Source organism: Pseudomonas sp. WPR_5_2 (genome assembly GCF_003634475.1).
In the GTDB taxonomy this organism is placed as follows: Bacteria; Pseudomonadota; Gammaproteobacteria; order Pseudomonadales; family Pseudomonadaceae; genus Aquipseudomonas; species Aquipseudomonas izuensis.
Genome location: NZ_RBLA01000003.1, coordinates 1 through 228,934 on the forward strand (window position 1 = coordinate 1; position 228,934 = coordinate 228,934).

At 59.4% G+C, this 228,934-nt stretch carries 209 protein-coding genes, 2 tRNA genes and 2 pseudogenes (1 of these 213 cut by a window edge); 111 read left to right on the top strand and 102 right to left on the bottom strand.

Translation table 11 applies throughout. The features are described 5' to 3' along the window. Positions 1-167: 167 nt before the first annotated feature. The 5 genes and pseudogenes from BJ917_RS12500 to BJ917_RS12520 all read right to left on the bottom strand — a co-directional run. Positions 168-413: pseudogene (locus BJ917_RS12500) on the bottom strand (S16 family serine protease); the annotation flags it as partial. Between the two features lie 33 nt (positions 414-446). Continuing rightward, positions 447-944 (bottom strand): hypothetical protein, encoded by a 498-nt coding sequence (locus tag BJ917_RS12505; RefSeq protein WP_121103524.1) that lies wholly within the window; start codon positions 942-944, stop codon positions 447-449. 239 nt (positions 945-1,183) lie between these two features. Further along, the gene (lon, locus tag BJ917_RS12510; protein WP_096513274.1) at positions 1,184-3,601 is read right to left on the bottom strand and encodes an endopeptidase La; all 2,418 of its coding nucleotides are present in this window, start codon (positions 3,599-3,601) and stop codon (positions 1,184-1,186) included. 303 nt (positions 3,602-3,904) lie between these two features. Beyond that, entirely contained in the window at positions 3,905-6,313 is a 2,409-nt protein-coding gene (locus BJ917_RS12515; protein ID WP_121103525.1) for a glucose/quinate/shikimate family membrane-bound PQQ-dependent dehydrogenase, read from the bottom strand. 212 nt (positions 6,314-6,525) lie between these two features. Then, a complete protein-coding gene (locus BJ917_RS12520) occupies positions 6,526-7,908 on the bottom strand; it encodes a carbohydrate porin (RefSeq protein WP_121103526.1) in 1,383 nt (460 codons plus the stop codon). A 343-nt stretch (positions 7,909-8,251) separates the two neighbouring features. Between BJ917_RS12520 and BJ917_RS12530 the strand changes: the two genes are divergently transcribed. Both BJ917_RS12530 and BJ917_RS12535 read left to right on the top strand, forming a co-directional pair. Beyond that, positions 8,252-8,482: a VF530 family DNA-binding protein gene (locus BJ917_RS12530; protein ID WP_095193720.1), complete on the top strand. Its 231-nt coding sequence runs from the start codon at positions 8,252-8,254 to the stop codon at positions 8,480-8,482. Between the two features lie 2 nt (positions 8,483-8,484). After that, positions 8,485-9,129: a Pr6Pr family membrane protein gene (locus BJ917_RS12535; RefSeq protein ID WP_121103528.1), complete on the top strand. Its 645-nt coding sequence runs from the start codon at positions 8,485-8,487 to the stop codon at positions 9,127-9,129. A gap of 108 nt (positions 9,130-9,237) precedes the next feature. On the opposite strand, the gene BJ917_RS12540 is transcribed toward BJ917_RS12535, so the two are convergent. Both BJ917_RS12540 and BJ917_RS12545 read right to left on the bottom strand, forming a co-directional pair. Further along, complete coding sequence (locus tag BJ917_RS12540; RefSeq protein WP_121103529.1) at positions 9,238-10,029, bottom strand: siderophore-interacting protein; 792 nt, start codon at positions 10,027-10,029, stop codon at positions 9,238-9,240. Beyond that, positions 10,026-10,601: a PadR family transcriptional regulator gene (locus tag BJ917_RS12545; protein WP_096513269.1), complete on the bottom strand. Its 576-nt coding sequence runs from the start codon at positions 10,599-10,601 to the stop codon at positions 10,026-10,028. The genes BJ917_RS12540 and BJ917_RS12545 overlap by 4 nt, the downstream gene beginning before the upstream one ends. A gap of 505 nt (positions 10,602-11,106) precedes the next feature. Between BJ917_RS12545 and BJ917_RS12550 the strand changes: the two genes are divergently transcribed. The 6 genes from BJ917_RS12550 to BJ917_RS12575 all read left to right on the top strand — a co-directional run bounded on the left by BJ917_RS12550 (position 11,107) and on the right by BJ917_RS12575 (position 18,179). Continuing rightward, positions 11,107-11,610, top strand: a complete 504-nt coding sequence (locus BJ917_RS12550; protein WP_121103530.1) for a CS1 type fimbrial major subunit — start codon at positions 11,107-11,109, stop codon at positions 11,608-11,610. A 121-nt stretch (positions 11,611-11,731) separates the two neighbouring features. Then, positions 11,732-14,254, top strand: coding sequence for a TcfC E-set like domain-containing protein (locus BJ917_RS12555; RefSeq protein WP_121103531.1), 2,523 nt, complete (start codon positions 11,732-11,734; stop codon positions 14,252-14,254). Between the two features lie 27 nt (positions 14,255-14,281). Then, positions 14,282-15,529: a hypothetical protein gene (locus BJ917_RS12560; RefSeq protein WP_121103532.1), complete on the top strand. Its 1,248-nt coding sequence runs from the start codon at positions 14,282-14,284 to the stop codon at positions 15,527-15,529. 58 nt (positions 15,530-15,587) lie between these two features. After that, positions 15,588-16,328, top strand: a complete 741-nt coding sequence (locus BJ917_RS12565; RefSeq protein WP_121103533.1) for a molecular chaperone — start codon at positions 15,588-15,590, stop codon at positions 16,326-16,328. A 58-nt stretch (positions 16,329-16,386) separates the two neighbouring features. Then, complete coding sequence (locus BJ917_RS12570; protein WP_096513264.1) at positions 16,387-16,875, top strand: CS1 type fimbrial major subunit; 489 nt, start codon at positions 16,387-16,389, stop codon at positions 16,873-16,875. 47 nt (positions 16,876-16,922) lie between these two features. After that, on the top strand, positions 16,923-18,179 hold the full coding sequence (locus BJ917_RS12575; RefSeq protein WP_121103534.1) for a hypothetical protein: 1,257 nt from the start codon (positions 16,923-16,925) through the stop codon (positions 18,177-18,179). Between the two features lie 27 nt (positions 18,180-18,206). Here the strand turns inward: BJ917_RS12575 and BJ917_RS12580 are convergent, their stop codons facing one another. Next, positions 18,207-21,320, bottom strand: a complete 3,114-nt coding sequence (locus BJ917_RS12580; protein ID WP_096513262.1) for a transglycosylase domain-containing protein — start codon at positions 21,318-21,320, stop codon at positions 18,207-18,209. Positions 21,321-21,643: 323 nt separating this feature from the next. Continuing rightward, positions 21,644-22,102: a transposase gene (locus BJ917_RS12585; RefSeq protein WP_096513261.1), complete on the bottom strand. Its 459-nt coding sequence runs from the start codon at positions 22,100-22,102 to the stop codon at positions 21,644-21,646. Positions 22,103-22,757: 655 nt separating this feature from the next. Between BJ917_RS12585 and BJ917_RS12595 the strand changes: the two genes are divergently transcribed. Next, positions 22,758-24,179: an amino acid permease gene (locus tag BJ917_RS12595; RefSeq protein ID WP_096513260.1), complete on the top strand. Its 1,422-nt coding sequence runs from the start codon at positions 22,758-22,760 to the stop codon at positions 24,177-24,179. Positions 24,180-24,242: 63 nt separating this feature from the next. Here the strand turns inward: BJ917_RS12595 and BJ917_RS12600 are convergent, their stop codons facing one another. Continuing rightward, on the bottom strand, positions 24,243-25,367 hold the full coding sequence (locus tag BJ917_RS12600) for an OpgC family protein (protein ID WP_121103535.1): 1,125 nt from the start codon (positions 25,365-25,367) through the stop codon (positions 24,243-24,245). A 241-nt stretch (positions 25,368-25,608) separates the two neighbouring features. Between BJ917_RS12600 and BJ917_RS12605 the strand changes: the two genes are divergently transcribed. From BJ917_RS12605 to BJ917_RS12615, 3 genes are read left to right on the top strand one after another with little or no spacing between them, the layout of a single operon-like run. Beyond that, complete coding sequence (locus BJ917_RS12605) at positions 25,609-25,983, top strand: GtrA family protein (protein WP_121103536.1); 375 nt, start codon at positions 25,609-25,611, stop codon at positions 25,981-25,983. Further along, positions 25,980-26,921, top strand: a complete 942-nt coding sequence (locus BJ917_RS12610; RefSeq protein ID WP_096513257.1) for a glycosyltransferase family 2 protein — start codon at positions 25,980-25,982, stop codon at positions 26,919-26,921. Before BJ917_RS12605 ends, BJ917_RS12610 begins: the two co-directional genes overlap by 4 nt. A 1-nt stretch (position 26,922) precedes the next feature. Then, positions 26,923-28,431 (top strand): glucosyltransferase domain-containing protein, encoded by a 1,509-nt coding sequence (locus BJ917_RS12615; protein ID WP_121103537.1) that lies wholly within the window; start codon positions 26,923-26,925, stop codon positions 28,429-28,431. 24 nt (positions 28,432-28,455) lie between these two features. Here BJ917_RS12615 and BJ917_RS12620 read toward each other — a convergent pair whose 3' ends face one another. Both BJ917_RS12620 and BJ917_RS12625 read right to left on the bottom strand, forming a co-directional pair. Next, positions 28,456-30,075, bottom strand: a complete 1,620-nt coding sequence (locus BJ917_RS12620) for an FMN-binding glutamate synthase family protein (RefSeq protein ID WP_121103538.1) — start codon at positions 30,073-30,075, stop codon at positions 28,456-28,458. A 158-nt stretch (positions 30,076-30,233) separates the two neighbouring features. Continuing rightward, the gene (locus BJ917_RS12625; protein WP_121103539.1) at positions 30,234-31,034 is read right to left on the bottom strand and encodes a LuxR C-terminal-related transcriptional regulator; all 801 of its coding nucleotides are present in this window, start codon (positions 31,032-31,034) and stop codon (positions 30,234-30,236) included. Positions 31,035-31,153: 119 nt separating this feature from the next. On the opposite strand from BJ917_RS12625, the gene BJ917_RS12630 reads away from it, so the two are divergent. The 5 genes from BJ917_RS12630 to BJ917_RS12655 all read left to right on the top strand — a co-directional run bounded on the left by BJ917_RS12630 (position 31,154) and on the right by BJ917_RS12655 (position 35,347). Continuing rightward, positions 31,154-31,975, top strand: a complete 822-nt coding sequence (locus BJ917_RS12630) for a carbon-nitrogen hydrolase family protein (RefSeq protein ID WP_121103540.1) — start codon at positions 31,154-31,156, stop codon at positions 31,973-31,975. A gap of 222 nt (positions 31,976-32,197) precedes the next feature. Continuing rightward, positions 32,198-33,523: an APC family permease gene (locus BJ917_RS12635; protein ID WP_096513252.1), complete on the top strand. Its 1,326-nt coding sequence runs from the start codon at positions 32,198-32,200 to the stop codon at positions 33,521-33,523. 214 nt (positions 33,524-33,737) lie between these two features. Beyond that, on the top strand, positions 33,738-34,172 hold the full coding sequence (locus tag BJ917_RS12645; protein ID WP_096513251.1) for an NUDIX domain-containing protein: 435 nt from the start codon (positions 33,738-33,740) through the stop codon (positions 34,170-34,172). A gap of 36 nt (positions 34,173-34,208) precedes the next feature. Then, a complete protein-coding gene (locus BJ917_RS12650) occupies positions 34,209-34,847 on the top strand; it encodes a LysE family translocator (RefSeq protein ID WP_121103541.1) in 639 nt (212 codons plus the stop codon). 2 nt (positions 34,848-34,849) lie between these two features. Continuing rightward, on the top strand, positions 34,850-35,347 hold the full coding sequence (locus tag BJ917_RS12655; protein ID WP_096513249.1) for a GNAT family N-acetyltransferase: 498 nt from the start codon (positions 34,850-34,852) through the stop codon (positions 35,345-35,347). A 119-nt stretch (positions 35,348-35,466) separates the two neighbouring features. On the opposite strand, the gene metR is transcribed toward BJ917_RS12655, so the two are convergent. Then, the gene (metR, locus tag BJ917_RS12665) at positions 35,467-36,384 is read right to left on the bottom strand and encodes a transcriptional regulator MetR (RefSeq protein ID WP_096513248.1); all 918 of its coding nucleotides are present in this window, start codon (positions 36,382-36,384) and stop codon (positions 35,467-35,469) included. A gap of 109 nt (positions 36,385-36,493) precedes the next feature. Between metR and metE the strand changes: the two genes are divergently transcribed. Beyond that, the gene (metE, locus tag BJ917_RS12670) at positions 36,494-38,806 is read left to right on the top strand and encodes a 5-methyltetrahydropteroyltriglutamate--homocysteine S-methyltransferase (protein WP_121103543.1); all 2,313 of its coding nucleotides are present in this window, start codon (positions 36,494-36,496) and stop codon (positions 38,804-38,806) included. A gap of 117 nt (positions 38,807-38,923) precedes the next feature. Here metE and BJ917_RS12675 read toward each other — a convergent pair whose 3' ends face one another. Continuing rightward, on the bottom strand, positions 38,924-44,494 hold the full coding sequence (locus BJ917_RS12675; protein WP_256658545.1) for a dermonecrotic toxin domain-containing protein: 5,571 nt from the start codon (positions 44,492-44,494) through the stop codon (positions 38,924-38,926). Between the two features lie 207 nt (positions 44,495-44,701). On the opposite strand from BJ917_RS12675, the gene BJ917_RS12680 reads away from it, so the two are divergent. Beyond that, positions 44,702-45,733, top strand: coding sequence for an alpha/beta fold hydrolase (locus BJ917_RS12680; RefSeq protein WP_096513245.1), 1,032 nt, complete (start codon positions 44,702-44,704; stop codon positions 45,731-45,733). A gap of 179 nt (positions 45,734-45,912) precedes the next feature. Then, on the top strand, positions 45,913-46,581 hold the full coding sequence (locus BJ917_RS12685; protein ID WP_121103790.1) for a DsbA family oxidoreductase: 669 nt from the start codon (positions 45,913-45,915) through the stop codon (positions 46,579-46,581). Between the two features lie 138 nt (positions 46,582-46,719). On the opposite strand, the gene BJ917_RS12690 is transcribed toward BJ917_RS12685, so the two are convergent. The 6 genes from BJ917_RS12690 to BJ917_RS12715 all read right to left on the bottom strand — a co-directional run bounded on the left by BJ917_RS12690 (position 46,720) and on the right by BJ917_RS12715 (position 54,158). Further along, complete coding sequence (locus tag BJ917_RS12690; RefSeq protein WP_121103544.1) at positions 46,720-48,111, bottom strand: sigma-54 dependent transcriptional regulator; 1,392 nt, start codon at positions 48,109-48,111, stop codon at positions 46,720-46,722. Beyond that, complete coding sequence (locus tag BJ917_RS12695; RefSeq protein WP_121103545.1) at positions 48,101-49,876, bottom strand: ATP-binding protein; 1,776 nt, start codon at positions 49,874-49,876, stop codon at positions 48,101-48,103. The genes BJ917_RS12690 and BJ917_RS12695 overlap by 11 nt, the downstream gene beginning before the upstream one ends. A gap of 7 nt (positions 49,877-49,883) precedes the next feature. Continuing rightward, the gene (locus BJ917_RS12700) at positions 49,884-51,011 is read right to left on the bottom strand and encodes a GNAT family N-acetyltransferase (protein ID WP_121103546.1); all 1,128 of its coding nucleotides are present in this window, start codon (positions 51,009-51,011) and stop codon (positions 49,884-49,886) included. Between the two features lie 174 nt (positions 51,012-51,185). Next, positions 51,186-52,076, bottom strand: coding sequence for a carboxylesterase (locus BJ917_RS12705; RefSeq protein WP_096513240.1), 891 nt, complete (start codon positions 52,074-52,076; stop codon positions 51,186-51,188). Next, positions 52,073-53,467 carry an aspartate aminotransferase family protein gene (locus tag BJ917_RS12710; protein WP_096513239.1) on the bottom strand — a complete coding sequence of 465 codons (1,395 nt, stop codon included), beginning with the start codon at positions 53,465-53,467 and terminating at the stop codon, positions 52,073-52,075. The genes BJ917_RS12705 and BJ917_RS12710 overlap by 4 nt, the downstream gene beginning before the upstream one ends. Then, entirely contained in the window at positions 53,460-54,158 is a 699-nt protein-coding gene (locus BJ917_RS12715) for an HAD-IB family phosphatase (protein WP_096513238.1), read from the bottom strand. Before BJ917_RS12715 ends, BJ917_RS12710 begins: the two co-directional genes overlap by 8 nt. Positions 54,159-54,375: 217 nt before the next feature. On the opposite strand from BJ917_RS12715, the gene BJ917_RS12720 reads away from it, so the two are divergent. Further along, positions 54,376-55,137, top strand: a complete 762-nt coding sequence (locus tag BJ917_RS12720) for a MipA/OmpV family protein (RefSeq protein ID WP_096513237.1) — start codon at positions 54,376-54,378, stop codon at positions 55,135-55,137. Positions 55,138-55,204: 67 nt separating this feature from the next. Beyond that, positions 55,205-56,071, top strand: coding sequence for a fatty acid desaturase (locus BJ917_RS12725; protein ID WP_121103547.1), 867 nt, complete (start codon positions 55,205-55,207; stop codon positions 56,069-56,071). A gap of 45 nt (positions 56,072-56,116) precedes the next feature. On the opposite strand, the gene BJ917_RS12730 is transcribed toward BJ917_RS12725, so the two are convergent. The 11 genes from BJ917_RS12730 to BJ917_RS12780 all read right to left on the bottom strand — a co-directional run bounded on the left by BJ917_RS12730 (position 56,117) and on the right by BJ917_RS12780 (position 66,915). Continuing rightward, positions 56,117-56,500, bottom strand: coding sequence for an EamA family transporter (locus BJ917_RS12730; protein WP_372237720.1), 384 nt, complete (start codon positions 56,498-56,500; stop codon positions 56,117-56,119). Positions 56,501-56,531: 31 nt separating this feature from the next. Continuing rightward, on the bottom strand, positions 56,532-56,906 hold the full coding sequence (locus tag BJ917_RS12735; protein WP_096513234.1) for an EamA family transporter: 375 nt from the start codon (positions 56,904-56,906) through the stop codon (positions 56,532-56,534). After that, a complete protein-coding gene (locus BJ917_RS12740; RefSeq protein WP_121103548.1) occupies positions 56,903-57,823 on the bottom strand; it encodes an arginase in 921 nt (306 codons plus the stop codon). Before BJ917_RS12740 ends, BJ917_RS12735 begins: the two co-directional genes overlap by 4 nt. Positions 57,824-58,048: 225 nt before the next feature. Continuing rightward, positions 58,049-58,378 carry a GlpM family protein gene (locus tag BJ917_RS12745; RefSeq protein WP_172901689.1) on the bottom strand — a complete coding sequence of 110 codons (330 nt, stop codon included), beginning with the start codon at positions 58,376-58,378 and terminating at the stop codon, positions 58,049-58,051. A gap of 8 nt (positions 58,379-58,386) precedes the next feature. Continuing rightward, positions 58,387-59,715: a sigma-54 dependent transcriptional regulator gene (locus tag BJ917_RS12750; RefSeq protein ID WP_096513230.1), complete on the bottom strand. Its 1,329-nt coding sequence runs from the start codon at positions 59,713-59,715 to the stop codon at positions 58,387-58,389. Then, entirely contained in the window at positions 59,712-61,613 is a 1,902-nt protein-coding gene (locus BJ917_RS12755) for a sensor histidine kinase (RefSeq protein WP_121103549.1), read from the bottom strand. Before BJ917_RS12755 ends, BJ917_RS12750 begins: the two co-directional genes overlap by 4 nt. Positions 61,614-61,758: 145 nt before the next feature. Continuing rightward, positions 61,759-62,493 (bottom strand): amino acid ABC transporter ATP-binding protein, encoded by a 735-nt coding sequence (locus BJ917_RS12760; RefSeq protein WP_096513228.1) that lies wholly within the window; start codon positions 62,491-62,493, stop codon positions 61,759-61,761. Then, positions 62,490-63,161, bottom strand: a complete 672-nt coding sequence (locus BJ917_RS12765) for an amino acid ABC transporter permease (protein ID WP_096513227.1) — start codon at positions 63,159-63,161, stop codon at positions 62,490-62,492. The genes BJ917_RS12760 and BJ917_RS12765 overlap by 4 nt, the downstream gene beginning before the upstream one ends. After that, positions 63,161-63,907: an amino acid ABC transporter permease gene (locus BJ917_RS12770; protein ID WP_096513226.1), complete on the bottom strand. Its 747-nt coding sequence runs from the start codon at positions 63,905-63,907 to the stop codon at positions 63,161-63,163. The genes BJ917_RS12765 and BJ917_RS12770 overlap by 1 nt, the downstream gene beginning before the upstream one ends. Positions 63,908-64,097: 190 nt before the next feature. Next, positions 64,098-65,012 carry a glutamate/aspartate ABC transporter substrate-binding protein gene (locus BJ917_RS12775; protein WP_096515557.1) on the bottom strand — a complete coding sequence of 305 codons (915 nt, stop codon included), beginning with the start codon at positions 65,010-65,012 and terminating at the stop codon, positions 64,098-64,100. A 277-nt stretch (positions 65,013-65,289) separates the two neighbouring features. After that, the gene (locus BJ917_RS12780) at positions 65,290-66,915 is read right to left on the bottom strand and encodes a glucan biosynthesis protein D (protein ID WP_096513225.1); all 1,626 of its coding nucleotides are present in this window, start codon (positions 66,913-66,915) and stop codon (positions 65,290-65,292) included. Between the two features lie 414 nt (positions 66,916-67,329). On the opposite strand from BJ917_RS12780, the gene BJ917_RS12785 reads away from it, so the two are divergent. Then, complete coding sequence (locus tag BJ917_RS12785) at positions 67,330-67,515, top strand: hypothetical protein (RefSeq protein WP_096513224.1); 186 nt, start codon at positions 67,330-67,332, stop codon at positions 67,513-67,515. A gap of 52 nt (positions 67,516-67,567) precedes the next feature. On the opposite strand, the gene BJ917_RS12790 is transcribed toward BJ917_RS12785, so the two are convergent. The 10 genes from BJ917_RS12790 to BJ917_RS12835 all read right to left on the bottom strand — a co-directional run bounded on the left by BJ917_RS12790 (position 67,568) and on the right by BJ917_RS12835 (position 78,386). Next, positions 67,568-67,858, bottom strand: a complete 291-nt coding sequence (locus BJ917_RS12790) for a type II toxin-antitoxin system RelE/ParE family toxin (RefSeq protein WP_121103550.1) — start codon at positions 67,856-67,858, stop codon at positions 67,568-67,570. Continuing rightward, positions 67,836-68,084: a CopG family ribbon-helix-helix protein gene (locus BJ917_RS12795; RefSeq protein ID WP_121103551.1), complete on the bottom strand. Its 249-nt coding sequence runs from the start codon at positions 68,082-68,084 to the stop codon at positions 67,836-67,838. The genes BJ917_RS12790 and BJ917_RS12795 overlap by 23 nt, the downstream gene beginning before the upstream one ends. Before the next feature lie 202 nt (positions 68,085-68,286). Next, on the bottom strand, positions 68,287-69,771 hold the full coding sequence (locus BJ917_RS12800) for an APC family permease (RefSeq protein WP_096513219.1): 1,485 nt from the start codon (positions 69,769-69,771) through the stop codon (positions 68,287-68,289). Positions 69,772-70,022: 251 nt separating this feature from the next. Then, entirely contained in the window at positions 70,023-71,447 is a 1,425-nt protein-coding gene (locus tag BJ917_RS12805; protein ID WP_096513218.1) for a gamma-aminobutyraldehyde dehydrogenase, read from the bottom strand. Between the two features lie 181 nt (positions 71,448-71,628). Then, entirely contained in the window at positions 71,629-72,438 is an 810-nt protein-coding gene (locus BJ917_RS12810) for an ABC transporter permease (RefSeq protein ID WP_096513217.1), read from the bottom strand. Beyond that, on the bottom strand, positions 72,428-73,375 hold the full coding sequence (locus tag BJ917_RS12815) for an ABC transporter permease (protein WP_096513216.1): 948 nt from the start codon (positions 73,373-73,375) through the stop codon (positions 72,428-72,430). Before BJ917_RS12815 ends, BJ917_RS12810 begins: the two co-directional genes overlap by 11 nt. Position 73,376: 1 nt before the next feature. After that, positions 73,377-74,414, bottom strand: coding sequence for an ABC transporter ATP-binding protein (locus BJ917_RS12820; RefSeq protein WP_096513215.1), 1,038 nt, complete (start codon positions 74,412-74,414; stop codon positions 73,377-73,379). Positions 74,415-74,628: 214 nt separating this feature from the next. Next, positions 74,629-75,798 (bottom strand): putative ABC transporter substrate-binding protein YdcS, encoded by a 1,170-nt coding sequence (ydcS, locus tag BJ917_RS12825; RefSeq protein WP_121103552.1) that lies wholly within the window; start codon positions 75,796-75,798, stop codon positions 74,629-74,631. An 83-nt stretch (positions 75,799-75,881) separates the two neighbouring features. Then, positions 75,882-77,369, bottom strand: a complete 1,488-nt coding sequence (locus BJ917_RS12830; protein WP_121103553.1) for a gamma-aminobutyraldehyde dehydrogenase — start codon at positions 77,367-77,369, stop codon at positions 75,882-75,884. Between the two features lie 102 nt (positions 77,370-77,471). Continuing rightward, positions 77,472-78,386: a LysR family transcriptional regulator gene (locus tag BJ917_RS12835; RefSeq protein WP_096513212.1), complete on the bottom strand. Its 915-nt coding sequence runs from the start codon at positions 78,384-78,386 to the stop codon at positions 77,472-77,474. 260 nt (positions 78,387-78,646) lie between these two features. Between BJ917_RS12835 and BJ917_RS12840 the strand changes: the two genes are divergently transcribed. The 15 genes from BJ917_RS12840 to BJ917_RS12910 all read left to right on the top strand — a co-directional run bounded on the left by BJ917_RS12840 (position 78,647) and on the right by BJ917_RS12910 (position 94,929). Beyond that, positions 78,647-79,084, top strand: coding sequence for a thioesterase family protein (locus BJ917_RS12840; RefSeq protein WP_121103554.1), 438 nt, complete (start codon positions 78,647-78,649; stop codon positions 79,082-79,084). 204 nt (positions 79,085-79,288) lie between these two features. Beyond that, positions 79,289-80,911: a methyl-accepting chemotaxis protein gene (locus BJ917_RS12845; protein ID WP_096513210.1), complete on the top strand. Its 1,623-nt coding sequence runs from the start codon at positions 79,289-79,291 to the stop codon at positions 80,909-80,911. Then, a complete protein-coding gene (locus BJ917_RS12850; RefSeq protein ID WP_121103555.1) occupies positions 80,911-81,447 on the top strand; it encodes a chemotaxis protein CheW in 537 nt (178 codons plus the stop codon). The genes BJ917_RS12845 and BJ917_RS12850 overlap by 1 nt, the downstream gene beginning before the upstream one ends. Continuing rightward, positions 81,444-82,739: a protein-glutamate O-methyltransferase CheR gene (locus BJ917_RS12855; RefSeq protein ID WP_121103556.1), complete on the top strand. Its 1,296-nt coding sequence runs from the start codon at positions 81,444-81,446 to the stop codon at positions 82,737-82,739. The genes BJ917_RS12850 and BJ917_RS12855 overlap by 4 nt, the downstream gene beginning before the upstream one ends. After that, the gene (locus tag BJ917_RS12860) at positions 82,736-83,419 is read left to right on the top strand and encodes a chemotaxis protein CheW (protein ID WP_096513207.1); all 684 of its coding nucleotides are present in this window, start codon (positions 82,736-82,738) and stop codon (positions 83,417-83,419) included. The genes BJ917_RS12855 and BJ917_RS12860 overlap by 4 nt, the downstream gene beginning before the upstream one ends. Then, the gene (locus tag BJ917_RS12865; protein WP_121103557.1) at positions 83,416-85,710 is read left to right on the top strand and encodes a hybrid sensor histidine kinase/response regulator; all 2,295 of its coding nucleotides are present in this window, start codon (positions 83,416-83,418) and stop codon (positions 85,708-85,710) included. Before BJ917_RS12860 ends, BJ917_RS12865 begins: the two co-directional genes overlap by 4 nt. Then, positions 85,707-86,717, top strand: a complete 1,011-nt coding sequence (locus BJ917_RS12870; protein WP_121103558.1) for a chemotaxis response regulator protein-glutamate methylesterase — start codon at positions 85,707-85,709, stop codon at positions 86,715-86,717. Before BJ917_RS12865 ends, BJ917_RS12870 begins: the two co-directional genes overlap by 4 nt. 48 nt (positions 86,718-86,765) lie before the next feature. Then, entirely contained in the window at positions 86,766-87,767 is a 1,002-nt protein-coding gene (locus BJ917_RS12875) for a PleD family two-component system response regulator (RefSeq protein WP_121103559.1), read from the top strand. A gap of 230 nt (positions 87,768-87,997) precedes the next feature. Next, positions 87,998-89,093 (top strand): peptide chain release factor 2 gene (gene prfB / locus BJ917_RS12880; RefSeq protein ID WP_121103560.1). Its coding sequence is split into 2 segments (ribosomal slippage): positions 87,998-88,069 and positions 88,071-89,093, totalling 1,095 coding nucleotides; the frame shifts between segments, so codons are not numbered across the junction. A gap of 109 nt (positions 89,094-89,202) precedes the next feature. Beyond that, positions 89,203-90,705 carry a lysine--tRNA ligase gene (lysS, locus tag BJ917_RS12885; protein ID WP_096513202.1) on the top strand — a complete coding sequence of 501 codons (1,503 nt, stop codon included), beginning with the start codon at positions 89,203-89,205 and terminating at the stop codon, positions 90,703-90,705. A 115-nt stretch (positions 90,706-90,820) separates the two neighbouring features. Beyond that, the gene (locus BJ917_RS12890) at positions 90,821-91,525 is read left to right on the top strand and encodes a TetR/AcrR family transcriptional regulator (protein ID WP_096515555.1); all 705 of its coding nucleotides are present in this window, start codon (positions 90,821-90,823) and stop codon (positions 91,523-91,525) included. Positions 91,526-91,685: 160 nt separating this feature from the next. Continuing rightward, complete coding sequence (locus tag BJ917_RS12895; RefSeq protein ID WP_121103561.1) at positions 91,686-92,240, top strand: hypothetical protein; 555 nt, start codon at positions 91,686-91,688, stop codon at positions 92,238-92,240. A gap of 25 nt (positions 92,241-92,265) precedes the next feature. Further along, complete coding sequence (locus BJ917_RS12900) at positions 92,266-93,543, top strand: flavohemoglobin expression-modulating QEGLA motif protein (RefSeq protein WP_121103562.1); 1,278 nt, start codon at positions 92,266-92,268, stop codon at positions 93,541-93,543. Between the two features lie 145 nt (positions 93,544-93,688). Further along, positions 93,689-94,603 (top strand): alpha/beta hydrolase, encoded by a 915-nt coding sequence (locus tag BJ917_RS12905; RefSeq protein WP_121103563.1) that lies wholly within the window; start codon positions 93,689-93,691, stop codon positions 94,601-94,603. Continuing rightward, positions 94,600-94,929 (top strand): hypothetical protein, encoded by a 330-nt coding sequence (locus tag BJ917_RS12910; RefSeq protein ID WP_096513198.1) that lies wholly within the window; start codon positions 94,600-94,602, stop codon positions 94,927-94,929. Before BJ917_RS12905 ends, BJ917_RS12910 begins: the two co-directional genes overlap by 4 nt. 120 nt (positions 94,930-95,049) lie before the next feature. Here BJ917_RS12910 and BJ917_RS12915 read toward each other — a convergent pair whose 3' ends face one another. The 3 genes from BJ917_RS12915 to BJ917_RS12925 all read right to left on the bottom strand — a co-directional run bounded on the left by BJ917_RS12915 (position 95,050) and on the right by BJ917_RS12925 (position 96,895). Further along, on the bottom strand, positions 95,050-95,847 hold the full coding sequence (locus tag BJ917_RS12915; protein WP_121103564.1) for an OmpA family protein: 798 nt from the start codon (positions 95,845-95,847) through the stop codon (positions 95,050-95,052). Between the two features lie 48 nt (positions 95,848-95,895). Then, complete coding sequence (locus BJ917_RS12920) at positions 95,896-96,309, bottom strand: DUF4398 domain-containing protein (protein ID WP_096513196.1); 414 nt, start codon at positions 96,307-96,309, stop codon at positions 95,896-95,898. Between the two features lie 241 nt (positions 96,310-96,550). Beyond that, on the bottom strand, positions 96,551-96,895 hold the full coding sequence (locus tag BJ917_RS12925; protein WP_096513195.1) for a pilin assembly protein: 345 nt from the start codon (positions 96,893-96,895) through the stop codon (positions 96,551-96,553). Between the two features lie 199 nt (positions 96,896-97,094). Here BJ917_RS12925 and ppc point away from each other — a divergent pair, with 199 nt between their 5' ends. The 6 genes from ppc to BJ917_RS12955 all read left to right on the top strand — a co-directional run bounded on the left by ppc (position 97,095) and on the right by BJ917_RS12955 (position 103,696). Continuing rightward, the gene (ppc, locus tag BJ917_RS12930; protein ID WP_121103565.1) at positions 97,095-99,725 is read left to right on the top strand and encodes a phosphoenolpyruvate carboxylase; all 2,631 of its coding nucleotides are present in this window, start codon (positions 97,095-97,097) and stop codon (positions 99,723-99,725) included. Positions 99,726-100,014: 289 nt separating this feature from the next. Beyond that, positions 100,015-100,662 carry an adenylate kinase gene (gene adk, locus BJ917_RS12935; protein ID WP_096513194.1) on the top strand — a complete coding sequence of 216 codons (648 nt, stop codon included), beginning with the start codon at positions 100,015-100,017 and terminating at the stop codon, positions 100,660-100,662. 108 nt (positions 100,663-100,770) lie between these two features. Next, the gene (gene tsaB / locus BJ917_RS12940; RefSeq protein WP_121103566.1) at positions 100,771-101,445 is read left to right on the top strand and encodes a tRNA (adenosine(37)-N6)-threonylcarbamoyltransferase complex dimerization subunit type 1 TsaB; all 675 of its coding nucleotides are present in this window, start codon (positions 100,771-100,773) and stop codon (positions 101,443-101,445) included. A gap of 232 nt (positions 101,446-101,677) precedes the next feature. Next, a complete protein-coding gene (locus BJ917_RS12945) occupies positions 101,678-101,980 on the top strand; it encodes a hypothetical protein (protein WP_096513192.1) in 303 nt (100 codons plus the stop codon). Next, on the top strand, positions 101,980-102,840 hold the full coding sequence (locus BJ917_RS12950; protein WP_096513191.1) for a DUF72 domain-containing protein: 861 nt from the start codon (positions 101,980-101,982) through the stop codon (positions 102,838-102,840). Before BJ917_RS12945 ends, BJ917_RS12950 begins: the two co-directional genes overlap by 1 nt. A 34-nt stretch (positions 102,841-102,874) precedes the next feature. After that, positions 102,875-103,696, top strand: coding sequence for an oxaloacetate decarboxylase (locus tag BJ917_RS12955; RefSeq protein ID WP_096513190.1), 822 nt, complete (start codon positions 102,875-102,877; stop codon positions 103,694-103,696). Positions 103,697-103,699: 3 nt separating this feature from the next. On the opposite strand, the gene BJ917_RS12960 is transcribed toward BJ917_RS12955, so the two are convergent. Beyond that, entirely contained in the window at positions 103,700-104,323 is a 624-nt protein-coding gene (locus BJ917_RS12960) for an energy transducer TonB (protein ID WP_096513189.1), read from the bottom strand. A 93-nt stretch (positions 104,324-104,416) separates the two neighbouring features. Between BJ917_RS12960 and BJ917_RS12965 the strand changes: the two genes are divergently transcribed. After that, a complete protein-coding gene (locus BJ917_RS12965; RefSeq protein WP_121103567.1) occupies positions 104,417-105,199 on the top strand; it encodes a class I SAM-dependent methyltransferase in 783 nt (260 codons plus the stop codon). Between the two features lie 148 nt (positions 105,200-105,347). Here the strand turns inward: BJ917_RS12965 and BJ917_RS12970 are convergent, their stop codons facing one another. Then, positions 105,348-105,992: a TetR/AcrR family transcriptional regulator gene (locus BJ917_RS12970; RefSeq protein WP_096513187.1), complete on the bottom strand. Its 645-nt coding sequence runs from the start codon at positions 105,990-105,992 to the stop codon at positions 105,348-105,350. Positions 105,993-106,085: 93 nt separating this feature from the next. Here BJ917_RS12970 and BJ917_RS12975 point away from each other — a divergent pair, with 93 nt between their 5' ends. The 3 genes from BJ917_RS12975 (at position 106,086) to BJ917_RS12985 (ending at position 110,997) form a co-directional block, all read left to right on the top strand. Beyond that, positions 106,086-107,186 carry an efflux RND transporter periplasmic adaptor subunit gene (locus tag BJ917_RS12975; RefSeq protein WP_096513186.1) on the top strand — a complete coding sequence of 367 codons (1,101 nt, stop codon included), beginning with the start codon at positions 106,086-106,088 and terminating at the stop codon, positions 107,184-107,186. A gap of 6 nt (positions 107,187-107,192) precedes the next feature. After that, a complete protein-coding gene (locus BJ917_RS12980) occupies positions 107,193-110,258 on the top strand; it encodes an efflux RND transporter permease subunit (RefSeq protein ID WP_121103568.1) in 3,066 nt (1,021 codons plus the stop codon). Positions 110,259-110,715: 457 nt separating this feature from the next. Continuing rightward, positions 110,716-110,997 carry a DUF6124 family protein gene (locus BJ917_RS12985; RefSeq protein ID WP_121103569.1) on the top strand — a complete coding sequence of 94 codons (282 nt, stop codon included), beginning with the start codon at positions 110,716-110,718 and terminating at the stop codon, positions 110,995-110,997. 129 nt (positions 110,998-111,126) lie between these two features. Here the strand turns inward: BJ917_RS12985 and BJ917_RS12990 are convergent, their stop codons facing one another. The 3 genes from BJ917_RS12990 to plsB are packed head-to-tail and all read right to left on the bottom strand — an operon-like array spanning position 111,127 to position 114,789. Further along, complete coding sequence (locus BJ917_RS12990; RefSeq protein ID WP_121103570.1) at positions 111,127-111,816, bottom strand: DUF4197 domain-containing protein; 690 nt, start codon at positions 111,814-111,816, stop codon at positions 111,127-111,129. A 26-nt stretch (positions 111,817-111,842) separates the two neighbouring features. Then, positions 111,843-112,241, bottom strand: coding sequence for a YbaY family lipoprotein (locus BJ917_RS12995; protein ID WP_121103571.1), 399 nt, complete (start codon positions 112,239-112,241; stop codon positions 111,843-111,845). Between the two features lie 52 nt (positions 112,242-112,293). Next, entirely contained in the window at positions 112,294-114,789 is a 2,496-nt protein-coding gene (gene plsB, locus BJ917_RS13000) for a glycerol-3-phosphate 1-O-acyltransferase PlsB (protein WP_121103572.1), read from the bottom strand. A gap of 237 nt (positions 114,790-115,026) precedes the next feature. On the opposite strand from plsB, the gene BJ917_RS13005 reads away from it, so the two are divergent. Then, positions 115,027-115,236 (top strand): cold-shock protein, encoded by a 210-nt coding sequence (locus BJ917_RS13005; RefSeq protein ID WP_096513181.1) that lies wholly within the window; start codon positions 115,027-115,029, stop codon positions 115,234-115,236. Between the two features lie 135 nt (positions 115,237-115,371). Here the strand turns inward: BJ917_RS13005 and BJ917_RS13010 are convergent, their stop codons facing one another. The 4 genes from BJ917_RS13010 to BJ917_RS13025 all read right to left on the bottom strand — a co-directional run bounded on the left by BJ917_RS13010 (position 115,372) and on the right by BJ917_RS13025 (position 120,612). After that, entirely contained in the window at positions 115,372-115,749 is a 378-nt protein-coding gene (locus BJ917_RS13010; protein ID WP_096513180.1) for a hypothetical protein, read from the bottom strand. 81 nt (positions 115,750-115,830) lie between these two features. After that, entirely contained in the window at positions 115,831-116,640 is an 810-nt protein-coding gene (locus tag BJ917_RS13015) for a putative RNA methyltransferase (RefSeq protein WP_096513179.1), read from the bottom strand. After that, entirely contained in the window at positions 116,640-117,791 is a 1,152-nt protein-coding gene (gene dapE, locus BJ917_RS13020) for a succinyl-diaminopimelate desuccinylase (protein WP_121103573.1), read from the bottom strand. Before dapE ends, BJ917_RS13015 begins: the two co-directional genes overlap by 1 nt. 229 nt (positions 117,792-118,020) lie before the next feature. Further along, on the bottom strand, positions 118,021-120,612 hold the full coding sequence (locus BJ917_RS13025) for a glycosyltransferase (RefSeq protein WP_096513177.1): 2,592 nt from the start codon (positions 120,610-120,612) through the stop codon (positions 118,021-118,023). Positions 120,613-120,830: 218 nt separating this feature from the next. On the opposite strand from BJ917_RS13025, the gene tcdA reads away from it, so the two are divergent. Beyond that, complete coding sequence (tcdA, locus tag BJ917_RS13030; protein ID WP_372237721.1) at positions 120,831-121,643, top strand: tRNA cyclic N6-threonylcarbamoyladenosine(37) synthase TcdA; 813 nt, start codon at positions 120,831-120,833, stop codon at positions 121,641-121,643. An 85-nt stretch (positions 121,644-121,728) separates the two neighbouring features. Here tcdA and BJ917_RS13035 read toward each other — a convergent pair whose 3' ends face one another. From BJ917_RS13035 to BJ917_RS13050, 4 genes are all read right to left on the bottom strand, one after another. Further along, positions 121,729-122,133 (bottom strand): SufE family protein, encoded by a 405-nt coding sequence (locus BJ917_RS13035; RefSeq protein WP_096513176.1) that lies wholly within the window; start codon positions 122,131-122,133, stop codon positions 121,729-121,731. Further along, a complete protein-coding gene (locus tag BJ917_RS13040) occupies positions 122,130-123,335 on the bottom strand; it encodes an aminotransferase class V-fold PLP-dependent enzyme (protein WP_096513175.1) in 1,206 nt (401 codons plus the stop codon). Before BJ917_RS13040 ends, BJ917_RS13035 begins: the two co-directional genes overlap by 4 nt. A 138-nt stretch (positions 123,336-123,473) precedes the next feature. After that, positions 123,474-124,508, bottom strand: coding sequence for a 2,3,4,5-tetrahydropyridine-2,6-dicarboxylate N-succinyltransferase (dapD, locus tag BJ917_RS13045; protein WP_096513174.1), 1,035 nt, complete (start codon positions 124,506-124,508; stop codon positions 123,474-123,476). Positions 124,509-124,540: 32 nt separating this feature from the next. After that, positions 124,541-124,903, bottom strand: coding sequence for an ArsC family reductase (locus BJ917_RS13050; RefSeq protein ID WP_096513173.1), 363 nt, complete (start codon positions 124,901-124,903; stop codon positions 124,541-124,543). A gap of 295 nt (positions 124,904-125,198) precedes the next feature. On the opposite strand from BJ917_RS13050, the gene BJ917_RS13055 reads away from it, so the two are divergent. Then, on the top strand, positions 125,199-126,830 hold the full coding sequence (locus BJ917_RS13055) for a Na+/H+ antiporter (RefSeq protein ID WP_096513172.1): 1,632 nt from the start codon (positions 125,199-125,201) through the stop codon (positions 126,828-126,830). A gap of 96 nt (positions 126,831-126,926) precedes the next feature. Here BJ917_RS13055 and dapC read toward each other — a convergent pair whose 3' ends face one another. The 3 genes from dapC to map form a co-directional block, all read right to left on the bottom strand. After that, a complete protein-coding gene (gene dapC, locus BJ917_RS13060) occupies positions 126,927-128,126 on the bottom strand; it encodes a succinyldiaminopimelate transaminase (RefSeq protein ID WP_096513171.1) in 1,200 nt (399 codons plus the stop codon). 122 nt (positions 128,127-128,248) lie between these two features. Then, a complete protein-coding gene (locus BJ917_RS13065) occupies positions 128,249-130,951 on the bottom strand; it encodes a [protein-PII] uridylyltransferase (protein WP_096513170.1) in 2,703 nt (900 codons plus the stop codon). Positions 130,952-130,993: 42 nt separating this feature from the next. Continuing rightward, positions 130,994-131,776, bottom strand: coding sequence for a type I methionyl aminopeptidase (gene map / locus BJ917_RS13070; protein WP_096513169.1), 783 nt, complete (start codon positions 131,774-131,776; stop codon positions 130,994-130,996). 371 nt (positions 131,777-132,147) lie between these two features. Between map and rpsB the strand changes: the two genes are divergently transcribed. The 23 genes from rpsB (at position 132,148) to ispD (ending at position 158,243) form a co-directional block, all read left to right on the top strand. Beyond that, on the top strand, positions 132,148-132,885 hold the full coding sequence (rpsB, locus tag BJ917_RS13075) for a 30S ribosomal protein S2 (RefSeq protein WP_003222119.1): 738 nt from the start codon (positions 132,148-132,150) through the stop codon (positions 132,883-132,885). 190 nt (positions 132,886-133,075) lie between these two features. After that, the gene (tsf, locus tag BJ917_RS13080) at positions 133,076-133,939 is read left to right on the top strand and encodes a translation elongation factor Ts (RefSeq protein ID WP_008019553.1); all 864 of its coding nucleotides are present in this window, start codon (positions 133,076-133,078) and stop codon (positions 133,937-133,939) included. Between the two features lie 209 nt (positions 133,940-134,148). After that, positions 134,149-134,892 (top strand): UMP kinase, encoded by a 744-nt coding sequence (gene pyrH, locus BJ917_RS13085; RefSeq protein WP_003222124.1) that lies wholly within the window; start codon positions 134,149-134,151, stop codon positions 134,890-134,892. Beyond that, positions 134,889-135,446 (top strand): ribosome recycling factor, encoded by a 558-nt coding sequence (gene frr, locus BJ917_RS13090; RefSeq protein WP_096513168.1) that lies wholly within the window; start codon positions 134,889-134,891, stop codon positions 135,444-135,446. The genes pyrH and frr overlap by 4 nt, the downstream gene beginning before the upstream one ends. Positions 135,447-135,459: 13 nt before the next feature. Continuing rightward, on the top strand, positions 135,460-136,215 hold the full coding sequence (gene uppS / locus BJ917_RS13095; RefSeq protein ID WP_096513167.1) for a polyprenyl diphosphate synthase: 756 nt from the start codon (positions 135,460-135,462) through the stop codon (positions 136,213-136,215). Beyond that, positions 136,215-137,021, top strand: coding sequence for a phosphatidate cytidylyltransferase (locus BJ917_RS13100; RefSeq protein ID WP_096513166.1), 807 nt, complete (start codon positions 136,215-136,217; stop codon positions 137,019-137,021). The genes uppS and BJ917_RS13100 overlap by 1 nt, the downstream gene beginning before the upstream one ends. Continuing rightward, positions 137,018-138,208, top strand: a complete 1,191-nt coding sequence (gene ispC / locus BJ917_RS13105) for a 1-deoxy-D-xylulose-5-phosphate reductoisomerase (protein ID WP_121103574.1) — start codon at positions 137,018-137,020, stop codon at positions 138,206-138,208. The genes BJ917_RS13100 and ispC overlap by 4 nt, the downstream gene beginning before the upstream one ends. Positions 138,209-138,261: 53 nt before the next feature. Continuing rightward, complete coding sequence (rseP, locus tag BJ917_RS13110) at positions 138,262-139,614, top strand: RIP metalloprotease RseP (protein WP_096513164.1); 1,353 nt, start codon at positions 138,262-138,264, stop codon at positions 139,612-139,614. 72 nt (positions 139,615-139,686) lie between these two features. Then, a complete protein-coding gene (bamA, locus tag BJ917_RS13115) occupies positions 139,687-142,065 on the top strand; it encodes an outer membrane protein assembly factor BamA (protein ID WP_096513163.1) in 2,379 nt (792 codons plus the stop codon). 45 nt (positions 142,066-142,110) lie between these two features. After that, entirely contained in the window at positions 142,111-142,614 is a 504-nt protein-coding gene (locus BJ917_RS13120; protein WP_096513162.1) for an OmpH family outer membrane protein, read from the top strand. A gap of 3 nt (positions 142,615-142,617) precedes the next feature. Next, positions 142,618-143,673: a UDP-3-O-(3-hydroxymyristoyl)glucosamine N-acyltransferase gene (gene lpxD / locus BJ917_RS13125; protein ID WP_121103575.1), complete on the top strand. Its 1,056-nt coding sequence runs from the start codon at positions 142,618-142,620 to the stop codon at positions 143,671-143,673. A gap of 108 nt (positions 143,674-143,781) precedes the next feature. Further along, positions 143,782-144,222 (top strand): 3-hydroxyacyl-ACP dehydratase FabZ, encoded by a 441-nt coding sequence (fabZ, locus tag BJ917_RS13130; RefSeq protein WP_007940511.1) that lies wholly within the window; start codon positions 143,782-143,784, stop codon positions 144,220-144,222. Then, positions 144,219-144,995 (top strand): acyl-ACP--UDP-N-acetylglucosamine O-acyltransferase, encoded by a 777-nt coding sequence (lpxA, locus tag BJ917_RS13135; protein ID WP_096513160.1) that lies wholly within the window; start codon positions 144,219-144,221, stop codon positions 144,993-144,995. Before fabZ ends, lpxA begins: the two co-directional genes overlap by 4 nt. A 2-nt stretch (positions 144,996-144,997) precedes the next feature. Beyond that, entirely contained in the window at positions 144,998-146,128 is a 1,131-nt protein-coding gene (gene lpxB / locus BJ917_RS13140) for a lipid-A-disaccharide synthase (RefSeq protein ID WP_096513159.1), read from the top strand. Between the two features lie 11 nt (positions 146,129-146,139). Further along, entirely contained in the window at positions 146,140-146,766 is a 627-nt protein-coding gene (gene rnhB, locus BJ917_RS13145) for a ribonuclease HII (RefSeq protein ID WP_096513158.1), read from the top strand. A 77-nt stretch (positions 146,767-146,843) separates the two neighbouring features. Next, positions 146,844-150,365 (top strand): DNA polymerase III subunit alpha, encoded by a 3,522-nt coding sequence (gene dnaE / locus BJ917_RS13150; protein WP_121103576.1) that lies wholly within the window; start codon positions 146,844-146,846, stop codon positions 150,363-150,365. Positions 150,366-150,505: 140 nt separating this feature from the next. Then, complete coding sequence (locus tag BJ917_RS13155) at positions 150,506-151,453, top strand: acetyl-CoA carboxylase carboxyltransferase subunit alpha (RefSeq protein ID WP_095197080.1); 948 nt, start codon at positions 150,506-150,508, stop codon at positions 151,451-151,453. A 118-nt stretch (positions 151,454-151,571) separates the two neighbouring features. After that, positions 151,572-152,885: a tRNA lysidine(34) synthetase TilS gene (tilS, locus tag BJ917_RS13160; RefSeq protein ID WP_121103577.1), complete on the top strand. Its 1,314-nt coding sequence runs from the start codon at positions 151,572-151,574 to the stop codon at positions 152,883-152,885. Between the two features lie 274 nt (positions 152,886-153,159). Then, positions 153,160-154,791, top strand: a complete 1,632-nt coding sequence (locus BJ917_RS13165) for a CTP synthase (RefSeq protein ID WP_121103578.1) — start codon at positions 153,160-153,162, stop codon at positions 154,789-154,791. Between the two features lie 5 nt (positions 154,792-154,796). After that, on the top strand, positions 154,797-155,642 hold the full coding sequence (kdsA, locus tag BJ917_RS13170; protein WP_008019782.1) for a 3-deoxy-8-phosphooctulonate synthase: 846 nt from the start codon (positions 154,797-154,799) through the stop codon (positions 155,640-155,642). A 157-nt stretch (positions 155,643-155,799) separates the two neighbouring features. Further along, the gene (gene eno, locus BJ917_RS13175; RefSeq protein ID WP_096513154.1) at positions 155,800-157,089 is read left to right on the top strand and encodes a phosphopyruvate hydratase; all 1,290 of its coding nucleotides are present in this window, start codon (positions 155,800-155,802) and stop codon (positions 157,087-157,089) included. A gap of 171 nt (positions 157,090-157,260) precedes the next feature. Further along, on the top strand, positions 157,261-157,539 hold the full coding sequence (gene ftsB / locus BJ917_RS13180) for a cell division protein FtsB (protein ID WP_007996937.1): 279 nt from the start codon (positions 157,261-157,263) through the stop codon (positions 157,537-157,539). Continuing rightward, positions 157,536-158,243: a 2-C-methyl-D-erythritol 4-phosphate cytidylyltransferase gene (ispD, locus tag BJ917_RS13185; RefSeq protein ID WP_096513153.1), complete on the top strand. Its 708-nt coding sequence runs from the start codon at positions 157,536-157,538 to the stop codon at positions 158,241-158,243. Before ftsB ends, ispD begins: the two co-directional genes overlap by 4 nt. A gap of 136 nt (positions 158,244-158,379) precedes the next feature. On the opposite strand, the gene BJ917_RS13190 is transcribed toward ispD, so the two are convergent. Continuing rightward, positions 158,380-159,276, bottom strand: coding sequence for a LysR substrate-binding domain-containing protein (locus BJ917_RS13190; protein WP_121103579.1), 897 nt, complete (start codon positions 159,274-159,276; stop codon positions 158,380-158,382). Positions 159,277-159,382: 106 nt separating this feature from the next. On the opposite strand from BJ917_RS13190, the gene BJ917_RS13195 reads away from it, so the two are divergent. From BJ917_RS13195 to rpoS, 8 genes are all read left to right on the top strand, one after another. Then, on the top strand, positions 159,383-160,495 hold the full coding sequence (locus BJ917_RS13195) for an S-(hydroxymethyl)glutathione dehydrogenase/class III alcohol dehydrogenase (RefSeq protein WP_096513151.1): 1,113 nt from the start codon (positions 159,383-159,385) through the stop codon (positions 160,493-160,495). An 8-nt stretch (positions 160,496-160,503) separates the two neighbouring features. Next, a complete protein-coding gene (gene fghA, locus BJ917_RS13200) occupies positions 160,504-161,349 on the top strand; it encodes an S-formylglutathione hydrolase (RefSeq protein WP_096513150.1) in 846 nt (281 codons plus the stop codon). 53 nt (positions 161,350-161,402) lie between these two features. Continuing rightward, positions 161,403-161,876: a 2-C-methyl-D-erythritol 2,4-cyclodiphosphate synthase gene (gene ispF / locus BJ917_RS13205; RefSeq protein ID WP_121103580.1), complete on the top strand. Its 474-nt coding sequence runs from the start codon at positions 161,403-161,405 to the stop codon at positions 161,874-161,876. Next, entirely contained in the window at positions 161,873-162,931 is a 1,059-nt protein-coding gene (gene truD / locus BJ917_RS13210) for a tRNA pseudouridine(13) synthase TruD (protein ID WP_096513148.1), read from the top strand. Before ispF ends, truD begins: the two co-directional genes overlap by 4 nt. Beyond that, complete coding sequence (gene surE / locus BJ917_RS13215; protein ID WP_096513147.1) at positions 162,919-163,668, top strand: 5'/3'-nucleotidase SurE; 750 nt, start codon at positions 162,919-162,921, stop codon at positions 163,666-163,668. The genes truD and surE overlap by 13 nt, the downstream gene beginning before the upstream one ends. A gap of 41 nt (positions 163,669-163,709) precedes the next feature. Further along, entirely contained in the window at positions 163,710-164,345 is a 636-nt protein-coding gene (locus BJ917_RS13220) for a protein-L-isoaspartate(D-aspartate) O-methyltransferase (RefSeq protein ID WP_172901687.1), read from the top strand. A 211-nt stretch (positions 164,346-164,556) separates the two neighbouring features. Beyond that, positions 164,557-165,414: a peptidoglycan DD-metalloendopeptidase family protein gene (locus tag BJ917_RS13225; protein ID WP_096513145.1), complete on the top strand. Its 858-nt coding sequence runs from the start codon at positions 164,557-164,559 to the stop codon at positions 165,412-165,414. Positions 165,415-165,518: 104 nt separating this feature from the next. After that, on the top strand, positions 165,519-166,526 hold the full coding sequence (gene rpoS / locus BJ917_RS13230; protein ID WP_096513144.1) for an RNA polymerase sigma factor RpoS: 1,008 nt from the start codon (positions 165,519-165,521) through the stop codon (positions 166,524-166,526). Positions 166,527-167,011: 485 nt separating this feature from the next. On the opposite strand, the gene fdxA is transcribed toward rpoS, so the two are convergent. Both fdxA and mutS read right to left on the bottom strand, forming a co-directional pair. Then, positions 167,012-167,335 (bottom strand): ferredoxin FdxA, encoded by a 324-nt coding sequence (fdxA, locus tag BJ917_RS13235; protein ID WP_095197066.1) that lies wholly within the window; start codon positions 167,333-167,335, stop codon positions 167,012-167,014. Positions 167,336-167,477: 142 nt separating this feature from the next. After that, entirely contained in the window at positions 167,478-170,045 is a 2,568-nt protein-coding gene (mutS, locus tag BJ917_RS13240) for a DNA mismatch repair protein MutS (RefSeq protein ID WP_177435592.1), read from the bottom strand. Positions 170,046-170,240: 195 nt separating this feature from the next. Here mutS and BJ917_RS13245 point away from each other — a divergent pair, with 195 nt between their 5' ends. Beyond that, complete coding sequence (locus BJ917_RS13245) at positions 170,241-171,611, top strand: PIN-like domain-containing protein (protein WP_121103582.1); 1,371 nt, start codon at positions 170,241-170,243, stop codon at positions 171,609-171,611. 3 nt (positions 171,612-171,614) lie between these two features. Here BJ917_RS13245 and BJ917_RS13250 read toward each other — a convergent pair whose 3' ends face one another. From BJ917_RS13250 to BJ917_RS13305, 11 genes are all read right to left on the bottom strand, one after another. Continuing rightward, complete coding sequence (locus tag BJ917_RS13250) at positions 171,615-172,865, bottom strand: site-specific integrase (RefSeq protein ID WP_121103583.1); 1,251 nt, start codon at positions 172,863-172,865, stop codon at positions 171,615-171,617. Then, complete coding sequence (locus BJ917_RS13255) at positions 172,832-173,029, bottom strand: hypothetical protein (protein WP_056856218.1); 198 nt, start codon at positions 173,027-173,029, stop codon at positions 172,832-172,834. The genes BJ917_RS13250 and BJ917_RS13255 overlap by 34 nt, the downstream gene beginning before the upstream one ends. Before the next feature lie 389 nt (positions 173,030-173,418). Further along, positions 173,419-174,069, bottom strand: coding sequence for a hypothetical protein (locus tag BJ917_RS13265; protein WP_121103585.1), 651 nt, complete (start codon positions 174,067-174,069; stop codon positions 173,419-173,421). A gap of 70 nt (positions 174,070-174,139) precedes the next feature. After that, on the bottom strand, positions 174,140-174,961 hold the full coding sequence (locus BJ917_RS13270; protein WP_121103586.1) for a DUF2303 family protein: 822 nt from the start codon (positions 174,959-174,961) through the stop codon (positions 174,140-174,142). 27 nt (positions 174,962-174,988) lie between these two features. Beyond that, positions 174,989-175,330, bottom strand: coding sequence for a hypothetical protein (locus BJ917_RS13275; protein ID WP_121103587.1), 342 nt, complete (start codon positions 175,328-175,330; stop codon positions 174,989-174,991). A 59-nt stretch (positions 175,331-175,389) separates the two neighbouring features. Next, complete coding sequence (locus BJ917_RS13280) at positions 175,390-175,632, bottom strand: pyocin activator PrtN family protein (RefSeq protein ID WP_121103588.1); 243 nt, start codon at positions 175,630-175,632, stop codon at positions 175,390-175,392. Continuing rightward, positions 175,629-176,012: a hypothetical protein gene (locus BJ917_RS13285; protein ID WP_121103589.1), complete on the bottom strand. Its 384-nt coding sequence runs from the start codon at positions 176,010-176,012 to the stop codon at positions 175,629-175,631. Before BJ917_RS13285 ends, BJ917_RS13280 begins: the two co-directional genes overlap by 4 nt. After that, a complete protein-coding gene (locus tag BJ917_RS13290) occupies positions 176,009-176,284 on the bottom strand; it encodes a hypothetical protein (protein WP_121103590.1) in 276 nt (91 codons plus the stop codon). The genes BJ917_RS13285 and BJ917_RS13290 overlap by 4 nt, the downstream gene beginning before the upstream one ends. A gap of 10 nt (positions 176,285-176,294) precedes the next feature. Next, positions 176,295-176,855 (bottom strand): deoxynucleotide monophosphate kinase, encoded by a 561-nt coding sequence (locus tag BJ917_RS13295; protein WP_256658546.1) that lies wholly within the window; start codon positions 176,853-176,855, stop codon positions 176,295-176,297. 8 nt (positions 176,856-176,863) lie between these two features. Then, complete coding sequence (locus BJ917_RS13300) at positions 176,864-177,055, bottom strand: hypothetical protein (protein WP_121103592.1); 192 nt, start codon at positions 177,053-177,055, stop codon at positions 176,864-176,866. Between the two features lie 138 nt (positions 177,056-177,193). Continuing rightward, a complete protein-coding gene (locus BJ917_RS13305) occupies positions 177,194-177,874 on the bottom strand; it encodes a LexA family transcriptional regulator (RefSeq protein ID WP_121103593.1) in 681 nt (226 codons plus the stop codon). A gap of 438 nt (positions 177,875-178,312) precedes the next feature. Here BJ917_RS13305 and BJ917_RS13315 point away from each other — a divergent pair, with 438 nt between their 5' ends. The 8 genes and pseudogenes from BJ917_RS13315 (at position 178,313) to BJ917_RS13350 (ending at position 186,376) form a co-directional block, all read left to right on the top strand. Continuing rightward, the gene (locus tag BJ917_RS13315) at positions 178,313-178,801 is read left to right on the top strand and encodes a phage regulatory CII family protein (RefSeq protein ID WP_121103595.1); all 489 of its coding nucleotides are present in this window, start codon (positions 178,313-178,315) and stop codon (positions 178,799-178,801) included. Further along, complete coding sequence (locus BJ917_RS13320) at positions 178,794-179,000, top strand: TraR/DksA C4-type zinc finger protein (protein WP_121103596.1); 207 nt, start codon at positions 178,794-178,796, stop codon at positions 178,998-179,000. Before BJ917_RS13315 ends, BJ917_RS13320 begins: the two co-directional genes overlap by 8 nt. Next, the gene (locus tag BJ917_RS13325; protein WP_121103597.1) at positions 178,997-181,696 is read left to right on the top strand and encodes a DUF5906 domain-containing protein; all 2,700 of its coding nucleotides are present in this window, start codon (positions 178,997-178,999) and stop codon (positions 181,694-181,696) included. Before BJ917_RS13320 ends, BJ917_RS13325 begins: the two co-directional genes overlap by 4 nt. Positions 181,697-182,024: 328 nt before the next feature. After that, complete coding sequence (locus BJ917_RS13330) at positions 182,025-182,513, top strand: hypothetical protein (RefSeq protein ID WP_121103598.1); 489 nt, start codon at positions 182,025-182,027, stop codon at positions 182,511-182,513. A 258-nt stretch (positions 182,514-182,771) separates the two neighbouring features. After that, positions 182,772-182,909 (top strand): annotated as a pseudogene (locus tag BJ917_RS13335) (phage holin family protein); the annotation flags it as partial. Between the two features lie 29 nt (positions 182,910-182,938). Then, positions 182,939-185,617, top strand: a complete 2,679-nt coding sequence (locus BJ917_RS13340) for a hypothetical protein (RefSeq protein WP_121103599.1) — start codon at positions 182,939-182,941, stop codon at positions 185,615-185,617. A gap of 53 nt (positions 185,618-185,670) precedes the next feature. Beyond that, positions 185,671-186,096 carry a cell wall hydrolase gene (locus BJ917_RS13345; protein ID WP_121103600.1) on the top strand — a complete coding sequence of 142 codons (426 nt, stop codon included), beginning with the start codon at positions 185,671-185,673 and terminating at the stop codon, positions 186,094-186,096. Between the two features lie 85 nt (positions 186,097-186,181). Then, positions 186,182-186,376 carry a hypothetical protein gene (locus tag BJ917_RS13350; protein WP_121103601.1) on the top strand — a complete coding sequence of 65 codons (195 nt, stop codon included), beginning with the start codon at positions 186,182-186,184 and terminating at the stop codon, positions 186,374-186,376. A 109-nt stretch (positions 186,377-186,485) separates the two neighbouring features. On the opposite strand, the gene BJ917_RS13355 is transcribed toward BJ917_RS13350, so the two are convergent. Then, entirely contained in the window at positions 186,486-186,857 is a 372-nt protein-coding gene (locus BJ917_RS13355; protein WP_256658547.1) for a hypothetical protein, read from the bottom strand. 266 nt (positions 186,858-187,123) lie between these two features. On the opposite strand from BJ917_RS13355, the gene BJ917_RS13360 reads away from it, so the two are divergent. After that, entirely contained in the window at positions 187,124-187,918 is a 795-nt protein-coding gene (locus tag BJ917_RS13360; protein WP_121103603.1) for a DNA adenine methylase, read from the top strand. Between the two features lie 254 nt (positions 187,919-188,172). Here the strand turns inward: BJ917_RS13360 and BJ917_RS13365 are convergent, their stop codons facing one another. Genes BJ917_RS13365 through BJ917_RS13375 form a run of 3 tightly spaced genes read right to left on the bottom strand, consistent with a single transcriptional unit; the run spans position 188,173 to position 188,938 of the window. Then, positions 188,173-188,442 carry a hypothetical protein gene (locus tag BJ917_RS13365; protein WP_121103604.1) on the bottom strand — a complete coding sequence of 90 codons (270 nt, stop codon included), beginning with the start codon at positions 188,440-188,442 and terminating at the stop codon, positions 188,173-188,175. Positions 188,443-188,445: 3 nt separating this feature from the next. Next, positions 188,446-188,709 carry a hypothetical protein gene (locus BJ917_RS13370; protein WP_121103605.1) on the bottom strand — a complete coding sequence of 88 codons (264 nt, stop codon included), beginning with the start codon at positions 188,707-188,709 and terminating at the stop codon, positions 188,446-188,448. A gap of 1 nt (position 188,710) precedes the next feature. Then, on the bottom strand, positions 188,711-188,938 hold the full coding sequence (locus BJ917_RS13375) for a ribbon-helix-helix protein, CopG family (protein ID WP_121103606.1): 228 nt from the start codon (positions 188,936-188,938) through the stop codon (positions 188,711-188,713). Between the two features lie 95 nt (positions 188,939-189,033). On the opposite strand from BJ917_RS13375, the gene BJ917_RS13380 reads away from it, so the two are divergent. Continuing rightward, entirely contained in the window at positions 189,034-190,413 is a 1,380-nt protein-coding gene (locus tag BJ917_RS13380; protein WP_147432569.1) for an ATP-dependent Clp protease proteolytic subunit, read from the top strand. A gap of 87 nt (positions 190,414-190,500) precedes the next feature. Here BJ917_RS13380 and BJ917_RS13385 read toward each other — a convergent pair whose 3' ends face one another. Then, positions 190,501-190,710: a hypothetical protein gene (locus BJ917_RS13385; RefSeq protein ID WP_121103608.1), complete on the bottom strand. Its 210-nt coding sequence runs from the start codon at positions 190,708-190,710 to the stop codon at positions 190,501-190,503. An 843-nt stretch (positions 190,711-191,553) separates the two neighbouring features. On the opposite strand from BJ917_RS13385, the gene BJ917_RS13390 reads away from it, so the two are divergent. The 8 genes from BJ917_RS13390 (at position 191,554) to recX (ending at position 197,251) form a co-directional block, all read left to right on the top strand. Continuing rightward, entirely contained in the window at positions 191,554-192,288 is a 735-nt protein-coding gene (locus BJ917_RS13390) for an XRE family transcriptional regulator (RefSeq protein ID WP_096515549.1), read from the top strand. A 473-nt stretch (positions 192,289-192,761) separates the two neighbouring features. Beyond that, on the top strand, positions 192,762-192,947 hold the full coding sequence (locus tag BJ917_RS13395; RefSeq protein ID WP_096513142.1) for a Com family DNA-binding transcriptional regulator: 186 nt from the start codon (positions 192,762-192,764) through the stop codon (positions 192,945-192,947). A 9-nt stretch (positions 192,948-192,956) separates the two neighbouring features. Beyond that, complete coding sequence (locus BJ917_RS13400) at positions 192,957-193,787, top strand: putidacin L1 family lectin-like bacteriocin (protein ID WP_121103609.1); 831 nt, start codon at positions 192,957-192,959, stop codon at positions 193,785-193,787. Positions 193,788-193,954: 167 nt separating this feature from the next. Beyond that, positions 193,955-194,302 carry a phage holin family protein gene (locus tag BJ917_RS13405; protein ID WP_121103610.1) on the top strand — a complete coding sequence of 116 codons (348 nt, stop codon included), beginning with the start codon at positions 193,955-193,957 and terminating at the stop codon, positions 194,300-194,302. A 180-nt stretch (positions 194,303-194,482) separates the two neighbouring features. Next, complete coding sequence (locus BJ917_RS13410; RefSeq protein ID WP_096513139.1) at positions 194,483-195,052, top strand: glycoside hydrolase family 19 protein; 570 nt, start codon at positions 194,483-194,485, stop codon at positions 195,050-195,052. An 80-nt stretch (positions 195,053-195,132) separates the two neighbouring features. Then, positions 195,133-195,633: a CinA family protein gene (locus BJ917_RS13415; RefSeq protein ID WP_096515546.1), complete on the top strand. Its 501-nt coding sequence runs from the start codon at positions 195,133-195,135 to the stop codon at positions 195,631-195,633. An 83-nt stretch (positions 195,634-195,716) separates the two neighbouring features. Beyond that, positions 195,717-196,775 carry a recombinase RecA gene (gene recA / locus BJ917_RS13420; protein WP_096513138.1) on the top strand — a complete coding sequence of 353 codons (1,059 nt, stop codon included), beginning with the start codon at positions 195,717-195,719 and terminating at the stop codon, positions 196,773-196,775. A gap of 8 nt (positions 196,776-196,783) precedes the next feature. Continuing rightward, complete coding sequence (gene recX / locus BJ917_RS13425; RefSeq protein ID WP_096513137.1) at positions 196,784-197,251, top strand: recombination regulator RecX; 468 nt, start codon at positions 196,784-196,786, stop codon at positions 197,249-197,251. A gap of 42 nt (positions 197,252-197,293) precedes the next feature. Here recX and BJ917_RS13430 read toward each other — a convergent pair whose 3' ends face one another. After that, positions 197,294-198,412: a TIGR00730 family Rossman fold protein gene (locus BJ917_RS13430; protein ID WP_121103611.1), complete on the bottom strand. Its 1,119-nt coding sequence runs from the start codon at positions 198,410-198,412 to the stop codon at positions 197,294-197,296. A 489-nt stretch (positions 198,413-198,901) separates the two neighbouring features. Here BJ917_RS13430 and BJ917_RS13435 point away from each other — a divergent pair, with 489 nt between their 5' ends. Next, a complete protein-coding gene (locus tag BJ917_RS13435) occupies positions 198,902-199,102 on the top strand; it encodes a hypothetical protein (protein WP_096513135.1) in 201 nt (66 codons plus the stop codon). Here BJ917_RS13435 and BJ917_RS13440 read toward each other — a convergent pair whose 3' ends face one another. Then, positions 199,103-199,528 carry a PA3611 family quorum-sensing-regulated virulence factor gene (locus BJ917_RS13440; RefSeq protein ID WP_096513134.1) on the bottom strand — a complete coding sequence of 142 codons (426 nt, stop codon included), beginning with the start codon at positions 199,526-199,528 and terminating at the stop codon, positions 199,103-199,105. 186 nt (positions 199,529-199,714) lie between these two features. On the opposite strand from BJ917_RS13440, the gene BJ917_RS13445 reads away from it, so the two are divergent. The 3 genes from BJ917_RS13445 to BJ917_RS13455 all read left to right on the top strand — a co-directional run bounded on the left by BJ917_RS13445 (position 199,715) and on the right by BJ917_RS13455 (position 201,736). Continuing rightward, positions 199,715-200,458, top strand: a complete 744-nt coding sequence (locus tag BJ917_RS13445) for a tRNA-uridine aminocarboxypropyltransferase (protein WP_096515544.1) — start codon at positions 199,715-199,717, stop codon at positions 200,456-200,458. Positions 200,459-200,648: 190 nt separating this feature from the next. Beyond that, the gene (gene erdR, locus BJ917_RS13450; protein ID WP_096513133.1) at positions 200,649-201,299 is read left to right on the top strand and encodes a response regulator transcription factor ErdR; all 651 of its coding nucleotides are present in this window, start codon (positions 200,649-200,651) and stop codon (positions 201,297-201,299) included. 74 nt (positions 201,300-201,373) lie between these two features. Next, entirely contained in the window at positions 201,374-201,736 is a 363-nt protein-coding gene (locus BJ917_RS13455) for a diacylglycerol kinase (protein WP_095197038.1), read from the top strand. Here BJ917_RS13455 and BJ917_RS13460 read toward each other — a convergent pair. Beyond that, a complete protein-coding gene (locus BJ917_RS13460; RefSeq protein WP_096513132.1) occupies positions 201,733-202,659 on the bottom strand; it encodes a LysR family transcriptional regulator in 927 nt (308 codons plus the stop codon). The two genes, BJ917_RS13455 and BJ917_RS13460, sit on opposite strands and share 4 nt — an antisense overlap. Positions 202,660-202,792: 133 nt before the next feature. Between BJ917_RS13460 and fpr the strand changes: the two genes are divergently transcribed. After that, a complete protein-coding gene (gene fpr, locus BJ917_RS13465; protein WP_003443014.1) occupies positions 202,793-203,572 on the top strand; it encodes a ferredoxin-NADP reductase in 780 nt (259 codons plus the stop codon). Positions 203,573-203,703: 131 nt separating this feature from the next. Here the strand turns inward: fpr and tsaA are convergent, their stop codons facing one another. The 6 genes from tsaA to rimO all read right to left on the bottom strand — a co-directional run bounded on the left by tsaA (position 203,704) and on the right by rimO (position 208,916). Next, the gene (gene tsaA / locus BJ917_RS13470) at positions 203,704-204,402 is read right to left on the bottom strand and encodes a tRNA (N6-threonylcarbamoyladenosine(37)-N6)-methyltransferase TrmO (RefSeq protein ID WP_121103612.1); all 699 of its coding nucleotides are present in this window, start codon (positions 204,400-204,402) and stop codon (positions 203,704-203,706) included. A 185-nt stretch (positions 204,403-204,587) separates the two neighbouring features. Beyond that, on the bottom strand, positions 204,588-205,358 hold the full coding sequence (locus tag BJ917_RS13475) for an SDR family oxidoreductase (protein WP_121103613.1): 771 nt from the start codon (positions 205,356-205,358) through the stop codon (positions 204,588-204,590). Positions 205,359-205,535: 177 nt separating this feature from the next. Further along, positions 205,536-206,006, bottom strand: coding sequence for a DUF1456 family protein (locus tag BJ917_RS13480; protein ID WP_121103614.1), 471 nt, complete (start codon positions 206,004-206,006; stop codon positions 205,536-205,538). Between the two features lie 75 nt (positions 206,007-206,081). After that, positions 206,082-206,792, bottom strand: coding sequence for an rRNA pseudouridine synthase (locus BJ917_RS13485; RefSeq protein WP_121103615.1), 711 nt, complete (start codon positions 206,790-206,792; stop codon positions 206,082-206,084). 185 nt (positions 206,793-206,977) lie between these two features. Next, positions 206,978-207,451 (bottom strand): GNAT family N-acetyltransferase, encoded by a 474-nt coding sequence (locus tag BJ917_RS13490; RefSeq protein ID WP_096515541.1) that lies wholly within the window; start codon positions 207,449-207,451, stop codon positions 206,978-206,980. 127 nt (positions 207,452-207,578) lie between these two features. Next, positions 207,579-208,916 (bottom strand): 30S ribosomal protein S12 methylthiotransferase RimO, encoded by a 1,338-nt coding sequence (gene rimO, locus BJ917_RS13495; RefSeq protein WP_008052161.1) that lies wholly within the window; start codon positions 208,914-208,916, stop codon positions 207,579-207,581. A 289-nt stretch (positions 208,917-209,205) separates the two neighbouring features. Between rimO and BJ917_RS13505 the strand changes: the two genes are divergently transcribed. Beyond that, positions 209,206-211,107 carry a potassium transporter Kup gene (locus BJ917_RS13505; protein ID WP_096513125.1) on the top strand — a complete coding sequence of 634 codons (1,902 nt, stop codon included), beginning with the start codon at positions 209,206-209,208 and terminating at the stop codon, positions 211,105-211,107. Between the two features lie 253 nt (positions 211,108-211,360). Here the strand turns inward: BJ917_RS13505 and BJ917_RS13515 are convergent, their stop codons facing one another. The 4 genes from BJ917_RS13515 to BJ917_RS13530 form a co-directional block, all read right to left on the bottom strand. Beyond that, positions 211,361-212,656 carry a virulence factor family protein gene (locus tag BJ917_RS13515; RefSeq protein WP_096513124.1) on the bottom strand — a complete coding sequence of 432 codons (1,296 nt, stop codon included), beginning with the start codon at positions 212,654-212,656 and terminating at the stop codon, positions 211,361-211,363. After that, positions 212,656-215,298, bottom strand: a complete 2,643-nt coding sequence (gene mprF, locus BJ917_RS13520; RefSeq protein WP_096513123.1) for a bifunctional lysylphosphatidylglycerol flippase/synthetase MprF — start codon at positions 215,296-215,298, stop codon at positions 212,656-212,658. The genes BJ917_RS13515 and mprF overlap by 1 nt, the downstream gene beginning before the upstream one ends. 278 nt (positions 215,299-215,576) lie before the next feature. Beyond that, positions 215,577-215,653: transfer RNA gene (locus BJ917_RS13525), tRNA-Met, on the bottom strand. A gap of 219 nt (positions 215,654-215,872) precedes the next feature. After that, positions 215,873-215,949: transfer RNA gene (locus BJ917_RS13530), tRNA-Met, on the bottom strand. A 301-nt stretch (positions 215,950-216,250) separates the two neighbouring features. Here BJ917_RS13530 and dinB point away from each other — a divergent pair. Beyond that, entirely contained in the window at positions 216,251-217,315 is a 1,065-nt protein-coding gene (gene dinB, locus BJ917_RS13535; RefSeq protein ID WP_121103617.1) for a DNA polymerase IV, read from the top strand. 84 nt (positions 217,316-217,399) lie between these two features. Here dinB and BJ917_RS13540 read toward each other — a convergent pair whose 3' ends face one another. The 4 genes from BJ917_RS13540 to BJ917_RS13555 all read right to left on the bottom strand — a co-directional run bounded on the left by BJ917_RS13540 (position 217,400) and on the right by BJ917_RS13555 (position 222,187). Beyond that, the gene (locus BJ917_RS13540; RefSeq protein ID WP_096513121.1) at positions 217,400-218,353 is read right to left on the bottom strand and encodes a hypothetical protein; all 954 of its coding nucleotides are present in this window, start codon (positions 218,351-218,353) and stop codon (positions 217,400-217,402) included. Between the two features lie 17 nt (positions 218,354-218,370). Next, complete coding sequence (locus BJ917_RS13545) at positions 218,371-220,086, bottom strand: proline--tRNA ligase (RefSeq protein WP_096513120.1); 1,716 nt, start codon at positions 220,084-220,086, stop codon at positions 218,371-218,373. Positions 220,087-220,229: 143 nt separating this feature from the next. Next, the gene (locus tag BJ917_RS13550; RefSeq protein WP_096513119.1) at positions 220,230-221,789 is read right to left on the bottom strand and encodes an AmpG family muropeptide MFS transporter; all 1,560 of its coding nucleotides are present in this window, start codon (positions 221,787-221,789) and stop codon (positions 220,230-220,232) included. A 44-nt stretch (positions 221,790-221,833) separates the two neighbouring features. After that, positions 221,834-222,187 (bottom strand): MGMT family protein, encoded by a 354-nt coding sequence (locus BJ917_RS13555; protein WP_096513118.1) that lies wholly within the window; start codon positions 222,185-222,187, stop codon positions 221,834-221,836. A gap of 189 nt (positions 222,188-222,376) precedes the next feature. Here BJ917_RS13555 and BJ917_RS13560 point away from each other — a divergent pair, with 189 nt between their 5' ends. After that, positions 222,377-223,384 (top strand): DUF481 domain-containing protein, encoded by a 1,008-nt coding sequence (locus BJ917_RS13560; protein WP_096513117.1) that lies wholly within the window; start codon positions 222,377-222,379, stop codon positions 223,382-223,384. Positions 223,385-223,571: 187 nt separating this feature from the next. Here BJ917_RS13560 and BJ917_RS13565 read toward each other — a convergent pair whose 3' ends face one another. Beyond that, a complete protein-coding gene (locus BJ917_RS13565; RefSeq protein ID WP_002554837.1) occupies positions 223,572-223,781 on the bottom strand; it encodes a cold-shock protein in 210 nt (69 codons plus the stop codon). A gap of 352 nt (positions 223,782-224,133) precedes the next feature. Between BJ917_RS13565 and dcd the strand changes: the two genes are divergently transcribed. Together dcd and BJ917_RS13575 are read left to right on the top strand one after the other, a co-directional pair. Further along, the gene (gene dcd / locus BJ917_RS13570) at positions 224,134-224,700 is read left to right on the top strand and encodes a dCTP deaminase (protein ID WP_007940589.1); all 567 of its coding nucleotides are present in this window, start codon (positions 224,134-224,136) and stop codon (positions 224,698-224,700) included. A gap of 108 nt (positions 224,701-224,808) precedes the next feature. Further along, on the top strand, positions 224,809-225,018 hold the full coding sequence (locus tag BJ917_RS13575; protein WP_095197445.1) for a hypothetical protein: 210 nt from the start codon (positions 224,809-224,811) through the stop codon (positions 225,016-225,018). A 115-nt stretch (positions 225,019-225,133) separates the two neighbouring features. Here BJ917_RS13575 and BJ917_RS13580 read toward each other — a convergent pair whose 3' ends face one another. The 5 genes in view from BJ917_RS13580 to BJ917_RS13600 are tightly spaced (at most 56 nt apart) and all read right to left on the bottom strand, a layout consistent with a single transcriptional unit that may run on beyond the window. Next, entirely contained in the window at positions 225,134-225,898 is a 765-nt protein-coding gene (locus BJ917_RS13580; RefSeq protein WP_096513116.1) for an ABC transporter ATP-binding protein, read from the bottom strand. 13 nt (positions 225,899-225,911) lie between these two features. After that, on the bottom strand, positions 225,912-227,048 hold the full coding sequence (locus BJ917_RS13585) for a succinylglutamate desuccinylase/aspartoacylase family protein (RefSeq protein ID WP_121103618.1): 1,137 nt from the start codon (positions 227,046-227,048) through the stop codon (positions 225,912-225,914). 27 nt (positions 227,049-227,075) lie between these two features. Then, positions 227,076-227,786, bottom strand: coding sequence for an ABC transporter permease (locus BJ917_RS13590; RefSeq protein WP_096513114.1), 711 nt, complete (start codon positions 227,784-227,786; stop codon positions 227,076-227,078). Beyond that, positions 227,783-228,511 (bottom strand): ABC transporter permease, encoded by a 729-nt coding sequence (locus BJ917_RS13595; protein ID WP_096513113.1) that lies wholly within the window; start codon positions 228,509-228,511, stop codon positions 227,783-227,785. The genes BJ917_RS13590 and BJ917_RS13595 overlap by 4 nt, the downstream gene beginning before the upstream one ends. A gap of 56 nt (positions 228,512-228,567) precedes the next feature. After that, positions 228,568-228,934: the 3' portion of a transporter substrate-binding domain-containing protein gene (locus BJ917_RS13600; RefSeq protein WP_096513112.1), read on the bottom strand. It continues 416 nt past the right edge of the window; the window shows 367 of its 783 coding nt (coding positions 417-783); its start codon lies beyond the right edge, outside the window; it ends in the stop codon at positions 228,568-228,570.

Sequence of the window (228,934 nt, forward strand, 5' to 3'; positions counted from 1 at the left end):
AGACAAATTGTGACAGTTGCCGGAAGTGGGCGTTGTGAGTGCCGACGCCTTCGCGAGCAGGCTCGCTCCCACAGGGATTTGCAGTGAACACACATTTTGTGAACACCCCCCACCACTGTGGGAGCGAGCCTGCTCGCGAAAGCGATCGTAAAGACGCTACATGAGGGTCAGAACAGAACTTTCGCCACATCCGCAAACCGCTTGGCGAAGTGCACCGTAATGCCTTCCTTCAGATACTCCGGCAATTCCTCGAAATTCCCCCGGTTCGGCTCCGGCAGGACCAGTTCGAAAATCTTCTGCCGCCGCGCCGCAATGACCTTCTCGCGCACCCTGCCAATCGACAGCATGTGCCCGGTCAAACTCAGTTCGCCGGTCATCGCCACGCCTTTTTTCGGCGGCTGGTTGCGAGCGAGCTTCCCGTTACAACGCACGCTCGGGAGTGACCACTAAATTTCAAGAGTCAGTTCAGGTGAGTGGCGAGAAATTTTGCTCTGAATTTTAGCTGGGTCGGTAAGACCAGTGAGTTCGAACTTGCCGCTGACGGTTCGTCTGTTATCGTTCTTGGTGTTTACGTTGTTAGTGTAAGGATAGAAGACGATGTCTTCAAAGTGGCCTTTATATATATTGTTGTCGTAGTCTAAAGTATCTAAGTACAATCTTCCGTACTCCCCTGGGTAGAAAAGGCCGCCCTCGTCCTCAAAGTACATAAGGAGGCGTTTGTTGCCCATCTCAATTATGGCTCCACTTTGGAATCCCGTAGAAAAGCGAATCGTTAAGAATTTGTAGGTTGGGTCGCCATTGACAGCCTGATCACAGTAAATGTGTATGGATTGTTGAGAATCGACAACGTGTACCTCCGTCGCATCGTAAGGTTTACCATCTACAACGCCTCTGTGTTTACCTATGGTCCCCGGAAATTTGTTAGATGCTTTTGAATTAGTCATATGAGAGGTCCTTTCGCAAGTAGGGTCAAGTGTATGTTGTAATGTGGGTGTGCCATTACAATGGTATGGAAATGACCCTCGTATTGACTACTGTCATTTATAACAGGTGCCTAGACTTGTTTTTTTGGTTGGTTGTATTTGTTATAACTGCGTGTTCTGTAATGTGCGGGGTTTTTCAAGTGAATGCCCGTATTGCGCGGGCATTCCTATGGGTAGCTAGTAATCGATTATTGTTAATGTCAGAACAACACCTTCGCCACATCCGCAAACCGCTTGGCGAAGTGCACCGTAATGCCTTCCTTCAGATACTCCGGCAATTCCTCGAAATTCCCCCGGTTCGGCTCCGGCAGGATCAGTTCGAAAATCTTCTGCCGCCGCGCCGCAATGACCTTTTCCCGTACGCCGCCAATCGGCAGCACGTGCCCGGTCAACGTCAGTTCGCCGGTCATCGCCACGCCTTTTTTCGGCGGCTGGTTGCGTGCCAGCGAAAGCAGGGCGCTGGCCATGGTCACACCGGCGCTCGGACCGTCTTTCGGCGTCGCGCCTTCCGGCACATGCAGATGCACGAAGGCTTCGTCGAAGAACTTCGGATCGCCGCCAAACGACTTCAGATTTGAGCTGACGTAGCTGTAGGCGATTTCCGCGGATTCCTTCATCACATCGCCCAGTTGCCCGGTGAGTTTGAAGCCACGGTTCAACGTATGAATCCGCGTGGCTTCGATCGGCAAGGTCGCGCCGCCCATGCTGGTCCAGGCCAACCCGGTGATCACGCCGGTGCCGGACAGCACTTGCTCGTTACGGAACACCGGTTTGCCCAGCGAGGTTTCGAGGTCTTTCGGGCCGAGCTTGATCACCGCGTTCGGTTCGTCGAGCAGTTTCATCACCGCCTTGCGTACCAGTTTCCCAAGGTTTTTTTCCAGCTGGCGCACACCCGCTTCACGGGCATAACCGTCGATTAAAGCCTTGAGAGCATTGTCGCTGATGCTCAAGCTGCCTTTCGACACCCCGGCTTTCTCGAGCTGCTTCGGCCACAGGTGGCGCTTGGCGATGGCGACTTTTTCTTCGGTGATATAACCCGACAGGCGAATCACTTCCATGCGGTCGAGCAGCGGGCCCGGGATCGAATCCAGGGTGTTGGCAGTGCAGACGAACAGCACTTTCGACAGGTCCATCCGCAGATCCAGATAGTGGTCGAGGAACTCGACGTTCTGCTCCGGATCCAGGGTTTCCAGCAGCGCCGAGGCCGGGTCACCCTGGTAGCTTTGGCCCATCTTGTCGATTTCATCGAGCATGATCACGGGGTTCATCACTTCGACGTCTTTCAACGCCTGCACCAGCTTGCCCGGCTGCGCGCCAATGTACGTGCGGCGGTGGCCCTTGATCTCGGCTTCGTCGCGCATGCCGCCAACGCTGAAGCGGTAGAACGGCCGGCCCAGGGATTCGGCGATGGATTTGCCGACGCTGGTCTTGCCCACGCCCGGTGGCCCCACCAACAGCACGATGGAACCGCTGATCTCGCCTTTGTAGGCGCCGACCGCGAGGAATTCGAGAATGCGGTCCTTGATGTCATCAAGGCCGGCGTGGTGTTTATCCAGTACCTTGCGCGCGTGCTTGAGGTCCAGTTTGTCCTCGCCGTACACGCCCCACGGCACCGAGGTAGCCCAGTCGATGTAATTGCGGGTCACCGCATATTCTGGCGAACCGGTTTCGAGAATCGACAGCTTGTTCATTTCTTCTTCAAGGCGTTTCTGCACCTGCGCCGGCAGGACTTTGCCCATCAGCCGCTGCTCGAACTGTTCGAGGTCGGCGCTGCGGTCGTCCTTGGTCAGCCCCAGCTCCTGCTGGATGACCTTGAGTTGTTCCTTGAGGAAGAATTCGCGCTGGTGCTCGCCGATCTTGCGGTTCACTTCGGCGGAAATTTCTTTTTGCAGGCGCGCGACTTCGACTTCCTTGCGCAGCATCGGCAGGACTTTTTCCATGCGCTTGAGCATCGGCACGCAGTCGAGCACTTCCTGCAGTTCACTGCCGGTGGCGGAGGTGAGCGCGGCGGCGAAGTCGGTCAGCGGCGACGGGTCGTTGGGGCTGAAGCGGTTGAGGTAATTCTTCAGCTCTTCGCTGTATAGCGGGTTGAGCGGCAGCAGCTCCTTGATCGCATTGATCAGCGCCATGCCATAGGCCTTGACCTCGTCGGTCGGCTCGGTGGGCTGATGCGGGTATTCGACTTCCACCAGGTACGGCGGGCGATGGTGCTTGAGCCAGGTCTTGAGGCGTACGCGGGTCAGGCCCTGGGCGACGAATTGCAACTTGCCGTTTTCGCGGCTGGCGTGGTGCACCTTGACCAGCGTGCCGTACAGCGGCAGGGCCGAAGTGTCGAAGTGGCGCGGATTGTCCTGGGGCGTGTCCATGTAGAACAGGGCCAGGGAATGGTGTTCGGATTTGGCCACCAGGTCGAGGGTTTCGGCCCAGGGTTCTTCATTGACGATGACCGGCAGCACCTGGGCCGGGAAGAACGGTCGGTTGTGAATCGGGATGATATAGACCTTGTCCGGCAGGTTCTGGCCGGGCAGGGCGAGGCCTTTGCCGGTGGAGTGGTGCGGGGCGTTTTCCGGATCGGCGTACTCGCTGGGGTCTTCGGGGAATTCTTGCTGGTCGCTCATGGGGGCACCTGCGCAATGGGTATGGGTCTTAGATGGGGCAGGTTGGCGGTGGTTTCAACGGTCATTTTCTGTGAGGCGGTGTTTCGAAGGCGTGTTCAGCAGAGATACAGGTTAGCTGGACTTTGGCACGACGCTGTCCCCTGTGGGAGCGAGCCTGCTCGCGAAAGCGGTCTGGCAGTCACTTCCGGAGTGCCTGTCATTCCCTCTTCGCGAGCAGGCTCGCTCCTACAGGGGGACGGTGGTGTGCAAAGAAAAAGGCGACTCCCGTTGGGGAGCCGCCTTTGATTTTACTGCCGCTGAAAACTATTCGGACAGTTTGTACGCAATCACATAGTCACCCTGCTTGGTGCCCAGCGAACCGTGTCCGCCGGCGACGACGAGCACGTATTGCTTGCCATCCTTGCCGGCGTAGGTCATTGGCGTGGTTTGCGCGCCGGCCGGCAGGCGTCCTTCCCACAATTGCTTGCCGTTCTTCACGTCGTAGGCACGCAGGTACTGGTCGAGGGTACCGCTCAGGAAAGCCACGCCACCGGCGGTGGTGAAGGTGCCGCCCAGGCTTGGTACGCCCATGCTCAGTGGAATCGGAACCGGCGAGCTGTCGCGCACGGTGCCGTTCTTGTGCATCCAGATTTTCTCATGGGTGGTCAGGTCGACGGCGGCCACGTAGCCCCAGGCAGGTGCCTGGCACGGCAGGCCCATGGGCGACAGCAGAGGTTCGAGCACCACGCCGTATGGCGCACCCTTGTTCGGCTGCACGCCTTCGGTTTCGCTTTTGCGCGGGCCTTGGGCGGCGATTTCCGCGGCCGGGATCAGTTTGGATTTGAAGGCCATCCAGTCCGGGTTCACGAAAGCGATCTGGCGCACCGGATCAACCGAGATACCGCCCCAGTCGAACACACCGAAGTTGCCTGGATAAACAATCGAACCTTGCAGCGATGGCGGCGTGAACGGGCCGTCGTAGCGCATGGATTTGAAGGTGATCCGGCACACCAGCTGGTCGAACGGGGTGACGCCCCACATGTCGCGCTCTTTCAACGGAGGCGGCATGAAATTGAGGTCGGATTTCGGTTGGGTCGGCGACGTGTGGTCGCCTTCCACCGCGCCTTGCGGCACTGGCACTTCATTGATCGGCACGATGGCCTGGCCGGTGCTGCGGTCCAGTACGTAGATGCTGCCTTGCTTGGTAGAGGCCAATACCGCCGGCTTCACGCCACCCGCGGTTTTCAGGTCCATCAGGGTTGGCTGGCCGCCGACGTCCATGTCCCACAGGTCATGGTGGGTGAACTGGAAGTGCCAGCGCACTTTACCGGTGGCGATGTCCAGGGCGGTCAGGCCGGCGGCGTGCAGTTCCGATTCGGGCGTGCGTGCGCCACCGAACTGGTCCGGGGTCTGGTTACCCATCGGCAAGTAGAGCATGCCGAGTTTTTCATCGACCGCGAACATGGACCACATGTTCGGCGAGTTGCGGGTGTAGGTCTTGCCCTCGGCAATCGGCGTCGTATCGTCCGGTTTGCCGCTGTCCCAGTTCCACACCAGTTTGCCGGTGTGCACGTCGAAGGCACGGATCACGCCGCTTGGCTCGTCGGTGGAGACGTTGTCGGTGACGTGACCGCCAATCACCACCAGGTCCTTGGTGACCGCTGGCGGCGAGGTGGAGTAGTAACCACCGGCGGTGAAGCCGCCGATGTTGGCACGCAGGTCGACCTGGCCTTTGTCGCCGAAGTCTTCGCACATCTTGCCGGTGTCGGCGTTGAGGGCGATCAGGCGGGTGTCGGCGGTGGGCAGGAAGATCCGGCGCGGGCAGGCGCTGGTCACCGCTGCGCTGGCGCTGCCGGTCGGGCTTTTTTCCGAGGCGTACACGGCGTCATCGTGATAGGTCACGCCACGGCAAGTCATGTGCGCCCAACCCTTGAAGTTCGCCGCGTTCTGCGTGGAGAGCTTCGGATCGAAACGCCAGATTTCCTTGCCGGTGTCCGGGTCCAGGGCGATCACCTGGCTGTGCGGCGTGCAGACGTAAAGCATGCCGTTGACTTTCAGCGGAGTGTTTTCGGCGGTGGTTTCACCCGGGTCGTTCGGTCCTGGCAGATCGCCGGTGCGATAGGTCCAGGCCGGCACCAGTTTGTGCGCGTTCTGCGGGGTGATCTGCGCCAATGGCGAGTAACGGTCGCCGTGGGCGCTGCGGCCGTAGGAGTTCCAGTCGCCGTCCGGCATGGCCGGTGCGGTGTTGGCCATGCCAGGCACGCTGTCGCGGTCCAGTTGACCTTTGATTTCACCGGGATTGGTGAACTGGCTGGCCAGCGCGGCAACACCGGCGATGACCACGGCCACGCTCAGCGCGCCGGTGCCCATGGGGGCGGCGCCTTCGCGCAGCAGCGGACGACGGAACCACGGCAGCAACAAGACCATGCCCAGTGCAAACAACATCGCCAGGCGCGGCACCAGTTGCCACCAGTCGAGGCCGACTTCCCACAGCGCCCACAGGGTGCTGGCGAACAGCACGAGTGCGTACAGGCCCAGCGCAGCGCGACGGGCGGCGATCAGCAGGACGCCGGTTAGTGCCAGGCCGATACCGGCCAACAGGTAATACAGCGAGCCGCCCAGCATGCTCAGCTTGATTCCCCCGGCCAGCATGGCCAGGCCCATCAGCAGAAGCAGGATACCGAGCAGGCTCGGCAGCAGACGGCTTCGACTCAAAGCACCATCAGTGCTCATAGTGTGGTTCTCCGTGACGTTTGATTAGTCCCGCGCAAGTTCACTGTAGATGATGATCCTGTGCGGGCAGGGTTCAGATAAAAGGTGTTCAGTCGATACGATTCGTTGTGGGAGCGAGCTTGCTCGCGAAAGCGGTGTGTCATCCGACGCTAATGTTGGATGTGATGGCCTCTTCGCGAGCAGGCTCGCTCCCACAGGTTTTTGCGTGATTCTTAGAACGAAGACTGGATCTTGATCCCGCCAATCAGCGCGTCGTCGACCTGGTCCACGCCACCGGGGTGGCGGATGTATTGCAGGTTGGGGCGCACGGTCAGCCAATTCGTGACGTGCACGCCGTAATAGAGCTCGGCGCTGTATTCGGTGTCCTGGGGCGGCAGGAACGCCGGGTCGTCGAAGTCGAAAACCCCGTGGGCCTGATTGGTCGCCTCGGCGTTTTTGCGAAACGCGGGGTTGACGTGGACGCGGGCCAGGGCGAAGCCGATGTCGTCCTTGGCGCGGGCGTCGAACAGGCCTTTGTAGACGACACCGGCCTGGACATAGTTGTCGATGGCGTTGGTTTTCTTGTCGTGCATCGTCCCGTTGGCGAACACACTCAAACCCCGGCTGTTATCGCTGGCAACGCGGGTGATTTGCTGTTGGATGCCGAGCCACACACCGTGTTTGCTCGAGGCGCTGCGATAAGCCTCGCCACTCAGGGCGGCGGGCTGGCCATTGCTGTCCTTGTAGACATCGGTGGCATTGGCGCTGCTGTAGTAGTAACCGGCGCGGTATTCGCCCGGCAGGCCGTTGAGCTTCGGCGTCCACACCAGCTCCACCGGCAGAATCGCGCCCTGGGTGCCGCTGCCGCTGAGCTTGAAGCCGTTGTTGCGATCCAGGTTCGACGGGTTCTGCTCGTAGGCGCCGACCTGCGCGTACAGCTCAGGCGTCAGGTGATATTTGACCCGCAGCGCCCATTGGCTGACCGGCCAGTTGTACCAGATGTCGCCGACCCAGTTGCCGACCTGGGAGCCGCAGAACGCCAGGTTCTGGAAGTCGCAGGGGAAGCTGTTGAAGTCTTCGCCCTCACCGAAGCGGCCGACCTTGATGTCGAGCTTCTGGTCGAAGAATTTCTGCTGGTACCACATCTGCGTCAACCGCCAGGTCTGCCCGCGCCCCCAGACTTCCTGGGCCGAGGTGAAGCCGCCGACCCGCGGATCATTGATGCGGTCGTTGCTGATGTTGTTGCCGTTGCGCTCGGTGATGGTCAGCTGAAATTCCGCGTCGTCCCAGCCGAGGATCTTCTGCAAATTCAGATGCGTGCCGAAGCCGAACTGGTCGCTGTAGCGTGCCGTCCGGTCATGGTCGTAACCACCGTGCAGATTGCTGCCCATTTCGCCGGTGTAATCGACCTTGAAGTCATAGCCTTTTTCCGCAAGCTCAGTGCGCGTACCGTTCCAGTCGCCGAGCATCCACGGTGAGCCGCTATCAAAGGCCGGGGCGGCCTGGACACAGGTGGCGAGGCTGAATGCGGTGAATCCGCCGATCAGGTTCAGGGATTTGTGGCCAATGGCAGGCATAAAGACAGCGCTGTCTTTTGAGGTTTGTAAATCAGGCATTCTTGATCTTTTTCTGGGAAATGAACGGAAGCAGCAAAACTGAAGGGGGTTGCGGAAGCGTTTCAGCAGAGGCGTGCGCAAGGATAATGTTCTGTTACAAATAGAGAAAGGGCTTTTGCTGACATGCATTCTTTCGTAATCGGTAATAGTGAGTCGTACACCTGTGGGAGCTGGCTTGCCAGCGAAAGCGGTGTATCAGTCAATATCGTTGTTGGGCATGAAATTGCTTTCGCTGGCAAGCCAGCTCCTACAGTTGCGCCTACATTAAACAGACCGCTTCCCCCCGACGTAGCCCTCGGCTAAGGTGCGCGGCTTCCCATTCCTACATCACTGAAGGCCCTGCATGACCGAACAGACCCACGACCCGCTGCACGGCGTGACCCTGGAGCAAATCCTCAACGCCCTGGTTGAACACTACGAATGGTCGGGGTTGGCCGAGCGCATTGACATTCGCTGCTTCAAGAGTGACCCGAGCATCAAGTCGAGCCTGACGTTCCTGCGCAAAACCCCGTGGGCGCGGGAGAAGGTCGAGCGTTTGTACGTGAAGTTGATGCGCACCAAGCGTCCGCTCTGAGCATGGCTATCCAGTCAGTCGCGCGGCGTCGTTTTGTCGCCGTGGCCGCCATTCTTGGCTGGGCCGGATTGAGCATTCAGATGTACCTGATTTTCCATTCACGCTGGACACTGGCGGCCAGCCTGTTGGGCGGGCTGGTGAGCTTCTTCAGCTATTTCACCGTGCTCAGCAATACGCTGGTGGCGACTGTCCTGACCTGTGAACTGACGGCCCGCGAATCGGCCGCGCGGCGCTGGTTTTTACAACCGTGGGTCAGCAGTGGCATCGCCGTGAGCATCGCGGTGGTCGGCCTGGTCTACAGCCTGTTGCTGCGCCATCTATGGCATCCCGAAGGCTGGCAGTGGCTGACGGATGAGCTTCTGCACGACGTCATGCCGTTGCTGTTTCTGGTCTATTGGTGGTGCTGGGTGCGAAAAGGCACGCTGCGACTGCGGCACATCGCGCTGTGGATGATTTATCCGCTGGTGTATTTCGCATACTCGATGCTGCGCGGGCATTTACTCGCGACTTATCCCTACCCGTTCATTGATGTCGGGAAGCTGGGTTATCCACAGGTGTTCGTGAATGCGGCGGGGTTGTTGGCGGGGTTTGTGCTGATTGGCTTGATAGCGGTTGGACTGGATCGTCACCGCTCACGCGACCTGTAGGAGCGGCCGGGCGGCGTTCCGTTTGCCAGCGAAGGCGGTGGGTCAGTCAACCTCTTGATTGGCTGAAAGGCCGTCTTCGCTGGCAAGCCAGCTCCTACAGGGGGGCGTTTATTCTTCGCTGGTGTCATCCAGTCGCCAATAGCCGACGGCTTTCACGAATTGATCGTTCAAGCCATGTTCATCCAACAGTACCCGGCGAATCTGCCGCGACACTTTGCTCTCGGTCGCGACCCAGGCATACAGGCTGCCGGCAGGGACCTTGACCTGGCGTACGGTGGTCAGTAAATGGTCCTTGCCCCCTTCGCGCAATACCCAGATCACATTGACCTGGGCGGCACTCTCCAGCACCTGCTGCTCCTTGCCGTTTTCCACTTCGATTATCACCAACGCACGGCGGTTGGCCGCCAGGCCTTCCAGGCGCCGGGCGATGGCGGGCAGGGCGGTTTCGTCGCCGATTAACAGGTAGCTGTCGAAGATGTCCGGCACGATCATCGAACCCCGTGGCCCGCCGATGTGCAGGAACTGGCCCGGTCTGGCCTGTTCGGCCCAGGTTGATGCCGGGCCGTCGCCGTGGAGCACGAAGTCGATGTCCAGCTCCAGCGTGTTCAGGTCATAGCGACGAGGTGTGTAGTCGCGCATCGCGGGCGTTGGTCCATCGTTTTTACCGGCACCGAGCACCAGGGATTCCAGCGCCGCTTGTTCCTCTGCATTCTGCGGGAACAGCAGTTTGACGTGATCATCCGTGCCAAGGCTGACAAAGCCCGCAAGTTCCGGTCCGCCCAAGGTAATCCGGCGCATGCGCGGCGTCAGATCGACCACCCGCAGCACTTGCAGGCGGCGACGTTTGATTTCATGCATGACGCGGTGAATGGTTTGCGATGGATCGATGACATCGGTCATTCGGCGGTCTCCCGGGCAGGCGCAACGGCAGGGCCGTCGACAATGGCTTTGGCGGTGTTATTGAGCAGGTCGCGCACCCGCAGGATTTCTTCCGGGCTCCAGCGCCCGTGGTGCATTTGCAAGGCATGACGCAGGTTATGCACCGCTTCATGAATCTCGGGCGGGCGGTCATGGCCGCGCAACGATCGTTTGCTGACCTCGATGCGCATGCGCACGCCATCCAGTGCAATCGCCTGCTCGCTCAGGGAAAGACGTCCGGCGTCGGTCACGCTGTAACGTTTTTTTCCGCCTTCGGCATCGCCCGCAATCATTTCGCTTTCTTCCAGAAACGTCAGGGTCGGGTAGATCACGCCGGGGCTGGGGCTGTAGGCGCCGTCGAACATGCTTTCGATCTGGCGAATCAAGTCATAGCCGTGGCATGGCTGCTCGGCGATCAATGCCAGCAGCAACAATTTCAGGTCACCGGGGGCGAATACACGGGGGCCGCGACCGCCGCGTTCACGACCGGGGCGTTTTTCGAAGCCGTCGCGGCCGTCACTGTGTTCGCGGTGGGGGGAATGATGGTCTCTCATTGGGATGCGTTCTCTTGTCGTGTTAGATACAACTTAAGATATATCTTGCGACGAGGCAAGGCGTTTTCCCGGACCACGGCTGTCGACGACCAGCGGTAGGTGGTGCGGAAAAATGCTGTGGAGAAAACCTGCCAATGACATTTGTTTTCCCTGTCCGAAAGTAACTTTAAAGTTAGAGTGAGCGCTCTATTGTACTTGGGCGTATTTTGAAAGCAGTCTTATCCCCGTATTTGCTAGTTGAAGTCGCTGTAATCTTTTTCATTGAAAACTGTATGTAGTCTAAAGATTACAGTTGACACTTCTAGTTGCGTGTTTTTCTCGTTTTTGCTTTCTTGATATGCACCTGACTGACTACAGGAACAGCAGAAACGTCCTACTTACTTTCCAGAGGCGTTGGCAGATCATGCTCGGCGTTGAAAGTTGATGGTCCTATGCCAAGTGCGAATAGCCATAAATGGTTTTTACTTTCAATAAGCCACTTTCTTTTAAAAACAGGTATTAAGTAATGTTCAAGAAAATCGCAATCGCTGCTCCAATGGCCATCCTGGCACTGAGTTCCTCCATGGCCTTTGCTGAAGGTGAGGCGCGTCATTCCATTAATCTGGTGGCATCGATTCCAACCAACGTTTTCCACGTATTGCCGGTAGACCCGGATTTGATCGTCAAGGATCAACGCTTGAGCTACGACCCGATTGCCGATCAGTTGAGCACTTTGCGTGCGCAGTTCGACACCAAAAATACCAACGGCTCGATTCACGCGATGCTTGAAGACGAAGCCTACCTGTCCAACGGTGTCGTCGCCGACAAGATTCCTTTGGTCGTGACGTTCAACGGCAAGGCGCTGAACAATTCCACAGCGGTGGAAGTGGTCGGTGAGGCCGAGTCCACCCCGGGCAAGCGTGTTGAACTGGTGGTCGCTCCTACCAAGCCTGCGACTGGTGGCTATAAGGCAGGTGAGTACAGCGGCGTCGTCGCCATGCGCTTCGACGCAGTTCTTCCTACACCTTGATGCTGCTTGAAGCCTGATGAGAGCAAGTCTCATCGGGTATGGTTTGCCGGTCGGCGGGTCATAGCACCTGTCGACCGGGATTTTTACTGGATCGATCGTTCAAACACAGAGTATCCCGTTCATGTTCCCGATGACTCCCATCGCGGCAGCGCTCGCACTTTTTTTCTGCGCAGGTGCATTAGCAGCGCCCACTAACAACGGCACGACCCCCCGAAGTTTGCTCGCTCAGGCAAAAGGTTTGCCGGCGGACTTCGAAGAGCACTTCTTCGATGTGCCATTGGCTGTTCGGGTGGAACTTGACCAACAACTTTTAGGTGAGGCGATGATCGTGTTATCCCGCGATGATCGAATCACCCTGCTTGAATTTTCGGATGTTGGCGACAGTAATATTTCTGCCAGCGAACGTGAAACCTGGGCCACTTATTTAAAAAAGGGCGTGGCTTTAGGCGCCTGCCAGGGCAGTTGCCCGGAACAGATGCTGGCCGTGCATTACAACTTGCAGAATTCCCTGGTATCGATTGCCACCGAAAACGCCGAACGCAACACCGATGCCAAGCGGTATTACGACCTGCCCGAGGGCGGCAGCAGCGGCTTGATCGTACGCAACCAGTTGAACCTCAACGGTGGCCAGGAGCAGGACCTCGGTGGCCGTTACGGCCTGGAAGCCAGCAGCAGCCTGGGCAACTGGACCCAGAGCGCGAATATGCAATTGGCCCGTTTGGGCGGCCCTGACGACAAGCTCTACCACGCGGTGCACGAGCTTTACACCCAGCGCGAACTCGAAGGCAGCTTCCTGCGCCTGGGCTATTTCACCCCCAACTCCGAAGGCTTGAGCCGTCAGCCGCGCTCGTTCGGCGCCAGCCCCGACACGGCGGCGGGCCTGATGTACGGCAGTTCCGACAGCCTCGCCATCAACAGCCCCAAACCCAGCGTTTACCCGATCTACGTCACCGCCAACCGTCAGGCGTCGGTGGAGATCTTTCGCAACGGCTTGCTGATCAATACCCAACCGGTGGATGCCGGCCTGCAAACGCTCGATACACGCCCCTTGCCGGGCGGGATCTACGAAGTGGAAGTGCGCCTGATCGAAGACGGTCAGATCACCTCCACCACCCAGGAGCTGGTGTACAAACCCACCAACTGGCGCAACCAGGACAGCCGCTGGCGCTACAACCTCTTCGCCGGGCAGGAAAGCAAGCTGCTCAGCAACTGGGACGAGCAAGCCTACGGCGACATCACCGCGGGCGCTGCCGTCAACTTCCTGCTGCACCCTCGGGTGATTCTCGGCGTATCGGGGCGCCAGGTGCGGGACAAGATGCAATACGGCACGTCGGTCGACTGGACCCTGGCCAACAACACCAGCCTGTTCGCCAACGTCTATGAGACCGAAGATCACGGCACCGGCATGGACCTGCAAGCGATGTACAACTATGGCGCCGGCAGCGTGTTTGCCACCCATAGCCGCAGTTGGCTGGACACCACCAACACCTATGAAACCCTGCCCGATGGCACGCGGGTGCGTCAGCGCAACGTCTTCATCGGTCAGACCAGCACTTCTTCGTTGTCGGTCAATCATCGGGTCAGCAGCAGAAGCTCGATCAATGGGCGGGTGTCCCACAGCGATGGCAATACTGAAGGCGTAGGTGTCGACCTGGGCTGGACCCAGCGCGGCAATCTGTTCGGCAGCGATGCCAACTGGCGTTTTTCGGTGTTCGACCGGCCCGGTAGTTTCAGCAGCGGCGACCAGCGCAATCGCGGCGTCGATCTGAGCGTCAGCCTGGCACTCGGCGGGCCGGGTGAGCAGTGGTCCGGCAGCATCGGTACACGCACCTCCCGAGACGGTGGCCGCGACAACAATGCCTCGCTGACTTACCGCAAGGATTTGCAGGACCATGTACTGCAAAACGTATCGGCCACGGCGATTACCGATACGTACGGCGTCGGCCTGTCCGGAACCGCGAATTTCCGCAACGACGCCATCAATGGCGATGCCTTCGTCCAGCGTTCCTCATTCAATGACAACCTCACCGGTGGTTTGAACTTCGACAGCACCGTAGCCGTGGGCGGCGAGCGAATCGTCATGACCAGCCAGCATCACGGGTCTGGCGCCGGAATGATTGTCGATGTCGAGTCCGACATCGATGACATCGCCCTGCGCGCCGACGACCTCAGCGGCGGTAGCGCCAGCCTGCGGCCGGGACGCAACTTCATTCCAATCACCGCCTACAAGAACAGCTCGGTGAGCTTCGACTTCGAAGGCAACCACCCACCGGCCGCCAGCATCCAGCCGCCACGCACCCGTTATCACCTGAACAAGGGCGGCGTGGACTACCGCAAGATCACCGTCAGCAAAACCCTGACCGTTCTTGGCCGCTTGGTCGACCCCCAGGGCAAGCCACTCAAGGGCCACCACGTCATCAATCACGCCAGCCGAGGCGTGAGCGAAGTCGACGGGTTCTTCTCGATGGAAATGAAGGCCAGCTCACCCACTTTGGAAGTGCGTCAGGGTAATCAGCTGTTGTGCCAATTCCGACTTGATACCGCCAATGCGCGTAGTGAAAACAATGTGCTGATGATTGGGGATTTGCGCTGCACGCCGGATACGTTGGCGGGTGCAAATTACACGGATGAAAGTGCGGGTTGATGTGCTCTTATAGTGAGTTGATGTGAGATGAAAAAGACATTCTTGTTCATTGCATTTGGGCGTTTAACGCTGGCTGCGATAGTGAGTGCGGTTGGTAGCGTGTCGGCATGGGGTGCTAGCAAGACAGTGACTGCGGAGTTCAATCCGGATCCTGCAAACCCCATGAGAAATGAGTTTAAAAATACAACGCCTAGTAGTGGGTATTGCGTCCCTTTTCCTGGTGTTTGCGCCTCTAACGGGTTTTTCAGTCTCGCTATGGGCATTAATGCCAATGCGAATGCCACTATTCAGGCGAATCACACTGACCCGCGTAAGGGCGCTATGTTCAAGATTCCAACGGACTGGCGCACTGTAGAGGTTACCCACACCGCTACGGGAGAAAAGGAATCGCTTGATGTCAGAATCTCCGGACTCTCCGTTTACCATCGATTCCCTGTGCCCGCGGGAGATATTAGTGGGCCAGGCGGGCATGAAACGATGTGGACGAACCGCTCCTGGCGGTATTCGCCGCCGCCATGCACGGGCAACTATACCCAGCAAAACTGGGCTAATAGATACCAATCCTATTGGCACTTTCCCGAGAATGTCGGTGTCTGTGCGAAACAGGCCGCCTTTAATATTCCTGATTTCGAGTACATAGAACAAAGTTTTACCTATGAGCTCCGAACACCTAAACCTTTAAGTATGGCTACCGGCGATTATACCGGGGCTATCACTTACACCGTGGGCCCAGGCGCCGATTTTGACTGGGGCGATATCATGATGCCCACGGATACGTTGTTCACGATTAACTTTAATTTGAAAGTGCAGCATCAACTGAAAGTAGAAATACCTCCCGGTGGCAATAAAATCGAACTGCTTCCCCTGGGTGGCTGGCAGGCCTGGCTGAATCAGGGGCGTAAACCGACTCGGTTATTTCGCGACCAAATCTTCAATATTTCGTCATCGGGTCGCTTCAAGATGGAGCTTGGATGCCAAAACCCGAACGGTAATACCTGCGCGCTGCGGGAGCCAACGTCGGGCCATGAAGTGCCGTTGAATATCAGTGTCACATTACCCAATGGCCTGACGAATGCCGCGGGTCAGCCGGTCATTCGTCTTCCGTTGCTGCAGGACGGTATCGGTACCGAACTGTTCAAGCCCGGGTTTTATGTGGATCGAAAATCCGGAGCCTTGCACTTCGAAATCACCCGGGAGCATGTCGAAAACATGCTGACAGGGGACGAAAAGACCTATTCGGGTAATGTCACGGTGATCTGGAACTCTGAAGTATAAGCCGCCATGTTGGTGTGATGGCCGGGTGCGGTTGTATTTAATTATTGAGGTTTTTTTCATGAAACGATTACTGATTTTTTTGTGTTTTGCTGTGTTCTCTCACACCAGCCTGAGTGGGCCGCAAATTAATGTCGGTGTGGTTTACGACTATCTGGATGGAGACAAAAGTACTTTTTTGAAACGGGTATTCAATGGCGGTGACAGTACGGCTTTTGTGAAGGTCAACATTCTTGAAATTGTCTACGACGCCGACGGGACGTCCCGGGAAATCCCGCTCTCCACTCAGGCTGACGCCAACGCCCGTGACGGCCTGATGGCCAGCCCGGCCCGGTTGATCGTACCGGCCAACGGCATGCAGGGCACACGCCTGTTGTACATGGGCGAGAGGGAAAGAGAGCGGTATTTTCGCGTGCGTTTCGTACCGGTGGTTCCAGAGAAAGAAGATGAATTCGCGGTGTCCGCAGAGGAGCGGGAAGACTACAAAAAGGGCCTGTCTGCCGGGGTCAACGTATTGGCCGGGTACGGTACGGTGTTTTTCGTGCGGCCTAAAGAAACGCGTTACGACAGCGTGATCAATGACGTCCCGGGCCAGTATGCGATTCGCAACAACGGCAATAGCGTGGTGGTGATTGACGAGTTCAAGGACTGTTCGGTGAAAAACGAAGCCGAGTGCCAACCCACCACGAAGCATCACATCCTGGCAGGTCGCACCTTCAAGTTCGATAAACAGGCTGGACGCGAATACCGATTCACCCTGATTGAAGGTTCCGCCACCAAGAAATTCGAGATAAAGGGATGAAGAGTGTTTTACGTACTCTTCGAGGCGGACTTCGATCTGCACGCGACAGGTGAATAACATGTTTAAAACGATATCGACTGTAACTTCAATGATGATGCTGACGCTGGCCAGTCCCAGCGTATATGCAATCAGGGTGAGCGAGACCTTCGATGTTTCGGTCACCATTCCCACCGCCGCGTTTCATGTAATACCGACTGATCCCGACTGGATTCACCTGGAACAACGCCTGAACTGGAATCCTGTCACGTCCGAATTAAGCCCCTTGCGTAAACAGTTTGATGTCAAAAATGAAAATGGTGCCATTTCTGCACGCCTGTTTTTTGAACCGTACCTGAGCAACGGCCGGGACACTGACAATATTCCATTGATTGTCAAATTCAACAACAAAAGACTCACTCTCGATCCTGACGAAGTCATCTCCGAAATGGATGGCCGGACGGGGAAGCGCGTAGGACTGGAGATCGCTGCTGTAAAACCCGGGGATGGTTATAAGTCCGGCGATTACTACGGCAGCGTGCACATGATTTTTGAAGCCATTGCGCCTTGATGATTTTGGTCAACGTCGTTGGGCGCATATAGGTTTAATGAAAGTACATGGATACTTCAAAAAGCTTCACACATCGGTTGTTCCATTTGTTCAGTGCCTCCGCTCTGTTGTTGCTATCGACAAGTGCTAGTGCTCTCGTGCAGGACATTACCGCGAAGTTCACTCCGGACCCGGCTAATCCGCTGAATAACGAGTTCGTTAATACAACCCCAGAAACCGGAATCTGCGCTTGGCATGCGCCTGCGACACCCACTTGCAAGGCCTTGGGTATTTTCACGATTCGTGCTCCATTCATTGCAAACTCCAACGGACCTATTCTGGCTAACCATGAAGATCCCCGACAGGGTGCGATGTGGAAGATGCCCTCCGAGTGGCGGGAGGTGGACGTCATTCACCGCGAGACCGGGGAAGTAGAGACGGTGCAAGTGCGCATTGCCGGCGTCGGGCACCGATGGGGCCTGGATCGGCCACCTGGCGTTAGCGCCTGGGAAAGGCCAGGCATCATTTCCTGGTCCAATCAGTGGCGCCAGGCGCCTAGTCCTTGTGCAGGCATTAATTACCTCGCGGCGAGCACTAGCTTTGCCTTGTTCTTTTGGATCGTTCCTGAAAATGCGGGAGTCTGTAGCCGGCAACCGGGAATGGACATTCCAAGATTTTGGTATGACACCCTTGAATACGCCTATGCAATCAAAACTCCAAAACCCTTGACGATGTCCACCGGGCAATACACCGGCAGTATCAACTACACCATGGGACCTGGAGGAGATTTTGATTTCGGCGACGTCATGATCCCGACAGACAATCTCTTCACGTTCAACTTCACGCTGGACGTGCAACATGCACTCAAAGTTGAAATTCCACCCGGAGGCAATCGAGTGGAATTGTTGCCTCAGGGTGGCTGGCAAGCTTGGCTGAACCAGGGGCGCAAACCCACACGGCTGTTTCGCGATCAGACGTTTAATATTTCATCTTCGAGTCGGTTCAAGATGGGCCTTGAATGTGAGATCGCGGGCGGCGGCAATACGTGTTTGGTGCGTGACACGACGTCAGGTCATGAGGTCCCACTGAACGTCAGTGTCAGTCTACCCAATGGTCTTACGGACGCCGCCGGACAAGCGGTCAATCGCCGACCTTTGTTGCGTGACGGCAGTGGAACCGAACTGTTCCAGCCCGGTTTTTACGTCGACCGAAAACCCGGAACCCTGCATTTCGATATCGACCGGGAACATGTGGAACAGATGCTGACCGGTGGCGCAAAGACCTATTCGGGCAACGTCACGGTGGCCTGGGATTCGGAGGTCTAGAGCCCAAGCCCTGAAAGGCGGCGCCGGTCAGCGCCGCACCATTTCAACCGGCAGACACTGCGTATGGCTACCCGGTTGCAGATAAGGGTTGAGGATCGGCGCCATCCCCTTGAGCACCTGCACAGGCAATGCCGAGGTAAAGGTGAAGCTCTCGGCGCTACGCCCCGGCACGAACGCGGTGAGGGTGCCGAAGTGGGTGTCGCCGATGTAGAACACAAAGGTGGCCGTGCGGTTGATCGATTTCGAGCTCAGGATGCGTCCGCCCGAGCCGAACGCTTCAATCCGGTTATCGCCCGTACCGGTCTTGCCGCCCATGGCGAGCGGGGTGCCATCGGGCAGTTTGAATGTGCCGGCCACCCGTTTCGCGGTACCGGCATCCACCACGTGTGACAGGGCTTCGCGCATCGCCGCCGCGACTTCGGAAGGCATGACCCGTTTGCCGACATCCGGGTCATTGATGAGTTTGGTTTCATACGGCGTATTCGCCGCGAAGTGCAGGCTGTCGATGCGCAGCGTCGGCATGCGCACGCCGTCGTTGAGAATGGTGCCGATCAGCTCGGCGAGGGCGGCGGGGCGGTCGCCGGAGCTGCCGATGGCGGTCGCCAGCGACGGCACCAGGTGGTCGAACGGGTAGCCGACTTTCTGCCAGCGTTGGTGAATGTCGAGGAACGCCTCGATTTCCAGCATGGTGCGGATACGGTTGTCGCGGGCGCCCTTGTGCCGGCTCTTGAACAGCCAGCTGTAGACTTCCTGGCGTTCGAACTGGCTGGCTTTGACGATGTCCTTGAACGTGGCATCCGGGTGGGTCAGCAAGTAGCCCATCATCCACAGGTCCAGCGGGTGCACCTTGGCGATGAAACCCTGGTCCGGCAAGTCGTAGGTGCCGGGGCCGTAGGACTCATAAAGGCGCTGCAGGCGCTCGTCGGTGAGTTTTTCGGTGAGCTTGGTCTCCGCGAGGTGCGAGCGCACGAAGTTGTTGAAGCTTTGCTGACTGGCCTGGGGCAGCAGGTAACGGTGCACGGCGGCCAAGCGGATCGGCGTCGGGTGCATGGCGTCGAGGAAGGTCTCGAGCCGTGCCTGGGTGTCCTTGTTCTTGTACTTCTTCCAGAATTTCAGCAGGAACGACGTGCCCTCGCGATCGGCGAACTCGGCCAGGTACTCCTGACGCCGGGGATCGCGGTCGTCCTTGAGCAGTTCGGCGCTGCTGTTGGGGCCGGAATAAGTGGTGTAGCGCACCAGGTCGCGCATCAGGCGGATGAACGGCAGGTTGATCGACTCCCGAATGGCATCGCGCAGGGTCGGCATGCGGCCGTTGTCTTCCTTGCGGAAGTTGTGGAACACATGCAACCCGCCACCGGTGAAAAACGCCTCGCCGGGGCTGGCCGAGTATTTGCGGTCCAGTGCGGCACTGAGCATGGGCGACAGGCTGCGGTCCTTGTTCTGAATCAGGTAATCGACCACCCAGCGGCTCAGGTGATCCTGCTCCGGCACCTCGACTTTTTTCAGTTCCGGCACGGTCATCCCGGCATATTTGTCGTGCAGCTCGGAGATGATTTGCAGGTAGGTGGTGAGCACGCGCATTTTCGCGGTGGAGCCCAACTCCAGTTTGCTGCCTTCGTTGATGTCGAATGGCTGATCGGTGCTGTCGGTCTGCACCCGCACCCGTGAGCCGTCCGGGGTCAACTCGAACAAGGTGAAGCTGTAGCGCACCTGGGTGGTGCTGGTGGGGGTCAGAAGGCGTTCGCCCATCAGGCCGATTTCTTTCGCATATTCCGGATCGGCGAGTCTTTTCAGGTACGCGGTTGCCTGGGTTTGCAGATCGCCTTGCAGGGTGCTGGTGGCCGAGAGGTCCAGGCGGTCGAGGTCATACAGCGGACGGTTGAGCAACCCGGCCAGCCGGCTGCGCGCCACGCTGATGCCCTTGTTGGTTTCGATCGGTTGAATGGTCGGCTGGGTCGCCCAGTCGCGGTACGTGACCTTGCTGGCCAATGCCGCGGCGGCGAAAGGTGCATCGATCACATTGTTCTGCGCCAGCAAGCGAATGTGGCTGTCGGTAAGGTCGGCCAGTTCATCACGGCCCTTGGTCAAATAGTGGGAAGGGCGGCGCTGGGCAATCATCAATGAAAGCATTTCGCGCAGTGCCAGGCCTTTTTCCGCCAGGCTTTGCGGATCCTTCGCGTCGCTGGCCAGGATTTCGTTGGCCTTGGCGAAATCGGCGCCGTACCACACGCGCAACCCTTCGGCCATGCCATGTACTTCACCGTGGCCGGGTACCGCCGACAGGGGCACGCTATTGAGGTAATCGCGCACCACGTTCTGCCGGACCTTGAGCGTTTCCGGCCCATCCTGATAGGCGCGTACGCTGGCGGAAATCATCTGGCGGATTTTCTCCCCGCCCGACACGGTCAAGCCATCGGGCGAGTGCCGGTACTTCTCCAATTGCGTCGCCAGGGTACTGCCGCCCGCCGACTGGCCGGGCAAGTGCAGCATCTTGGCGACCTGGGTATAGGCCGCCATGCCGAACCGCGGCCAGTCCACCGCCGGGTTGGCCAGGGGCTGGCGCGGGTCGAGCAGGAAACGGTTTTCGATAAACAGCAAGCTGTTGACCACCACCGGCGGAATCGATTCGAAGCTGGAATAGAGCTGTTGCGGATAGTTGAACTGGTACAGCGGTGCCGCCTTGCAATCGGTGATCGACAAACCGGCCTGGATTTTTTCCGAATAGGGCACGAACAAGCCCTTGTCGCTGTAGTTCATCAGCGCCGGAGAAAAGCGGGTCTGGGCGGTAATGACGTAATCACGCTTGAGCAGGCGCGGCAGGAACTCGCCCAGGGAGCTATAGCCCAGGCGCAGATCGAACGGGCCGGCCCCCGGATAATGAATCGCATCGCTGGGACCGGGTTTGAGCTCATAACTCAGGGTTTTGGCAAATTTGCTGACCTCCCGGGCCTGAAACCTCGAGGTGCGCATCTCCTTGGACGCCGCCAGGCCTACCACGATTGCAATAATCAGCATCAACAACCAGAAAGCCTTCCAGCCGTGCCGGGAACGGCGGGGTTTTTCAGGTAAAGGCGCTTCGTCATCCACTCGTTCAGTCGGGACCACAGTTTTACTCGAATCGGTTTGCCATAACGCGCCCATAGTCGACTGATCCATTCACGCAGATTGATCGGACTTGTCTGAAGCTTAGACGGTGGATGGCAATGGTGAAAAAATTGTGACCCTCCAAATATCGTGGATCCACTTTGAGCTTGTGGCAGAAGATTTGCTGTGGGGGGCGTGTTGTGGCCAGGGAGCTTGCTCCCGTTCGACTGCGCAGCAGTCGCAATACCAGACAACCGGTTCTTTCAGGCAATCCACGATCGCCGTATTTGGGGCCGCTTCGCAGCCCAGCGGGAGCAAGCTCCCTCGCCACAAGCAAGCTCTTTTACCCTACAGGTAATGTATACAAGAGTAGGTCGGAGCTAGAGCCAACAGGCATCCCAGAGCGGGTAATCACCGATTTTTTCTACAAGCCCTGCGCGTAAAGGGTTGGCAACGATGTAGCGAGCGAACGGCAGGAGATCTTCGCCATCCCGAATGGCCCTGTCGTGATAGCCGGTTTGCCAGAAGGCCCCTTCACGGTTCAGTTTTCGGTTGATGGTCAGCGTGCTGCGAGACTTGATGGATTGCATGAGTCGCGCCAAGGTGCATTGTTCCAGTTGTACCAGCCAATGAAAGTGGTCTGGCATGATCACCCAGGCAATCGAATTCACCCAGCCATGCTCATGGGCGCGCTTGAGTTCCGCAACAAGCAAACGTCCTACCTTCCAATCGTTGAATATCGGTTGTCTCTGATGCACGACCGCTGTGATGAGATAGGCCCGACCTGTTTGCGAGAAACGCCCATGGCGCAGTAAGTGTGAGTTTGGTTGTGGCTGCATTCCTTGCGACCCTTTGCAGTTGGTTCCCTTTAACCCTAGCCACCCACCTGCCTACACGTAGCTGCAATTTCTGAGTGAAAAATCCGAGAGCCATGAAGGACCTCTGGACCGGGATGTTTCAACTTCCAGGTGCATTTGTGGCGAGTGAGTTTGCTGTGGTGAGGGAGATTGTTGTGGCGAGGGAGCTTGCTCCCGTTCGACTGCGCAGCAGTCGCAATACCATACAACCAGTTCTTTCAGGCAATCCACGATCGCCGTATTTGGGGCCGCTTCGCAGCCCAGCGGGAGCAAGCTCCCTCGCCACAGGGGCCGCGCAAGCTGTAAGGCTTGTGCTAGACACTTCGGTTGGAAATGACGCTGCACCCATACCGTGCAATACTCGGCGGCGCTTTAATAGCGAAAAATCCTACAAAATTCAGTCAATTTATCTCTGTAAATCGCAGTTTTATCGTGATGTACGCCTGATTTTTGTGATTTATAGAGTGAAAATCTCTGCTTCCAGCTTTTTATACTGCATACCCCGCTGATCTCGCAGGTTTCGTCCTGTCAGACGGTTCTGCCCACGAAGCAGCGCCGGTTACGGGAAGCACTGGCTTATCAGCCGGTACTTCAACACTCGGTGGTCATATCCAATAACAAGACGAGGTTGCACCCTATGCCCGTTGGCAATCACCTGCCCCATGGCGAGACCGCTCAGGGCGGTCCGCTCAAACGTGAACTCGGCGAGCGGCATATCCGCCTGATGGCGCTCGGTGCCTGTATCGGCGTCGGTCTGTTTCTGGGGTCTGCCAAGGCCATTGAAATGGCTGGCCCGGCCATCATGCTGTCCTACATCATCGGCGGTCTGGCGATCCTGGTGATCATGCGCGCCCTCGGCGAGATGGCCGTGCACAACCCGGTTGCCGGTTCGTTCAGCCGTTATGCCCAGGACTATCTCGGCCCGCTGGCGGGCTTCCTCACCGGCTGGAATTACTGGTTCCTGTGGCTGGTGACCTGTGTCGCGGAGATCACCGCCGTGGCGGTGTACATGGGCGTCTGGTTTCCCGATGTACCGCGCTGGATCTGGGCGTTGTCGGCCTTGATCAGCATGGGCACGATCAACCTGATTGCGGTCAAGGCCTTCGGTGAATTCGAATTCTGGTTCGCCCTGATCAAGATCGTCACCATCATTGCCATGGTGTTCGGTGGTATCGGCATCATTGCCTTTGGCTTGGGCAACGACGGTGTGGCGTTGGGCATTTCCAATCTCTGGACCCATGGCGGCTTCATGCCCAATGGTGTGCAAGGCGTGCTGATGTCCCTGCAAATGGTCATGTTCGCCTACCTCGGAGTCGAGATGATCGGCCTGACCGCCGGCGAAGCGAAGAATCCGCAGAAGACCATTCCCGATGCCATCGGCTCGGTGTTTTGGCGGATTCTGCTGTTTTACGTCGGCGCGCTGTTCGTGATTCTCTCGATCTATCCGTGGAACGAAATCGGCACCCAGGGCAGTCCGTTCGTGATGACCTTCGAGCGCCTGGGCATCAAGACCGCCGCCGGCATCATCAACTTCGTGGTGATCACCGCCGCGCTGTCGTCGTGCAACGGCGGCATCTTCAGTACCGGGCGCATGCTCTACAGCCTGGCTCAGAATGGCCAGGCCCCGGCAGGTTTCGCCAAGACCTCGAATAACGGCGTGCCGCGTCGCGCACTGTTGCTGTCGATCGGTGCCTTGTTGCTGGGCGTGCTGCTCAACTACCTGGTGCCCGAGAAAGTCTTTGTCTGGGTGACGGCGATTGCCACCTTCGGCGCGATCTGGACCTGGGTGATGATCCTGCTGGCCCAGCTCAAGTTCCGCAAAGGCCTAAGCGCCAGCGAGCGTGCCGGCCTGAAATACCGCATGTGGCTATACCCGGTCAGCTCGTATCTGGCGCTGGCATTTCTGGTGCTGGTGGTCGGCTTGATGGCGTACTTCCCGGATACCCGCGTGGCGCTATATGTAGGCCCGGCGTTCCTGATTCTGCTGACGGTGCTGTTCTATGTGTTCAAGCTGCAACCGACGAATGCCTCGCAGGGTGCAGTACGTTCGGTCCCGTAGGCTGAAAAAGCTGTTGTGGCGAGCGAGCTTGCTCGCCACAAGACTTCATAAGGTTTACTTCTATCAAGCGGGTGCGGCTTGAAGTGGTCGATTCAAGCGCTTGTTGAATTCCAGCCACGCCCCCAGCAACGCCATCAACCCGGCGCCCACCAGCGCCGTGAAGATCTGCATGGCAAAAGCATCGTCGGTCATGGCGTTGACCATGTCCGCCAAGGGCGCCAGCAGCACGCCAAGGCAGAAAATCTCCAATGAGAAACGCCCCATGCGACAGCTTTGCTGCGCCAGCCAGTTCTGTGTCCAGCCGGTGTCGGGCAGCACTTTCGCCGTGACGTAGGCCAGGGCCAGGAAGTGCAGCAGGCGCGCGGGCGACAGGTTGGTCTTGCTGATCGGGTACAACAGATTGCCCAAACTGGCCGGCATCAACGCGTCGTGAATGTGTGGCCAGCGCCATGCGAGGGTCAGCACCCCGGCAACGGCCACGTACAGCGCCGCGGACATGAACAGCGGCTGGCGCAGCAATGGCCGGGTGTCCGGCACGCGTGGGCGCTGTGCATGAATCGCCGCGGCGCCGCCCAGCACGAACAACAGTTGCCAGGCGACGGGGTTGAAGTACCACACGCCGTCCTTGATCGCAGCCAGGTTCCAGCCAAACAACGGCACCGTCAGGTACACCGCCAGCGACATGGCCACCACCACCCAGGCCTTGCGCACCAGCATCGGCAGCACCAGCGGCAACCCGGCCAGCAGCACGATGTACAGCGGCAGCGGGTCCATCAGGTTCGGTTTGAAGCGCAGCAACAGTTCATCGATCAGCGCCTGCTGAGGGTCGCTGATGAAGTGGTGCATGCCCATTTCCTCCACCAGGTCGCGGGTTTCCACGTGGCTGTTGGCGAAGAACACGATGCCCATCAGCATCGCCAACAGGAAGATGTGCACCACATAGAGCACCCACGCACGCCGCAGGATCTTCACGCAGGCGATCAGGTAGCCATCGCGGGCGAGGATCTTGCCGTAGGCCAGCACGGCTGCGAAACCTGCCAGGAACACGAAGACTTCGGCGGCATCGCTGAAGCCGAAGTTGCGCAGGGTGATCTGGCCCAAAGGGTTGTGGGGCACGTGATCCCAAAAGATGAAGATCAGTGCCAGGCCACGAAAAAAGTCGATCCGGTGATCGCGTGCTAGCGTCATGACGGCAGGCTCGTAAACGGGTGTTGAACAAAGGAGTCGCCAACGCGCGAAAGCTTGCGTGCCGCACATTGGCGGCGCGCAGGGTGGACCGATTCACCGGCAATTGCAAAGTCGGGGTATTTCGGGATGTTGAAGCGGTGTTTAACCGCTGGTCTGAAAGCTGGCTTTACCTGTGATTTCTGACAGTAGACGAGCTCAAATACTTATGGGTGAGCACCGAGTCCTGTCCGGGAGCGTCAGCATGAGACGGTTGTGGAAAGGCTTTTCCAGCTACACGGTGATCGGGGTCGCCAACACCCTCATTCATTGGCAGATCTTCTTCCTGCTGAGCGTGGCAGCGGGTCTGCGTCAGGCTATCAGCAACCTGGCGGCCTTCTGCTTTGCCGCTTCGTTTTCCTTCTACATGAATGCGCTTTATACCTTCGACAGAAAGGTATCGGTCGGCGGCTATCTGTTGTTCATGGCCGCGATGGGGGCGTTGAGTTATGGCGTCGGCCATGCCGGTGACCTGTGGCGGTTGCACGGTTTGCTGACCGTGGCGCTGTTTTCGGCGTTGAGTCTGGTGTTGGGCTTCCTGTTTTCCAAGTACGTGGTGTTTCGCGGGCGCAATGCATGAAGATCTCGCTCATCGTTCCGGTGTTCAACGAAGAACAGGCGATCGAGCTGTTCTATGGAGCCGTGCGACGCGAGTTGAAGCTTGACGATGCCGAGGTGGAAATCGTCTTCATCAATGACGGCAGCACGGATGGCACGGCCGAACGTGCCACAGCGCTGGCGCAGGCGGACGATCAGGTCATGTTGGTCAATTTCTCCCGCAACTTCGGCAAGGAGCCGGCGCTGTTCGCCGGGCTGGAATACGCCACCGGCGACGCGGTGATCCCGATGGATGTCGACCTGCAGGACCCGATCAACGTGATCCCGTTGCTGATCGAGCAATGGCTCAAAGGCGCAGACGTAGTGCTGGCGAAACGCCGGGACCGCAATTCCGACAGCTATCTGAAACGGCGCAGTGCGTCGTTGTTCTACCATCTGTTGAATCGGATTTCGTACACCCCGATCGAAGAGAACGTCGGGGATTTCCGCCTCATGGACCGCAAGGTGGTCAACGTGATCCGCACCCTGCCGGAGCATCAATTGTTCATGAAAGGCGTGCTGTCCTGGGCCGGGTTCAACACCGTGGTGGTGGAGTACGAGCGAGCGCCGCGCGTGGCGGGGAACAGCAAGTTCAACGGCTGGAAACTGTGGAACCTGGCGCTGGAGGGCGTGACGTCGTTCAGCACCGTGCCCTTGCGCTTGTGGACGTATATCGGTGGCGGGATCTCGATCTTCGCCGTGCTGTATGCGGTGTACATGGTGCTGGACAAGATTTTCAACGGCAACAACGTGCCCGGCTATCCCTCGTTGATGACCGCCATTCTCTTTCTCGGTGGCGTGCAATTGATCGGTATCGGCATCCTGGGCGAGTACATCGGACGGATCTACATCGAGGCCAAGCATCGGCCCCGGTATGTGGTCAAAGACATCGTCGGCGGCAAAGCGCAGCGCGGGCCGTAGCATGGGCAGGTTCAGCGATTTTTTCGTCAAGGAACTCGGCAGACGCCAGGTCTGGCTGTTTTTTCTGCTCGCGACCTTTGTGTATGTTCTGCCGCTGATCCTCGCGGACTATCCCTACATCGATGATAACTGGCGCTCGCTCTCGGCCGGCATGGCCTGGACAGAGCAGGGGCGAGTGTTTGCCGAGCTGTTCTATAACGCTCTGACCTTCAGCAATGGCGCGCCGAATATCTTTCCATTGCCGTTGTTGATCGCCACCCTGGCCCTGTCCTCGGCATTGACCAGCCTGACGTTTCATTACTATCGCCAGCCGACCGTCGCGTGCTGCCTGGTGCTGTTGCCACTCTGGTACAACCCGTTCTTCCTGCAAAACCTGTCCTATCAATATGACGGCGCGCCCATGGCCTTGAGCCTGGTGGCGGTGATCTACGCCATCACCTTTCGCCACCCTTCGCGCAACGTGCAATGGCTGGTGCCTTCGTTGCTGATTGCGCTGGCGCTGGGGCTGTATCAGATCAGTCTGAACGTGTTTCTCGGGCTTTGTTGTCTTGAGCTGCTCAGGGCTGTGGACGACAAAATGCCTTGGCCGCAGTGGGGCGCCCTGATTGGCTGGAAGTTTGCCCAGTTGGCGCTGGGCTGGCTGATTTATGGCGTTACGGCCTATCCGTTCATGGGGAACAACCGCACCTTGTTGCTCAACCTGTCGGCCCGGCCCTTGCTGCAAATCGACGTCAACATTGGCCGGGTGCTGGAAAAAGTCGTGCTGCTGTTCCACGGCGGATTTGCCTGGGTATTCGCCGGGCTATTGCTGTGTGCCATTGTGGGGGCGGTACACCTGGGGAGGAACGTCGCCCGACGCCAGGAGAGCGGGCCGAAGCGAGTGTTGATCGGCTTGCTGTGTGTGCTGACAGTGCCGATGGTGATGCTGCTGGTATCGGGTGTGGCACTGATCTTTCGAGACTTCAACGAAGGTGCCAGAACCCTGATGGGGTTTGCGGTGTTGCTGGTGCTGCTGTTCTACCTGAGCCATCTGGCGCTGGCGTCCTTGCATGAGCGATTGCCGCTAATGTTGCTGGTGCCGCTGCTGGCAATGCTCTCGCTGTCGTTTGCCTATGGCCGGGTGCTGACGATGCAGAAGACCTTCGCCACCAGCGCGCTGTACAGCCTTGAGCGCGATATCAGCAGCCATCCTGCCTTGCGCGAGGCCAAGCGCATTTACATGTCGGTGACCTATTCAGATCACTGGTTACTGGGGGCCGCCGGCTCATTCAAGCAGATGCCGGTGTTGCACTATCTGCTGAACATCGACTTTTACATGCTGGCGGAAAACCTGCCCAAGGTGGGCATTTCCAACGTGGTCGCGGAGCGGGAGCGGCGCAATGCGACGCGGGTGGGGTATCAGCATTTCTCGCCGCTGGTGGAGAGCCCGTATTACCGGATTTACCTCCTGGGCGATTACGGTTTTATCGTCATGAAAGAACCGGCCCCGATCAAATCGCTTTCCTGGTAAAGCGTTATGCCGGGGCCGTCAGCGTCAGGCAGCCGCTACTTCGTTAGGCTCGAAACTGTCCGCACGTGCCATCTGCCACATCCGCGAATAGAACTCGCCGTTCACTTCCCCGGTCAGCAGTTCTCCCGGTTTCAGGAACACGTGCAGCTGCGAGAACAGTTTGATCTCGGTGGCCGACATGCGCCGTACCAGGTGCTTGGCCGACAATTGCGACGGATGTTCAAGGCCGGCAGCAGCGAGCATTTCGGCCAGGCCCTTGAGGGTGTTGCGGTGGAAGTTGTAGACACGCTGGGCCTTGTCCGGCACCACCAGCGCCCGCTGGCGCAGGGTGTCCTGGGTGGCGACACCGGTCGGGCATTTGTTGGTGTGGCAGCTCTGCGACTGGATGCAGCCGATGGCGAACATGAAGCCCCGCGCCGAGTTGGCCCAGTCGGCACCGATGGCCAGGACGCTGGCGATGTCGAAGGCACTGACGATTTTGCCGCTGGCGCCGAGTTTGATTTTGTCCCGCAGGTTCAGGCCCACCAGGGTGTTGTGCACGAACAGCAAACCTTCGCGCATCGGCACGCCGATGTGGTCGGTGAACTCCACGGGCGCAGCACCGGTGCCGCCTTCCTTGCCATCGACCACGATAAAGTCCGGGAGGATGCCGGTTTCCAGCATGGCCTTGGCGATACCCATGAATTCCCATGGATGACCGAGGCAGAATTTGAAGCCCACCGGTTTGCCACCGGACAGCTCACGCAGCTGCTGGATGAAATGCATCATCTCGATCGGCGTGGAAAACGCGGTATGGCGTGACGGCGAGATACAGTCCTCGCCCATGCTGATGCCACGGGTATCGGCGATTTCCTGGGTGACCTTGTGTTTGGGCAGGATGCCGCCATGGCCAGGTTTGGCGCCCTGGCTCATCTTGATTTCGATCATTCGCACTTGCGGCGTTCGGGCCTGCGCGGCGAAGCGTTCCGGGTCGAAGCGACCGTCGGCGGTACGGCAGCCGAAATAGCCGCTGCCCAATTCCCAGGTCAGGTCGCCACCGTGTTCCCGGTGATAGGGGCTGATGCTGCCTTCGCCGGTGTCGTGGGCGAAGTTGCCGAGCTTGGCGCCCTGGTTCAACGCGCGGATGGCGTTGGCGCTGAGCGAACCGAAACTCATGGCGGAGATGTTGAACACCGACGCGGAATACGGCTGGGTGCATTGCGGGCCACCGACCGTGACCCGGAAGCCACTGGGGTCACTCAATGGCGCCGGGCGCATCGAATGGCCGATGAATTCGAAACCTGACTGATACACGTCGATCAAGGTGCCGAACGGCTTGTCGGCGCTTTCATTCTTGGCTCGGGAGTAGACCAGCGAACGCTGGGCCCGGGAGAAGGGCAGGGCATCGCTGTCGGATTCGAGCAGGTACTGACGGATTTCCGGGCGAATGGCTTCGACCAGATAGCGAATGTTGCCCAGGATCGGGTAGTTGCGCCGCACCGCGTGGGGGCTTTGCAGCAGGTCGCCAATGCCGATCAGGCTGAGGACGCCGGTGACGGCGGTGATCGGCCACAGCCAGTCGTGTTCGAGGAAGGGCAGGCTGGCGAGGGTGAATATTACGCAGACGGCAAAGAAGGCGTAGCGGCTCAGGAGTGACAGGCTCATACGGTTTCCTTGGGTTCGGACTCAAATTTTGGCGAAACGCAAATCACTGTGGGAGCGAGCCTGCTCGCGAAGGCGTCGGTTCAGTCGACATCGATGTTGAGTGAAATACCGCATTCGCGAGCAGGCTCGCTCCCACAGAAAAGCGCATCAGCGCTATATCAGGCATTTTGTGCCTGGAGAAAAATCGAAAACAGCTCGGACTGGGACTTGATCCCCAGCTTGCTGTACATGTGTTTCTTATGGACTTTCACGGTTTCGATGGAGATTTCCAGCTTGCGGGCGATTTCCTTGCTCGAGCAGCCGCTGAGCATCAAACGCCCGACATCCAGCTCCCGGGCGGTCAACTGCGCGCCTTTGAGTTGTTGCACCGACGCTTCCAGTTGCACCCGCCAATCCCCTCGCACCGGGGCGGGCGCCAGGGCCACCACTTCATTGATCTCGTAGGGCAAACGCTGGCGCAACAAGCCCAGCACCCACGGCGCAATCAGCGACAGCAAGGCAATCTGCCCGGCACTGAAGCGCTGTTTGCTGCCCAATGACAGGCACAGCGTGCGGTCGCCTTCGAGCTGACAATTAAACTGGATTTCATCGGCCACGACATTCACACGAAAGTATCGTTGATAGTATTCCGTGAGTTCGAAATGTTCCGGGGCCACTTCCGATAAACGGTACAGACCGGTGCGCGATTGCTCGCGGCAGGCGATGTAGAAGGGGTCGAGCAGGTACAACCCGCGCAGGTAGTCCTGGAACAACGGGTCGGGGCCACCGTCAACGCCGGGGCATTCGGCGAACACTTGCGGGTGCTGGTCGGCGCTGAACAGCAGCGCCACCCAGCTGTCGCAGGGCACGTACTGGTCCAGCAGGCGCACCAGCTGCGTCCAGAAATTGGGCTTGTCCAGGGCATCGATCAATTGCCCGACCGAACGGTGCCAGGCGATGTCGTCCAACGAGAGTGTCATGCATCTACCCCTATCGTGTTACCCCAGCGGCGTGATTTCCCGGCCGCTGGCTTGCTGCGCATACTGGCGCACAGACAGCGACCGGGCAATCTTTCCGGCGTTCAGAACAAGGACTCCCCATGAAAGTCGAACTCGCCCAATTGGCGGGCCGTGACAACGACACGGCTTACAACCTCGAACGCGCCCTGGCAGCGATCAACGCCTGTGCTGCCGATACGCAGCTGATCATGTTCCCCGAAAGCCACTTGATGGGTTTCCCGTCGGCCGAGTCCGTGGCCGACGTCGCCGAACCACTGGACGGCCCGACCGTCAGCGCGATTGTCGCCGCCGCCCGTGAGCGCGGGATTGCCGTGGTCATCGGCACCGCCGAGAACGACAACGGCCGTTTCTACAACACCACGCTGCTGATCACCCCCGAAGGCATTGCGCTCAAGTACCGCAAAACGCATTTGTGGGCCTCGGATCGCGGCGTCTATGAAGCCGGCGATCGCTATGCCACTTGCCTGTGGAACGGTGTACGCGTCGGCCTGCTGATTTGCTACGACATCGAATTCCCCGAGACCGCCCGCGCCCTGGCGCAATTGGGCGCCGAGTTGCTGCTGGTGACCAACGGCAACATGGACCCCTACGGCCCGACCCACCGCACCGCAATCATGGCCCGTGCCCAGGAAAACCAGGCGTTTGCGCTGATGGTCAACCGGGTGGAAGAGGGTGACGGCGGGCTGCTGTTCGCTGGCGGCAGTGCGCTGGTCGATCCGCTGGGCGCGCTGTTGTTCGAAGCCGGTCGCTATGAAGGGCAGTTTGAGGTGGAGCTGGACCTGAACCGGCTGACGGCGGCGCGCCAGGATTATCGGTATCTGGATGATCAGCGGCTGAAGTTGCCCGGTGAATTGATTGAGCATGCTTGTGGATTGCGGGAGCTGATGATTCCTGTGCGCTGATCCTGATTCTGTGTTGGCCGGGCTGACGCTATCGCTGGCAAGCCAGCTCCCACAGGGATCTCAGGCCTTCACAAAACCAATGTGGGAGCTGGCAAGCCAGCGATGAGGCCCTGACAGGCAACACACCTGTTTGATCTACCCAAGAACAACAAAGCAACACCCGAAAACCCTGCGCCGAACTCGGCTCTGCCATAAATCCAATAACAACCGGAGTAGTCGCTCATGGCTCGTTTGCAACGCACCCTGTCATTAGGGTCGGTGGTGCTGTTCGGCATCGCCTATATGACGCCGATCATTGTGCTCGGCACCTTTGGCATCCTCGCCCAATCCACTGCCGGCATGGTGCCCGCCGCTTACCTGGCGGCGCTGGTGGCGATGTTCTTCACGGCCATGAGCTACGGGCGCATGGCCTCGGCCTTCCCGGTCGCCGGTTCCGCCTACAGCTACGTGCGCAAGGCCATCAGCCCGAAACTCGGCTTCATCGCCGGCTGGGCGGTGCTGCTCGATTACCTGTTCCTGCCGATGGCGATCTGGCTGATCGGCGCGGCCTACCTCAACTCGGCGTTCCCGGCAGTACCGCAGTGGGTCTGGGTGCTGGCGTTCATTGGCATCACCAGCGCCATCAACATCGTCGGCCTGAAACTGGCCAATGGCATCAACGCCCTGCTGATGCTGGTGCAGTTCCTGGTGTTGATCGCCTTCGTGGCGCTGTGCGTGCACTACGTTGCCGGCGATGCGAGTACGCCGCTGTGGTCGGTCAAACCGTTCTTCAACGGCGACATGCAAATGCCGTTGATCATGAGCGGCGCGGCCATCGCCTGTTACTCGTTCCTGGGTTTTGACGCGGTCAGCACCCTGACCGAAGAAACCCGCGACCCACGCCGCACCATTCCACGGGCAATCATGCTGATCACCCTGATCGGCGGGCTGATTTTCGTTGGCGTGTCGTACTTCGTGCAGATCGCTCATCCGTCGTTCCAGTTCGACAATGTTGACTCGGCGGCCTATGAAATTGCCCGCAACATCGGCGGCGACCTGTTCGTCTCGATCTTCCTGATCGGTCTGATCGTCGGTCAGTTCGCCTCGGGCCTGTCGGCCCAGGCCAGCGGTTCGCGCCTGCTGTATGCCATGGGTCGCGACGGTGTATTGCCGAAGTCGTTTTTCGGTACTTTGCACGAACGCTTCGGCACGCCGATCAACAGCATCCTGCTGTGCGCCGTGGTGGCCTTGCTGGCACTGAAACTCGATGTCACCACCTCGACCTCGTTCATCAACTTCGGCGCGTTCCTGGCCTTCAGCCTGGTGAACCTGTCGGTGATCTTTCATTACTGGATCGGCGGCAAAAAGAAAGGACTGCGCGAGCTGGTGCTGTTCCTGGTTTTCCCGTTCATCGGATTGGTGGCGGACCTGTGGCTGATGGTCAGCCTCGATCACCTGGCGATCTACCTCGGCCTGAGCTGGCTGACGATTGGCGTGGTGTACCTGGCGGTGCTGACCAGCGGTTTCCGTCGCCAGCCGCCGGAGATGGATTTCCAGGAAGCGGCATAATCGAGCGAGGCTGCGATCTACTTGTGGGAGCGAGCCTGCTCGCGAAAGCGGTGTATCAGGCGACATCATCATTGACTGACTGGGCCCCTTCGCGAGCAGGCTCGCTCCCACAGGGGATCAGCGGCATCTGCAAAAGTCGGGTCAGCTGTCAGGCCTTTGATCGAGAGCGGTGGACATGTGATCCTTGCCGCTTTTGAGTCAAAGGCCTTTGTTCATGTCGACGTTTGCTGCCCAACCCACCGGACTTATCCACATTGCCGCCGCCCTGCTGATCGGTCCTGACGGCCGAACCCTGCTGGTGCGCAAACGCGGCACCCAGGCATTCATGCAACCGGGGGGCAAGATCGAAGCCCATGAACAACCGGTCAATGCGTTGGCCCGGGAGCTGGAGGAAGAGCTGGGGCTGGTCATCGATCCGGCACACGCCACCTTCCTTGGTCAATTCTCGGCGCCCGCCGCCAACGAGCCGGGGTTTGTCGTAAAGGCCGAGATTTTTCTGCTGAACATCGATGTGGATGTCACCCCGGCAGCCGAGATCGAAGAGGTGATCTGGATCGACCCGGCCACCAACGGTGATCTCACGCTGGCGCCATTGACACGAGACCTGATCCTGCCGTTTTATCGGGATTCGCTGACCGCGACCGCCTGATCATTTACGCCCGATCATCCATAGCAAGGACTCGCCATGATCCCGCTTCAAGACTTGTTGATATTCGCTGCCGCCGCGTTGCTGATGGTCCTGACACCGGGGCCGAACATGATCTACCTGATCTCCCGTTCGATCTGCCAGGGCCGCAAGGCCGGCGTCACCTCGTTGCTGGGGGTGGTCGCCGGGTTTTTCGTCCATCTGTTCGCCGCCGCTGCCGGTTTGACCGCGGTGTTCCTGGCGGTGCCGATGGCCTATGAAGTGCTGAAGTGGGTTGGCGCGCTGTACCTGTTGTGGCTGGCCTGGCAGGCGGTCAAGCCCGGTGCGCGTTCGCCGTTCGAGGCCCAGCAATTGCCGCCGGACTCGTCGCGCAAGCTGATCACCATGGGGTTTCTCACCAGCGCCCTGAACCCCAAGATTGCGGTGTTCTATTTGTCAGTATTTCCGCAGTTCATCACGCCCGAGCACGGTTCGGTGTTCACCCAAAGCATCGTGCTGGGCCTGACCCAGATCAGCGTCAGTTTCAGCGTCAATCTGCTGATCGCGCTATTTGCCGCGGGCATTGCCTCGTGGTTCGTCAATAACCCGACCTGGCTGGCGCTGCAGCGCTATTTCATGGGCTTCGTGCTGTCGGCGCTGGCGCTGCGGCTGATGCTTGAACAACGCCGGATGGTCTGAACATGTGGATCGAGCGGCTGGACGCCAGCCATGCCCTGGACTACCGGGCGCTGATGCTCGAGGCCTATGACCGGCATCCGCAGGCGTTCACCTCCAGCGTACGCGAGCGCGCGTCCATGCCGCTCCACTGGTGGGAGTCGCGCCTGACCGGCAAGCTCGATGTGGTGTTCGGCGCGTTCGAGGAAGGCCGGTTGGCGGGCATTGCCGGGCTCGCCTTCGAGCCCCGGGAAAAGGCCCGGCACAAGGCGACGCTGTTTGGCATGTACGTGTCCGCCCACGTGCGCCAGCGGGGCCTCGGTCATCAACTGGTGCAGGCGGTGCTGGCCGAGGCGCGGACGCATACGGAATTGCGGCTGATCAAATTGACCGTCACTGCCGGCAACGATGCCGCGTTCAATCTGTACCGGCGCTGCGGCTTCATCCAGTTCGGCCTGGAGCCGATGGCAGTGCGGGTGGGCGAGGACTACTTCGACAAGATTCACATGTGGCGCGAGATTTAAGGGGCGTCCCAGTCCCCTGTGGGAGCAAGGCTTGCCCGCGATGAACGATAACGCGGTCTGTCTGATTGACTGCGGTGTGCCCATCGCGAGCAAGCTTTGCTCCCACAGGGGATGTGTGTCTATCGAACGGCGCTGACGCCATCCAAAGTAGAAAACGACGTGTCCTTCGCTGTCAGCAGAAAATCGCGCATGTACGGCGCATCCAGCATGTCGGCCCGGATCGCCGCGTACAGCGTCGCGAACAACCCTTTCTCGCCCAGGCGCTTGGCCTTCACATAGCCACGTGAGCTGTACTCATGCAGCGCCCAATGGGGCATGCCGCACACGCCGCGGCCGCTGGCCACCAGTTGCATCATCATCACCGTCAGTTCCGAGGTGCGCACCTGGGCCGGTTCGACGTCGGCGGGCTCCAGGAAGCGGGTGAAGATGTCCAGTCGATCGCGCTCCACGGGGTAGGTAATCAGCGTCTCTGTGAGCAAGTCTTCCGGCACGATGTAGGCCTTGCCCGCCAAGCGGTGCTGGTTGGCCACGGCGAGCATCGCTTCATAGGTAAACAGCGGCACATAGGTGATACCCACCAGATCCACCGGGTCGGAGGTCACCACCAGGTCCAGATCACCACGGGCCAGGGCCGGCAACGGCGCGAAAGAGAAACCCGAGGCCAGGTCCAGCTCGACTTCCGGCCAGGCATCGCGGAACTGGTCGATGGTCGGCATCAGCCACTGGAAGCAACTGTGGCACTCGATGGCCATGTGCAGACGTCCGGCAGTGCCACCAGCCAGGCGACCGATGTCGCGTTCGGCGGCGCGCAACAGCGGCAGGGTGGCGTCGGCCAGTTGCAGCAGGCGCAACCCGGCGCTGGTGAAACGCACCGGTTTGGTCTTGCGCACAAACAACGGCATCCCCATCCGTTCCTCAAGCTCCTTGAACTGATGGGACAGCGCCGATTGGGTCAGATGCAGGCGGTCGGCCGCATCCACCAGGCTGTCGGCTTCGCGCAAGGCGTGCAGGGTCTTCAAGTGACGGATTTCAAGCACCGTGGGCTCCATGAGGAAAACTTGTGATCAACACGAAAAGGTTGAGTTTGTCTCATGTTGGGTTGGCTGTCGACAATAGCGCCATCTTTTACACAGGAGCACATTCGACATGGCCGTGGCCCACACCTTAGGTTTCCCGCGCATCGGCGCCGACCGCGAACTGAAAAAAGCCCTCGAAGCCTACTGGAAAGGCGACCTCGACCAGAGCGCATTGAAAAGCGTCGGCCGCCAGTTGCGCGCCACCCACTGGCAATTGCAGAAAGACGCCGGCATCGACCTGCTGCCGGTCGGCGATTTCGCCTGGTACGACCAGGTGCTGACCCATTCCCTGACGTTCGGTGTAATCCCCGAGCGTTTCGACAACACCAAGGACGCACGCGGCCTGCCGACTCTCGATACCTTGTTCGCCATGGCCCGTGGCGCCACTGCGAGCTGCTGCGGCGGCGAACATGGCCAGGCGCAATATGCCCAGGAATTGACCAAGTGGTTCGACACCAACTACCACTACCTGGTCCCGGAATTCACTGCGGATCAGCCGTTCAAACTGAGCTGGGAACAGCTGTTCGATGAAGTCGAAGAAGCCAAGGCCCTCGGTCACACCATCAAACCGGTGATCATCGGTCCACTGACGTACCTGTGGCTGGGCAAGGCAAAAGGCAACGACTTCGACAAGCTCGACTTGCTGGAGCGCCTGCTGCCGGTCTACGGCGAAATCCTCGGGCGCCTCGCTGCCCAAGGCGTGGAATGGGTGCAGATCGATGAACCGATCCTGACGCTCGACCTGCCTCAGGAATGGAAAAACGCCTTCGAACGCGCTTACCACATCCTGCAATATTCACCGTTGAAAAAGTTGGTGGCGACCTACTTCAGCGGCCTGCAGGACAACCTCGGCCTGGCCGTCGGCTTGCCGGTGCAAGGCCTGCACATCGACGCGGTGCGCGCGCCGGACCAACTGCTGCACGTGCTCGATCGCCTGCCGATCTACAAGATTCTCTCGGTGGGGCTGGTCAATGGTCGCAACGTCTGGCGCTGTGAGCTGGAACCGGTGCTGGAACAGCTGCGATTTGCCCAGGAGCGTTTTGGCGACAACCTGTGGGTCAGCAGTTCCTGCTCGCTGCTGCACAGTCCGGTGGACCTGGAGCGCGAAGACAAGCTCGATCCGGAATTGAAAAGCTGGCTGGCGTTTGCCGTGCAAAAGTGTGGCGAAATCGCCGTGCTGCGCGATGCACTCAACGATCCGCAAGCGCCGAAAGTGCAAGCCGCGCTGGCCGAAAGCCGCGCCATCGCCGTCAGCCGCGTCGAGTCGCCGCGTATTCATAAGGCCGAGGTGCAGGCACGTATCAATGCCATCGACGCAACCGACAGCCAGCGCCGTTCGCCGTTTGCCAAACGCATCGAGCAACAGCGTGCACGCTTGAAACTGCCTGCGTTCCCGACCACCACCATCGGCTCGTTCCCGCAAACCGGATCTATTCGTCTGGCGCGGCAGGCTTACAAACAAGGCAAGCTGTCGGCCAACGATTACACCGACGCCATGCACCACGAAATCCGCCATGCGGTGCAGGTACAGGAACGCCTGGGGCTGGACGTGCTGGTGCACGGTGAAGCCGAGCGCAACGACATGGTCGAATACTTCGCCGAGCAGCTCGATGGTTATGCCTTCACCCGTTTCGGCTGGGTGCAGAGCTACGGCTCGCGCTGCGTGAAGCCGGCGATCATCTACGGCGACCTGAGCCGTCCGAAGGCCATGACGGTGGACTGGATCAGCTACGCACAGAGCCAGACCGACAAGGTCATGAAAGGCATGCTCACCGGTCCCGTGACCATGCTGATGTGGTCGTTCCCCCGTGAAGACGTGTCGCGCAAAGTCCAGGCGCAGCAATTGGCATTGGCCCTGCGCGACGAAGTGGTGGACCTGGAGGCCGCCGGCATCAAGATCGTGCAGATCGACGAAGCCGCGTTCCGCGAAGGCCTGCCGCTGCGTCGCGAACAATGGAAGGAATACCTGGACTGGGCCGTGGACGCGTTCCGCCTGAGCGCCAGCGGTGTGCGCGACGAAACCCAGATCCACACCCACATGTGCTACAGCGAATTCAACGACGTGATCGAGGCCATCGCGGCGATGGACGCCGACGTGATCACCATTGAAACCTCGCGTTCGGACATGGAATTGCTCGACGCCTTCGAAGCGTTCGATTACCCGAATGACATCGGTCCGGGTGTCTACGACATCCACTCGCCACGGGTGCCGGACACGGCCGAGATGGTCAAGTTGATGAGCAAGGCTGTGCAGCGCATTCCGGCTGAACGGCTGTGGGTCAACCCCGATTGTGGTTTGAAAACCCGGGCGTGGCCGGAGACCGAGGCGGCGCTGGTCAACATGGTGGCGGCGGCGCGGCAGTTGCGCAGTCAGTTGGCGTAATACAAAACCCTTGTAGGTGCGAGCCTGCTCGCGATGGCCTCACACGCGCCGCGTTGAAACAGACATTACGCGTTTTCGTTAACGTCCATCGTGAGCAGGCTCGCTCCTACAGACCTGTCACAGGTTTTCGAAATGCGGTAACGCCGCCGATCGCTTGCCAATATCGGCATAGGGTAGCTCGGCGTTGTCCGCGTGGGTCATGAACCGGTGTTCCGGTAACTTGAGATGAGCTTTCTCAAAACCGCTGAATTCGGGCTTCGCTTTGGCGTAATGAAAGTGCGCGTACCACAGCACCTTAGGTGGTGTTTGCGTCACATCCCAGACTTCATATTCCTGCATATAGTCCATGCGACCATCCCGACGCTTGCCCAGGTTTTTGATCGGGCTGGTTTTGCGGATTTCCACTGCGTTGTGACTGACCAGATCGTCGAGCATGCCGTCGGTTGGTTTTTTGCTCAGCAGCGACTGGCGGGTACGCAGTGTGCGGCCGGTGCCAATCAGTTCGTTGGCCTTGTCGCGCAGTTGCTGGACAAGAGCATTGCGTGGGGCAATTTCCTCGATGCCGAGGGCGCGGCGAGTGAGTTCGTTCGCCTCGCTGAGCATCAGGTGCTCCAGGTCCACCGGGAGCATGTCTTGATCGGCATAGGCCTGCACTCTGGCCTGATAGGTGTCCAGGGATTGCAACCGGCGGCGAGCATCTGCCAGCAACGAGTCGAGGTCTTTGTGAGCGCTGTGAGACGGCGGCGACGGCGGATTCAATAGACGAAATTTGCCGTTACTTCCCTGTTCCCAAATTTCCTCGTACCCACCTTGCCCGGTCAGGGTGTATTGGCGCTTTTGCGTGGTGGGTTCCCAATGCTCCACGCCGATCAGCAATTGATCGGATTCGGTGGTGAAGACCTTTTTGCTGATTTGCCCCGCCGGGACCGCAGGGGCGGGTAGATCAATCGCCTTGCGTGCCCTCTCGGTCATCTTCTCGATACCGTCCATCAACAGCGGTACGGTTTCCAGATGGAAGTGCTGCGGATAGCTGGCGGTCCAGGCATTCATGTCGCGACGGAACTGGGTGTAATCCTCGATGCACGCTTGAAGGATCTGATTGCGCTGAGTCTTGGTCGCACTGACTTCCGGCAGACTATGTTGCGTGAACAGACTGCGATCGACCCGGTCCCTGATGGCTCGGGCCTGGTTTTGCAGGAAGAACCAGGATAAGTCATTGCTCGTGTCATAACGGGTGACCATCTCCAGCAAATTGCCCGTCCTCAAATAAAGGATGTTGGCCTCGTTCAGACGTGCGTTCAGCAGGGTGACTTCCTGAGTCAATTGGGCCTTTTGTGCGCTGACCGTGATGCGTTGATACCAGTGGTTGAGGTCTCGCAGATGGGCATTGACCCTGTCGAACTCCTTCACCATCTCGAGTCGCAGTTTCCTGATGTCCTCCAGCGTCTTCAGTCGGTGCGAAAGTTCCGTTGCAGGAGTCGAATCAAGCCTTTGGATGCTCGCATCGATGCTGTCCATCATGGGAATGGTGCGGTGGTTGGCAACGAACAGCCGATGCTTGTAACGGTCTGCCAGTAGGAGGGCGGCGTTGCTTCGGAAGTCCACCAGCGTGCGCCTTTTGTTGCCATGCGTGAGTGGGAGCAGATCTGTCAGCGTCTGGAAATACCTTTCGGCCAGTTCGATATCGCTGATGCAGGCTGTCTCGACTTGCTGGAGCAGCGCCGCAGAGCGATTCGCTGGAGGGGTGGTGTTGTAGGTGTTCAGTACCTGGTCCGTGTGCTTGACCCGTTGCGCGATTTGATCGGCGAGGTTATCGGCACCTTCGGTCAAGGCATGCTGGCGACGGAAGGCTTCGTCGACCCACCAGCGCGGCAACCGCTCGCGGATGGCTCGCGGCCAAATCGGGTCCAGGGTATCGGCCAGATGCCCCAGCAGGTTGCCGCCACCGAGTCCTCCCCCTTCGAACGCCACACCATGCACGCCGAAGTATGTGTCCCAGTGTCCGGTCTCATCCAGTGCGATGGGCTGTTTGTAGGTTTTTTGCGCCGTACCTTTCAAACGCCAGTTGCGCGAATCCGTGCTCAGCTCCACCTGGAATATGCGTCCCTGGCGTTCGATGAAGTCACCGTCGGCATGGCGATAAATGCCTCGATAAAGGCCGTGAGTGGCTGGCTGCAGGTCGTACAAGGCGATCGGTTTTTCGTATTCGTAGCCGGCGAAGCGTTGCACCAGATGGCGAGCCTGGCGCTGTGAGGCTTGATGCAGGGTGGCGACGTTACTGGTCAGGTCGTGAAGCTGGCGGGTGCGCGTCAGGGTGCGGGCCGTTCGGGACAGCGCAGATGTGCTGGCTTCCCCGGGGATCAGATCCATTGCCGCGTCGATCAACGACATCAACACCGATTGGAGTTCCGTCAGGCCGTCTCCAGCGTCGCCGCGTAAAAAAGCTGCCACCGCACGGTTTGCAGCGGTCCAGGCATCGTAGAGAGCAATCGCCGTACCGACAAAAGGTACCACCCCCAGTGCCATCTTCATGTAGCTGAAGGCGCGGGGACCTTCAAGTGCATGACGCTCCAGGTACAGCGCATCATTGGAGCGGGAAGTGTTGCGATGGGCTTCGATCAGGCGTCCCATATGGACGTTGAGCAGATGAGTGGCCAGTGAAGTGGTTGCCGGCCATTGCACGCCAACACCGATCAGCGCATCGAAGTGCTTGACCAAGGCTTGTTTAATGCGGTTCTCATGGCTCCGCACGTTGCCCTCCAGGGCCCTGCCGGCCAAGTAGCTCACCCACTTGTCGTTCATGCACAGGTTGTAGAGGGCCGTGCGCGCTGATTCCAGACTGTCGTATCGGCGCAGGAATTGCCCGTCCGGGCTGTCGGGAAGGTACAGCAGTGTGATCCCGCTGATTTGCTCCTGGATGAAGGACACACCGGCCAGGTCGACGGGGCCCTCGTTGGGGGTGTCCTTGCCCCCCACGGTCAGCTTGGCCGGCAGCAAGACAACGCGTTTGCCATCGGCACGCCAGGCTTCAGGCGTGTCGGCGTTGATCGCGATGTTCAGTATTTTCAGTTCGTCGTTGCTGATCTGTGTTTGCAGGCGCGAGCATTCTCCCTGCAACTTGAGCATCAGGCGCCATGGCTCGATCAGGCTTTCACGGCGATGTTCCTTGACGAAAACCGGCTCATCGGGCGTTCCCAAAAAAGCGTCGAGGATCAGTTTTTCGTAGGCTTTGGGCAGGTCGAGTTCCGGGAGTGTTTTGCGCAGATAGGGCAGCTTGACTCCGTTCAATAGACGGATACGTTCTGCCGCATCCGTAGCGGTGACTTCCAGCTGCATGAACACCAGACGCTGCGACAGCGAATCCTGTTGGATCGATTGAACGTTGTCGATGTTGAGCTGTGCCAGTTCTACCAGTGACATTGTGCTGCGCTTGGCGCCGGGCACCATGACCGATGTTTCCACTTTCCCGGCGGGTGTTGCGGAGTAGCGCTTTTCCCACGTGACAGAGTCAGGCAGGTTCAGTCGCACTTCGAAATGACCCTTGAGTGAAAAATCCTTTCTCAGGCGTGCATGCAAATGTTTGCGGGTGAAATCGTCTCGCGGTTCCAAGGCGTTTGTCATGAGTCTGTGGCTTTGGCGCATCGCCAGGATGTAGGCCTCGATCAGTTTTTTGAGTCGGGTACGATCGGACTGTTTCAGCGTGCGCAACCAGTCAGGCAAACTGGACGCTAGCGTGCCGCTGCGGTGTTGCTCGAGCATTTGTGCAGACGCCAGGCTTCTGGCAGCGTTCACCGGAACCTGCAGGGTGGCGAGGGCGCGCTTGCGCAAGATGTCCAGTTTCTCGGTGACCTGCGCGGCTTGTTCAGGCTCGGGGAGAGATTGGCGAACGGTGTCGGCTTGGGTTTCAAAGTCCTGGGTCAACTGATTCAAGCTGTACTGCAGCGCATCGTCGTTGATTTTGTTCAGTTGCAGCCTCATTCCGTTTTTTCGGTCCTGAATCTTCAATAGCTGGCGTTCCAGTTCGCGAAGATTGTCGAATCGTTGCAAGCCACCGCCATTGCCCATCCAGTAGAGCAGCACACTGTGCGGGAGGTCAGCGTCGGTCAGCACGGGGGCTTGCGTCACAATGAATGCACCGTTGACTGCAGTGGCGGTGACCGTGGATTTGTCGCCATCCGTTTCGGTCATCGATAGCGTCAGGCTGGCCGCTACCGAGGTGCCCGGATCGTCGGGCGTATCCAGCAGCGCCTTGATCGAGCTGCCTTCATCATCACTCAGTTGTCCAAGGGCCAGTTGCAAAGCGACCTCGGCGTGCAGCCCTGCTTTATGAGCGCTGTGCAGGGCTGTGAGCTCATTCTGGAAGCGGGTCGAGTCCTCGCTTCGCGACAGATTCAACAGCACAGTGGCCGCGGTGTCGGCAGTTTGTTCGGCAGTTTCCAACGTGTTGATCAAGGTCTGGAAAGATTGCAGATCCTGGTTTTCATCCAGCGATTGCACCCAGGTTTCGAGCGCATCGCGCTGTTTGCTCAGGGCAGCCTGGCGCCGGGACCAGGGGATGTCGGCATACAGGCTGCCGAACAATGACGATTCATCTGTATCGCCAGTGGCACTGGCGCCTTCCAGTTTGGGCGGTGAGGCAAAAAAGAACGCCGTTTTCTGACGATCAACCATGTCGGCCTGGGCGAGAGATTGTGCGCCGTGTTGCGCCAGTCCGGTCTTGCCGCGGGTGCCGGCGCGTAACAGGGTGATCTGGGACTGATGGTGAGCCGCAAACAGATCGCTTGCACCTACCGTCAACGGGTCGGTTTTGGCGGTGTACTCAAAGTTCAAGTTGTCCGGGGGCAAACCGGCCGGGACGAGAGACTGCCGGGACAGCCAGTCTTCCATGTCGCTGCGCTGATTGAATCGCTGGATGGCGAGGGGGCGGCTGGGCAAATACAACCATTGGCCGCTTTTGACCGCATCGCCCGTGGAAATGACCCACGCCCCGGTCAGTTTGACTTTGCTCTGGTTTTTCAACACAAGGGCCAATTGCTCGGTGTTGACGGGCTGGTCGTCCAGGGTCAGCGCCCCGGCGGGTGGGTCGAGGAGCAACAATAGGGGCTTGAGTTGGTCGGCGGTGAGGATTTTCTGAGCGTATGCCATGTGGGCAGCCGCTTCGAAATGATCACGGTAAAGCTGTATGACGCGTTGTTGTCGCGACACCGCCATATCGGGCGCTCGCGAATTCCAGAAAGATATCCAGCGCTCACCGTGTGATTGTTCCGGTTCCAGCGTCTTGAGGCGAGCAAGCAGTTGCAAGGGTGTCAGGGACGAGAGGGCGTGTGCCTGATCCAGGCCATCCACCCGACAGCGCTGATCGAGGGTTGTTTCCAGTACCGGGTGCTGCAGGACAAAGGCGCAGGCATCGGTGAGGCTGACGAAGTGTTCAGGCTGTGCATCGGTTGCGGCGAAGTGCAAACCGACCCGTTTGCCGTCCAGATCCATTTTTTGTCTCAGCAATTGGTCAATCGAATCGCGCACCGATGGCGACGCGGCAAGCAGCTCGCGCAGGCCTTCTCGGCTTTCGCACCAGCGAGCCGAAGCGCGCAAAAACAGGCTTTCGTCGAGGGGTAATGGCAATGGCGTCCGGGCGGGTAGCGCCAGCGATGAAAGAGTGTCCAGGTCGGAAAAGAATCGTGTGGTCATGACGATAGAGGCTCGATGGGAAGGTGCGGTGTCTCCGCCCCTTGAACGAGCCATTTAAGGGAAGTGCCGCGGTAGATTGGCACTACATAGTTATCGCGATGACCGCTCGGCACTCTTCATCAAACTGTCACAGAACTGTGGCAGCGCGCTTGAACAAACTTCATCAGACTCGCGCTCTACTGGGGTTCTGCGTTTTGGTGTTTTTTCATGCGTGCTTTGTTTTTTTCGGCGGCCATTTTCCTGGCCTCATTGTTCAGCCTGCCGTCCCTGGCAGCGTCTCGTTGTGATGTGAATGTTCCAACCGAACACGTCGATCTGGCGCAGGTGAGCCTGGCGTACCAGAGCATCGGCCGTGCTTCGGACCCGGCGTTATTGCTGGTGATGGGGTTGGGCGGGCAGTTGATTCACTGGCCGGACGAGGTGGTAGTCGCATTGTGTCAGCAGGGTTTCCGGGTCATTCGTTATGACAATCGCGATGTCGGCCTGTCGACCTGGCGGCAGCCGCCTGTCGAGGCCAACCTGACTTTCGAGGTGTTGCGCTACAAGCTGGGTTTGCCGGTGTCAGCCCCGTACTCGCTGACCGACATGGCGGACGACGGCCTGGGCCTGATGGATGCGTTGCACATCGAGCAGTTCCACGTACTGGGCGCCAGTATGGGCGGGATGATCGCCCAGCACATGGCGGCGATGGCGCCACAGCGGGTCGAGAGCCTGACGTTGATCATGACCACTTCCGGTGCCGAAGGCCTGCCTGCGCCGAGCGCCGCACTGGTGCAGTTGCTCGCCCGTCGTGGCGCGCCGAATCGCGAGGTGGCGCTGGAGCAACAAGCCGATCTGCTCGCCGCGCTGGGCAGCCCGACGGTGAGCGATGATCGCCAGGCGTTGCTGCATCAGGCGGCGTTGTCCTATGACCGGGCATTCAACCCCGAAGGCGTGAAACGCCAGATCATGGCGATCCTGGCCGAGCCAAGCCGGGTGGCGCTGCTCAATCAATTGCGGGTGCCAGCGCTGGTGGTGCATGGCACCGCGGACCCGTTGCTGCCGGTGATGCATGGCGTGCACCTGGCGGCGCATTTGCGCGGCAGCCAGTTGAAGCTGATTCCAGGCCTGGCCCATCGATTCCAGGAAGCGTTCAAGGCGCCGTTGCTGGCAGCGGTGTTGCCGTACCTGCGGGCTCATCGTGAGGACACCTCGCACTGGGCGCAGATCGAACCGGTGGCCGAACCCAACCTCCTCTAACACTGGGTTCCCCTGTGGGAGCGAGCCTGCTCGCGAAGGCGTCGTGTCAGTCGACATCAATGTTGAATGATCATCTGCTTTCGCGAGCAGGCTCGCTCCCACAAGGGATCTGCTGCGCATTCAAGTCTGGCGGGTGTATCGTTCGAGCTTTAAGGCGCGTTCAGCCAGCGAGGTGAATGATGAGTGCTCCATTGAAAATCGATTTCGTCAGCGACGTATCCTGCCCCTGGTGCGTCGTCGGTCTGTACGGCCTGACCAAAGCCCTGGACATCCTGCGCGACGAGGTCCGCGCCGAGATCCGTTTCCAGCCGTTCGAATTGAACCCGAAGATGGGCCCCGAAGGGCAGAACATCACCGAGCACATCACCGAGAAATACGGCTCGACGCCGGAGCAGTCGCAAAAAAATCGCGAGATGATCCGCGCGCGTGGCGCCGAAGTCGGGTTTGCCTTTCGTACCGATGGCAACAGCCGCATCTACAACACCTTCGATGCTCATCGCTTGCTGCACTGGGCGGGGCTCGAAGGGCTGCAACTGCAACTGAAGGAAGCATTGTTCAAGGCGTATTTCACTGACGGCGGCAACCCCTCCGACACCACTCAACTGGCGCGGATTGCCGAAAGCGTCGGGCTGGATCGCCAGCGTGCCGAGGCGATTCTGGCGTCGGATGAATTCGCCACAGAGGTTCGCCAGGAAGAACAGTTGTGGCTGTCGCGCGGGGTCAGTTCGGTGCCGACTGTGGTGTTCAACGGCCAATACGCCGTCACGGGAGGACAACCAGTGGAAAGCTTCGTGGGGGCGATTCGCCAGATCATGAGTGAGGCGAAGGGCGGAACCGTCAACGGCTAAAACCCAACTCCTGTAGGAGCGAGCCTGCTCGCGATGGACGTCAACGATAACGCGCCCTGTCTGGATGATCGCGTTGTTCGGGCGTTCTTCGCGAGCAGGCTCGCTCCCACAGTTGAAAGTAGTCCGTCTGTGGGGGTTTCAGCGGATTATTTTGTCCACATGAATCCCCAGTTTTTTCAGCCGGTACCAGAAGCTGCGCTCGGAGATTCCGATCAACTGCGCAGCGGCGGCCTGCACGCCATTGCTCTGGGCCAGGGCGGCGAGAATGTAGGCCTTTTCGACTTCAGCCAGCGCGGCTTCCAGGTCCGGTGGCACGCGGGTGCCTTCGCTGAGAATGGCATTGCCGGCGGCCGGCGCTGAAGCAAACAGGTACGCCGGCAAATCATGGTCTTCAATCACCGCCCCTGACGCGACGATGGTCGCGCGTTCCACGCAGTTCTGCAGTTCGCGGATGTTGCCCGGCCACGAATAACGGGCCATGGCCTGCAACGCCTCCGGGCTGAATCCCGTGATTCGTTTGCCTGCGGTGGCGCCCAGGGTGTGGGCGAAATGGCGGGCCAGCGGCGCGATGTCCTCGATCCGCTCGCGCAGGGCGGGCAAGGGGATCGGAAACACATTGAGGCGGTAGTAGAGGTCTTCGCGAAACTCCTTGTTGGCCACGGCCTCCAGCAGGTTTTTGTTGGTGGCGGCGATGACCCGCACATCAACCTTGCGTTCGCGGGGATCGCCCACCGGTTCGATGATGCGTTCTTGCAGGGCGCGAAGGATTTTCGCCTGCAACGGCAGCGGCATTTCACCGATTTCATCGAGAAACAGCGTGCCCTTGTCGGCCTGCATGAACCGTCCGACCCGGTCGGCCACGGCCCCGGTGAACGCGCCCTTGCGATGGCCGAACATTTCGCTTTCCAGCAATCCTTCAGGGATGGCCGCACAGTTCACCGCGACGAAGGGTTTGTCGGCGCGATTGCCATGCTTGTGGATCGCCCGGGCGACCATTTCCTTGCCGGTGCCGCTCTCGCCGGTCAGCAGGATCGTCGCGTTGCTTTCGCGCACCGAGTCGATGGCGTGCAGCACCCGCCGGAAACTCGGGCTGTCACCGATCAGGCTGTCGATCTGCCGGTGTTCGTCGAGTTCGGCGCGCATGCGCTGGTTGTCTTTGAGGATGTCGCGAAATTGCAGGGCCTTGCTGACGGTGATGTCCAGTTCATCAATGTCGAACGGTTTGGCGATGTAGTCGAAGGCGCCGTTGCGCATCGACTGCACGGCGTTTTTCACCGTGCTGTAGGCGGTCATGACGATGACCGGCAACTGCGGGAAACGGCTTTTTATTTCCGCCAGCAATTGCGGGCCGTCCATGCCGGGCATGCGCCAGTCGGTGATCACCAGGTCGATGTCTTCGACCTCCAGCACCTTGAGGGCATGCAGGCCATTGCCGGCGGTGAACACGGTAATGCCGTTCTGACTCAAGGCCGAGGCCAGCAGGTCGCAGAGTTTTGGCTCGTCATCGACCACCAGTACGTTATGTGTCATCACTGCCCTCGTCGAAGTCTTCGCCATTGGCCAGAATGTACAGGCTGAACGTGGCCCCGGCATCTTTTTCACTGGTGCATTCGATGCGTCCGTCATGACTTTCCATGATCGAGAACACCTTCGCCAGACCCAGGCCGGTGCCGGAGGCCTTGGTGGTGACGAACGGCGTGAAGATGCGTTCGAGCATGTCCGGTTCGATGCCCTGGCCGGTGTCGCCGATGCTGATCACGGTGTACGGCCCATCGCTGCTGATGCCCAGGGTCAGGCGGCCCCCGCCGGGCATGGCGTCGATGGCGTTGACGATCAGGTTCAGCCCGGCCTGCTTGAGTTGCCGGGCGTCGGCGTAAAGCGTGGCGTCAGGAGCCTGATCGTCGATTTGCACATCGATGTTGTGGCTGGCCAGTTCCGGGGCGCAAAAACCCGCCAGTTCATCCACCAATGGCCGCGCCGGTTGGGTCGAGCGCATCGGTGTGCTGGGCTTGGCGAAGTCGAGGAATTCGGTGATCAGGTCGTTGATGCGGCTGACTTCGCTGACCACGTATTCCAGATGTCGTTTGTCGCTCTCGGGCAGATCGGCGCGCCGATGCAACAGCTGCGTGGCGGTTTTGATGATACCCAGCGGGTTGCGGATTTCATGGGCCAGGCCCATGGCGACTTCCCCCAGCGCATGCAAACGGTCGCGGCGACGCAGTTGCGACTCCAGATGCTGCAACTCACCCAGGCGTTCGCTCATGTGGTTGAACGTGCTGCTCAGTTCGGCCAGCTCATCACCGCCGGTCACCGGCAAGCGTTGGCGATAGTCCCCGGCAATCACCGCTTGAACGCCCTGGGAGAGACCGCGCAAGGGCTTGGTCAGCCGCTGGGAAACCAGCCAGCCGACCGTCAGGGATGCCGCCGAGCTGAGCAGGAAAATCAGGATGAACAGGTTGCTCTGGTTGACCAGCCCCAACAGGCTGCTGTGACGCAGCAGGCCGCTGAAGATCACGCCTTGCAGTTCACCGCTTTCGTTGAGAATCGGCCGGTAGATGCCGCTGTAGCGGTTGGTGAATTGCTCGATCGGCTGCTTGGTGTTGCGCAGGAGCTGTTCGATGTCTTCCGGCACCGCCGCGGGATGATCTTCAAAACGTTGGGTGGCAAAAATCTCCGAGAAGTCATCGGCCTTGGCCAGGTACAGCCGCAGATCAAGGGAGTGCACATCGGCCACGCTGGTGAGGAAGCTGCTGTCCAGGTAAGTGGCGATCACCAGCTTGTAGCCGACACCCTCCTGCTCGGTCTCGAAGGTCGAGACTACCGTGCCGGTCGCCACGCCACCGACTTGCAGGGTTTGCAGCACGGCCTTGGGGGCGATGCTGATCTGCCGGACGATGTCATCGGCGACCGTGCTGAACATCACCTTGTTATCACTGTTGCGCACCAGTGCCACCACGTCGATGCCCATGGACTCGGCAATGTCGCTGGTCAGCTTGTCGTTTCGGGTTGACTGTCGATCGGTGGGCGGGCGCGTATAGCGCAGGAACAATTGCGCGGCCCGGGCATTGTCCCGCAGGATTTCGGTGATCTCGTCTTCGACAATCTTGGTCGATTCCTGCAGCCAGATGCGTACGTTGCTGTCGAAAATCTGCGACAGCGTGGTCGCCGCCAGTTCGGCGGCAATCATGGTCGGGATCACGCTGACCAGCCAGAACGCCAGCACCAGTTTGCGTTGCAGGCTCCAGCCGGAGAGGGCGAAAGGTCGGGGGGCGGGGTGTCGGTTTTTGATCATCATGCTTCGCTTATTGCAGCTCGCTTATCGCAGCCGCCATGGCAGGGTCGGACCGGTCCGGACGGATAAACATTTTCACCAACCGCAACAGGCTGTCGAGCAGGCGGTTGCGATGGCGGAAAAACACGGTGTTGCCGGTAAACGAGCAACCCAGGCGCCGCTTGTTGGCATAGCCGGCCTGGCCACACGCATAGATCGTAACGCCGTGCTCAATACAGTAGTCGACATTGGCCAGCCAGCTGCGCACGTACAGGTTGTGCTCACGGGTTTGGCTCAGATCGTGGGCAAAGAACTTGTCCACCAGGCGCTGTTCGTCCAGCAGCACCAGATTGAACGCCACCAGCTCCTCGCCGAGCCAATAGAGCACACAAGCGGCACGATTATCGAGGTGTTCCAGCACTTGACGGAAATAGCCCGGTGGCAGGCGTTCGAAGGTCAGGTCGCTGCGCTCGAGCGTGGCTTCGTAAAGCTGCATCATTCGCGGGAGCTGGTCATCCACCGAACGCCGCCATTCGATGCGCGGGCCTTGGCCACGCAGGGTGCGGCGCAAATCCTTGCGGGTGGACTTACCGAGCGTACCGAGGTAAGCGTCGACGGATCCGAAGGTAATCGGCAGTTCGGCACTGGGCAGACCGGGCATGCTGTGCAGACCTGCGTCATGGCAGGCCTGCAACCATTGAGGGTCGCGGTGCGAGGCGTCCTTGACCGCCAATAGACCGATGCCGGACTGATCGGCATCCTTGCGCGCCAGATTCAATAGGTGTTCGAGCAAGGCCGGGCGTCGGCTCACGGCAATATGCCGGGCCGTGCCGACATGGCACTGCTCGGCCACCGGCGAGCCAAGGGCGTAGAGGCGCACATCGAACAGCCCCGGCCAGCATCGCCGCAATCCTTGGCTGATGCGTTTACCCAGGCCCTGAACCGTAGTGTCCAGCGAGTAAGCGGTGGTGAACGCCACCGCAGCCGCAATCAATACATCGTCTTCGAACAGCGCCAGATAGCGCCACTGAAAATCGGCGATGTCCGAGCGTTCAACGGCCCGGTAGTAATCCCAATCCTCCAGTTCGTCGGGGAAACAGTCATTCCAGGCACCGCGTTCAATGGCTTCGATCGTTGAAAAGGCGAGGGCAGTAATCACTTGGTTTCCTTAACATTTACCCACGTTGGGCCTCACCCGATCCCTTGTAGGAGCGAGCCTGCTCGCGATGGAATCCAGAGCGCCGCGTTTATCCTGTTACCCCGCGTTATCGTTAACGACTTTCGCGAGCAGGCTCGCTCCTACAGGGGGGCGTGCATAGGTTCGTCGATGTGTTCAGGCCAGCTGCCGATAGTCCTGGCGCGGGGGGTGAGCAGTGGTTCCTTGTTGCGTGAAACGGTGCTGGATAAAGTCCGCGCTCAGCTCCACCACGCGACGGTATTGCAGATCGACAGTGATCATGTGGTAGCAGTCGTCCAGCAGGATTTTCACCACGGGCCCACCGAGCTTGCGTTCCACATAGTCGGCGTTCCAGCGACTGGTGATGTCGTCTTCCCGCGAGTGCAGGACCAACGCCTGGGTGGTGATCCGTGGCATGCGTTTTTTTACCGCCGCCACCAGCCGGTGCAGCTCTCGAACACTGACCCCGGACATGGTCAGCAGCCCGGCATTGCCGCTTTCGCCGGCCTTCATCTGTCGCTCGACGATCGCTCGCAGGCGTTCGTCCTTGATTCCGTACGGTGGTTTTTCGTTGAACCGGCACAGGTGCACGCCAAACGGAATCGACATTGCCAGACTGCTCAACTTAGCGATCCAGGGCATGTTCCAGCCGTCGTATCGCAGTGTTGTCGAGTACAGCAACAGCCCTTCGATCTGCCCCGGATGCTCGGCCGCCAGATACATCGACAGCACCGCACCCATGGACAAACCGCCGACGAACACGTGCTCGTGTTTGCGCCGTACACCGACGAAGGTGTTGCGCGCGCTCTCGTACCAGTCGCGCCAACCCGTGGCTTGCAGGTCGGCGTTATCACCGCAATGGCCGGCCAGGGTCGGCACGTAGACCGTATACCCGGCCTTGGCCAGCCCCATGGCGACCCGGCGCAGTTCCGTCGGGGTGCCGGTGAGGCCGTGGATCAACAGCACCGCGACCTCCCCGCTGCCGAGAACGAAGCCGGCGCTGCCTTCACCCATGTCTATCGCATCCGGTGAAAACGCGGCGTTCATCGTTGCATCGCCCGGTGCAGCAGACGATCGAGCAGGGCGATGCCGAGGTCGATTTCCGGGTAGCTGATCTCCAGCGATGGCGCCAGGGTGATCACGTTCTTGTAGTAACCGCCGACATCGAGGATCAGGCCCAGGCGCTGGCCGTCGATTTCGATGTCGCCCTTCATGCCTTCTTCGACCATGAAATCCAGGGTCGCCTTGTCCGGCGTGAACCCGTCCGGAGCACAGATTTCGCAGCGCAGGGCCAGGCCCAGACCGTCGACATCGCCGATGATCGGGTAGCGCTTCTGCAAGTCCTTGAGGCCTTCAAGGAAGTATTTGCCCTTGTTCATGACCATTGCGCCGTAATCGACTTCGCTGGTCATCTTGAACATTTCCAGGCCCACCGCCGTGCCCAGCGGGTTGGAGGCGAAGGTCGAGTGGGTCGAGCCTGGCGGGAAGACGGTGGGGTTGATCAGCTCTTCCCGGGCCCAGATGCCGCCCAGTGGATTGAGGCCGTTGGTCAAGGCTTTGCCGAAGACAATCACGTCCGGCTTGACGTCGAAGTGCTCGATCGACCACAGCTTGCCGGTGCGATAGAAGCCCATCTGGATTTCGTCGACCACCATCAGGATGCCGTGCTGGTCCAGCACATGCTTGAGTTCGCTGTAGAAGTTCATCGGCGGAATCACGTAGCCGCCGGTGCCCTGGATCGGCTCGACGTAGAACGCGGCGTATTCGCTCTGGCCGACTTTCGGGTCCCAGACGCCGTTGTATTCGGTCTCGAACAAGCGGGCGAACTGCTGCACGCAATGGCTGCCGTACTCTTCCTTGGTCATGCCTTTGGGGCCACGGAAGTGGTACGGGAACGGGATGAAGTTGGCGCGCTCGCCGAAGTGGCCGTAGCGGCGGCGATAGCGGTAGCTGGAGGTGATCGACGACGCGCCCAGGGTGCGCCCGTGGTAGCCCCCCTCGAAGGCGAACATCAGGCTCTTGCCGTTGCTGGCGTTACGCACCACTTTCAACGAGTCCTCGATCGACTGCGAACCACCGACGTTGAAATGCACGCGACCGTCGAGACCGAATTTATTCTTCGCGTCCACGGCGATCATTTCCGAGAGCTCGATCTTGCCCTTGTGCAGGTACTGGCTGGCGATTTGCGGCAGGGTGTCGATCTGCTGTTTCAGCGCGTTGTTCAGGCGCGGGTTGGCGTAGCCGAAGTTGACGGCCGAGTACCACATTTGCAAATCGAGGTAGGCCTGGTCTTCGGTGTCCCAGACGTAGGAGCCTTCGCAGCGGCTGAAGATACGCGGCGGCTCGATGTAGTGAACGGTGTCGCCGTAGGAGCAGTACTTGGCTTCTTTTTCCAGAAGGATCCGGTCTTCCAGGGTAGCGATTCGAATATCAGACATGGTGGAAGAGTTCCTGTGTTTCTACATTGAAAGAGGTGGCGTTGGCGGCGCTGGCTTTTGGCAGCAGGGCCAGCAAAGCCGGGAGTTCGGCGAAGCTGTCGAAGCGGGCGTGAGGGATCGCGTTGCGTTCGCAGTATTCGGCGAGGCGCCCCTTGGCGAAGACGAAGTCGGCGGTGGACGACACGCACATGTCGGACTGGCCGTCGCCGATCACCAGCACCCGTTTGTTGCCGGGCGTGGATTTGCATTTGCAGTTGCCGGATGCCGCGCGGCAGGCGTCGCTGGAATGCGGAAAGTCGATGCGCCAGCTTTCGTGATCCCGCTGTCGCAGGCGGTTGGCGAGGATCGGCAACAGGGTCACGTAGTTGCGCGCCAGAATTCGCGCGATGCCTTGTTCGATGCCGTCGCTGACCACTTCGAACGAAGCGCCCAGGCCGATGGCGTGGTCGACGAAGTCGGGGAAGTCCGGATCGATCTCGATGCTGTCGAAGAACGCCAGCAATTGGCCGGGCGTGGCCTTGACCAGCGAGAGCTGGCGGCTGAGGCATTCACGGGAACCGATATCACCGGCCAGCCACTGGTTTTCGATCACTTCCCAACTCGGGTCGGCGAAGCGTTCGAGGATGCTGTCGATCACGTCGGTGCGGGTGATGGTCCCGTCGAAATCACACACGATATGCCAGTCAATCATCTGCATTACCTATTGGTCAGAGCGCGCTGTGTGCGCTTGCCGAGGGGTAGAGCAGGGACTGTGCCAAGTGCCGGGAGCCCTGTTTTGCCGGGCTGGTAAGGGCTTTTTATAAACTGAAGCTACAATTTTTGTAGCTTGCTACAAACAACATGAGTGCTTGCGCGGTGGGTGCCATCCGGGGATTGATGCGCGCATATTCGGAACAAGGAACGGCCTCATGAATAGGAAGACATTGCTTTTACTGGCGGCGTTGGCGGGCTTTTCGGCGAACGCTATGGCGAACGGCATCACCGGGGAGGCGGGGGTGGGCCTGGGTTATCAGCCTCACGATCCCAGCGGCAGCCGTTATGAAACCCAACCGTTGCCGTATCTCGATCTGGACTGGGGCGATGTCAGCCTCAGTACCGACGACGGACTGACCTGGAGCGCCTTGAAAACCAACGGTTTCAGCGCCGGGCCCTATGTGAATTACCTGCCGGGCCGCACCTCGAACGGTGAGTTGCGCGGGTTGCGCGATGTGCCTGACATGGCGGAGGCCGGTGGTTTCGTGCAGTACGCTCCGGCCGATTTCTGGCGGGTGTTCGCGTCCGTCGGCCAAGCCATCGGCGGTGGCGGCGGACAGGGCGGCGTGCTCGGCCGGGTCGGTGGCGAGATCGGTTATCCACTGGGCGGGGGCGTGATCGGCAGCAGCAATCTGACCGCGCATTTCGCCAATGCCCGACAGAACAACACCTTCTTCGGTGTCAGCGACAAGGAAGCCCAGGCGTCCGGTTTCCGTGCATACAACGCCGGCGGCGGTTTGCAGAACATTGAGCTGACCCAGAGTTTCGAGTTCCCGCTTGGGCCGCAGTGGTCGCTGGTGACCAGCGCCAGCTGGATTCACCTGACAGGCTCGGCGGCCGACAGCAGCATTGTCAAAAGCGTCGGCGATACCAATCAGGGCGAGGTGCAGATGGCGATCGCCTATAAATTCAAGTGAGCCTGGCGGGAACTGGTCTGGCCTTTGCAAACAGTCGTGTCGAACCCATTGTTTCAGGATGTTCTTCATGGCTCGCCCTGTTTATCGTCTGCTGGCCCATTCGCTGTGGGACCTGATTCCCATCGCCCTCGGCCTGGCCCATTTCGCATTTGTCGTGTGGCTGGTCACAGCCTTTCATGCGCTGTCCTGGTGGGCGTTGGTGCCTTTGGCGCTGGGCTATGCGGTGAGCCTGTCGTGGAGCATCAACAGCATTTCCCACAACCAGATCCATAACGCCTACTTCACGCCGGCGTGGCTCAACCGCGCCTTTGACCTGCTGCTGTCGCTCACTATCGGTTTCTCCCAGACCCTCTACCGCGACATCCACAACCGGCATCACCGGGGCAACTCGGACCGGCCGGGGGCGGATGGCAAGACCATTGATCCGCTGTCGATTTACCAGCGGGGCAAGGACGGGCAGCCCGAGAACCCCTGGGCTTACACCTTCCTGAGTTTCTTTCGCGACGACCCCAAGCCGATCTACGACGAGATGCGTCGCAAGCGTCCCGACGATGCGCGCTGGGTCAAAGTGGAGATCGGCGTGACGCTGGCGTTCTACCTGGGGCTGGCAGCCTATGATTGGCGGGCGGTGCTGGTGTTGTTGCCGTTCTGGTATCTGGGCCAGGCTCTGTCATCGCTCAACGGCTACTACGAGCATTTTGGCGGTAATCCGGATTCGCCGATTGCCTGGGGCGTCAGCGCCTACAGCCCGCTCTACAACCTGCTGTGGATGAACAACGGCTACCATGCCGAACACCACTATCGGCCGAAAATGCACTGGACCCGGGTCAAGGCATTTCACCGGGAGATCGCCGGGCAGCAGCGGGAGGCGGGCGTGAAGGACATTCCGGTGGCCCATGGCCTCGGGTTTCTGGTGGCTCATCGCAAGGATTGAACCGTATAAAACGTGGGAGCCAGCAGGCTCCCACAGTCGATTTCCTCAGGTTTCCTCGCCCTCGGCCAGCAGCGCAATGCCGCCCATGATCACGGCCACGCCCACCCAGTGCAGCACGCTGATCTGCTCTCCCAGCCCCAGCCACGACCCCAGCAGCACACCGACGAACACCAGCGAACTGAGCGGGAACGCGAGGGACAGGCTGCTGCGCCGCAGAATCAGCATCCAGACAAAGAACGCGCCGATGTAGCAGGCAATCGCGATCAACACGCCCGGCGCCTGGGCGACGTTGAGCAGCCATTGCAGGCTGAAGTCCATTTGCCCCAGTTGATTGCCGCCGACCTTGGTCGCGATCTGCCCGCCACTTTCCAGAATAATCAGCAACGCCCAGAGCACCACGGTGCCCAGGCGGCCGTGAAGCCAATCCATCGAGCCATTCCTTTTGAGTATCAGTTGAGAATCAGGCATGGCCGACACACACGAGCATCACGCCCGCCGTAATCACCAGTGTGCCCAGCCAGCGACGGCGGCTGACGGTTTCGCCGAGGAACAGCTTGCCGGCCAGCACCACGCCGCAATACGCCAGCGCGGCGGCGGGAAACAACAGGCTCAGCGGCGCCCGGGACAGGGCTTCGAGCCAGACGAAAAACTCGATCACATAAGCGCCGATCCCGCACCACAACAGCGGCGCATTGAACACCTGGCCCCAGAACGCATTCAGGCGAAACCCGCCTTCCAGTTCCGGCAAGCGGTCCAGGCCGAGCTTGAAACAGAGCTGGCCGATGACGTCGAGCACAATGGAAAACGCCACCAGGAGAATCACGGTCAAGGTCATGGGAACAGTTCCTCGAACAACTCGATCAGGGCCTGATTGGTCGTGGCGTTGCGCAGCAGATCGGCTTCGCTCCAGCGCTCTGCCGGAGGCTGGTCGGAGCGGGCTTCCCAGCGTTTGAAGGCGTTGCTGAACGCCGGGCGGGCGTACTCGCCGCAGATGTCGATGCCGAGGATGCGTTTACCGGCCGCCAGCACGCGAATCGCCTGCAACAGGTGACTCAAGCGCATGCCGCCCTGATCCCAATTGGTCGAGGCGTCTTCGCTGGCCAGCACATCCTTGTCGATAGTGATCCACACCGCTTCGGTGGGCAGGCTGGCGACCAGTTGCCGGAGAAATTGCGACCAGTCCAGGCCGGACAGGTTGCGCCAGTGCAGCAGGTTTTCCTGTTGCCGGTGCCCGGCCCCGTCACCGATCATGCCCCAGATTTTCGAGGGCGGACGCTCCCAGGGGTACATCTCCAGGACACCGCGTTTGAGCGCGCGCAGATTGCCGCCCTTGAACTGCGGATTTTGCAGGTCGTCGCTGCACGGGCCGAGGGTGACGATGCGCCGGATGTTCGGCAGTTTCAGCGCCTGATTGACCCACGAGCCGCAATGTCGACGAGGAGCGAATCGGACCCAGTCGGGATGATTGTCGAAGTGGATCAGGCTGGTCGGCTCCGGCAAGTCAGCGAGAAAGGCCGGGGTCAAATGGTGATAGTCGCCGGAACCGACGAAGAAGATTTCCGGCTGCGGGCCCGTGTGTCGGGGCCGTTGTTGCAGGCGTTCGGTAAAGCGACGCCAGGTGCGTTCGCTGGACCACAGCCGCAGTTTCGGCCCGAGATCGAGCAGGTCAAGGCGTTTGGCGCGGCCGCTGTCGAGTAACTGCGCGATGGGGGCCTGGGCAGTCAGGCTGTGGTCGAGATCTAAAATGTTCAAGGTCAGGATTCACCCTTGGCAGACCCGCCCAGACACCGGCTTCATCGATCATGAAGGCCAGCCGGGGGGCTTTTGGGGGTAAATGCAAGGGATGGGCCAGTAGGCCAGTAGAGCACCTTTGTGGGAGCGAGCCTGCTCGCGAAGGCGTCGTGTCGGCCGACATCAATGCTGAATGTACCGACCTCTTCGCGAGCAGGCTCGCTCCCACAAGGGGGGATGGGGTGTTCAGGTGTGGAGGCGCACCCAAATGCTGACGAGTACGGTCGCCGCCATCAACCACGCCACCGCCGCCACGGCGAGGGAGGCTTCCAGGCGCATCTTGTCGACCATCACGTACAAAGTCGCCAGGTAGACGAAATACGGAATGATCGACCACATGCCAAACACGATGGTGGTCTTAAGGTCATCGATCGAACGCCCCTTGCCGACGATGTAATGGGCAATCAGCGCAAAGGTGGGAAACAGTGGCACGAGGCCGGCGATGTAATAGTTTCGGGTCTTGGCCAGGGCGGCGAGGATCACCACCACCGCCGCGCCCAGGGTTGCCTTCAGAATCAGGTCCATCAGTGGTTCAGCCCGTACTTCTTCACTTTGTCGAACAGGGTGGTTTTGGCCATGCCCAGTTCCTGGCTGGCCTGGGTCAGGTTGCCGCCGCTGCGTTGCAGGGCATCGCGCAGCAGATTGCGTTCGAAGGCTTCCACCGCTTCGGCGAAGGCCAGGCCCTGGGTGCTGCCGCCCGCGCCGGGTTTCTTGAACGCCGGAAGACCAAGGGCGAAGCGTTCGGCGACGTTGCGCAATTCGCGCACGTTGCCCGGCCAGTCGTGGCTCATCAGGTGCGACACCGTCTGGTTATCCAGTTCCGGCGCGGCGCGGTCGAAGCGCAGGGAGGACTGCTGCAGGAAGTATTCGAACAGTTGCAGGATGTCTTCGCGGCGTTCGCGCAGCGGCGGCAGTTCCAGGGTCACCACGTTGAGGCGGTAATACAGGTCACTGCGGAACTCGCCGGCCTTGCTCGATTCGTCGAGGTCGGACTTGGTCGCGGCGATCACCCGGCAATCCACCGCCACGCTCTGGTTCGAGCCGAGGCGTTCAAGGGTGCGCTCCTGCAACACTCGTAGCAGTTTGATTTGCAGGGGCAGGGGCATGCTTTCCACTTCGTCGAGAAACAGCGTGCCGCCATCAGCATGCTCGATCTTGCCGATCCGCCGTTTGCCGGCACCGGTGAAGGCGTTGGCTTCGTGGCCGAAGATTTCGCTTTCGAACAGGTTCTCCGGCAGGCCACCGCAGTTCAGCGCCACGAATTGTTTGGTGTGTCGGCGACTGAAGTCATGCAGGCAGCGCGCGACCAGTTCCTTGCCGGTGCCGGTTTCGCCTTCGATCAGCACGTTGGCCGAGGTATCGGCGACGTTGGCAATCAGTTCGCGTAATTTCTGCATGGCCGGCGATCGGCCGATGATCCGGCCCTCGAGGGAATCCCGCTCCGCCAGTTGCCGGCGCAACGACGAGACTTCCCGCGCCAGGCTGCGTTGCTCCAGGGCACGCCGGGCCACGTCCACCAGGCGTTCGGGGGAGAAGGGTTTCTCCATGAAGTCATAGGCGCCTTTCTGCATCGCGCCCACGGCCATGGAAATGTCGCCGTGACCGGTAATCAGCACCACCGGCAAGCTGCGGTCACGGGCCTTGAGCCGGGTCAGCAGTTCCAGGCCATCGATACCCGGCAGGCGAATGTCGCTGATGACGATGCCGGCATAGTTGTCGCCGACACGCTCCAGGGCTTCTTCGGCACTGCCAACGCCGATGCAGGGAATGTCTTCCAGGGTCAGCGCCTGCTGGCAGCCGAGCAGCACATGGGGGTCATCTTCGACGATCAATACACTAAGGTCGTTGTTCATATTGGCTCGGCGGGAGTGGGGCTTACCAACGGTAAACTGAGGACGAATGCGGTACCACCGCTGGCCGGGTGCTCGACACCCAGGTGACCGCCGGTGGCGGCGGCCAGGCTCGCGGAAAGGGTCAGGCCAAGGCCCAGGCCCTGTTCGCCGGGTTTGGTGGTGAAAAAGGGTTCGAACAGGTGTTTGCGCGCTTCGGCGTCGATGCCATGGCCGTTGTCCCGAACCCGCAGGCGGTACTTGCCATCGATCACATCGCCTTCGAGCCACAATGCTGGCTGCGGTTGCGCCTGCATGGCGTCGAGGGCGTTACCGATGAGGTTGACCAGGATCTGCTCCAGGCGAGTCTGGTCGATCTGCACCTGCACCGATTCGAAATGGCGGTGCAGTTGCAAATGGGCGTTTTCCACCCGTGCGCCGAGCAACTGCAAGGCCGCGTCCACGGCTTTGCCGAGACAGGCCTGGCCCTTGTCGTCACCGCGCCGGGCGAAGGAGCGCAGGCTGGCGGTAATCCGGCCCATGCGGTCGATCAATTCGTTGATGGTCTTGAGGTTGGTGCTGGCCACGTCGAGTTGCCCGCGCTCGAGAAAGCGCACGGTATTACCGGACAGGGTGCGCAGCGCGGCCAGGGGCTGGTTCAATTCGTGGGCGATGCTGGTGGACATCTGGCCGATGGCCGCGAGCTTTCCGGCCTGCACCAGTTCATCCTGGGCGCGGCGCAAGGTCTCTTCGGCGTGACGCCGTTCGCGGATCTGGCCCTTGAGCCGTTCGTTGCTGGCGCGCAGGTCGACGGTGCGTTCGGTAATCCGACGCTCCAGTTGATTGTTGGCTTCCTGCAAGGCTTCCCGGGCCGCGAGGCGAGTGGCGATCACTTTGCGCCGCTCGTTCCAGGCAATCAGCAGGAACGCCACGAGGGCGAATGCCACCGCCACCAGGATGCCCTGATTGATCGCTTCCCGGCGCAGGTCCTGCAACGGCGTGAGCAGGGTGAAATTCCACGGCGTATCGCTCAAGGGCCGGGTTTGCGACAGATAGCTGATGTTTTCTTCGTCGGAAACCAGCTCACTGTTGGCCGGAAAAGTCAGCTTTTCCACACCCTCGGACAGGGTTTCCCGGGCCAGCGGTTGCAGTTCGTTGAGCGGGAACCAGTAGTACTGAAGGCTGCGGGCGAGTTTTTCCTTGGTTTCGTCGCTCAGGGGAATCACGGACTTCAAGCGCCGCGCCGGATCGCTGGACAGAATGATGATGCCGTTTTCGTCGCTGACGAAGGCTTCCAGGCGCGCGCGCTGCCAGCGTTCTTCCATGGCTTCGAGGCGCACCTTGACCACGGCGACGCCGATGATCTTGCCGTGTTCTTCCAGGCCATGGGCCAGGTAGTAGCCGGGTTCGCCGTTGGTGCTGCCGATGCCATAGAAGCGCCCCGGCTGGCCACGCACGGCGTTCTGGAAATAGGCGCGGAAGGACAGGTCTTCACCCAGGTAACTGTCGACATCGCGCCAGTTGCTGGTGGCCATGACCCGACCGGTGGTGTCCATCACGTAAATGGCCCGACTGCGGCTGCGCCGGTTCAGGCCTTCGAGGTAATCGTTGACCGTTTGCCGGTGTTCCGGTGTCGGGTCGGCCAGCAGTGTCGAAACACTGGTTTCGAGTTCCAGCAGGCTGGGCAGGTAGGTGTATTTGCTGATTTCGCTTTCGACGGCGCGGGCGTGCAGTTCCAGCTGGCGCTGGCCGTTTTCGCTGAGGCTGCGGATGCCGTAGTGCTCACTGAGCCAGAAGCCGATATAACCCAGCCCGATCATCAGGGCGATGATCAGGGGCGGCAGGAACAGATGGCGAATCAGACGGGGTTTCACGGCGAGTGATGGCGACGTGGCGCGATAGAGATTGGGGTCGCATTTCATCACAGATGCCTTGGGTCAACCACAACACAAATCTTCAGACCTCTGCCGGCCCCTGTAGGCGCCGGCTTGCTGGCGAAGCAGGCGACACGGTGTGTCTGACAGATTGCTTTCGCTGGCAAGCCAGCTCCTACAGGGGTGGCTGGTATCAGTGCTGCAGAATCTTGTTGAGGAAGTGCTGCGTGCGGTCGGCGCGATGGCTGATGTCGCCGAAGAACTCTTCTTTCTTGCAGTCTTCGATGATTTTGCCGGCATCCATGAAAATCACGCGGTCGGCCACTTTACGGGCGAAGCCCATTTCGTGGGTGACGCACATCATGGTCATGCCTTCGTGAGCCAGCTGCACCATCACGTCCAGCACTTCGTTGACCATTTCCGGGTCCAGCGCCGAGGTCGGTTCGTCGAACAGCATGACGATCGGGTCCATCGCCAGCGCACGGGCAATCGCCACACGCTGCTGCTGGCCACCGGACAGTTGGCCAGGGTGCTTGTGGGCGTGGGCCGAGAGGCCGACGCGCTCCAGCAATTGCAGGCCTTTCTTGGTGGCTTCGGCCTTGCTGCGACCCAGCACCTTGATCTGCGCGATGGTCAGGTTTTCGGTGATGGTCAGGTGCGGGAACAGTTCGAAATGCTGGAACACCATGCCCACGCGCGAGCGCAGCTTGGGCAGGTTGGTCTTCGGATCGGCGATGGACGTGCCGTCGACCACGATGTCGCCTTTCTGGAACGGTTCCAGGGCGTTGACGCATTTGATCAGGGTCGACTTGCCGGAACCGGACGGCCCGCACACCACGATCACTTCGCCTTTTTTGACCTCGGTGCTGCAATCAGTCAGCACCTGGAAGTCCCCATACCACTTGTTGATGTTTTTGATAGAGATCATACGGCGAACCTTTTTTGCAGACGCTTGACCAGCTGCGAGGCGGCAAAGCTGATGATGAAGTACACGAGACCTGCGAAGACCAGGAACTCATTGGAGCGGCCAATGATGTCGCCACTGGCGCGCGAAGCATTGAGGAAATCCACCAGGCCGACGGCGTAGACCAGCGAGGTGTCCTGAAACAGAATTATGCTCTGTTGCAGCAACAGCGGGGTCATCTTGCGAAACGCCTGCGGCAGGATGATCAGGCGCATCATCTGGCCATAGGACATGCCCAGCGCTTGCGCGGCACCCATCTGGCCCTTGGGGATCGACTGCACGCCGGCCCGGACGATTTCGCAGAAGTACGCCGCTTCGAACATCATGAAAGCCACGATGCACGAGGTGAACGCACCGATCGGGGTGTCTTCGCCGGTGATCCAGCGCAGCACGAATGGCACCGCCAGGTAGAACCAGGTGATGACCAGCAGCAACGGAATCGAACGGAAATAGTTAACGTAGGCGCCGGCGAGGTTCGACAGCAGTTTACTGTGGGACAGACGGCACAGCGCCAGGATGGTGCCGAGAATGATCCCGCCGGTCACGCCCAGGGCCATCAGCTTGAGGGTCATGACCATGCCGTTCCACAAGCCCGGCAGGGACGGGATGATGCCCGAGAAGTCGAATTCCATCATTTACCCCCTACGGAAATCAGGCCCGGTACGGCGACTTTTTTCTCGACCATGCGCATCAGCAGCATCAGGCTCATGTTCAGGGTGAAGTAGATCAGCGTGGCCAGGGTGAACGCTTCGAACAGGTTGGCGGAGAACTCGGCGGTCTGTTTGGTCTGCGCGAGCAGCTCCATCAGTCCGATCAACGAGGCCACGGACGAGTTCTTGAAAACGTTGAGAAACTCCGAGGTAAGCGGCGGAATGATGATCCGGTACGCCTGGGGCAGCAGCACGTTCCAGTAGATCTGCGGCAGCTTGAAGCCCATGGCGCGGGCAGCGGATTCCTGGCCTTTGGGCAGCGCCTGGATACCGGTACGCACTTGTTCGCAAACGCGGGCGGTGGTGAACAGGCCCAGGCACACGACAACGCTGAGGAAGGCCGAGGTGGTCGGGTTCAGGTCCTGCTTGTACCACTCTTGCAGATCCGGCGGCAGCAGGTCGGGCACCAGGAAGTACCAGATGAACAGCTGAACCAGCAGCGGCACGTTACGGAAGAGTTCGACGTAGCAGGTGGCGATACCCGATACGATGCGGTTCGGCACGGTGCGCATGACACCCAGGATCGAGCCCAGTGTCAGGGCGATGATCCAGGCCGCGACGGCAATGCCAATGGTCCAGCCCAGACCGGAGATGAACCAGTCGAGATACGTCTCGCTGCCCACGCCGGTGGACTTGAAGAACACGCCCCAGTCCCAGTTGTAATTCATTAGGGTCTCCCCTCAGATCAATCGATGTACAAGTACCCGCTTGGGGAGCTCCGTTCCCGCCTGACCTCGAAGATCAGGCACACGCGATCGGCTCGACAGCCACCGGTTCGAGTGTTTCCAGAAATGCCAGCAGGGAGTGACTATCTCCTGAAAGGGCAGGGCCCTGTCAGGAGATAAGGTTAGTCAGAAATCAGGACTTCTTGTCGTCAGCCGCTTTATCGGTCGGTTTGGCGATCAGGGCCTTGAGCTCGTCGCTCATCGGGAAGTTCAGGTTCAGGCCTTTTGGCGGGATTGGCTGCATGAACCATTTGTCGTAGATCTTGTTGATCTCGCCCGATGCGTAGGTGGCCTTGATGGCGTCATCCACAGCCTTTTTGAACGGCTCGTCGCCTTTGCGCACCATGCAACCATAGATTTCATAGGACTGAGGGGTACCGGTCACAGCCCAGTCTTTCGCGTTCTTGGCCTTGGCTGCTTCACCCGCCAGCAGGGCGTCATCCATCATGAAGGCAACGGCACGGCCGGTTTCCAGCATCTGGAAGGACTCGCCATGGTCCTTGGCGGAGATGACGTTCATGCCCATCTGCTTGTCGGCATTCATCGACTTCAGGATGCGCTCGGACGTGGTGCCAGCGGTGGTCACGACGTTTTTACCGGCCAGATCCGGGAAATCCTTGTACTTGGAGTCTGCCTTGGTCAGCAGGCGAGTACCGATTTCGAAGATGCCGACGGAGAAGTCAACCTGCTGCTGACGCTCGACGTTGTTGGTGGTGGAACCGCACTCCAGGTCCACGGTGCCGTTCTGCACCAGCGGGATACGGGTTTGCGAGGTCACCAGGTTGTACTTGACCTGGAGGTTCGGCATGTCCAGGTCTTTTTTCAGGGCTTCGACGACTTTCAGCTGGATGTCGTGGGAGTAGCCGACCGGCTTGCCGGAAGCGTCCGCGATGTAGGAAAACGGAATGGAAGCGTCACGGTGCCCGAGGGTGATGACGCCGGACTCTTTGATTTTCTTCAGGGTGCCGGTGAGTTCGGCGGCGAAAACTGGCGTGCTGATCAGAGCGGCAGCAATGGCTGCGCCCAGGATATGGGGAACGATGCGCATCAAATTTTCCTCGACATTGTTTTTTTTATGGAGCCAGTTCATCGGCCCTTTTGTGCTTCGAATGCCTGACGGCTCCTGAAGTGTTGGCGCAACAGGCATTCGTCGAAGAAGTGTAGAGCATGACCCGTGCCAGGCCAGGCTGAATGAATCAAAGTATTGATTTATAAGGAGATTAAATATTTTAGACGGGTTTTTTAGCGCTAAATGATCCGGTTATCCGAACCGACCGGCAGGTCGCGTTCGGAAAACCGAATGGGAGTTGGGGCGCAACCCTGGCTCAGGTGTATTTGCGCTTGTCCGGTGCCGGTGGGAAATACTGGTACAACCAGGTTTCACTCAGCGTGCGTTCATTGGTCCGGATGAACAGACGCAATTCGACCGGATCTACACTGTCGTTGGTCGGGTACCAGTCGAACAGGATCCGATAGCCCTTGATGTCATCGAGCACCAGCACGCTGAAATCCTTCACCTGCCCGTTCGAGCACGTCACCACCGGTTCGATGCCGGCACCCTCGGGCAGGCGATCCAGACCGCCGCCGGTGAAATCCACGGCGAAGCGACGGGCCCAGACTTCCGGGTAGTGCTCGCCCGGTGCCCAGCCTTCGGTGAAACCGCCCATTCCGGAACGGGTCGCATGGACCCGCGCCAGCGGTGTGCCGACCGGCGGCAGTGCGCTCCAGTACAGTTTGTAGCCGTAGTTCAGCGAGTCGCCGGCCGCCACCGGTTTCTTCGGTGTCCAGAACGCGACGATGTTATCGAGGGTCTCGCCGGTCGTAGGGATTTCCAGCAGATCAACGGAGCCTTCGCCCCACGCCGTTGTAGGTTCGACCCATAGGCTCGGGCGTCGGCTGTACCAATCGACGGTGTCCTGATAATTGGCAAATTCGTGGTCGGTCTGCACCAGGCCGAAACCCTTCGGATCCGTGTCGGCGAAGGCGTTGAATTGCAGGGTCGCGGGGTTATTCAGCGGGCGGCAGATCCACTCGCCGTTGCCACGCCACATGGCCAGGCGGTCGGAGTCGTGGATTTGTGGGTGAATGGTGTCGCACATCCGGCGTTCGTGTTTGCCGCAGCTGAACATGCTGGTCATCGGCGCGATGCCCAGTTGTTCGATGGCGGTGCGCGCGTTCACGTGGGCATCGACCTCCATCACCACGCGCTCGGCCTGGCAATCGATGTCAAAACGATAGGCACCGGTGGCACTCGGGGAGTCGAGCAAGGCGTAGACCACGAAGCGGGTGCTGTCCTTGTCCGGGGTTTCGAACCAGAACTTGGTGAAATCGGGGAATTCCTCGCGCTTCTTGGCGTAGGTGTCGATCGCCAGGCCGCGGGCCGACAAGCCGTATTGGCCGGTGGCGTCCACCGCGCGGAAGTAGCTGGCGCCGAGGAAGGACACCACGTCGTGCTTGTCCAGCTCCGGCGCCTTGAACAGCTTGAAGCCGGAAAACCCCAGGTCGCCGGTGAGCTGTTGGGTGTCGACGGTGGTTTTTTCATAGTTGAACAGCGACGGGCGGAAATGCACCTCGCGGGCCATGCGCGTCTTGGGATCGACGCTGTACATGCGCACCGGCTGCTTGAACCCCATGCCGACGTGGAAAAACTGCACATCCAGTTGACCCTTGTTTTCTTTCCACAACGAATGATCGCCGTCGTAGCGAATCGCGTTGAAATTCTGCGGGGTCATGGTCGCCAGGGTGGGCGGCAACACTTGCTTGGTGTCCTGATAGCGATTGCTGGCGAGCTGTTTGGCCTGGATTTTCAAGGCTTCGAAGTCGAAGGGCTGGGCTTCGCCATCGGCGGTCCCGGGAGCGGCCCAGGCACGAGCAGCGAGCAGGCCGGTGGCGGACAAGCCGGTGTAGGCAGCGATGGCCATGGAGGCTTTGAGCAAATTCCTGCGGTGCATAAGTACAACCTGTCGTGAACAATCCCGCGCCGTTCCTGGCACGTGCTGGATCAGAAATAACGGTTCGGACATGCCTTCGGCCAAACGCATCGGTCTTTAAACAGATGCCCGATAGCATAAACCGTTCGATGCAAGCGCAAAATTGATTGATGGCATTGCGATGGCGGGCGAGTGAAACAAGACATGTCGGGAAACATTTCCGACAGGGACTTCTGATTTAGAGGGCATTTCTGCTTTTTTCGACTAATTACTCTAAAAACCGCTTTTCAGCGCCGGGAATATTTCTATTCTGTGCTCATGACCGGTTTATGCCCTTCGGGCCGGTGCGGTTCCGTTGGTACAAGGCGCTGCTGAAAAAGGAATAGGGCGATGCGGTTACTGAAGTTTTCTTTGACGTAGAGAAGGACATCGTCCATGTCGAAAGTACAAGGCATCACCGAAATGTTGGGAATCTTTCCGTGCCTATCCAGTGGCCGGCGAAGACGTCGTCTCAATTCCGAGGAGATGAAGCTGGTGGAGCGCTATCGCGAACTGTCGGAGAGTGACCGGATAGCCATGAGGTGTCTGGTGGATGCGATGAGGAGTGTTTCGCGGTTTTGAAAAAATGGTGCATTCAGTCGCGGCTATCCCGTCGCGGCTGGATGTTCTCCCCTTACCAATCCTGTGAGCGTTCCGATCGTTGATGCAGCACCCTCAACACCTGTATTTGACCATGAGCAAATCGATAAGGCGCAATGAATGGATAACGGCCTAGTATCAACTCTCGCACGTCTGGCATTACAGATGGTCTGCCGGAGCCCGGAAACTGTTCCAGCAGTTGGAAGGATTGCAAAATCGTTGAAATGATTTCGATGGCAGCACCTGCGCCAACAACCTCCCGGTAATGCTCATGAATGTTGTCGAGATCGCTTTCGGCTTTTTCAGTCAGTACTACGCTCGGCACGTTTTGCCCACTTAGCCTTCACGGCGTCCAGATCAGTAAGTTTCCCTGCGTCAGCATCGGCAATGCCGTCACGTATCGCTTGCAGGTGCCAGGATTCGGCTTCCACGTAACGAACCAGCGCACGTTTGAGGTGGTATTGACGGTCGCGGTCGGTGGCTGCTGCCAACTGATCCAGTTGTTGGGCCAACAGTTCTTCGACGCGAAAAGACAAAACGGGCGAAGCCATGGTGGCTCTCCTAAAGATGTATACGTTGTAAACGAAGTAAACACCCTAGGCGTTCCCGTGATTCTCGTCAACCGACCTCGTGCATGGTCGAGCGAACTCTAACTGGAGATGCGCCAGCGGGGCGGAGGGAACTATTTCTAAATGCTGTTCTGCTGAAATGGTTTTAGAGCCCCGACACTCATTGGCGCCGGGGCAATTTATCTTACCGACTAACCTTCCACGCATCCCCGGCAGGCGCCGTGCCATGGTCATACGGCTTGCCAATCCACATGTAGATCAGGCCCAAACCAATCACGATGGCAGTGCTCAACACCATGGCGTAGTTGATGTACCACGCCGCATCCGGCGTACGCGGCCAGGCCATGTTGATGATGGCGCCGATGCCGTAGGCCAGCGCGCCGATGTTGACCAGCCAGCCCCAGGCACCGAGGGTGAATTTGCCGCTCGGTTTCCAGCCTTTCATGCGTGCGTACAGCGCGCCTAGCACGATCATCTGGAACGCCAGGTAGATGCCGATGGCGGCGAAGCTGACGATGGTGGCGACCGCGTCCTGCAGGAAGAAGCCGAGGATGATGATCAGCGCCGGCAGGACACCGGACACAAACAGTGCGGCAACCGGAACCTGGGTCGCAGGAGAAATCTTTTTCAGCAGTCGGCTGCCGATGACCATTTCGTCCCGTGCGTAGGAGTACAGCAGACGGCTCGCTGCCGCTTGCAGGCTGATGACGCAGGAGATGAAGGAAATCATCACCACGCCCATCACCACTTTCGAGCCCACCGGGCCGAAGGCGTTGTTGAGGATGGTCGTGACCGGGTCCTTGTCGGTGCCGTTGATCACCGCTTGCATGTCCGGTACGGCGAGGATCAGGGCCAGGCAGGCGAACATCGCCGCGATGCCGCCGATGTAGATGGTCATGCGCATGGCCACCGGGATTTTCTTGCTCGGGTTCGGGGTTTCTTCGGCCACGTCGCCGCAGGCCTCGAAGCCGTAGTACAGGAACATCCCCGCCAGCGAGGCTGTGAGGAAGGCCGGCAGGTACGAGCCGTCGACGCTGATGTCGAAGGTGTTGAACAGCACACTGATCGGCTGATGGCGCTCGAAAACCAGCAGGTAAACGCCAACGATCACCGCACCCACCAGTTCGCAGAGAAAGCCGAACATGGCGATGCGTGCCAGCACCTTGGTGCCGCTGAGGTTGACCAGGGTGGCGAACAGCGTCAGCACCAGCGCGATGACGATATTGGTGTTATTGCTCGGTTCAAAACCCAGCATCGCCGCGAGGTAAGGACCGGCACCGACCGCCACGGCGGCGATGGTCACGCACAGGGCGATGGAGTAGATCCAGCCGACCATCCACGCCCAGCGCTTGCCCACCAAACGACGGGCCCACGGATACACACCACCGGAAATCGGGAATTGCGAAACCACTTCACCGAAGATCAGGCACACCAGCAACTGGCCGCAACCGACCAGCAGATAGGCCCAGAACATCGGTGGCCCGCCAGCGGCGAGACACAGCCCGAAGAGGGTATAAACCCCTACGACCGGGGAAAGATAAGTGAAGCCCAGGGCGAAGTTTTCCCACAGGCTCATGCTGCGGTTGAAGTTGGAGGTGTACCCCAGTTTGCGTAGTTGCTCGGCATCGCTGTCGGCAATGGCAACAGAGAGATCGGGTGATGCACTCATATGTATTTGCTCCGGAAAATCGGCAGATTTCGGATGTCCGACACCGTGACGGGGCCTTGGGGGCGCCGCCCGGATCGGTGGTTATTGTTGTGTTTGAAACCTGGTGGTGCGTAATGCCGGTTTCGACCTTGAAACCGTAGTGACTCCATCGCGGGCAAGCCTTGCTCCCACAGGTTTTGTGGCGCACCCCAGTGATGTGAACGACACAAAACCTGTGGGAGCAAAGCTTGTTCGCGATGCTTTTAAAGCGGTTAGTGCTTGAACATCACATGCCGCACGACGGTGTAGTCCTCCAACCCGTACATCGACATGTCCTTCCCGTACCCGGACAGTTTCTGACCGCCATGGGGCATTTCGCTGACCAGCATGAAGTGGGTGTTGACCCAGGTGCAGCCATACTGCAATCGGGCCGACAGGCGATGGGCGCGGCCGACATCGGCAGTCCACACGGACGAGGCCAGGCCGTAGTCCGAATCGTTGGCCCAGCCCAGTACCTGGGCTTCATCGGTGAATTGGGTCACCGACACCACCGGCCCGAACACTTCGCGACGGACAATTTCGTCATCCTGTCGGGCGTCTGCCAACACTGTCGGCTCGAAGAAGAAACCGTTGCCTTCCACGGCTTTGCCACCCGTGATCAGGCGGATGTGCGGCTGGGCCACGGCGCGCTCGACGAAGCCGGCCACGCGGTCGCGGTGTTGCGCCGTGATCAGCGGGCCGAGCTCGGTGGACGGATCATCCTGCAAGCCGTACTTGATGCTGCTGACCGCAGCGCCGAGTTTCTCGACGAACTTCTCGTAGATGCCTGCTTGCGCATAGACACGGCAGGCGGCGGTGCAGTCCTGGCCGGCGTTGTAGAAGCCGAAGGTACGGATACCTTCGACGGCGGCGTCGATGTCCGCGTCGTCGAAGATGATCACCGGGGCCTTGCCGCCCAGTTCCATGTGCATGCGTTTGACGCTGTCGGCGGTGCTGGAAATGATGTTCGAACCGGTGGCGATCGAGCCGGTCAGCGACACCATGCGCACTTTCGGGTGAGTGACCAGCGGACTGCCCACGGTAGGGCCACGGCCGAACACCAGGTTGAGCACGCCGGCCGGGAAAATCTCCGACGCCAGTTGCGCCAGGCGCAAGGCCGTCAGCGGCGTTTGTTCCGATGGCTTGAGTACCACGGTATTGCCAGCGGCGAGGGCCGGGGCGATTTTCCAGGCGACCATCATCAGCGGGTAGTTCCATGGCGCGATGGACGCGATCACGCCCACCGGGTCGCGACGGATCATCGAGGTGTGGCCGGGCAGGTATTCGCCACCGGCCGAACCGCTCATGCAGCGGCTGGCGCCGGCGAAGAAGCGGAACACGTCGGCAATCGCCGGGATTTCATCGTTCAGCGCGGCGCTGTAGGGCTTGCCGCAATTGTCCGATTCCAGCTTGGCCAGCTCTTCGCCATGGGCTTCGATGGCGTCGGCGAGTTTGAGCAGCAATAACGAGCGTTCTTTTGGCGGAGTGTGCGACCAGCTGTCGAACGCGGCATCGGCGGCGCGCACGGCGGCATCGACCTGGGCTTCGCTGGCTTCATTGATTTCCACCAGCACGCGGCCCAGCGCCGGGTTGAACACCGGTTGGGCGGGGCCTTCGCCGTCGAGCAGTTGGCCGTTGATCAAGAGTTGGGTTTGCATGACATCGTCCTCTTCAGAACTGTTGTTATTTCCCCCCTGAGGGAACCGGGTCCCTGTGGGAGCAAGGCTTGCCCGCGATGAGGCCATCACATTCAACATGGATGTCGACTGGCACACCGCCATCGCGGGCAAGCCTTGCTCCCACAGGATTCGGTTCCTTCAGTGGGTATTGAGTTGTTCGTTATTTCCCGCCACTCCCCGCCACGCTTTCACCGCCACGGGTCAGGTAATAGGCGCCGAGAATCGGCAGCATGGTCACGATCATCACCAGCATCGCGACGACGTTGGTCACCGGCACGTCCCGAGGGCGGCTGAGCTGGTTGAGCAGCCACAGCGGCAGGGTGCGTTCATGGCCGGCGGTGAAGGTGGTGACGATGATTTCGTCGAACGACAGCGCGAACGCGAGCATGCCGCCAGCCAGTAACGCCGAGGCGAGGTTCGGCATGATGATGTAACGGAAGGTCTGCCAGCCGTCGGCGCCCAGGTCCATCGACGCCTCGATCAGGCTGTGGGAGGTGCGGCGCAGCCGTGCGATGACGTTGTTGTAGACGATCACCACGCAGAAGGTCGCGTGGCCGACGATGATGGTGAACATCCCCGGCTCGATGCCCAGCGTCTTGAAGGTCGCCAGCAGCGCGATCCCGGTGATGATGCCCGGGAGGGCGATCGGCAGGATCAGCATCAGCGAGATGCCTTGCTTGCCGAAGAAATCCCGCCGGTACAGCGCCGCCGAGGCCAGGGTGCCAAGCACCAGCGCGATCAACGTGGCAATCGAAGCGATCTGCAGCGACAGCTTGATCGCTTCCAGCACGTCCGGCCGCGAGAACGCCACGCTGATCCACTTCAGTGTGAAGCCCTTGGGCGGAAAGCTGAACGCCGCGTCTTCGGTGTTGAAGGCGTACATGAAGATGATCAGGATCGGGAAGTGCAGGAACACCAACCCGCCCCAGGCCGCGATTTTAAGGCCTAAAGAAGCTTTCTCAGAGTGCATCGAAGGCCCCCAGTCGTTTGACAATGGACAGGTAAATGGCGATCAGCACGATCGGCACCAGCGTGAAAGCCGCGGCCATCGGCATGTTGCCGATCGCACCTTGCTGGGCATACACCATGCTGCCCACGAAGTAGCCCGGCGGACCCACCAGTTGCGGCACGATGAAGTCGCCCAGGGTCAGCGAGAAGGTGAAGATGGAGCCTGCGGCAATGCCCGGCACCGACAGCGGCAGGATCACCTGCATGAAGGTCTGGCTCGGTCTGGCGCCGAGGTCGGCCGAGGCTTGCAGCAGCGACGGCGGCAGGCGTTCCAGCGAGGCCTGGATCGGCAGGATCATGAACGGCAGCCAGATGTAGACGAACACCATGAAACGCCCCAAATGCGAGGTCGACAAGGTACTGCCGCCCACGCCCGGGATCTCCAGCACGAGCTGCAACAGTGACTCCAGCCCCAGGTGCTGGACGAACCACTGCGCCACGCCACCCTTGGCCAGCAGCAAGGTCCAGGCATAGGCCTTGACGATGTAGCTGGCCCACATCGGCATCATCACTGCGATGTAGAAAAACGCCTTGGTCTTGCCGGTGGTGTAGCGCGCCATGTAGTAGGCAATGGGGAACGCGACGATGGCACTGGCGATGGACACGACAATCGCCATGCTCAGGGTGCGCAGGATGATGTCGAAGTTCGACGACTGGAACAGCGCGGCGAAATTCGCCAGGGTCAGCTCGGGCGTGACCGTCATGGTGAAGTCGTCGAAGGTGTAGAAACCTTGCCACAACAACGTCAACAGCGAGCCCAGGTAGATCGCACCGAACCACAGCAGTGGCGGCACCAGCAGCATCGACAGGTACAGGTTCGGCCGGCGATACAACAGGTTGGAAAACCTGCGCAGCGGCGAGCCGCCGGCCGGGGTTTGAGAGATAGCCAAGGTGCTCATTTCACACCCCGCTCACAAGGGTGTCGTGCAACGGAATCATGGCTTCCCGGGCCCAGCGCGCGCTCATGCGTTGCCCGGTCTGGTGCTGGGCGCTGGTATCGAGCCATTGATTGTTGGCCTGGCTGATGTTCAGGGTCTGGCCGTTCTCCAGCTTCAATTCATAACGGGTGGCGCTGCCCTGGTACTGGATGTCGTGCAGCAGGCCGCTGACTTCGATTTCATGGCTGGCCAGCGGACCTTCAGCAAAACGCACGTGTTCCGGACGAATCGAAAAGGGTTGTGGATTGCCGCTCAACTGCTTCGCCAGGTCGCCGCGAATCACGTTGGACGTGCCGACGAATTCGGCGACGAAGGTGGTTGCCGGTTTCATGTACAGGTTGCGCGGTGAATCGACCTGTTCGATGCGTCCCTTGTTGAACACGGCGACGCGATCGGACATCGACAGCGCTTCGGTCTGGTCGTGGGTGACGAAAATGAAGGTGATGCCGAGCTGGCGTTGCAGCTTCTTCAATTCGCCTTGCATCTGCTCGCGCAGTTTCAGGTCCAGCGCACCCAGGGGTTCGTCGAGCAGCAGCACCCGCGGGCGATTGACCAGGGCGCGGGCCAGGGCCACACGCTGGCGCTGGCCGCCGGAGAGCTGGACCGGCTTGCGCTCGCCATAGCCGCCGAGGGCAACCATGTCGAGGGCTTCCTCGGCGCGTTTCAAGCGTTCGGCTTTGCCGACGCCCTTGACTTTCAAGCCGTAGGCAACGTTGTCGCGAACGTTCATGTGCGGGAACAGCGCGTAATCCTGGAATACCGTGTTCACGTCACGCTGATACGGCGGCAGCCCGGCGGCTTCCTCGCCATGAATGCGGATCGAACCCGCGCTCGGCTGTTCGAAACCGGCGATCAGGCGCAGACAAGTGGTTTTGCCCGAGCCGGAAGGCCCCAGCATGGAGAAAAACTCGCCGTCCTGGATGTCGATGGAAACCCGGTCAACGGCTTTCACTTCGCCGAACTGACGGGAAACGTTGGTGAACTGGACTGCAAGCGTCATGGTGCGGTGCTCCAAAAAGGCGAAGGCCGTCGCAGCGGCCCTGCCTGGACTTCTGAAAAACGGGTATCTGTCGTCTCTAAGCCGAGCACGTCAGTGGCTGCGGCGGTGATCAACTGTGGGAGCGAGCCTGCTCGCGAAGGCGGTGTGTCAGCCACCATCAACATTGAATGTGATGGCCTCTTCGCGAGCAGGCTCGCTCCCACAAGGGCCAGGCTTAGCGGCCGCCCATGATCGCGATGTAATCCTGGGTCCAGCGGCTGTACGGCACGAACTTGCCGCCTTCGGCCTGCGGGGTTTTCCAGAAGGCGATCTTGTCGAAGTTGTCGAAACCGTTGGTCTTGCAGCCTTCGGCGCCAAGCAATTCGCTCTCTTTGCATGCAGCCGGAACCGCCGGCAGCGAACCGAACCACGCTGCTACGTCACCCTGGACTTTTGGTTGCAGCGACCAGTCCATCCACTTGTAGGCGCAGTTCGGGTGTTTGGCATCGGTGTGCATCATGGTGGTGTCGGCCCAACCGGTGGCGCCTTCTTTCGGGATGGTCGAGGCGATCGGCTGTTTATCAGTCACCAGGCCGTTGACCTGATAGGGCCAGGAGCTGCCTGCGACCACACCTTCGTTCTTGAAGTCGCTCATTTGCACGGTGGTGTCGTGCCAGTAGCGGTGGATCAGCGGCTGTTGGGCGCGCAACAGATCGAGCACGGCCTTGTACTGGGCTTCAGTCAGTTCATAGGGGTTCTGGATGCCCAGTTCCGGCTTGGCGGTTTTCAGGTACAGCGCCGCGTCGGCGATGTAGATCGGGCCGTCATAGGCCTGCACGCGGCCCTTGTTCGATTTGCCGTCCGGCAGGTCTTGTGCGTTGAACAACACGCCCCAACTGGTCGGCGGGGTCTTGAACACATTGGTGTTGTACATCAGCACGTTCGGGCCCCACTGATACGGGGTGCCGTAGGTCTGTTTGTTGACTACGTACCACGGGCCATCCTTGAGGCGTGGGTCGAGGTTCTTCCAGTTCGGGATCAGCGCGGTGTTGATCGGCTGCACACGCTTGCCGACGATCAGGCGCAGGGAGGCATCGCCGGATGCCGTGACCAGATCGTAACCACCCTTGGCCATCAGACTGACCATCTCATCGGAGGTGGCTGCAGTTTTCACATTGACCTTGCAGCCGGTTTCCTTCTCGAAACCGGTCACCCAGTCGTAGGCCTTGTCGCTTTCGCCACGTTCGATGTAGCCGGGCCAGGCCACGATATCCAGTTGCCCTTCGCCGGCACCGACGGCCTTCAGCGGCTCGGCGGCCTTCAGCGGCTCGGCGGCCTGGACACTGGCACTGGCCAGCAGCGCTGTGGTGATTGCACTGAGCAGTGCGGTCTTGTGCACGAACATGGGGTTTCCCTCTTCTTTAAATTATGGTCGGGGCAGTTTTGAACGTGGTGAAGCATGCCGTTGACGGCTTCTTATTAGCGTAGTCAGAGATGCTGTCCGTGGCGCGCCATGATGTGGCGCACCACGCTGTAATCCTGGAGCGAGTCGCTGGACAGGTCCTTGCCGTAGCCTGAACGCTTGAGGCCACCGTGGGGCATTTCGCTGACCAGCATGAAATGGCTGTTGATCCAGGTGCAGCCGTACTGCAACCGCGCGGCGACCTGCATCGCCTTGTCCAGGTTCTGGGTCCAGACCGAGGACGCCAGGCCGTATTCCGAGTCGTTGGCCCAGTCCACCGCTTGCTCCAGTTCATCGAAACGGGTCACGGTCACCACCGGCCCGAACACTTCGCGCTGGACGATTTCGTCGCTCTGTTTGCAACCGGCCAGCAGCGTCGGCTGGTAGAAGAAGCCTGCGCCGGAATGCACTGCTGCGCCGGTCACCCGTTCGATGTGCGGTTGGCCGAGGGCGCGTTCGACGAAACTGGCCACGCGGTCGCGCTGGCGGGTGCTGATCAGCGGGCCGATTTCATTGTCGGCATCGCGCTTGCCGGCGAAGCGCAGACTGCTCACCGCAGCGCCGAGTTCGGCCACCAGACGGTCGTGAATACCGGCTTGGGCATACACCCGGCAGGCCGCCGTGCAATCCTGGCCAGCGTTGTAGTAGCCGTAGGTGCGCACGCCTTCGACCACGGCCTGGATGTCGGCATCGTTGCAGACGATCACCGGAGCTTTTCCGCCCAGTTCAAGATGGGTGCGCTTGAGGGTTTTGGCGGCGGCCTGAAGGATTTTCTGGCCGGTGACGATATCGCCGGTCAACGACACCATGCGTACTTTGGGATGGCTGACCAGGTGGCTGCCGACCCCTTCGCCGCCACCGCAGACAATGTTGATCACGCCGCGCGGGAGGATCTCGGCCAGTGCCGGCGCCAGGGCCAGGATCGACAACGGTGTGTGCTCCGATGGCTTGAACACCAGGGTGTTGCCGGCAGCCAGGGCCGGGGCGATTTTCCACGCGGCCATCATGATCGGGTAGTTCCAGGGCGCAATCGATGCCACCACGCCAATCGGATCGCGGCGCACCATGCTGGTGTAGCCCGGCAGGTATTCGCCGCTGAGCTGGCCAGTCTGGCAACGCACGGCGCCGGCGAAGAAACGGAACACATCGACGGTGGCGCTCAGGTCGTCCTGACGAGCCAGGTGCAACGGCTTGCCGCAGTTCAGGGCTTCGAGGCGGGCGAGCAAGTCGGCGTTTTTTTCGATGGCGTTGGCGATGTCCAGCAGCAGGTTCGAGCGTTGCTGCGGCGTGGTTCGCGACCAACTGCCGAAGGCGCGGTGAGCGGCGAGGATGGCGGCTTCGACTTGTTCGCTGCTGGCTTCGGCGATCTGCGTCAGCACTTCGCCGGTGGCCGGGTTGAGAATGGGTTCGACAAAACCCTGGCCCGCGACCAATTCGCCATCGATCAACAACGCGGTGAACAGCGGGGTCTGCGCGCCAGCCATTTTTCGGGTTCTCTTTTCTTGTGTGGCCATGCTGCTCCCTGTGACTGGGGGCCGGCCGTCTTTATTAGATGAACCTAGACTAGTGCGCGGACCCGAGGTCGACAAATACTAAATACTGAAGGTAGCGTTCGATTAAATAGATGGCTTGCGTCCGCCGTGGGGTTGCTCCCGGGCGACTGTCAGGAATGGGTCCACCAAGGCCGGCCGCGCAGTGCCGCGACGCCAGGCCAGGCCGACGTCGAGGGTCTGGCTCAGGTCGGCAATCGGCCGCGCTTCAATGATGTCGCCCTCCAGTGACCATGGGCGATAGGTCATGTCGGGCTGGATCGACACCCCGAGGCCGGCGGCCACCAGGCTTCGCACCGCTTCGGTCGAGGCGGTGCGCAAGGTGATGCGCGGTTGCAGGGAGGCCGCCGTCCACATGCGCTGGGCATTGCGGTCCATTTCATCGACGTTCAACTGAATCAAAGGCTCGCGGGCCACGTCGGCGAGGTTGATGCTGTCGTGTTCCAGCAGCGGATGCTGGGCCGGCAGCCATAGCCGATGGGGCGAGTGAGTCAGTACTTCGGTCTGCAAGGCGTGGCGGTCTTCGAGGTTGGAAAGGATCAGTACGCCGACATCGATCTCGCCGCTGACCAGCAAATGTTCGATGTAAGGGCGTTCATCCTCCATTACGCGGATTTCGACGTTGGGATAGGCGCGTTGGAAACGGGTGAGCAAGTCCGCCAGGTAGTAACCGGCCACCAGGCTGGTCACCCCGACGATCAACTGCCCGGCCACCTGGTCGGTGCTCTGTTGCAGGCTGCGTTTGGCGTTGTCGACGGTGGCGAGAATCAAGTGTGCCTGGCGCAGGAACTGATGCCCCTGGTGGGTCAGCGTCATACCCTTGGCATGGCGGTTGAACAGGCCGACGCCGATTTCCTGCTCAAGTTGCTGGATCGCCAGGGTGAGCGTGGACTGGGAAATGAACGCGGCTTGCGCGGCAGCGGAGATCGATCCGGTCTCGGCCACGGCGATGAAGTGACGGATCTGACGCAAGGTCATCATGGGAAGCGTACCCGGTGGGCTGTTTTTATCGATTTATCCGAGTGTATATCTAATTTTCTGAATGCGGTCGAAAGCCGCGTCGGTCTGATGGGCATTGTCCTCCATCCTTAATGCCCCCCCCCCGAAGAGGGAGGACAGCAACGGATAGCCAGCCGGTACTTTGAAAAAAAACCAGCCTGCACAACACCTGTGCCAAGGCTGTCGAAGCCATTTGATTGAGGATTTCCAATGAGCGTGCGAGCCATTCACACGGAGTCACCATGAGCGAGAAGACCTACCGCCCGCGCCGCGAGGATTTTCGGCGCTTCTACACCATCGGCACGCGGTGGGGTGACCACGACTCCTATGGTCATGTGCAGAACGTTGTCTACTATTCGTTCTTCGATTCGGCGATCAGCCATTTCCTGGTGGAGCAGGGCACCCTGGATATCGACAGCAGTCCGGTCATCGGATTGATCGTCGAGTCGAGTTGCACCTTCTTCTCGCCGATCACCTTTCCCGATCAAGTGACGGTCGGTTTGCGTATCGCGCACCTGGGCACCAGCAGTGCCCGTTATGAACTGGGCATCTTTTGCAATGACGAGCCCGCGGTTTCCGCGCTGGGTTACGTTGTGTACGTCTACGTGGACCGGGCCAGCAATAAGTCGGTGGCCATACCCCCGTTGGTGCGCGACGAGTTGCTCACCCTGACGGACTGAACCCTGTGGAATACCGAGACCGTCCAACATTTTGGGGGGAGGTTCACATTGTAGGAGCCGGCTTGCTGGCGAAAGCGGCGTTTCAGGCACCCCATCCCGGCCTTTTAATGGGCGGGATGAGAAGTGGTGCGCACCCGTCTTATAAATGAAACACCGCCCTCGGCTATACTCCCCGCATTTCGAAACAGCCCCCGAGGACAGCCTGTGAAGAACTGGACGTTGCGCCAACGCATTTTGGCGAGTTTTGCAGTCATCATCGCCATCATGTTGCTGATGGTGGTCGTCTCGTATTCGCGGCTGCTGAAGATCGAAACCAGCGAAGCCAGCGTTCGTGAGGATGCGCTGCCGGGGCTGTATTACAGCTCGATGATTCGCGGCGCCTGGTCCGACAGTTACCTGCGGATGCTGGACATGCTGGGCCTCGAAGAAGGGCAGGACTTCAGTGCTGAAGATGTCGCGGACTTCAAGGGTTATGCGGCGCGCCTGCAAGAGCAGATGGAGCTGTATAAAGGGACGGTCACGACTGACGAAGACAAGGTCGAGTACGCCGCGTTTGAGAAAGCCCATGCCGATTACCACCGGATCCTCGGTGCCGTGATCGAGTTGTATAAGCGCAAACAGAACGCCGATGCCATCAAGATGTTCAAGGAAGAGTTGACCCCGGCCTGGACGGCGGGGCGCATGAAGCTCAATGACATCCTGCGCGAGAACAAAGTCGTTGCCGACAACGATATTGCCGCCATCGATGATGCGGTGCTCACCGCCAAAGTCATCATGGGCATTTCCCTGGTGGTCGCGGTACTGGCCGCCGGGCTCTGCGGCCTGTTGCTGATGCGCGCCATCATGGCGCCCATGAACCGCATCGTGAATATTCTCGAAATCATGCGCACCGGTGACCTCAGCAGTCGCCTGAATCTGGAGCGCAAAGATGAATTCGGCGCCGTGGAAACCGGCTTCAACGACATGATGACCGAGCTGACCTCGCTGGTGTCCCAGGCCCAGCGCTCGTCCGTACAGGTCACCACGTCGGTCACCGAGATTGCGGCCACCTCCAAGCAGCAACAGGCCACCGCCACCGAAACCGCTGCCACCACCACCGAAATCGGTGCGACGTCCCGGGAAATCGCGGCCACCTCGCGGGATCTGGTGCGCACCATGACTGAAGTGTCCACCGCCGCCGATCAGGCCTCGGTCGCCGCCGGTTCCGGGCAACAGGGCCTGGCCCGCATGGAAGAAACCATGCATTCGGTCATGGGCGCGGCCGATCTGGTCAACGCCAAGCTGGCGATCCTCAACGAGAAGGCCGGCAACATCAATCAGGTGGTGGTGACCATCGTCAAGGTCGCCGATCAGACCAACCTGCTCTCGCTCAATGCCGCCATCGAGGCCGAGAAGGCCGGTGAGTACGGTCGCGGATTTGCCGTGGTCGCCACCGAAGTCCGGCGCCTGGCGGACCAGACCGCCGTCGCCACCTACGACATCGAACAAATGGTGCGCGAGATCCAGTCGGCGGTGTCGGCCGGGGTGATGGGCATGGACAAGTTTTCCGAAGAAGTACGCCGTGGCATGTCCGAGGTGCAGCAGGTGGGCGAGCAGTTGTCGCAGATCATCCATCAGGTCCAGGCGCTGGCGCCTCGGGTATTGATGGTCAACGAGGGCATGCAGGCCCAGGCCACCGGTGCGGAGCAGATCAACCATGCCCTGGTGCAATTGGGCGACGCCAGCAGCCAGACCGTCGAGTCCTTGCGCCAGGCCAGTTTCGCCATCGACGAACTGAGCCAGGTCGCCGTAGGGCTGCGTAGCGGCGTCTCGCGATTCAAAGTCTGATGAGCGAACTGACCGCCAAACGCACTGCGGTGAAGCAGGCGTTGCACGCGTTGTTTCTGGTGTTCCGCATCGGCAGCGAGCGTTACGCCTTGCAGGCGATTGAAGTGGCGGAAGTGCTGCCGCGCCTGCCCTTGAAGCCCATTGCCCACGCGCCGCACTGGGTGGCAGGCGTGTTCGCCTGGCGCGGCGCGGTGGTGCCGGTGATCGACCTCAGTGCGCTGACCTTCGGCACGCCGGCCCAGGCCCGTACCAGCACTCGACTGGTGCTGGTGCATTACCGGCCGGATGACAACGCACAGGCTCAATTGCTCGGGCTGATTCTGGAACAGGCCACCGATACCTTGCGCTGCAATCCCGCTGAATTTCAGCCCTATGGCCTGGACAATCGCCAGGCGCCATACCTGGGACCTGTCCGCGAAGATGCGCAAGGCTTGCTGCAATGGGTACGGGTCGCCGACTTGCTGGATGAGCGGGTTCGCGCGCTGTTGTTTCCAACACCGCCGCTGGACCTGGCGCTGCTCGGGGAGCGGCCATGAGCAGCGATCAGCGGTTTTTCGATTTTCTCAAGGAGCGTATCGGCCTCGACGTGAACTCGGTGGGCCCGGCAATCATTGAGCGTGCAGTGCGTCAGCGCAGCGCGGTATCCCTGGCAGAGACGGCTGACGAATACTGGCGCACGTTGCAGGGTTCAAGGGACGAGCAACAGGCGTTGATCGAAGCAGTGGTCGTCCCGGAGACCTGGTTTTTCCGTTATCCGGAATCCTTCGCTGCCCTGGCGAAACTGGCGGCCAAGCGCCTGGCCGATATCAACAACCTGCGCGCCCTGCGGATTCTCAGCTTGCCGTGTTCCACCGGCGAAGAGCCGTACTCGATTGCCATGTCGCTGCTGGATGCCGGATTCAATCCGCACCAGTTCAAGGTCGAAGGCATGGACGTCAGCCCACTGTCGGTGGAAAAGGCCCGGCATGCGCTGTACGGCAAGAATTCCTTTCGCGGGCAGGACGTGGCCTTCCGTGACCGCTATTTCACGGCTGAGAATGACGGCTATCGCCTCGACGGCCGGGTGCTGGAGCAAGTACGCCTGCAAGTCGGCAATCTGCTCGATCCAGACTTGCTCGCCAATGAGCCACCCTATGACTTCGTGTTCTGCCGCAATCTGCTGATCTACTTCGACCAATCGACGCAAAAGCAGGTGTTCGAAGTCCTCAAGCGCCTGACCCACGTCGATGGCGTGCTGTTTATCGGCCCGGCCGAAGGCAGTCTGCTGGGGCGTCTGGGCATGCGTTCGATCGGTATCGCGCAGTCCTTTGCCTTCAGCCGCCAGAGCGCTGTGGACCCTGAGCCTGGGCCGGCATTCGTTGCCACGCACATGTCTACGCCAAGACCTGGGCCTTTGCCGGTACCGCAACCGGTCCGCAACATCGTGCCGCCACCGGTCGCCAGGCGCCCGTTCACCAGCGTTGCGCGGCCAGCACTGCCAGTGAAACCGGACCCTTGCGAAGCCGCCACGCTGCTGGCGAACATCGCCGCGCTGGCCAACGAAGGCAAAAGCGCCGAGGCCCGTGCCGCTTGCGAAAGCTACCTGCGCAGCCATGAACCCGTGGCCCAGGTGTTCTATTGGCTGGGGTTGCTCAGCGATGTCGCCGGCAGTGTCCTGGAAGCCCAGGGTTTTTATCGCAAGGCGTTGTACCTCGAACCGCAACATCCCGACGCGTTGATGCACCTGGCTGCGTTGCTGCAGTCCCAGGGCGACACCGTGGGTGCCAGACGATTGCAGGACCGTGCCGCCCGCAGCGAGCGCGCCGCCGACAGTGAGCGTAAACGATGATCGCCTCCGACACCTTTAGCGTCACCCATGAAGATGCCCAGGCCATCGACGATTGCTGGAACCGCATCGGCATCCATGGCGACAAGTCGTGCCCGCTGCTGATCGAACACATTCATTGCCGCAATTGCGCGGTGTATTCGGCCGCCGCGACGCGCCTGCTGGATCGTTATGCGTTGCAGCAGGAAGATCGCGAACACGTGTCCGCCACCGTGCAGAGCGAGGTGAAAACCCGCTCGCTGCTGATGTTCCGCCTCGGCGAAGAATGGTTGGGCCTGACTACCCGCAGTCTGGTGGAAGTGGCGCCGCAGCAAGCCATTCACTCACTGCCGCACCAGCGCTCCAGGGCCTTGCTCGGAGTGGCGAACGTTCGCGGCGCGCTGGTGGCGTGCCTGTCGCTGGTGGAGTTGCTGGGGCTCGACAGCGTCAACAACGCGGCCGCAGGCACTCGGGTCATGCCGCGCATGTTGATCATTGCTGCCCATGGCGGGCCGGTGGTGGTGCCGGTGGACGAGGTGGACGGCATTCACGCCATCGATGAACGCATCCTTGATGCGGCGTCGCGTTCCGGCACCCAGGCCAGTGCCAAATACACCCGCGGCGTGTTGCCATTCAAAGGTCGCAGCCTGCGCTGGCTGGATGAAGAACAGCTGTTGTCCGCCGTGACCCGGAGCCTTTCATGACCCCCGAGCAGATGCGCGACACTTCTTTGCTGGAGCTATTCAGCCTGGAAGCCGAAGCCCAGACCCAGATACTGAGCGCAGGGCTGCTGGCGCTGGAACGCGACCCGACCCAGGCCGATCAACTCGAATCGTGCATGCGGGCGGCGCACTCGCTCAAGGGCGCGGCGCGGATTGTCGGTGTCGACGCGGGGGTCAGCGTTGCCCATGTCATGGAGGATTGCCTGGTCAGCGCCCAGGAAGGGCGGCTGTACCTGCGCCCCGAGCACATCGATGCGCTGCTGCAAGGCACCGACCTGCTGATGCGCATTGCAACGCCGAACAGCACGCCGGGGTTTGCGGAAATCGAGGCGTATGTTGCCTTGATGACACGCTTGCTTGACCCTGGAGCCGTTGCCATGCCCGCCGTGGCACCTGCCGTGTCGGTGATGGCGGCGCTTCAACTCGAAGCGCCCGCCCCCGGGGTCGAAGAACCGACCCCGGTCGCCGAGCTGCCTGCCGAGTCGGTGGCCGCGCCGAAACAGACCCGGCGCACCAATGAAAATGGCGAGCGCGTGTTGCGGGTCACCGCCGAGCGCCTGAACAGCCTGCTCGATCTGTCGAGCAAATCCCTGGTGGAGACCCTGCGCCTCAAGCCGCACCTGGCCACCATGCAGCGGCTCAAACGCACGCAGAGCAACGGGCTGCGGGCTCTGGAAAACCTCAACGTTCATCTCAAGGACCATGCCCTGAGCCTTGAAGCCCGGGAAGCCCTCGATGATGCGCGCCGTTTGTTGGCCGAGTCCCAGCGATTGCTGGTGGAGAAAAATGCCGAGCTGGACGAGTTCGCCTGGCAAGCCAGCCAGCGTGCGCAGGTGTTGTACGACACCGCCCTGGCCTGTCGCATGCGGCCGTTCGCCGATGTATTGACCGGTCAGGTGCGGATGGTCCGCGATCTTGGGCGCAGCCTCGGCAAGCAGGTGCGGCTGGAGATCGAGGGCGAGAAAACCCAGGTCGACCGCGACGTCCTGGAGAAGCTCGAAGCACCGCTGACACACTTGCTGCGCAACGCGGTCGATCACGGCATCGAAACCCCGGAGCAACGGTTGTTGGCCGGCAAACCGCAAGAAGGGGTGATTCGCTTGCGCGCCTCCCATCAGGCCGGATTGCTGGTGCTGGAGCTCAGTGATGACGGCAACGGTGTCGATCTGGAAAAAGTCCGTCGCAGCATCATCGAGCGTCAGTTGTCGCCACCAGAAACGGCCGCGCAGTTGAGCGAAGAAGAACTGCTGACGTTCCTGTTCCTGCCGGGTTTCAGCCTGCGCGATACCGTCACCGAAGTCTCCGGGCGTGGCGTCGGCCTGGACGCGGTGCAGCATATGGTCCGTCAGTTGCGCGGTGCGGTGGTGCTGGAACAGACAGTGGGCGAGGGCAGTCGTTTCCACCTCGAAGTGCCGCTGACCCTGTCGGTGGTGCGCAGCCTGGTGGTGGAAGTCGGCGACGAGGCCTATGCCTTCCCGCTGGCCCACATCGAACGCATGCGCGATCTGGAACCGACGGACATCGTACAGGTCGAGGGCCGGCAGCACTTCTGGCATGAAGGCCGGCACGTGGGGCTGGTCGCCGCCAGCCAGTTACTGCAGCGCCCCGCGAGCCAGGGCAGCCAGCAGACCTTGAAAGTCGTGGTCATCCGCGAGCGCGATGCGATTTATGGGGTGGCGGTCGAGCGCTTTATCGGCGAGCGGACCCTGGTGGTGCTGCCGCTGGATGAGCGCCTGGGCAAGATCCAGGACATTTCCGCCGGGGCCTTGCTCGACGACGGTTCGGTGGTGCTGATCGTCGACGTCGAGGACATGCTGCGTTCGGTGGACAAACTGCTCAATACCGGGCGTCTGGAACGCATTGCCCGGCACAGCCATCAGGCCGCCGAAGCAGCGCGCAAGCGGATTCTGGTGGTGGACGACTCCCTGACCGTACGCGAGCTGCAACGCAAGCTGCTGATTAATCGCGGCTACGACGTGGCGGTGGCGGTCGACGGCATGGATGGCTGGAACGCCTTGCGTTCGGAGGATTTCGATTTGTTGATCACCGACATTGATATGCCGCGCATGGACGGTATCGAACTGGTGTCGCTGTTGCGTCGGGACAACCGCCTGCAATCGCTGCCGGTGATGGTGGTGTCCTACAAGGACCGTGAGGAGGACCGCCGTCGTGGACTGGACGCCGGAGCCGACTATTATCTAGCCAAAGCCAGTTTTCATGACGACGCCCTGCTCGATGCAGTCGTTGAGCTCATAGGAGGAGCAAGGGCATGAAAATCGCCATCGTCAACGACATGCCAATGGCCGTGGAGGCCTTGCGCCGCGCACTGGCTTTCGAACCTGCGCATCAGGTGATCTGGGTGGCCGGCAATGGCAAGGAGGCCGTGCAAAAGTGCGCTGAACAGACGCCGGACCTGATCCTCATGGACCTGATCATGCCGGTGATGGACGGGGTGGAAGCGACCCGGCGGATCATGGCCGAAACGCCCTGCGCCATCGTCATCGTCACCGTGGATCGGCAACAAAACGTACACCGCGTATTCGAAGCCATGGGCCATGGCGCGCTGGATGTGGTCGACACCCCGGCCCTCGGTGCCGGCAACGCCCAGGAAGCCGCGGCGCCCTTGCTGCGCAAGATCATGAACATCGGCTGGCTGATTGGCGAGAAGAGCAAGCCGGCGCCTGGCGCACCGAGCCCGCTGCGCAGTTCCGCCTCGCGTCAGCGCCTGATCGCCATCGGCTCCTCCGCGGGCGGGCCGGCGGCGCTGGAGGTGTTGCTCAAGGGGCTGCCACGGGATTTTTCCGCGGCCATTGTGCTGGTGCAGCATGTTGATCAGGTGTTTGCCGCCGGCATGGCCGAATGGCTCGGCAGCGCCAGTGGCCTGAACGTGCGCCTGGCCAGGGAGGGCGAGTCGCCACAACGCGGCACGGTGTTGCTGGCCGGCACCAATCACCATATTCGATTATTGAAAAACGGGACCCTGGCTTACACCGCCGAACCGGTCAATGAGATTTATCGGCCCTCGATCGATGTGTTTTTCGAGAGCGTGGCCAGTTACTGGAACGGCGATGCGGTAGGGGTTTTGCTCACCGGCATGGGGCGTGATGGCGCGCAGGGGCTTAAACTCATGCGCCAGCAGGGCTACCTGACCATCGCACAAGACCAAAACAGCAGCGCGGTGTACGGTATGCCGAAAGCGGCTGCGGCCATCGACGCCGCCGTGGAAATACGCCCGCTGGAAAAGATAGCGCCACGATTGCTGGAGATCTTTCCCAAATGACTACTATTAGCAGCAATCCTGGCCGAGGCAGTTTTCAGGTGAACGCACATGAATGATTTACAGCTCGACGACTTCAAGACTGACGAATATGCCGCCATGGTGTTGTTGGTGGATGATCAGGCGATGATCGGCGAGGCGGTGCGGCGTGGGCTGTCGAACGAAGAGAACATCGACTTCCATTTTTGCGCCGATCCGCACCAGGCCATTGCCCATGCGGTCCGCATCAAGCCGACGGTGATCCTGCAGGACCTGGTCATGCCCGGTCTGGACGGCCTGAGCCTGGTGCGTGAATACCGCAATCATCCGGCGACCAAGGACATTCCGATCATCGTCCTGTCGACCAAGGAAGACCCGCTGATCAAGAGCGCGGCGTTCGCGGCCGGGGCCAACGATTACCTGGTCAAACTGCCGGACAACATCGAACTGGTCGCGCGTATCCGCTATCACTCGCGCTCCTACATGACGCTGTTGCAGCGTGACGCGGCGTACCGCGCGTTGCGGGTCAGCCAGCAGCAGTTGCTCGATACCAATCTGGTGCTGCAACGGCTGATGAACTCGGACGGCCTGACCGGGTTGTCGAACCGCCGGCATTTCGACGAGTACATGGAGCTTGAATGGCGCCGTTCACTGCGTGAGCAAAGCCAATTGTCGCTGCTGATGATCGACGTGGATTACTTCAAGACCTACAACGACACCTTCGGCCATCTGGAAGGCGACGAGGCCCTGCGCAAGGTCGCCACGGCGATCCGCGACGCCAGTGCCCGGCCTTCCGACCTGCCGGCCCGTTACGGCGGTGAAGAGTTTGCCCTGGTGCTGCCCAACACCTCCCAGGGCGGCGCGCGTCTGGTGGCGGAAAAACTGCGCATGACCGTGGAAGCCTTGAAGATCCCGCACAGTTCTCCGACCGAGGGATCGAACCTGACCATCAGCATCGGCCTGGCGACCATCACCCCGAAGGCTGGCAGTCATTGCCGGGAATTGATCTCGGCGGCGGACAAGGGGCTGTACCTGGCGAAGAACAACGGGCGCAATCAGGTGGGAATCGGATAAGCGACGCAGAACACTGTGGGAGCGGGCTTGCCCGCGATGACGGCGTGTCAGGCGACGAATATATCGACTGTCAGGCCCCCATCGCGGGCAAGCCCGGCTCCCACCGTGATCTCCATCGTTGCAAAGATCGCCTGCGAGGCATGGCTTTTCGGCCAAGCGGACTGCCGTTTGCGGCCGTTTGCCGTTATACTCGCCGGCTTTCAAAAGTTCGCCAACGAGTGCTGCCCGCCATGGAAATCAACCCGATCCTGAACACCATCAAGGACCTGTCCGAGCGCTCCGAAACTATTCGGGGGTATCTTTGACTACGATCAAAAGCATGAGCGTCTGACCGAAGTCAACCGCGAGCTTGAAGATCCGAGTGTCTGGAACAAACCTGAATACGCCCAGGAGTTGGGTCGCGAGCGCGCTGCGCTGGCGCAAATCGTCGATACCCTGGACGAGCTGAACACCGGTCTGGCCGATTGCCGTGACCTGCTGGACATGGCCGTCGAAGAAAACGACGAAGGCGCAGTGGGCGATGTCGTCGCCGAGCTGGCCCGTCTTGAGGAAAGTCTGGCCAAGCTGGAATTCCGCCGCATGTTCAGCCACGAAATGGACCCGAACAACGCCTACCTGGACATCCAGGCCGGCTCCGGCGGTACCGAAGCCCAGGACTGGGCCAACATCCTGCTGCGCATGTACCTGCGCTGGGCTGACAAACGCGGCTTCGACGCGACCATCATGGAACTGTCGGCCGGTGAAGTCGCCGGGATCAAGGGTGCTACCGTGCACATCAAGGGCGAATACGCCTTTGGCTGGTTGCGTACCGAGATCGGCGTACACCGCCTGGTGCGCAAGAGCCCGTTCGACTCCGGCAACCGTCGCCACACGTCGTTCTCCGCCGTGTTCGTCTCGCCAGAGATCGATGACAAGGTGGAAATCGAGATCAACCCGGCGGACCTGCGGATCGACACCTATCGTTCCTCCGGTGCCGGTGGTCAGCACGTAAACACCACCGACTCGGCCGTACGTATCACCCACGTACCGACCAACACCGTGGTCAGCTGCCAGAACGAACGTTCCCAGCACGCCAACAAGGACACCGCCATGAAAATGCTGCGGGCCAAGTTGTACGAGCAGGAAATGCAGAAGCGCAATGCCGCTTCCCAGGCGCTGGAAGACACCAAGTCGGATATCGGCTGGGGTCACCAGATCCGTTCGTACGTGCTCGATGCGTCGCGGATCAAGGATCTGCGCACCAACATCGAACGCAGCGATTGCGACAAGGTGCTCGACGGCGATATCGACGAATACCTGATGGCCAGCCTGAAATCTGGCATTTAAGGCACGCAATACGGGATCGGCGTACACCTGATCCCTGTAGGAGCTGGCTTGCCAGCGATCCCCGGCCGCAGGCCGGGGGCAACGAACCCGTGATGGAATATTTAAAGACATGAGCGACCTAGAACTCGACCCGCAAGCCCTGCAACAGGAAGAAAACTCCCTGATCGCCCTGCGCAAGGAAAAGCTTGCTGCCGAGCGCGCCAAGGGCAATGCCTTCCCCAACGACTTCCGCCGCGAAAACTACTGCGAGCAATTGCAGAAACAGTACGCGGACAAGACCAAGGAAGAGCTGGCAGAGGCTGCGATCCCGGTCAAGGTTGCCGGTCGCATCATGCTCAACCGTGGTTCGTTCATGGTGATCCAGGACATGACCGGGCGCATCCAGGTCTACGTCAACCGCAAGACCCTGTCCGAAGAAACCCTGGCCGCGGTGAAAACCTGGGACATGGGCGACATCATCGCTGCTGAAGGCACCCTGGCCCGTTCCGGCAAGGGCGACCTGTATGTGGAAATGACCAGCGTGCGCCTGCTGACCAAGTCCCTGCGCCCGTTGCCGGACAAGCACCACGGCCTGACCGACACCGAGCAACGCTACCGCCAACGCTACGTTGACCTGATCGTCAACGAAGACGTGCGCCAGACGTTCCGCGTGCGTTCGCAAGTCATCGCCCACATCCGCAGCTTCCTGATGAAGCGTGACTTCCTGGAAGTGGAAACGCCGATGCTGCAAACCATTCCGGGCGGCGCGGCAGCCAAGCCATTCGAAACCCACCACAATGCGCTGGACATGGGCATGTTCCTGCGTATCGCCCCGGAGCTGTACCTGAAGCGGCTTGTTGTTGGCGGATTTGAAAAGGTGTTCGAGATCAACCGCAACTTCCGTAACGAAGGCGTTTCGACCCGTCACAACCCTGAATTCACCATGTTGGAGTTCTACCAGGCTTACGCCGACTACGAAGACAACATGGACCTGACCGAAGAACTGTTCCGCGAACTGGCGCAGCTGGTTCTGGGCAGCACCGACGTGCCGTACGGCGACAAGGTGTTCCACTTCGGCGAGCCGTTCGTGCGTCTGTCGGTGTTCGACTCGATCCTCAAGTACAACCCCGAGCTGACCGCTGACGACCTGAACGACATCGACAAGGCCCGTGACATCGCCAAGAAGGCCGGTGCCAAGGTGCTGGGCTTCGAAGGCCTGGGCAAGCTGCAGGTGATGATTTTCGAAGAGCTGGTCGAGCACAAGCTGGAACAGCCGCACTTCATTACCCAGTACCCGTTCGAAGTGTCGCCGCTGGCCCGTCGTAACGACGAGAACCCGAACGTCACCGACCGTTTCGAACTGTTCATTGGTGGTCGTGAAATCGCCAACGCCTATTCCGAGTTGAACGACGCGGAAGACCAGGCCGAGCGTTTCATGGCGCAGGTGGCCGACAAGGACGCCGGCGACGACGAAGCCATGCACTACGACGCCGACTTCGTTCGCGCGCTGGAGTACGGCATGCCGCCAACGGCGGGTGAGGGTATCGGCATCGACCGCCTGGTGATGTTGCTGACCAACTCACCGTCGATCCGCGACGTGATCCTGTTCCCGCACATGCGGCCGCAAGCGTAAGTGTTTCAACTAAAAAGCCGCCTGACATGGGCGGCTTTTTATTGCCTGTCTGGTACAAACGTATCAATTGGTTACTTTTGAAGTAGAGAGAGGAATTCCCGTCGTGAAGCATGCATTGGCTCAAGAAGGTGCAGCGGGTATCGCCACTGCGGTCGCTGAGAGTGTTCAGTACCAGGGTCGCAAGGCCAGCCGACAGGGCAGCGAGCAGCGGCGACAGGAGATTCTCGATGCCGCGATGCGCATTGTCGTGCGCGATGGCGTGCGTGCCGTGCGCCATCGGGCAGTGGCAGCCGAGGCCAATGTGCCGCTGTCGGCGACCACCTACTACTTCAAGGACATCGATGACCTGCTCACCGATACCTTCGCCCAGTATGTCGAACGCAGCGCGGCCTACATGGCCAAACTGTGGGTGAACAATGAGGGTCTGTTGCGGGACATGATCGCCAGCGGCGACGGCAGCCCGCAGGCGCGCTCGCACCTGGCCGACCAGATTGCACGGCTGATGACCGACTATGTTCACCGGCAACTGGTCACCCGTCGCGAGCACTTGATGGCCGAGCAGGCATTCCGCCAGGAGGCGCTGCTGAACCCGCGCCTGGCCAGGCTGGTGCGTTCGCACCAGCAAATTCTCCTGCAGGGCTCCTGCCAGCTTTTTCAGGTATTGGGGTCCCGCGAGCCACAACAGGATGCCAAAGTGTTGACGGCTATAATCGGACGGATGGAATATCAGGGCCTGCTCAACGACACCGAGCCGGCCGCCGAAGAGGAAATGCTCGGCATACTGACGCGTTATATGCATTTGGTGCTGGCTTCGGTCTAATCCCGATGTGAACGCTAACCTCTGTGGGAGCGAGCCTGCTCGCGATGGCGGCCTGACATTCAGCATACCTGTTGCCTGACACTCCGCTATCGCGAGCAGGCTCGCTCCCACAGGGGCCGGTGTTTAATTGAGGGCAGTGCGTGTTCAAAGGGAGTGTTGAATGAAAGCCTGGCGTGTCGTAGCGATCGCCTTGTCGATCCTGCTGCTCAGTGGCTGCCTGGTGACCTTCAAGGAACCGTTGCCCACGAGCGAGCGGGCGCCCAAAGGGTTGCTCGGCAAATGGACCAGTACCAACGCCTGGGGTGAGCCACTCAACCTGGAACTGACGCGCGTCGGCGACAATCGCTATCAGGCGGTCAGCTACTTCAGGGCCAAACCCAGGGAGCGCGAGGCTTATCCATTCACGGTGTCGCGCCACGGCAGCCGCTGGTATCTCTCGGCGAAGGTGCCGGCACAGTTCGGTGGGCATTTCACCATTGCCGGGTTCGAGCTCACCGACAAGCATGAGCTGGTGGTGTACAACCTCGACCTCGAGCAGATCAAACAGGCACTTGGGCAGCAAGCGCTCAGCGGCCAAGGCTTCCAGACCGACGATGGCGAGGGCGTGTTGATCGACAGCCGGATTGATCAGGTGTCCGCTTATCTGGACGACCCGGCCAATTCCGATGTGTTCGTCGAAGCGGTACGCTACCAGCGCCAGGCCAAAGCCAAATAATCAGCATGTTTTTCAGGAGTTTCCGGTGGACGATTACCAGCAGTCGATACGCATTCTGTCTGATCGCATTGTGCTGGCGCAGACGCCGATCCGCGTCCTCGATGCGGTCAAGTGGGATGACACCATCCGCAAGGGTTTCCTCAAGGCCAAAGGCAAGGAAATGCCGGCGGTGGACCGCGACTACTACCTCAACCGGCCGTTGACCTTCGACTCCAGCAAAGTGAAGCTGGAATTCCAGAATATCGAACGTGATATCACCCGCCAGCTCGGTCAGTTCAACCCGGTCGGCCAGATCATGCGCCGCATGTGCAAGGAATACCGGATGGTGGTGCGCATGCTTGAAGCGCGCGGCACCGAGGATTTCGGCCTGATTTCCCAGGAGCTGTACGGTGCCGCCTCCGACGCATTCCATGCCGGAGACCCGACCCTGTCCGACCTGGGCATGATGCTGTCCGAATACCTGAACAACATCGACGGCCGCGGCGATCTGAAGGATGAGCCGAAGACGCTGACCGCCAAGGAAGCCGTCGAGATGTTGCAGCATCGCTTGAACAAGGTGTTTGGCGAAGCCGAGGAAACCATTCGGGTGTTCGAGTCCGATGGGATCGTCGCCGATGCGGCGGCCGGCGCGGACTACATCAAGATCCGCACCGACGCGATGTTCAACCAGCGCGATGTGCGGGCCCTGGAAGTCCACGAAGGCCTGGTGCATGTTGGCACCACCCTCAATGGCCTGAACCAGCCGATCTGCACCTTCCTGGCCAAGGGCCCACCCTCGTCGACGGTCACTCAGGAAGGCTTGGCGATCCTGATGGAAATCATCACCTTCGCCTCCTACCCCAGTCGCCTGCGCAAACTGACCAACCGCACCCGCGCCATTCACATGGTGGAGGAGGGTGCGGATTTCCTGCAGGTGTTCGAGTTCTTCCGCGAACAAGGTTTCGAAATGCCCGAGAGCTACAGCAACGCCAGCCGCGTGTTCCGCGGCTCGACGCCGACCGGTCTACCCTTTACCAAAGACTTGTCCTACCTCAAGGGCTTCATCATGATTTACAACTACATTCAACTGGCCGTGCGCAAAGGCAAGCTGGAGCAGATACCGCTGTTGTTCTGTGGCAAGACCACACTTGAGGACATGCGCACCTTGCGCCAGTTGGTGGACGAAGGAATGGTGGTGCCGCCCAAGTATTTGCCGGAACAGTTCCGCGACATGAACGCGTTGTCGGCATGGATGTGCTTCTCCAACTTCCTCAACCACCTGAGCCTGGACCGGATCGAGGCGGATTACTCCAACATTTTGTGAACAACGTCTCCCTGTAGGAGCAAAGCTTGCTCGCGATGACGGCGCTACATTCAACGCATGTATTGCCGGATATATCGCCATCGCGAGCAAGCTTTGCTCCTACAGGTACAGTGTTTCAGCCCCATTTCTTGCGAGGTTTCAACGGATGAGAATCCTCGGCATCATCTGCCTTCTCCTGGCCTTGAACGGTTGCAGCTCGCTGCTGTTCTACCCCGAACCCGGCCAGCTGTTCACCCCGGAAAAAGCCAAGCTTGAGTACCGCGACGTCACCCTGACCACCGCTGACGGCGTCAGGCTGCACGGATGGTGGCTGCCGGCGAAAAAAGGCGTCGAGGTCAAGGGGACCGTGCTGCACCTGCACGGCAACGGCGGCAACTTGCCCATGCATCTGGGCGGGAGCTGGTGGCTGCCCAAGCAAGGCTATCAAGTGCTGCTGGTGGACTATCGCGGCTACGGTCTGTCCGAGGGCGAGCCGAGCCTGCCGGCGATCTACCAGGACATCGACGCGGCGTTCAAATGGCTCGACGAGGCACCCGAGGTCAAGGGCAAGCCGCTGATCCTGCTCGGCCAAAGCCTCGGCGGTTCGATGGCCGTGCACTATCTGGTTCAACACCCGGAGCGGCAGAAACAGCTCAAGGCATTTGTGCTCGACGGCGTGCCTGCCAGTTACCGCAGTGTCGGCCGTTATGCGCTGAGCAATTCCTGGGTGTTCTGGGCGTTCCAGGTGCCGCTGTCGTGGCTGGTGCCGGACGGCGACAGTGCGATCAACTCCATCGCACAGCTCAACGGTGTGCCGAAACTGATCTACCACAGCATCGACGATCCGATCGTGCCCCTTTCCAACGGCATCCGTCTGTATCAAGCTGCGCCGCCGCCGCGGGTGCTGCAACTGACCCGTGGCGGTCACGTGCAGACGTTCGCCGACCCGGTCTGGCGCAAAGTCATGCTGCGTTTTCTCGAAGACCCGCAGCATTTCAACGGCCTGCGCCGCCTGGGGGAAATCCCCAATTACCCGGCACCCCCGAATTCAGAAGATGAACCACCAGAGAGTCCGCAATGAGTGAAGAACGTAACGCCATCCCGCTGATCATCACCGGTATCTGCAGCATCCTCGGCACCGTCGGTGCCCTGTGGTGGTACGGCTACCTGCACTTCGCCAAGCCCGAGGATGCGTTGCTGCTCAATGAATTCACCATGCTCAAGACCGTGCCGGGGGAAGACTACAAAGTCTCCCTGGAGCCGGCGGCGCAAGTGGCGCAGTGCATTGATGGGGTGTTGGTGTTGTTTGATACCGAGCAGAAAGGGCTAACGGGCGTTCTGGTCAATGACAAGAAAAAAGCGGTGCGGTGCATGGGGCAGGAAACCCCACAAAAACTAGAGCAATAAACCAATCCAATGTAGGAGCGAGCCTGCTCGCGATGGCTGTCTGACATTCAACATTTCTGTTGCCTGACACTCAGCTATCGCGAGCAGGCTCGCTCCTACAGGTTTTTGAGTAACGACGGCTTATTGCGTGTTGGCACTCACCGCCGAACGCGGAATCACCGGTTGATTGTCATTGGAAATCGTCACTTCCACCCGACGGTTCTGCGCCCGTCCCGACACACTGGTGTTGTCCGCCACCGGGTACTCCTTGCCATAACCCTGGGCGACGATGCGCGCCGGATCGACGCCCATCTTCACCAGCGCCATGCGCACGGAACCAGCGCGACGTTCCGACAGTGACTGGTTGTGCGACGCCGTACCGGTGCTGTCGGTATAGCCCTCGACGATCACTTTGCGGTCGGGATTTTGCTGGAGGTACTGCGCCAGTTTGTTGATGTTCATCAGGCCGTTGGATTTCAGCTCCGCCTTGTCGGTGGCGAACAGCACGTCACCGAAAGTCACCAGCGTGCCGCGATCGGTCTGCTTGGCATTGAGACTGGCCTGCAGCTGTTTGATCTGCTGGTCACGCGCATCCAGTCGCGCCTGGGCCCGTTGCGCGGAGGCGTTTTTCAGCTGGGCCTCGGCGGTGCGCAGGGCGATGGTCTGTTTCGCCACTTCCACGCGCTGGTTGGTCAAATACGCAAGTTGATCGACCTTGGCCGGGTCTTCTTTATCCAGATACGCCTTGTCGGCCTTGTCCAGGTAATCGCTGGCTTCCTTGGTTTCCAGTGCCGCGACTTTGCTCGCCTGCGGGTTGGCTTGCAGGCCGCTGTAGTTGGTGCGGGCCTGTTCAAGGTTGGCATTGGGCGGTGTGGAGCAGGCAGCCAATGCAACACTGGCGGCCAACAGGGCAGGGATCATCAAGTGTTTGGAATTCATGGTCTTCGTCCTTTTAGTCGAGTAAAGAAATACGTCGAGCCACGCCGTTTACTGAACGGTGCGCTGGCTTTCCTGACGCAGTTCCTGAACCCCTTGTCGAGAGTCCTTCACAGCCTGTTCGGCTTTCATTGCCTGGGCCTTGCGTTCGGCCACGCGAGCGTCCCATTCAGCCTGTTCGGCGAGGGTTCTGGCCTGGTCGTACTTTTTGTCGTGCATGGCGATTTCGGCTTGTTTGAGCTTGTCCTGGGCCGTCTTCATTTCCACCGCGGCGAATTCAGTACCGCCAGCGCTCACGGCGTTGTTGACCGCTGATTCGGTCACGGCGAACTGTTCGGTGGGTGGGTGGCCGGCACAACCGGCCAGCACGAGACTGCCGCCGATGGCCAAGGCAGCCATTTTCAGGTGGTGCAGAGGGGGGAACGAGGATTTGCCTGTGCGGGTCTTCATGATTTTCAACTCCATTGGGCTTACTCCTGAACAACTGAAAATCCATCCTGGGCATGGAGCCGCAACCTTCGATTTCGGGTGTTTTGAAACGGCCGTCCCAGGCATGGTTACTGGGTTGACCGGGGGCGTTTTTTAAAAGTTCAGAGAAATTGGCGTGGCGTTGGAAAACTGTTGGCCGAATGGACAGGGCTCTAGAGCGGGGATTTGACCTCTGTGGGAGCGAGCAGGCTCGCTCCCACAGGTTCATATGGGTGAATCAGTGTTTCTGCTTACCGTCAGCTGCTGACAAATCGTGCAAATGACGACGGGACAACGCCAGAAAACGCGGGGTCGGACCGATGTCTTCATACAGCGGATCGCCTTCTTCATCGGTGGCCACCACCGTCGAGCCTTTCACATAGGGGAAGCTTTTTTCCAATTCCTCCAGGGCGGCGCCGATCAGTTCGCCGAGCAGTTCTTCGGGTTGCCGTTTGGGGTACATCTCGATGATCGCCGCCAGGCGTGCGGCAGCCTCAACGTCCAGATGAATCGAGTAGCCAGTGTCAGTCAGGCGACCCTTGGCGTTTTCTTCCCAGTGATGGGCAAGCTCGCGGATTTTCATAATGACCTCATGACACGCCTGCTCGTGGCAGTTGGAAGATGTCCGGCACAGGCCGGCTTAAGCCGTTGTACGGCTCAATGTTCAGACTAGCTTCTGCCTTGGAGGTGTGAAGACCCTTCGTCGTCTGACTTGTAAGAACCGGCCTGGGGCGGCACTCTTGGGTTTCCTGGCCGCCGGATTCTTTGCTGGAGAACTGCTGATGACCGATATTGATGCACGCTTGCGCGAGGACGTTCACCTGCTGGGTGAGCTGTTGGGCAACACCATTCGTGAACAGTACGGGGACGGCTTCCTCGACAAGATCGAGCAGATCCGCAAGGGCGCCAAGGCTGACCGCCGCGGTTCCATGGACGCCGAGCTGAGCGCCAGCCTCAACCAGTTGACCGAAGACGAGTTGCTGCCGGTGGCGCGGGCGTTCAACCAGTTTCTCAACCTGGCCAACATCGCCGAGCAATATCAGCTGATTCACCGACGGGAAGAGTCGCAGCCCGCACCGTTCGAGTCGCGAGTCCTGCCGGAGCTGCTCGCTCGCTTGCGCGCTGAAGGGCATGGGGCCGAATCACTGGCCCGGCAATTGGGGCGGCTTGAAATCGAGCTTGTTCTCACGGCTCACCCGACCGAAGTCGCGCGCCGCACCTTGATCCAGAAATACGACGCCATCGCCGCGCAACTGGCGGCACTGGATCATCGCGACCTGACTGGCGCCGAGCGCGAGCAGATCAAATCGAAACTGCAACGCCTGATCGCCGAGGCCTGGCACACCGAAGAAATCCGCCGCACACGTCCGACACCGGTTGATGAAGCCAAATGGGGCTTCGCAGTGATCGAGCATTCGTTGTGGCAGGCGATTCCGAATTACATGCGCAAAGCCGATCAGGCGTTGTACGCTGCCACCGGCCTGCGCTTGCCGCTGGAAGCCGCGCCGATTCGCTTTGCTTCGTGGATGGGCGGCGACCGCGATGGCAACCCCAACGTCACAGCGTCCGTCACCCGCGAAGTGTTGCTGCTGGCGCGCTGGATGGCGGCCGATCTGTACCTGCGCGATGTCGATCACCTTGCGGCCGATCTGTCGATGCAACAGGCCAGTGAAGCGCTCAAAGCCAAGGCCGGAGACAGCGCGGAGCCGTATCGTGCGGTTCTCAAACAATTGCGCGAGCGTCTGCGCGCCACGCGCAATTGGGCTCACGCCGCGTTGACGACACCCACCCCTGCGCCCGCCGACGTGCTGCAAGACAACCGTGACCTGCTCGATCCGCTGGAGCTGTGCTACCACTCGCTGCATGAGTGCGGCATGGGCGTGATTGCTGACGGCCCGTTGCTCGATTGCCTGCGTCGGGCGGTCACGTTTGGTTTGTTCCTGGTGCGTCTGGATGTGCGTCAGGACTCGTCGCGGCACAGCGCGGCCATGACCGAAATCACCGATTACCTTGGCCTCGGTCGCTACGAAGACTGGAGCGAAGACGAGCGCATCACGTTCCTGACGCGCGAACTGAACAACCGCCGACCCTTGCTGCCGGCCCACTACAAGCCGTCCGCCGATACCGCCGAAGTGTTGGCGACTTGCCGGGAAATCGCCGCTGCGCCCGCGGCATCCCTCGGTTCCTATGTGATCTCCATGGCCGGTGCCGCTTCCGATGTGCTGGCCGTGCAACTGCTGCTCAAAGAGTCCGGCGTGTTGCGGCCGATGCGCGTGGTGCCATTGTTCGAAACCCTGGCCGACCTCGACAACGCCGGGCCTGTGATCGAAAAGCTGTTGCTGTTGCCGGGCTATCGCTCGCGCCTGCAAGGGCCGCAGGAAGTAATGATCGGCTATTCCGACTCGGCCAAGGATGCCGGCACCACGGCGGCGGCCTGGGCACAGTATCGGGCGCAGGAACGTCTGGTGGACATCTGTCGCGAGCAGCAGGTGGAACTGCTGTTGTTCCACGGTCGTGGCGGCACCGTGGGCCGTGGCGGCGGCCCGGCCCACGCGGCGATTCTGTCGCAGCCACCGGGCTCGGTGGCGGGGCGTTTCCGTACCACCGAGCAGGGAGAGATGATTCGATTCAAATTCGGCCTGCCGGACATCGCCGAGCAAAACCTCAATCTGTATCTGGCCGCGGTACTTGAAGCGACCCTGCTGCCACCGCCACCACCGACGCCTGAATGGCGTCACCTGATGGATGAATTGGCCGCCGACGGGGTCAAGGCTTACCGCGCCGTGGTGCGGGAGAATCCGCAATTTGTCGAGTACTTCCGTCAGTCGACCCCGGAACAGGAACTCGGACGTTTGCCGCTGGGCAGTCGCCCGGCCAAGCGCCGTGCCGGCGGCATCGAAAGCCTGCGGGCGATCCCGTGGATCTTCGGCTGGACCCAGACCCGCCTGATGTTGCCGGCCTGGCTGGGCTGGGAGGCGGCACTGAGCAAGGCGCTGGAACGGGGCGAGGGCGAGTTGCTGGGGCAGATGCGCGAGCAGTGGCCGTTCTTCCGCACTCGCATCGATATGCTGGAGATGGTGCTGGCCAAGGCTGATGCTGAAATCGCCCAGTCCTACGACGAGCGTCTGGTCGAGCCGGAACTGTTGCCGTTGGGCGCGCACTTACGCGACCTATTGTCGCAGGCATGCTCGATCGTACTGGGGATGACCGGTCAGTCGCAGCTGCTGGCACATAGCCCCGACACCCTGGAATTCATCCGCTTGCGCAACACTTACCTCGACCCGCTGCATCTATTACAGGCCGAGTTGCTGGCCCGTTCGCGGCAACCGGATGTGGCGCAGGACAGCCCGGTGGAACAGGCGCTGCTGGTGTCTGTAGCGGGGATTGCCGCCGGTTTGCGTAATACCGGCTAAGGTTTTTGCCGTGGGGGAACGGCGTCCGATGCGTGCATCGGACGCCAATGACTGGTCGCTATAAAAGTATGGCCAGGCGACAGTTAATGATGGGGTTGCGACTTGGGGAACCGCGCGCAAAGGTCACAAGACCCTGCGGTTTCTCCGACTTTTGGCGTCTTGTGTGGGCGCAGCCTGCTGTGTATCTTGATCAGCCTTTGGCCGTTTGGGCGGCCACGACCCTATTTTTGAGATTGGCCCCACGAGGCGAATCTGACGTTATCTATATAAAAAATTGAGGAGCACATCGATGCGCGTCATTCTGCTGGGAGCTCCCGGGGCCGGTAAAGGTACTCAGGCACAGTTCATCACCGAAAAATTCGGCATTCCGCAAATCTCCACTGGCGACATGCTGCGTGCAGCGGTCAAGGCCGGCACCGAGCTGGGCATCAAGGCCAAGAGCATCATGGATGCCGGCGGCCTGGTATCCGATGACCTGATCATCGCCCTGGTCAAGGACCGCATCGCCCAGTCCGACTGCGCCAACGGCTTCCTGTTCGACGGTTTCCCGCGCACCATTCCTCAGGCTGAAGCCCTGGTGACTGCCGGCGTCGAGCTGGATGCGGTCGTCGAGATCGCCGTCGAAGACGAGGAAATCGTCCAGCGTATCGCCGGTCGCCGCGTTCACGAGGCCAGTGGCCGCGTGTACCACATCGTCTACAACCCGCCGAAAGTGGCCGGCAAGGACGACATCACCGGTGAAGACCTGGTACAGCGCAAGGACGACACCGAAGAAACCGTGCGTCATCGCCTGTCGGTCTACCATTCGCAGACCAAGCCGCTGGTGGATTTCTACCAGAAGCTGTCGGCTGCCAATGGCAAGCCGAAGTACAGCCATATCGAAGGCGTCGGCTCGGTTGAAGCAATCACCGCCAAGGTGCTTGCGGCCCTGAGCTGAAAAGACTGATCCGCTGCATCATCAACGGCCCGCTTGCGGGCCGTAGTTGTTTATACTGACGCACTTTTTCAGATCCCTCTTTTTACCAACCCTCTTGTGGAAACATCGATGAGCACCTTGCTGGCCCTGGACACCGCGACTGAAGCTTGCTCCGTTGCCTTGCTGCATGACGGCAAAGTGACGAGCCATTACGAGGTGATCCCGCGCCTGCATGCGCAGAAGTTGCTGCCGATGATCCAGCAATTGCTGGCTGACGCCGGCACCACCCTGCAAGATGTGGACGCCATCGCTTTCGGTCGCGGGCCTGGCGCGTTCACTGGCGTGCGCATCGCTATCGGTGTCGTGCAAGGCCTGGCGTTTGCCCTGGACCGTCCGGTATTGCCGGTGTCGAACCTCGCGGTGCTGGCCCAGCGTGCTTTTCGCGAACACGGCGCCAGCCAGGTCGCGGCCGCCATCGATGCGCGCATGGACGAGGTGTACTGGGGCTGCTACCGCGAGACGGCGGGGGAGATGCGACTGGTCGGCCAGGAAGCGGTGCTGCCACCGGAAGTGGCTGCATTGCCGGTCGATGCCAGCGGCGAATGGTTCGGTGCGGGGACCGGTTGGGGTTACGCCGAACGCATCGCCGTCAGCCTGAGCGGGCAGGATGCGGGCATGCTGCCCCACGCTGAAGACCTGCTGACATTGGCGCGGTTTGCCTGGGAACGCGGCGAGGCGATTGTGGCGGATGAGGCGCAGCCGGTTTATCTGCGCGATAAAGTGGCGACGCCCAAAGCGCGTTAATCCCGAGACCGAGTTGTCCCATTCGCGAGCAGGCTCGCTCCCACAGGAGTTAATCTATTCCTTGTGGGAGCGAGCCTGCTCGCGAAGGCGATCTCACATACACAGCCAATCGTCGATTTCTAACCCCGGCTTTTAAACCTTTTGTCTTTTATGTGTTCTAGTTATCACTCGGCGGTTTGCGAAGTGGATTATGCGCCACTAAACTGCCATCACTGATACCGAGCATGCACTTATGCGTATAGACGGCATTTCCTCTCAGTCCTACCCCATCAAACGCAATCCGCGCAAAGGCCGGGTGGTGGAAGACGAGTCCGTCGATATCGAAGGCGAGCTGGAGTTTCCGTCCGAAGAGCAACTGGCCGCCCGTGCCAAAGCCGCTGCGCAACGCCTGAGCAATCTCCCCGCCCGTCAGCAGGACATGCTTTATCACCGCGCCATGAGCAAGAGCGTGGCGATGGCCCTGGCCAGCTACCTCAGCACCGCCGGTTTCGTCGACTGGGAAGCGCAAGTCATGGGTCTTGACCTGTACATCTGATGTTGTTGCCTTACTACCTCGGCTGCCCATCCTGGAGTGAAAACGCCTGGCGCGACTACCTGTATCCGCCAGACGCCAAACCCGCCGAGTTCCTCACTCTCTATTCCCAAGTATTCAACGCCGTGGAAGGCAATACGACCTTCTACGCGAGTCCGGCCGCCAGCACCGTGCAGCGCTGGGCACAAACCCTTCCCGAACACTTTCGCTTTACCGCCAAGTTTCCCGGCGACATCAGCCATGGCGGTGACCTGCGCGAACAACTGACCGCTGCCGAGACCTTTACCCAATTGCTCGGCCCCCTCGGCGAGCGGGTGTCGCCGCTGTGGTTGCAGTTGTCGAAAAGTTTCACGCCACAGCGCTTGCCCGAGCTGGCGGGATTCATTGATGCCCTGCAGCGGCCCTTGGCGGTGGAAGTGCGGCATGACGACTTCTTTGCCAGGGGCGACAGTGAACGGCTGCTCAATCGCCTGTTGCTGGATCGTGGTGTCGAGCGCATTTGCCTTGATCCGCGCGCGCTGTTCAGCTGCACCTCGACCGATCCTTCAGTGCTCCACGCCCAGTCGAAAAAGCCCAGGGTTCCACCGCGTCCGGCAGCGTTCACCCAGTTCCCTCAGGTCCGCTTCATCGGCCATCCGCAGCTTGAAGCCAACGATCCGTTTCTGCTGCCGTGGGTGGAGAAAATCGCCTTGTGGATCGAAGAGGGCCGCACGCCATATATCTTCCTGCACACCGCCGACAACGTGCTGGCGGCGAAACTGGCGCAGCGTTTCCACGGGAAGTTGATGGCGCGTTTGCCTGGCTTGCCGGCGCTGCCTGAGCTATACAGAGAGCCCGCCGCCGAGCAACTTGGCCTGCTCTGAAGGCGGATTCATTCCCCTTTTCAGGAGCCTGCCAATGGATGCGCAAACCCTTCGAGCCCAAGCGTTCAAAGCCTTGCACGAACGCGACGGGGCTTTTGTGATTCCCAACCCGTGGGATGCCGGCTCGGCAAAAATGCTCGCCAGCCTGGGCTTCGAGGCGCTGGCAACCACCAGCGCCGGTTTCGCTTTTTCCCAAGGGCGCCCCGATGGCGGACTGACCCTGGACGACACCCTGGCCAACGTTCGGGCGATAGTCGCTGCCACCGACTTGCCGGTTGCGGTCGATCTGGAAAACGGTTTTGCCGACGATCCTGTCGAGTGCGCTCAAAGCATTCTGCGAGCTGCTGAAGCAGGTGCCGTGGGGGGTTCGATCGAAGACGCCACTGGCCGCGAGGGCGCTCCAATCTATTGCTTCGAACATGCCGTGGCACGCGTCGAGGCCGCCGTCGCCGCCGCTCGCAGCTTGCCTTTTCCCTTCACGCTGGCTGCCCGGGCCGAGAACTTTCTTCACGGCAATCCGGATCTCGATGACACGATTCGCCGCTTGCAGGCCTTCGCCGAGGCCGGTGCCGATGTGCTTTATGCGCCGGGGCTGCGCAACGCTGAAGAGGTACTGGCGGTGGTCCGCGCCGTGGCGCCGAAGCCGGTCAACGTGTTGATGTCCGGCGGCTTGAAGCTGACGGTCCAGGAACTGAGCGAAATGGGCGTCAAGCGCATCAGTGTCGGCTCGGCACTGGCCCTGGCGGCGCTGGGCGAGTTCTATCGCGCCGCCGAAGAGATCAAGACGTCGGGCACCTTCGGGTTTACGTCGCGGTCCATGCCGTACGCCAAGGCCAATCAATTCTTCAAAGGCTGACCATCAGGCGGCGAGGCGCAGGTTCTGCAGGATGATCGGGCGCGCCCAGCCGTTATCGAAATCGAGTTGTTTTTGTTGCTCCACCAGTTCTTCCGGCGAGAACGGCGGGAAGGGCTTGTCCAGCAGATCGAGTTCGAACTCGGCGATCGGTAGGTGCAACGGACGCGGTTGCGGCGCCGGGCCGGCTTCCGGCAACGGCTGACCGGCGGTCAACACGATCGGACGCACCCAGCCGCTTTCGAAGTCCTGCTGTTTTTGCTGGGCGACGATTTCTTCCGGGGGGAATGGTGGGAACGGCTTGTCGGCCAGGTCCATTTCGAACTCGGCAATCGGCAGGAACAGCGGCTCGGGCGGGCGAACCTCGTTGTCCTTCACGTCGCATTCGCGCTGGGAAACGATGTGCGCCAGCAGGTCGCTGCCAACGGTAGGTTCGACGGGGCTTTCGAGATCGACCGGTGGAAAATTGAGCGATGGCGGCAGTACATCCTCACCCGACTGTTCAGCCAGCGCACGGGCAAAGAAATCCTGCCAGATGTGGCTGACGCCGCTCAGTGCCTGGGTGTTTCGCAGGTTGTAGTCGCCATAGGGCGAGATAAAACCTGTGATGGTGGGTTGAATGTCTGACATTTCTCTCGGTCGACGCTCAGCTCTGGCAAAATGCTCGATAGTTTTGTTATCGGCCGTTTTTGCCGATCATTAATTTTTTGAGCGTTTTTTCCCATGATTGAGCAACCGGCGGCGTGCCGCATCCATGTCGAAGCCTTGGGCGCGACCTTTCAGCCACAGGCCGAGCATTGGGCCGAGCGCCTGGGGCTGCCGTTGCAGGTGGATAACGGTGAGTTCGCGTTGCAGGTAGGCGAGCAGGGCTTGCAGCTGCAGCAGCTCGGCGCGGACGCGCCTGGCCCGGTGCGGGTGGACTTCGTCGAGGGTGGCGCGGCCCATCGCCGGTTGTACGGCGGCGGCAGCGGGCAGATGATCGCCAAGGCCGTTGGCATCGCTCAGGGCGTGCGTCCGCGGGTGCTGGATGCCACGGCGGGGCTGGGCAAGGATGCGTTCGTGCTGGCCAGCCTGGGCTGCGAAATGAGCCTGATCGAGCGCCAGCCGTTGATTGGGGCCTTGCTCGAGGATGGTCTGGCCCGTGGCGCCGAAGATTTCGACGTGGCGCCGATCGTGGCGCGCATGCGCTTGCTCAAGGGCAATTCGATCGAGGTGATGCGCAACTGGGAAGGTGAACCGCCGCAGGTGATCTATCTCGACCCGATGTTCCCGCATCGTGAGAAAACCGCGTTGGTGAAGAAGGAAATGCGCCTGTTCCGGCCGCTGGTGGGCGATGACCCCGATGCGCCGGCCTTGCTCCAGGCCGCATTGGCTTTGGCCACCCACCGGGTCGTAGTCAAGCGCCCGCGCAAGGCGCCATGCATTGAGGGGCCCAAGCCGAGTCATGCGCTGGATGGCAAGTCCAGTCGGTATGACATCTATCCGAAGAAAGCGCTCAAGGCTTAAGACCGAGTTGCCCCAATCGCGAGCAAGCTTTGCTCCCACAGGGTTTGAGGCGTTCACAAACATTGAACCCTGGACAAAACCTGTGGGAGCAAGGCTTGTCGGATCGCCGCACCGCCGCGATGGCGTCAGCCCTGACGCCACAAATACCTCAGACTGATTCGGGCCGATAAGCCCGCATAAACAACCCCACAACTTCCCGCACATGGCTCTCCGCCGCTTCCCCGGTCAACGGCTCGCCACACCCGTACAACAACCGGAAATTCGCCGCGCCCTTGAGCAGGCAAAAAAAATGCTCCGCTGCATTACGCGGTTTATCGATGCTCAGCGCGCCACTCTGATCCACCTTGCTCAGCAGTCGCTCCATGCCGTGCAGCATGCGTTCTGGGCCTGCCTCGAAGAAGATCAGTGAGAGCTTCGGGTCCTGGCTGCCCAGGGTCATGATCAAACGGTGCAGGTTCACCGATTCGTCGCTGTTGATCAGGTGATGGAAGCCGCGGGCAATGTTCAGCAGCACGGTTTCCACGGCCACGCCTTCCGGCAGTTCAAAAAACAGAGGCGGCAATTGCTCCTCGCACTTGGCCACCACGGCCGCGGAGAACAGCGTCTCCTTGTCGTTGAAATGGCTGTAGACCGTGAGCTTCGATACTCCGGCCTGCGCTGCGACAGCATCCATGCTGGTGTTGGCATATCCCTTGGTCAAAAACAGCGTCTTCGCCGCGTCGAGGATCGCCTGGCGCTTGGCCAGATCCTTGGGGCGGCCAGGGCCGTTGGGTGCTGAAAGATTGTTCGGCATATGCGCTTTTATTACTGGACTGGTGAGTTTGCTATTAATAACATACCGGTCAGTATAATTATTCCAAGCACCATTAGCGAAAGGTCCTTCACCATGTTCCGCTATGCCTTGCCCCTCGCGTTGCCAGTCACCCTGGCGTTTTTTTTGACGGCGTGTGGTCACGAAGAGGCGCCCCAAACCAGCGTTCGCCCGGCCATGGTGGTTCAGCCAGAGCCTTCGGCCCAGGTGATGGAAAGCTATCCCGGCGAAGTCCGTGCCCGCTTTGAACCGGACCTGGCATTCCGCATCGGCGGTAAAGTCAGCCGACGACTGGTCGAGGAGGGTCAGCGGGTCAGGGCCGATCAACCCCTGGCGGAACTCGATCCGCAAGATGTGCGCCTGCAACTGGAGGCCACCCGTGCCCAGGTCGCGGCTGCCGAGGCCAATCTGAATATGGTGCGCGCCGAGCGTGATCGCTATAAAACGTTGATGGAACGTCAGTTGGTCAGCCGTTCGCAGTACGACAACGCGGAAAACCTCTACCGCTCCGGCGAAGCGCGTCTCAAGCAGATCAAGGCCGAATTCAACGTCTCGACCAACCAGGCCAGCTACGCCGTGTTGCGTGCACCACAGGACGGTGTCGTGGCCAAACGAGCGCTGGAAGTCGGGCAGGTCGTGGCCGCCGGGCAAACGGTATTCACCCTCGCCACCGATGGCGAACGTGAAGTATTGATCAGCCTGCCGGAGCAGAGCTTCGGCCGCTTCAAGGTCGGTCAACCGGTGTCGGTGGAACTGTGGACGCAACCGGATCAGCGCTTCGCCGGGCACATCCGCGAGCTGTCGCCATCCGCCGATCCGAAGTCCCGCACCTTCGCTGCCCGTATCGCGTTTACCGGTGGCAAAGTCCCCGCCGAACTGGGCCAGAGCGCCCGGGTGTTCGTGCAAACCGCCGAGTCCGTCCCGCTGGCGGTGCCGCTGTCTGCACTGACCGCGGAAAACGGCGTGACCTACGTCTGGGTCGTCAGCGCCAACAACACCCTGAAGAAAACTCCGGTGCGGATCGGTGCCTTCGGTGAGAAAACCGTCCCGGTGCTCGAAGGTCTCAACGCCAGCGACTGGGTAGTAGCCGCCGGCGTCCATGTGCTTCTGGACGGGCAGCAGGTGCGCCCGGTGGATCGCTCCAACCGCGTGGTCAATCTGGCGGACAAGGAGTAATCCCCGATGGGTTTCAATCTTTCCGAATGGGCGCTGCGTAATCGCCAGATCGTCCTGTTCCTGATGCTGTTGCTGGCCATCGTCGGCGCGCTGTCCTACACCAAGCTCGGCCAGAGCGAAGACCCGCCGTTTACCTTCAAGGCCATGGTGGTTCGTACCAACTGGCCAGGCGCCACGGCACAAGAGGTCTCGCGCCAGGTCACCGAACGCATCGAAAAGAAGCTGATGGAAACCGGTGAGTACGAACGCATCGTGTCGTTCTCCCGCCCCGGTGAATCACAGGTGACGTTCATTGCCCGCGACTCCATGCACTCGGTGGAGATTCCCGAGCTCTGGTATCAGGTGCGCAAGAAGGTCAGCGACATCCGCCACACCCTGCCGCCAGGTATTCAGGGGCCGTTCTTCAACGATGAGTTCGGCACCACGTTCGGCAATATCTACGCCTTGACTGGCGACGGCTTCGATTACGCCGTGCTCAAGGATTATGCCGACCGCATCCAGATTCAGTTGCAACGGGTCAAGGACGTGGGCAAGGTCGATCTGCTCGGCTTGCAGGATGAAAAAATCTGGATCGAGCTGTCCAACGTCAAGCTCGCCACGCTTGGCTTGCCGCTGGCAGCGGTGCAGCAGGCGCTTGAAGAACAGAATGCCGTGTCCACCGCCGGCTTTTTCGAAACCAGCAGCGAGCGATTGCAGCTACGGGTCTCGGGGAATTTTCAGACCGTCGATGAGATAAAAAACTTTCCGATTCGGGTCGGGGATCGCACTTTCCGTATCTCTGATGTGGCCGACGTGCGCCGTGGCTTCAACGATCCACCGGCGCCTCGTATGCGTTTCATGGCGCAGGACGCTATCGGTCTGGCCGTGGCCATGAAGGACGGCGGTGACATTCTGGTGTTGGGCAAAGCTCTGGAAGTCGAGTTCGCCCGCATCCAGAAAAACCTCCCGGCCGGCATGCAACTGCGCAAGGTTTCCGATCAACCGGCGGCGGTGAAAACCGGTGTCGGCGAGTTCGTCCAGGTCCTGGTGGAAGCCCTGGCCATCGTGTTGCTGGTGAGCTTCTTCTCCCTTGGCGTGCGCACCGGCATGGTAGTCGCTTTGGCAATCCCGCTGGTATTGGCCATGACCTTCGCCACCATGTATTACCTGGGCATCGGCCTGCACAAGATATCCCTCGGCGCGTTGGTGCTGGCACTGGGTTTGCTGGTGGACGATGCGATCATCGCCGTGGAAATGATGGCGATCAAAATGGAACAGGGCTTCGACCGGATCAAGGCGGCGAGCTATGCCTGGACCAGCACCGCGTTCCCGATGCTCACCGGTACGTTGATTACCGCGGCCGGGTTCCTGCCGATCGCCACCGCGCAATCGGGCACCGGCGAATACACCCGTTCGATCTTCCAGGTGGTGACCATCGCGCTGCTGGCATCGTGGGTAGCGGCGGTGGTTTTCGTGCCGTACCTCGGGGAAAAACTCCTGCCGGACCTGGCGAAAATTCACGCGGCGAAACACGGTACTGACCAACCCGATCCCTACGGCACGCCGTTTTATCAGCGGGTGCGGCGTCTGGTGGAGTGGTGCGTGCGTCGACGCAAGACGGTGATCGCGGCGACGGTGATTCTGTTCATTGCTTCGGTGTTCCTCTTCCGTTTTGTGCCACAGCAATTTTTCCCGGCGTCGGGCCGACTGGAATTGATGGTCGATCTGAAACTGGCCGAAGGCGCTTCACTGAGCAACACTGCCGAGGAGGTCAAGCGCCTCGAAGCGTTGCTCAAGGACAAGGCCGGGATCGACAACTACGTGGCTTACGTGGGCACCGGCTCGCCGCGTTTTTACCTGCCGCTGGATCAGCAGCTTCCCGCCGCGAGTTTCGCCCAGTTTGTCGTGCTGGCGAAAACCATCGAGGAGCGCGAAACCCTGCGTACCTGGCTGATCGCTACCCTCAACGAACAATTCCCGGCCCTGCGTTCGCGGGTCACTCGCCTGGAAAACGGTCCGCCGGTTGGCTATCCGGTGCAGTTCCGGGTGACCGGCGAGCACATCGAGGAAGTCCGTGCACTGGCACGCAAAGTGGCGGCCAAGGTTCGCGAAAATCCTCATGTGGTTAACGTTCATCTGGACTGGGAAGAACCGAGCAAAGTCGTTTATCTGAATGTCGATCAGGACCGTGCGCGGGCACTGGGCGTGAGCACGGTGAACCTGTCGAAGTTCCTGCAAAGTTCGCTGACCGGTTCCAGCGTCAGCCAATATCGCGAAGACAACGAGTTGATCGAGATCCTGCTGCGCGGCACTTTGCATGAGCGCACCGAGCTGTCGTTGTTGCCAAGCCTGGCGGTGCCGACCGACAACGGTCGCAGCGTGGCCCTGTCGCAAATCGCGACCCTGGAGTACGGCTTTGAAGAAGGGGTGATCTGGCACCGTAACCGCCTGCCCAACGTGACCGTACGCGCCGACATCTATGGCAAGGAACAACCGGCGACGCTGGTGCAGCAAATCATGCCGACCCTCGACCCGATCCGTGCCGAATTGCCGGACGGCTATTTGCTGGATGTCGGCGGCACCGTGGAAGACTCCGCGCGCGGGCAGAACTCGGTGAAGGCCGGTGTGCCGTTGTTCATCGTGGTCGTACTGACGTTGTTGATGTTGCAACTGCGCAGTTTCTCACGCACGGCGATGGTGTTTCTGACGGCGCCACTGGGGCTGATCGGGGTGACGCTGTTCCTGATGGTGTTCCGCCAGCCGTTTGGTTTCGTGGCCATGCTCGGGACTATCGCGTTGTCGGGGATGATCATGCGCAACTCGGTGATTCTGGTGGATCAGATCGAGCAGGACATCGCTGCCGGATTGAAGCCTTGGCAAGCGATCATCGAGGCCACGGTGCGGCGGTTTCGGCCGATCGTGTTGACGGCACTGGCGGCGGTACTGGCGATGATTCCGTTGTCGCGCAGTGTGTTTTTCGGGCCGATGGCGGTGGCAATCATGGGGGGGTTGATTGTGGCGACGGCGTTGACGCTGTTGTTCTTGCCGGCGTTGTATGCGGCGTGGTTCAGGGTCAAGAAAGAGCCGGCCTGAGTTCGTTGGACTTGGCGGCCTTCGGGCCGACCAGGTTCCTGGTTGATTGAGTACATATCCATTCCTGCGGTAACGGCGGCTGGCGGTTTCGCCCTTACGGCGAGTCACTTGGAAGAGCGCCAAGTAACCAAGCGCTCTTGCCCCTTTCGTTCGGCGCCTCGCTAAGGCTCGGCATGCCCTTGCTCCGGTCCTGCTCCGTGGGCCCGCCGCGATCGGCCATCCCTGGCCGGGCGCGGCTAAACCGGCATCCATGCCGGTTTGCCCACTGCGCAGAACCTCCACTCGGCCTCTCGAGGTGGCAAGAAGATCAAAAGCCAAAGCAACGCGAGGCGGCCTGACAGCCGACCTGATTTTGCAGACTTCCCCCAATTCAACTGTGGGAGATTCTATGGTTGAGGGGAAGCCCTCATCTGGTTTTCGGCTGGTATTCGCTCCGACTTTCGTTAGGAGCTCCACTATGATCAAACACAGTCCAAATCCCCCAGATGCAACCCCGGGTCTACAGGCGAAAACCACTTACCGCCCCTGTCCAATTTTCACCATCCATCCGGGCATCCGTTCCGAAACCCTCCTTGCCCATACCCATGAAACCCTTGCTTCAGCCAATGTCATGGCCACGGAATTGTCTTCCAGCCTGATCGGCCCGACGTGCAATCTGGTGCTGGGTATTCAACAGATGATTGTGCTGGCGCAGCTGTCGGTGAACCGTGTGCTGGATCAGATCGAACCGCAGCAATAGCAAACAAAAAGCCCGCTGACTCTGGGAGAGTCAGCGGGCTTTCTTCAAACGGTGAAAGTTGTTCTATCAGTCAGGCCGAGGAGTGGCCATCGCGAGCAAGCTTTGCTCCTACAGGTTTTGTGTTGCGGGTCAGAGGGAGCCGAAGACCTTCTTCGCCAAACTGGTCGCCGCCGCCGCCGGATCCTTGCGAATGGCTTCTTCCTGTTTGCCGATCATCTCGAACAAGCCATTGAGCGCTTGCTCGGTGACGTAGTTTTCGACGTTGGCGTTTTTCGCATCCACTACGCCCATGGTCGCCGCTTGCCCGGCGAACGAGTTGTACTGCTGGGCCAGGCCAACCTTGTCGGTAGCTTGCTTGACGATCGGCAGGAACTTGACGCGGATCTGTTCGCGGCTGGTCTTGTTCAGGTATTGGGTGGCCGAGTCGTTGCCGCCGCTGAGGATGCCCTTGGCATCATCGACGGTCATTTTCTTCACGGCATCGACGAGGATCGGCTGGGCCTGGACAACTGCGGTTTCTGCCGCTTTGTTCATGCTGGCTTCCAGCTCATCGACCTGATCACCCATGCCGAACTGTTTCATCTTGCTCGCGACTTTGCCCAGTTTGCCAGGCAGTTCGATTTTCACGTCCGGGTTGTTGCTGAAACCGCCCGGTGTGCCGAGCTGTTTCACGGCCAGTTGAGCACCTTGGGTCAGGGCGTCCTTGAGGCCACCGGTGGCGTCTTTTTGCGACAGGTCACTCAGGGACAGCGCCAGAGCGCTCACGGAAATCATCAGGCCTGCACACAGGCCGGCAAAACGGAGGGTAGGGCGGAGCATGGCAACTTCCTTTTTCAAAAAGACACTTAGCGGGCCGCGTCGACGCGAACCTTCAATGGCTGTGGATCGGTGCCGTCCAGCCGCACGGCGTGATTCTCAGTGGTGATGAACAGCAGTTTGCCATCGACCTCAATGCGAGCGCTCACCGAGTAACGATGGTTGGGCTCGATCTGCAATGGGTCGTAGCTGAGGTGGAACGGCAAGGGCACCTGGCCTTTGACCGGTCCGCGTTGCTCATCGATAACCTTGGCCGGGGCATCGGCGAGTGAGATGTCTTGCAGGCTGACACTCAGGACGGCGGTGGGCGGCAGCGCAATGCGTTGCAGATAGAAGACTTCACCGTTGAGGGTTGCCTTGGGCGCAGGTGTTGGGTGCTGGCAAGCTGTCAGCAGCAGGGCGACTGCGATCAGGGACAGTTTTTTCATCGGACTATCTCCATGTCTGGGGGCGTCAGAACCGCCTGACGCCCTGATCAATTTAGACGGTTTGAACGGGTTGATCGGCCGCATCTTCAACGCGATGCAACGCCACCTGCCGGATCGACAAGCGGATTTCCGCCGGCAACACCCGTTTGGCCGCACCTTCGGCCAATTCGCCGAGCAGTTCGTGATAGCCCAGCTTGCCGGCATCGTCGCGCTTGAGTACGTCGAGATCGAGCAGGGTCTGGATGAAGTGGCGGAACAGGCTCTTGTCAAAGAATTCCGGGGCGTTCAGGCCGTGCAGGATCGACAGGCGCTGGGCCATGACCGTGCACAGGTCTTCCAGTTCTTCGGCGCTGATGCTGTTCTGGCCGCTGTTGAGCAGCAGGGAAACGGTCATGTAGAAGCGCTGCAAGGTCTGGGCGATGCTTTTCGACAGCAGCGTCAGCAGTACGAAATGCCGCGAGCTTGGGGCAGGGCGCAGGTAGACGTCGTTCTCGAAGCGCAGCAGGCCTTGTTCGACGAACGCTTCCAGCCATTGATCGATCACCGCGTCCAGCTCGTCCAGCGACCAGCGAATGAACAACTCCGCTTGCAGGTACGGGTACAGCGCGCGGGTGTAGCGCAGGATCTGTTCACGGTTCATGCGCGATGCGCTCTGGAAGAAACTCGCCAGCAGCGCCGGCAAGGCGAAGATATGCAGCACGTTGTTGCGGTAGTAGGTCATCAGGACGGCGTTCTGCTCGTCCAGATACAGAATCTTGCCCAGGGCATCGCTCTGCTCGGAGAGCAGGTCCATGTCCTTCACATGCTCGATCAGCGCTCGACCGTCACCGTCCGGCAACGTGGTATGCGGTGAGTACGGGACCTTGCGCAATAGCGCCAGGTACAGATCGAGGACCCGTGCCATGGCGCGATCGTCCAGAGCCAGACGGCTGGTGGACAGCAGCGCCAACGCCACCAGGTTGACCGGGTTGATCGCGGCCGCTTCATTCAGATGCTGCGCGACTTTATCCCCGAGGCGATTGGTGGTTTCGTTGAGCCAAGCGGGCTTGAACTGCGGGCCGAACTCCTGTTTGCGCCAGTCTGGCTGTTCGCTGTCGAGGAACTCCGCCAGTTTGATCGGCTCGCCGAAGTTCACCGCCACCTGGCCGAAACGCTGCTTGAGCGCGCCGATGACTTTGAAGATGTCGAAGATCGATTCTTTCTTCTTGCTCGCCCCGCGCAATTCGCCGAGGTAAGTGCGGCCTTCCAGCACGCGCTCATAACCGATGTACACCGGCACGAACACGATGGGCACGCGCGAGGAGCGCAGGAAGCTGCGCAGGGTGATCGCCAGCATCCCGGTTTTCGGTTGCAGCATGCGCCCGGTGCGCGAACGGCCACCCTCGACGAAGTACTCCACCGGGAAGCCCTTGGTGAACAGCGTGTGCAGGTATTCGTTGAACACCGAGGTGTACAGCGGGTTGCCCTTGAACGTGCGGCGCATGAAAAACGCACCGCCACGGCGCAGCAGGCCGCCGATGCCTGGCATGTTCAGGTTGATCCCGGCGGCGATGTGCGGCGGGGTCAGGCCGTTGCGGAACAGCAGGTAGGAGAGCAGCAGGTAGTCGATATGGCTGCGATGGCACGGCACATAGATCACTTCGTAACCTGGGGCGACCTTCTGCACGCCTTCGATGTTGTTGACCTTGATACCGTCGTAGATCTTGTTCCAGAACCAGCTCAGCACCACTTCCATAAAGCGGATCGCCGTGTAGGTGTAATCCGAGGCGATCTCGTTGCCGTAGCGCAACGCCTGGGCCTTGGCTTTCTCCGGGGAGATGTTTTCGCGCTCGGCTTCGTCGATGATCGCCTGCTTGACCAGCGGCTGATTGACCAGGCCCTTGACCAGGTTGCGCCGGTGGGAAATGTCCGGGCCAATGACGGCGGTTTTCAAATTGCGGAAATGTACCCGCAGGATGCGCTGGGCCATGCGCACGGTGCGTTCGTGGCCTTTGTTGTGCTCGATCAGCTCGCGCAGGTGGATCGGCGCGGAGAACTGCACGCGGGTCTTGCGTCCCAGCACGATGATGCTGAGTAGGCGGCGCAATCGCCCGGTGACCGCCCAACTGTCGGCAAACAGCAACTTCCACGGGCTCGACTCGCTGTCCGGCGACTGGCCCCAGAACACGCTGACCGGAATGATCTGCGCATCTTCGGCGGCATTCTGGCTCAGGGCGCTGACGAGGCGGGTCAAGGTCGGCGGTGCGCCACGCTTGTCCTGGCGGCCGAGCCAGTCCGGGTCCGGTGTCAGGTAGAAGAACGCCGCCGGTTCCAGCAGGTTACCCACCGATACCGGCAGTACCGGGCGCGGCAAGCCAGCCTTGCTGCATTCGGTGTCGACCACGGCGAGGTCGGTCAGCGAAGGGTTTTGCAGGACGTAGAACACCGGACGACTGCGGTCGAGGTTGAGGGTGAACGACGACTGGTTGATCGTTTCCGAGCGAACCCAGAGGTACAACAGTCGGCGCAGGGTGCCAAACACAAGACGGCGGAGCGGGGAACGGGTCATACGGCATCTGCATGAGTGAATAAAAAACCGAGCGTTTGCTCGGGAGCTGGATAGTGTGCCGGATTCGCCGAAAATCGGCAAAAAAGCGGCAATCAAAGTGCTATTGAGAGATTAAATGTCTGACATATACTCGGCGCTCTGTCGCCGCAGCCCTTTATGGGACGGCATGTGCAGGCTGACGTTCCCGAGGCTTTCCTGCGAAAAGCCCGATCAATAATAAAAAAGGAGTATGAACAGATGGCAACACGTGAAACCGGCAACGTGAAGTGGTTCAACGACGCCAAGGGCTACGGCTTCATTCAGCGCGAAGACGGGGTGGATGTGTTCGTGCACTACCGCGCGATTCGCGGTGAGGGCCACCGCTCGCTGACCGAAGGCCAACAGGTCGAGTACGGGGTGGTGGAAGGGCAGAAGGGGTTGCAGGCTGAGGATGTTGTAGGGCTTTAAACCAGTCTACAAATCATACAAAACCCTGTGGGAGCAAGGCTTGCCCGCGATGGCAGTGTGTCAGTAAACATTATGTCGATTGACACACCGCCATCGCGGGCAAGCCTTGCTCCCACGGGATTGCGGTGCCGTGGGTTAAGCCGTTTTCCAGGTGATCTCTTCTTCACCGTCGGCGCTGATGCGAATCCAGCGATCCGCCGTCTCCTCACCTTCTTCCTCGACCCAACTGCCCGGCGCGCAACGCACTTCGACGTTCAGCGCGGCAAACGCGGCGCGGGCGCAGGCGATGTCGTCGTCCCACGGGGTCTGGTCACTTTCCAGGTACAGGCTGTTCCATTTGCCCACGGCTTTGGGCAACCAGGTCACCGGCACATTGCCGGCCTTGCACTTGTAGGTCTGGCCTTTCTGGACCCAGTCGGTGCATGGGCCCAATGCCGCACTGAGCCAGGCGGAAACCGCCTTATGGTCGACGTCGGCGTCTTTCAGGTAAATCTCGATATCGGGTTGGCGCATGGATGTCCTCACTGCGTGTCTGAAAAATCCATTCGCGGATTTAGCCGGTCCTGGGCCGTTGCCCAGGACCAAAATGAATAACTATTGAAGAATGAAATAATCGTAGCGCATCGAAACGGTGACCTCGAACGGCTCCGCCTGCTCGATGACCGCCGCCCGGCGCTCGGCACTGGCGCGCCAGCCGTGAGGCGTCATGGCCAGCAGATTCGCCCGGTCCTGACCGCTGGCAAGCGTCAGTTTGTATTCCAGGGTTTCACTGTGCGCCAGCGCCATGCCTTCCGGCACCAGGGCCAGGTGTTTGTCGTCGGTGTATTCGCGGACTTCGTCGTACAGCCGCTCGCGCAATTCCATCAGATGGCCGCTGGTCGGTCCGACTTTCATCAGGCCGCCACCGGGGCTGAGCAGACGTTTGGCCTCCTGCCAGTCCAACGGGCTGAAGACGCTGGCCAGGAACTGGCAACTGCCCGATGCCAATGGTACCCGCGCCATGCTGGCGATCAACCAGGTCAGTCGCGGATTGCGTTTGCAAGCGCGTTTGACCGCTTCCCGGGAGATGTCCAGCGCGTAGCCGTCGGCATCCGGTAGGGCGTCGGCGATTTGCGCGGTGTAGTAACCCTCGCCACAGCCGATGTCGACCCAACGCGCCGGCGCATAACCGGCCGCCAGCTCTGCCAGGCGTCTGGCCACCGGCGCATAGTGCCCGGCGTTGAGGAAGTCGCGACGGGCTTCGACCATCGCCTGGTTATCCCCTGGGTCACGGCTGTTCTTGTGCTGCACCGGCAGCAGGTTCAGGTAACCCTGGCGCGCACGGTCGAAGCGGTGCCCGGCGGGGCAGGCCACGCCGTTGTCCACCGCATTGAGCGGTTCGCTGCAGATCGGGCAAGCGAGCATCAGGCGAGCAACTTGATCAGGGTCTGGTAGTAGATCTCGGTCAGTACATCGAGGTCGGCCGCCAATACACGCTCGTTGACCTGGTGGATGGTCGCGTTGACCGGCCCCAGTTCGACCACTTGCGTGCCCATGGTCGCGATGAAACGCCCGTCGGAGGTACCGCCACTGGTGGAGGCCTTGGTTTCGCGACCGGTGATGTCCTTGATGCTCGACGACACCGCGTCGAGCAGAGCGCCCGGTTCGGTGAGGAACGGCAGGCCCGACAATGCCCAATCGATGTGCCAGTCCAGGCCATGCTTGTCGAGGATGTCGGCGACGCGCTTCTGGAGGCCTTCGACGGTGGATTCGGTGGAGAAGCGGAAGTTGAACACTGCCACCAGATCACCGGGGATGACGTTGGTCGCGCCGGTGCCGGAGTTCACATTGGAGATCTGGAAACTGGTCGGCGGGAAGAAGTCGTTGCCGTGGTCCCAGTGCTCGGCGGCCAGTTCGGCCAGGGCCGGGGCGGCGAGGTGGATCGGGTTCTTGGCCAGGTGCGGGTAGGCCACGTGACCCTGCACGCCGCGTACGGTGAGCTTGGCGCCGAGGGAGCCGCGACGCCCGTTCTTGACCACGTCACCCACCAGGGTGGTACTCGACGGTTCGCCGACGATGCACCAATCCAGGCGCTCCTTGCGTGCCACCAGACGTTCGATCACCGCCTTGGTGCCGTGGTGCGCCGGGCCTTCTTCGTCGCTGGTGATCAGGAAGGCAACCTTGCCCTTGTGATCCGGGTAGTCGGCGACGAAACGCTCGGCCGCCACGGTCATGGACGCGAGGCTACCTTTCATGTCTGCCGCGCCACGGCCGCAGAGCATGCCGTGTTCGTCGATCACCGCGTTGAACGGGTCGATCTGCCAGGCGGTCACTGGACCTGTCGGCACCACGTCGGTGTGACCGGCGAAGCACAGCACCGGGCCGTCGTGTTTGCCGTGGGTGGCCCAGAAGTTATCCACATCTTCGATGCGCATCGGTTCCAGCATGAAACCGGCATCGCCCAGGCGCTGCATCATCTGCTTCTGGCAATCGGCGTCGACCGGCGTCACGGACGGACGGCGGATCAGGTCGATGGCGAGTTGGAGGGTCGGCGAAAGGTCGGCTTGGGCCGTCATGGAAAACTCCGAAAATCATGAATGTGGGCACGGACTCACTGTGGGAGCGAGCCTGCTCGCGAATGCGGTATATCAGCCAACATAAACGTTGATTGTTACAACGCCTTCGCGAGCAGGCTCGCTCCCACAGGGCTCAGGTCCGGCCATTGGGCCGCAGGCCCCGCAAAATGGCGGTTATCTTAAAGCAAAACGGCGACCATTGGCCGCCGTTTAGTGCATCGGTGAAGATTTAGACCGCTGGTGCCGTTTCGGTCTCGGCGGTCGGTTTCGGCAGGGACGACAGGAACGCCATGATCAGCGCCGCCAGGTACGGCAGCGACTGCACCAGCAACATGGTCACCCAGAAGCGCATGTCATTGCTCGGCATGCCGTTGACCAGGAAGATCCCCAGCGCCGCGCCCCACAGCAACAGCATGATGAACACCTCTTCCCGCGCTTCCGAAATCGCCACCCAGAAGCCGTGGTTATCGGCGTTCTTCGGCGTGCGGAAGAACGGAATGCTGCTGGTGAAGAACCCGTACAGCACCGCTTTGGCGATGGTGTGCGACAACGCCAGCCCGGCCAGGGCCGCGCAGAACGCATCCTTGAGGTTCACGCCCACGGCGCGACGGTAAAGGAAGATGATCTTGCCGACCTTGAACACGAACAACGCCAGTGGCGGGATCGCGAAAATCAGCAGCGGCGGATCAACCCGTTGCGGCACGATGATCATCGCCGCCGACCACAACAGCGCGCCGACGGTGAAGAAGATGTTCATGCCGTCCGCCACCCACGGCAACCAGCCCGCGAGGAAGTGGTAGCGCTGGCCGCGGGTCAGCTCGGTGTCCTTGCCGCGCAGCAGGCTGCGGGTGTGACGCTTGATGATCTGAATCGCGCCATAGGCCCAGCGGAAGCGCTGTTTCTTGAAGTCGATAAAGGTATCGGGCATCAGGCCCTTGCCGTAGCTGTCGTGGTAATACGCCGCCGACAGACCTTTTTCGAACACCCGCAGGCCCAGCTCGGCGTCTTCGCAGATGCACCAGTCGGCCCAGCCCAGTTCCTCGAGCACCGAGCGACGGGTCATGGTCATGGTGCCGTGCTGGATGATCGCGTCGCGGTCGTTGCGGGTGACCATGCCGATATGGAAGAAGCCTTTGTATTCCGCGTAGCAGAGCTTCTTGAAAGTGCTTTCGTTCTGGTCGCGGTAGTCCTGCGGCGACTGCACCACGGCGATTTTCGGATCGGCGAAGTGCGGCACCATGTGCTTGAGCCAGTTGGGGTGCACGCAGTAATCGGAGTCGATCACCGCAATCACTTCGGCATCCTTGGCGGTGTGCGGAATCAGGTAGTTCAGCGCGCCGCCCTTGAAGCCGGCCAATGGCGCGACATGGAAGAACTTGAAGCGCGGGCCGAGGGTTTCGCAGTAGTCGCGCACCGGCTCCCAGACCGCCGGGTCCTTGGTGTTGTTATCGATGATCAGGACTTCGAAGTCCGGATAGTCGAGATTGGCCAGGGCATCGAGGGTCTGTTTGACCATCTCCGGCGGCTCGTTGTAGCAGGGAACGTGGATCGACACTTTCGGGCGGTAGCTGGAGTCACCCTCCACCGGCAGGAATTCCCGGCGCCGCTTGTGAATCCACACCGCTTCGGCCAGTTCGTGGGCCTCGGTCAGCAACACGATAAACACCCCGAGCGCGCCGAGGGCGAGCAGGATGCCCACTGTCAGGCTGAACCAGGTGCTGTATTGCAGGCTGTAGTCATAACCGATCCACACCAGCACCGAACCGCAGAGGAACGCGATAAAGGTCAGGAAGGTTCGGCCACGCTGGCGCAGGGCCGAGCCGTCGATCATCAGCAGGGTCAGCGACAACAACGCCAGCACCACCGAGCCAACCGCCAGCACGCGCCATTGCGGGATCGCGACCACCGGGCCTTCGAAGTTGAATTTCTGCTGACGTGCGGCGTTGAACACGCCCCAATAAGCGCCTACGGAGCCTTCGTCACTGGCCTTCCAAGGTTGGTCGAAAGCTTCGATCACAAAGTAGTTGAAGCCCTGGCGGTTGAGCTTGTTGACCAGCGTACGCAGGTAAATCGCCTGGTCCGCCGGCGATGCATCGGCACCACCGCGCATGCGACCGTTGCTCGGCCAGCCGACTTCGGACAGCAGCAGCGGTTTTTTCGGGAACATCTTCTTCAGGTCGCGGGCGCGGTCCAGAACGAACTGCTGGGCCTTGTCCACCGGGATGAATTCCCAGTAGGGCAGGATGTGCGCGGCAATCAGGTCGACGTGCTTGGCCAGCTCAGGGTGCTCTTCCCAAACGTGCCACTGTTCGGACGTGGTCACCGGCACCTTCACGGCGGCCCGGACACGATCGAGCAGTACGCTGAGCTCCTGGGCGGTGATTTCCTTACGGAATAGCGCTTCGTTACCGACAACCACCCGAACCACGCTGCGCGAGGAGTTGGCGATTTCGATGGCGCGTTTGATCTCCCGTTCGTTGCGTTCCTGATCCGGACTGATCCAGATCCCCAGCGTCACCCGCAAGCCGAACTCTTCCGCCAGTTTCGGGATGTTCTCCAGCGTGCCATCAACCGAATAGATACGGATGTTGTCCGTCAGCTTGCTCATGATCTCGAGGTCGCGACGCATCTCTTCGTCGGTCGGGTACTGTTCTTTCTGTGGGAATTGACCTTGCTGGAACGGCGAATAGGAGAAGCCAGAGATCTGTTCAGGCCAGTTGGGGGCGGTGACCGGGCGATTGATCAGCGCCCAGAAGCCGGTAAACAAGGCGGCGATGGCGAGCACCACCACCAGGTTGAGTCCAAATTTACGCGATGACATGGTTATTTCAGGTTCCAAAGGCTGTGGAACGAAGGAACGGTTGGCAGTCGCCAAGGGGCGCGCATCCTACACCGGGCCTTCCCTGACCGTACAGCAGACAGGGAATTGCCCGACATTGGGCAATCGGCTTTCACATAAGTTCTTACACTTGTAGCTTGAAACTTAAAACTTCTAGCCGGGTAGCCCTATAATGCGCGCCGGTTTTTGAGGTGTTGGTCATGAGTACAGAAGATCCGCGGTTTGCTGGCATCGCCCGTTTGTATGGCATCGAAGGGCTCGAGCGTCTGCGCGCGGCCCATGTGGCGATCGTCGGTGTGGGTGGCGTCGGTTCCTGGGCGGCGGAAGCCATGGCCCGTTGCGGTGTGGGCGAGATTTCGCTGTTCGACCTGGACGATGTCTGTGTCAGCAACGCCAACCGTCAGTTGCACGCGCTGGACAGTACCGTCGGCAAGCCCAAGGTCGAGGTGATGGCCGAGCGCCTGCGCGGGATCAACCCTGACTGCACGGTGCACGCGGTGCCGGATTTTGTCACCCGCGAGACCATGGCCGAGTACATCACGCCCAACATCGACTGCGTGATCGACTGCATCGACAGCGTCAACGCCAAGGCGGCGCTGATCGCCTGGTGCAAGCGCCGCAAGATCCAGATCATCACCACCGGCGGCGCGGGCGGGCAGATCGATCCGACGCTGATCCAGGTCTGCGACCTGAACCGCACCTTCAATGACCCGTTGGCCTCCAAAGTGCGTTCCACGCTGCGCCGCGACTACGGCTTCTCTCGTACCGTGACCCGCCACTACAGCGTGCCGTGCGTGTTTTCCACCGAGCAACTGCGCTACCCGAAACCGGACGGCAGCATTTGTTTGCAGAAGAGTTTTGTCGGCGATGGCGTGAAGCTCGACTGTGCCGGCGGGTTTGGCGCGGTGATGATGGTGACGGCGACGTTCGGCATGGTCGCGGCGACCAAGGCGGTGGACAAGATTGTGGCGGGCGTGCGGCGGCCGGCGGATCGCATCAAACCTGAGGCTTGAGTGCTGCTGAGGGCCTCTTCGCGAGCAGGCTCGCTCCCACATTGGAGTGCGTGCCTTGTGGGAGCGAGCCTGCTCGCGAAAGCGATTAGCCAGCCAACTCATTCATCCGCTGAAGCACCGCATTCAAGCCGTTACTACGCGACTGCGACAACTGCCGACCCAGCCCCAACTGATTGAACCAGTCCGCCAAATCCACTTGCTGCAAATCCGCCGCCGACAACCCGTTAACCCGCGCTAGCAGCAACGCCACCAGCCCGCGAATCAACCGTGCGTCGCTGTTGGCCTTGAATCGCCAGTGTCCATCCTGCAATTCGCCCACCAGCCACACCTGGCTTTCACAGCCATGTACCCGGTTGGCGTCGCACATATCCACATCGCTCAACGCAGGCAGGCGTTCGCCCCACTGCATCAGCAGACGTGCCCGTTGTTCCCAGCCAGGTGCATTCTGAAAGGCTTCCAGCGCTGTCACGGCCTCGGCAGGCAAGTTCATCGCAGTAACTCCAGCGCCTGGTCCAGCGCTTCAAAGAACCGTTCCAGATCTTCGGAATCGTTGTACAGCGCCAGCGATACCCGAATCGCCCCGGCCAGTTCATAGCTTTTGAGCAGCGGCATGGCGCAGTGATGGCCGGCGCGCACGGCGATCCCCTGTTCGGTCAGCAAATGCGCCAGGTCCGAGTTATGCACACCCTCGACGGTGAAACTGGCGAGCGCCACTTGCGGCTTGCCCAGCAGTCGGATGCCATTACGTGATTCAAGGCCCTTGAGCAGGTAGTCATGCAGCGCCGCCTCATGGGCAGACACGGCGTCCTGATCGAGTCCGGCGAGGTAATCCAGGGTTGCCCCCAGGCCTATCACGCTGGCGATCGGCGGCGTACCCGCCTCGAACCCCAGCGGTGCCGGGCGAAAGCGGGCGTCGTGGTAGTTGGCGTCCAGCACCATCTCGCCGCCGAACTGCCAGGGACGCAGCTGTTGCAGCGCTTCATTGCGCCCGAACAACACGCCCAGGCCATCGGGGCCATAGAGTTTGTGACTGGAGAACACATAGAAGTCGCAACCCAGTGCCTGCACGTCGTGGCGGCCATGGACCACGCCCTGGGCGCCGTCGATGACTGTCAGTGCGTCGTGCGCCTTGGCCATCGCCAGCAGTGCGGGCAGTGGTTGCCAGGCGCCGATCACGTTGGACAACTGGCTGACCGCCAGCAGGCGGGTGCGGGGGCCGATCAATTGGGTGGCGGCTTCAAGGTCGATCACGCCATCGGCATCCAATGGCAGGATCACCAGTTTCAGTTCATGGCGATGCGCCAGTTGCTGCCACGGCAGCAGGTTGGCGTGGTGTTCCAGGGCGCTGATGACAATTTCATCGCCCGGTTGGAATAGGTGCTCCAGGCCGTAGGCCAGGAGATTCAGCGCAGACGTCGCGCCGTGGGTGAAGATGATCTGGCCGCTGTCACCGGCATTGAGCCATTGCGCGGCTTTGCGGCGGCTGTCCTCGAACGCCTGGGTGGCGTGGGCGCCGGGCAGGTGTTGCGCCCGGTGCACGTTGGCCGCGCCGTTGGCATAGTAATGCGCCAGGGCATCGAGCAAGGCTTGAGGTTTTTGCGTGGTGGCGGCGTTGTCCAGATAGGTCTGGTCTTGCCGTTGCAGGGCGGCGATGGCCGGGAAATCGGCGCGCCAGGGAGAGGGAATCATCATGCTTTAGGGCCCTGGTCAACATGGGCGGGTGTACACAGCACTTCTGTGGGAGCAAAGCTTGCTCGCGATGGGGCCCATGAGGCCGCCAAAAGCATCGCGGGCAAGCCATGCTCCCACAGAATGTCTATGACGCGCTGCTTAGTTGTGAGCGTGCAGCGCTTCGTTCAGTTCGATGGCCGATTTGTGGGTTTTGCACTCCACGGCACCGGTTTCCGAATTGCGGCGGAACAGCAGGTCGGTCTGACCGGCCAGCTCACGAGCCTTCACGACTTTGACCAGTTGGTTTTTCTCGTCCAGCAGCGCCACTTTGGTGCCGGCGGTGACGTACAGGCCCGACTCAACGGTGTTGCGGTCGCCCAACGGGATACCGATACCGGCGTTGGCGCCGATCAGGCAGCCTTCGCCCACCTTGATCACGATGTTGCCGCCACCCGACAGGGTGCCCATGGTCGAGCAACCGCCGCCCAGGTCCGAACCCTTGCCGACGAATACGCCCGCGGAAACACGGCCTTCGATCATGCCCGGGCCTTCGGTACCGGCGTTGAAGTTGATGAAACCTTCGTGCATCACGGTGGTGCCTTCGCCGACGTAAGCACCCAGGCGCAGACGTGCCGCATCAGCGATACGCACGCCGGCCGGTACCACGTAGTCGGTCATTTTCGGGAATTTGTCCACCGAGAACACTTCCAGCAGCTCACCGCGCAGGCGGGCTTCGAGTTGATGCTCGGCCAGTTCGGACAGATCGATGGCGCCCTGGCTGGTCCAGGCCACGTTCGGCAGCAACGGGAAGATACCGGCCAGGTTCAGGCCGTGTGGCTTGACCAGGCGATGGGACAGCAGGTGCAGCTTGAGGTAAGCCTCAGGGGTCGACGACAGCTGGGCATCTTCGGCCAGCAGGGTGGCGACCAGCGGCTTGTGGCTTTCGGCCAGGCGGGTCAACAGGGCAGCCTGGGCAGCATCGACGCCCTTGACGGCTTCAGCCAGTTGCGCGGCTTGAGCGGTGGTGAAGGCGATGGCCTGGTTGCCTTCGCTGTAGCCCAGGATCGGTGCGATAGCGGCGACCAGTTCGGCCGACGGGTTGAGCAGTGGCTGTGCGTAGAACACTTCCAGCCAGGCGCCTTGACGGTTTTGAGTGCCGACACCGAAGGCCAGGCTGAACAGGGTAGTGGACATGTTGATACCTCTAAAAAATTGAAACGGGCCGCTTACTTCAGAGCTGCCGCGTAGCTATCTGGCTTGAAGCCAATCAGGGTTCGGTCACCGAGATCGAGCACCGGGCGCTTGATCATCGAAGGTTGGGCGAGCATCAGTTCGATGGCTTTCGACTGGTCGAGATCGGCTTTGCGTTCGTCGTCGAGCTTGCGAAAGGTCGTACCTGCACGGTTCAACACCACTTCCCAACCATGCTCATTGCACCACTGGGTCAGGTGTTCACGGTCGATACCGACCGCTTTGTAATCATGAAAGTCATAGCTGACAGCGTGTTCATCGAGCCAGGTGCGCGCCTTTTTCATGGTGTCGCAGGCTTTGATGCCGAAAAGGTGCAACGTTTTGCTTGAAACGGTCAAGGAATCGCCCCCTTTACAGGTGCTGGAGAAAAAAGGTGTCGGATTATGCCATGACCGGACGGTTTCGCGGCGGCTGTGGTCGGGTTTGTCATTGTGTCATGACGCTAAACCTGTGGGAGCGAGCCTGCTCGCGAAGAGGTCAGAACATTCAACATCTTGGTTGGCAGTGGTGTTGCCATCGCGAGCAGGCTCGCTCCCACAGGGGCTGTGTGCGACATTGGTGCAAGGGTCACCAAGCAGTCTAAGCGGCTAATATGGCACTTCAATGCTGTCGATTGTCCGGGAACCCCGCGTTATGCAAACCGCTTACACCGTCCTGATCATGCTGATGTTGGTCGGCGTTTCGCGCCTGATCGGACGGGTGATCCCGTTGCCTCTACCCTTGGTGCAAATCGCCGCGGGTGCCTTGCTCGCCTGGCCGACACTCGGTCTGCATGTGGCCCTCGATCCCGAGTTGTTTCTGTTTCTGTTCCTGCCGCCGCTGTTGTTTTCCGATGGCTGGCGCATGCCAAAACGGGAGTTCTGGCGCTTGCGCGGGCCGATCCTGACGCTGGCGGTGGGGTTGGTGCTGTTCACCGTGGTTGGCGCCGGGTATTTCATTCACTGGTTGTTGCCAGGTATCCCGCTGCCGGTAGCGTTTGCCCTGGCAGCGGTGTTGTCACCCACGGACGCCGTGGCGGTTTCGGCGATCTCCCAGAATCGTCTGCCCACCCCGTTGATGCACATGCTGCAGGGCGAGGCGTTGATGAACGATGCCTCGGGCCTGGTGACGTTCAAATTTGCCCTGGTGGCGGCAGTGACCGGTGTGTTTTCGTTGGCCAACGCCAGTGTCACCTTCGTGTTGGTGGCGGTCGGCGGCCTGGCCACCGGCGTGGCACTGAGCTGGCTGGTCGGTCGGCTTCGGGCGTGGATGATTGCCCGGGGTTGGGATGACCCGGCCACGCACGTGGTGTTCATGCTGTTGCTGCCGTTTGCCGCTTACGTGCTGGCCGAACGGGTGGGGGTGTCGGGCATTCTGTCGGCGGTGGCGGCGGGGATGATGCAAAGCTGGCTTGATCTGCTGCCGCGTCAGACCAACACCCGCCTGCTCAATCGCAGCGTCTGGTCATTGTTGGAGTTCGCGTTCAATGGCCTGATCTTCCTGCTGTTGGGCCTGCAATTGCCCGACATCATCAAGGCCGTGGCCAGTCATGAACCTTCGTTGTGGCCGACCCTGCTTTATCGCTGCCTCGAAGTGGTAGCGATTTTTCTGGTGTTGCTGGTCTTGCGGTTTGTCTGGGTGCAAAGCACCTGGCGCCTGTCCATTGTATTGCGGCGCTGGCGCGGGAGGGATGAGATCACCCAGGTGCCGAACGCGCGTTCCTGTTGGCTGCTGACCGTTGGAGGCGTACGAGGCGCGGTCACCCTGGCGGGTGTGATGTCGGTGCCGATGCTCATGGGGGATAGCGCATTTCCCGAACGCGACTTGCTGATCTTCATCGCCGCCGGGGTGATTCTGCTGTCGTTGATTGCCGCGTGCGTTGCCTTGCCGTTGCTGCTGCGCGGCATCGAGAAAAGTCCGGACGACAAGCGTCGAAATGAAGTGCGCGATGCCTGGCGCAAGACTGCCAAAGCGGCCATCCATGCGCTGGAAACCGAAGAGGTCAATCCCCAGGACGCCGCTCAGGCGGCGCTGGCGGTCGAACTCAAGGCGCGGATCATGTCCGAGTATCGGCATCAGCTGGAGGTGTTCAATGACTCCGCCGAAGCCCAGGCCCTGGCGTTTCAGATGGATCTGCTGGAGCGGCGGTTGCGCTTGAAGGCACTACGGGCACAGCGCCTGGAGTTGTACGCCCTCAGCCGTCAGCACCAGGTGGGCGATGACGTGTTGCGTGAGGTGTTGGGGGAGCTGGATTTGAGTGAGGCCAATCTCGGTCAGGTGAAATGACTCTCCTAACGCAGGAACCTGTGGGAGCAAGGCTTGCCCGCGATGGCGATCTCGAGGACGTCATCGCGGGCAGGCCTTGCTCCCACAGTTCCGTGTTTATTTACGGCGCTGGATGAAATCGCGAATCCGTTCGGCGGCCTCGACACACTCGGCCAACGGCGCGACCAAGGCCATGCGCACACGCCCGGCACCCGGATTGACGCCATCCACATCCCGCGACAGGTAGGAGCCCGGCACCACCGTCACGTGCTCCTGTTCGAACAGTTCGCGGCAGAAAGTTGCATCATCGCCCGCCACATTCGGCCACAGATAAAAGCTGCCATCGGGGCGTTGCACATCCAGGACCGGGCTGAGGATTTCCAGCACGGCGTCGAATTTCTCGCGATACAGCGCCCGGTTGGCGCGCACGTGCACTTCGTCGTTCCAGGCCGCCACGCTGGCCAGTTGCGTCTGGACCGGCATCGCGCAGCCGTGATAGGTGCGATAAAGCAGGAAGCCTTTGAGGATGTCCGCATCACCGGCAACGAAACCGGAGCGCAGGCCTGGCAGGTTGGAACGCTTGGACAGGCTGTGGAAGACCACGCAGCGCTTGAAGTCCTTGCGGCCCAGTTCCGCGCAGGCGCTGAGCAGGCCGGGTGGCGGGGTTTGTTCGTCGAAGTACAGTTCGCTGTAGCACTCGTCCGCGGCAATCACGAAGTCGTACTCGTCGGCCAGGGCGATCAGCTTTTTCAGGGTCTCGAGCGGGATCAGTGCACCGGTCGGGTTGCCTGGTGAGCACAGGAACAGGATCTGGCAGCGTTTCCAGATGTCCGGCGAAACCGCGTCGAAGTCAGGGTTGAAGCCGTTTTCGTCGAGGCACGGCAGGTAGTGTGGCTGGGCGCCGGCAAGAAACGCCGCGCCTTCGTAGATTTGATAGAACGGGTTCGGGCTGACGATCAGCGCGTCGTCACCACGGTTGACCACGGTCTGGGTGAACGCAAACAGCGCTTCACGGGTGCCGTTGACCGGAAGTACGTTGCGCGCCGGGTCGATCCAGCCGTGCGGAACGTTGAAACGACGTTCACACCAGGCAGCGATGGCTTCACGCAGCTCTGGAATACCGAGGGTGGTCGGGTACACCGCCATTTTTTCGAGATTGCTGGCCAGGGCTTCGGCGACGAAGGTGGGCGAACGGTGTTTCGGCTCGCCGATGGACAGCGCGATAGGGCGCTTGTCCGGATTTGGTGTGACGCTGCCGAGCAGGGCGCGGAGTTTCTCGAACGGGTAGGGCTGGAGCTGGGACAAAGCGTTGTTCATGAGGGCCTCATTCAATGTGGGAGCGAGCCTGCTCGCGAAAACGGTGTATCAGTCGACGATGATGTTGAATGTCACACCGCTTTGGCGAGCAGGCTCGCTCCCACAGGGGGGAGTTTGTTGATTCAGATACTGATGCGCGACAGTTTGATATCGGGTTCCTGGTTGACGCTCAGCTGTTCGACGATTGCATCCTGCAAGCGGCTGCACAGCAGCGGGTCGGACAGCGGCTGGTTGTGAGCGTCGGTGATGAAGAACACGTCTTCCACGCGTTCGCCGAGGGTGGCGATCTTGGCGTTTTGCAACGACAGGTCGAACTCCAGGAAAATCGTGCCGATCCGCGCCAGCAGGCCAGGGCGGTCGGGGGCTGTCAGTTCCAGTACGGTCACCGGTCGCTGTGCGTCGTTATGGATCGTCACCTGTGGTGCAAAGGCAAAATGCTTGAGCTGGCGCGGCACCCGGCGCTGGATGATCGTCGGGTAGTCATCCGGGTTGCGCAAGGCCTCGGTCAGGCCGTCGCGAATCTGTTTGACCCGGGCAGGGTTATCGCCGATCGAGTCGCCGTCGGTGTCGAGCACGATATAGGTGTCGAGGGTGAACTGGCTGCTGGAGGTGATGACCCGGGCGTCGTGGATGTTCAGGTTGAGCTGGTCCATCGCGGCCACGGTCACGGCGAAGAAGTCGTGCTGGTCCGGTGCGTAGATGAAGATCTGCGTGCCGCCCTCGAATTCCCGTTGCGTGGTTTCCTTGATCAGCACCAGTGGCCCGCCGTCGGCGGGTTGCTGGAGGATGGCTTCGGTGTGCCAGGCGACGTCGCCGGCAGTGTGACGCAGGAAGTAGTCATCGCCCAACTGTGCCCACAACTGCTCGACATCATCCGGATCGGTACCGCCGCGCACCAGGATGTCCAGGGCGGCGCTCTGGGTCTGGCGAATCTGCTCTTCGCGGTCCACCGGATTTTCCAGGCCACGACGCAATGCGCGTTTAGTCTCGGTGTAGAGCTGGCGCAGCAGGCTGGCACGCCAGGAGTTCCACAGCGTCGGGTTGGTGGCGTTGATATCGGCGACGGTCAGCACGTACAAATAGTCGAGGTGGACTTCGTCACCGACAATCTGCGCAAAATCGTGGATCACCTGCGGGTCGGACAAGTCCTTGCGCTGGGCAGTGGTCGACATCAGCAAATGGTTCTGCACCAGCCAGACAATCAGTCGGCAGTCCCACACGGGGAGCTGGTGGCGTTGGCCAAACGCCTCTGCGTCCACGGCACCGATTTCCGAGTGGTCGCCATGTCGGCCTTTGCCGATGTCATGGTACAGGCCGGCCAGGTAAATAAGCTCGGGTTTGGGCAGCTTGCCCATGAGCTTGCTGGCCAGCGGGAATTTTTCCGATACCTGGGTGTACTGCAATTTGCGCAGGTGCTTGATCAGGTTCAGGGTGTGCGCATCCACCGTATAGATGTGAAACAGGTCGTGTTGCATCTGCCCGACGATAAAGCCGAACTCCGGCAGATAACGTCCGAGGATGCCGTAGCGGTTCATCCGGCGCAGGTTGCGGTGGATGCCGATCTTGCACTTGAACAGCTCGATAAACAGGCTGGTGTTGCGGATGTCGTTGCGGAAATCGTCGTCGATCAGGTGGCGGTTTTCGCGTAGCAGGCGAATGGTGTCGGCACGCACGCCTTTGATTTCCGGTTGCTGGGCCATCAGCACGAAGATTTCCAGCATGGCGAACGGTGTACGGCGGAACACGTTGTCGCTGCGTGCCTCGATGTATCCGTCATGCAGCTGGAATCGCGAATTGATCGGCTGCGGTGGCGCCTCGTCTTCCGGAGCCAGGATCACTTCTTCGAAGTGCTGGATGATCAGGTCGCTGAGCTGGGCAATGCTCATCACCACCCGGTAATACTGCTGCATGAAGTTTTCGACGGCCTGCTTGGCGTCGTCGCCTTCGAATCCCAGCAGCTTGGCAATGGTGCGTTGGTGGTCGAACAGCAGGCGATCTTCGGCGCGCCCGGCGAGCATGTGCAGGGCATAACGCACTTTCCACAGGAACTCCTGGGAAGAAGCCAGCAAGGCGTTTTCGCTTTCCACCAGGAAACCTTCGCCTGCCAGTGCCCGCAGGTTCAGGGTGCCGTACTCGCGACGGGCCACCCAGAGAATCGTCTGGATATCCCGCAAGCCGCCCGGCGAGCCTTTGACGTTGGGTTCCAGGTTGTATTCGGTGTCGTTGTACTTGTGGTGACGGGCCTTCTGCTCGGCGCGTTTGGCCAGGAAAAAGTCCTTGCTCGGCCACATGTGTGCGGTGCTGGTGACATCCAGCATGCGCTGGCGCAGATGCTCCGGACCGGTAATGGTGCGGCTTTCCATCAGGTTGGTCACCACCGTCAGGTCGGCACGGGCCTCGACGGCGCACTCTTCGATCGAACGGACACTCTGACCGACCTCCAGGCCGATGTCCCACAGCAGTGTCAGGAAGCGTTCGATGGAATCGCGGAAAACTTCATGGTCGGCACTGTCCAGCAGGATCAGCAGATCGATGTCGGAGTAGGGGTGCAGCTCGCCTCGACCGTAGCCGCCGACCGCAACCAGCGCAATATCGGCGTCTTCACTCCAGTTGAACTGATCCCAGGCCTTTTGCAGGATGTTATCGACGAACCAGGCGCGATCCTCGATCAGCCGGCGAATGTCCCGGCCGCTGCGAAAGCGCCCGTCGAGCACTTCGCGGGCCTGGCGGATGGCCTTCTTGAAGGCCGCTATCGGGCTTGCCTTCAGGGCCAGTTCAGCCTGGAACTGGCCGCGGTCGAAGAGTTCGGGATCCACCTGCGGCATCGATTGGCTTTCCTATATAAGGCTGGGAGCTATGCGGTCGGATCAGGCCGAAATGCGCGGGATGGTGTCATCGCTGCGCAAGGTGAAGATCTCGTAACCGGTCTCGGTCACCAGCAGGGTGTGTTCCCACTGCGCCGACAGCTTGCGGTCCTTGGTGATCGCGGTCCAGCCGTCGCCCAGCACCTTGGTGTCGGCGCGGCCCTGGTTGATCATCGGTTCGATGGTAAAGGTCATGCCGGCCTTCAGTTCCATGCCGGTGCCAGCGCGGCCGTAATGCAGAATCTGCGGCTCTTCATGGAAGACTTTGCCGATACCGTGGCCACAGAACTCGCGGACCACCGAGAAACCATTCTTTTCGGCATGCTTCTGGATGATTTCACCAATGTCGCCGAGGCGGCAGCCGGGTTTGACGATTTCAATCGCCTTGTACATGCATTCCTGGGTCACCTGCGACAGGCGCTCGGCCCAGACCGGCACGGTGCCGACGTGGAACATGCGGCTGGTATCGCCGTGGTAACCGTCCTTGATGACGGTGACGTCGATGTTCAGGGTGTCGCCATCCTTCAGCGGTTTGTCGTTCGGGATGCCGTGGCAGACCACATGGTTGATCGACGTGCAAATCGACTTCGGGTAGCCCTTGTAGTTGAGCGGGGCAGGGATGGCTTTCTGCTCGTTGACGATATAGTCGTGGCAGATCTGGTTCAGTTGATCGGTGGTGACGCCCGGCTTGACATATTCGGCAATCATTTCCAGCACATCGGCGGCCAGTTTGCCGGCGATGCGCATTTTTGCGATGTCCTCGGGGGTTTTGAGGGTGACGGTCATACAGGCTCTCTCTGCGCTCGACGGCGCTTCACAAACGGAAAGGGCATTGCGCGATCGAATTTCGCAGCCCTGAAAAACGCGATTCTAGCAGACGATCAGCGCAAATCCGCGCCTCTGTACATCGCTTCTCTCTATAGAATGGTGCATTCTGGGCGGATTCCAAGGGTTGGAACGCCGCGCCCGCCCGGATTTCAGAATCCGGGTTCCGTTTTTTTCTGCCCTGTGATATAAAATGCGCCGCTTTCCGGGGATGTCCCGAAAAGCTTAAATCCACACACGTGTCGACACGATGACCTGGGTGCCTTCAGCTGATGCTGCTGGTTGGTCATTGGGATACGTGGAGGCCAAACCCGACTTATTAAGGAACTATCATGTCCCAAGTCAATATGCGCGATATGCTGAAGGCCGGTGTGCACTTCGGTCACCAGACCCGTTACTGGAACCCGAAAATGGGCAAGTACATTTTCGGCGCGCGTAACAAGATTCACATCATCAACCTTGAAAAAACCCTGCCAATGTTCAACGAAGCTCTGACTTTCGTAGAGCGTCTGGCCCAGGGCAAAAACAAGATTCTGTTCGTCGGCACCAAGCGTTCCGCTGGCAAGATCGTTGCTGAAGAAGCAGCACGTTGCGGTTCGCCGTATGTCGATCACCGCTGGTTGGGCGGCATGCTGACCAACTTCAAAACCATCCGTGCTTCCATCAAGCGTCTGCGTGACCTTGAAGTACAAGCCGAAGACGGTACTTTCGCCAAGCTGACCAAGAAAGAAGCGCTGATGCGCTCCCGTGACCTGGAAAAGCTGGATCGTTCCCTGGGTGGTATCAAGGACATGGGCGGTCTGCCAGACGCTCTGTTCGTTATCGACGTTGATCACGAGCGCATCGCGATCACCGAAGCCAACAAGCTGGGCATCCCGGTCATCGGCGTAGTCGATACCAACAGCAGCCCGGAAGGCGTTGACTACATCATCCCAGGCAACGATGACGCAATCCGCGCTATCCAGCTGTACATGGGTTCGATGGCTGACGCTGTTATCCGTGGTCGCAACAATGTTGCCGGCGGTACTGTAGAGTTCGCTGCTGAAGAAACTCAGGCTGCAGCTGAGTAATTGACGCCCTGGCGTTGACTCAGTAAGCAAAAAGGGGGCTTGGCCCCCTTTTTGCCACCTCGAAAACCATTTGTCGGCGCCCACTGCCCTATCTGTAACGTGCGGCAGCTAACAAGGGTGGTTCGGGAAGAATTGAACGCCCGTTCGATCGGGTGGAATGGTTGATAACCTATCCAAGAGGAATTTTGAAATGGCAGAGATTACTGCAGCGTTGGTCAAAGAACTGCGCGAGCGTACCGGCGAAGGCATGATGGACTGCAAAAAGGCCTTGACCAAGGCTGGCGGCGACATCGAGAAAGCCATTGATGACATGCGCGCTTCGGGCGCCATCAAGGCTGCCAAGAAAGCCGGTAACGTTGCCGCCGAAGGCGCAATCGCCATCAAGGCCGACGACAAGTCCGCCGTACTGCTGGAAGTGAACTCGCAGACCGACTTCCTGGCCCTGCAAGACGACTTCAAAAACTTCGTTGCTGCCAGCGTAGAAAAAGCCTTCGCCGAAAAACTGACCGACGCAGCTCCGCTGATCGCCGCTCAGGAATCGGCTCGTGAAGCCCTGGTGGCCAAAGTTGGCGAAAACGTCAACATCCGTCGCCTGGTTCGCGTTGAAGGCGACGTGGTGGGTACCTACCTGCACGGTAACAAGATCGGTGTTGCTGTTGTCCTGAAGGGCGGCGACGTCCAGCTGGCCAAAGAGATCGCCATGCACGTGGCGGCAAGCAACCCTGAGTTCCTGCTGCCATCGCAGGTTTCCGCCGAAGCCATCGAGCGCGAGAAGGCTGTATTCCTGCAGCTGAACGAAGACAAGATGAAAGGCAAGCCAGCTGAAATCGTCGAGAAGATGATCGCCGGCCGTATCACCAAGTTCCTGGCTGAAGCCAGCCTGGTCGAGCAAGCGTTCGTCATGAACCCGGAGCTCACCGTAGGTGCCCTGGCCAAGAAAGCCGGCGCTGAAATCGTTTCCTTCACCTACTTCAAAGTCGGCGAAGGCATCGAGAAGCCAGTGGACAACTTCGCTGAAGAAGTTGCTGCACAGCTGGCTGCCGCCAAGCAATAAGACGGTTTTTTAACTGTCGCCCTGAAGAGGCTGCCCGCTCACGCGCGCAGCCTCTTTTCAGATGGGTCGCCAATTTTAATTGGTTTCCTTTTGGAACTGGCTTACAAAGCCATGTTCCGATGGCGCTGAAGCAGCGCCAAGCTAGAGTGAACGCCAGCTGTAAACAGCTCGCAAAGAATTTTTAAAATACGCCGCAGGAGAGATTCGCAATGGCTCAGCAGGGCAGTGGTTATCAGGCTCGCTATAAACGCATTCTACTCAAACTTAGCGGCGAGGCCCTGATGGGCTCGGAAGAGTTCGGGATCGATCCGAAGGTTCTGGATCGCATGGCGCTGGAAGTCGGCCAGCTGGTCGGTATCGGTGTCCAGGTCGGTCTGGTGATCGGTGGCGGCAACCTGTTCCGCGGCGAGGCGCTGAGCAAGGCCGGCATGGATCGGGTCACCGGCGACCACATGGGCATGTTGGCCACTGTGATGAACGCCCTGGCCATGCGCGATGCGCTGGAACGTGCCAATATCTCGGCCATCGTGATGTCGGCCATTTCCATGGTTGGCGTGACCGATCACTACGATCGCCGCAAGGCCATGCGCCACCTGAACTCCAAGGATGTGGTAATTTTCGCCGCCGGTACCGGCAACCCGTTCTTCACCACGGACTCGGCTGCCTGCCTGCGTGCGATCGAAATCGACGCCGATGTCGTGCTCAAGGCAACCAAGGTCGATGGTGTCTACACCGCTGACCCGTTCAAAGACCCGCATGCCGAGAAGTTCGATCATCTGACCTACGATGAAGTACTGGATCGCAAGCTGGGTGTGATGGACCTGACGGCCATTTGCCTGTGCCGCGACCACAAGATGCCGTTGCGCGTATTTAACATGAACAAGCCCGGCGCCCTGCTGAACATCGTGCATGGCGGCGCTGAAGGGACACTGATCGAGGAAGGCCAACAATGATCAACGAAATCAAGAAAGACGCTAAAGAGCGCATGCAGAAGTCTGTCGAGTCTCTGTCGCATAACTTCGGTCGCATTCGTACCGGTCAGGCGCACCCAAGCATTCTGGAAGGTGTGATGGTGCCGTATTACGGTTCCGACACCCCGATCAAGCAAGTGGCCAACATCACCGTTAAAGACGCCCGTACCCTGCAAGTCGTAGCCTTTGAGCGCAACATGCTGGGTGCTGTCGACAAAGCCATCGGTAGTGCGGGTCTGAACCTCAACCCGACCAACCTGGGTGAGTTGCTGCTGATCTCCATGCCGGCCCTGACTGAAGAGACCCGCAAGGGGTTCACCAAGCAGGCTCGCGATGTGGCTGAAGACGCTCGCGTTGCCGTGCGTAACATCCGTCGTGATGCCAACAGCTCGCTGAAGGATCTGGTCAAGGAAAAAGAGATCAGTGAAGACGAAGAGCGTCGCGCCACCGGCGAGATCGACGACTTGACCAAGAAGTTCGTGGCTGAAATCGACGCGAAGCTGGCAGAGAAAGAAAAAGACCTGATGGCCGTATAAGGGTCGTTTTTTAATGGACAAGACCAAGCAGACTGCGCCGTCCGCGGTGCCGCGCCATGTCGCGATCATCATGGATGGTAATAATCGCTGGGCGAAAAAACGCTTTATGCCAGGTGTCGCCGGGCATAAGGCGGGGGTGGACGCAGTTCGCGCGGTCATCGAGGTGTGTGCCGAGTCCGGGGTTGAGGTTTTGACCCTGTTCGCATTCTCCAGTGAGAACTGGCAGCGCCCGGCCGACGAGGTCAGCGCATTGATGGACCTGTTCTTCCGGGCGCTACGCCGCGAGGCCAAGCGTCTGAATGACAACAACATCAGTTTGCGCATCATTGGCGACCGGTCGCGTTTTCATCCGGAACTTCAGGCTGCGATGCGTGAAGCCGAGGCCATGACTGCCGGCGCCAATCGCTTCGTCCTGCAGATCGCTGCCAACTACGGCGGCCAGTGGGACATCGCGCAGGCTGCCCAGCGGCTGGCGCGGGAAGTTCAGGCCGGGCACTTGCGTCCGGAAGACATCACCCCTGACTTGCTGCAAACCTGCCTGGCCACCGGCGATCTGCCGTTGCCGGATTTGTGTATCCGTACCGGGGGCGAGCACCGCATCAGTAACTTCCTGCTGTGGCAACTGGCGTATGCCGAGTTGTACTTTTCCGACCTGTTCTGGCCGGACTTCAAACACGACGCCATGCGTAACGCGCTGGCCGATTTCGCATCCCGCCAGCGTCGCTTCGGTAAAACGAGCGAGCAGGTCGAGGCTGGAGCCCGGGTTTAATGCTTAAACAACGAATCATCACTGCGCTGATCCTGCTGCCGATTGCCTTGTGCGGGTTTTTCCTGCTCGAGGGGTCCGGTTTTGCGCTGTTCATCGGGCTGGTCGTGACCCTTGGTGCGTGGGAGTGGGCGCGCCTGGCGGGTTTCACGGCCCAGTCGATGCGGGCGGCCTATGCCGTTGTCGTCGCGTTGATGCTGTTTGTCATGCATATCCTGCCTGGCCTCGCACCTTGGGTGTTGGGCGCTTCGGTGCTCTGGTGGGGGGTCGCGACCTATCTGGTACTGACGTACCCGCGCTCCAGCGAGCAATGGTCCAGCGCGGCCTGCAAACTGGTGATCGGACTTTTGATCCTGCTGCCGGCCTGGCAAGGCCTGGTTCAGATCAAGCAGCACCCCTTGGGTAACTGGCTGATCATGGCGGTGATGGTGCTTGTCTGGGGTGCTGACATCGGTGCTTACTTTTCTGGCCGGGCCTTCGGCAAGCGCAAGCTGGCGCCTCAGGTCAGCCCTGGCAAGAGCTGGGAAGGTGTTTACGGTGGTCTGATCCTGAGTCTGATCATTACCGTCATCGTCGGGTTTGTTCGTGACTGGACCGTTGCCGTTTTGTTCAAGGGTCTGATCGGCGCGGCCGTGATCGTGTTTATCTCGGTCGTGGGTGATCTCACTGAAAGCATGTTCAAGCGCCAATCCGGGATCAAGGACAGCAGTAACCTGCTGCCGGGCCACGGCGGTGTGCTGGACCGGATCGATAGCCTGACCGCGGCGATTCCCGTGTTTGCCGTGTTGTTGTGGATGGCTGCGCCATGAGCCGCCCTCAGCAGATTACCGTTCTGGGGGCAACCGGCTCGATCGGCCTGAGCACGCTCGATGTCATCGCTCGCCATCCAGAGCGTTATCAAGTCTTCGCCTTGAGCGGTTTCACGCGCTTGCGTGAGCTGCTGGCACTTTGCGTGCGTCACGCCCCACGGTTCGCTGTTGTGCCTGAGGCCGGCGCTGCCCGTGTGCTGCAGGATGACTTGAGTGCGGCAGGTCTTTCGACCCGAGTGCTGGTGGGCGAGGAAGGTTTGTGTCAGATCGCTGCCGCCGAGGAAGTGGACGCGGTCATGGCGGCTATAGTGGGCGCGGCGGGGCTGCGTCCGACCTTGGCGGCGGTTGAAGCCGGCAAGAAGATTCTGCTGGCCAACAAAGAAGCGCTGGTCATGTCCGGTGCGTTGTTCATGCAGGCCGTGCGCAAGAGTGGTTCGGTATTGTTGCCGATCGACAGCGAGCACAACGCGATTTTCCAGTGCATGCCGCAGGATTTCGCCCGTGGTCTCGGCGCAGTCGGTGTCCGTCGGATTCTTTTGACGGCTTCCGGAGGTCCGTTCCGGCAGACGCCTTTGGCGGAACTGGCGCATGTTTCGCCCGAGCAAGCCTGTGCTCACCCGAACTGGTCCATGGGGCGCAAGATTTCGGTCGATTCGGCCAGCATGATGAATAAAGGGCTTGAGTTGATCGAAGCCTGCTGGCTGTTCGATGCCAAGCCGTCCCAGGTTGAAGTGGTGATTCATCCGCAAAGCGTGATTCATTCGCTGGTCGACTACATCGACGGCTCGGTATTGGCTCAATTGGGCAATCCGGATATGCGTACGCCAATCGCCAACGCGCTGGCGTGGCCTGAGCGAATCGATTCGGGTGTGCCGCCGCTGGATCTGTTCGCTGTCGCCCGCCTCGATTTCCAGGCTCCGGATGAAGAGCGTTTCCCGTGCCTGCGTCTGGCTCGTCAGGCAGCCGAAGCGGGTAACAGCGCGCCAGCGATGCTGAATGCGGCGAATGAGGTCGCTGTGGCGGCGTTTCTCGATGGACGGGTTCGTTACCCGGAAATCGCGAGTATCATCGAAGAAACATTGAATCTCGAGCCTGTGGTGGCAGTCGATGATCTTGATGCAGTGTTCACGGCGGATGCGAAAGCCCGTCTGCTGGCCGAACAATGGTTGAGTCGTCACGGGCGCTAAGTGCTGCAATGCGTCGGCCCATGCAGCACCTGATAGGAATGCGGAGAAAGTAGATGAGCGCGCTCTATATGATTGTCGGCACCCTGGTGGCATTGGGCGTGCTGGTTACCTTCCACGAGTTCGGCCATTTCTGGGTCGCGCGTCGCTGTGGGGTCAAGGTGCTGCGTTTCTCCGTGGGCTTCGGCATGCCGCTGTTGCGCTGGCACGACAAGCAGGGCACAGAGTTCGTGGTGGCCGCCATTCCCCTGGGCGGCTACGTGAAGATGCTCGATGAGCGCGAGGGCGAAGTCCCGGTCGATCAGCTCGGGCATTCCTTCAATCGCAAGTCCGTTCGTCAGCGCATTGCAATCGTCGCGGCAGGTCCTATCGCCAACTTCCTGTTGGCCATGGTGTTCTTCTGGGTGTTGGCCATGCTTGGCAGCGAGCAGGTGCGTCCGGTCATCGGTGCCGTGGAGTCCGGCAGTCTTGCCGCCAGGGCAGGTTTGAGCGCGGGCCAGGAAATCATCTCGATCGATGGTGAGCCGACTTCCGGCTGGGCTGCGGTGAATTTACAGCTGGTCCGTCGTCTTGGGGAAAGTGGTCCCCTGCAGGTATTGGTCCGCGAACAAGGTTCCACGGTCGATTCGCCCCGTGAGCTGACGCTGGATAAATGGCTCAAGGGTGCCGAAGAACCGGACCCGATTCACTCGCTGGGTATTCGTCCTTGGCGTCCGGCTTTACCGCCGATCCTGGCTGAACTCGATCCGAAAGGCCCGGCGCAGGCCGCCGGGTTGAAGCTGGGCGACCGTCTGCTGGCCCTCGATGGCAAGTCGCTGGATGATTGGCAGCAAGTGGTCGATACCGTGCGTATGCGTCCTGATACCAAAATCATGCTGCGGATCGAGCGTGATGGTGCTCAAATCGATGTACCTGTCACACTGGCTGCACGCGGCGAAAAAAAGGCGCCGAGTGGTTATCTGGGGGCTGGGGTGAAAGCGGTCGATTGGCCACCGGAGATGATTCGGGAGGTCAGTTATGGGCCTTTGGCTGCGATTGGAGAGGGGGCTCGACGCACCTGGACCATGAGCCTGCTGACCCTTGATTCACTGAAGAAAATGTTGTTCGGCGAGCTCTCGGTAAAAAACTTGAGTGGACCGATAACCATTGCTAAAGTGGCGGGCGCTTCGGCCCAGTCGGGTATCGCTGATTTCCTGAATTTCCTTGCTTATCTGAGTATTAGCTTGGGGGTTCTGAATTTGCTGCCCATTCCTGTGCTGGATGGGGGGCATTTGTTGTTTTATCTGATTGAGTGGGCGCGTGGTCGTCCCTTGTCGGATCGGGTGCAAGGTTGGGGGATACAGATCGGTATCAGTTTGGTGGTCGGAGTGATGTTGCTCGCTCTGGTCAATGATCTAGGCCGTCTGTAACGTCGCTGAATTGCGAATCTGCCGCATTTTGCGGCAGTTTGTTTATTGCCAGTTGGAATAAGAAAGGACTTCATGAAACGTCTGCTGCTAACTGCGGTTCTCACCGTATTGATGATCGCCGAAGTTCACGCCGAGTCCTTCACTATCTCTGATATTCGCGTCAATGGCCTCCAGCGGGTCTCCGCGGGTAGCGTCTTTGGTGCTTTGCCGTTGAACGTCGGTGAACAGGCGGATGACCGACGCCTGGTGGAATCCACTCGTGCGTTGTTCAAAACCGGTTTCTTTCAAGATATCCAGCTGGGCCGCGATGGCAACGTCCTTGTCATCACTGTAGTCGAGCGTCCGTCGGTTGCCAGTATCGAGATCGAAGGTAACAAGGCGATCTCCACTGAAGACCTGATGAAAGGCCTCAAGCAATCCGGTCTGGCCGAGGGCGAGATCTTCCAGCGTGCCACCCTTGAAGGTGTACGTAACGAGCTGCAGCGCCAGTACGTCGCCCAGGGCCGCTACTCTGCGACCGTCGACACCGAAGTGGTGCCGCAGCCGCGCAACCGCGTCGGCTTGAAGGTCAACATCAACGAAGGCACCGTTGCGGCTATCCAGCACATCAACGTGGTGGGCAACACGGTCTTCCCTGATGAAGACCTGATCGACCTGTTCGAACTCAAAACGACCAACTGGCTCTCGTTCTTCAAGAACGACGACAAGTATGCTCGCGAAAAACTGTCCGGTGACCTGGAGCGCCTGCGTTCCTACTACCTGGACCGCGGCTATATCAACATGGACATTGCATCGACCCAGGTGTCCATTACGCCGGACAAGAAGCACGTCTACATCACCGTCAACATCAACGAAGGTGACAAGTACACGGTTCGTGACGTGAAACTGAGCGGGGACCTGAAAGTCCCTGAAGATCAGGTCAAATCCTTGCTGCTGGTACAGAAAGGCCAGGTGTTCTCGCGCAAGCTGATGACCACCACGTCCGAGCTGATCACCCGCCGTCTGGGTAACGAGGGTTATACCTTCGCCAACGTCAACGGCGTGCCACAGCCTCATGATGAAGATCACACCGTAGACATCACCTTCGCAGTCGATCCAGGCAAGCGTGCGTACGTCAACCGCATCAACTTCCGTGGCAACACCAAGTCGGAAGACGAAGTACTGCGTCGTGAAATGCGTCAGATGGAAGGTGGTTGGGCTTCGACCTACCTGATCGACCAATCCAAGACCCGTCTTGAGCGCCTGGGCTTCTTCAAGGAAGTCAACGTTGAGACCCCGGCCGTACCGGGCGTCGATGACCAGGTTGATGTCAACTACAGCGTGGAAGAGCAGGCGTCCGGCTCGATTACCGCCAGCGTCGGTTTCGCCCAGAGTGCGGGCCTGATCCTCGGTGGTTCGATCACCCAGAACAACTTCCTCGGTACCGGTAACAAGGTCAGCATCGGCTTGACCCGCAGCCAATACCAGAGTCGCTATAACTTCGGTTATGTCGACCCCTACTGGACTGCTGATGGCGTGAGCCTGGGCTACAACGCCTTCTACCGCACCACCGACTACAAAGATCTTGATGTCAACGTAGCCAGCTACGCCGTAGACAGCCTGGGTGCGGGCGTCAGCGTCGGTTACCCGATCAGCGAGACTTCGCGTCTCACCTTTGGTCTGACCGCGCAACAAGACAAGATCAAGACCGGCCTTTACACCGTCGACGAAATCTTCGACTTCGTTAACAAGGAAGGTGATCAGTACCTGAACTTCAAGGCATCGGCCGGTTGGTCCGAGTCCACGTTGAACAAAGGTGTACTGGCGACCCGTGGTCATTCTCAAAGCCTGACTGCGGAAGCGACAACTCCGGGTAGCGACTTGTCGTTCTTCAAACTGGATTACCGCGGTCAATTGTTCCAGCCGTTGTCTGAAAACTACACCATGCGCCTCCACACCGAGCTGGGTTATGGCGATGGTTATGGTTCCACTGATGGCTTGCCATTCTATGAAAACTACTATGCTGGTGGTTTCAACTCGGTTCGCGGCTTCAAGGACAGCACTTTGGGCCCACGTAGTACTCCGAGCCGGGGCGTGAACCCGGGGACAGCAGTCGATCCGGACCAGGATCCACTGCCGTTTGGTGGTAACGTCCTGATCCAGGGTGGTGTAGAAGTTCTGTTCCCGTTGCCGTTCGTGAAAGATCAGCGTTCCTTGCGTACCTCGGTATTCTGGGACGTGGGTAACGTGTTCGATTCGACTTGCAAGCAGAGCACTAACGCCGATGGCTCGAAGTCCAACACTCAATGTAACGACATCAGTCTGAGCAATATGGCCAGTTCCGTAGGTGTCGGTGTGACTTGGGTTACCGCCCTTGGTCCGTTGAGCTTCGCGCTGGCGATGCCAGTTAAAAAGCCGGACAGCAATGCCGAGACTCAAGTGTTCCAATTCTCCCTCGGTCAAACGTTCTAAGCGTCTGACCCAAGATAACGACAATGGATTTTGTAGGAGTGCATCGTGCGTAAGTTGACTCAATTGGTTCTCCTGGCTTCCGTGCTGGTAGCGGGTCCGGCGTTTGCCGACATGAAAATTGCCGTTCTGAACTATCAGATGGCCTTGCTGGAATCCGATGCGGCCAAGAAATACGCCGTGGACGCCGAGAAGAAGTTCGGTCCTCAGCTGACCAAGCTCAAGGCTCTGGAAAGCAGCGCCAAGGGTATCCAGGATCGCCTGATGGCCGGTGGCGACAAAATGCAGCAAGGTGAGCGTGAGCGCCTGGAGCTTGAATTCAAGCAAAAGGCCCGTGACTTCCAGTTCCAGTCCAAGGAACTGAACGAAGCCAAAGCCGTTGCCGACCGTGAAATGCTGAAGCAGCTCAAGCCGAAACTGGACAGCGCTGTGGAAGAAGTCATCAAGAAAGGTGCTTTTGACCTGGTCTTCGAGCGTGGTGCAGTGATTGATGTCAAACCTCAGTACGACATCACGCGCCAGGTTATCGAGCGCATGAATCAGCTGAAGTAACCCATGACCGCGACCATTAAGCTCGGCCAATTGGCCGAGTTCCTCGGTGCCACTCTTCGTGGCGACCCGGAGAAAGCAATTACTGGGCTGGCCACCTTGCAGGAGGCTGGCCCAGCTCAGTTGAGCTTTCTTGCAAACCCCCAATACCGCAAGTACCTGGCAGGCAGCCAGGCGGCAGCCTTGTTGCTTAAAGCCGCCGACGCCGAAGGTTTTGCCGGGAATGCATTGGTAGTACCTGATCCGTACGCCGCCTACGCGCGCGTTTCCCATCTGTTCGATCCAAAACCCAAGGCAGTTGCCGGCATTCATCCGACGGCGGTGATTGCGGTGGACGCGGTGGTTGATCCGGCGGCGAGCATCGGTGCCTTTGTGGTCATCGAAAGCGGGGCGCGAATTGACGCAGGCACGACCATTGGCGCGCATTGCTTCATCGGTGCCCGTAGCGTGATCGGCGAAGGTGGCTGGCTCGCACCGCGCGTCACCCTGTATCACGACGTTCGCGTTGGCAAACGGGTCGTAATTCAGTCCGGTGCCGTGCTCGGTGGCGAAGGCTTCGGGTTTGCCAACGAGAAAGGCATCTGGCAGAAAATTGCCCAGATCGGTGGTGTATTGGTTGGCGATGACGTGGAAATCGGTGTGAATACCGCCATCGACCGCGGCGCGCTGGCCGATACCATCATTGGTAATGGTGTGAAGCTCGACAACCAGATTCAGATTGCCCACAACGTCCAGGTGGGTGATCACACCGCCATGGCCGCGTGCGTGGGGATCTCCGGCAGCACCAAGATCGGCAAGCATTGCATGCTCGCCGGTGGCGTAGGGCTGGTGGGGCATATCGACATTTGCGACAACGTTTTCATCACCGGGATGACCATGGTGACTCACTCGATCACCGAGCCGGGCGCGTATTCTTCCGGTACGGCGATGCAGCCGGCAGCCGAGTGGCGCAAAAGCGCGGCACGTATCCGTCAGCTCGATGACATCGCGCGGCGGTTGCGACAGCTGGAAAAGCAAGCAGGGGAAGTGACCCCTGGCGGTAATGCTTCATCAGATGGCTGATACCATTTCCATATCAAGTGTGCACAGCCGCTAGACTGCGTCCTTGATTTGCTAGCGGAGTGCGCGTCAGTCGCGCGCTCCCAATCTTTACATAGGCTTCCCCCCGAAATGATGGACATCAACGAGATTCGCGAATACCTGCCTCACCGTTACCCGTTCCTGCTGGTGGACCGGGTCGTGGATCTGGATGTGGAAGGCAAGCGCATTCGCGCCTACAAGAATGTCAGCATCAACGAACCGTTCTTCAATGGTCACTTTCCCGCGCATCCAATCATGCCGGGCGTGTTGATCATCGAGGCGATGGCTCAGGCTGCCGGGATCCTTGGTTTCAAAATGCTCGACGTGAAACCGGCCGATGGCACCCTTTACTACTTCGTCGGTTCCGACAAGCTGCGCTTCCGCCAGCCGGTGTTGCCAGGCGATCAGTTGATCCTTGAAGCGAAGTTCATCAGCTGCAAGCGTCAGATCTGGAAGTTCGAGTGCCAGGCTTCGGTCGACGGCAAGCCGGTCTGCTCTGCTGAAATCATCTGCGCGGAACGCAAGCTATGAGTTTGATTGACCCTCGCGCAATCATCGATCCGACGGCCGTCCTGGCTGAAGGTGTCGAGGTCGGCCCGTGGTCGATCATCGGCGCAGGTGTGGAAATCGGCGAGGGGACGGTCATCGGGCCGCACGTGATTCTCAAAGGTCCGACCCGAATCGGTAAGCACAACCGTATCTACCAGTTTTCCTCGGTAGGCGAAGACACGCCGGACCTGAAATACAAGGGCGAGGAAACACGCCTGGTGATCGGTGACCACAATGTCATTCGCGAAGGCGTGACGATTCACCGCGGAACCATCCAGGACCGTTCGGAAACGACCTTGGGCGATCACAACCTGATCATGGCCTACGCGCACATCGGTCACGACAGTGTTATCGGTAACCACTGCATCCTGGTCAACAACACGGCGCTGGCCGGCCATGTGCATGTGGAGGACTGGGCCATCCTGTCGGGTTTTACCCTGGTTCACCAGTATTGCCATATCGGTGCCCACAGCTTTTCCGGCATGGGAACCGCCATTGGCAAGGACGTTCCTGCCTACGTCACGGTGTTCGGCAACCCGGCCGAGGCCCGCAGCATGAACTTCGAAGGTATGCGCCGTCGCGGTTTCAGCGAGGATGCCATTCATGCCTTGCGACGTGCCTATAAAACGGTCTACCGCCAGGGCCTGACTGTTGAGCAGGCGCTGGCCGAACTGGCCGAGCCGTCGATCCAGTTCCCGGAAGTCGCGGTGTTCCGTGACTCCATCCAGTCTTCGACCCGCGGCATTACCCGCTGACCATGGCTAATCTGCGTATTGCGCTGGTGGCGGGTGAAGCTTCCGGCGACATTCTTGGCGCGGGTCTCATGCGCGCACTCAAGGCCCGCCATCCGGCGGTCGAGTTCATCGGTGTCGGTGGTCCGTTGATGCAGGCCGAAGGGCTGGCATCCTACTTCCCGATGGAACGCCTGTCGGTCATGGGCCTGGTGGAAGTGCTGGGTCGATTGCGCGAATTGTTGGCCCGCCGCAAGAAGCTGGTGGCGGACCTGATTGCTGCGAAGCCGGATGTGTTCATCGGTATCGATGCCCCGGACTTCAACCTCAATATCGAGCTCAAGCTGCGTCAGGCCGGGATCAAGACTGTGCACTACGTCAGCCCTTCGGTCTGGGCCTGGCGGCAGAAGCGGGTGCTGAAGATTCGCGAAGGTTGCGACCTGATGCTGACACTGTTTCCGTTCGAAGCGAAATTCTACGAAGAGAAGGGTGTTCCGGTGCGTTTTGTCGGACACTCCCTGGCCGATGCGATTCCCCTCGAAGCCGATCGCGCCGCCGCCCGCGCCGAACTGGGCTTGCCCGACGGGCCGCTGGTTGCGCTGATGCCGGGCAGTCGTGGCGGCGAAGTCGGTCGTCTCGGTGCACTGTTTCTCGATACCGCACAGCGCCTGCGGGCCATGCGCCCTGGCGTGCGGTTCGTCATGCCTTGCGCCAGTCCCGAGCGGCGCACGCAGCTTGAAGAACTGCTGGCCGGTCGTGACCTGCCGCTGACTTTGCTCGATGGCAAGTCCCATCTGGCCCTCGCTGCATGCGACGCCGTGCTGATTGCGTCCGGAACAGCAACGCTGGAAGCCTTGTTGTACAAGCGGCCAATGGTGGTCGCCTATCGCCTGGCACCGCTGACGTTCTGGATTCTGAAGCGCATGGTGAAAAGCCCCTACGTTTCCCTGCCAAATCTGTTGGCCCAGCGCTTGCTGGTGCCCGAGTTGCTGCAGGACGACGCGACAGTCGAGGCGTTGGCCCAGACCTTGTCGCCGTTGATCGAGGATGGCCAGGAACAGACCCGAGGTTTTGACGAAATCCACCGTACCTTGCGTCTGGATGCCTCCAATCAGGCGGCGGATGCAGTACTGAATCTGGTCGGCCAAGTACAATGAGTAAAACAAGCATGCAGATGGGGCTGGATTTCACCTTGGTCGCTGAAGTTGAGGATTTGGTTGCCGGTGTCGACGAAGTCGGTCGCGGTCCGCTCTGTGGCGCAGTGGTGACCGCAGCAGTGATTCTTGATCCAAACCGCCCGATCCTTGGCCTGAACGACTCGAAGAAGCTCACCGAAGCCCGTCGCGAAAAGCTCTATGACGAAATCTGCGAAAAGGCCCTGAGCTGGTGCATCGCCCGCGCGGAAGTCGAAGAGATCGACGAGCTGAATATCCTGCACGCCACCATGCTCGCCATGCAGCGCGCTGTCGCCGGGCTGCACATCCAGCCGAAACTGGCGATGATCGATGGCAACCGTTGCCCGAAATTGCCCATGCGTGCCGAAGCGGTCGTGCAAGGTGATGGCAAGGTTCCCGCCATCGCGGCGGCATCGATTCTGGCCAAGGTCAGTCGCGACCGGGAAATGGCAGCATTCGAATTGATTTATCCGGGTTACGGCATCGGCGGCCACAAGGGATACCCGACGCCCGTTCATCTGGAAGCGTTGGCCAGGCTTGGTCCAACCCCAATTCACCGGCGCTCGTTTGCCCCGGTCCGCCTTGCCTACGAGGCACGTGAAAGCCTGATCGAGAGTTAGTCGCAAGGCTGATTTTTTTTACCAGGGCCCGGTACAATCCGGGCCTTGTTGTCTCCATGTTATTAGACAGGATCACTATGCCGGCTTCATTCGTTCATCTACGCCTGCACACTGAATATTCCCTGGTCGACGGTCTGGTGCGGATCAAACCGCTGGTCAAGACCCTGGTCGGCATGAACATGCCTGCCGTAGCGGTCACCGACCAGAACAACATGTGTTCCCTGGTCAAATTCTATAAAAACGCCATGGGTGCCGGGATCAAGCCGATCTGCGGCGCCGACCTGTGGCTGTCGAACAAGGATCCGGACAATCCCCTGAGCCGGATCAGCCTGCTGGTGATGAATGCCGAGGGTTATCGCAATCTCACCGAGTTGATCTCCCGCGGTTTCATCGACGGCCAGCGCAATGGCTCGATCATCATCGAGCGTGAATGGGTGGCCGAAGCCAACGCTGGCTTGATCATGCTGTCGGCGGCCAAGGAAGGCGAGATTGGCCAGGCCATGCTCAGTGGCAACCCGGACGAAGCCGAAAACCTGGCGCGTGAGTGGATGGCGGTGTTCCCGGATCGCTTCTATCTGGAAATCCAGCGCACCAACCGCCCCAACGATGAAGAGCAGTTGCACGGCGCCGTGGCCCTGGCGGCCAAGATCGGTGCACCGCTGGTCGCGACCAATGATGTACGGTTCATCAAGCAGGAAGACTTCGCCGCCCACGAAACCCGCGTGTGCATCGGCGAGGGCCGTGCCCTCGACGATCCGCGGCGTTCGAAGAATTACAGCGATCAGCAATACCTCAAAAGCGCCGAGGAAATGGCGGAGCTGTTCAGCGACATTCCTGAAGCGCTGGAAAACACCGTCGAGATCGCCAAGCGCTGCAACATCGAGGTGAAGCTGGGCACGCACTTCCTGCCCAACTTCCCGATCCCCGATGGCATGACCATCGATGAGTATTTCCGCAAGGTGTCGTTCGAGGGTCTGGAAGAGCGGCTGGCCGTTCTGCTGCCCAAAGACACCACCGAAGATTACGAAGCCAAGCGTCAGGTCTATGTCGACCGGTTGAATTTCGAGCTGGATATCATTATCCAGATGGGCTTCCCCGGTTACTTCCTGATCGTGATGGACTTTATCCAGTGGGCCAAGAACAACGGCGTGCCGGTGGGTCCTGGCCGGGGGTCGGGTGCCGGTTCGCTGGTGGCTTACGTACAGAAGATCACCGACCTCGACCCGCTGGAATACGACCTGCTGTTCGAACGTTTCCTTAATCCGGAACGGGTCTCCATGCCCGACTTCGACGTCGACTTCTGCATGGACGGTCGTGACCGGGTGATCGACTACGTTGCCGAGAAGTACGGCCGCAACGCGGTCAGCCAGATCATCACCTTCGGTTCCATGGCCGCCAAGGCTGTGGTCCGTGACGTGGCGCGGGTGCAGGGCAAGTCCTACGGCCTGGCGGATCGTCTGTCGAAGATGATTCCGTTCGAAGTCGGCATGACCCTGGAAAAAGCCTACGAACAGGAAGAGATCCTGCGTGACTTCATCAAGGTCGATGAAGAGGCCGCGGAAATCTGGGAGATGGCCCGCAAACTCGAGGGCGTGGTGCGTAACGTCGGCAAGCACGCCGGTGGTGTGGTGATCGCGCCGACCAAGCTGACCGATTTCTCGCCGATCTATTGCGACGAAGCCGGTGACGGCCTGGTGACCCAGTTCGACAAGGACGATGTTGAAGCAGCCGGCCTGGTGAAGTTCGACTTCCTCGGCCTGCGAACCCTGACGATCATCGACTGGGCGCTGAAAACCATCAACCGCGACCGCGCCAAGGTCAACGAACCGCCGCTGGACATCGCGTTCATCCCGCTGGATGACAAACCGACTTATTCCCTGCTGCAAAAAGCCGAAACCACGGCGGTGTTCCAGCTTGAATCCCGCGGGATGAAGGAGCTGATCAAAAAGCTCAAGCCCGACTGCCTGGAAGACTTGATCGCACTGGTGGCACTGTTCCGTCCAGGTCCGCTGCAATCGGGCATGGTGGACGACTTTATCAACCGCAAGCACGGTCGCGCCGAACTGGCGTACCCGCACTCGGATTACCAGTACGAAGGCCTCAAGCCAGTATTGGCGCCGACCTACGGCATCATCCTGTATCAGGAACAGGTGATGCAGATTGCCCAGGTCATGGCCGGTTACACCCTCGGTGGCGCGGACATGCTGCGTCGAGCCATGGGTAAGAAAAAGCCCGAGGAAATGGCCAAGCAGCGCGGCGGTTTCATTGAAGGTTGCGCCACCAACAACATCGATGCCGACCTGGCCGGTAACATCTTCGACCTGGTAGAAAAGTTCGCCGGCTATGGCTTCAACAAATCCCACTCCGCTGCCTATGGCCTGGTGTCCTACCAGACCGCGTGGCTGAAGGCGCACTACCCGGCGCCGTTCATGGCGGCGGTACTCTCGGCGGATATGCACAACACCGACAAGGTCGTGACCTTGATCGAAGAAGTGCGCACCATGAAGCTGCGCCTCGATGCGCCGGACGTGAACACCTCGGAGTTCAAGTTCACGGTGAACGACGAGGGCCGGATCATCTACGGTCTGGGCGCGATCAAGGGGGTTGGCGAGGGGCCGGTGGAAGCGATCACCGAAGCGCGGCTGGACGGTCCGTTCAAGGATCTGTTCGACTTCTGCGCCCGGGTCGACCTCAAGCGTATCAACAAGCGTACGCTCGATGGTTTGATCCGTAGCGGCGCGCTGGATCGTCTGGGCCCGTACTTCCACGACGAGCCGAAAGCCTACCAGGCTAATATCGACCGCAACCGGGCGGTCCTGCTGACCGCGATGGAAGAGGCGATCAAGGCGGCCGAACAAACGGCCCGTACCCATGACAGCGGCCATGCCGACCTGTTTGGCGGCCTGTTCGTCGAAGAAGATGCCGACGTCTACGCCAATCACCGCAAGGCCAAGGAGCTGACCCTCAAGGAACGGCTCAAAGGCGAGAAAGATACCCTGGGCCTGTACCTGACTGGACACCCGATCGACGAATACGAAGGTGAAATCCGGCGTTTCGCCCGTCAGCGCATCATCGATTTGAAGCCGGCGCGTGATACCCAGACCGTTGCCGGCATGATCATCGCCCTGCGGGTGATGAAAAACAAAAAGGGCGACAAGATGGGTTTCATCACCCTCGACGACCGTTCGGGCCGGATTGAAGCGTCGCTGTTTGCCGATGCGTTCCATTCCGCACAGTCACTGTTGCAGACCGATGCGATGGTGGTGGTCGAAGGCGAAGTCAGCAATGACGACTTCTCCGGTGGCCTGCGGTTGCGGGTCAAGCGGGTGATGAGCATGGAAGATGCGCGCACCAACCTGGCCGAGAGTCTGCGCCTGAAGGTCCAGACCCAGGACCTCAAGGGCGATCAGCTACGCTGGCTGGGCGACCTGTTCAGGCGTCATCGTGGTGCATGCCCGATCACCATGGAGTACACCAGCCCCGATGCGAAGGCCTTGCTGCAGTTCGGCGAAGGCTGGCGAATCGACCCGGCGGATGCGTTGATTCAAGCCCTGCGTGACCAGTTCGGGCGAGACAACGTCTTCCTCCAATACCGTTGACGGTGAGGTGGCCTCGTGCCTCCTTTATCGCGACCGAATTTTTTAATCTCGACCTGAACGCGCCTCTCCCTTAAGGTAGGGCGCGAATAGACAACCGGCCGGCCCAAGCTTTCTTGGATGTCGACCCAAGACGGACGCCTATGAACCCGAATTTTCTTGATTTCGAACAGCCGATCGCCGACCTGCAAGCCAAGATCGAAGAGTTGCGCTTGGTCGGTAATGACAATTCGCTGAATATCGGCGATGAGATCTCCCGCCTGCAGGACAAAAGCAGCACGCTGACCGAAGACATCTTCGGCAAGCTGACCAGCTGGCAGATCGCGCGTCTGGCGCGTCACCCGAAGCGTCCATACACCCTGGACTACATCGAACACATCTTCACCGAGTTCGATGAGTTGCACGGCGACCGTCACTTCTCAGACGATGCCGCCATCGTGGGCGGTATTGCGCGTCTGGACGACCAGCCAGTCATGGTCATCGGTCACCAGAAAGGCCGTGAAGTGCGCGAAAAGGTTCGCCGCAACTTCGGCATGCCGCGTCCGGAAGGCTACCGCAAGGCCTGCCGCCTGATGGAAATGGCCGAACGTTTCAAAATGCCGATCCTGACCTTCATCGATACCCCGGGTGCATACCCTGGCATCGACGCTGAAGAGCGTAACCAGAGCGAAGCCATTGCCTGGAACCTGCGTGTCATGGCTCGCCTGAAAACCCCGATCATCGCCACCGTGATCGGTGAAGGTGGTTCCGGCGGTGCGCTGGCGATCGGCGTTTGCGATCAGCTGAACATGCTGCAGTACTCGACCTACGCGGTGATCTCGCCGGAAGGTTGCGCATCGATCCTGTGGAAAACCGCCGAGAAAGCACCGGACGCCGCTGAAGCCATGGGCATCACTGCAGAGCGTCTCAAGGGCCTGGGCATCGTGGACAAAGTGATCAGCGAGCCGTTGGGTGGCGCACACCGCGATCCGGCCGCAGCGGCTGCCTCGATCCGTGCCGAGCTGAGCTCGCAACTGGCGATGCTCAAGAAGCTCGACCACAAGGCGCTGTTGGATCGTCGTTACGAGCGCCTGATGAGCTACGGCCTCTGATCTATGTGGGAGCGAGCCTGCTCGCGAAAGCGGTATAACAGCCAACGAATTCGTTGAATGTTAAGCAGCCTTCGCGAGCAGGCTCGCTCCCACATTTGATTTGCGTGAAGTGATCGATATGAATCTGCCGGCCAAGCTTTTATTGAGCCTGAAACCCTGGCGCAACGCCACGACCTGGCACATCGCTTTCTCCGGCGGTCTCGACTCCACCGTCCTGCTACACCTGCTCGCACACCTCGCTAAAGCCCAATCCCTGCCGGCACTGCGTGCCATCCATGTCCACCACGGCCTTCAGGCTGTAGCTGATGCGTGGCCGGAGCATTGTCGGGCAATGTGCGAGGCACTTGGCGTGCCATTGCAGGTGGTTCGCGTGCAAGTGCAGCCCGGCGCCAGTCTCGAACGTGCGGCCCGGGATGCGCGTTATGCGGCGTTCAGCGAAGTCACCCGAGCCAATGAAGTGCTGCTGACCGCTCAACACCTTGACGATCAAGCGGAAACCCTGCTGTTTCGCTTGTTGCGCGGGGCCGGGGTAAGAGGTTTGTCGGGAATGCCACGGCAGCGTCCGCTGGGTGAAGGGTATCTGCTGCGGCCTTTGCTCGATGCGACTCGCGCCGAGCTTGAGGCCTATGCCGCGGAACACCAGCTGAGCTGGATCGAAGATCCTTCCAACAAGGATCGACAATTCTCGCGTAATTACCTGCGTCATCAGGTGTTCCCGGTGTTGACCTCTCGCTGGCCGCAGGCAATGGCGACCATGGCTCGCAGTGCCGCGCATTTGAGCGAGGCGCAGGGGCTGCTGGATGAACTGGCACAGATTGACCTGTGCCACGCACGCACCTGCAGTGAGTTTGATTGGCTGGGTTTGCCGTCGCTTGAATTGGCATCCCTGGTAAAGCTTTCAGTCGCACGCCAGCGCAATGCACTCAGCCACTGGCTTGAACCACTCACAAGCCTGCCCGACAGTGACCATTGGTCGGGTTGGGCGGATTTGTGCAATGCCTCTGGCGATGCACGGCCGATCTGGCGACTGGCGGATGGCGAATTGCATCGGGCGGGAGGGCGGATCTGGTGGCTGTCCGGCGGCTGGTTGCGCCGTTCACCTCCTGTTGGCACTTGGGGCGAGCCCTCGCTGCCGCTGGCATTGCCCGACAACGGTGTGCTCTCGCTCAGCGGGCAAATCCCCGATGGTCCTTTGCAGATCCGCTATCGTGAAGGGGGCGAGGTGATGGAGTTGCCGGGTCGTGGGCATCGCGATTTGAAGCGGTTGCTCAACGAAAGTGGTGTACCGCTGTTCGTGCGCGGCAGATTGCCGCTGCTGTTCAAGGGCGGGCAATTGCTGGCGGTGGCGAACCTTCCGGGGCTGGATGGCAGCGCGGCGGGTGGCTGGAATTTGCATTGGCAGCCAATGGGCGAAGATCAAGGTTTGAGCTGAAAGGGGCTTTCCGGTAGACTACGCTCCCTTCTTGATACAACTTCTGTGGATTCGCCTGAATTGCAGGAGTTGCCGATTACCAAGCAGTCTTTGCTGGGCGATTCCAAAAAATGTGTAGCGAGCAACGTACCGGTGTTTCATCTTCCGGTCTGTCCCAACGCGGCGGTTTTTTTGAAAGGTGCACTGTGATTAATGCAGGTGATCGGGGGCTTCGGCCTTCCTTCGCTTTCCCCGGCGGCTCGGACCGCTTTAACGCAGACTTCTAGGGTTTTTCATGACGCGCTACATATTCGTCACGGGCGGTGTTGTTTCTTCATTGGGGAAAGGCATTGCATCGGCATCATTGGCGGCCATCCTGGAGGCGCGGGGACTTAAGGTCACCATGCTGAAGCTGGACCCGTACATCAACGTCGACCCGGGCACCATGAGTCCGTTCCAGCACGGTGAAGTGTTCGTCACCCACGACGGCGCCGAGACCGACCTGGACCTGGGCCACTACGAGCGGTTCATCCGCACGACCATGACCCAGAACAACAACTTCACCACCGGCCGTGTCTACGAGCACGTGCTGCGCAAAGAGCGTCGTGGTGATTACCTGGGCGCAACCATCCAGGTGATCCCGCATATCACCGACGAGATCAAGCGCCGCATCATCAAGGGCGCCGGCGATGCCGACGTGGCAATGGTCGAGATTGGTGGCACCGTGGGTGACATCGAATCCCAACCGTTCCTCGAAGCCATCCGTCAATTGCGTTTCGAAGTCGGCGCCAAGCGCGCGATGCTGATGCACCTGACACTGGTGCCGTACATCGCCACTGCCGGCGAAACCAAAACCAAGCCAACCCAGCACTCGGTCAAGGAGCTGCGCTCCATCGGCCTGCAACCAGACGTGCTGGTGTGCCGCTCCGATCACCCGATCGACATTTCTTCCCGTCGCAAGATCGCGCAATTCACCAACGTTGAAGAGCGTGCGGTCATCGGCCTGGAAGACGCCGACACCATCTACAAGATCCCGGGCATCCTGCACGCCCAGGGCCTGGACGATTTCGTCGTCGAGCGTTTCGGCCTGCAATGTGGCGGCGCCGATCTGTCTGAGTGGGAAGCCGTGGTAGACGCCAAGCTCAATCCTGAGCATGAAGTCACCATCGCCATGGTTGGCAAGTACATGGAACTGCTGGACGCGTACAAGTCGCTGATCGAAGCGATGAGTCATGCCGGCATCAGCAACCGCACCAAGGTCAATCTGCGCTACATCGACTCCGAAGACATCGAAAACCAGGGCACTGCACTGCTGGAAGGCGTCGACGCGATCCTGGTTCCAGGCGGCTTCGGCTTGCGTGGCGTGGAAGGCAAGATCACGGCCGTTCAATACGCTCGCGAAAACAAGGTTCCTTACCTGGGCATCTGCCTGGGCATGCAGGTGGCGGTGATCGAGTTCGCTCGTAACGTCATGGGCTGGAAAGACGCCAACTCCACCGAGTTCGATCGTGCAAGCGGTCACCCTGTCGTGGGCCTGATCACCGAGTGGGAAGATGCCACCGGCGCCGTCGAAATCCGTACCGAAGCGTCCGACCTGGGCGGCACGATGCGTCTTGGCGCTCAGGAATGCCTGCTCGAAGCCGGCTCCAAGGTGCATGATTGCTACGGCAAGGACGTGATTGTCGAGCGTCACCGCCATCGCTACGAAGTGAACAACAACCTGTTGCCGCAAATCATGGAAGCCGGCCTGAAAATCTCCGGCCGTTCCGGTGATGGCGCGCTGGTCGAAGTGGTTGAAGCACCGGATCACCCGTGGTTCGTCGCCTGCCAGTTCCACCCGGAGTTCACTTCGACGCCACGCGACGGTCACCCGTTGTTCAGCGGTTTCGTTAAAGCTGCTTTGACTCAACACCAGAAGAAGGCATGAACCTGATGGCGCAGAAGATCATCCGCGTAGGCGATATCGAGATTGCCAACGACAAGCCTATGGTGCTGTTCGGTGGCATGAACGTGCTGGAAAGCCGCGACATGGCGATGCAGGTCTGCGAAGAGTACGTAAAGGTTACCCAGAAACTGGGTATTCCTTACGTGTTCAAGGCCAGTTTCGACAAGGCCAACCGTTCCTCCGTGACCTCTTACCGTGGTCCCGGCCTGGAAGAGGGCATGCGGATTTTCCAGGACATCAAGCAAGCTTTCGGCGTGCCGATCATCACTGACGTCCATGAGCCCGATCAGGCTGCGGTCGTCGCTGAAGTCTGCGACATCATTCAGTTGCCGGCCTTCCTGTCGCGCCAGACCGACCTGGTGGTCGCGATGGCCAAGACCGGTGCGGTGATCAACATCAAGAAAGCCCAGTTCCTCGCGCCTCAGGAAATGAAACACATCCTGAACAAGTGCGTGGAAGCGGGTAATGATCAGTTGATCCTCTGCGAGCGTGGTTCGAGCTTCGGCTACAACAACCTGGTCGTCGACATGCTGGGCTTCGGCATCATGAAGCAGTTCGAATACCCGGTGTTCTTCGACGTGACCCACGCCCTGCAAATGCCGGGCGGTCGCGCTGATTCCGCCGGTGGTCGTCGCGCTCAGGTCCTCGATCTGGCGAAAGCCGGCATGAGCCAGTCCCTGGCCGGCCTGTTCCTCGAAGCCCACCCGGACCCGGACAACGCCAAATGCGACGGCCCTTGCGCCTTGCGTCTGGACAAACTGGAGCCATTCCTGGCCCAGCTCAAAGCATTGGACGAACTGGTGAAGAGTTTTCCGACGGTAGAAACCGCGTAATCCTCTTTTCTCCGGTAAAGTACCGCACGAATTAACGCTCAGGCCCTCGGGCCTGAGCCTTATCGTCCGCAAGTCTGCCCCGCTGCACATCGCTTGCCGACGGTAAAAGATTTCCTCTAGCTGCGTCGTTTTCGTCAACTTTGGAGTGTTTACAACAATGGCTAAAATCGTCGACATCAAAGGTCGTGAAGTTCTCGACTCCCGTGGCAATCCCACCGTGGAAGCGGATGTGCTTCTCGATAACGGCATCATCGGCAGCGCCTGCGCGCCGTCCGGTGCTTCCACTGGCTCGCGTGAAGCGCTCGAGCTGCGTGATGGCGACAAGAGCCGTTACCTGGGCAAGGGCGTACTCAAGGCCGTAGCCAACATCAACGGTCCGATCCGCGACCTGTTGAAAGGTACAGATCCAAGCGACCAGAAAGCGCTCGATCTGGCGATGATCAAGCTGGACGGTACTGAAAACAAGGCAACCCTGGGCGCCAACGCGATCCTCGCCGTTTCCCTGGCCGCGGCCAAGGCAGCAGCACAGGACCAGGACCTGCCGCTCTACGCTCACATCGCCAACCTGAACGGCACTCCGGGTGTCTACTCGATGCCGGTTCCGATGATGAACATCATCAACGGTGGCGAGCACGCCGATAACAACGTCGACATCCAGGAATTCATGGTTCAGCCGGTTGGCGCCAAGTCTTTCTCGGAAGGTCTGCGCATGGGCACCGAGATTTTCCACCACCTCAAAGCCGTGCTGAAGGCCCGTGGCCTGAGCACTGCCGTCGGTGACGAAGGTGGTTTCGCGCCTAACCTGGCGTCCAACGAAGATGCACTGAAAGTGATCTCCGAAGCCGTGGCCAATGCCGGTTACAAGCTGGGCACCGACGTGACCCTGGCACTGGACTGCGCAGCCAGCGAATTCTACGAAGACGGCAAGTACAACCTGTCCGGTGAAGGCCAGGTGTTCACCGCTGAAGGTTTCGCCGATTACCTGAAAGGCCTGACCGAGCGTTACCCGATCATCTCCATCGAAGACGGCCTGGACGAATCCGACTGGGCTGGCTGGAAAATCCTCACCGACAAGATCGGCGAGAAAACCCAGCTGGTAGGCGATGACCTGTTCGTGACCAACACCAAGATCCTGAAAGAAGGCATCGACAAAAAGATCGCCAACTCGATCCTGATCAAGTTCAACCAGATCGGCACCCTGACTGAAACCCTGGAAGCCATCCAGATGGCCAAGGCCGCCGGTTACACCGCCGTGATCTCGCACCGTTCGGGCGAAACCGAAGATTCCACCATTGCCGACCTGGCCGTGGGTACCTCGGCTGGCCAGATCAAGACCGGCTCCCTGTGCCGTTCCGACCGCGTGTCCAAGTACAACCAACTGCTGCGTATCGAAGAGCAGTTGAACGGCAAAGCCAAGTACAACGGCCGTAGCGAATTCCGCGGTTGATCGTCAGCTGATAAAAAAGACACCGGATTGTGTCGGAAAAATCGCTACAGCGACGTTTTTGCCACTAATCTGATGCCTTATAAGCACAAGCCTGGTTCTTCCAGGCTTCGTGCTGTCAGTAGCTTCATGTTTTGGTATGGCTGTCTTTTTTCACTGGATACCTGATATTCGATGCGCAGTCCCAATTGGTTGTTCCTCGTCTTGCTCCTGCTGCTGGCTGGCCTGCAATACCGCCTGTGGGTGGGTAATGGCAGTCTGGCGCAAGTGGCCGAGCTGACTCAGCAGATTGCGGATCAGCAAGCTGAGAACCAGGCGTTGCTGGAGCGCAATCGGGTGATGGACGCTGAAGTCAGCGAGTTGAAAAAGGGCATGGAGACCGTTGAAGAGCGGGCTCGCCATGAGTTGGGCATGGTCAAGGACGGTGAAACCCTTTACCAGTTGGCGCAATGAACCTGTCTCTGCCGGCCTTCTGGGCCGTGATTCCTGCCGCGGGCGTCGGTGCCCGTATGGCCGCGGACCGTCCCAAGCAATATTTGCAACTGGGCGGGCGCACTATTCTCGAACACAGCCTCGGCTGTTTCCTTGATCATCCTTGCCTGAAGGGTGTGGTGGTCAGTCTTGCTGTTGATGATCCTTACTGGCCGAACCTGGCCTGTGCCAGTGATCCGCGGATTGCCCGGGTCGAGGGCGGTAGCGAGCGTTCCGGGTCGGTGCTGAATGCGTTGCTGCATTTGCACGCGCAAGGCGCTGGCGATGAAGACTGGGTATTGGTTCATGATGCCGCACGACCGAATCTCGGTCGTGACGATCTGGATAACCTACTGGCTGAACTGGCGGATGATCCTGTGGGTGGGCTGCTGGCGGTCCCGGCACGGGATACGCTCAAGCGGATCGACAAACACGGCCGTGTCGTCGAAACCGTGGACCGCAGTGTGATCTGGCAAGCCTATACGCCGCAGATGTTTCGCCTCGGCGCCTTGCATCGAGCGTTGGCGGACAGTCTGGTGGCTGACGCCGTGATCACCGATGAGGCTTCGGCCATGGAGTGGGCAGGGCTGGCGCCTCGCTTGATCGAGGGTCGAGCGGATAACCTCAAGGTCACTCGCCCTGAAGACCTTGAATGGTTGAGGCAGCGTTGGGCTAACCGTCGCTAGCTTTTGCGGTGCTCGTCAGATTGCTTTCGCGAGCAGGCTCGCTCCCACAGTTGATCGCGGTCCAATGTGGGAGCGAGCCTGCTCGCGAAAGCGGCGGTCCAAGCGGCTGACATCGTGCTGACATACCAACATGCTTCTAGCATTGGTATTCAGGCCTCTGAGCCAATCCTTCCTTCAAATAATCCACCAATTTGCGCACCTTCGGCGACAGATGCCGTTGCTGCGGGTACAGCGCCCAAACGGCCGTGTTCGGTGGTTGATGCGCCTCCAGCAGCGAAATCAATGCGCCGCTTTTCAAATGCTCCAGCACGTAATAGTCCGGCAACTGGCACAGCCCTACGCCCTGTAGCGCGGCATCCAGTACTGCTTGCCCACTGTTGCAGCGCCAGTTTCCCTGGACTCGTTGCGAAAATTCCCGCCCGTTCTGTTCCAGTTGCCAGAGATCCGAGCTGCCGATGAGGCAGTTGTGACGGCTCAGTTCCGACAGACTGTGTGGGCGCCCATAACGTTCCAGGTAGGAAGGCGACGCGCATAGAAACATGCGTCGTGGCGCCAAACGCGTGGCGACCAGTCGTGAGTCCTGCAAGCGCCCCAGACGGATTGCCAGGTCCAGGCCTTCATGCACCAGGTCCAATTGGCGGTTGCTCAGTTCAATGTCAATCCGCAGTTGCGGATACAGCCCCATGAACCGCGTCACCAGCGGCACGATGAAGCGTTCGCCGTAAGCCACGGCGCACGTCATGCGTAGCATGCCTTTGGGTTCGCTGGTCAAGTCGCCGACCGCGCGCAGTGCCTCTTCACGCCCATCCTGCAAACGTTGGCAATGTTGCAGGAAGGTTTGCCCGGCTTCAGTCAGCGTGACCCGGCGGGTGCTGCGATAGAGCAAACGGGTTTGCAAGCGTTCTTCGAGGCGTACGATTTGTCGACTGATGTGGGAGGAAGAAACCCCCAGGCGTTCAGCGGCCGCCGTGAACTGGCTGCATTCGGCAACGGCCACGAACTCGTCGATACCTTCCCAGCGACTTTCGGACATTGAAGATTATCCCTGTGTGGCAATAATGTTTTGCTTTTGCCCGGATTATTCACCGTAAGACGCTGTATTACACTGTTTGTCTCGTTTTATTCACTGGAGAATCACCATGATCAAGTCGCGCGCCGCCGTTGCCTTCGAGGCCAAAAAACCTCTGGAGATCGTAGAAGTCGATGTCGCCATGCCCAAGGCCGGTGAGGTGTTGCTGCGCGTTGTGGCCTCCGGTGTTTGCCATACCGATGCCTACACCCTGTCCGGTGCTGATCCGGAAGGTATCTTCCCGTCGATCCTCGGCCATGAAGGCGGGGCAATCGTCGAGGCAATCGGCGAGGGTGTGACTTCTGTCGCGGTGGGCGACCATGTGATCCCGCTGTACACCCCGGAATGCCGTCAGTGCAAATTCTGCCTGTCTGGCAAAACCAACCTGTGCCAGGCCATTCGCGCGACCCAGGGCAAAGGCTTGATGCCCGATGGCACGACGCGTTTTGCCTACAAGGGCCAACCCATTTTCCACTACATGGGTACTTCGACGTTCTCCGAGTACACCGTGCTACCGGAAATTTCCGTGGCAAAAATTGCCAAGGAAGCGCCACTGGAAAAAGTCTGTCTGCTGGGCTGCGGTGTCACCACCGGTATCGGCGCAGTACTCAACACCGCCAAAGTGAAACCCGGTGACACCGTGGCCATTTTCGGTCTCGGCGGCATTGGTCTGTCGGCGGTCATTGGCGCAGTCAAAGCCAAGGCGGCCCGGATCATTGCCATCGACATCAACCCGGCCAAATTCGAGATTGCCAAACAGCTGGGTGCAACCGACTGTGTAAATCCGAAGGATTTCGATCGTCCGATCCAGGAAGTCATCGTCGACATGACCGATGGTGGTGTCGACTTTTCCTTTGAGTGCATCGGCAACGTGCAATTGATGCGTGCCGCACTTGAGTGCTGCCACAAGGGTTGGGGCGAGTCAGTCATCATCGGCGTGGCCGGTGCCGGCCAGGAAATCTCCACCCGTCCTTTCCAATTGGTCACCGGTCGCGTCTGGCGCGGTTCGGCGTTCGGTGGCGTGCGCGGCCGTACCGAGTTGCCAAGCTACGTGGAAATGGCCGAAACCGGCGAAATCCCGCTGGACACGTTCATCACCCACACCATGGGCCTGGAAGACATCAACAAGGCGTTCGACCTGATGCATGAAGGCAAGAGCATCCGTTCCGTCATTCATTTCTGAGGTCTGCCATGAGCCTGGAAAATATCTCCTGTCAGAAAAGTTTCGGCGGTTGGCACAAGCGTTATCGGCATCGCTCTGACGTGCTGGGCTGCGACATGGTGTTCGCCGTCTATTTGCCGCCACAGGCGGAGCAGGGCGGTAAGCTGCCGGTGTTGTACTGGTTGTCCGGCCTGACCTGCACCGACGAGAACTTCATGCAGAAGGCCGGCGCCATGCGCATGGCCGCCGAACTGGGGCTGATCATTGTCGCACCGGACACCAGTCCTCGCGGCGCCGATGTGCCGGGAGATCCGGACGGTGCCTGGGACTTCGGGCTCGGTGCAGGGTTTTATTTGAATGCCACGCAGGAACCCTGGTCGCGCCACTATCGGATGCATGACTATGTCGTGCAGGAATTGCCGGCATTGGTCGAAGCGCATTTCCCGGCGTCGGACAAGCGCGGCATCAGCGGTCACTCCATGGGTGGCCACGGCGCGCTGGTCTGTGCCCTGCGCAATCCGGGGCGTTATCTGTCGGTGTCGGCGTTCTCGCCGATCAACAATCCGATGGACTGTCCCTGGGGGCAGAAAGCCTTTTCCCGGTATCTGGGTGAGGACCGCGCGAAGTGGCGGGAGTGGGATGCTTGCGCGTTGCTTGCCGAGGCCGACGAAAAGCTGCCACTGCTGGTCGATCAAGGCGATCGAGACGATTTCCTCGCCACCCAGCTCAAGCCGGAAGCCTTGCAGCAGGCGGCTAAACTGGCCGATCACCCGCTGACGTTGCGCCTGCAACCGGGCTACGACCACAGCTATTTCTTCATCGCCAGCTTCATTGACGACCACTTGCAACATCATGCGCGCGCTCTAGGCGCCTAATGTCCGACAAAGCAGGTAGAATCACGCCCTGACAAAAATCGGGGCGTTTTTTTATGCGTATTGGCCACGGCTATGATGTGCACCGTTTCGCTGAAGGCGATTTCATTACTCTGGGCGGCGTGCGAATTGCACACGGCTTCGGGCTGCTCGCTCACTCCGACGGTGACGTCCTGCTGCACGCCTTGAGCGATGCCTTGCTCGGCGCCGCCGCGCTGGGTGATATCGGCAAGCACTTCCCGGACACCGACCCGCAATTCAAGGGCGCTGACAGCCGTGTGCTGTTGCGTCACGTCGTCGCACTGGTCCACGCCAAAGGCTGGACGGTCGGCAACGTCGATAACACCATTGTTGCCCAGGCGCCGAAAATGGCCCCGCATATCGAATCGATGCGCGCGCTGATTGCCGCGGATCTTCAAGTTGAGTTGGATCAAGTGAACGTAAAAGCTACCACCACCGAAAAGCTCGGCTTTGTCGGTCGCGAAGAAGGCATTGCCGTGCATTCCGTTGCCTTGTTGCTGCGCGCATGAACGAAGCGCAATTGCTCGGCCCGCGGGCCTATGGTGATGCCCTCGGCACTGCGGTGCTGAAAGCCATCGCGGAAGATTTCCAGGTCGACGAAGTCCTTGATATTCCCCTGAGTGGCGACGGCGAACACTTGTGGATCTGGGTGGAAAAGCGCGGTCTGAATACGGAAGAAGCGGCGCGGCGGATCGCCAAGGCCGCTGGCGTACCCTTGCGCACCGTCAGTTACGCCGGGCTCAAGGATCGTCAGGCGCTGACCCGTCAGTGGTTCAGCGTACAACTGCCGGGAAAGGCTGATCCGGACCTGTCGGCAGCCGAAAACGACACGCTGAAAATCCTCAAGACCAGCCGGCACAAGCGCAAGCTGCAACGCGGTGCCCATTCGGCCAACGGTTTCACCTTGCGCCTGACGCAGTTCACCGGCGACAAGGCGGCCATCGAAGAGCGCTTGCAACTGATCGCCAAACAAGGCATCCCCAACTATTTCGGCAGCCAGCGCTTCGGGCATGACGGCGGCAACGTGGTCGACGCCCGTGCCTGGGCCGCGCGCAAGGCCTTGCCGGAGCAGCGTAACGTCCGTTCGCGCCTGCTCTCCACCGCGCGTAGTTTTCTGTTCAATCAGGTGTTGGCCGCGCGTGTCGCCGATGGCACCTGGCAACGTGCCCAGGTCGGTGATCTGCTGGCGTTTACCGATAGCCGCAGCTTCTTCCCGGCCGGTGAGGCCGAGTGCAGCGACCCGCGCCTGGCCATTCTCGATCTGCATCCGACGGGTCCGCAGTGGGGCGAAGGTGACTCGCCGGCCACGGGCGCTGTCCATGAATTGGAGCAGGCCATCGCCGCGCGCGAAGCGGACCTTCGCGATTGGTTGATCAACGCCGGTATGAGCCACGAACGTCGCATCCTGCGGCTGCCCATTGCCGGGTTGACGTGGCATTATCCCGAGCCTGACATTCTGCAACTGGAATTCGTCCTGCCGGCCGGATGCTTCGCCACCGTCTTGGTGCGCGAACTTGTTGATCTGGTGCCGGTGGGGCAGACGGACAGCTCATGCGTATTCTGATTTCTAACGACGATGGGGTAACCGCACCCGGTCTCGCCGCGCTTTATGCTGCGCTGGCGGATTACACCGAATGCGTGGTTATCGCCCCGGACCAGGACAAAAGCGGCGCCAGCAGTTCGTTGACGCTCGACCGTCCGTTGCACCCGCAGACGCTGGCCAACGGCTTTATCAGCGTCAACGGTACGCCGACCGATTGCGTGCACCTGGGCCTCAACGGCTTGCTGGAGCGTGAAGCGGACATGGTGGTTTCCGGGATCAACCTGGGCGCCAACCTGGGGGACGATGTCCTGTATTCCGGAACCGTGGCGGCAGCGCTCGAAGGGCGTTTCCTGACGCGTCCAGCGTTTGCCTTTTCGCTGGTCTCGCGACAAGTCGACAACCTTCCCACAGCCGCTTACTTTGCGCGCAAACTGGTCGAGGCCCATGGGGATCTCGAACTGCCACCGCGTACGGTACTCAACGTGAACATACCTAACTTGCCCCTGGAACATATCCGCGGTGTCCAGTTGACTCGCCTGGGGCATCGCGCCCGCGCGGCGGCACCGATGAAAGTGGTCGACCCGCGCGGCAAGTCCGGATACTGGATTGCCGCAGCGGGGGACGCTGAAGACGGTGGCCCGGGCACTGACTTTCATGCGGTGATGCAGGGCTATGTTTCCATCACTCCACTGCAACTGGATCGCACCTTCAATGATGCCTTCAGAAGTCTCGATGGCTGGCTGGAGGGGTTGCGCTAATGACTCGTGAGCAAGACGACATGCTGCGTCGCGGCATCGGCATGACCTCGCAACGGACCCGCGAACGCCTCATTCAACGTTTGTACGAGGAAGGGGTGTCCAACGCCAGGGTGCTGGAAGTCATCCGCCAAACACCGCGTCACCTGTTTGTCGATGAGGCGCTGGCACACCGTGCCTACGAGGACACCGCGCTGCCGATCGGGCATAACCAGACCATCTCGCAGCCTTATATGGTGGCTCGCATGAGCGAGCTGCTGCTGGAGGCCGGGCCTCTGGACAAGGTGATGGAGATCGGTACCGGTTCGGGCTACCAGACGGCGGTGTTGTCGCAACTGGTCGAGCGGGTGTTCTCCGTCGAACGCATCAAGGTGCTGCAGGACCGGGCCAAGGAACGCCTGGTCGAATTGAACCTGCGCAACGTGGTGTTTCGCTGGGGTGATGGCTGGGAAGGGTGGCCGGCACTGGCGCCGTACAACGGCATTATCGTGACGGCGGTGGCGACCGACGTGCCTCAGGCGTTGCTTGATCAATTAGCCCCCGGGGGGCGTCTGGTGATACCGGTCGGGTCCGGAGAGGTACAACAATTGATGCTGATCATTCGCGAGGAGCAGGGATTTTCCAGGCGTGTTCTGGGGGCGGTTCGTTTCGTCCCGCTGCTCAATGGGCCACTGGCCTGAGCTTTTGTTTCAACGCGCTGAATTCTCTTCGATAGCCTTTGTCTTACAGCGGCGTCGATTGGTTAAACGGGTTGTTTTGTCAGGCAGCAAACGTGTGCGCGAAGCCATTTCGCTTCATTAAGGGTAAAGCCTGCACGGCCCGTTATACTTGCGACATTTCGTGCCGGAACACGGCAAATCACATTTTCAGCCACCACAAAGGGAGCGGCGGGTGAGTCTCACAGTCATTGCGCAGCGTATGGGTAAAACGAGCTTTCAGCGCCTGGTGACTGGCCTTGTCATGAGCACCTTGCTGGTCGGTTGTTCCAGCAACAAATCCAGCGACGTACGCGTCGTTGATCGCAACAATGCCGTTGCCCAGCGCCCGGCAGTGACGACGGGACAGTACGTCGTCCGCCCGAAAGACACCTTGTTCTCGATCGCCTTTCGCTACGGTTGGGACTACAAGGCGCTCGCGGCACGCAACAACATTGATGCGCCCTACACGATCCATCCGGGTCAGACGATTCGCTTCGATGGTCGCACCGGTTCAACGTCGACTGCGGTGGTCAGTTCGTCCAATTCCTCGCCGTCGTCCTCGAGTAAAACCACCGTGATCCGTCGTCCTGTCGACGGTGCCACTACGACCACACCGGCGGTTGTACCGTCCGTCGCCAACAAGCCGGCACCCGCTCCACTGCCTCCTCCGGGCCCGGCCCCGACCGGCTGGGGATGGCCATCTAATGGCATTTTGATTGGTAAATTCTCTTCAAACGGTAGTTTGAATAAAGGAATTGATATCGCCGGAGATTTGGGACAGCCTGTTTTAGCTGCGTCTGATGGGACGGTGGTATACGCCGGGAGTGGCTTAAGGGGCTACGGCGAATTAGTTATCATCAAACACAGCGAAACCTACGTCAGTGCCTACGGACATAACCGCAGGCTGTTGGTTCGGGAGGGGCAGCAGGTCAAGGTCGGACAGACAATTGCCGAAATGGGGTCAACGGGTACAGACCGGGTGAAACTGCATTTTGAGATTCGCCGCCAAGGTAAACCTGTAGATCCGCTGCAATTCCTGCCACGTCGTTGATCGCTACCAGCCTGTTCCGTCACGTAGAGGGGACAGGCTCCAGCGTTGCCAAGGATAAAGGCGCCGCTTGAGCTTGAGGTCGAACTCACCAAAGGACTATAACAATGGCTCTCAGTAAAGAAGTGCCGGAGTTTGACATCGACGATGAGGTTCTCCTGATGGAGACCAGCATCGATACGGATTCGATGTCGAATGATGAAGGGGCGGCTCCACCTTCCGTTCGTGCCAAATCCAAACACTCCGCATCGTTGAAGCAACACAAGTACATTGACTACACGCGGGCACTCGACGCCACGCAGCTGTACCTCAATGAAATCGGCTTTTCCCCCCTGTTATCCCCCGAAGAAGAAGTTCATTTTGCGCGCCTGTCGCAAAGTGGCGATCCGGCCGGGCGCAAACGCATGATTGAAAGTAACCTGCGGCTGGTGGTGAAAATCGCCCGGCGTTACGTCAATCGTGGCTTGTCGCTGCTTGACCTGATCGAAGAGGGCAACCTCGGCTTGATTCGGGCGGTGGAGAAGTTCGACCCTGAGCGGGGTTTCCGCTTTTCGACCTACGCAACCTGGTGGATTCGTCAGACCATCGAGCGCGCGATCATGAATCAGACCCGGACCATCCGGTTGCCGATCCATGTGGTCAAGGAGCTGAACGTGTACCTGCGGGCCGCACGAGAGCTGACGCAAAAACTCGATCATGAACCCTCACCCGAAGAGATCGCCAACCTGCTGGAAAAACCGGTAGGAGAGGTCAAGCGCATGCTCGGCCTGAACGAGCGGGTTTCTTCGGTCGACGTCTCGCTGGGTCCGGATTCGGATAAAACCCTGCTGGACACCCTTACCGACGATCGCCCAACCGATCCATGCGAACTGTTGCAGGATGACGACCTGTCCCAGAGCATCGATCAATGGCTCTCGGAACTGACCGACAAACAACGCGAGGTGGTTGTGCGCCGCTTCGGGCTGCGCGGTCACGAGAGCAGTACCCTGGAAGACGTAGGCCTGGAAATTGGCCTGACCCGGGAACGGGTCCGGCAGATTCAGGTTGAAGGCCTCAAGCGCCTTCGTGAGATCCTGGAGAAAAACGGCCTGTCGAGCGAGTCGCTGTTTCAGTAACAGGCTCGTGTAGCGGTCAACAAAAGCCCCGACTGGTTCGGGGTTTTTTGTTGCGCGGAAGAACGTCCCCGCAGACCTGCGTAGCCACCTCGGGTTTGTAGTCTTGGGTTGTAAGTCTTGGCTTACTCTTTCGTAAGTGTTCGTTATTTTTACAGCGTGGCAGACCGCCATACTTTCACTGACGTTGATTTATCTAGTTGATTTAGATGCTTATTTTAGCAAGTTAACAGCATATGACAGGCGATTTCAGCGTTCGAGGCCGATTGCTCCCGGCTCCGAACACTCTAGTATTCGGGTTGTGTCGAGGGACAGACACGCCCTTCAAGGATGAGGGTAATGGACATCGCAGGAAGCGATTCATCAGGACGATGAAATGGAACACAGGGAATAGGGAAAAAAGTGGGCGGGTCAAACCGCCCCTTTTTTTTCGCCTGCAGAAAAGCAAAAAGGCCCTTGTGGGGCCTTTTTCGGGAACGCGGGGATAATCAGCGTTCGAGATGTTCGATCTTGCCTGGCTTGCCATCCCACTCAGCGGAGTCGGGCAAAGGGTCTTTGCGCTCGGTGATGTTCGGCCAGACCTCGGCCAATTCCAGGTTCAATGCGATGAAGTTTTCCATGCCCGCAGGGACTTCATCTTCGGAGAAGATGGCCACGGCAGGGCATTCTGGTTCGCACAGTGCGCAGTCGATGCACTCATCCGGGTGAATCACCAGGAAGTTCGGGCCTTCGTAAAAGCAGTCCACCGGACAGACTTCTACGCAGTCGGTGTACTTGCACTTGATGCAGTTGTCGGTGACGACGAAGGTCATTTCTAATTTTCTCCTCAGGCGCGGCTTGCTGCGCCCCTTCACATAGGGGTCGCAAGGTTCGGGAGCGATAGTCTGCAGGCCAGGCTAAAAGCCAGCAGCATCCCAAACCGCGCGAGATTCTAACAGCTTGCAAGCCTATGCGTTAGATCCGTGTCTTTAGTGTATAGAGCATTTCGAGCGCACGACGTGGCGTCATATCGTCCAGGTCGAGCTTGGCCAGTTCATCCAGCACCGGATGCGGCAGGCTGGCGAACATATCGCTTTGCTGTGGCGCGGCAGGCTTGCCTTTGGCTGGCTTGGGCGCTTCATGGGGCAGGGCGGTGTCTTCCAGGCGGCTCAAATGCTCACGGGCGCGCACGATCACTTCAGTGGGCACACCGGCCAGCTGCGCCACTGCCAGGCCGTAGCTCTGGCTGGCCGGCCCCGGTAGCACGTGGTGCAGGAACACGATGCGCTCGTTGTGCTCAGTGGCGTTGAGATGCACGTTGGCCACCAGCGGTTGGGCTTCCGGCAGAACCGTCAGCTCGAAGTAGTGGGTGGCGAACAGCGTGTAGGCGCGCAAGTGCGCCAGTCGCTCCGCCGCCGCCCAGGCCAGGGATAAACCGTCGAACGTACTGGTGCCGCGCCCGACTTCATCCATCAATACCAGGCTGCGCTCGGTGGCGTTGTGCAGGATGTTGGCGGTTTCGCTCATTTCGACCATGAAGGTCGAGCGCCCGCCTGCCAGGTCATCGCTGGAACCGATCCGGGTGAAAATGCGATCCACCAGCGACAATTCACAACTGGCCGCCGGTACGAAACTGCCGATATGGGCCAGCAGTACGATCAGCGCGGTCTGGCGCATGTAGGTGGATTTACCGCCCATGTTCGGACCGGTGATCACCAGCATGCGCGTATTGTCATCGAGGCTCAGGTCATTGGCCACGAACGGCGTGGTCAGCACTTGCTCGACCACCGGGTGACGACCCTGGCTGATACGCATGCACGGTTCGCTGACGAACCGCGGGCAGTTCAAGTCAAGGTTCAATGCACGCTCGGCCAGGTTGCTGAGTACGTCCAGTTCGGCCAGCGCCGAAGCGGTGTCCTGCAGCGGTGGCAACTGCGCGATCAGGTCCTCGAGCAGCGCCTCGTAAAGCATCTTCTCCCGGGCCAGGGCGCGGCTCTTGGCCGACAGCGCCTTGTCTTCGAAGGCCTTGAGTTCCGGTGTGATAAATCGTTCGGCGCCCTTGAGGGTCTGACGGCGGATGTAATCGGCAGGCGCCGACTCGGCTTGCTTGCTCGGCAATTCGATGAAGTAGCCGTGGATGCGGTTGTACCCAACCTTCAGGTGGGACAGGCCGGTACGGGCCTTTTCCCGGGCTTCGAGGTCGATCAGGAATTGTCCGGCGTTCTCGCTCAGCGATTGCAGTTCGTCGAGTTCGCTGTCGTAACCGGTCTTCAATACACCGCCGTCGCGGATGACCGCCGGCGGGTTGTCGACGATGGCTTTTACCAGCAGCGCGGCCAGTTCCGGGTAGGTGCTGGTAGTGGTTGCCAGCTGTTGCAGGTGCGGGGCTTCAAGCTCGGTCATCGCCACTTGTAGCTCAGGCAGGGCGCCGAGGGCATCGCGCAGGCGTGCCAGATCCCGCGGGCGGGCGTTACGCAGGCCGATCCGCGCGAGAATCCGCTCGATGTCGCCGATTTCCTTGAGCTGCGGTTGCAGCTTTTCGAAACGGTAGGCGTCGAGCAGGCACGTGATCGACGTCTGGCGGGCCAGCAAAATCTTCAGGTCACGCAGAGGTCGATTCAGCCAACGGGTCAGCAAGCGGCTGCCCATGGCGGTCTGGCAGCGGTCGACCACCGATTGCAGTGTGTTATCGCGACCGCCGGCCAGGTTGGTGTCCAGCTCCAGGTTGCGACGGCTGGCGCCGTCCAGCACCACAGTATCGTCCAGTCGCTCATGACGCAGGCTGCGGAGGTGGGGCAGGGCGGTGCGCTGGGTTTCTTTCGCATAGGCCAGCAGGCAACCGGCGGCGCCGATGGCCAGGGTCAGGTTCTCGCACCCGAAACCTTTCAGGTCCTGGGTAGAAAACTGCTGGCAAAGACTTTTCAGCGCCGAGTCACGTTCGAAATCCCACGGCGCACGGCGACGAACCCCACGACGCTTTTCCGCCGGCAGATCCTTCGGCCAGTCATCCGGAATCAGCAGCTCTACCGGATTGACCCGTTCCAGCTCCGCCAACAGGTTTTCCCAACCCTTGATTTCCAGCACGCTGAAGTTGCCGCTGGTGATGTCCAGCACCGCCAGGCCGAACAGACGCTCATCACCCAGCACGGCCGCGATCAGGTTGTCCCGACGCTCATCCAGCAGCGCCTCGTCACTCACCGTCCCCGGCGTGATGATCCGCACCACCTGGCGCTCCACCGGCCCCTTGCTGGTGGCCGGATCGCCGACTTGTTCACAGATCACCACCGACTCACCGAGCTTTACCAGTTTCGCCAGGTAACCTTCGGCGGCGTGGTAAGGAATTCCGCACATGGGAATTGCCTGACCGGCCGACTGCCCGCGGGCAGTCAGAGTGATGTCGAGCAACTTGGCGGCCTTCTTCGCGTCCTCATAGAAGATCTCGTAGAAGTCGCCCATGCGGTAGAACATCAACTGGTCTGGGTGCTGGTTCTTCAGGCGCCAGTACTGCTGCATCATCGGCGTGTGGGAGGACAGGTCGGAAATTGCTTTATTCATCAGAGGCTTAGGATTGTTTGTTCAAAAGTGTGGGGCAAAAATGGGGCAAATGACGATTTGATATCAGCGGCATTTGCTGGGAATAGGCCGAGATTAACATAGGGGGGTGGTGAAGGACGCGAGGTCAGGTTATTTTGAGTGCTGCATGTCACATTGGCATCATCAACCCTGTTGGAGCAGATCATGAAAAAGGAATTCCCTGGCTATTTCTCAGGCGCTGCCGCTGACGTTGAGAAAATTTGGGATGAATGCATTTTTGTGCTCGATGCTAACGTTCTTCTAAATCTTTATAGATATTCTGATTTCACTTGTTCGAAGCTGTTAGAGGTTTTTACCTCTCTTGCCGATCGCTTGTGGGTCCCCCATCAGGTTGTTTTTGAATATCTGAATAACAGGCTTTCCGTTATTGGAGAGCAAGGTAAGGTTTATGATGATGCTGTTAAGAAAGTAGACGCTCTAAAGAGAAGTTTGGAAAATCATAATCAGCACCCTTTTGTTACAGAGCAAACATTGGCAGAAGGTTTGGAGTTATTTGCAAAAATTGTTTCCGAGCTAAATCAAAATAAGTTGGTTTATGAGAAACGAATAAATACAGATGAGATCAAGGATCAGTTGGAAAGGTTGCTTGAGGGGAAAGTTGGCAGCTCCTTTGCCCGTGAGCAACTAGACAAAATCATCGTAGATGGAAAGGGGCGTTATGAGCAGAAGATTCCGCCCGGTTTTTGTGACGTAAAAAAAGGTGGAGACTCGATTGTCTTTACTGATGTTTGTCGGCCGTACGGCGATTATATTGTCTGGTTGCAGATAATTGAGCATGCTAAATCGTTAAATAAATCTGTTATTTTTATAACTGGTGATAGTAAAGATGATTGGTGGGCTTCCTTTCAGGGGAAAACACTTGGTCCACACCCTCAGTTGGTAGAGGAGTTTTTATCATTGGTTGGGAAGGAGTTTTATATGTATCTTCCTGACCGCTTTTTGGAGAGGGCGAGTGAGTATTTGAAACAGGATGCTTCAGAACAAGCGGTGAATGAAATAAGGGATATACGTGAAGAGGATTCGGAAAGCGCATTGCTTGATAAAGCAGTGAATTTTGCCTGGCCTTCTAAACCTGGCAACACTTGGCCTGATAAGCCTGCTCCCTCTAGCTGGAATGATGCTCCCTCTAGCTGGCCTGATGCTCCGGCAATTGCTACTTGGTCTGACGTCTCCCCGGCGAAGTTCGCGTGGCCGATGCCCGACGAGGGAAGGCAAAATTATGAGATTCATTGGATAGAAGCTCAGAGATCACAGGTTCGCGAGCGTGCCGTACAGATCCGCGAAAGATTGGACAGTCTCCTAAAAGAGCGCGAACAACTGGCAATTCTTCAGCATAAGCTTGTCGGGGAAGGCGCAGGACCGGCTGATGAGGCGTTGCAAGACACTCTGAGGCGCTTGGCTATTCTCAACTCTATTATTGACGTACTAGAGAGTGAACTTTCGGAAATGCGCGCTAAACTTCGCTCCTTGAGTCTGCGTCAGAGAATTCTTTTTAAAAATGGTAGTGAAGAATAGGGGTCATTTTTTTATTTTTCTGGAGTTAAGTTGTGACCAAATTTTTTCAAGTTCGGCTGGAGATTCGTCATCCATCCATTTTGCATAAACTTGAACTAGCATGGTGAAATCCATATGGCCCATCTGTTTTGCAATAAACGCAAGATTGCCGCGTGCGGTTAGGCACCAGCAGGCATAGGTGTGTCTTGTCTGGTATGGCCGGCGTGGACGTATACCTGAGCGTTTCTGGATGGCTACCCACTTTGTGTTCCACGAAGTGGGTATAAACCAGTGGTTGATGATTTTCTTTCGCGCCTGTGTTGTCGGGGAAAGTATCGGCGTTACTGTTTCGATGCGGCTTTCGTGGCGGTTCATGTACACCTCGATCTTCCGCGGTTCGTGGTCAGCCACCAATCCCATTAGAGTTTTACAGGCTTCAACAGCAGGTGGCATCAGAAGCACGGCCCGAGGTTTTCCAGTCTTGGGTACCTTGAAGGTTCCGTCTGCTGTGATTGCCCTGGTGATATTGATCTGGCCTCCGATTAGGTCGATATCTTCGACCGCCAGAGCACACAACTCGCCCGGACGTAGTCCCGTGTAGACTGCGAGGGTCACCGCCGCAGAGTCCTGTATGTGAAGGCAACCTTTATGTATCAGCTGTTCGAATTCCTCTTTGGTCAGGGGGTCTGGCTCGCGGTCCGTCATCGCGAAACGGATGCAGGCGGCGGCCAGTCCTTTGCGGCAGTAGCTGTTGTTTTCGCACCACGCGAGGAAGCCCGCAAACGTTGCCAGGTAATGGTTCGCAGTCGAAGGCGCCCGGGTGGCGATCAGTTGTGTCCTGAGTCGCTGGATGTCTTCGGGTAGAAGGATGCCTGCCAAACGGTCTGGCCCTAAAAGCTCGGTGCAAATATCGAGCGCGTAGCTGTATTTCTCCTCGGTCATAGGAGTTAGGTCGACAGCCTTCAACGGTTTGTAACGGGCCATGAGTGCGGTCAGGCGCTCGTCCTTTACGTTGCTGTAGTTGACTGCGTACTTCGAGTCAGGGAAGTGTCGACCGTAATCGAATTTTCCTGTTTTGATCTCATGAGTAATTGCCGCCCTAAGTAGAGCGGCGTGTTTGATGTTGGCTTTGGTTACCGGTAGACCTAAGGATTCGCGGCAGCGGATTCGCCGCCACATGAACACTATGCGGATGTAACCGCCATGCAGTTCGAGTCCTTTGTGTTTAGCCAGCTCAGCTTCTAGGCCGCTTCCTGCGGTGCGCTCTCGGCCCACTTGTCGTACTCCGTCATGTTGATTGCGATGCGGCCGTCTGGTGTTTTGCGCCAGATCCGGCCTTGTGCCCAAGTCCCGTTCTTCACTTTGTGGCGTATGGCGTCTTCGCTGTAGCCGGTGAGTTCGGATGCGCGGTTGATCATCACCCAGCGTGGAAGGCTCATTGCTGTTTCTCCCCAGCTCGGCGCGCGATGCCTTCGGCCTGGCGCTGTTTGCTGCATTTTTGGTGGTTGCCATGTGCGCGTGACTTGTCGCATTTGTCGCAGATTGTGTTCAGATCAAGCGGTGGCATTTGCCCGCGGCGAATTCGGGCTGTCCGGCGAAGGGCTGTCATGTTCGCGGACACCTCACTCCGAAGTAGATTGATGGCCGGAAGGTTTCGCGGTATAGCGACCACATATCCGCCCATGCTTCTTGCATAGTAAGGCCTTGGCCTGTGACGCCCATTCGACGACACCACCAGTAGCCGTTCCAGTAGGTCATTCGCGGTCTCATCGGTATGGTCCTCGGTAAATGTGTTGGAGCATGAACAGCACGGCGTAGATAGGAATGATCATGCTGCTTCCTCTGCTGAGGACTGCCCCAGCTCAGTGGCCTGGCGCTTGATGTCCATTTCATATGCCTCGCGCAGCGCATCGCGCAGGTGGGTGTAGCCTTCAGATTCGGGCACGTGGGGGAAGCTGATGGCGCTCTGCTCGATGTCGGCATACAGGTCGCCCCGTTTGTTCAGCCAGTCAATGAGTTGTGTGTCGAGTGGATCGGCGTTGAGGTTGCTGGCTGACTCAACTACATAGAAAACGCGGTGAGCCATACCGCGGGCCAAGTTGATCAGTAGTTCGGCTTTTGCCTGAGTAGGCTCGGTGCCGGGCATCGCTTTCCATGTCTGGAGTGCGAGCGCTAATGTCCTGGTGATGTCCAACATCACTTGGTGGTCGCTTTTGGTGAAGGGCGTGGCCTTGATGGCGTGCATTTGCTCCCGCAGGTCGGCCAGTTGTCGGGCTTCCGTGTTGCGGAGCTTCGTCAAAGTCGACACATCTATATGCAGTGTGGCGATGCGACCAGCGAGCTCTCTCTTCTGATCGCGAATCCCCGCGGCGTAGTGCCGGTCAAACGCCTGCGAGATCATCTTTTGAACGTAGTAGGCCATTAGAAACAGGCCCATGACTAAGCAGGCGGTGATGATGATCAGGTGTTGAGTTTGCATGTGCTGTGTTCCTCGTTCGAGCCCGCCGCCGGGATTCTTGGTGAGAGGCCGGCGGCGAGCGATGCAATGGTTAGATAGTTGCTTCGTACATCGGCACTTCGCCGATAGATCCTTGGATCTTGGCGCGCACGGTGATGTAAGCCTCTTCAAGTACCTTGTCCGGGCGGACCAGCTCGAACCACATAACCAGGCGAGACTCTTGAATGCGGTAGCGGAAGCGAACCGCCACGCAGAATGCGTCACCGCCGAGGAATGGCTTCACACCAATGTAGAATTGTTCAGGGATCTTCAGTTGACCGGTTTCGCCGGCTTGACCATCGATCTGCTCGTTGTAGGTGAGCTGGACTTGGCCGTTATCCAGGCGTGTGCCTTGGCGGAAGCTGATGTTTTTCTTGGCTTCGAGGGTTCGGCTGATTTCGAGCATGTCGGCCGCTGATGGTGCGCCTGGGATGCCCTCAGGGGCGGTGATGTCCTTGATGTTTTCTTCAAAAAACTCGGCGAACGTTGCTTGATCCATCTTTTTGCGATCCGAACTTTTCCAGCGCCCCCACTCGATGCTGATCGGGCACTGGTAGACCGCGACGTGCTGACCCCAGGATGGTTGCTCGGGTTGGTGATAGTCGAGTACGGCACGGAAGGTGCGACCTTCTGGCCCGTCGCAGAAAACTACCGAAGAAGTGCTGGCGAAGCGGTTGACGTAGGAAATGAACGTGTCGGCGTCGAGGACGTTTACGGCTTGGCGAATGCGTACGGGGGCGAGCAGCATTCCTTCGAGGTCTTGAACCTTGACGCCTTGCGGTACGAGAGCGAACGGCGCGGGCAGGTCAGGGTGATCCTGCGGCTTGCCCAATGCTTGGGCTAGGGTGACCAACTGATTAATTGCTTCTTGCATTGGATGTGCTCCAGTGGTGAGTGATCGTTACGGTGCGACGTGACGTAGTGGGGTTTGGTCGTCGTCCTCAACAGGGCGTAAAGCCAGGTCTTGTTGCCGAGGATCGCGACGCGTGAGGTTGCCCTCGGGTGTCAGGAAGAACAGGGAAGTGCCACGGGACAGAACCGGCTCCTTCACCTTCACGTCAGCTTTGATGTTCATCTGGCCGCGCCCGTCGGGCTTGTAGTTCAGTTCGATCACCAACTTGCCGGCTTTGCCGGACAGGCGAATGGCATCGATCAGGCTGTACTGGGCCTCGCTCAGTTCATCGAGAAGGCCGCCGGCCTCGATGTCCCGCAGCGTGTCGATGAAGGGGCGTGCTTTACTCATGTGCTGTGCCTCATTGAGTGCGAGTTGTTTGCCCCTGGACGGCAGGGACCACCGGTCAATCAGGCTGCTTGCTTCGTCGCTTGGGCGTCGAGGTAGGTGGCCAGGTCGTGTAGGTACACAACTGTTGTTCCCTTCGCAGAGGCGCCAAGTCGAGTCACTTTCAGTTGGATTCGTCCGGCACTGATTTGGCGAAGCAGATAGCGATCGCTGGTAATGTGGGAGAAGTAACGCTCGCGGATGGCGGATAGAGTTGGGCATGGTGTCGCCCATTCCTTTCGCAGTTGATCAATGGTGTCGCTCACGCCGCATCCTCCCCGAGCCCCTCCGATGGGGGCAGCAACTTGAGGCGGATCAATTCGGCGAGGCCTTCTTTGCTTTTGCCCATAGCTGCGGCGCAGATTTGACCCTTTTCGTCCGCGACCACTGCGCCGAATGGATATTCGGGCGAGTTGGTAGGGGTAACGTAGGCTGTCTGTCCTTCGTGAATCACGTTGTTCACGCAGCGGAACACTTCGGCCAGTTCGGTGCTCAGCGCCGGCATGCTTTCCAACAACTGGACCGCTTCGGTTGAGGCTCCGATCAGCGTGGCTCGGCTGATGACGCCGGGGCAGTTGAGAAAGATCGGGATCAACTTCAGGGCGCCGAGGGATTGGGTGTAGGCATTTGCTTGATTGGTTTTCATGCGACGGCCTCCTTGTGCGTGATGGTTATGCCCAGCTTCTTTGCCAGCCATTGCACGCCGGCTTCGGTGACCATCACCACGGCATAGTGCTTGTAACGGTTGGTGGTTCCGATCTGGACGCTGCGCGGGTCTGAAAACAGATTGGCGCCACCGCGGTGATGGCTTGCCAAGTCGCCGCTTTGCGTCAGCACGCGGAGCGCACGCAGCTGCTCGCGGAACTTCCGAGGTTTGAGGCCGAGCACGGCGGCCGTTTCGTCCAGGGTTCGGTTCATGGCGCGGTCCTCAAGCTGCGTGGCTTTCGAAGCGAGCGGTCAGGGCTGTGAAGAGCTCATCAAGCTGGCAGAACAGCTCGTCGAGCGCGCCGTCGTTGTGCAGCACCAGATCGTTGTCCTGAATGCCAATGCCCGATTCGCTGATGTGTGGGTTCACCTCGGCTGCGTCAGGGCGAAGGATGTGGAGAACGATCCCGCCGCGATTGCGGACAAAGTCGGCTTCGTTCTCGAATCGTAGGTCGCTGATCACAAAGCCAGTGGAGTTGTCCTGGGTCTGGCCGAGGAATTCGAGGTTCTGTTCAGCCAACAGTAGCCAGAGCTCCGGGTGAACCATGTTGCGGCCCCAGTCAGTCCCGAGAGACTGCATCAGCTCTCGCGGGGAGCGTCCCAGCCAATCAATTGATTGCTCTTTGCGGTCACCGTCGAAATCGCATGGGCTCAGGTTGAGGATGTTCATCAGTCCGTCACGCAGCGGGTCGGCAAATGCATACGCTTGGAAGCCGTGAATGTTCGTCAGGTGATTGGCGGCAGTGGTTTTGCCGGAGCGAGCGAGGCCTGCGAGGCCGATCAAGAGCTGCTTCATGCTGCGTCACCCCCGTCATCCGCTGAGGCGATGTCGGCGTGCTTGATGGCGGCGGTGCGACCTTTGGGGTTGGTGATGACCAGGAGACCTGTGCGCTCCTGGATTGCTTCGACCGCGGCGCGGCTACTGCACGCAGATGGGTGCAGGTAGACCGGGCAGCGGGTATTGCTGTGCTGTGTGGTTTGCATCGCTCGTACTCTTGGTGAGAGGTAACGGTACAAACGATACAAATACGTATTGGTTGAGTCAATACGTATTTGAATTGATTTTGTGGTGGGCCACAAAAAAGCCCGCACAGCGCGGGCTATATTTGATGGTGATATGTATTAGAAGATTTCGAGTTTCGAAAACACCACTCCGCAGATCATCGCGTCACTTCCCAGCTCTATGATTGGCTCCGGCCAAGCTGGGTTCAACGGCTTGAGGAATCGGCGGCTACCCTCCATGACCAACTGCTTAAACGTCGCCTCTTGGCTATCGACTAATTTGGCAATAACAAGTGATCCGTTCTCCGCGTCCTTTGCTGGATCCACAAAGATGATGTCGCCGTCGCGGAAGGAGCGGCGTTCGTGTTGGTTGAACATCGAAAGCCCACGCACTCTTAGGGCATAGCTCTGGCTGCTGTGGGAAGCCGCGCAAGGTAGCCATATCTCTGCGTCATCCAGTGTTCTCACGTCCATTATTTCGCACCAAGCTCCTGCTTGAACCCATGAAATCAATGGGACATATCCTTTAATAGCTGGACCTGGTTCTACGTTGGATTGTGGCACCCGGGGCTCTTTGATCGGGTCAGAACTTGGATCTGTATGTTCGCCTCCCTTCCAAAGCCAATTGCTGCTGACCTTTAAAGCCTTGGCGATTTTTTCGACATTGTCATGGCGTGGGCTGGCAACCGCGTTTGTCACAATCCTATGAATTGTCGGCTGCGGCACGCCCGAGCGGCGGCCGAGCTCCCCTTCTGAGAACCCCATTTCTTGCATGCGTTGAGCGATGCGGTCGCCGATCACTTTTTTCTGCCTTGATTCAAAAACGTATCGAGGATTGTATTGAATGGGTTAATACGTTTGTGTATTGTAGCGATCAATGCGAAAGTGCATCGGTGAACGATATGACTATCCAAGAAATGCTCGCAGATTTACTGGGGTCTGGCTTGTCCCAACGGGTTATTGCGGAGCGCGTAGGAACCACACAACCAACAATCAATCGTGCCGCTAAAGGTGCAGATGTTCGGTATGTAACGGGGAAGGCGATCGAGCGCCTTTATTGCCGGGAAAAAGAAGCCGCTGGCCTAAAGTCGGCAGCTTAAAAGGACGCTGAGCCGGGGCCTCTCACCAAAGATCCCCCAGCCCAGCTACGACGATCCACAGCACATGCACATCGGTCGTGGTCGTAGGATAGGGTTTGCCCTGATCTATGGCTAGGCCGTAAACAGGGAATTTACGGTTATGAGTCGAACAGATCTTCTGCCGGACGCTGGTCCGGTTCTTCCTCTGCGCCAAGCGATCTATCGCGCTGGTCGCGACTACAAGGGCGGAATCACCGCCCTTGCCTTTGACATGGTGTTGGATAACGACACCCTGCAAAAGAAACTCAAGCTCGACGAAGAGCGTCGCTGGCTAAATCCTGATGAACTTGAGGAGCTGATCAGACTGACAGCCGATACGCGCTTGCTCGACGCGCTCATGCGACCGGCGGGTGCGGTTTGGTATCGCCCAGTACCGGTACCGGCAACACGCGATGCGTTGAAGGCCGTTGGTAAGCTGCTCGGCGAAACTGGTGAATTCGTGGCCGCAATGCACGATGGTGCTGCCGACAATGTCTGGGAGCTTCACGAAGTCCTCGATCTTGAAAAGCAGGGCATGGACGTGATCCGCGAAGTCCTCGGCATCATGGCGGGTGCCCGTCAGGCGATGGAGGATCGCATCCATGGCTGACGATATCGATCGCGCCAACGACCAGGCGCAATACCTGCTCGACGTTGCGCTTCAGCGCAGCCGCCGTGCGCCATCAAGCCGCATCAGCGCGCAGTTTTGCGCGGATTGCGACGAAGCTATCCCGTTGCTTCGACAGCAGACGATTGCGGGTTGCCAAACCTGCGTTGACTGTCAGGGGTTGCGGGAGGCTCGGCGATGAGTGAACCGGCCAAAGGAATAGCCATCGCCACTTGGGCAAAACGTTACATCAATACTTTCGATCTCGCCCTGGTATCCATTGAACCGGGCGAGAAAGCCCCAAAAGGCATGGGGTGGAATAAGCCCGGCGGCTACATCACTGATGCCGCCACGGCTGAAGCGTTCTGGCAACGAAACCCTACCCACAACCTCGGCGTTGTGCTCGGCCCGAGTCGTGTCTGCTCGTTGGACGTCGATGACGTTCAGTGGACGCGGCATGTGCTGTATGAGCTGCTGGGCGTCGATCTGGATGCCATGGCGGCGGTGTATCCGACCATTGTCGGTAACCCTGCGCGTTTCCGGGTGTTGTTCAAGCTGCCGGACGGCGTTGAGCTGACCCGGCATTCTCTGTCTTGGCCAAATGAAAATGACCCCGACGGCTCGATTTTCAAAGGTTTGATGGACAAGGCCAAGGCTGCGAAAGAGCAGGGCGATGTTGCAGGGGAAGCCGCGGCGCGTGCCGAAGCCGATCCGTTCAAGCGATTTACGGTGTTTGAATTGCGTGCCGGCCTGGTGCAGGACGTGTTTCCGCCATCGACTCATCCGGGTACCGGCAAGCCTTACACCTGGAAAACCCCACCAAACGCCGCGGACGGGTTGCCGACACTCACCAACGATCTGCTGAACATCTGGCAAAACTGGGACATCTTCAAACGTGATGCTGAGGCAGCGTGCCCGTGGGCGGTCAAGTCAACATTGCCGCCGGCGAAGGTCAACAAACGTCCAGCTCCTACGGCAGGTAAGTCTCCATCGGTAATTGATGAGTTCAATCGTTGCCACGACGTCTCAGAGCTTTTGCGCACCCACGGTTACATCAAACGGGGCAGCAAGTGGCTTTACCCGCAGAGCAGCACTGGCCTGCCGGGCGTGACGATCAGTGATGGCAAAGTTTATTCGCACCACGGCGCCGATCCGCTCGCGAACGGGCATCAGAATGACGCCTTCGAGGTGTTCTGTTTGCTCGAGCACGGCGGTGACCAGTCGAAGGCGGTGAAGGACGCCGCGCGTATGTTGGGTATGCAGCATTCATCGCGCCCTGATCCGCGTGGTCTTCCCCCCACCCCATCCGATGACACGAGCGAGCTGGGCTCGCCGAATGACATCGTCAGCGAGGCCACTCCGGCTCCTAATGGGGGCGCGGGGGAGGTGCTGACACTCGATCACGTCCTTCGGCGATTTGCATTGGTAGAGGGCACCACGCACGTGTGGGACTTCGACCAATCACGGGTTATGAAGAAGTCGGCATTTGAAGCGCGAGTCGGTAAGCCTTTGGCGAAACAGTGGCTGGAGGACACCGAGCGTCGAAAGCTGATTTCCGATGACCATGTGCGCGACATCGAACAGGCGCGGCGGATGTCGGGCAAGAAAGGTGGTGCTTTTGGCATGCCGCCGACCGAGCGTTACGTGTACATCGATGGCACGAAGGACGTGTGGGACCGCGAGAAAAAACGGCGTGTGGCCGAGGGCGCGGTGAAGATGGCCCTGGGGGATACCTACCCGTTGTGGTTGAACAGCAGCGAGCGTCGGGTGGTTGATGTTGACCATATCGTGTTTGACCCGACGATGACCAAAGATCCGAACGTATACATCAACACGTTCGATGGTCTGCCACTCGAACCGATCAATGATGAGGCCGCCTGCGAGAACCTACGGTGGTTGATTTCGTTCCTTTGTAACCATGATCAGGATGCTACGCGGTGGTTGACGCGGTGGATGGCGTACCCGCTGCAACACCTCGGCGCCAAGATGGACACGGCGGTACTGATGCACTCGATCATGGAGGGTTCCGGTAAGAGCCTGCTGTTCGCCGATGCAATGGGCATGCTTTACGGTCAGTACGCGGCCACCGTCGGACAGACCCAGCTGGAAAGTAACTTCAACGCCTGGCAAAGCCGCAAGCTCTGGTCGGTGTTTGAAGAGGTTGTCAGCCGCGATCAGCGGTACAACCAGGTGGGCAAGATCAAGCATTTGATCACCGGCAAGACGGTGCGCATGGAGTCGAAGTTCATCAATGGCTGGGAAGAAGCCAACCACATGAACGCGGTGTTCCTGAGCAACGAGATCATGCCGTGGCCCATAAGCGAAAGCGACCGGCGGATGCTGGTGATGTGGCCCGAGCTTACCCTGCCGGCAGACCGCCAGAAGGCTATCGGCCAGGAGCTGAAAAACGGCGGAGTCGCGGCGCTATATGGCTGGCTGTTGTCGATTGACCTCGGCGACTTTGACCAGCGCACCCGGCCACCGAGTACTGCGGCACGTGAACGCCTGGTGGCGTTGAGTCGGGCCGGCTGGCAGACATTCCTCAACCTTTGGAAGTACGGTGAGCTGGGGCGTGACTTGTGGGGCGTGTGCCTTTCGACCGACCTTTATTCGCTGTTCCTTGAATGGTGTCACCGCAACAAAGAGCACGTGATGAGCCAGACGAAGTTCTCGCTGTTCATCGGTTCGGAAGTGGACAAGACCCGATCTATTCCCTGGACCGAAGGTAGTAACAGGCGATTTGGTGCGTTTTTCTTTCCGAACGACCCCGGTGCTTCCCAGCCCCCATCACTGAAGGCGGCCGATCTGGGTAAGACGGTCACCAACTGGCGTGCCCAGGCGAAGTTAGCCGGCTGGAACGTGGACAACTGGGAACACGTCAAGGCGGCTGCAGCATGAATGCGCCTAAAAGTGTGTTGGGTGTGTCGGGTGTGTGTCGGGTTGGTTTTTGGTACCACACACAATTTCAGGCCTTTATTTGTGCGGCTTTCCGGCTGTTGTGCTGGGTGTGTTGGGTTTGTCGTCGCGCACGCGCATATGTGACGTTAATTGCTTCGAAAAGAAGGGCAAGAGTTTTTTCTTATGCGAGGAACAATAACCCCAACAAACCCAACACACTCAACTCAAAGTTAGTAAAGGTATTGATTTTAAAGGGATTTATTTGTGTTGGGTTTGTGTCGGGTTATGGGTTTTCTGTGTTGGGTTCGGTTTTTCGGGAGGAAGGGCGATGATCGAGGAAATTGAAGAACTGATGCAGCATTGGGCCCACCAGCACTGCCAGGTCGGCGACGGTGCAGGGTTGAGCAGCCCGATGGCAACAATCATGCAGTGGGGCGGCAGCGCGCCGCGTGGCACGCCTGGCTCGCGTGATCTGTTGATGGCTGCGGGTGGTGGTATGGATCATGTTGCAACGGAAGTGGCTGCGGCCCTCGCACAACTTGAGCGGCAGTCAGAAAAAGGGGCTCAGCTCGCAACCCTGGCTCGCAATCGTTACTTGCCACAGCCTGCGTACTCGGTTCGGTCTCAATTGCAGTTGCTCGGACTTCGTGAAGACGCTGACCGGACGTACCGGAACTGGGTTCATCGTCTGCATCAGCAGGTGCAACTGATCCTCACGGTTCGTAGTGCTACGACCCGGGGACTTGACCGGCGTAGTGGTGCACTTGAAACCAACCTGACCCGAGCATCAACGAGCAAGCGCGCTCGGGTCTGCTAGGTACCGTTCGTCGGGATGCTTTGTCGTGTTGTGGTCGTATTGTGGTCGCATTCATGTCGTTTGTTGACCTACCGAAAATTGCCACTTTTCGGTTTTTCCGGAGCGGGGTAAAAAGTCCCCATGATATGAAATTTGCGCCTTTGCGCTTACCTCGCACGTGCTGTGCAGCTTCACCCGGCCCTCCCTGAGCCGGTCACCTAACCCCGCTTCGGCGGGGTTTTCTTTTTCGGCTTACGGCGCAACCAATAAGGACAGAACATGACGAATGAACAGCAGGCGCTAGCGGAAATGCCGATCTGGTTGGTGATTGTCCTGGCCCTGGTCGGCGGCGTGTCGGGTGAGATGTGGCGGGCCGATAAAGACGGGGCGCGAGGGTGGGCTTTGCTGCGTCGCTTGCCCGACAGACCTTCACCGTCCCGAGCGTGATGTATTCGGAGCTGGTGGCGAAGTTCGCCGGGGTGACCCTGGCGGCCGGGGCGGTGTCGATCAGCTTTCTGGTGGGGGTGACCGGAACGTCCACCCGCCTTGCGGTCGGGGAGTTCCTGATCGCCAAGGGTGCACAGGCTCAATATCGACCGAACTACACCCAGACCATCAACGCCACGATTGCGGCGGCCACCGCCGGCTTGCAAGTGCAGATCAGCGCAAACACCAGCGCGACCAACCTGCTGGAAGGGCGCGTCGAGGGGATCACCGAGGTCTTCGACAACCCCAACCTGTTCACCGATAAGGATTACGTCAATACGGTCGTGGCCGCCGGCCTGGATGCAGGTGGGAGTGGCACCTACACCAAGACCGCCAACGCGGTGCTGGCACAGATCACCACTGGCGACGGCCGCAAGGGGTTTTCCTTCTCGGTCAGCGCCGCCTCGAGCAACAGCTTTCGCTGGCTGCAAACCTTGGCGGCGGCCGGCCTGGTCGTGGGTGACAAGTTTTCCGCCTCGGTGCGTATTCTCGGCGGCGCGTCGCTCGGTCAAAGCCGTATCCTGGTACGGCAGTTCAACAACAGCTCCGGCGAGATCGCCGCCGCTCGGCAAAGCTACACCATCGCCAATGGCGTCGTGCCGGAAACAGTGGTCAGGTTTGCCGGGATTACCCTCGACGCGGCAGCGGTGTCGATCGACATCTACCTGGAAGCCAACAGCCTGTCGACATCGCTGCAGATGACCGACTACATGCTGGCCAAGGGTTCCGTCGCGGAATATCGCCCGGCCACCAAGGGGCGCCTGGCGACCAGCGAGGACTTGAGCACGGTCTCGTCGATTGATGCCGAGCGGGAGAAGTGGCGCTGGTCGCCGAACATTTTCCCCGATCCGCGCTTCACCAGCAGCGGCACCAGCTATGCCTGGTCCACCGGTGCCCCCACCCCGATCGTGGGCAAGAACGGCCAGGCCTGTATCGAGACCCCGGCCAGCGCGTCGGCGGTGAACCGGCGTACCGCCAAGTTGAGTGTGGCCAACTTCAAAAGCGGCAAGATTTCGGCATCCCTGGTGATCCAGGAAAAGCTCGGTGATCAGGGGCTGGGCGGCATCCAGTTGCGGCTGGTGGCGTTCGATGCGGCGGGCGCCCAGCTGAACTGGACCTCGGTGGGCGATGACGCGGGCAACACCACCTATTACTCGCGTTACCTGCCGCAGGCCAGCATCACCTCGGCCAGGACACTGATCATTGCAGACAACGTGCCGTTGCCAGCCGGCACCACTGATATCGCTTTCGACATCCGGATTGCCACCACGGTCCAGGCCTACCTGACCATGGTGGCGATTCGCGAAGGTGCCGACACCAGCTTCAAGGACACGGCCGGTTCCTCGGGGATGAAGGTCGCTTATGTCACCCCCACCGGCAACGATGTGTCAGGTGATGGCTCGGCAGGTGCGCCGTTCGCTTCGACCAATGCCGCGCTGGTTGCGTTAGGAGGGCGCGGTACGGTGATCCTGCGTGGCGCAGAGTTCGGTAAGGTCGTGCAGATCAATCCGCAGCTGGTCACCGAGCGGGTGGAAATCATTGGGGAATGGACAGGCAGCGCCAATCCGGTGATTCGGATGAGCGACAAACTGACCGGTATCAGCAAAACCGCCGGGCAGACCAAGATCTACCAGGTGGCCATGGCCGGGCTCACGGTGACGCCGAACTGGATCTACCAGGATGGGGTGGCCGATGCCCGCACCCTGATTGAAGCGGGACGGCACCAACCCGAGCATAACGGGCGATCCCATCGCTTGCCCTTTACCCGGATCCTCAAGGCGACGGCCACCACGCTGGCGACCGCGCTGGCCGAGCTGGACGCCGCCAGTGATCCACGCTGCTTCTATGAGGCGGGGGTGCTGTACTTCACCGTGGACTCCGGTGGGGATGGCACCGCGGCGAAACTGTACCTGGACGCGCTCACTGGCTTCATCGCTGCAGCTGCCACCGAAAGCTGCGGACAGATCGCCTTGCTGAACCTCGACGTTCGTTACGGCGGAGTGAACACGCGGCCGTTTCGTAAGACGCTGTTGGATGTGGTGGCGGTCCATGGCTCGCGCATCAACTGTTGGGAGCACGCGGGACACTCAAGGGCCGGCATGATCGAGGCGTCGTGCGCTGGATCGTTTACCACGGACGGTACCGGCGACGGGGTGAACGGGCACTTCCACGCCAACCTGATTGTCGACAGCCTGTATGCGCATGACTGCAACGACGATGGCGAGTCCAACCATGAATGGGGGCGGACGCGGATTCACGACCATTACTGCGAGTACAACGGCGGTACCGCAGTGGCACCGACCTACGGCTGCGATGCGATCTACAGCAACGGGCGCAGCTTCCGAAACCAACGGGTCGCCGGGCGCAAGGCCGCGGCCTATTACGTATCGGGGGCGCCGGCCGATGGTGGCAGCGAAACGATGGCGATTTTCCGCAGGTGCCGATCGGAAGAGGACACCGTCAGCTTCTGCGACAACTCGCCATCGCTCGATGCCTATGCCATCTGCGAAGACTGTGAGTCGATCAATCCGACGACCACGGCCTATGACGTCTACCTGATCAGGAACTGCCGGCACACCGGCACGGGCACCACCAAAACCGCCAAGGTCATCGTCCGCAACACCGCATTGGTGAGCTGACCCGCCATCACACATGCCCGCTTAGCGGGCTTTTTTTCGTCTGGAGAAAAGTTATGCCTGTAACCGAAAAAGACCGGGATGTCCTTGCTCGCACTCTGTGGGGAGAGGCTCGCGGGGAAAGTCTGGCCGGCCAGATTGCCGTCGCGTGGACCATCCGCAATCGGGTGAACGATGGCAAGGCCAAGTCGTGGTGGGGCGAGGGCTATGCCGGTGTGTGCCAAAAGCCCTACCAGTTCAGCTGCTGGAACAGGAACGATCCGAACTTTGCCTACCTGAGTGGCGCGAAACAGATTCCTTTCCGTGAGTTTGCCCAAGCGCAGATCGCTGCCGACCAGGTGTTGGCGGGCAAGGTGTCAGATCCGACCGGTGGGGCGACCCATTACTACGCGACCACCATGCCAAAACCACCTACGTGGATTAAGGACGCCAAGCAGACGCTGAAGCTCGGGCACCACATTTTTTTCAAGGATGTGCCGTGAGCCCCACGGCACTGATGTTTGCGTATTACCAGGTCGCGCCGAAGACGCTGGCCTCAACTTTTCTCAACACCCGAGGCAACAAAATATGCAACTGATTAGTAATTGGAAACATGCTTTGAAGATGTCCAGTGTTCAGGCTGGCGGTGCGATTGCAGCGCTGGGCATTGCTGAGCAGATGCTGCCTCAGCTGCAGGCGGTACTTCCGCCTGCAGCCTACGGCGTTCTGGGCATACTGGTGATGCTGGCACGGGTGATCCTGCAGCCCAAGCTGAGTAGCTAGGGACGGACTGGCGAGAGCTCAAAGAATTGTCGCCATCGCCAATGCCGGTGACCAAGGATTGAACGCCCTGGCTGCGTGTCAGGTCTATGTGCGGGCGCTGTTGCCGGATTTACCTGTCGCCCGGTAACCCGAAGGGCTGATCTTGGCAGGTGAGGGCGCGGAGCTTTGCGGTGAGCTCGCTGATGTGCTTGTCCTTGGCCATCAACTCGCAGTTGCTCCGGGTTTCGATATCGTTCGCGAGCCTGTTCGCATCGGCAGCTTCAGCTTTGGCTGTGGCCAATTGAGAGCGAAGCGTATCCCGCTCATTGGCAGCTTCGGTGTGCATTTCAACCAGCTTGAAGATGTTTTGTCGGGCCTGGCGCTGTTGCAGAGTCAGTTCCTGAATTTCGTTCTCGAGCATTCGAAGCTGATGCCGGCAGGTATCGAGCGGCGTCGGGCAGCCAAGCCAGTCGCTGGTGTCTTCGATTTCGAACAGGTCCACGGTCACACCTTACGGATGCTGGTTTTATATACAGTAGTCGAGGCGTAACGATTCGGCGAGAGTAAGGTGACGAACTGCTGGGCCATTCCGGCTTTGCAACCTCAACACTAAAGTTAAAAAGAGCGACCGAGCTGGGTGCGTCAACACCCAGCTTGGCCGCCGTCCCTGCAGATTGTCCCTGCAAGTCCAGCCAAGGCTCTTGCTCCGTGCACAAAGCGCGGCGAGCCTAGCACCTGTTTATATATACAGTAAAGGTCTTGCTACCTATGTCCACACCCATCATTCCTTGGATGGGCGGCAAACGCCGCCTGGCCGATCGCCTCATCCCTCTCTTCCCGCCTCATGAGTGCTACGTCGAAGTCTTTGCCGGTGGTGCCGCGCTCTATTTCATGCGGCCTCAGGCTGCACCTGTTGAGGTCCTAAACGACATCAATGGCGACCTGGTGACGCTGTACCGCGTCGTACAGAACCACCTCGAAGAGTTCGTGCGCCAGTTCAAATGGGCGCTCAGCTCGCGGCAGGTGTTTGAGTGGCAGAAAATGACCCGTCCCGAAACCCTCACCGACATCCAGCGCGCCGCCCGATTTTTTTACCTGCAGCATCATGCCTTCGCCGGCAAGGTCACCGGGCAGGCGTTCGGCACTGCGACCACCGCCCCGGCCATCAACCTGCTGCGGATCGAGGAAAACCTCTCGGCCGCATGGCAGCGCCTTTCCGGCACCTACGTTGAAAACCTCCCCTGGCTGGAATGCGCGGAACGCTATGACCGTGCCCATACCTTTCACTACATGGACCCACCGTATTGGCAGACCGTCGGCTATGGCGTGGACTTTCCGTTCGAGAACTACGAGCGGATGGCCGATTTTATGCGCCGCTGCAAAGGCAAGGTAATGGTCAGCATCAACGATCATCCGGACATTAGGCGTGTGTTTGAAGGGTTTCACTTCGAGACATTGGAGATTCGCTATAGCACGACGAATCAGCGCCAGGGGAAAGCTGAAACAAGCGGGGAACTTGTAATTATGAATTGGACCCCCGCGGAGCTAGGTAGTTTATTTTAACTATATAGGTGAGACGGATAGAAAGCGTCGTTTGTGCGAGGCTTTGGGGGGGCGTTAGTTAAATTTTATTCGTGCGTGTGTGATGCCGCGATTATTTCAATGACCTTGGAAGAGCGACCAGTATCCAAAGCAATGATGAACGTCAGGATGAGTTCCTGCAACTGATCGCCGTCTTTCATCCGCTGGATATATGCTAACAGGACGTATGGTTGAGAGAATTAATAAATAAAAAAGGGCGCTTAAAGCGCCCTTTTTTACTTAGAAAGGTTTTCCATAACCCATTTATTGTCGCACATCAAATTTCGCCATGCCGCTGGTCCCCCCGATTTCATCACCATAACTCGTTCGCCAGGAGCTAAATACTCGGCAAGCTGGTCTCTAATTTCCTTGGCTGTACTCTCTGATCTTAAAAACCAAGTTGATGATAGGGCCTGTTGTGTTTCGCCTAAAGTGGCAAGTTCCTCAAATATCCCAGACTGATCATAGTCATTGCTGAGGTCGAAGGATAAAACATATGTCTTCATAGTTTAGTCCTTGGCAAAATAATAACCCAGAATCATTGAAACTATCGGCACCACACTTTGGTAGATGTTTTCCGAAAGTTTTTTTGCACGTTCAGTGACAAAGCAATCAGGGATAAAGCTGCATGCAAAGAGTAAAACTACTAAAGAAAACAATGCTGCAAGTACATACTTTGCAAGCTCTATCTTTGCTTTGGGCATATTGAAATCTGGCTCGCCAACGATGCCGTCGAAATCAACCTTTATCTCCTTGAGTTTGTCCTGAGGCATGCTAAATCCCTATAATTTTTCCAATCACTTCTATGTGAGACTTGCTGGCAGGGTCGTTATCTTCTTTTGCTACTGCTAGAAAACGCCCGTTTTTTTTCTCAGTTTCAGAAACCTTTAGCAGAGCAAAAGCGCGCCTAATAACATCACCTTTTGAAATGTTCTCTTTTTCGGCGGTTTCTTCTATAAGCTTTTCCATTTCTGGAGAAAGGTTTACACTCATTCTAGACATTTGCATTCTCCTCGACATCATCAAAATTCTTGAGAATATGGTGCATTTCTGGTGCATTTTTGGTGCGTTTATGGTGTGATTTTGGTGTAAGTCTGGTGCAAAAGCAATTCCCTTTGGATGAGGTGAGCGTGGCGAAGGTCGATAAACCAACGGAAAGCAGCATGCAGCCCAAGCTGGACGAGGGGTTGACTCAGCAAGCCCATTTAAGCGAAGTGGCAGATGAAGTGACAGACGGTTCTCTCGTCGTGCAGGGAAGCGCTCATGAATCCCGTGGCGAGGAAGGGGGGGAGGGGCAGGAAGAGATCCAGATAACTCCTCCGGCTGCAAAATCTCAGCCATCTGAAGCCACTCCGAAGTATGAGGGTCTTAGGGTTTCAGAGGAGAATTTTAGAGCATTGCTGGCGCAAGCGGAGGAGATCGTTAACCGCGCAAAACTGGGGGCATCGCATGCGCACCAACATGGGAGTTGGTCTAAGCCTTTCAATCTTGAGACGACTGTAAAGCCAAGAAAAGCTATAGGTGAGAACGCCGATATTTCGGGGCAAGTAGAATCGGATGTGGTTGAAGAGACGATTAGCCAAAAGCCTAATCGAGACGCCAAGTATGTCGCTGAACTAGTTGGTCGTGAAAAAGACAAGGATCTTTGCGGGGCGTTGAAAAAAGAAATTCTGGATATTCTAGCCGAGAATCCTGGGATAGTTCAATATGAAGTGGTCTTTCTCTATGATCACAGTCAAATTAGCAGGTATCACGCTAGCGCCATTTATCAAAAATTGGCGGCTATTAAGAACAAGAAAGATATTTTCTTGATCTTGCGAAGCCCCGGTGGAGAAGTTGAGCCAGCGTATTTGATTAGCAAGATGTGTAACCGTTACAAGCTCGCAAAATTTGTAGTGGGCATACCGGCAGATGCAAAATCTGCTGCTACATTGCTATCTCTTGGAGCCGATGAGCTTCATATGGGTGCCATGAGTGAATTGGGTCCGATTGATCCGCAAATTAACGATTTTCCAGCGCTGGCTTTTTCAGGTGCATTGGAACGTATCACGAAGTTGGCCGATGAGTATCCTGGGGCAGCGAAAATGCTGTCGCAGTACTTAATTGGTAGCAGTTTGGATGTGCGGGCCCTTGGGTACTACGAGCGTATTACTGAGTCCGCAGCCCAGTATGCGTCGAGGCTTTTGAAGTCTAAGCTTACGTCCACTGATGTCAATATAGAGGCCGTCTCGGCGTTAGCGGCACACTTCACGAATCACTATAAAGATCACAACTTTGTGATCGATATAGATGAGGCTTGCGAGCTTTTCGCACCGCTTGGGGGGGATGTGGTTAAGGCTGATACTGAGCTGTACAAGACATGCCACGAAGTCCATAGATTTATTGATTTATTTCACCAGGTTTGCGCTGTCAAAAACTTAGATAAGCGCCTGGTTGTTATAGGTGATAGTTTCGTTCTGAGAAGTACCGCCAAATAAAAGAGCGCTTGGCCCCATATTCATCGGGATAAGCGCCTTTTACTCGTCCACTTCAGCACGATTAGTGCGCCGCTTAGACATCTTTACTCACTCCGGCGTCATCATCACTGCGAGTGTCATTTTGATGAACTCCTCGTTGCGGTCGATCGCATCCAGAGCGCCGCGCACATTGTCGGCGACATCCGCTGCTCCCCGCTGCTCGACCCAATTCGTGAGCTCCATGATGGCGGCTTCCAAGGCGAGTTGGTTTTCATTGATTTTTAACAGAAGGGAAGGAAGCAGGTCAGAGTGTGGCATCGAGAATCCTCCGTAAAGAATTCAGCGTAGCACTTGAGTATTGAGCGGGTGACTTGCGGTCGGCCCTTCCTAAGCAAGGCTCGCCTCTCAGGGCGACAAGCAAAGAATCTGGAGTGCCCGTGACAGGTATGAGACTCAGCTGCTTAAAAATTGCTACAAGATGGAGAAAAAAGCAGGGCGGATTAGGTGGGTTGGGGCTGCGGTAGACTGCTACATCTAATCCATCATCGAATCTAGGGATATAGATGCCTGCATGAACGGCTGAAGGGATTCGAATCCCTATCCGCGCCTCGACTATCAAGTGCATACCGGGCTGCCGTGTTCGACTCCCGAAATGGAAATGCTGCGCTCGTGTTTTATTGGAGTGATTGGGTGCGAGCACTGCAGAGTGTTCGATGGTCTGTAGTCTTTGATCGGCGAGCGAGTGGGGGATTGCTGGTCTCTAAAATTCTATGGGGCAAAAATGGGGCAAATCGCACGCCAACCAATGCCATTTAATGCCAAATGAACAAAATCCGCGACATGTCAATTAAGCCCTACAGCCCTTATTTTACGGGAGTGTAGGGCTCTTTTGCGTTAGTACTCCAACACAATCGGCGTGTGGGAGGACAGGTCGGAGAGGGCTTTATTCATTGGGAATCGGAAAACTCGTTCAAAGGTGTGGGGCAAAAGTGGGGTGTCGGCCCGGCTTTTCCGCAATGGGCGCAAGATTAACATGGGCGGTCTGCCGGACGCAGGCAGGAACGCCGCGTGGTCCGTTTCTGATGCGTTATGCATTGCTTATGCACTTTTTATGCAATTTGGCATTTGTCTTCCGCAAAAAGAACAAGCACTATGCGCGCTATGCACAAACGCAATGTTTCTACCGTCCTAAGAGCGCTGCTCGATCAGCACGGGATCTCCCCCACGGAGCTTCACCGTCGCACCGGCGTGCCTCAATCCACTCTCTCGCGGATCCTCAGCGGGAAGATCGTCGATCCTTCGGATAAACACATATCGAAGATCGCCGAGTACTTCGCCGTGAGCACCGACCAGTTGCGCGGCCGTGCAGAAGTCGCGCCGGCGATCACTGGCGGGCGCGATCAATTGCATGCTGAACTCAAGGACATAAGTCTGTGGGACGACGATACACCCGTCGACGACGACGAAGTGTCGGTCCCCTTTCTTCGCGAGGTTGAATTGGCTGCGGGATCAGGAAGATTTGTCATCGAAGAGAGCGAGCGCTCTAGCCTGCGCTTCGGTAAGCGCAGTTTGCGCCATAACGGGGTGCAGTTCGACCAGGCCAAATGCGTGACCGTGCGTGGCAACAGCATGTTGCCGGTACTGCGTGACGGTGCCACGGTCGGGGTCAATGCCGGCAAGTGCGGGATTGGCGACATTATTGATGGCGACCTTTATGCAATCAATCACAACGGCCAGTTACGGGTGAAACAGCTTTATCGTCTGCCTACCGGCATTCGGTTGCGCAGCTTCAACCGCGATGAACACCCGGACGAGGACTACAGTTTCCAGGAAATGCAGGAAGAGCAAATCGTCATCCTCGGCCACGTCTTCTGGTGGGGCATGTACGCTCGCTAACCTCAACGCTGTCAGATAAAGCCCGCCATCAGGCGGGTTTTTTTTCGCCTGGCAAAAGCCACCAACACCTTTGTTTATAGGCTTTTCATGCGTTAGTGCATTTGTAGTGCATAAATAAATGCATTTGTGCATTGACTGTATATGCATCCATGCATATTCTTTGTCTCAAGCCGCTCAACAAGGCGGTTCGCAAAGAAGCTCATTAGTTCCACCAAAAAAGGCAGCGATGAACCGGCCTCAACGGTTCAGAGGGTTGGCAACTGACCCGGGTGTGCAGCGTAAAGCACCAGAAGCAGTTATCCGGCGGGCAGGGACCGCGGTCGGAAGAACAATTTGAATGGACCCGTACCGCGCCAGTAGCGCCGACAGGTCGATGCGAAGGACCGCACAGGGCTTTTTGGAATAACTACCTCGTCCGAGGCCTATCAACTTCATCTACAGAAAGGATTCGGCAGAAGCCAGGAGGCATCGTGATGTTGAAAGATTACAGATGTGGGCAGTGCAAAAGGCTTCTCGCCCGAGTGGGTGAGTACACCGAGCTCCAAGTCAAATGCTCCCGATGCGGAACATTGAATCACGTGAAGGCCGCGAGCCTTGAGCGATCGCCATTGAGCGACATGAAGGCGCAATCCCGCGCACAAAACCATTCGACTCAATAGGTGATAAACATGGCAGGACGTACACGTATTCCGTTTCAAGGCAGCGGCACTTCGATTCTCCCCGCTTATCAAACCATGACCCCGGGTCAGTTCCTTCTTTCGCCAAATGGCCGGTTCAAGCTGTTGCTTCAGGCCGACGGCAATCTGGTGCTGTTGGACAATGGCACAGTGGCATGGGTCGCTAACGAGGCTCAGCCTTACAGTTCAACCATTCCACTGCGTAACAATGAACCGACACAGTTCTTCATCCAGTACGGCGCATTCCTATATGACCCGGCCCGGGCGCGTACCTGGCTGTCGAACAACAGTACGTTTACCAGTGAGGATCAATGGAATCGAACCCACCTGGTTCTGCAGGACGACGGGAACATCGTACTGGTTGACTCCCAGGCGATCTGGAGCGGTACGCCGTCAATTGCGCCGATTGCCGGCTCTACCACTTCCGTGGTTATCAGTGGCCCTGCCGAGCTTGCCATGGGCATGCCCTATTTTTCCGGTGATAGCGCCCTGATTTTCCAGGGTGACGGCAACGTTGTGGTCTACGGTCCGAACTGGAGTGTTCGTTGGGCGAGCTACACGCAGAACAAAGGAGCGGTCAAGGCGGTCATGCAGGCTGATGGCAACTTTGTTGTTTATGCTGCCAACGATGTGCCTTTGTGGAACTCCGGCACCGCAGGTCATTCAGGCGTCGTGCTGCGGCTGCAACCGAACGGCGGCTTTTCTGTCGTGAAAGAGACGCCTGTCTGGGCACGATTCGGGTACAAGCCGACCTACCGTCCAATCCGGTTGATCGACGGGACTTCTTTCAAGACCTTTGATATCTGGACATGGGCAGTTTGAGCCGCATGGCTCAGCAAGTCGCTCCAGCGTTCGATTAAAAGTGACTGATACGTCCAGCTCTGCCGTCGGTGGGGCTGGATGCGCTTGCCGTTGGAAAATGTATCGACAACGCGTGTGTTGCGCGTTGTTTAAGGTCACTGATCAATCACCCCACCAGGAGACGGGACATGACAAACGAGCTACAGGCGTTGCTGGACATGCCGATCTGGCTGGTCATCGTGCTCGCCTTGATGGGCGGGGTGTCTGGCGAAATGTGGCGCGCCGACAAGGAGGGCGCCCGCGGCTGGTCCTTGCTGCGACGCCTGGCCCTGCGTTCCGGAGCCTGCATGATTTGCGGGGTCTCGGCCATCATGCTGCTGTATGCCGCCGGCATGTCGATCTGGGCGGCGGGCGCGTTCGGTTGCCTTACGGCGATGGCCGGCGCGGATGTCGCCATTGGCCTTTATGAGCGCTGGGCGGCCAGGCGAATTGGCGTATGCGAAGTGCCGCCGCGTGATTCTCGTCCGGATCAATAGTTGCCGTACGGCAACGTGCCTGGGCCCGACGACATAACACGACGCAACAATTGAAGCGGTCGCCCTCGACGGTCGAGCCTGTAATCTTGAGTTCAACAGGATCGGCGAGCCGTTGGAGACAGTGCAGGTGTTTTTACGGAGAAGCCTGTGAAACTCACCTCTTAACCAGTGGAGCAAACGATGCTTCTGACCGAGCAGCAGTTACTGAAGATCTTCCCCAACGCCCGCTCCCAAGCGGGCGTTTTCATATCAGTCCTCGACAGCGCGATGGCTCACCGCAACATCAATACGCCCATGCGCATTGCAGCGTTCCTGGCACAAGTCGGTCACGAGTCGGGGCAGTTGCAATACGTGCGTGAATTGGGCAGCGATCAATATCTGAACAAGTACGACACCGGTGCGTTGGCTGCGCGTCTGGGCAACACCCCGGAACCCGACGGCGATGGCCAACGCTATCGCGGTCGAGGACTTATCCAGATCACGGGTCGGCACAACTATCGCGAATGCAGCCGCGGGCTGTTTGGCGACGAGCGTCTGCTTGACGTGCCTGAACTGCTGGAGCAACCCCGGTGGGCAGCCGAATCCGCAGCGTGGTTCTGGGAGCAAAACGGTCTTAATGAACTGGCCGACCGCGACCAGTTCAACAGCATTACCCGTCGCATCAATGGTGGCTTGAACGGACTGCAGGATCGTTTGCAGCTCTGGGCGCGGGCGAGGGCGGTGTTATGCCAGCCTTCGCCAGCCCGCTAACATTTTGATCGATGCTGTAACTTGCAAGCGCGATCCGCTCGTGTACGGTAGTCCTCATTCCGCTCGATCAGGAGATGACCGTGAAAGAAATCACCCAATTGGCCGCTGAACTTGGCAGACGCCTGCAGGTTCTCAATGCCCACGTCACCACCGCGGAGTCTTGCACAGGTGGCGGGATCGCCGAGGCAATTACCCGTATTCCGGGAAGTTCGGCGTGGTTCGAAGCCGGTTATGTCACCTACTCCAATCGACAGAAAACGCTGCAACTGGATGTTCCGGTGGGATTGTTCACCACGGTGGGGGCGGTCAGTCGCGAGGTGGTGGAGGCGATGGCAAGGGGCGCCCAGGAAAAAAGCCGTGCGTATTTTTCGGTGGCGGTCAGTGGCGTGGCAGGACCGGACGGCGGCTCCCCGAGCAAGCCGGTAGGCACTGTCTGGCTGGCCTGGGGTGTGGGTGAGCAGCGATTCAGTGAGGTGCAGCACTTCTCCGGCAACCGCGACGAGGTCCGCCGACAAACGGTGAAGGCCGCGCTAGAGGGGCTGCTGCGGTATGCCGCGGCAGAAATCTCAAATCAGGGGTAGGCGATCCTTAAACCCTGTGGAATAATACTGGCTACTTATACAGGTGTTGGCCGTCAGGCCTTATTGATTACGTGAGGACTTTAATGGACGACAACAAGAAGAAAGCCTTGGCTGCGGCCCTGGGTCAGATCGAACGTCAATTCGGCAAGGGTGCCGTAATGCGTATGGGCGATCAGGACCGTCAGGCGATCCCGGCCATCTCCACTGGCTCTCTGGGTCTGGACATCGCACTGGGCATTGGCGGTCTGCCAAAAGGCCGTATTGTTGAAATCTATGGTCCTGAATCTTCCGGTAAAACCACACTGACATTGTCTGTAATCGCCCAGGCTCAAAAAGCCGGCGCGACCTGCGCATTCGTCGATGCCGAACACGCCCTCGACCCTGAGTACGCCGGCAAGCTCGGCGTCAACGTTGACGACCTGCTGGTTTCCCAGCCGGACACCGGTGAACAGGCCCTGGAAATCACCGACATGCTGGTGCGTTCCAACGCGGTTGACGTGATCATCGTCGACTCCGTGGCGGCACTGGTACCAAAGGCTGAAATCGAAGGCGAAATGGGTGACATGCACGTGGGCCTGCAAGCCCGTCTGATGTCCCAGGCGCTGCGTAAAATCACCGGTAACATCAAGAACGCCAACTGCCTGGTGATCTTCATCAACCAGATCCGTATGAAGATCGGTGTGATGTTCGGCAGCCCGGAAACCACCACCGGTGGTAACGCGCTGAAGTTCTATGCATCGGTTCGTCTGGACATCCGCCGTACTGGCGCGGTGAAAGAGGGTGATGAAGTTGTCGGTAGCGAAACCCGCGTCAAGGTTGTGAAGAACAAGGTGGCTTCGCCGTTCCGTCAGGCCGAGTTCCAGATTCTTTACGGCAAGGGCATCTACCTCAATGGTGAGATGATCGATCTGGGTGTTCTGCACGGCTTCGTCGAAAAATCCGGTGCCTGGTATGCCTACGAAGGCACCAAGATCGGTCAGGGCAAGGCTAACTCGGCCAAGTTCCTGGCGGATAACCCGGAAGTCGCAGCAAAACTCGAGAAGCAACTGCGTGACAAATTGCTCTCTCCAGCAGCCGTAGCGGACTCCAAGGCATCTGCGGTCAAAGAGACCGAAGATGATCTGGCTGACGCTGATATCTGATTGATCCGATGATCGCCGTACTCGATACACTCGTCGCGGTGCGGCGAACCGCCATGGACCTGCTCGCGCGACGCGAGCATGGTCGAGTCGAGCTGACGCGTAAACTGCGTCAGCGCGGCGCTCTCCCCGAAATGATCGAAACAGCACTCGACCGGTTGACGGAAGAGGGCTTGCTCTCCGAATCCCGTTACCTCGAAAGTTTCGTTTCCTACCGTGCCCGTTCCGGCTATGGGCCTTTGCGCATTCGTGAAGAGTTAAGCCAGCGCGGTCTGCAACGAAGCGATGTCGAACTGGCCTTGCGCGAGAGTGGTATCGATTGGCAGGTTCAACTGGAAGATACCTGGCGACGCAAGTTCTCCGGGCATTTACCGATAGACGCCCGGGAACGTGCCAAGCAAGGCAGGTTCCTGGCATATCGGGGATATTCCATGGAAATGATCAGCCGCTTGTTCAGCGGCCGGGGTATGGACGATTGACTGAAACGGCTCGCTATTTCGATAGCGGGCCGTTTTTGTACCTTACGTAACCTTTGAAGATTCCCGCGCGCGCTGTTGTGCCTGTGGCTGGGGTTGTGCCCAGTTTTCCGGCAGGTTGATATAGTCCACCAGCTCCCGTAACCGGCCATGATCGCGGGCGTTGAAGGAGAAGGCCAGTCGAGCCAGATGGCTGAACTGCGCTTCATCGTGCTCTTCGCCGCTGTAGGCATGCTGGTGGAAATGATCGCTCAGGCACAGGTCAGCGAACGCTTCCTGCATGTGTTCGAGTGCCCGGTCACTGAGCTTGTGGTTCATGCGAATCACGAACTGATGCTTGAGCCAGCGGCTGGAGTGGAAGTTGCTGTAGAACTGGTTGATGTGTTCGACAGCTTCCTCGGCGCTGTAGACCAGTCTCACCAGTTTCATGTCGGTGGGCAGGATGTAGCGATTTTCCTCCAGTTGCTGGTGGATGAAGTCCAGCGCCCCTTGCCAGAATTTGCCACCCGGCGCGTCCAGCAGCACCACCGGCACCAGTGGGCTCTTGCCTGTCTGGATCAGTGTCAGCACTTCGAGCGCTTCATCCAGGGTACCGAAACCGCCAGGGCACAGCACCAGAGCATCGGCCTCCTTGACGAAGAACAGCTTGCGGGTGAAGAAGAAGTGGAAGGGCAGCAGGTTGGTTGTGCCGTTGACGGTGGGGTTGGCATGCTGTTCGAAGGGCAGGGTGATGTTGAAGCCCAGGCTGTGCGCCAGTCCGGAACCTTCGTGGGCTGCGGCCATGATGCCGCCACCGGCACCGGTGATGACCATCATGTCTGAGCGTGCCAGCGCGGCACCGAGCTCCCGGGCCAGTGCGTACAACGGGTGTTCCATGGGTGTGCGGGCCGAGCCGAACACCGTGACCTTGCGTCGGCCCTTGAACTGTTCCAGCACACGGAATGCGTGCTCCAGTTCGCGCAGGGCCTGCAGGGTGATCTTGGCATTCCAGCGATTGTGGTCTTCCTGGGCCATGCGCAGCACGGTCAGGATCATGTCGCGGTAGATGGGGGTGTTCGGGCTGTTGGGTGAAACAAGGTTGAGTTGTTCTTCGACCTTGCTGATGAGGTCGTGGCCGCTTTCTTCAAAATGACGGCTCAAGAGGTCATTCGGTTGGTAAGGCATTCAACTTCTCCTTCTGCACAGAACCCTCGGCCCCGACAAAACAAGTATCGACGCCACGACAACTCCTGTGTCGCTGTCTGCCCAAGCCCATGCCTGGGCGATCCACTTGACCCGGATGGTCATCGGGTCATCCAAACAGGCTCTGTTTTTCCCTTGGATGAAAGAAATATTCGCATAACGCAATACGTATCGGGCGGGCCCCTTTTCCTGCCCTGAACAAGTGAGCGTGGATACCTTGAATCTAGACCCTTGGAGTGATTTGCGCTGCTTTGATCATTGCCCCACAAAGTCTTTCCTGGCAACCGCTTGCTGACGATTTGCAAGGAGGTTTCGCCGCTCGTCCGAACGTGCGCCGCCTGTTCTGTACTCTGATTTACTAAGTTACAGGTATCACACGACAACTTCGCGTCAACGGCAGGACGCACGTAACAAGAGGTTTAAGGATATATCGCTCAACAGGAGCGAAGAGCAAGGAGGCGGGAGCCAGTCATGGCCAGAGTCGTTCTGGAAATAGAGATCGATACGCAATTGTATCGATTGCTGAAGTCATCAGCCGAGACCAATCATTTGAGTCTTGAAGAGGAGTGCTGCCGAAGACTGGAGGGAGCAGAACGGCGCTCGCGTTACCTGCAGGCATTGTTGGCAGATCTGCGCGCCGAAGATGAACAGCGGCGCGCCAAATCCAGATAGTTACTTCTTCTTCGTCGGTGTGGCTTTCGGGCAATCGGATTCCTGGAAACTGGCGGAGCCAATCGCGCGATTGGTCTTCACCTCGGTGAAGTCGTAACGCATGATCGCGCCCTTCTTCATCAGCTTGCGGTAGCCGTCGTTTCTGCACACGGAGGCGCCAAGCTGGAAGTACACCGCTTTCGGGTCAGCCCGCATCTTGTCGGCGTGGCTGCTTTGCACGCTCAAGTGGTTGATCAGTGTATTGCCTTCGACGGTGTAGCCCTGATCGAGAATGTCTTCGTTGATCGCCCGTGGCGTGCCGACGCTGCTTTGTTCGGCGACGTTTCGCAGCTCTCTGTTCAGATTCTGCTCACTCAGGGATGCAGCCTGAGCGTTGATGGACGACGCTAACAGAATGGCAGCGGTGGGAACGATAAGGCGCAGCATGAAACTCTCCTGGTTCAGTGACTGGTGGTTCGACCCGCCACGTGACTGTGCGTTCAATGGCGGCGAATTATAGGGGAGCCCGTCTGGACGGTACAGGCTTGTGCCGGCAGCTCTGGTAAACTGCCCGCCTTTATTGCCCTGAGAGCTATTCGTGTCGAGTTTCCCAGTATGCCGGCGTTGCCCACGATGAAACATGCCCCCAACGCCGTAGCCCGCCTGCGCGATCAACGCGAAGATGAAGGCATCAAGCCGATTCAGGCCCGTGGCTGGCGCGCAACCCGTTGCCGCGCATGTCGTGTGATCGAGAGTCATTGCCTGTGCGCCTGGCGACCGCAGGTCGAGACCCGCTCCGGGGTGTGCCTGATCATGACCAGCAAGGAAGTGTTCAAGCCGAGCAATACCGGTTGGCTGATCGCGGATGTGGTGCGCGATAACCACGCGTTCATCTGGTCGCGAACCGAAGTCGATCAGCAATTGCTTGCGCTGTTATCCGACCCGCAATGGCAGCCTTATCTGGTGTTTCCGGGCGAGTATGTCGAGCCCGAGCGTGTAACCCACAGTGTGACGGTGGATAGCGCCAGGCGACCGTTGTTCATTCTGTTGGACGCGACCTGGACCGAAGCCCGGAAGATTTTCCGCAAAAGCCCTTATTTTGATGGGTTGCCGATCCTTAGCCTGCTGCCTGAAAAACTCTCACGCTATCAATTGCGTCGGTCTACCCGCAGCGAGCACCTGTGCACCGCGGAAGTCGCGGCGCTGTGCCTGGATCTGGCGGGTGATGTGCAGGCGGCATCAGCTCTGGACGCCTATTTTGATGTGTTCAGTCAGCATTACCTCGATGCAAAACGGCAGCTTGAGATGAATGTTGAAACACCGGCGCATGCCGAGTTGCTGCCGTTTGTGCAGAACGACGTCTCTGTCATGTGCTGATTGTCGCCCATACTGCAAAAGACTGTGCTGGCCATGTGGCTTGACCACCCTGGCTTCGCTGGGCATGCTTGGCGCCGATTGGGGCGCGGCCTGAGTTAGATACACCGTAGACATTGGTGTTGAACGTGCCCTGTTGGTACAGCTTCGTGGCTGCACCTCGAGTTGTTTGAAAAACAGGATCATTTGAAAAATGGCCACATACGAAATCCTGATTGCCGATGACCACCCGCTTTTTCGTTCCGCCTTGCATCAAGCGTTGACCCTGGGGCTTGGCCCCGATGTCCGTCTGGTGGAAGTGGCGAGCATTGCCGAACTGGAAATTCGATTGACCGAAAAGGCCGACTGGGATCTGGTGCTGCTGGATCTGAATATGCCGGGGGCGTATGGTTTTTCCGGGTTGGTGCTGTTGCGCGGCCAGTACCCGCAGATTCCCGTGGTGATGGTTTCCGCCCAGGAAGAAGCGTCGGTGATGGTCAAGTCCCGTGAATTTGGCGCCAGCGGTTTTATTCCCAAGTCCAGTGACTTGAGCGTGATCCAGAAAGCCGTGCGTGCAGTACTCGATGGCGACGTTTACTGGCCACCCCAGGCATTTGAAGCGGTCAGCGTTTCCGATGAGGCCAAAGCGGCCAGTGAGGGCCTTGCCAGCCTGACCCCACAGCAGTTCCGGGTGTTGACCATGGTCTGCGAAGGCCTGCTCAACAAGCAGATTGCTTACGAGCTGGGCGTTTCCGAAGCGACTATCAAGGCCCACGTCACCGCGATTTTCCGTAAACTGAATGTGCGAACCCGAACCCAGGCGGCATTGCTCCTGCAACAACTTGAGTCAATTTCGAGCCACTAAGGGTTGGCAACTTCACGTTTTTTTGACTTTGGTTAATCTAGTTTTTCCCACTCCATTTTTGGTCAGCTACCTACATGTCCCCTTTTAAAGGCCAGACCGGCCTGAAACGCATCCTCAATGCTTCTGGATATTCCTTTGACGGCTTGCGCGCCGCCTTCACCGGCGAAGCGGCCTTCAGGCAGCTGGTATTGCTCAACGTCATCCTGATCCCCTTGTCGTTCTTCTTGAACGTCAGTCGCGTTGAGCAGGCGTTGCTGATTGCGGTCTGCCTGCTGGCCTTGATTGTCGAGTTGCTCAACTCGGCAGTGGAAGCGGCCATCGACCGCATTTCCCTTGAGCGGCACCCGCTGTCGAAAAACGCCAAGGACATGGGCAGCGCCGCGCAACTGGTGGCGTTGACCATGATCGCCCTGGTGTGGGCGGTGATTCTGCTTTAAGCAATCGTTGGCAGCACGATCTCGTCGCTGCGCTGGACCCCTGCGGTGAAAGCGCGGCACAGATCGAGGAACTCGCGCATGGCCGACGTCTGGTATTTCTGCTTGTGCCAGATGAAGTAGAACTGCCGCGCCAGGTCCAGATCCGGTGTTTCCACCGGGACCAGGCTGCCTCGACGGAACGCATCGCGCAGTGCCAGTCGTGAAATGCAGCCAATCCCCAACCCAGACTCCACCGCGCGCTTGATCGCTTCGGTATGTTCCAGTTCCAGGCGAATGTTCAGCGCGCTGTGGTGATGACGCATGGCCTGATCGAACGTCAGCCGCGTGCCGGAGCCTTGTTCGCGCAGAATCCAGGCTTCGTGGCTCAATTCGTCCATGGTCGCGATGCCGCGTTGCGCCAACGGATGTTGAGGGGCGCAAAACACCACCAATTCATCTTCGACCCAGCTCTGCACTTCGATGTCCGGGTGGCTGCAGTCGCCTTCGATCAGACCCAGATCAATTTCGTAGTGGGCCACCTGCTGCACAATATTGGCGGTGTTCTGCACATGAAGCTTCACCTGGCTTTCAGGGTGGCGCTGCATGAAGCCGCCAATCAGCAGCGTAGCCAGGTAATTGCCGATGGTCAGGGTCGCGCCCACCGCCAACGAGCCAAAACCGGACTTGCCGTTGAGCAGGTCTTCGATCTCCTTGGCCTGGTCGAGCATCGCCACCGCTTGCGGCAGCAGTTGTTTGCCGAGGGCGTTGAGGCTCAGCCGTTTGCCGGCACGGTCGAACAGCTGGCAGCTGGACTGGCGCTCCAGTTCGGTGATCGAGGTGCTCGCCGCCGATTGCGAAAGATTAAGCAGGCCCGCAGCACGGGACACGCTTTCCTGCTGGGCAACGGCGACAAATACTTGAAGTTGACGGAGAGTAAATCGCATATCGATATAACCGATAACCCTTATCTTAATAATCCATTTAACAGATATTGTCACTGCTATTAGAATGCGATGCAATTGCGCGCCGCTCATAGAATGCGGAGCATGCGCCGACAATCTCCAGGAGTCCCCGTACATGAGCAACATGAACCACGAGCGTGTCCTCAGTGTTCATCACTGGAACGACACTCTGTTCAGCTTCAAGTGCACCCGTGATCCGGGCCTGCGCTTCGAGAACGGTCAGTTCGTGATGATCGGCCTGCAACAACCCAATGGCCGCCCGCTTATGCGCGCTTACTCGATTGCCAGCCCGAACTGGGAAGAGCATCTCGAGTTCTTCAGCATCAAGGTGCCTGATGGTCCGCTGACTTCCCAATTGCAGCATCTGAAGGAAGGCGACGAGATCATCATCAGCAAGAAGCCTACGGGCACGCTGGTGCTGGATGACTTGAAGCCTGGCAAGCATCTGTACCTGCTCAGCACCGGCACTGGTCTGGCGCCGTTCATGAGCGTCATTCAGGACCCGGAAACCTACGAGCGTTTCGAAAAAGTGATCCTGTGCCACGGCGTGCGTTACGTCAACGAAGTCGCCTACCGCGAGTTCATCACCGAGCACCTGCCGCAGAACGAGTTCTTCGGCGAAGCCTTGCGTGACAAGTTGATCTACTACCCGACCGTGACCCGCGAGCCGTTCGAGAACGAAGGTCGCCTGACCGACCTGATGCGCAGCGGCAAGCTGTTCAGCGACATCGGTCTGCCACCGATCAACCCGCAGGACGACCGCGCCATGCTGTGCGGCAGCCCGAGCATGCTCGACGAGACCAGTGAAGTGCTGAACAGCTTCGGCCTGAAAGTCTCGCCGCGGATGCGCGAGCCGGGTGATTACCTGATCGAGCGTGCATTCGTCGAGAAGTAAGAACACCGCTCAACTGCTTGCTTTACCTGTGGGAGCGAGCCTGCTCGCGAAGAGGATGTCATGGTCAACATTGATGTTGACTGATGCGCCCCCTTCGCGAGCAGGCTCGCTCCCACAGTTGTTTCTGGCGTTTACACCTTTACGGGGATGACTTCGAGCACACGGATCAGCTCCGGGGTCGGGTAATGCCAACGCACATCCACATCCCAGAACTGCGCGCCATATTCCCGTTCCGGCGCGGGTGTCTGGTACGCCGGGCGCGGATCCTGCGCCAAACATTGCTCGATCAACGCCACCAAGGGCTCTACAAGGCGCTGAGCGTGTTCGTGGGCCTGTTCCAGGGCGCTGTCTGTCCATTGCACGGGAATAAGGTGCGGCGCGGCGCTGGCGATGCTGTTGGAGGCGGTAACGATGATGTCGGCGTAGGGCACGTAAGGCTTGATGTCCAGAATCGGCGTGCCATCCAGCAGATCGATGCCGGAAATCCACAGGCGATTGGCTTCGACCTTGTCCAGTTTGACCACTGACTGGCCAATGCCGTTGGGGCGGTGGGTGGCGCGGGTGGCGAATACGCCCATGGATTTGTTGCCACCCAGGCGAGGAGGGCGGACTTTCAGCCGTGGTTTTTCTTCGAGTGCCTGATGAAACAGGAACAGTAGCCAGACATGGCTGACCTGTTCCAGGCCCTGTACTGCATCGCCCTGATCGAAGGGCGCCACCAGTTCCAGAACACCGCGTGCGGCCGGGGCCAGTTGCGGTTGACGCGGGATGGCGAACTTCTCCTTGAAGCAGGAGCGCACGAAGCCGATGGGGGAAACGCTGTAGGTCATGGATTGCGGTCGAGGCGGGGAATAGGCGGGCATGATAACCCGTTCGATCTGGATTCAGTTGTGCCTGTCAGTCCGCTATCGCGAGCAGGCTCGCTCCCACAGTAGATCTCTGTCGATCACAAAATGTGTGAACACGGAAAATCCCTGTGGGAACGAGCCCGCTCGCGAAGGCCGCACAGCCGATCTCAGAGGCTGAACCCACCATCCAGCGGAATGATATTCCCGGTCATGTAGGCCCCGGCGGTACTCGCCAGGCTGATTGCCAGCGCCGCCATCTCTTCTTCCCGACCCCAACGCTTCATGGGAATCAACGCCGTATCTTCCGCCAGTGCCTGTTCATCATTGCCGATGTGTTGGGTCATCTTGCTGGGAAAGCGCCCCGGGGCGATCACGTTGACGTTGATATGCTGGCTCACCAGCTCCCGCGCCAGAATCCGCGACAGTTGATGCAGTGCCGCTTTGCTGGGTCCGTAGGCATAGGCCTGCTCGCCAAAGGATGAAATCCCGGCGACCGAGCCGATGTTGATGACCCGGGCGGGATTGGCCGCTGAGCCGGCCTTGCGCAGCAGCGGCAGGAATTGCTGGATACAGTTGAATACCGACGTCACATTGAGCTGCATGACCTTTTCCCAGCCCTTGATCGGGTAACTCTCCAACTGAGCGCCCCAAGTGGTGCCGGCGTTATTGACCAGGATGTCGAGGTGGGTGATCTGCTCGCCCAGGCGCGTAGCCAATTGCAGGACACCGTCTTCCGTGGCCAGGTTGGCCGCTACGCCGTGGCAGCGTCCGAATGCACCGAGTTCGTCAGCCGTTTGCCGGCAGGCTTCGGCATCGCGGGCGCAGACGTACACGGTGGCGCCCGCCTCGACATAAGCCTTGGCGATCATCTTGCCGATACCGCGGGTGCCGCCGGTCACCAGGGCGGTGCGGCCTTGCAGGGAAAAGTAGGGATGCATGGCAAATCCTGAGGGCTGAGGGTCTTTACACCCTAGTCGTCAGCCGCCGGAAGCGGAGCCACTATTTTTGTGCGGAATGGGGGGCTATGCAGCTTTGTGGGAGCACAGCTTGCTGGCGATGGCGATTTCAAGGACGCCATCGCCAGCAAGCTGTGCTCCCACAGAATGCGGTGGCGATTACTGCGGGCGTACGCGCAGGGTCAGACCCTTGAGGAAGTTGCGCAGCAACTGGTCGCCGCACGGACGATAGTTGGTGTGGCCGAACTTGCGGAACAGGGCGCTCAGCTCTGGCTTGGACACCGGGAACTCGGCGGCCTTGAGGATCGCGTGCATGTCGTCTTCCTTGAGTTCGAAGGCCACGCGCAGTTTTTTCAGGATGATGTTGTTGGTCACCGGCACTTCAATCGGCATTGGCGGACGGCTTTCGTCCTTGCCGCGCTTGAAGATCACCAGGCCGTCGAGGAAGTGCGCCATGACTTCGTCCGGGCAGCGAACGAAGCCTTCCTCGTCTTCTTCTTTCTTGTCCAGGTATGTCAGAAGATCTGCCAGGCTCACGTCCATGCCGCCGAGCTTGACGATCTCGATGACTTTCTTGTCGCTGATGTCGAGCATGTAGCGCACGCTGCGCAGTACGTCGTTATGAATCATGTGTGCAGTCCTGATATTCAGCTGTGGGCGTCGCGGCCAGGCGCGGCGCCGAAATGTGTGGCGGCGTGAAAAGTCTTAGAACTTCTCTTTGCCGGACAGGTAGCGCCATTGCCCCAGGGGCACTTTGCCGATGGATACGCCGCCGATGCGAATGCGGCGGATGGCCACGACCTTCAGGCCGACAGCCTGGCAGAACAGGGCGATCACACCCGGTTGCGGGTTCTTCATGGCGAAGCGCAGGCGGTTTTCGTTCTGCCAGCTGGCCTTGACCGGCGGCAGTTCCTTGCCCTTCCAGGTCAGGCCGTGCTGCAGACGGTTGAGGCCATGCTCGACCATGTCGCCTTCGACCTCGACCACGTATTCCTGCTCGATCTTGCTCGCATCAGCAGTCAGTTTGCGCAGGATCTTCCAGTCCTGGGTGAACACCAGCAAACCGCTGGCATTGGCCTGCAGGTCGGTGCTGGCGGTCAGGCGCTGGAAGTGGCCCTTGAGTGGGCGTTTGCCGTAGCGGTGTTCTTCGCTCAGGGTTTCGGCGCTGAGGGTCGCCATGGCGGTGTCCGCGTCCATGCCGGCGGGCACGTTGAGCAGGATAGTCACCGGCTCTGGCGCAGTGGCCTTGGCGTCCTTGTCGAGTTCGACTTTCTGGGTGCCGACCTTGAACTGCGGCTCGTCGATGACTTCGCCGTCGACAGTGACCCAGCCGCCCTCGATGAACAGCTCAGCCTCCCGACGGGAGCAACCGACGAGTTCGATGAGGCGTTTGGAAAGTCGAATCGGGTCAGTCATGACAAGGCCGTAACAAAAAAGGGGGGAGGCATTGTACCTGCCTGGCGCCGGTTAATCCCGGAACCATTTTGCCGCAGGGGCTTTTTGTAGGAGCTGGCTTGCCCGCGAAGAGGCCCGAGAGCCTTGCGACGATCAATCGGCCGCCTTCGCTGGCAAGCCAGCTCCTACAATTGTTCCGGGGTGTGTCAGCCATTGCGCGTCAGTTGATGCGCCTGGCGAAAGCGCATGTGCAACAGCGGATAGGGCTGCCCCATGCCGTCGACTTCCGAGCGGCCGATCACCTCGAAGCCCTGCTTGAAATAAAACCCCAGGGCCTGCGGGTTCTGTTCGTTGACGTCCAGTTCGTCGGCGTTCAGGTGTTCCATGGCATAGCGCAACAACTGTTTGCCCAGGCCCTGGCCGCGGTGTGCGGGGTCGATGAAGAGCATTTCGATCTTGCCCGCTGCGACCCCGGCGAACCCGGTGATGCGCTGGCGCGAGTCTTTTGTGCAGATCAGCATCACGGCATCGAGGTAGCGGGTCAGTACCAGGTTCCTCAGCAGTTCGATGTAGCTGTCCGGCAGAAAATCATGAGTGGCGCGCACTGACGCTTCCCATAGCCGTGTCAGTTCTTCGTAGTCGCTCAGTTTCGGTGTATGGATGACCGAATGTTGGCGCATGGCCGGCTTCTCCCTGGTTTCAATCGCAATCGCTTTCAAGTAGGCGAGTTCCTTCTCCCACAAAACGATAGCCGTAAAAAAGCCCCGCATCTCGTCAAGAGAGCAGGGCTTTTCATATTTTTTGCGTTTAGATCTGCTCGGCCCAGAGGTCGTACTCGTCGGCGTCAGTCACTTTGCACCAGACCTTGTCGCCCGGCTTGAGGTTGCTGCCGTTGTCGATGAACACGTTACCGTCGATTTCCGGGGCATCGAAGAAGCAGCGGCCGACCGCGCCTTGCTCGTCGACTTCATCGACCAGCACTTCGATTTCACGGCCAATGCGCATTTGCAGGCGCGCCGAGCTGATGGCCTGCTGGTGCGCCATGAAACGCTCCCAGCGGTCCTGCTTGACGTCATCGGGCACAACTTCCAGATCGAGGTCGTTGGCCGGGGCGCCTTCGACAGGTGAGTACTGGAAGCAGCCGACGCGGTCGAGCTGGGCTTCGGTCAGCCAGTTCAGCAGGTATTGGAAGTCTTCTTCGGTTTCGCCGGGGAAACCGACGATGAAGGTCGAACGGATGATCAGGTCCGGGCAGATCTCGCGCCAGTTCTTGATGCGCGCCAGGGTCTTGTCTTCGAATGCCGGGCGTTTCATCGACTTCAGCACTTTCGGGCTGGCGTGCTGGAACGGGATGTCCAGGTACGGCAGGATCTTGCCGGCGGCCATCAGCGGGATCAGCTCGTCGACGTGCGGGTACGGGTAAACGTAGTGCAGGCGGACCCAGACACCGAGGGTGCTCAGGGCTTCACAGAGTTCGGTCATGCGGGTTTTCACCGGCGCGCCGTTCCAGAAGCCGGTGCGGTATTTCACGTCGACACCGTAGGCGCTGGTGTCCTGGGAGATCACCAGCAGTTCCTTGACGCCGGATTTGACCAGGCGCTGGGCCTCGTCGAGCACATCACCCACCGGACGGCTGACCAGTTTGCCGCGCATCGAAGGGATGATGCAGAAGCTGCAGCTGTGGTTGCAGCCTTCGGAAATCTTCAGGTAGGCATAGTGGCGCGGGGTCAGTTTGATCCCTTGTGGCGGCACCAGGTCGATCAGCGGGTTGTGATCCTGACGCGGCGGCACGACTTCGTGCACGGCGTTGACCACTTGCTCGTACTGCTGCGGACCGGTAACGGCCAGCACGCTCGGGTGTACGTTGCGGATGTTGCCTTCTTCGACGCCCATGCAGCCGGTCACGATGACCTTGCCGTTTTCCTTGATCGCTTCGCCGATCACTTCCAGGGATTCTGCCTTGGCCGAATCGATGAAGCCGCAGGTGTTCACCACCACGACATCGGCGTCCTGATAGGTGGACACGACGTCATAGCCTTCCATGCGCAGCTGGGTGAGGATGCGCTCGGAGTCGACCAGTGCTTTCGGGCAACCCAGGGATACGAAGCCAACCTTTGGATTGGCCGGCGCAGGAGTGGTGGACATGTCTAACCTCGGTATTTGTGACGCCTCCAGCCGCAAATGGGCAAGGCGACAATCGGGCGCTTTTTTGCGCCTCTGATCAAAAAGTGCGCAATTCTAGCGATGGCAGGCGCTCTTGACCAGCTTTATGCAGGGAAATACGACGAGTGCTGCGCTATGCTTCGCGCCGTTGGGCTTTACGAATTCCTTACAGTCAACAAAACGTCTGTATCAACAGGTAAAACAGCGCATGCTGCATCACAAAGCATAGTGCTTCGTATAAAGAAGCCGGTCTGGGAATCAGGAGTGTTGGATGGGTCAGGCAAGTAGTCACGCGGCGGGCGCCGGGCATTCGGTGGCCAAGCCGATCGGCATGCTGGTCGCGGCTGTCGGGGTGGTTTATGGCGATATCGGCACGAGCCCGTTGTACACCCTCAAAGAAGTGTTCTCGGGTGGCTATGGCGTGCCGGTCAACCATGACGGCGTGTTGGGGATTCTGGCGCTGATCTTCTGGTCGCTGATCTGGGTCGTGTCGATCAAGTACATGATGTTCGTGCTGCGCGCCGACAACCAGGGCGAGGGCGGGATCATGGCCCTGACTGCGCTGGCGCGGCGAGCGGCGGCGGGGCACGCCAAATTGCGCACTTTGCTGGTGGTCTGCGGGCTGATCGGCGCGGCGCTGTTCTATGGTGACAGCATGATTACCCCGGCGATCTCCGTGCTATCGGCCATTGAAGGCCTGGGGCTGGCATTCGAGGGTATCGACCACTGGGTGGTGCCGCTGTCCCTTGTGGTGCTGGTCGGGCTGTTTCTGATTCAAAGTCACGGCACCGCGCGCATCGGCATTTTGTTCGGGCCGATCATGGTCACCTGGTTTGTGGTGCTTGGGGCGCTGGGCGTCTACGGCATCCTGCAGCACCCCGAAGTGTTGCAAGCAGTGAATCCTGTGTGGGGTGTGCGTTTCTTCATCGTGCACCCGGGCATGGGCGTGGCGATCCTCGGCGCGGTGGTGCTGGCATTGACCGGTGCCGAAGCGCTGTACGCCGACATGGGCCACTTCGGTCGCAAGCCGATCGCCCGTGCGTGGTTCATCTTGGTGCTGCCGGCGCTGGTGCTGAACTACTTTGGCCAGGGCGCGCTGCTGCTCGGTGATCCGGAAGCTGCACGCAACCCGTTTTACCTGCTGGCGCCAAGTTGGGCGTTGATTCCGCTGGTCGGCTTGTCGACCCTTGCCACTGTGATCGCCTCCCAGGCGGTGATTTCGGGAGCCTTCTCCCTGACCCGTCAGGCGATCCAGCTCGGTTACATTCCACGCATGCACATCCGGCACACGTCCAGCGCCGAACAGGGCCAGATCTACATCGGTGCGGTGAACTGGGCGTTGATGGTCGGCGTGATCCTGTTGGTGATCGGTTTCGAATCCTCCAATGCCCTGGCTTCGGCCTACGGTGTGGCGGTAACCGGCACCATGTTGATGACCACTATTCTGGTGTCGGCAGTGATGTTGCTGTTGTGGAAGTGGCCACCGATCTTCGCGGTGCCGGTATTGCTCGGCTTCCTGTTGGTCGACGGTCTGTACTTCGCCGCCAACGTGCCGAAAATCGTGCAGGGCGGGGCATTTCCGGTGATCGCCGGTCTCGCCTTGTTTGTGCTGATGACCACCTGGAAACGTGGCAAGCAGTTGTTGGTGGATCGTATTGACGAGGGTGGATTGCCGCTGCCGATTTTCATCAGCAGTATCGCCGTACAGCCGCCGCATCGTGTGCAGGGCACCGCGGTGTTCCTCACCGCGCGTCCGGACGCCGTGCCTCACGCGCTACTGCATAACCTGCTGCATAATCAGGTGCTGCACGAACAGGTGGTGCTGCTGACGGTGGTGTACGAGGACATCCCGCGGGTGCCGCCGAATCGGCGCTTCGAGGTCGATTCCTACGGTGAAGGTTTCTTCCGGGTGATCCTGCATTTCGGCTTCACCGACGAACCGGACGTGCCGCAGGCATTGAAACTGTGTCATCTCGACGAACTGAATTTCAGCCCGATGCGCACCACGTACTTCCTCAGCCGCGAGACGGTCATCGCCTCCAAGCTCGAAGGCATGTCCCGCTGGCGCGAGGCGCTGTTCGCCTTCATGTTGCAGAACGCCAACGGCAACCTGCGCTTCTTCAATCTGCCACTGAACCGGGTGATTGAGTTGGGGACGCAGGTGGAGATGTAAGGCTGCATCACCAAAAAGCCCCCGACGGCCTTGCGGCTGCGGGGGCTTTTTTGTGGCCGCTATTTATGCACCACCGCCAATCTCTTGTGGGAGCGAGCCTGCTCGCGACAGCGGGCTTTCAGACAACTCAGATGCTGAATGTCAGTCCGTCTTCGCGAGCAGGCTCGCTCCCACAATGGATCTGCGGTGCCTGCAAGGCAATAAAAAGCCCCCGTAACCCAAAGGCTGCGGGGGCTTTTTTGAGGGGCTCAGATCACTCCTGAGCCTGCTCCTCTTTGGCTTGGCGCTTCTCGATGATGGTCACCAGGCGCTTGGCCAGTGCTGGGTAGTTCTCGTCGAAGTGGTGGCCACCTGGCAACTTGATCGCTTCGCCCACGGCTGTCTTGTCGGTGCAGCCGCTTTCGTCGACTTCTTCTTCACCATAGATGCACACCACTTTAGCGGCCGGCAGCTTGGCCATTTCCGGTCCGGTGGCGGCTTCCTTGCCGGCGTTGCCGAGCCAGCCTTCGACTTCGATTTCGAAACTGCCGGTGCGGGCGAAAGCCAGCAGGATGATTGCGTCGACGCGTTGCTGTTCCGATTCGGGCAGGCGGTTGTAGATCGCCGGCAGGACATCGGCGCCGAACGAGTAACCGGTGAGGATGAAGCGTTTGGTGCCCCATTTCTGCCGGTAGTGCTGCATCAGTTCGGTGAGGTCCAGGGCGCTTTGCTCGGGGCTCTTGTGCTGCCAGTAGTAACGCAGGGTGTCGATGCCGACTACGGGATAGCCGATCTTGGCCATTTCGCCCGCGACATCGCGGTCCAGGTCGCGCCAGCCGCCATCGCCGGACAGGAACAGGGTCACGGTGTCCTTGGCTTGGCCCGCTGGCACTTCGACCACCGGAATCTGCAGGCCGCCCGCCGCTTTGTCGCCACCGACGAGGATCTTGCGCAGTTCGTTGTTCAGCACTTGCGGCAGGTTGATGTCGTAGTCGCTGATGCTGGTTTCGGCGTTCGGTTGGTCACGCACGAAGCCGGCGCTGGTGTCGTCCGGGTTGTCGTTCCACGCCACGAGCCAGCGGCCGTGGGCGGCACTTTTTGGCAGCAGGTGCGTGCAGCCGGGTTTTTCCAGGGCCAGGTCCACCGAAACGGCCTGGGATTTGTCGTCTTTCTGCTCGGACAACCAGCGCCAGGCCAGCACCGCACCTGGGCCGATACCGCTGACCAGGGTCGCCGGACCTTTGAGTTCTCTCAGCCCCGATTGCAGCGCACGGCTTTGCAGCAGGCAGTCCTTGGGCAGGATCACCTGAACGATCTGCGCCGAGCCACTGCGGCTCAGGGTCAGCAATTGTTTGTCGCTGAGTTTCTGCTCTTCGTTGACCGCCACCAGCACCTGGGCGCGTGGCGTGTTGCCGGGGATGACGCGGGTCATCGCGGCGCCGTCGACCGGGTTCAGCTGTTCGAGGGTCGGTTCCGGAGCTGGCCGTTTGAGGTACCAGTAGCCACCACCGAGAATCAGGGCCAGCACAACCAGCGTGCCCAGTACGTAGCGCAAGGAGCGTTGAATCATCAGCGTTTCACCAATCCAGTCAAGCCGCCCGCGATCAGGGCAGCAGTGTCGGCCAGGGCAACCAGCGGATCGAGTCCGGCGGGTACGGCCATATAACGGGGTTCCCAGTCAGGCTGGAATTTGTCTTTGAAGCGGCGCAAGCCTTGGAAGTTGTAAAGCTGCTCACCACGGCGGAATACCATCGAGCCCAGGCGCTGGGTCAATGGCGCGCCGCGACGGGGTTGCAACCCCGACAACGGCACCATGCCCAGGCTGAAGCGCGCGTATCCGTGACTCTTATAGTGTTGGATCAGGCCGACCATCATGAATTCCATGGTCAGCTTGGGGGCGTCCGGGTGCGCGCGCATCAGGTCGAGGCTGGCCAGGTCATGGCTGTAGGTCTCGAGCAGATTGGCGAACGCCACCGGGCGCCCTTCGAAACGGATCACCGCAATGCGGAAGTACTTGAGGTAGTCATCACTGAAGCGGCCGAGGGAGAAGCCTTTCTCGCGCACGTTCTTGCCGGTCAGCCAGGCATCGGAAATCACCTTGAGCTCATCCATGGGCGCCTGACCCGGCTCGAAGACCTCCAGCGACAGGCCGTCGCGGGTGCCCCGGTTCCAGGTGTAGCGCAGGTCCTTCATCTCCTTGCCCTTGGCTTCGAGATCAAAGCGCTTGAGATCGACCCGGGCTTCTTCACCAAGCTTGATCGCGGTCAGGCCAATGTCCATGTAATACGGCAGGTTCTCCGCACGCACCTGATAGAACACGGGCCGGGCATGGTGGATGTCGCACAGGTCACGGAACTGCCAGATCATTTCCGCCCGCTGCTGGCCCGGACCGATCGGGTCGTACAGCGCCACGAGGCTGCGGCCACGGCGGGCATACATCAGGTACGCTTCGTCGTTGGTGTGAAACAGCAGCGCCTTGTCGCCGGTCAGGGCCAGGCCGCCATCCGGCTGTGCCGATGCCATGAGGATTTTGCTTGCGCGCTCCAGTTCATCGGGTGTCGGCAGGTGGATAATCGGGCGCGCGGTGCGCAGTAGCCAGGTCAGGGAGACCACCACCAGCAGGACCGCCGCACCCAGCAGCGAACGCAGGCCGCGGGGCGCATCGGCGTCGAGGGTGAACTGCCACCAGAGCTGATGGCTGTAGGGGACGTCCTGGTAGGCAAACAACAGTAGCCACATCGAGGCGCCGAGTACGCACAGGCTCGCCACCAGATACAGCGGCGAAAACGGCACTTCAGTCAAGCGGCTCGGACGATAGAACGAACGGCGGAAAACCCCCAGCAGGCTTGCGGTCAGGGTCATCAGGCAGGCTTCTTCCCAGTCGAAGCCCTTGAGCAGGGAGAGCAGGGCGCCGACCAGCAACAGAATGGTGGTCAGCATCCACGCCGCCGACAGTCGGCGACGCAGGCCCTGGGCCAGCAGCAGGCACAGCACGCCGATCAGACTGGCACCAAAGTGCGAGGCGTCAACCAGGCGGTGCGGAATCAGGAAGCCGATGTGTTCCAGTCGGGTGTCGATCTCCGGAGTAGCACCGGAGAACAGCAGCACCACGCCGGACAGGAACACCAGCACCGCCAGTATGGGCGCGGCCAGGCCCGATGCGGCCCGCAAGGACTGGCGTGTCTGGAACAGGCGCTGACCTTCGTTGATCAACAACAGCAGGCACGCCACCAACAACGGCAGGACCACGTAAATCAAACGATAGAGCAGAAGTGCAGCGGCCAGTGGGGCGGCGCCGAGGGTGTCGGAGAAGGCGGCGAGCAATATGGCTTCGAACACGCCGACACCGCCGGGCACATGGCTGAGCACCCCGGCGGCCAACGCCAGCAGATAAACCAGGAGAAACGCACCAAAGGGCGGCGCCTCCGGCAGCAGCAGGTAAAGCACGGTTGCAGCGGCGGCCACGTCCAGTGCGGTAATCACCAGTTGCAGAAAGGTCAGGCGGCGCCCTGGCAGACGCAAGGTGCGACGACCGACCTTTACCATCAGGTTATCGGCGTAGGGTTGTTCCGGCAGGCGGCGGCGGTAGATGCCGATAGCCAGCACGGCAAACAACAACAGCACGGCAGCTGCGATGGCGCCCAGCAAGGTTTCCGAGAGCCCCAATGCCGCAGAGGCGCCAGGCAGGTTGCTCAGGGTCGCCAGCGCGGCGAGTGGCGGCAGCGCGCAGCCGAGCGATAGGCTGGCGAACAGCGTCATGTGGGCGACTTCAGTGGCACCGAGACCGTGACGTGCATATAGACGGTAGCGAACCGAGCCGCCCGACAGCATCGAAAGACCGATGGCATTACCGATGGCGAAAGCGGTGAAGCCACCCAGTGCCAGGGTTCGCGGGGCCAGGTGTACGCCTGCGTAGCGACTGGCCGACCATTCGTAACCGAGCAAAATGATGAAACCTGCCACGGTGGCGCCCAGCGCGCCGAGCAAGGACGGTTTGGGGACTTCGAGAATCGAGTCGTGCAGCGCGTCCAGGTCGAGTTCGCTCAACAGGTGGCGACAGGCAATCAGCGCGATGGCAAACAACAGCAAAGTGACCGCCAGACCAATGGGCTGACGGTATTTGCTGACGCGCTCAAGCAAACGCAACCGTTCGGGCTTGATCGGTTGTGTTGCTGTAACGGTGTCTTGTGAGTCAGACGAATCGGCGCGCATCAATCACCTCGTGGATTGTGCGCGACAGGATGGGGGTATCCAGCCAAGTTACCAATCCCTGTAGAAAAAAATAATCACAAATAATAACGCCTGACACTGAGTGTCGGCGATGGAGAATCATCAGTCGTAGAGCGCTCAGGTCGAAATTCAGCATAGTCTGAACTCCGTGCTTTGGTGGTCGCGAATGACTTACGACAGCGTGACAGATCATTGTTGCGAAAGGACTTTTTCAACAGATACAAAAAAGGCCACTCTTTCGAGTAGCCTTTTTTGATGTTTGGTTGCGGGAGCCGGATTTGAACCGACGACCTTCGGGTTATGAGCCCGACGAGCTACCAGACTGCTCCATCCCGCGTCTGTGTGGCGGCATTCTATAGAGATACGCCAGCGTGTCAACCGTTAATCCCGATCCGGGTCAAATAAACGTAAAAGCGCGGCAAGCGGTCGCAGGACGGTCTTAAGTTTCGGAATCTGAACGAATTCTCATTCCGGCATCGTGCCGATGAATGGTCGGATAGGTGAAAACACGCGCGCATAAAAAAGGCCACTCTTTCGAGTAGCCTTTTTTGATGTTTGGTTGCGGGAGCCGGATTTGAACCGACGACCTTCGGGTTATGAGCCCGACGAGCTACCAGACTGCTCCATCCCGCGTCTGTGTGTCGGCATTCTACAGAGGATCGACAGGCTGTCAACCGCCAATCTCGGTAAAACCTCTTCAGGTTCAATCGCTTAGCTTGCTGGTGAAGGTGTTGATCGGCCTGAGAGTCAGGCCTGGCAAGGGTTTCGGCTCTATTAGCCAGCGCTGTGCGATTGAGAAAATAAATTCATAAAGTGCTTTTCCTACGGCCGGCGAAGAACATTCAGACTACTGGTGCTATATACAGGTGTCGGTGAGATACTGCCTATCCGACACGGCAATCCGCCATTTCTTCACTCTGAACACCGCGTTGATATGACCCAGCGAAAAATCATCCACGTCGATTGTGACTGCTTCTACGCCGCCATCGAGATGCGTGACGACCCGCGCCTGGCTGGAAAGCCGCTGGCGGTAGGTGGGGCGGCGGATCGGCGTGGAGTGATTGCTACCTGCAATTATGAGGCTCGGGCCTACGGCGTGCGTTCGGCCATGTCGTCCGGGCATGCGTTGAAGCTGTGCCCGGACCTGACCATCGTCAAGCCGCGTATGGACGCCTATAGAGAAGCGTCGAAGGAAATTCATACGATCTTCCGCGACTACACCGACATCATCGAGCCGCTTTCCCTAGATGAGGCCTACCTTGATGTGTCGGACAGCGCGCATTTCGGCGGCAGTGCCACGCGTATCGCCCAGGACATCCGTCGGCGGGTGTCGAATCAGCTGCACATCACCGTCTCGGCAGGGGTGGCGCCAAACAAGTTTCTGGCCAAGATCGCCAGCGACTGGAAAAAGCCCAACGGCTTGTTCGTCATCACGCCGGATCAGGTCGAGGACTTTGTCAGCGGCTTGCCGGTGAGCAAGCTGCACGGAGTCGGCAAGGTAACCGCCGACAAGTTGGGCAAGCTTGGCATCCTCGATTGCGCGCAATTGCGCGAGTGGGACAAATTGGCGCTGGTGCGCGAATTCGGCAGCTTTGGCGAGCGCCTGTGGAGCCTGGCCCGCGGGATCGATGATCGCCAGGTGCACAACGACAGTCGCCGACAGTCGATCAGTGTCGAAAACACCTACGACGTCGACCTGCCGGACCTGGTGAGTTGCCTGGATAAGCTACCCGAGCTGCTGGATACCCTGGCCGGTCGCATCGCGCGTATAGACAGTAGCTACAGGCCGGGCAAACCATTCGTCAAAGTGAAATTCCACGATTTCACCCAGACCACCCTGGAGCAGGCCGGGGCAGGGCGGGATTTGGGCAGTTATCAGTTGTTGCTGACCCAGGCCTTCAATCGAGGCGGAAAACCGGTGAGGTTGTTGGGGGTGGGGGTGAGGCTGGAGGATTTGCGCGGCGGGTTCGAGCAGATGGAGTTGTTTGAGCGGTTGTAGGAGCGAGCCTGCTCGCGATGGTGTGTCAGTCAACAGCTATGTGCCTGATAGTCCATCGCGAGCAAGCTCGCTCCTACAAAAATCTTAATTCGGCCCCGGATCTGCCACCAAGCGCCCGGCATCCTTCGTCAGGGACTTGAGGAATTCCGTCTGCAGTTCCGGATCGTTGCGGGTCAATTCGATCAGGCTTTGTTCCAGCTCGCTGGCTTCTTCTTCCAGACCCAGTTCCGACAGGCGTTTGACCCGGTGTACCCACTGGCTCACTTCGTCGTCTTCGAGGTCTTCGTAAATCAGCTCGTGGGCTTCGAGCAGTTTGCCGCGCAGGGTGCTGCTCAGCGCCAGGGACGAGTCGGTGCGCACGTCACCCTTGGCGTCCTCGACGCTGATCTGCAACTTGCCCAGATGGTTCAGGTCCTGCTCGGCGAACGGGGTATCCAGCAGGTTCAGGCGCAAGACACCGTTTTTGTCGGTGCTCAGCTCGAAGGTCTCCTTGCCGGCCCTGACTTCGACCGGGCGCTCGCTCCACGGCAGGCTCGAATACTCGGTTCGCTTGTCGAGCTGGACTTCATCGATACCGGCCAGGTTCTGTTGCGCGCGACCGTGAGATTGCACGTTCATGAACGGATTGAGGCCGGCGAAGCCGTAGCTGATCCAGTCCTTGGTCATGCTGTCCGGCAGGGTGCCGAAGGCGAACACGTTGACCACGTTGGCGCCGATACCGGCTACAACGGCTACCGCGCCCAGCGGGATCTCGTAGATCTCCCGCCAGGGTTGGTACGGTGTGTAGCGGTCGTAGTGGCGCGTGACTTCGAACTCGGTGACTTCGAAAGTCTTCTGCTCGTGGATTTTCACCCGGCGTTGCGGTAGCTCAAGCACCTTGGGCTCACCGACATCGATTTGCAGGCTGTGATCGAGCAGTTTGCGCTCGACACGCTCCTCGTGCTCGCTGCGTTGTGACATGTGATTGGCACAGCCGCTGACCAGCAGGGTACCGCACAGGGCGGCACCACCGAGGCCTAAGGTGTTTCGCTTGAACATGACGTCTCTATCTGGTTTCAGCGGCGGATGCGGGCCTGAAGGAACGGCAGTACGTCAGCGACCGGCAGCGCTTGCGGCTCGGCTTCTGTACGGCTCTTGTATTCCAGGTTGCCTTCGGCGAGGCCGCGGTCACTGACCACGATCCGGTGAGGAATGCCGATCAGCTCCATGTCCGCGAACTTGATGCCCGGGCTGGTTTTCTTGTCGCGGTCGTCCAGCAGCACTTCGAAGCCGGCTGCGGTCAGTTCCGCATACAGCTTGTCGGTGGCTTCGCGCACCAGCTCGGTTTCGTAGCGCAACGGCACCAGGGCGATCTGGAATGGCGCCAGGGTGTCGCTCCAGATAATCCCTTTCTCGTCGTTGTTCTGTTCGATGGCGGCCGCGACCACGCGGGAAACGCCGATGCCGTAGCAGCCCATTTCCAGGGTGACCGGCTTGCCGTTCTCGCCCAGCACTTCGCACTTCATCGCCTTGCTGTACTTGTTGCCCAGCTGGAAGATGTGCCCAACTTCGATGCCACGTTTGATTTCCAGGGTGCCCTTGCCATCCGGGCTTGGGTCGCCGCTGACCACGTTACGCAGGTCGGCAACGGTCGGAACCGGCAGGTCGCGTTCCCAGTTCACGCCGAAGTAGTGCTTGTCGTCGATGTTGGCACCGATGCCGAAGTCGCTCATCAGCTCGACGGAGCGGTCGATGATGATTGGCAGTGGCAGGTTCAGCGGGCCAAGGGAGCCGGCGCCGGCGCCGATGGCGTCGCGCAGTTCGGCTTCGGAAGCCATGACCAGCGGGCTGGCAACGCCTGGCTGGTTGGCGGCCTTGATTTCGTTCAGCTCGTGGTCGCCACGGATGATCAGGGCAATCAGCTTGCCTTTCTCTTCAGCGTGCACCACCAGGGTTTTGATGGTCTTTTCAATCGGCAGATTGAATTTTTCCACCAGCGCAGCGATGGTCTTGGTCTCTGGCGTGTCGACCAGGCGCAGATCTTCAGCCGGTGCAGGACGTGAGGTTTCACGCGGCACGGCTTCGGCTTTCTCTATGTTCGCGGCGTAGTCGGAACCGTTGCTGAAGACGATATCGTCTTCGCCGGATTCGGCCAGTACGTGGAACTCGTGGGAGCCGGCACCGCCGATGGAGCCGTTGTCGGCTTCAACCGGACGGAATTTCAGGCCCAGGCGGGTGAATACGTTGCAGTACGCCTGGTGCATGCGGTCGTAGGTGACTTGCAGCGATGGCTGGTCAGCGTGGAAGGAATAGGCGTCCTTCATGATGAATTCGCGGCCCCGCATCAAACCGAAGCGTGGGCGGATTTCATCGCGGAATTTGGTCTGGATCTGGTACAGGTTGATCGGCAGCTGTTTGTAGCTGCTCAGCTCGTTGCGCATCAGATCGGTGATGACTTCTTCGTGGGTCGGGCCGGCGCAGAAATCGCGACCGTGGCGATCCTTGAAGCGCAGCAATTCAGGGCCGTACTCTTCCCAGCGACCGGATTCCTGCCACAGTTCGGCCGGTTGAGTGCTCGGCATCAACACTTCGAGCGAGCCGGCGGCGTTCATTTCTTCGCGAACGACGGCTTCGACCTTGCGCATGACTCGCAAGCCCATCGGCAGCCAGGTGTACAGGCCCGAAGCGAGTTTGCGGATCATGCCGGCGCGCAGCATCAGCTGATGGCTGATCACGACCGCGTCGGAAGGCGTTTCTTTCTGTGTGGCGAGCAAAAATTGACTGGTGCGCATGGTTGGCCGTTATCGATTGCTGATGACGAGAAATGACGGAGCATTGTACGGGCGAGATCCGCTGTCGTACAGGCGTGCGGTCGGTGGTGTGGCAGCAGGGCGGCAATCTCGCCGCCCTTTGCCAAGTGTCTGGCAGATATTTCCTACGATTCTTCTGCGACCTGGGTCGGTACCGGTTCCGGCGTCGGTGTCGGGCCTTCACGGCGGCTCTCCTGGAACCAGTGCAAGGCGATCAGCAGCAACGTCGGAATGCCCAGCAGGGCGGTGATCAGGAAGAACGTGTGGTAACCGAACTTCTCGACCATCACCCCGGAGTAACCGCCGATCAGGCGCGGCAGCAACAGCATGATCGAGCTGAGCAGGGCGTATTGGGTGGCGGAGAACTTGAGGTTGGTCAGGCTCGACAGGTAAGCGACGAATGCCGAGGTCGCCAGGCCTGAACTGAAGTTGTCCAGGGAGATGGTGACAATCAGCATCTGCAGGTTTGGCCCCATGTCCGCCAGCATCAGGAACAGTATGTTGGTGGCTGCTGACGCGGCGCCGCCGATAAACAGGATCGGCAAGATGCCGAAGCGCACGATCAGCAGGCCGCCCATGCCGGCGCCGACCAGGGTCATGATCAGGCCGAAGATTTTACTGACGCTGGCGATCTGGTCCTTGGTGAAGCCCTGGTCGATGTAGAACACGTTGGCCATGACGCCCATGACCGTATCGGACATCCGGTAGGTGGCGATCAGGCCGAGTAACAGCAACGCTTGCCAGCGATAGCGCAGAATGAAGTCGTTGACCGGCGTCAGCACCGGCGCCAGACCGCGTCGGCCTATGGCTGAAAGGCACAGCGCGGTCAGGGTGGTGTAGAGGATTGCCCGCAGAAACGCGCGGTCTTCCAGAAGCAGATCGAGCAGGCTCACGCCGTTGAACAGCACACTGGCAAAATCAGTGTTGTAGAGCTGGGTGAACATGGCCGGCACGGAAACCAGCAATACGATCAGCACGAACACCGAGGCCAGTTGGTGCATGAAACTGTAGCGCCCGGCCTGTAACTGCGTGCGAAGTGGGACTGGTGGTTCACGCATGAAAATGCTGGTCAAAAGTGCCGGGACCATCAGGGCTCCGAACAATATGTAGGTGCCGGCCCATGCAGAATGCTTGTAGTTGAAACCGGTAGAACCAAACCCTTCGGCGAAATACAGAGCACCAGCGGTCGCCAGCAATGCGGCGACCCGATAGCCGGACATGTAACTGGCCGCCAGGGCTGCCTGACGACTGTCTTCGGCGATCTCCAGGCGGTAGGCGTCCACCGCAATATCCTGCGTCGCCGAGGCGAAAGCGACGATCACCGCGATGGCGATCAGCCAGGACAAATGTTTTTGCGGGTCGCAGAACCCCATGCCGATCAGGCCGAGGATCACCAGTGCCTGGGACAGCACCAGCCAGGAACGTCGTCGACCCAGCTTGCCGAGAAAAGGCAGGCGCCATTGGTCGAGCAGCGGTGACCAGACCCATTTAAAGGCGTAGGCCAGGCCGATCAGGCTTGCATAGCCGATGGTTTCGCGAGCCACACCGGCTTCGCGCAGCCAGACCGAAAGTGTCGAGAACACCAGCATGTAGGGCAGGCCGGCGGCGAAACCCAGCAGCAACAGTACAAGCGTCGAGGGGCTGGCATAGGCAGCGAGCGCGGCGCGCCAGGTTTTACGGGGCATGGGCTGGAGTCTGCCTCAAGAAATACGGAAACAAAGCGCGCACTCTAACCGCTGTGCTCTACCGGACGCCAGCCATGGCGCCGAATATCAACACGATTGTTCAGGATACTGATGCCCTCCATGCGCAATCGCGCCCGTTGTTCGTCCCCGGATGGACTGCCCGCGGGCAGGCTGATACGTCCGCCTGCACCGAGTACGCGGTGCCAGGGCAATTTACTGTCGCCGGGCAGTTGACTCAATGTCCGTCCAACCCAGCGGGCGGCGCGGCCGAGGCCGGCGAGTTCCGCTAATTGACCATAGCTCACCACTTTGCCCTCGGGCACTTGCGCGAGGGTCAGATAGAGCGCCGTGCGTCGGATTTGTGCCGCACTCTCGGATTCAGTGGTGGGTTCGTTCACGTCCCATGTTCCTGAAAAAGTTTGCCTGGGAAAGTGTTCCTGAAATCTCACAGTACCGCTCGTAGAGTAAATCGTGGATCGCGTATTGAGAAATGAACTCAATAGAAATAGTCGTGTCACTCCTTGTCAGGGCCTTATTCCCAAGGATAATGCCGACTTTTTTTCGCAATCTTGAGTCTGTGTTTGCTTATGTTGTCCAGAACACTGCTATGCCTCGCCGTTGTCAGCGTCTCCACTCCCTTGCTTGCCGATACCGTGTGGTTGAAGAACGGCGATAAGTTGAGCGGCAAAATCATCCTGTTCGATGGTGGCAAGCTGTTGGTCCAGACCGAGTACGCCGGTGCGGTTCCGATTGACTGGAAACAGGTCAAAACCCTGGAAAGCGATCAAGAGTTGCTGGTCAAGCAGGATGCCTATACCGGCGAGAAGGCCAAATCCCTGCACGCCGCAGAGGATGGCAAGGTCATCCTGGCCAATGGTGAGGCGCCCAAGACGGTCGAGCTGGCGAGCGTCCAGCAGATCCTCAAGCCCAGGCCGGTGGTCGAGGACCTGGTGTGGAAGGGCAATATCGACGCGGCGCTGGACTACGAACGGGCCGAGAAGGATACCGATGATTACAACATCGACTTCAAGACCACTGCACGTCATGGTCGCTGGCGGCACATCGCGGAAGGCGAATACAACCGCCAATTCCAGGATGACGTGGTCACCACGGACAATTGGCGGGCAGAGTACTCACTTGACCGTTTCCTGACGGATAAATGGTTCTGGCAAGGTCGCCTGGTCTACAAGCGCGACAAGGTCGAGGAGCTGTCTCGTCAGCGTACCGTCGGTACGGGGCCCGGTTATCAGTTCTGGGATGACGAGTTGGGTGCTTTCTCCCTCGGATCGCTGGTCAACCGTACGGATTATGAATTCGCCGATGGCAGCAAGGAAAACTTCTATTCCGTGGCGATGAAGTGGGACTACAACCGCTACCTGATCGGCAAGAAAGTGGAGTTCTTCACCAATGGCGAGGTGGGCAAGCCGCTGTCGGGCGTGGCCGACTATGCGCTGGATTCAGAGATGGGCTTGCGCTACAAGGTGACTGACTGGGCTTCGCTTAACCTCAAGGCCGAACGCGACATCATCAGTGGCACCGACGATGCGGATCTGGACAAGACCCGGTATACCGCTGGATTTGGTGTGACCTGGTAAATGTTTGTCGCCCATAAGGTCGCCTTCGCGGGCAAGCCTTGCTCCTACAGGTATTTCGAGATTCTGTAGGAGCGAGGCTTGCCCGCGAAGGCGTCAGCACAATCGAAAGCGATCGATCGGCAAAACCATACGGGCACAAAAAAGCCCCGCTGTTGAGGGCGGGGCTTTTTACTAAAGCAAGTACAAGTTAGATAACTTGAACTTCTTCAGCTTGCATGCCTTTCTGACCGCGGGTAGCGATGAAAGAAACCTGTTGGCCTTCTTTCAGGCTTTTGAAGCCGTCGGATTGGATAGCTTTGAAGTGAACGAACAGGTCGTCACCGGATTGTGGAGTGATGAAGCCGAAGCCTTTTTCATCGTTGAACCACTTAACGGTACCGGTTTGGCGATTAGACATGGTGTAACTCCTTGAACAAAGATAACTGCGACTCAGGAAGAACCCTGGCCGAGACTGAGTGCAAAGAGCAGGAAAAATTCTTGTAGATGGTTGGATCGAAATTCAACATATCGTGTAGAGATTCTCAGTGACACAAGCAGCACAGTGGCGCCACCTTAACCCTTTTTCCGGGACGTGCCAATGCTTCTTGCGAAGGTTTCTCGGTTTTCATGATCGACGGTGCTCCGTATTGTTTCGAAGGTCCGTCAATATCGCCGGATCGTCGAGAATTGTGCCCAGCGCTTTGAACCCGGCGGCGCGCCCCGGTAAGATGCCGGACAGTTTTTTCCACCTCGCTATTCAGGACACCGCCATGAGCATCAAATCGGACAAGTGGATTCGCCGCATGGCGCAGGAACACGGCATGATCGAGCCGTTCGTCGAGCGCCAGATGCGCGGCAGCGACGATAGCCGTGTGATCTCCTACGGCGTGTCGAGTTACGGCTACGACGTTCGTTGCACCAATCATTTCAAGGTGTTCACCAACATCAATTCGGCCATCGTCGACCCGAAAAACTTCGATGCCGGCAGCTTCGTCGATATCCACAGCGACGTCTGCATCATCCCGCCGAACTCCTTTGCCCTGGCCAGCACCGTCGAATACTTCCGTATTCCGCGCAACGTATTGACCATCTGCCTGGGCAAGAGCACCTACGCCCGCTGCGGCATCATCGTCAACGTCACCCCGCTCGAGCCGGAGTGGGAAGGCCATGTGACCCTGGAATTCTCGAACACCACCAACCTGCCGGCGAAAATCTATGCCAACGAAGGTGTGGCGCAGATGTTGTTCCTTGAGTCCGACGAAGAGTGCGAAGTGTCTTACAAGGACCGTGGTGGCAAGTACCAGGGCCAGCGTGGCGTGACCCTGCCGCGGACCTGAGTCAATCCGTCTGACAAACCGTGGGAATTCCTGAGCGAGCGTACACTCTATGGAGTGTACTGCTCCGGTCCGCGCAAGGCGGACCGGGTCTTCGCTCAGGAGTGCTTTATGAAGATCGACCCGAAAATAAGTGCCGAACTGGCAAGGCTTGAGCCCAATCAGGTTGGCGTTTTGGCCTGGTCGTTGCTGGCACACCCGCCCATCAGCATGGCAGGGGGCATCCCTGGTCAGCCTGATCCCGATACCCCCAACGAACAACCCACCGAGCCAGGTGAGCCTACCTTGCCGGATGAGCCGCCTCCCGCGCCCGTTGCCTGATTATTACGCGATGCCTGATCTGTAGGGGCGAGCCTGCTCGCGATGGTGGGTCAGGCAACGCTGTGTCGACTGACATACCATCGCGAGCAGGCTCGCTCCTACAGGGGGTTGGTGTTTACTTGAGGTTACCGCTCAAGAATTGCTTGAGTCGTTCGCTCTTCGGATTACCCAGCACGTCTTCCGGCGCACCTTCCTCTTCAACCAGGCCCTGGTGCAGAAACAACACCTGGCTCGACACTTTGCGCGCGAAGCTCATTTCGTGGGTAACCATGATCATGGTCCGGCCTTCTTCGGCCAGGCCCTGGATCACCTTGAGCACTTCACCCACCAGCTCCGGGTCCAGCGCCGAGGTCGGTTCGTCGAACAGCATGACTTCCGGTTCCATGGCCAGGGCCCGGGCAATCGCCACGCGCTGTTGCTGACCGCCGGAGAGGAACGCCGGGTATTGATCCGCCACACGGGAGGCCAACCCCACCTTGTCGAGGTAGCGCCGGGCGCGGTCCTCGGCTTCTTTTCGGTCGCACCCCAGCACCCGGCGCGGGGCCATGGTGATGTTCTCCAGCACGGTCATGTGGCTCCACAGGTTGAAGTGCTGGAACACCATGGCCAGACGGGTGCGGATCCGTTGCAGTTCATCGGCATCGGCGACATGCATGCCGTGACGGTCCTTGACCATGCGAATCGACTGGCCGTCGAGGCTCATGGCACCGTCGTTGGGTTGTTCGAGGAAGTTGATGCAGCGCAGGAAGGTACTTTTGCCCGAGCCGCTGGCGCCGATCAGGCTGATGACGTCGCCAGTGTTGGCCTTGAGCGAAACGCCTTTGAGCACCTCATGATCGCCATAGCTTTTATGCAGCCCTTCAATGGTCAATTTGTACATGGAACAAGCATCCTCAAGGCGAAAGTAGGTAGCCGCTGCGATAGGCTTCGGCGCCCGCGACGTGGGCGATCACCATGCCCGCGGTGGCCATGCGGCGCAGCGAGCGGGCGTACATCAACCCGGCGGCGGTGCAATGGACCGGGGTCACGCGGTCGGAAATGGGGTCGATGATTTCGGCGATCAATTGTCCGGCTTCCAGGTATTCCCCTGGCAGCGCGCAGAACACCAGCAGCCCGCCGACCGGCGTGGCCACAGGTTCCACCCCGGCAAGTGGTGTAGCCGGGTAGGGCAGGTCGGGCAGCGGTGCGGGTTCGCCGGCAATCGCGCCGAAGTGAATCAGGTAGTCAATCAGCGCCTGGCAGTCGAGACTGGCCAGCGGGTGATTGACGTCGCCCTGGCCGCGCAGTTCGACAGTGACCGAAAAGCTGCCCGGTGGAATATCGAAGTGCTCGCCGAAGCGCTCCTTCAACTGCCACCAGAGCAGGGTGAAGCATTCATCGAACGACTGACCGCCAGAGTCGGTGGCCAGCAGGCTGGCTTCGGAACCGATGTAACGGGCCAGCGGCTCGACCTGCGGCCAGGCCTCGGGCGTGGTGTACAGGTGCGCGACGGCTTCGAAATCGCAATGCAGGTCCAGCACCATGTCGGCATCGCAGGCCAGCCGTTGCAGGGTCAGGCGCTGGGATTGCAACTGGGTGCTGGCGGTCTGCCGCGCCAGCGCGTTGCGCAGGCTGTTGCGGATCAGTTGCAGGTTGCGTTGCGGGTCGTCGCCGAGCTGGCCTTCGATGTCGTTGCCGACCTCTTCGCTCAAATCGACGAACCAGCGATTGAAGTTTTGCCCGCTCTCCAGCTCATAGCGGCCCAGCGGCACATCCATCAGCACCTGTTCCAGGCCGACCGGGTTGGCGACCGGGACCAGGACGATTTCGCTGCGCAGGCGGCCGGCGGCCTCCAGTTCGGCCAGGCGTTGCTTGAGGTGCCAGGCCACCAGCATGCCGGGCATTTCATCGGCATGAAGGGACGACTGGATGTAGATCTTGCCTCGGGCGCTTGTAACAGTAGGCGCCGAGGTCGGACCGAAGTGGAAGCTGTGGATCTGTCGTGCGGTCCCCGGCAGCGGGGCCAGCAGGTCATGTATCTGGTGGCGCATCTCTTGTTCCCTGAAGCAGGATAAGTCCTAGTGGGTCGGCCCGAGGAAGGCCAGCCATCGGCGTTCGGCGAGGCGGAACAGGCCGACCAGCGCAAAGGTGACAGTCAGGTAGATCAGCGCGGCGATGCCGAACGACTGGAAGGTCAGGAAGGTCGCCGAGTTGGCGTCCCGCGCGACTTTCAGAATGTCCGGGATGGTCGCGGTGAACGCCACTGTGGTCGAGTGCAGCATCAGAATCACTTCGTTGCTGTAATACGGCAACGAGCGACGCAGGGCCGAAGGCATGATCACGTAGGCATACAGCTTCCAGCCGGTCAGACCGTAAGCCTTGGCCGCTTCGACTTCACCATGGGCCATGCTGCGAATCGCCCCGGCGAAAATCTCCGTGGTGTAGGCGCAGGTGTTCAGGGCGAACGCCAGGATGGTGCAGTTCATCGCATCGCGAAAGAAGCTGTCGAGCAGCGGTTGCGCACGCACGGCGGCCAGGCTGTAGATCCCGGTGTAACAAATCAGCAGCTGGATATACAGCGGTGTGCCACGGAACAGGTAGGTGTAGAACTGCACCGGCCAGCGAATGTAGAAGTGTGGCGAAACCCGGGCGATGGACAGCGGAATCGATACGAGGAACCCGAAAAAAATCGAAGCGCTGAGCAGCCACATGGTCATGGCCAGGCCGGTGATGTTCTGACCGTCGGTGTAAAGGAAGGCTTTCCAGTATTCCTGCAGGAGTTCGATCATCGTACGGCCTCCCGTGTGCCGGCGGCGTAGCGGCGTTCAAGCCAGCGCAGAATGAAGTTGGAGGCACTGGTGATCATCAGGTAGATCAAGGCGGCGACTACCAGGAAGTAAAACAATTGATAACTGCTTTTGCCGGCATCCTGGGCAGCCTTGACCAGGTCGGCGAGGCCGATGATCGACACCAGCGCGGTAGCCTTGAGCATCACCATCCAGTTATTACCAATACCCGGCAGGGCAAAACGCATCATCTGCGGGAACACCACGATCCGGAACCGCTGGCCGCGTTTGAGACCGTAGGCGGTGGCCGCTTCAACCTGGCCGCGAGGCACGGCGAGGATGGCGCCGCGGAAGGTTTCAGTGAAGTACGCGCCGTAAATGAATCCCAGGGTAATGACGCCGGCGCTGAACGGGTTGATCTCGATGTATTCCCATTCCATGTAGTCGGTGAGCGACGTCAGCCAGGTTTGCAGGCTGTAGAAGATCAGCAGCATCAGCACCAGGTCCGGCACCCCGCGAATCAGCGTGGTGTAGCACTGGGCTGGCAGGCGCAGCAATTTGAGTTTTGACAGCTTGGCACTGGCGCCGAGCAAGCCGAGCAACACGGCCACCAGCAGCGACATCGCCGACAATTTGATGGTCATCCAGGTGCCTTCCATCAGCAAAGGACCGAAGCCCTTGAGGCTGAAGGCTGAGAGCCCCAGATTTTGTAAGAGGTTTTCGAACATAAATCAGCAACCTGATCGGAAGAAAAAAGCGCCCATCGCGAGATGGGCGCCGGGCATTATTTGCCGCTGTACAGGTTCAGGTCGCCAAAGTGTTTCTTCTGAATGGTGGCGTAGGTGCCATCATCGTGTAACGCTTTGATACCTTTATCCAAAAGGGCTTTCAGCTCGGTGTTACCTTTCTTAATGCCGACTGCGGTTTTGGCTGGCAACAGAGGGTCATCAACCGGCTTGCTGACTTCGAAATCGGCACCCTGTGGCGACTTCAGGAAACCCAGTTCGGCTTGCAGCATGTCCTGGATGCCCGCGTCGAGACGACCGGAAGTCAGGTCGGCGTAAACCTGGTCCTGGTTGGCGTAGGCCTGGGTTTTCACGCCGGCCTTGTCCAGGATGGCCTTGGCGTAGGCTTCCTGAATGGTGCCTTGC

Excerpts from the sequence above, each read along its gene's own strand:
- BJ917_RS13010 (WP_096513180.1), bottom strand. The coding sequence starts at position 115,749 with ATGCGCCAACCCGATATCGAGATTTACCTGAAAGACGCCGACGTCGAC.
- BJ917_RS13455 (WP_095197038.1), top strand. The coding sequence starts at position 201,374 with ATGTCCCCTTTTAAAGGCCAGACCGGCCTGAAACGCATCCTCAATGCT.
- BJ917_RS12760 (WP_096513228.1), bottom strand. The coding sequence starts at position 62,493 with ATGATCTCTATCAAAAACATCAACAAGTGGTATGGGGACTTCCAGGTG.
- BJ917_RS12530 (WP_095193720.1), top strand. The coding sequence starts at position 8,252 with ATGACCGAACAGACCCACGACCCGCTGCACGGCGTGACCCTGGAGCAA.
- BJ917_RS12650 (WP_121103541.1), top strand. The coding sequence starts at position 34,209 with ATGATCCCGCTTCAAGACTTGTTGATATTCGCTGCCGCCGCGTTGCTG.
- kdsA (WP_008019782.1), top strand. The coding sequence starts at position 154,797 with ATGGCGCAGAAGATCATCCGCGTAGGCGATATCGAGATTGCCAACGAC.
- lpxD (WP_121103575.1), top strand. The coding sequence starts at position 142,618 with ATGACCGCGACCATTAAGCTCGGCCAATTGGCCGAGTTCCTCGGTGCC.
- BJ917_RS12600 (WP_121103535.1), bottom strand. The coding sequence starts at position 25,367 with ATGACGCTAGCACGCGATCACCGGATCGACTTTTTTCGTGGCCTGGCA.
- adk (WP_096513194.1), top strand. The coding sequence starts at position 100,015 with ATGCGCGTCATTCTGCTGGGAGCTCCCGGGGCCGGTAAAGGTACTCAG.
- BJ917_RS12835 (WP_096513212.1), bottom strand. The coding sequence starts at position 78,386 with ATGATGACCTTGCGTCAGATCCGTCACTTCATCGCCGTGGCCGAGACC.
- recA (WP_096513138.1), top strand. The coding sequence starts at position 195,717 with ATGGACGACAACAAGAAGAAAGCCTTGGCTGCGGCCCTGGGTCAGATC.
- BJ917_RS12565 (WP_121103533.1), top strand. The coding sequence starts at position 15,588 with ATGAAACGATTACTGATTTTTTTGTGTTTTGCTGTGTTCTCTCACACC.
- BJ917_RS13340 (WP_121103599.1), top strand. The coding sequence starts at position 182,939 with ATGTATTCGGAGCTGGTGGCGAAGTTCGCCGGGGTGACCCTGGCGGCC.
- BJ917_RS12945 (WP_096513192.1), top strand. The coding sequence starts at position 101,678 with ATGCGTATAGACGGCATTTCCTCTCAGTCCTACCCCATCAAACGCAAT.
- BJ917_RS12875 (WP_121103559.1), top strand. The coding sequence starts at position 86,766 with ATGAATGATTTACAGCTCGACGACTTCAAGACTGACGAATATGCCGCC.
- BJ917_RS13385 (WP_121103608.1), bottom strand. The coding sequence starts at position 190,710 with ATGCCACACTCTGACCTGCTTCCTTCCCTTCTGTTAAAAATCAATGAA.
- BJ917_RS13320 (WP_121103596.1), top strand. The coding sequence starts at position 178,794 with ATGGCTGACGATATCGATCGCGCCAACGACCAGGCGCAATACCTGCTC.
- dinB (WP_121103617.1), top strand. The coding sequence starts at position 216,251 with ATGACCCAGCGAAAAATCATCCACGTCGATTGTGACTGCTTCTACGCC.
- BJ917_RS12950 (WP_096513191.1), top strand. The coding sequence starts at position 101,980 with ATGTTGTTGCCTTACTACCTCGGCTGCCCATCCTGGAGTGAAAACGCC.
- BJ917_RS13005 (WP_096513181.1), top strand. The coding sequence starts at position 115,027 with ATGGCAACACGTGAAACCGGCAACGTGAAGTGGTTCAACGACGCCAAG.
- BJ917_RS13245 (WP_121103582.1), top strand. The coding sequence starts at position 170,241 with ATGAAAAAGGAATTCCCTGGCTATTTCTCAGGCGCTGCCGCTGACGTT.
- BJ917_RS12595 (WP_096513260.1), top strand. The coding sequence starts at position 22,758 with ATGCCCGTTGGCAATCACCTGCCCCATGGCGAGACCGCTCAGGGCGGT.
- BJ917_RS12840 (WP_121103554.1), top strand. The coding sequence starts at position 78,647 with ATGAGCGAGAAGACCTACCGCCCGCGCCGCGAGGATTTTCGGCGCTTC.
- truD (WP_096513148.1), top strand. The coding sequence starts at position 161,873 with ATGAACGAAGCGCAATTGCTCGGCCCGCGGGCCTATGGTGATGCCCTC.
- BJ917_RS13360 (WP_121103603.1), top strand. The coding sequence starts at position 187,124 with ATGTCCACACCCATCATTCCTTGGATGGGCGGCAAACGCCGCCTGGCC.
- pyrH (WP_003222124.1), top strand. The coding sequence starts at position 134,149 with ATGGCTCAGCAGGGCAGTGGTTATCAGGCTCGCTATAAACGCATTCTA.
- BJ917_RS13055 (WP_096513172.1), top strand. The coding sequence starts at position 125,199 with ATGCAAACCGCTTACACCGTCCTGATCATGCTGATGTTGGTCGGCGTT.
- BJ917_RS12980 (WP_121103568.1), top strand. The coding sequence starts at position 107,193 with ATGGGTTTCAATCTTTCCGAATGGGCGCTGCGTAATCGCCAGATCGTC.
- BJ917_RS12540 (WP_121103529.1), bottom strand. The coding sequence starts at position 10,029 with ATGACCGATGTCATCGATCCATCGCAAACCATTCACCGCGTCATGCAT.
- fghA (WP_096513150.1), top strand. The coding sequence starts at position 160,504 with ATGAGCCTGGAAAATATCTCCTGTCAGAAAAGTTTCGGCGGTTGGCAC.
- BJ917_RS13285 (WP_121103589.1), bottom strand. The coding sequence starts at position 176,012 with ATGAAAACCAATCAAGCAAATGCCTACACCCAATCCCTCGGCGCCCTG.
- BJ917_RS13540 (WP_096513121.1), bottom strand. The coding sequence starts at position 218,353 with ATGTTCAAGCGAAACACCTTAGGCCTCGGTGGTGCCGCCCTGTGCGGT.
- ispF (WP_121103580.1), top strand. The coding sequence starts at position 161,403 with ATGCGTATTGGCCACGGCTATGATGTGCACCGTTTCGCTGAAGGCGAT.
- BJ917_RS13560 (WP_096513117.1), top strand. The coding sequence starts at position 222,377 with ATGTTGTCCAGAACACTGCTATGCCTCGCCGTTGTCAGCGTCTCCACT.
- BJ917_RS12720 (WP_096513237.1), top strand. The coding sequence starts at position 54,376 with ATGAATAGGAAGACATTGCTTTTACTGGCGGCGTTGGCGGGCTTTTCG.
- BJ917_RS13430 (WP_121103611.1), bottom strand. The coding sequence starts at position 198,412 with ATGCCTTACCAACCGAATGACCTCTTGAGCCGTCATTTTGAAGAAAGC.
- BJ917_RS12975 (WP_096513186.1), top strand. The coding sequence starts at position 106,086 with ATGTTCCGCTATGCCTTGCCCCTCGCGTTGCCAGTCACCCTGGCGTTT.
- BJ917_RS12710 (WP_096513239.1), bottom strand. The coding sequence starts at position 53,467 with ATGTCTGATATTCGAATCGCTACCCTGGAAGACCGGATCCTTCTGGAA.
- plsB (WP_121103572.1), bottom strand. The coding sequence starts at position 114,789 with ATGACCCGTTCCCCGCTCCGCCGTCTTGTGTTTGGCACCCTGCGCCGA.
- map (WP_096513169.1), bottom strand. The coding sequence starts at position 131,776 with ATGACCGTCACCCTCAAAACCCCCGAGGACATCGCAAAAATGCGCATC.
- BJ917_RS12695 (WP_121103545.1), bottom strand. The coding sequence starts at position 49,876 with ATGATGATCAAAAACCGACACCCCGCCCCCCGACCTTTCGCCCTCTCC.
- uppS (WP_096513167.1), top strand. The coding sequence starts at position 135,460 with ATGGACAAGACCAAGCAGACTGCGCCGTCCGCGGTGCCGCGCCATGTC.
- BJ917_RS13300 (WP_121103592.1), bottom strand. The coding sequence starts at position 177,055 with ATGCAAACCACACAGCACAGCAATACCCGCTGCCCGGTCTACCTGCAC.
- BJ917_RS12520 (WP_121103526.1), bottom strand. The coding sequence starts at position 7,908 with ATGCCTGATTTACAAACCTCAAAAGACAGCGCTGTCTTTATGCCTGCC.
- tsaB (WP_121103566.1), top strand. The coding sequence starts at position 100,771 with ATGAGCACCTTGCTGGCCCTGGACACCGCGACTGAAGCTTGCTCCGTT.
- BJ917_RS12795 (WP_121103551.1), bottom strand. The coding sequence starts at position 68,084 with ATGGCTTCGCCCGTTTTGTCTTTTCGCGTCGAAGAACTGTTGGCCCAA.
- BJ917_RS12850 (WP_121103555.1), top strand. The coding sequence starts at position 80,911 with ATGAGCGAACTGACCGCCAAACGCACTGCGGTGAAGCAGGCGTTGCAC.
- fpr (WP_003443014.1), top strand. The coding sequence starts at position 202,793 with ATGAGCAACATGAACCACGAGCGTGTCCTCAGTGTTCATCACTGGAAC.
- BJ917_RS12705 (WP_096513240.1), bottom strand. The coding sequence starts at position 52,076 with ATGAACGCCGCGTTTTCACCGGATGCGATAGACATGGGTGAAGGCAGC.
- rpsB (WP_003222119.1), top strand. The coding sequence starts at position 132,148 with ATGTCCCAAGTCAATATGCGCGATATGCTGAAGGCCGGTGTGCACTTC.
- BJ917_RS13275 (WP_121103587.1), bottom strand. The coding sequence starts at position 175,330 with ATGAGTAAAGCACGCCCCTTCATCGACACGCTGCGGGACATCGAGGCC.
- BJ917_RS12750 (WP_096513230.1), bottom strand. The coding sequence starts at position 59,715 with ATGAACAACGACCTTAGTGTATTGATCGTCGAAGATGACCCCCATGTG.
- BJ917_RS12990 (WP_121103570.1), bottom strand. The coding sequence starts at position 111,816 with ATGCTCCGCCCTACCCTCCGTTTTGCCGGCCTGTGTGCAGGCCTGATG.
- dapD (WP_096513174.1), bottom strand. The coding sequence starts at position 124,508 with ATGTCCACTACCCTGTTCAGCCTGGCCTTCGGTGTCGGCACTCAAAAC.
- BJ917_RS13575 (WP_095197445.1), top strand. The coding sequence starts at position 224,809 with ATGAAGATCGACCCGAAAATAAGTGCCGAACTGGCAAGGCTTGAGCCC.
- BJ917_RS13445 (WP_096515544.1), top strand. The coding sequence starts at position 199,715 with ATGAAACATGCCCCCAACGCCGTAGCCCGCCTGCGCGATCAACGCGAA.
- BJ917_RS12635 (WP_096513252.1), top strand. The coding sequence starts at position 32,198 with ATGGCTCGTTTGCAACGCACCCTGTCATTAGGGTCGGTGGTGCTGTTC.
- lon (WP_096513274.1), bottom strand. The coding sequence starts at position 3,601 with ATGAGCGACCAGCAAGAATTCCCCGAAGACCCCAGCGAGTACGCCGAT.
- eno (WP_096513154.1), top strand. The coding sequence starts at position 155,800 with ATGGCTAAAATCGTCGACATCAAAGGTCGTGAAGTTCTCGACTCCCGT.
- BJ917_RS13480 (WP_121103614.1), bottom strand. The coding sequence starts at position 206,006 with ATGATTCATAACGACGTACTGCGCAGCGTGCGCTACATGCTCGACATC.
- BJ917_RS13505 (WP_096513125.1), top strand. The coding sequence starts at position 209,206 with ATGGGTCAGGCAAGTAGTCACGCGGCGGGCGCCGGGCATTCGGTGGCC.
- lysS (WP_096513202.1), top strand. The coding sequence starts at position 89,203 with ATGAGCGACCTAGAACTCGACCCGCAAGCCCTGCAACAGGAAGAAAAC.
- BJ917_RS12985 (WP_121103569.1), top strand. The coding sequence starts at position 110,716 with ATGATCAAACACAGTCCAAATCCCCCAGATGCAACCCCGGGTCTACAG.
- BJ917_RS12645 (WP_096513251.1), top strand. The coding sequence starts at position 33,738 with ATGTCGACGTTTGCTGCCCAACCCACCGGACTTATCCACATTGCCGCC.
- ftsB (WP_007996937.1), top strand. The coding sequence starts at position 157,261 with ATGCGCAGTCCCAATTGGTTGTTCCTCGTCTTGCTCCTGCTGCTGGCT.
- BJ917_RS13350 (WP_121103601.1), top strand. The coding sequence starts at position 186,182 with ATGCAACTGATTAGTAATTGGAAACATGCTTTGAAGATGTCCAGTGTT.
- BJ917_RS12770 (WP_096513226.1), bottom strand. The coding sequence starts at position 63,907 with ATGAATTACAACTGGGACTGGGGCGTGTTCTTCAAGTCCACCGGCGTG.
- ppc (WP_121103565.1), top strand. The coding sequence starts at position 97,095 with ATGACCGATATTGATGCACGCTTGCGCGAGGACGTTCACCTGCTGGGT.
- BJ917_RS12965 (WP_121103567.1), top strand. The coding sequence starts at position 104,417 with ATGATTGAGCAACCGGCGGCGTGCCGCATCCATGTCGAAGCCTTGGGC.
- BJ917_RS12585 (WP_096513261.1), bottom strand. The coding sequence starts at position 22,102 with ATGCAGCCACAACCAAACTCACACTTACTGCGCCATGGGCGTTTCTCG.
- BJ917_RS12680 (WP_096513245.1), top strand. The coding sequence starts at position 44,702 with ATGCGTGCTTTGTTTTTTTCGGCGGCCATTTTCCTGGCCTCATTGTTC.
- BJ917_RS12560 (WP_121103532.1), top strand. The coding sequence starts at position 14,282 with ATGAAAAAGACATTCTTGTTCATTGCATTTGGGCGTTTAACGCTGGCT.
- BJ917_RS12995 (WP_121103571.1), bottom strand. The coding sequence starts at position 112,241 with ATGAAAAAACTGTCCCTGATCGCAGTCGCCCTGCTGCTGACAGCTTGC.
- BJ917_RS13435 (WP_096513135.1), top strand. The coding sequence starts at position 198,902 with ATGGCCAGAGTCGTTCTGGAAATAGAGATCGATACGCAATTGTATCGA.
- BJ917_RS12605 (WP_121103536.1), top strand. The coding sequence starts at position 25,609 with ATGAGACGGTTGTGGAAAGGCTTTTCCAGCTACACGGTGATCGGGGTC.
- BJ917_RS12535 (WP_121103528.1), top strand. The coding sequence starts at position 8,485 with ATGGCTATCCAGTCAGTCGCGCGGCGTCGTTTTGTCGCCGTGGCCGCC.
- BJ917_RS12580 (WP_096513262.1), bottom strand. The coding sequence starts at position 21,320 with ATGGGCGCGTTATGGCAAACCGATTCGAGTAAAACTGTGGTCCCGACT.
- BJ917_RS12870 (WP_121103558.1), top strand. The coding sequence starts at position 85,707 with ATGAAAATCGCCATCGTCAACGACATGCCAATGGCCGTGGAGGCCTTG.
- BJ917_RS12960 (WP_096513189.1), bottom strand. The coding sequence starts at position 104,323 with ATGTCAGACATTCAACCCACCATCACAGGTTTTATCTCGCCCTATGGC.
- BJ917_RS13395 (WP_096513142.1), top strand. The coding sequence starts at position 192,762 with ATGTTGAAAGATTACAGATGTGGGCAGTGCAAAAGGCTTCTCGCCCGA.
- BJ917_RS13195 (WP_096513151.1), top strand. The coding sequence starts at position 159,383 with ATGATCAAGTCGCGCGCCGCCGTTGCCTTCGAGGCCAAAAAACCTCTG.
- mprF (WP_096513123.1), bottom strand. The coding sequence starts at position 215,298 with ATGCGCGCCGATTCGTCTGACTCACAAGACACCGTTACAGCAACACAA.
- BJ917_RS12855 (WP_121103556.1), top strand. The coding sequence starts at position 81,444 with ATGAGCAGCGATCAGCGGTTTTTCGATTTTCTCAAGGAGCGTATCGGC.
- BJ917_RS13035 (WP_096513176.1), bottom strand. The coding sequence starts at position 122,133 with ATGAACTTGCCTGCCGAGGCCGTGACAGCGCTGGAAGCCTTTCAGAAT.
- BJ917_RS13220 (WP_172901687.1), top strand. The coding sequence starts at position 163,710 with ATGACCTCGCAACGGACCCGCGAACGCCTCATTCAACGTTTGTACGAG.
- dapC (WP_096513171.1), bottom strand. The coding sequence starts at position 128,126 with ATGAACAACGCTTTGTCCCAGCTCCAGCCCTACCCGTTCGAGAAACTC.
- BJ917_RS13265 (WP_121103585.1), bottom strand. The coding sequence starts at position 174,069 with ATGCAAACTCAACACCTGATCATCATCACCGCCTGCTTAGTCATGGGC.
- BJ917_RS13025 (WP_096513177.1), bottom strand. The coding sequence starts at position 120,612 with ATGTCATCGCGTAAATTTGGACTCAACCTGGTGGTGGTGCTCGCCATC.
- BJ917_RS12730 (WP_372237720.1), bottom strand. The coding sequence starts at position 56,500 with ATGGATTGGCTTCACGGCCGCCTGGGCACCGTGGTGCTCTGGGCGTTG.
- BJ917_RS12820 (WP_096513215.1), bottom strand. The coding sequence starts at position 74,414 with ATGACGCTTGCAGTCCAGTTCACCAACGTTTCCCGTCAGTTCGGCGAA.
- BJ917_RS13165 (WP_121103578.1), top strand. The coding sequence starts at position 153,160 with ATGACGCGCTACATATTCGTCACGGGCGGTGTTGTTTCTTCATTGGGG.
- BJ917_RS13515 (WP_096513124.1), bottom strand. The coding sequence starts at position 212,656 with ATGATTCAACGCTCCTTGCGCTACGTACTGGGCACGCTGGTTGTGCTG.
- tsaA (WP_121103612.1), bottom strand. The coding sequence starts at position 204,402 with ATGACCTACAGCGTTTCCCCCATCGGCTTCGTGCGCTCCTGCTTCAAG.
- lpxB (WP_096513159.1), top strand. The coding sequence starts at position 144,998 with ATGGCTAATCTGCGTATTGCGCTGGTGGCGGGTGAAGCTTCCGGCGAC.
- BJ917_RS13325 (WP_121103597.1), top strand. The coding sequence starts at position 178,997 with ATGAGTGAACCGGCCAAAGGAATAGCCATCGCCACTTGGGCAAAACGT.
- BJ917_RS13475 (WP_121103613.1), bottom strand. The coding sequence starts at position 205,358 with ATGCATCCCTACTTTTCCCTGCAAGGCCGCACCGCCCTGGTGACCGGC.
- tcdA (WP_372237721.1), top strand. The coding sequence starts at position 120,831 with ATGAGTACAGAAGATCCGCGGTTTGCTGGCATCGCCCGTTTGTATGGC.
- BJ917_RS13015 (WP_096513179.1), bottom strand. The coding sequence starts at position 116,640 with ATGCTCGCTTGCCCGATCTGCAGCGAACCGCTCAATGCGGTGGACAAC.
- BJ917_RS12970 (WP_096513187.1), bottom strand. The coding sequence starts at position 105,992 with ATGCCGAACAATCTTTCAGCACCCAACGGCCCTGGCCGCCCCAAGGAT.
- dcd (WP_007940589.1), top strand. The coding sequence starts at position 224,134 with ATGAGCATCAAATCGGACAAGTGGATTCGCCGCATGGCGCAGGAACAC.
- BJ917_RS12515 (WP_121103525.1), bottom strand. The coding sequence starts at position 6,313 with ATGAGCACTGATGGTGCTTTGAGTCGAAGCCGTCTGCTGCCGAGCCTG.
- ispD (WP_096513153.1), top strand. The coding sequence starts at position 157,536 with ATGAACCTGTCTCTGCCGGCCTTCTGGGCCGTGATTCCTGCCGCGGGC.
- BJ917_RS12775 (WP_096515557.1), bottom strand. The coding sequence starts at position 65,012 with ATGCGCATCGTTCCCCATATCCTGGGCGCAGCCATTGCTGCCGCTCTG.
- BJ917_RS12690 (WP_121103544.1), bottom strand. The coding sequence starts at position 48,111 with ATGACACATAACGTACTGGTGGTCGATGACGAGCCAAAACTCTGCGAC.
- BJ917_RS12655 (WP_096513249.1), top strand. The coding sequence starts at position 34,850 with ATGTGGATCGAGCGGCTGGACGCCAGCCATGCCCTGGACTACCGGGCG.
- dnaE (WP_121103576.1), top strand. The coding sequence starts at position 146,844 with ATGCCGGCTTCATTCGTTCATCTACGCCTGCACACTGAATATTCCCTG.
- tsf (WP_008019553.1), top strand. The coding sequence starts at position 133,076 with ATGGCAGAGATTACTGCAGCGTTGGTCAAAGAACTGCGCGAGCGTACC.
- BJ917_RS12910 (WP_096513198.1), top strand. The coding sequence starts at position 94,600 with ATGAGTGAAGAACGTAACGCCATCCCGCTGATCATCACCGGTATCTGC.
- BJ917_RS13100 (WP_096513166.1), top strand. The coding sequence starts at position 136,215 with ATGCTTAAACAACGAATCATCACTGCGCTGATCCTGCTGCCGATTGCC.
- BJ917_RS13190 (WP_121103579.1), bottom strand. The coding sequence starts at position 159,276 with ATGTCCGAAAGTCGCTGGGAAGGTATCGACGAGTTCGTGGCCGTTGCC.
- BJ917_RS13365 (WP_121103604.1), bottom strand. The coding sequence starts at position 188,442 with ATGAAGACATATGTTTTATCCTTCGACCTCAGCAATGACTATGATCAG.
- BJ917_RS12725 (WP_121103547.1), top strand. The coding sequence starts at position 55,205 with ATGGCTCGCCCTGTTTATCGTCTGCTGGCCCATTCGCTGTGGGACCTG.
- BJ917_RS13040 (WP_096513175.1), bottom strand. The coding sequence starts at position 123,335 with ATGATGATTCCCTCTCCCTGGCGCGCCGATTTCCCGGCCATCGCCGCC.
- dapE (WP_121103573.1), bottom strand. The coding sequence starts at position 117,791 with ATGACGGCCCAAGCCGACCTTTCGCCGACCCTCCAACTCGCCATCGAC.
- BJ917_RS13390 (WP_096515549.1), top strand. The coding sequence starts at position 191,554 with ATGCACAAACGCAATGTTTCTACCGTCCTAAGAGCGCTGCTCGATCAG.
- BJ917_RS12620 (WP_121103538.1), bottom strand. The coding sequence starts at position 30,075 with ATGAGCCTGTCACTCCTGAGCCGCTACGCCTTCTTTGCCGTCTGCGTA.
- BJ917_RS13410 (WP_096513139.1), top strand. The coding sequence starts at position 194,483 with ATGCTTCTGACCGAGCAGCAGTTACTGAAGATCTTCCCCAACGCCCGC.
- BJ917_RS13490 (WP_096515541.1), bottom strand. The coding sequence starts at position 207,451 with ATGCGCCAACATTCGGTCATCCATACACCGAAACTGAGCGACTACGAA.
- BJ917_RS13400 (WP_121103609.1), top strand. The coding sequence starts at position 192,957 with ATGGCAGGACGTACACGTATTCCGTTTCAAGGCAGCGGCACTTCGATT.
- BJ917_RS12865 (WP_121103557.1), top strand. The coding sequence starts at position 83,416 with ATGACCCCCGAGCAGATGCGCGACACTTCTTTGCTGGAGCTATTCAGC.
- BJ917_RS12610 (WP_096513257.1), top strand. The coding sequence starts at position 25,980 with ATGAAGATCTCGCTCATCGTTCCGGTGTTCAACGAAGAACAGGCGATC.
- BJ917_RS13590 (WP_096513114.1), bottom strand. The coding sequence starts at position 227,786 with ATGATCGAACTCCTGCAGGAATACTGGAAAGCCTTCCTTTACACCGAC.
- rimO (WP_008052161.1), bottom strand. The coding sequence starts at position 208,916 with ATGTCCACCACTCCTGCGCCGGCCAATCCAAAGGTTGGCTTCGTATCC.
- rpoS (WP_096513144.1), top strand. The coding sequence starts at position 165,519 with ATGGCTCTCAGTAAAGAAGTGCCGGAGTTTGACATCGACGATGAGGTT.
- BJ917_RS13270 (WP_121103586.1), bottom strand. The coding sequence starts at position 174,961 with ATGCAAGAAGCAATTAATCAGTTGGTCACCCTAGCCCAAGCATTGGGC.
- fabZ (WP_007940511.1), top strand. The coding sequence starts at position 143,782 with ATGATGGACATCAACGAGATTCGCGAATACCTGCCTCACCGTTACCCG.
- BJ917_RS12800 (WP_096513219.1), bottom strand. The coding sequence starts at position 69,771 with ATGAGTGCATCACCCGATCTCTCTGTTGCCATTGCCGACAGCGATGCC.
- BJ917_RS13315 (WP_121103595.1), top strand. The coding sequence starts at position 178,313 with ATGAGTCGAACAGATCTTCTGCCGGACGCTGGTCCGGTTCTTCCTCTG.
- BJ917_RS12815 (WP_096513216.1), bottom strand. The coding sequence starts at position 73,375 with ATGAGCACCTTGGCTATCTCTCAAACCCCGGCCGGCGGCTCGCCGCTG.
- rnhB (WP_096513158.1), top strand. The coding sequence starts at position 146,140 with ATGCAGATGGGGCTGGATTTCACCTTGGTCGCTGAAGTTGAGGATTTG.
- BJ917_RS12955 (WP_096513190.1), top strand. The coding sequence starts at position 102,875 with ATGGATGCGCAAACCCTTCGAGCCCAAGCGTTCAAAGCCTTGCACGAA.
- BJ917_RS12630 (WP_121103540.1), top strand. The coding sequence starts at position 31,154 with ATGAAAGTCGAACTCGCCCAATTGGCGGGCCGTGACAACGACACGGCT.
- BJ917_RS13550 (WP_096513119.1), bottom strand. The coding sequence starts at position 221,789 with ATGCCCCGTAAAACCTGGCGCGCCGCGCTCGCTGCCTATGCCAGCCCC.
- BJ917_RS12555 (WP_121103531.1), top strand. The coding sequence starts at position 11,732 with ATGTTCCCGATGACTCCCATCGCGGCAGCGCTCGCACTTTTTTTCTGC.
- BJ917_RS12780 (WP_096513225.1), bottom strand. The coding sequence starts at position 66,915 with ATGCACCGCAGGAATTTGCTCAAAGCCTCCATGGCCATCGCTGCCTAC.
- BJ917_RS12915 (WP_121103564.1), bottom strand. The coding sequence starts at position 95,847 with ATGAATTCCAAACACTTGATGATCCCTGCCCTGTTGGCCGCCAGTGTT.
- BJ917_RS12860 (WP_096513207.1), top strand. The coding sequence starts at position 82,736 with ATGATCGCCTCCGACACCTTTAGCGTCACCCATGAAGATGCCCAGGCC.
- BJ917_RS13330 (WP_121103598.1), top strand. The coding sequence starts at position 182,025 with ATGATCGAGGAAATTGAAGAACTGATGCAGCATTGGGCCCACCAGCAC.
- BJ917_RS12895 (WP_121103561.1), top strand. The coding sequence starts at position 91,686 with ATGAAAGCCTGGCGTGTCGTAGCGATCGCCTTGTCGATCCTGCTGCTC.
- BJ917_RS13255 (WP_056856218.1), bottom strand. The coding sequence starts at position 173,029 with ATGAGCCTTCCACGCTGGGTGATGATCAACCGCGCATCCGAACTCACC.
- BJ917_RS13440 (WP_096513134.1), bottom strand. The coding sequence starts at position 199,528 with ATGCTGCGCCTTATCGTTCCCACCGCTGCCATTCTGTTAGCGTCGTCC.
- frr (WP_096513168.1), top strand. The coding sequence starts at position 134,889 with ATGATCAACGAAATCAAGAAAGACGCTAAAGAGCGCATGCAGAAGTCT.
- BJ917_RS12570 (WP_096513264.1), top strand. The coding sequence starts at position 16,387 with ATGTTTAAAACGATATCGACTGTAACTTCAATGATGATGCTGACGCTG.
- BJ917_RS13460 (WP_096513132.1), bottom strand. The coding sequence starts at position 202,659 with ATGCGATTTACTCTCCGTCAACTTCAAGTATTTGTCGCCGTTGCCCAG.
- BJ917_RS12830 (WP_121103553.1), bottom strand. The coding sequence starts at position 77,369 with ATGGCCACACAAGAAAAGAGAACCCGAAAAATGGCTGGCGCGCAGACC.
- rseP (WP_096513164.1), top strand. The coding sequence starts at position 138,262 with ATGAGCGCGCTCTATATGATTGTCGGCACCCTGGTGGCATTGGGCGTG.
- BJ917_RS12675 (WP_256658545.1), bottom strand. The coding sequence starts at position 44,494 with ATGACCACACGATTCTTTTCCGACCTGGACACTCTTTCATCGCTGGCG.
- metE (WP_121103543.1), top strand. The coding sequence starts at position 36,494 with ATGGCCGTGGCCCACACCTTAGGTTTCCCGCGCATCGGCGCCGACCGC.
- BJ917_RS13345 (WP_121103600.1), top strand. The coding sequence starts at position 185,671 with ATGCCTGTAACCGAAAAAGACCGGGATGTCCTTGCTCGCACTCTGTGG.
- BJ917_RS12575 (WP_121103534.1), top strand. The coding sequence starts at position 16,923 with ATGGATACTTCAAAAAGCTTCACACATCGGTTGTTCCATTTGTTCAGT.
- lpxA (WP_096513160.1), top strand. The coding sequence starts at position 144,219 with ATGAGTTTGATTGACCCTCGCGCAATCATCGATCCGACGGCCGTCCTG.
- fdxA (WP_095197066.1), bottom strand. The coding sequence starts at position 167,335 with ATGACCTTCGTCGTCACCGACAACTGCATCAAGTGCAAGTACACCGAC.
- BJ917_RS13565 (WP_002554837.1), bottom strand. The coding sequence starts at position 223,781 with ATGTCTAATCGCCAAACCGGTACCGTTAAGTGGTTCAACGATGAAAAA.
- BJ917_RS12685 (WP_121103790.1), top strand. The coding sequence starts at position 45,913 with ATGAGTGCTCCATTGAAAATCGATTTCGTCAGCGACGTATCCTGCCCC.
- BJ917_RS12920 (WP_096513196.1), bottom strand. The coding sequence starts at position 96,309 with ATGGAGTTGAAAATCATGAAGACCCGCACAGGCAAATCCTCGTTCCCC.
- BJ917_RS12625 (WP_121103539.1), bottom strand. The coding sequence starts at position 31,034 with ATGACACTCTCGTTGGACGACATCGCCTGGCACCGTTCGGTCGGGCAA.
- BJ917_RS13595 (WP_096513113.1), bottom strand. The coding sequence starts at position 228,511 with ATGTTCGAAAACCTCTTACAAAATCTGGGGCTCTCAGCCTTCAGCCTC.
- BJ917_RS12715 (WP_096513238.1), bottom strand. The coding sequence starts at position 54,158 with ATGATTGACTGGCATATCGTGTGTGATTTCGACGGGACCATCACCCGC.
- BJ917_RS12925 (WP_096513195.1), bottom strand. The coding sequence starts at position 96,895 with ATGAAAATCCGCGAGCTTGCCCATCACTGGGAAGAAAACGCCAAGGGT.
- BJ917_RS12805 (WP_096513218.1), bottom strand. The coding sequence starts at position 71,447 with ATGCAAACCCAACTCTTGATCAACGGCCAACTGCTCGACGGCGAAGGC.
- BJ917_RS13290 (WP_121103590.1), bottom strand. The coding sequence starts at position 176,284 with ATGAACCGAACCCTGGACGAAACGGCCGCCGTGCTCGGCCTCAAACCT.
- BJ917_RS12905 (WP_121103563.1), top strand. The coding sequence starts at position 93,689 with ATGAGAATCCTCGGCATCATCTGCCTTCTCCTGGCCTTGAACGGTTGC.
- BJ917_RS13580 (WP_096513116.1), bottom strand. The coding sequence starts at position 225,898 with ATGTACAAATTGACCATTGAAGGGCTGCATAAAAGCTATGGCGATCAT.
- BJ917_RS13545 (WP_096513120.1), bottom strand. The coding sequence starts at position 220,086 with ATGCGCACCAGTCAATTTTTGCTCGCCACACAGAAAGAAACGCCTTCC.
- BJ917_RS13585 (WP_121103618.1), bottom strand. The coding sequence starts at position 227,048 with ATGCGCCACCAGATACATGACCTGCTGGCCCCGCTGCCGGGGACCGCA.
- BJ917_RS13155 (WP_095197080.1), top strand. The coding sequence starts at position 150,506 with ATGAACCCGAATTTTCTTGATTTCGAACAGCCGATCGCCGACCTGCAA.
- BJ917_RS13405 (WP_121103610.1), top strand. The coding sequence starts at position 193,955 with ATGACAAACGAGCTACAGGCGTTGCTGGACATGCCGATCTGGCTGGTC.
- BJ917_RS12550 (WP_121103530.1), top strand. The coding sequence starts at position 11,107 with ATGTTCAAGAAAATCGCAATCGCTGCTCCAATGGCCATCCTGGCACTG.
- ydcS (WP_121103552.1), bottom strand. The coding sequence starts at position 75,798 with ATGTTCGTGCACAAGACCGCACTGCTCAGTGCAATCACCACAGCGCTG.
- tilS (WP_121103577.1), top strand. The coding sequence starts at position 151,572 with ATGAATCTGCCGGCCAAGCTTTTATTGAGCCTGAAACCCTGGCGCAAC.
- BJ917_RS12615 (WP_121103537.1), top strand. The coding sequence starts at position 26,923 with ATGGGCAGGTTCAGCGATTTTTTCGTCAAGGAACTCGGCAGACGCCAG.
- ispC (WP_121103574.1), top strand. The coding sequence starts at position 137,018 with ATGAGCCGCCCTCAGCAGATTACCGTTCTGGGGGCAACCGGCTCGATC.
- BJ917_RS12785 (WP_096513224.1), top strand. The coding sequence starts at position 67,330 with ATGTCGAAAGTACAAGGCATCACCGAAATGTTGGGAATCTTTCCGTGC.
- BJ917_RS13375 (WP_121103606.1), bottom strand. The coding sequence starts at position 188,938 with ATGTCTAGAATGAGTGTAAACCTTTCTCCAGAAATGGAAAAGCTTATA.
- BJ917_RS13065 (WP_096513170.1), bottom strand. The coding sequence starts at position 130,951 with ATGCCGCAGGTGGATCCCGAACTCTTCGACCGCGGCCAGTTCCAGGCT.
- BJ917_RS12765 (WP_096513227.1), bottom strand. The coding sequence starts at position 63,161 with ATGGAATTCGACTTCTCGGGCATCATCCCGTCCCTGCCGGGCTTGTGG.
- BJ917_RS12810 (WP_096513217.1), bottom strand. The coding sequence starts at position 72,438 with ATGCACTCTGAGAAAGCTTCTTTAGGCCTTAAAATCGCGGCCTGGGGC.
- BJ917_RS12735 (WP_096513234.1), bottom strand. The coding sequence starts at position 56,906 with ATGACCTTGACCGTGATTCTCCTGGTGGCGTTTTCCATTGTGCTCGAC.
- surE (WP_096513147.1), top strand. The coding sequence starts at position 162,919 with ATGCGTATTCTGATTTCTAACGACGATGGGGTAACCGCACCCGGTCTC.
- BJ917_RS13485 (WP_121103615.1), bottom strand. The coding sequence starts at position 206,792 with ATGACTGACCCGATTCGACTTTCCAAACGCCTCATCGAACTCGTCGGT.
- erdR (WP_096513133.1), top strand. The coding sequence starts at position 200,649 with ATGGCCACATACGAAATCCTGATTGCCGATGACCACCCGCTTTTTCGT.
- BJ917_RS12545 (WP_096513269.1), bottom strand. The coding sequence starts at position 10,601 with ATGAGAGACCATCATTCCCCCCACCGCGAACACAGTGACGGCCGCGAC.
- BJ917_RS12755 (WP_121103549.1), bottom strand. The coding sequence starts at position 61,613 with ATGAAATGCGACCCCAATCTCTATCGCGCCACGTCGCCATCACTCGCC.
- recX (WP_096513137.1), top strand. The coding sequence starts at position 196,784 with ATGATCGCCGTACTCGATACACTCGTCGCGGTGCGGCGAACCGCCATG.
- BJ917_RS12505 (WP_121103524.1), bottom strand. The coding sequence starts at position 944 with ATGACTAATTCAAAAGCATCTAACAAATTTCCGGGGACCATAGGTAAA.
- bamA (WP_096513163.1), top strand. The coding sequence starts at position 139,687 with ATGAAACGTCTGCTGCTAACTGCGGTTCTCACCGTATTGATGATCGCC.
- BJ917_RS13370 (WP_121103605.1), bottom strand. The coding sequence starts at position 188,709 with ATGCCTCAGGACAAACTCAAGGAGATAAAGGTTGATTTCGACGGCATC.